We start from the raw sequence: 224,577 nt of genomic DNA, 5'->3' as shown, positions 1-224,577 counted from the left end.
TGCGTGTCGCCGACACCGCCGACCACATCTGGTCCTGGTCACGATTCCGCCGCCGACGACAACACCAAGCCCGCCTCAGCCACTACAAACGGCGAGGCTACCCACTCAACTGAGTGCCGTTGCAGTACTAGTCCTGCAGATAAGCGTGGCGCAACTCGGTACGGCTCAGTTGGGGGTCTTCGGGCAGACCAGGGTCATCGACAAACGTGGATCGCAGGCACCGCACCATGATGCTCGGCAGGGCCACGAGAGGTACATAGCAGGAAGCCAAATGGTGCTGTGATGGACTACAGCTGGATCACGAGGCTTGCACAGGAGTTCGGACATCCGTGCAGTCCACTTCGGACCTTGACAAACCCGAAGGTCAACGACGAGGGCGACGGGTGATGTACCAGATAACGTGCGGTCCTCGTATCGGACATCGAACGGCGTTTCCACAGGTCGCGAGGTCTCATAGCTGATCGATCTATGGGATAACAGGCACTTACCGGTACCTTGCGGTTCCTCGTTCGCTTAGGATTCCTCGGCCATTTCACTGTTTCCGTTACGGTGTAGGCACCTGGTCGTGTTCCGTCGTCCATGTCTTCCTGGCCTGGGCTTTCTCGTGCAGCTGGATGTGGCGGCTATGCCGGGATGTGCAGCCATCCGAGTTCGCCTGGGTCGGGAATGTCGCCGCGTTGTTCGACATCCATGCGGATTCGCTCCAGCCACTCGCGGGGTGCGCCGGGACAGGTCTGAAAGCCGGGCTCAGTGTCGTGCCGTGCACCTTTCGGTTGACCTTAAGTATGTTCTCGGCTCACTCGACCGGCGTGACGCGCCGCGAATCTTGATTCCTGCCTTTGCTCGGCGACCGGTCGCCCGAAACAAAGACGTCGTGAAGCCGCCTGGCGCAGACAGTCGGGCTGTCCGATGAGATTCAGGTCGACGATGGAGGTTGCAGCGAGTCCCGCGGCTGCGCGTGCGAAGGCAAAGGTCGCCTCCTGGCATTGTGTCTAGCCGTGGTACGCAGCGACAGCGGCAGGATGACCAGACGGGGTTCCGGGGTCGATAAACTCCATCAGGGTCTCCAGAAACCAGACCCGGCAGTGGCGCGACGGGAACTGGAGCACAAGGTCATGCGCACCGCCATGCGTGAGAACCTCGGCCTCGACGCCGAAGCGGCGGAAGCCGACGTATGCCCCGATCCTTTCGGGTTTCCCGGCCCTGGTTGGCCTGATCTGGCTGCAGGGGCTCGAGGTGGCTATGCGACGTGACCGTTAGGGGAGGCGTGCGACGGCGCCGAGGACGAGGTCGTGCTCAGGTCCGGTGAGGGCGGTGTCGTCGGGTCGCCAGCCAGGTGGTGAGGGTGTCGCGAGTGCGGGCGAACAGGGGACTGGTGCTGCTTCGGTAGGCGTCGATGCAGCATTGGACCTGGCCCTGAAGTTCGGGTGGTGCGGTTTATCGCTGAGGTGGGACAGGGTGAAGAAGCTTCCGGGCGGAAGTGAGTCGCGGTAGGCGGCGGGGTTGTCGTGGTCGGGGATGAAGTGCAGGACGGCGATCATGAGCAGTTCCGATCGGCTGGTCGAAGTCGAGCAGGCTGCGGACGGTGGCGTTGTCGAGGATCCCGGTAGGGCGACGCGGGTCGGCGTCGATGGCCACGGTGGCGGGACCGTCACGTAGCAGCGGTCTGCTTTGCGTGACGGCGACGGGGTCGTTGTCGGCGTAGACCACCTTGACGTCCGGGGTGAGCGCGCGGGCGACCTGGTGGACGTGGCCAGCGGTGATCGCCCGGCCGCGCTGAAACAACGAAGGGCACTGATCAGGTCAATGGGCTGAGTTCGGCCATGTCGTCAGTTCTGGACTGCTGCGTGAGGCGCCTACTTGCGGGCCGGATGTTTGAAAAATTATTTCATGGGTATAGGTAAAGGTTTGTGCGGGTCGCATTCCGGCTCAGCCTTTCGTCACGTGCTGTTCGGGTAAATTTCGCGGCGAAGTCGAATTCGTGAAGGTTCTTCCGATGTGACGGCCCGGCGATGGTCGCGGTGGTGCGATACCCCAGGTGGAGCGCAGTTTCAAGGTTGGCTGGGTCACGTTCCACGGCATGGAATTGACCGAGGGTCAATTTCCGGCACCGCACTCGAATTGCGATCATGGCAGCTCTGTGCTTATTAATTTCGAGGCAAGAGGATCTTCGATTGCTTTCCGAATTGGTCCACTTGGTGGTATCGACAACGGGCCAAGGTGGGCACTGTGTAAGGCATCTCTTGGCGAGAATGATGCGCGGCGAACTTCTCAGGACGCCACGGCGGTCATTGGTTACATGCGATTTTCTCCCGTGACAGTCGAGTATTCGGAAGGTCAGTTCAGTGTTTTCGTCAGTGGCAGAGTCGTGTGTTCCCCCAACCTCCGGAAGGCAGTCGGCCCGCTCCATCCCGCCAGGCAGGCTGGCCGGGGTACTCAGCTCTCTCATCCGGCGGCACCAGGTGCCGGGAGCCCAGCTCGCGGTGTGGCACCGCGACGAACTCTCGGTGGCCGAAGCCGGTGTGGAAGACGGTGACCGCCCGATGAGGTCGGCTTCGACGGTGCCCGTCGGGTCCATCACCAAGGCCTTCACCGCGACGCTCGCGATGCTCTTGGTGGCCGACGGCGACCTCGAGCTCGACACGCCCATCGGCGAATTCGTCTCGGAGCTGCACGGCACTGAGCTCGGTGGCCTGCTGACACTCCGGCAGTTGCTCGGTCACACCAGTGGCCTGCCCTCCGACCCTGCCGAACACTGCTCCACCCGTCGCGACCTGCTCGGCTGGCTGCGCCCGGAGCTGCTGGTCTGCGCCCCCGCCACCGCCTTCTCCTACTCCAGCGTCGGCTACGCGCTCGTCGGCATGCTCATCGAAGAAGCGACCGGCATGCCGTGGCAGGAGGCACTCGAAACGATCCTGATCCGCCCGCTGGGCATGAACGCCGGCTTCATCGGCTGCGCGGGCCGGGAGCCGAGCGCCAAAGGACACGCCGGTCGTCCAGGAGCCCTGCCCCGGGTGGTCGAACAGATGCTGGCCCCGGTGCTGGCTCCCGTGGGCGGCCTGGCACTGAGCGCCCGCGAACTGATCAAGTTCGGGCAGGTTCATCTGGGCAATCCCTGTCTGCTCGACGAGGCGACCGCGAGCGAGATGTACGCCCCTGGCGACGCCGAACCCTTCGGCCTCGCCGACGGCTGGGGGCTGGGCCTGGCGCGGTTCCATGGCAAGCGCACCACCTGGCTTGGCCACGACGGCACGGCGGACGGCACGTCGTGCCACCTGCGCGTCAACGACGAAGGACAGACCGTCGTCGCGTTGACCACCAACGCCGTCGGAGGAGCGGCGCTGTGGTCCGAGATGCTGCGGGAGCTGCGCGCGCTCGGCCTCGACATCCCGGACTACCGGGCGCGCGGTGAGCGTGCCAGGCGGGTCACCGTGCCGGACGAGAGCCGCGGCGGCTACCGCAACGGGGAGCTGGAGTACGTCGTGGAGACCGACACCGAGGGCGTCGTATGCCTCACGGTGGACGGTGAGGTCCACCGCGACCTGGCCCTCTACGACTGCGGAACGATGTCGGTCCCGGACCCCGCCACCGGACTGCGGGCCGACTGCGGCCGCATCGTCCGCGATCCCCGCACCGGACGCGTCACCGCCTTGCAGGTCGGCGGCCGTCTCGCCGAGCGGGTGAGTCACTGAAGGCGGTCGCGCCGCCGCACGGCCCGAGAGGCCGGTCTTCTTTCCCCCTCTGTCTCCGTCCACCCGTCTCTCTCGAGGCGGTCCTCGACGCGCGCTCGGAAGGTTTTACGTTTCATGACATCGCAGGACATCGCCAGAGCCCACCACCCTGAGCCGGCCGCGGACGCCGGCGGGAGCCTCCCCGGACTGTTCGCGCGCCAAGTGGCGCGCACCCCGGACGCGATCGCCGTGACCGGGGACTTCGCTCCGTTGACCTATCGGGAACTCGACGAGCGGACCAACCGGCTCGCGCACCGCCTGGCGCGGCTCGGCGTCCGCGCCGAACATCCGGTCGCCGTGAGCCTGACGCGGTCGGCCGATTTCGTCGTCGCCGAAGTCGCGATCGTCAAGGCCGGCGGTGTCTACGTTCCGCTCGACGCGCGGGCTCCCGAAGCTCGGTTGAACCGGGTGCTCGCCGAGGTGGGGGCTTCGGTGGTGCTCACCGACCGGGAGCGCCCGCTCCCCGGTGTCCACGCGCAGCGCCTCGACGATCCCACTCTGGAGCGCGAACCTTCCGGTTCACCCGGCACGGTGGTGGATCCGGACCAGCTCGCGTACGTGATGTACACCTCCGGTTCGACCGGCGTGCCGAAAGGCGTCGCCGTGACGCACCGGGACGTCGCGGCGCTGGCGGCCGACAGCCGGTTCGGCGACGCGCACGAGCGGATACTGCTGCACTCGTCGCCTGCCTTCGACGCGTCGACCTACGAGCTGTGGGTGCCGCTGCTGAGCGGTGGCACCGTCGTGGTCGCGCCGCCGGGCGACCTCGGGGTCGAGGAGTTGCGCCGGATGGTGTCCGGATACGGGGTGACGGCGTTGTGGCTGACCGCCGGGCTGTTCCGGGTGGTGGCGCAGGAGGCCCCGGACTGCTTCCGCGGTGTGCGGGAGGTCTGGACCGGCGGGGAGGCGGTCCCGGCAGGCCCGGTCCGCCGCGTCCTCGAACACTGTCCTGGCCTCGTCGTGGTCGATGGGTACGGGCCCACCGAGACGACGACTTTCGCCACCTCGCATCGCCTGCCGTCGCGCGATTCGGTGCCGGAACGCCTGCCCATCGGGCGGCCGCTGGACGGGATGCGGGCCTACGTGCTGGACACCGGGCTGAACCCGGTGCCCGACGGTGAGGCAGGAGAACTGCACCTCGCCGGAGCGGGCCTTGCCCGTGGCTACCAGGCCCGTCCGGGGCTGACCGCGGAGAAGTTCGTCGCCGACCCGCTCGGCCCGGACGGTGATCGCATGTACCGCACAGGTGACATCGTCCGCCGGAACGCCCGCGGCGAGCTGGAATTCCTCGGCCGTGCCGACGACCAGGTCAAGATCCGCGGCTTCCGCATCGAACTCGGCGAGATCGAAGACGTGCTGTGCCGGCACGACGACGTCAGCGAGGCCGTGGTCGTGGCCCGGGAAGACCGGCCGGGCGCGAAACGGCTCGTCGCGTACCTCGTCACCCGCGGCGACGGGGGAGAGGAGCCGACCGGCCTGCGCGCGTTGCTCACCGAGACGCTGCCGGATTACATGATCCCCTCGGCGTTCGTCGTCCTGGACGGCTTGGCGCTGAACGCCAACGGCAAGGTCGACCGGCGCGCGTTGCCGGCACCCCCTGCGGAAACGGCGGAGTACGTCGAGCCGCGGACCGTCGCCGAGCGGCGGGTCGCCGCGATCTGGGCCGACGTGCTGGGCGGCGGCCCGGTGGGCGCCACCGACGACTTCTTCGCCAGGGGCGGTGACTCGATCCTCGTCGTGCAGGTGCTTTCCCGGCTGCGCACGGCGTTCGGGACGGAGCTGACGGCGAAAGCGCTGTTCGACGCCCCCACCGTCGAACGGCTCGCCCGGCTGTTGCCGGAGACTCCGGACCCGGCTCCGGCCGAGCCGATCCCGGTGGCTCCCCACGATCGTCCGGTGCCGATTTCCCCGGCACAGCAACGACTGTGGTTCCTCGACGAGCTTTCCGGAAACGCGGCGACCGAGAACAACACCGGCGTCGGGCTGCGGCTCTCGGGTCCGCTGGACGTCGACGCCCTCGCCAACGCGCTCGACCTGCTCTGCGCACGCCACGACTCACTGCGCACCACCTTCGACGTGGTGGACGACGAGGGAATCCAGCGGATCACCGAGTCCGCCGTCATCCCGCTCCAGGTCCGCCGACTGTCCGATAAGGACGATCTGGACGGCGAACTGACCACGGAGTTGTCGCGGCCGTTCGATCTCCGGAGCGGCCCGCTGACCCGGGCCACCCTGTTCGAACTGGCGGACCGGGAGCACCTGCTGGTGCTCTGCCAGCACCACATCGTCACCGACGGAGCGTCCATCGGCATCCTCACCGAGGAACTGATGGACCTCTACGCAGGGAAGACACTGCCGGAACTCCCGGTGCGTTACGCCGACTTCGCCGCCTGGCAGCGTTCCCGCCTGACCGGCCCGGCGGTGCGCCCGCATCTGGCGTACTGGCGGCAGCGGCTGGACGGCCTCGAACCGCTCGCCCTGCCGACCGACCGGCCCCGCGCCGCGCAGCGGTCCACCGATGGCGCAATCCACCGGCGGCCGCTGCCCGCGGCACTGGTCGACCGGCTCACCGAACTGGGCCACCAGCACGGCGCGACGCTGTTCATGACGCTGACCGCCGCCGTGCAGATCTTGCTGGCCCGCCACAGCGGGCAGCAGGACGTCGCGGTCGGCACGGCCGTCGCCGGCCGGGACCGCGCCGAACTGGAGAAGCTGACCGGTTTCTTCGTCAACACCCTGGTGCTGCGCTCGCGGGTGGCCGACGACCGGCCGTTCACCGGATTCCTCGGCGAATTCCGGGAAACCGTGCTGGACGCCTTCGCACACGCCGACGCTCCGTTCGACCGGGTCGTCGACGCGGTGCGGCCCGAACGCGACCCCTCCCGGACGCCGCTCGTGCAGGCCGTCGTCGTCCTCCAGAGCCCGCTCGTGCGGCCACGCGACGTCGCCGGGCTGAGGGTCACCGAGCACGACCTGCCGCGGCCGTCCGCCCGCTTCGACCTCGTGATCGAGTTCTGGCCGCGCAACGGCACGTTCGAGCTCGCGATCGAGTACAGCACCGGCCTGTTCGACGCCGTCACCGTCGAACGGCTGGCCGCGCGGCTGGAGGCCCTGCTGACCGGGATCGCCGCCGATCCCGGCCTGCCGCTCGGTGACCTGCCGCTCACGACGGAGGCGGACCGGCGGTTCCTGCTTCCCGATGACAGCCCCGTCGTCCCGGTCGACACCGTCCCGGCGGCCTTCGACGAGCAAGCGGCCCGGACGCCCGACGCCCCCGCGGTGACCTGCGGCGGCACCACGCTCACCTACCGCGAACTGCAGGACCGCGCCGATCGGCTCGCCCGTCACCTGAGCGAACTGGGTGTGCGGGCGGAGGACCGCGTCGGGATCCTGATGGACCGCTCGACCGACCTCGTCGTCACCGTCCTCGCCGTCCTCAAGGCCGGCGCCGCGTACCTGCCGCTCGACCTGCGTGCGCCCGCAGCGCGGATGCGGCGGATCCTCGACGGCTCGGCGCTGCTGTTGACCGACTCCACTTGGGCGGACGCCGCCGCCGACGTGCATCCGCGGCCGCTTCAGCCGGTCGTCCCGGCGGAACCCGGTGAGCGGCCGGGCGTCGATCTGGACCCCGAGAACCTGGCGTACGTCGAGTACACCTCGGGTTCCACCGGCGTGCCGAAGGGCGTCGCGGTGCGTCACGCGGACGTCGTCGCGCTCGCCGGGGACAGCCGGTTCACCGGCGGCGCGCACGAGCGGGTGCTGCTGCACTCGCCGCTGGCGTTCGACGCGTCGACCTACGAGCTGTGGGTACCGCTGCTCAACGGCGGCGAGGTCGTCGTCGCCCCGCCGGGAGACCTCGACGTCGACCGGCTGCGGCAGCTGATCACCCGGCACGGCGTGACCGCGCTGTGGCTCACCGCGGGCCTGTTCCGGCTTGTCGCCCAAGAGGAACCCGATTGCTTCACCGGTGTCCGCGAAGTCTGGACCGGCGGCGACGTGGTCCCGGCGGAGACGGTCCGTCGGGTGCTCGACGGCTGTCCCGGGCTCGCCGTGGTCGACGGCTACGGGCCCACCGAGACGACCACGTTCGCGTCCGCCTTCCGGATGACGTCACCGGAGTCCGTGCCGGACGTCGTGCCGATCGGCACTCCACTGGACGGGATGCGGGCGTTCGTGCTCGACGCCCGGCTACGGCTGGTGCCGCGCGGAGTGATCGGTGAACTGTACGTCGCCGGGCCCGGCCTGGCCCGCGGTTACGTCGACCTTGCCGGGGCCACCGCCGATCGCTTCCTCGCGAACCCCTTCGGCGAGCCGGGGAGCCGGTGCTACCGCACGGGTGATCTGGTGCGCTGGCGTTCCGACGACATGCTGGAGTTCGTCGGCCGGGCCGACGACCAGGTCAAGATCCGGGGCTTCCGGGTGGAGCCGGCGGAGATCGAGGCCGCGCTCACCGAATGGGCGGACGTCGCGCAGGCGGTGGTGCTCGCGCGGACGGACACCGGGCGCAAGCGGCTCGTGGCCTACGTCGTCCCGGCGCCGGGTACGGCACTGGACGCGACGGCGGTGCGCGGCTCGCTGGCGGAGGTGCTGCCGGACTACCTGGTGCCGTCGGCGATCGTGCTGCTTGACGCGCTTCCCTTGAGCCCCAACGGGAAACTCGACCGGCGTGCCCTGCCCGAGCCGGCGCTCGACCCGACGGCCGTCCGCCGCACGGCGCCGCGGACGGAACCCGAGCGCGTGCTGGCCGTCATCTGGGCCGAGGTGCTCGGGCTCGACGAGGTCGGGGTCGAGGACAACTTCTTCGACCTGGGCGGTGACTCGATCCTGAGCATCCAGGTCGGCGCCAGGGCACGCCGGGTGGGTCTCGCGCTGAGCACCAGCGACCTTTTCCGGCACCAGACCGTCGCCGCGCTGGCGGCCACGGCCACCGAGACGGGCGGCACTGCCGCGCGGGGCCCGGTGTCCGGTGAGGCGCCGTTGACGCCGATCCAGGAGTGGTTCTTCGCCACCCAGACCCGGCGGCCCGAGCGGTTCGACCAGTCGCTGTCGATGGAACTCACCGCGGATGTCGACGAGGCCGCGCTGCGCACGGCGCTGTCGGCACTGGTCGAGCAGCACGACGCGCTGCGGATGCGGTTCGAGCGCGCGAACGGGCGGTGGCGTCAGGTGAATCCGCCACCCGAACCGGTGGACGTGCTCGCCGGACCGTCAGAAGTGGACCTCGGACGCGGGCCGTTGCTGCGGGCATGGGTGTCCGAAGAGGACGGTCGCAAGACGCTTCGGCTGGCTGCCCACCACCTCGTCGTCGACGGGGTGTCCTGGCGCGTGCTGCTGGAGGACCTGGACCTGGCCTACCGGCAGGCGGTCCGGGGCGAGGCCGTCGACCTCGGACCGAGGTCGACGTCGTTCCTCGAGTGGGCCCGCCGCCTGGCCGACCGGGCCGAGGCGGGCGGGTTCGCCGGAGAATCGGCCTACTGGCAGGACTTCGACGGCGACACGTCGGTGCCGGTGGACGGCATGGGACCGAACACGGCTGGTGCCGCCAGGGCGGTGACCGTGCGACTGACCGAAGCCGAGACGACCGCGCTGACGCGGGACGTGCCCGCCGTGTACCGCACCCGGATCAACGACGTGCTGCTCACCGCGCTCGGCCGGATCCTGGGGGACTGGACCGGCCACGACCGCGTCGTGGTGGACCTCGAAGGCCACGGCCGCGAGGATCTGTTCGAGGACGCCGACCTGTCACGAACGGTGGGCTGGTTCACCAGCCTGTTCCCGGTGGCACTGGAGGCCGGTGGTGACTGGGGCCGGGCGCTCAAGACGGTCAAGGAGCGGTTGCGGGCGGTGCCCAGCCGCGGCATCGGCTACGGCGTCCTGCGCTACCTCACCGGGACGGCGCCGGAGATCACCCCGGCGGTCAGTTTCAACTACCTCGGCCGGTTCGACCCACCGGTCAGCGACGGCGGCCTGTTCGCCGGGCCGGGCCGCGAACTGACCTTGGACGTCGCCCCGGAGGAGATCCGGCCGCATCTGCTCGACGTCGTCGGCCGCATCGACGGCGGCGCGCTGGAATTCGACTGGTTCTTCGCCGAGGGCGTGCATGACAAGTCCACAGTGGACGGTCTGGCGAACGCGATGCTCGGCGCGTTGCGGGAGATCATCCGGCACTGCGCCGAGCCGGACGCGGGCGGCCGGACGCCGTCCGACTTCCCGCTGGCCGCGCTGGACCAGCGGCAGGTGGACGCGCTGGCTGGCGACGGCCGCGCGGTCGAGGACCTCTATCCGCTGACCCCGATGCAGGCCGGGATGGTCTTCCATGCCCTGGCGCCGGGCGGCACCCGGGTCTACTTCGAACAGCTGACCTTCGTACTGGACGACGTCCCCGACCCGCGGCGGCTCGGTGCGGCCTGGCAGCGGGTGGTGGACCGGACGCCGGTGCTGCGCAGCCGGGTGGTGTGGGAGAACGTGCCGTCGCCGCTGCAGCTTGTCGAACGCGACATCACCCTGCCGATCACGTACCTCGACTGGACCGAACTGTCCACTGTAGAGCGTGAGGAGGCGCTGCGGCGACTGCGGGAGGCCGACGCCGAGGAAGGGCTCGATCTGGCCCGCGCGCCGTTGACGCGGCTCGTCGTCGTCAGGCTGCCCGGTGACGCCGTGCGGGTGGTGTGGACCTTCCACCACGTACTGCTCGACGGCTGGAGTGTCTTCCAGGTGCTGTCCGACGTCATCGCGCTGGTTCGGGGCGATGACGGGGCGGTGCCCGAACGGCGGCCGTTCCGCGACTACCTCGCCTGGCTGGCCCGCCAGGACGACCGGGCGGCCGAGGAGTACTGGCGGGCTGAACTCGCCGAGCTGTCCGCGGCGACGCCGTTGCCGTACGACCGGGTGGCCGCCCGCGGGCATACGACCAGGTCCGCCGACCGGGTGGCCGCCGAGCTGGACGAAGCCGCGTCCGACCGGCTGTACGCCTTCGCGAAACGCCATCGGCTGACGGTCAACGCCGTCGTCCAAGGTGCGTGGGCGCTGTTGCTGTCGCGGTACAGCGGTGAGCGGGACGTCTGTTTCGGCGCGACCGTCTCGGGCAGACCACCTGAGCTGCCAGGGGTGGACGACATCACCGGCATCTTCATCAACACCCTGCCGGTGCGGATGCGCGTGGACGGCGGCGCCGGGCTGGTCGACTGGCTGCGGGAGGTACAAGCCCGGCAGGTCTCCTCACGCCGGTTCGGGCATCTCGCGCTCACCCGGCTGCAGGGCTGGAGCAGTGTCCCCGCGGGGACGAACCTGTTCGACAGCATCGTGGTGTTCGAGAACTACCCGATCGACGAACTCGCCGACGGGCCGCGGATACGGGAGCTGCAAGCGGCCGAGCGGACCAACTACCCGCTCAGCGTCGTCGTCTACCCGGGCCGCCGGCTTTCGCTGGTGCTCGGCTACGACCCGGCCCTGTTCGACGCAGGGACGGCCGAACGGCTCGCCACCCATCTGGGCGTGCTGCTGCGGGGTATGGCGGACGTAGGAGTTTCGGCGATCACGATGCTGACCGACGCCGAGGAAAACCGCGTTGTCCACGAATGGAACGCCACCGGCACGGCGTTGCCGGACGCCGCGCTGACGCCGTTGTTCGAAGCTCAGGTACGGCGCACTCCGGCAGCAGTCGCGGTGGCCACCGACACCGGTGCCCTGACCTACGCCGAACTCGACGCACGGGCGAACCGGCTGGCTCACCTGTTGCTACGGCACGGTGTCCGTGCCGAAGAGCGGGTCGCGGTGCTGATGGACCGCTCGGCCGACCTGGTCGTGGCGGAACTGGCGATCATCAAGGCGGGTGGCGCCTACCTGCCACTGGACCTGCGGGCACCGGCGGACCGGTTGCGCCTGCTGCTGACCGAAGCCGAGGCGAAGATCGTCGTCACCGACACGGCACGGCGGCCGCAGGCCGAGGACGTCCACAGTGGACAGTTGTTGACGGTCGACGGCGCCGAGGGCGAACCGGCGACGGCGCCGGGTGTCCCGGCCGACCGCGACCAGCTCGCCTATGTCATCTACACCTCGGGCTCGACCGGCTCGCCCAAGGGTGTCGCCGCGCGGCATCGGGACGTCGTAGCGCTGGCCTGGGACCGGCGGTTCCGGACCGGAGCGCACGAGCGGGTGCTGCTGCATTCGCCGCATTCGTTCGACGCCTCCACCTACGAGATGTGGGTGCCGCTGCTCAACGGCGGTCGTGTGGTCGTCGCGCCGGCACGGGAACTGGACGTCGCGACGCTCCGCCGGGTGATCGCCGAGCACTGGGTCACCGCGGCGTTCCTGACCACGGGGTTGTTCCGGCTGGTGTCGCAGGAGGATCCGCGGTGTTTCGCGGGAATGCGGCAGGTGTGGACCGGCGGTGACGCCGTGCCCGCCACCGCGTTGCGCCGGGTGCTGGAAGCCTGTCCGGACACCGTGGTCGCAGACGTCTACGGGCCGACGGAGACGACCACTTTCGCGACCGTGCGGTTGATGTCGTCGGTCGGCGAGGTGCCGGACGTGGTGCCGATCGGCGGACCGCTGGACAACACGCGGGCTTACGTGCTCGACGCCGGGCTGTCCGCCGTGCCGCCGGGGGTTCCCGGTGAGCTGCACATCGCCGGTGAGGGCGTGGCTCGCGGATACCTGGCCGCCCCCGGTCTCACGGCGGACCGGTTCGTCGCCGACCCCTTCGGCACCGGCGAGCGCATGTACCGCACCGGGGACATCGTGCGGTGGACAGCGGAGGGGCAGCTGGAGTTCGTCGGCCGCGTCGACGAGCAGGTCAAGGTCCGTGGCTTCCGGGTCGAGCTGGGGGAGATCGAGGCGGCGCTGGGTGCGCATCCCGCACTCGCGCAGGCCGCGGTGCTCGCGCGGGAGGACAACGGCGTCAAACGGCTGGTGGCCTACGTCGTCGGGAAGAACGGCGTGCCGGACACCGCCGAACTGCGGGAGTTCCTCGGCCACATCCTGCCGGACTACATGGTCCCGGCGGTGTTCGTCGCGCTGGAGCGGCTTCCGGTGAACGTCAACGGGAAACTGGACCGGCGGGCGTTGCCCGTGCCCGACTTCGGCGGTCAGCGCGCCACCGCTCACGTGGCGCCGCGGCCGGGCCCGGAGACCGTGCTCGCCGACATCTGGGCCGAGGTGCTCGGGGTCGGGCGAGTCGGTGCCGAGGATGACTTCTTCGCTCTCGGCGGGGATTCGATCCTCAGCATCCAAGTGGTTTCCCGCGCCCGGCAGGCCGGACTCGACCTGCTGCCCGGTGACCTGTTCACGCACCGCACCATCGCCGAACTGGCCGCTTCGGCAGGCGACGTCCACGAAACCGTCGACCGGGGTCCGGTCAGTGGCGACGTCGCGCTCACCCCGATCCAGCGGTGGTTCTTCACCACACAGACCGACGATCCCGGGCACTTCGACCAGCGCGTCGAGGTCGAGCTGCCGGATGCGGCCGATCCCGGCGCGGTGCGCACGGCGCTGGCTGCCCTGATCGAGCAGCACGACGCGCTGCGGATGCGGTTCGAGCGGACCGACCACGGTTGGCGGCAGGTGAACGCCCCGGTCGCTCTCGCGGCCGACGTCCTGGACACGCCGGTGGATCGCAACCTGGTCACCCGGCCGATGCTGCGCGCCACCCTGTCCGCGCCCGGCAGGCTCACCCTGTCCGCGCACCACCTCGTGGTCGACGGCGTGTCCTGGCGGGTGCTGCTGGAGGACTTCGACAAGGCCTACCGGCAAGCAGTACGCGGAGAAGTCGTCGACCTCGGCCCGCGCGGAACCTCCTTCCAGGAGTGGGTGGAACGGCTGGCGGAGTACACCGCCAAGGGTGGGTTCGACGACGAACTCGGCCATTGGCGCGCCACGGCCGCGGAGCTTGCCGTGCCGGTGGACGGCGACGGCCCGAACACCGCCGCGGCGATGCGTGAGGTCACCACCCGCCTCGACGCCGAGGAGACCGCGGCACTGCTGCGCGCGGTGCCCGACGTGTACCGGACGCAGGTCAACGACGTGCTGCTGACCGCGCTGGGCCGCGTGCTGGCCGACTGGACCGGCCGTGACCGGGTGCTGGTGGATCTGGAGGGACACGGCCGGGAGGAGCTGTTCGACGGCGTCGATCTGTCGCGGACCGTCGGCTGGTTCACCACGCTGTTCCCGGTCGCGCTCGACGTCCCGGACGACTGGGGCACGGCGCTGAAGTCGGTCAAGGAGCAGCTGCGAGCGGTGCCCCGGCGCGGCATCGGTTACGGCGCTTTGCGTTACCTCGCCGGGACGGCGCCGGAGATCGCGCCTCAGGTGAGCTTCAACTACCTCGGTCGTTTCGACGCGGATTCGGGACGGCTGGAGTCGGACGACAGTCCGCGCTCGGTTCGCGCGCACCTGCTGGACGTCGTCGGCCGCGTCGTGGGCGACACGCTGGAATTCACCTGGTACTACGCGGAGGGCGTGCACCGGGAGGAGACGGTCGCCCGGCTGGCCGGGTCGCTGGTCACCGCGTTGCGTTCGATCATCGCGCACTGCGCCGAACCCGGGGCCTGGGGCCGCACGCCGTCGGATTTCCCGCTCGCCCGGCTCGACCAGGCGACGGTGGACCGGCTCGCCGTTCCCGAGGTCGAGGACATCCACCCGCTGACGCCGATGCAGTCCGGCATGGTGTTCCACTCCCTGTCACAGGGGGAGGAGCGGGTCTACTTCCAGCAGGTGGCGTTCGTCCTCGACGGCGTCACCGATCCGGAGGTTCTCGCGCGGGCCTGGCAGCGCGTGGTCGACCGGACGCCGGTGCTGCGTACGCGCATCGTCTGGGAGGGCGTGGACGAGCCGGTGCAGGTGGTCGGGCGTGAGGTGACCGTGCCGGTTACCCACCATGACTGGCGCGGACTGTCCGAAGTGGAGCGTGACACCGCCTGGCGGGACGTTCTCGACCGCGACCGGGACGAGGGGATGGACCTGACGGCCGTGCCGTTGCTGCGGCTCACGCTGGCGCGGTTGTCCGGCACCGAGGTCCGCGTGCTGTGGACGTTCCACCACGTGCTGCTCGACGGCTGGAGTGTGTTCGGGATCCTGTCCGACGTCTTCGCCTGCCACGGCGCGTTCACCCGCGGGGAAGCCGAGGAGCTGCCCCGCCGCCGTCCGTTCCGCGATTACGTCGAGTGGCTCGCGAACCAGGACGACCGGCTCGCCGAAACGCATTGGCGGACCGTGCTCGGCGACCTCACCACACCCGCGCGGCTGCCGTTCGACCGGCCGCCCGCGCAGGCGCACACCACCCGCTCGTCGGAATGGCTGACCGTCGAACTCGGCGCGGACGAGACCACCCGACTGCGGGAGACCGCGCAGAGTGCCGGGCTGACGCTGAACACGCTCCTGCAGGGCGCGTGGGCGCTGCTGCTCGCCCGGTACACCGGTGACCGCGACATCTGCTTCGGCACCACGGTTTCCGGGCGGCCGGTCGACCTGCCGGGAGCGGACGACATCGCCGGCATCTTCATCAACACCCTGCCGGTCCGGGTCACCGTGGCGGGCGCTGTCAGCGCGTCGTCGTGGCTGCGGGACCTGCAGGCGGGCCAGGTCGAATCCCGCCGGTACGGGCATCTGCCGCTGACCCGGCTGCGGGGCTGGAGCGGGGTGCCCGCCGGGGCGAACCTGTTCGAAAGCCTGGTGGTGTTCGAGAACTACCCGATCAACGAGGAGGCGGCCACCGCGCACGGCCTGCGGCTGCGGGCGCTCGACGCGGTCGAGACGACCAGCTATCCGCTCAGCGTGGTCGCCTCGCCGGGTGACCGGTTGTCCATCGACCTCGGCTACGACCCGGATCTGTTCGAGGCGGCTTCGGCCCGGCAAATCGCCCGGCAGCTGACCGGTGTCCTGCGGAGTTTCGGCGAGGACCTTGGACGGCCGCTGGACGAGATCGACCTGCTCACCGACGCCGAACGGCGGCAGGTGCTCCTGGAGTGGAACGACACGGCGAACCCGGTGCCCGAGCGCACGCTCGGCGAACTGTTCGCCGAGCAGGTGCGGCGGACGCCGGACGCGCCGGCGCTGGCCGCCGACGGTGTCCAGCTGAGCTATGCCGAGCTGGACGCTCGCGCGGACCGGCTGGCGCAGCGGCTGGACATCGGGGTCGAGGAGTTGGTCGGCGTGCTCATGGAACGCTCGCCTGAGCTGGTGATCGCCGAACTGGCCATCGTGAAGGCGGGCGGCGCGTACCTGCCACTGGATACCCGCGCGCCTGAAGCCCGCCTGAAGAGCTTGCTGTCCGGGGTTTCCGCGCTGGTCACCGACCGGGAGTGGGAGCCGGTGGCCCGATCGCTCCACGCCGGGCCGGTCCTGCTCGCTGAGGACACCGAGCCGTCCTCGCCGCGCCGCCTTCCGACGCCTCATCGGGACAACTTGGCGTACGTCATCTACACCTCGGGCTCCACGGGAACGCCCAAGGGAGTCTCGGCGCGCCACCGCGACGTCGTGGCACTGGCCTGGGACCGGCGGTTCCGGACCGGAGCGCACGAGCGGGTGCTGCTGCATTCACCGCATTCGTTCGATGCCAACACCTATGAACTGTGGGTGCCGTTGCTGGCGGGTGGTTGTGTCGTGGTGGCGCCGCCCGGTGACCTCGACGTCGACACGCTCGCCCGTGTAATCGCCGAACATCGGGTCACCGGGGCGTTTCTGACGACGGGGTTGTTCCGGCTGGTGTCGCAAGAGGCACCGGGCAGCTTCGCCGGGATGCGCGAAGTGTGGACCGGCGGTGACGCCGTACCCGCCACCGCGTTGCGCCGGGTGCTGGAAGCCTGTCCGGGCACGGTGGTCGCCGACGTCTACGGCCCCACCGAGACCACGACCTTCGCGACCGTGCGGCTGATGTCGTCGGTCGGCGAGGTGCCCGATGTGGTGCCGATCGGCGGGCCTTTGGACAACACGCGGGCCTACGTCCTCGACAACGCACTGCGGCCGGTGCCGCCGGGGGTTCCCGGCGAACTGCATCTAGCGGGGGAGGGGCTGGCCCGCGGCTACCTGGGCAGCGCCGGGCTGACCGCGGACCGGTTCGTCGCCGACCCCTTCCGGGCAGGCGAGCGGATGTACCGCACCGGGGACGTCGTGCGGTGGACGGCGGAGGGGCAGCTGGAGTTCACCGGCCGGGCCGACGAGCAGGTCAAGATCCGTGGCTTCCGCGTCGAACCCAGTGAGATCGAAGCGGCACTCGCGGCCCACCCCGGTCTGGTCCAGGCAGCCGTGCTCGCTCGCGAGGACCAGGGCGTCAAACGGCTGGTGGCCTACGTCGTCGCCGGGACGGACGTGCCGGACGCGGCAGAGCTGAAGGAATTCCTGGCCCGTGACCTGCCGGACTACATGATCCCGGCGGCGTTCGTCCCGCTGGACCGGTTCCCGTTGAACGTCAACGGGAAACTCGACCGGACGGCGCTGCCGGCGCCGGACTTCAGCCGCACGGTGACCGCGTGGACGGCCCCTGGCACGGACGCCGAACGCGCGCTCGCCGAGATCTGGGCCGAGGTGCTCGGGGTCGGGGAAGTGGGCGCGGAAGCCGACTTCTTCGAACTGGGCGGCGATTCGATCCTCAGCATCCAGGTGGTGTCGCGGGCTCGGCGGGCCGGACTGCGGCTGTTGCCGAAGGACCTGTTCCGGTATCCGACGATCAGGGCGCTCGCCGCGAGCGCGCAAGGCCCGGCACCGACCTTGGCCGAACAGGGCCCGGTCACCGGCGACGTCCCGCTCACCCCGATCCAGCACTGGTTCTTCGCGACCCAGCCCGAGCAGTTCGACCAGTCCGTCCTGGTCGAACTCGCCGAGGACGTCGACGAGGCCGCGCTACGCGCCGCACTGACCACCGTCCTGGACCACCACGACGCCTTGCGGATGCGGTTCGAGCGCACCGAGGACGGCTGGCGGCAGCACAACGCGCCACCGGAGCCGGTGGACGTGCTGCACATCGGCGATGTGTCCACAAAGGACTTCGATCTGCGCAACGGCCCGTTGTTCTCGGCCGTCCTGTCAGGGTCGCTGTTGTCCCTGACCGCGCACCATCTGGTGGTCGACGGCGTGTCGTGGCGGATCCTCTTGGAGGATCTGGAAACCGCGTATCGCGGCGCCGGCTTGGGGCCGAAGACGACGTCGTTCCGTTCGTGGGCGCGACGGCTCGCCGAGCACACCGCGGGGGGCGGCTTCGACGACGAACTGGCGTACTGGCGGGCCGTCCCGCGGCCCGCCGCGCTGCCTGCCGACCGCGACGGCGAGAACACGATCGGTTCGGCCCGCTCGGTCACCGTCCGGCTCGATCCGGACGAGACCAAGGCGTTGCTGCGGGACGTGCCCGAGGTCTACCGCACCCAGGTCAACGACGTGCTGCTCGCCGCGCTCGGCCGGGTGCTGGCCGACTGGACCGGGCAGCGGGAGGTCGTGGTCGACCTGGAGGGTCATGGACGCGAGGACCTGTTCGACGACGTCGACCTCTCGCGCACGACGGGCTGGTTCACGAGCATGTTCCCGGTCGCGCTGGAAGCTCCCGCGGACTGGGGTGCGGCGCTCAAGGTGGTCAAGGAACGGCTCCGGGCGGTGCCCCGGCGCGGGATCGGCTACGGCGCCTTGCGCCACCTCGCCGGGACCGCGCCGGGAATCGACGCGCCGGTCAGCTTCAACTATCTCGGCCGGTTCGACTGGGACCTCGGCGGCCTCTACCACGCCATGCGCGGGGGACTGGACGCCGACCTGGACGCGGCGGCGGTGCGGACACACGCGTTCGACGTCGTGGCCAGGGTGGAGCAGGACGCGCTCGAAGTGTCCTGGTCGTATTCGGCGAACCTGCACGACAAGTCCACTGTGGACGCGCTGGCGGCCGGCCTGCTCGCCGCGCTGCGGGGCATCATCGAGCACTGCGCCGAACCCGGCGCGGGCGGCCGGACGCCGTCGGACTTCCCGCTCACCACACTCGGACAGTCCCAAGTGGACCGGCTGGTGGGCGACGGCCGCGCCGTCGAGGACGTCTACCCGCTGACCCCCATGCAAGGCGGGATGGTCTTCCACGGGCTGTCGCAGAGCGAGCAAGGCCTGTACTTCGAGCAGGCGACGTTCGTCCTCGACGGCGTCACCGACCTCGACGTGCTCGCCCGGGCGTGGCAGCAGGTCCTCGACCGGACCCCGGTGCTGCGGACGGCCTTCGTCTGGGACGGCCTGGCGGAACCGGTCCAGGTCGTGCACCGCGACGTCACGCTGCCGATCCGGCGGCTCGACTGGACGGACCTGTCCGAAGCCGAACGCGCGAAACGACTGCGGCGCCTGCTGGCCGAGGACCGTGAGGAAGGCCTCGACCTCGCCCGTGCACCGCTGATGCGCGTCGCGCTCGCCCGGCTCTCGGACACCGAAGCACAGGTGCTGTGGACCTTCCACCACGTCCTGCTGGACGGCTGGAGCGTGTTCGGCGTGCTCGCCGACCTGTGCGCCGCCCACGCCGGAGGATCGCTACCGTCCCGGCGCCCCTTCCGTGCCTACCTGGAATGGCTGGGCGGCCGCGACGACGACGAGGCCGAACGATTCTGGCGGCGCACCCTGGACGGCGTGGCGGAGCCGACACCACTGCCCTGCGACCGGGTGCAGTCGGAGACCCACACGACCTGTTCGTCGACCTGGCTGCCGTATTCGCTGGACGAAGCGGACACTGCCCGGCTCGACGGCTTCGTCAAGCGGCACGGGCTCACGCTCAACGTCATGGTCCAGGGCGCCTGGGCATTGCTGCTAGCGGTCTACAGCGGACAACGGGACGTCGTGTTCGGTGCCACCGTGTCCGGCAGGCCCGCCGAACTGTCCGAAGTGGACGGAATCCTCGGCATCTTCATCAACACCCTGCCGGTGCGCGCCGACGTCGACCGTTCGGCCGGGGTGGCCCGATGGCTGAAGGACCTGCAGAACGCCCAGGCGGAGGCGCGCGGATTCGACTTCGTGCCGCTGAGCAGGCTCCAGACCTGGACCGGGTTGCCCGGTGGCGTGAACCTGTTCGACAGCCTCGTGGTGTTCGAGAACTACCCGATCAAGGACGACGCCGCCGCCGAACACGGCCTGCGCGTCCGCGACCTCGCGGCCTTGGAGACGACGAACTTCCCGATCACCGTGGTCTCGTCGCCAGGACCACGGCTGTCGGTGGAACTCGGCTACGACCCCGAACTGTTCGACCGGGCGACCATCGAAGGCATCGCCGGGCGTCTGCTCCTGCTGCTGCGCGAACTCGCCACCGACGGCGACCGACCGCTGGGCCGGGTGCCGGTGCTCGACGCCACCGAGGAACGTCTCGTGGTGCGGGAATGGAACGACACCGGCGACGAACCGGCGGCACGCTCGCTGCCGGAACTGTTCGCCGAACAGGTCCGCGACCGTCCGGACGCGCCCGCGGTCGTGTCCGGCGGCGGGATCCTGAGCTACGCGGAGCTGGACCGGCGGGCGAACCGGCTGGCGCACCGGCTGCTCGCGCTCGGGCTCCGGCCGGAGGGCCGGGTCGGCCTCGCGGCCGAGCGGACGAGCGCGTTCGTGGTCGCCGAACTCGCCATCGCCAAGGCGGGTGGCGTCTACGTGCCACTGGACACCCGCGCCCCGGACGAGCGCCTGCGGCTGCTGCTGACCGGCGTCGAGTACGCCGTCACCGACGAGACCTGGCTGGACACGATCTCGCGTGTTCACAAGGGACATGTTGTGGTCGAGGCGGAGACGGGGCCGGATCACGACCCGGCCGTGACGGTCGACCCCGAGCAGCTGGCGTACCTGATGTACACCTCCGGCTCCACCGGGACGCCGAAGGGGGTCGCCGTCCGGCACCGCGACGTCGCCGCGCTGGCGGCGGACCGGCGGTTCGCGGGCGGCGCGCACGAGCGGGTGCTCCTGCACTCGCCGCCCGCCTTCGACGCCACCACCTACGAGCTGTGGGTGCCGCTGCTCAACGGCGGCACGGTCGTCGTGGCACCGCCCGCCGACGTCGACGCCCACGCCGTGCGGCACGCGATCGCCGAGGACGGCGTGACCGGCCTCTGGCTCACCGCCGGTCTGTTCCGGGTGCTCGCCCAGGAGGCGCCGGACTGCTTTACCGGGCTTCGGGAGGTCTGGACCGGTGGTGACGTCGTCCCTGCCGCCGCCGTCCGGCAGGTGCTGGGCGCCTGCCCTGGTCTGCGGGTGGTGGACGGCTACGGTCCGACCGAGACGACCACCTTCGCCACGTCGTTCCCGATGTCCACTGTGGACGAAGTGCCGGACGTGGTGCCGATCGGCCGTCCGCTGGACGGGATACGCGTCCAGGTGCTCGGTCCCGATCTGACGCCGGTTCCACCAGGGGTGCCGGGGGAGCTGTGCATCAGCGGAGCCGGGCTCGCCCGTGGCTACTTCGCCCGTCCCGGCCTGACGGCGGATCGCTTCACCGCCGATCCGTACGGGCCGCCGGGTACGCGGATGTACCGCACCGGGGATCTCGCCGCCTGGACCGCCGACGGCCGGGTCCGGTTCCTCGGCAGGCTCGACGAGCAGGTCAAGCTCCGCGGCTTCCGGATCGAACCGGGCGAGGTCGAAGCGGCGCTGGCCGCCCACCCGGCGATCAGGCAGGCCGCCGTGATCGTCCGTGAGGATCGGCCGGGGGCCAAACTGCTTGTCGCCTACCTGGTGGGCACCGACCTGCCCGCGGAAGAGCTGAAGGCCTTCCTCGGCCGGACGCTGCCGGACTATCTGATCCCATCCGCGTTCGTCCAGCTCGACGCGCTTCCCTTGAGCCGCAATGGAAAGCTCGACCGGCGTGCGCTGCCCGCGCCGGATCTGGCCGAGACGCGACCGGCGTACACCGCCCCGGAGACCGACACCGAACGTGTCGTGGCGGGGATCTGGGCCGAGGTGCTCGGGCTGGAGCGGGTCGGTGTGGGGGACAACTTCTTCGATCTCGGCGGGGATTCGATCCGGAGCCTGCACATCGCCTCCCGGGCGAGCGCGGTGTTCGACATCCGGCTCACCCCGCGTGACGTACTGACCGCCCGCACCGTGGCCGTACTGGCCGAGACGGTCGAGGAGAAGATCCTGCGGGATCTCGAACTCCTCGCCTCCGGTGACACCACCACCGAACTGTGAGGACACACCCATGACGTCATCCAAATCCGACCGAATCGCGGCACTGCCCGCCGAACTGCGGGAGAAGCTGCGCACCAGGATGGCAGGCGCGGCCGGGCGGGCGGACGTGCTCCCCACCGCGGATCGTGACCGCCCGCTGCCGCTGTCGTTCGCCCAGCGGCGACTGTGGTTCCTCGACCGGCTCCACCCGGACGACGCCGAGTACAACAGCGCGCTGGCCTTGCGGTTCACCGGGGAGCTCGACATCCCGGTCCTGGCCGAAGCCCTGCGCGCGCTCGTGGAGCGGCACGAGTCGCTGCGGACCACGTTCGACGAGGTGGACGGCGAAGGTGTCCAGATCGTCCACCCGGCGGCAGGACTGCCGCTGCCGGTGGTGGACGTCGGCGCCGAAGCGCTCGACCGGGTGCTGCTCGAGGAGTACTCGCGGCCGTTCGACCTCCGGCGCGGGCCACTGGTGCGGGCGCTGGTCGCGCGGACCGGCCCCGAGGAGCATGTGCTGCTGATGTGCGTGCACCACATCGTCACCGACGGCTGGTCGATGGGTGTGCTCACCGGCGAACTCGCCGAGCTGTACAACGCAGGCGTCCGCGGTGAGCGGGCCGTGCTCCCGTCGCAGCCGGTGCAGTACGCCGACTTCGCGGCGTGGCAGCGGAAACGACTGTCGGACGACGTGCTCGCGGAACGGCTCACCTACTGGCAGCACAGGTTGGGCGGGCTCGCGCCGCTGGAACTGCCCACCGACCGGCCGCGGCCGGCGACCCGGACCACCGAGGGCGCGGTGCGCGAATTCAGCCTGCCGCGGGAGACCGCCGCGCGGCTGGCCGAGCTGGCACGGTCCTGCGAGACCACGCTGTTCACCACCGTGCTCGCGGCGTGCAAGGTGCTGTTCGCGCGCTACGCCGGGCAGGAGGACGTGGCCGTCGGCACGGTCGTCCAGGGGCGTGACCGGCCGGAACTGCAGCGGGTGGTCGGGTTCTTCGTCAACACCGTGGTGCTACGGTCCACTGTGGACCTGTCGCGGAGCTTCCGCGAGCTGCTGGGCGGAGTGCGGGAGACGGTGCTCGACGCCTTCTCCCATGACGACGTGCCTTTCGAGCGGCTGGTCGACGCCGTGCACGCGGACCGCGATCCCAGCCGGAACCCGCTGTTCGACGTGATGGTGCTGCTGCACAGCGCCTCCGGGGCGAAGCCGTCCTTCGACGGGCTCGCGGCCGAAGACGTCGGCGTCGCACGGAAATCGTCGAACTTCGACCTGACCGTCGAATTCGAGGAACGCGACGGCGCGCTCGCCGGACTGGTCGAGTACAGCACGGCGCTGTTCGACGCGGACACCATCGACAGGCTGATTTCCCATCTGGCGGTGCTGCTGGACGCCGTCGCCGCCCGGCCGGACCGGCCGCTGGCGGAGCTTCCGCTGGCGACCGCGGGCGAGCTGCGCCGGATGCTGGTCGAGTGGAACGACACCGGCATCGACGTACCGGACACGACCGTCGTGGACCTGCTCGACGCCCAGGCCGCGGCGACGCCCCACGAGACCGCCTTGGTGTTCCGGGACGAGTCGCTGGACTACGCGGAGCTGATCCGCCGCGTCGACGAACTCGCCGGTGAGCTGGTGCGGCGGGGAGCCGGACCGGAGCGGATCGTCGCCGTCACGCTGCCACGGTCGGCCGAGGCCGTGGTGGCGCTGTTCGCCGTGCTGAAGGCGGGTGCGGTGTACCTGCCGGTCGACCCCGGTCTCCCGGCGGAGCGCATCGAGACGCTGCTACGTGACGCGGACCCGGTCGTGGTGGTGGACGAGAACTTCGAGTGCACAGGGCACACAGCGGCGCTCACCGGCCTTCGCCCCGATCAGGCCGCGTATGTCATCTACACCTCCGGGTCGACGGGCAAGCCGAAAGGCGTCGTGGTCGAACACCGCGCGCTGGTCAACCTGCTGGCCAACCACCGGCGGGTCTTCGGCACCGGCCGCCTGCGCGTGGCGTGCACGGCGGCCTTGTCGTTCGACACGTCCTGGGAGGGACCGCTGCTGCTGGCCGACGGTCACGAACTGCACCTCGTGGACGACGACACCCGGCTGGATCCGGACGCGCTCACCCGGTACGTCACCGGGCACCGGATCGACTTCCTCGACCTGACCCCGTCCTACCTCCGGCAGCTGCTCCCCGCCGGACTGCTGGACGGGCCGCACCGCCCGAAACACCTGATGCTCGGCGGTGAGGCGATCGGGGAGACCCTGTGGCGCGAGCTGACGGAGCTACCAGGGACGACCGCCCACAACTACTACGGGCCGACCGAGACCACCGTCGACGCCGTGTGCACACCGGTGTCCGGTGACCGGCCGCTGATCGGCCGCCCGCTTGGCAACTTCCGCGCCTACGTTCTCGACGAGACGCTGTCACCCGTACCGCTCGGAGTACCGGGACAGCTCTACCTTGGCGGCGCACAGCTGGCTCGCGGATACCTCGGCCGTCCGGGGCTGACCGCGGACCGGTTCGTCGCCGACCCGTTCGGTGCACCGGGCACCCGGATGTACGCCACCGGCGACCTCGTCCGCTGGACCGGTGACGGAGCGCTGGACTATCGCGGCCGGTGCGACGAGCAGGTCAAGATCCGCGGGTTCCGCGTCGAACCCGGCGAAGTGGAGGCCGCCCTGCTGCGTCACCCAGCGGTCGCCGAAGCCGCCGTGGTGGCGAGGGAGGACCGCAACGGCAAGCGGCTCGTGGCCTATTTCGTGCCGGGCGGCGGACGCCCTCATCTCGGCGAGCTCCGGCGTTTCCTGGCCGGGTCGCTGCCCGACTATCTGGTGCCCTCGGCCTTCGTCCGGCTCGACCGGCTGCCGCTGACCCGGCACGGCAAACTCGACCAGGCCGCCCTGCCGATGCCGGACTTCTCGGCCGCCCGCGCGCGGTATGTCGCCCCGCGCGACGACGTGGAGCGGCTGGTGACCGGCGTCTGGGCGGACGTGCTCGGTGTCGAGCGGATCGGGATCGAGGACAACTTTTTCGATCTCGGTGGGGATTCGATTCTCGGCATCCGTGTCCTGTCCCGTCTTCGGGCCGCGCTCGGGGCGGAGGTCCCGGCGCGGTTGCTGTTCACCGCGCCGACTCCCGAGCGGCTCGCCGCCGCCCTGCCCGGCGAAGGTACGGCCGGGCGCGAGCTCGCGATTCCGGTCCTCGAACGCGAGAACGGCGCGTTGACGGCCCCGCTTTCGTTCGCCCAGCAGCGACTGTGGTTCCTCGACGAGTTCGAACCGGGCAGCACCGAGTACGTCTCGCCGACGGCGTTGCGGCTTCGCGGGGAACTCGACACCGGCGCGCTGGACCGGGCGCTGACCGCGCTCGTGGCCCGGCACGAATCCCTGCGCACCACCTTCGACACCGTCGACGGGCACGGAACACAGGTCGTGCGTCCGCCGTCCGGCGTCCGTGTCCCGCTCACCGACCTGAGCGGACTGTCCGAAGAGGAGAGATCTACCGGACTGGCCGCCGCACTGGCCGAAGCGTCGACGGCGCCGTTCGATCTGCGCGACGGTCCGCTGCTGCGCACCCGGCTGCTGCGGCTGGCCCCGGACGAGCATGTGCTCACGCTGGTGCTGCACCATATCGTCACCGACGGCTGGTCGGCGGGAGTGCTCACGGGCGAGCTGAGCGCGCTGTACACCGCTTTCGTCCGCGGTGAGCGTGTCAGCCTGCCGGACCTGCCGGTGCAGTACGCCGACTTCGCGGTGTGGCAACGCGAACGCCTGGCCGGGGCGATACTGGACGAGCAACTGGGTTACTGGCGTCACCGTCTCGAAAACGTCCCGCCGCTGGAACTGCCCACCGACCGCCCCCGGCCAGTCGTCCGCACCAAGAACGGCGCGCTGCTGGAGTTCACCGTTCCGGAAACAACCACCGCGCGGCTGAAGGAGCTGTCCCGGCGTCAGGACGGCACGCTGTTCATGACCCTGCTCGCCGCCGCGCAGCTGTTGTTCGCCCGCTGGTCCGGGCAGGACGACGTCGCCGTCGGTACGGTCACCTCCGGCCGGGAACGCACTGACCTGGAAGGGCTGATCGGCTTCTTCGTCAACACAGTGGTGCTGCGGTCCGAAGTGGACCTTTCCCGGCCGTTCGACGCGTTCCTCCGCGACGTCCGCGAGCTGACCCTGGACGCCTTCGGGCACCAGGACGTCCCCTTCGACCGCGTGGTCGACGACCTGCAGCCGGTCCGCGACACCAGCCGCACCCCGCTGTGCCAGGTCATGGTGGTGCTGCACAACACGCCCGAGGGAAAGCCGGCGCTGCCTGGGCTGGCCGTCGAGGAACTGGCGCCGCCGGTGGTGACCGCGACCTTCGAACTGATGATCCAGTTCCAGGAGGTCGCCGGGCGCCTCGACGGAGTGGTCAACTACAACACTGATCTGTTCGACACCGCCACGATCGAGCGGTTGACGGGTGGGCTGCGGCTCGTCCTCGAAGGCGTCACCGCCGCCCCGGACCGCCCGCTCGGCGAACTGTCGCTGCTGACCACCGGTGAGCGGCACCATCTCCTGCACACGCTGAACGACACCACCCGGCCGCTGGACGAGGCGACCCTGCCGGAACTGGTGCGGGCCCAGGCCGGGCGGACCCCGGACGCCCCCGCTGTCACCGATGGCGGCGTCACTCTCTCTTACGGCGAGCTGGAGCGGCACGCCAATCGGCTGGCTCACTGGCTTATCGCGGCCGGGGCCGGGCCGGAACAGCGGGTTGCCGTCGTCCTGCCGAGTTCGGTCGAACTGTTGGTGGCGTTGCTGGCCGTGCTCAAATCCGGTGCTGCTTATGTGCCGATCGATCCGCTGTACCCACCGGAACGTATCCGGTTCATGCTTGACGATTCCGGGCCGTTGGTGGTGCTCGACAGCCGGGAGGCGGTCCTGGACACCGCGGGGCTGCCGGAAACCGACCCGGGAGTGCGGCCGCTGCCCGGCCTGCCCGCGTACGTGATCTACACGTCCGGGTCGACCGGCAGACCCAAAGGCGTGGTCACCACCCACGGCGGACTGCTGAACTACCTCCGCTGGGCGGCCGGCGCGTATGCGGGCCTGGGCGGCACCGCTGTGCTGCACTCGTCGGTCTCCTTCGACCTCACGGTGACCACGTTGTACGGCCCCCTGCTCACCGGCGGCCACATTCGGGTGGAGGGCAGCCCCTCACCGCGGCCGCCCACGTTCCTCAAGGCCACCCCGGGTCATCTGCCGCTCTTGGGCGCGCTGGACGAGGACGACCTGTCGCCGACGGGTGAGCTGGTGGTCGGCGGCGATCAGCTTCTCGGGCCGGTGGCCGAAGGCTGGCGCGCGGACCATCCGACCGCGGTGGTGGTGAATGAGTACGGGCCGACCGAGACCACCGTCGGCTGCATGGAGTACCGGGTCGAGCCGGGGCAGGAGCCGTTCGGCGGCGCGGTGCCGATCGGTCATCCGATCTGGAACACGCGGCTGTATGTGCTCGATGGGCTGCTGAACCCGGTGCCCGCCGGGGTCGCGGGCGAGCTCTACGTCGCCGGTGCCGGGCTGGCCCGTGGGTACTTCGGGCGGCCGGGACTGACCGCGGCCGGGTTTGTCGCGTGTCCCTTCGGCGCACCGGGGGAACGGATGTACCGGACCGGGGATGTGGTGATCCGGCGGCACGACGGCGAACTGGAGTACCAGGGCCGCGCCGACCAGCAGGTCAAAATCCGAGGCTTCCGGATCGAGCTCGGCGAGATCGAGGTCGCGCTGGCCGCGCATCCGGACCTCGGCGAGGTCGTCGTGGTCGCCCACGAGGCGGACGGAACCCGGCGGCTGGTCGCCTACCTGGTCCCGGCGCCGGGCGCCTCGGTGCCGGGGACCACCGCCCTGCGGGAGTTCCTCGGCCGCACCCTGCCTGCGCATATGGTGCCCGCGGTGTTCGTCGGTCTCGATGCACTTCCGTTGAACGCCAACAGGAAGCTCGACCGCCGGGCACTGCCCGCACCGGACGGGCACGTGGAGGCGGGCCGCCGGTACGTGGCACCGCGGACGCCGGTCGAGCGTGAGCTGGCCCAGGTGTTCTCGGCGGTGCTGGGCGTCGAGCAGGTCGGCGCGGAGGACAACTTCTTCGGCCTCGGCGGCGATTCGATCCTCAGCATCCAGGTCGTGTCAAAGGCCCGTAAGGCCGGGCTTTCCCTGTCCTCGAAGGACATCTTCCTCCACCAGACCGTGGCCGAGCTGGGTTCGATCGTCGAGGCGCGGGTGGTGCCGGAGCCGGCCGTGCGCGCCGAACCGTCCGGACCCGCACCGCTCGGGCCGATCCAGTCATGGTTCTTCGCAAGCGGCCTCGACACCGGCCATTTCACCATGTCCGTCCACATCGGACTGCGTGCGGACGTCGACCTCACGCGCCTGTCCGACGCCGTCGGCCGGGTGATGGCACACCACGACGCCCTGCGGATGCGGTTCTCGATGGCGGCGGGGGAGTGGGTGCAGGAACCGGTGGCGCACGAGGACAACACGCCGCGGATCATTCGTTTGTCCACAGTGGACGAGAATGCGATGCAAGCGGCGGCACTGGCCGCGCAGGGTTCACTGAGCATCACCGACGGGCCGTTGTGGCGGGCGATCGTGTTCGTCCCCGGTGACCAGGCGCCCCGGCTGTTCCTCACCGTGCACCACCTTGTCATGGACGGCGTGTCGTGGCGTGTCCTGCTCGCCGACATCGAGGCCACCTACCGGGGCGAAGAGCTAGAGCCGGTCGGCACGTCCTACACCGCTTGGGCGCGGTCGCTGGCCGGTCACGTCCGGGCGGGTGGGTTCGACGAGGACCTCGAACACTGGAAGACCGTGTTCAGCGGCACGAGTCCGGACCTGCCGGTGGACCGGACCGGCCGCAACGAGGCGGGCTCGGCGCGCACGGTCTCGGCGAGCCTCGGCCGGACCGAAACGGCCGCGCTGCTGCACGAAGTGCCCTCGGTGTACCGGACGCAGGTCAACGACGTCCTGCTGGCGGCGCTCGGCCGGGTGCTGGCCGGTTGGACCGGCCGCGACCGCGTCGTGATCGCGGTGGAGGGCCACGGCCGTGAGGAGATCGTCGACGGGCTCGACCTGTCCCGCACGGTCGGCTGGTTCACCGCCCAGTTCCCGGTCGCGCTGAGCCTGCGCCCGGCCGCGGACTGGGGTGAGGAGCTGAAGTCGGTCAAGGAACAGGTGCGCGCGGTGCCGAACAAGGGTGTCGGCTACGACGCGCTCCGCTATCTCGGTCGCGAAGGAACCTCGGCGAACCTGCTCCGGGACGACCCGGCACCCCGGATCTCGTTCAACTACCACGGGCAGTGGGACGTCGCGCCGTCCGGCGAGAGCCTCTATCAGGAGCGGCACGAGGCGCTCGGCCAGGACATCGCCGAAGCGACCCCGCGGACGTACCTGCTGGACGTCATCGGCGTCGTCGAGGACGGACGGCTGCGGCTGTCCTGGGAGTACTCCGCCGATCTGCACGACGAGGCCACAGTCCGGCGGCTGGCCCAAGGCACGGTCGAAGCGCTGCGGGAGATCGTCGCGCACTGCGCCCGGCCGGACGCCGGGGGCCGCACGCCGTCGGACTTCCCGCTGGCCAGGCTCGACCAGTCCCAAGTGGACCGGATCGCCGGCGACGGCCGGGACGTCGAGGATGTCTACCCGTTGACCCCGCTGCAGGCGGGCATGGTCTTCCACAGCCTCGTCGACGCCGGTTCGACGGCGTACTTCGACCAGTTCCGGCTTCGGCTCTCCGGTGTCGCCGAGCCCGTCTTGTTCGGCGAAGCCTGGCAGCAGCTCGTCGACCGGACGCCGATCCTGCGCAGTTGCGTGGTGTGGGAAGGAGTCGACGAGCCGTTGCAGGTGGTTCGGCGCCACGTTCCGCTGCCGGTCCGGCAACTCGACTGGCGGGGACTGTCCGAAGAGGACCAGAAGACCGCTTTGGCCGACCTGCTTGCGGACGACCTCGCCGCGGGCATGGACCTGACGGCCGCGCCGCTGATGCGCCTGGCGATCGCACGGCTGACCGACGACGAGGTCCAGTGCGTGTGGACCTCGCACCACGTCCTGCTCGACGGCTGGAGCACCGCGCAGGCTTTCGGCGAAGTGTGCGAGCGGTACGCGGCACTCGTCGGCGGGCGGCGGCCGGAAGTGCCGTCCCGGCGCCCGTTCCGCGACTACCTCGGCTGGCTGGCCGAGCAGGACGGCCAGGAGGCCGAACGCTACTGGCGTCACGTCCTCGCCGGTGTCGAGGCGCCAACGCCGTTGCCGTACGACCGGCCGCCGGTCGAGGCCCACCGCGCCGAATCCGGCGAAACGGTACTGCTCGAACTCTCCCCCGAAGAGTCACGGCGGTTGCACACCATGGCGAAGCGCGCGGCGCTGACCGTCAACACCGTGGTGCAGGGCGCCTGGGCACTGCTGCTGGCGCACTACAGCGGCGAGCAGGACGTGCTGTTCGGCACGACGGTGTCCGGGCGTCCGGCCGAACTGCCCGGGGTCGAGTCCATGATCGGCATGTTCATCAACACCGTGCCCACGCGAATGCGAGTCCGAAGTGGACAGACCGTCGCGGCCTGGCTGCGCGAGGCGCAGGCTGAGCAGGCGGACTCGCGGCGGTTCGACTTCCTGTCACTGGCGCAGCTGCAGGCGCTGACCGACGTGCCGGCGGGGACCGGCCTGTTCGACAGCGTCGTCGTCTTCGAGAACTACCCGATCGACGACGCGGCGGGCGGCGACGGTGTCGTGGTCCGGGACGTCGACTCGCTCGACACCACGAGCTTCCCCCTGAACCTGACGGCGTACCTGCACGAACGGCTCGGGCTGGAACTGTCCTACGACCCGCGGCTGTTCGACGCGGCGACGGCCGAACGGCTGGCGGAACGTCTGGCCAGGCTGGTCCGGCGGATCGCCGAGGAGCCGGACGGCCGCGTCACCGAGTTGTCCCCGCTGGGCGACGCGGAGCGCCGACGGCTGCTGGTGGACTGGAACGACACCGCGCTCGACGTTCCCGGGGGCACGGTGCTGGACGTGTTCCGCGCCCACGTGGCCCGCACCCCGCACGAGACCGCTTTGGTCTTCGGGGACACCGTCCTGACCTTCGCGGCGCTGGACGAGCGGTCGGACCGGCTGGCAGGCCCCCTGATCGCGCAGGGCGCCGGCCCGGAGCGAGTGGTCGCGGTGGTGCTGCCCCGCTCCGCCGAAGCCGTCATCGCGGTCCTCGCGATCTTCAAGGCGGGCGCGGTGTACCTGCCGGTGGACCCGGACCTGCCCGCCGCGCGGTTCGAGTGGCTGCTGCGGGACGCGAGCCCGGCTGTCGTGCTCGACGACCCGGCCCAGGTCCGCGAATGGTGCGACCGGCCCTCACCATGTGAGCTACCCGGCGCCGAGGCGGACCACGCTGCGTACGTCATCTACACCTCCGGGTCGACCGGACTGCCCAAGGGCGTGGTCGTCGAGCACCGCGCTCTGCTGAACCTGCTGGCCGACCACCGCCGCGTCTACCTGGCCGACGCCGCCAAGACCCGGATGCGCGCGGCGCTGACCGCAGCGTTCTCCTTCGACACCTCGTGGGACGGCCTGCTGTTCCTTGTGGACGGACACGAGCTGCACGTCCTCGATGACGACACCCGTGTCGATCCGCGCGCCGTCGCCCGCTACGTCGACGAGCGGCGGATCGATTTCCTCGACCTCACGCCGTCCTACCTCCAGCAGCTGCTGGCCGACGGGCTGCTGGCCGGTGCGCACCGGCCCGGCACCCTGATGGTCGGCGGCGAGGCGATCGGCGAGGCGTTGTGGCGTGACCTGGCCGGCATCCCCGGCACGGCCGTCTACAACTACTACGGCCCCACCGAGGTCACGGTGGACTCGGTGTTCCGCCGCGTGCACGGGGACAAGCCGCTGATCGGGCGGCCGAGCGGGAACGTGCGGGCCTACGTGCTGGACCGGACGCTCTCACCGGTCCCGGCTGGCGTGCCCGGCGAGCTGTACCTCGCCGGCGTCCAACTCGCCCGGGGTTACCTTGGCCGTCCCGGCCTCACCGCCGACCGCTTCGTCGCGAACCCGTTCGGCGGGCCCGGCGAGCGGCTGTACCGGACGGGCGACCGCGTCCGCTGGACGACCGGCGGGGAACTGGACTACCTGGGCCGGGTCGACGAGCAGGTCAAGATCCGCGGCTTCCGCGTGGAGCCGGGTGAGATCGAAGCGGCCCTCCTCGGACACCCCGCCGTCACCGAGGCCGTCGTCATCGTCCGCGAAGACGAGCCGGGAGACCGGCGGCTGGCCGCCTACGTCGTGCCCGGCGCCGAGGCGCCCGACGTCACCGAACTGCGGGCCTGGCTGCGCCGCGCCGTGCCCGGCCACCTCGTGCCGTCCGCCTTCGTGGTGCTCGACCGGCTGCCGCTGACCCGCAACGGCAAGGTCGACCGGCGTGCGCTTCCCGTGCCGGAGAGCAGCGGCACCGGCACGACGTACGTGGCACCGCGGACCTCTGCCGAGCGCACGCTGGCCGAGATCTGGTCCGACGTGCTCGGCGTGGAGCGGGTCGGTGTCGAGGACAACTTCTTCGAACTGGGCGGCGATTCCCTCCTCAGCATGCGGATCGTGTCGCGAGTGCGGGCAGCGTTCGACGCGGACGTGTCCCCGCGTGCGTTGTTCTCCGACCCGGTCCTTGGCCGGTTCGCCGCCGCGGTGGCCGATCGAGGACCGGCAGGCCGGGCCATCCCGGTGACCGACCGCGACGGCCCGCTGCCGCTGTCGTTCGCGCAGCAGCGCCTGTGGTTCCTCGACGAATACGAACCGGGCAGCACGGAGTATGTGTCGCCGACGGCGTTGCGGCTGCGTGGCGAACTCGATGTCGCGGCGCTCACCGACGCGCTGACCGCCTTGGTCGCCCGGCACGAGGCACTGCGGACGACGTTCGACACGGACAGCGGGCACGGCGTCCAGCTCGTCGGCGCTCCGTACGCGGTGGAACTGCCGCTGGACGACCTCGGCGGACTGTCCGAAGAGGACCGCTCGGCCGCGCTGGACCAGACGCTGGAACGCGAGGTGCGACAACTGTTCGACCTGCGGACCGGCCCGCTGCTGCGGGCGAGGCTGATCCGGCTGGCCCCGGACGAGCACGTGCTCACGCTGGTGCTGCACCACATCGTCACCGACGGCTGGTCGTCCGGCGTGCTCGCCGGTGACCTCGACGCGCTCTACACGGCGTTCGTCCGCGGCGCGGAGCCGGAGCTGCCGGACTTGCCGATCCAGTACGCCGACTTCGCCGTGTGGCAGCGGCAGGTCGTCGAAGGCGAACTGCTGGCGGATCAGCTCGGTTACTGGCGCGACCGGCTCGACGGCGTGCCACCGCTGGAGCCGCCCACCGACCGGCCCCGGCCCGCGGTGCGCACCACGAACGGCGACTGGTACGCCTTCGACGTCCCACCCGGACTGGTCACCGCGCTCAAGATTCTCGCCAGAGGTCAGGACGGCACGCTGTTCATGACGCTGGTCGCCGCCTGCCAGGTGCTGCTGGGCCGGTGGTCGGGGCAGGACGACGTCGCGGTGGGCACGGTGACGTCCGGCCGCGAGCGGCCGGAACTGGAAAGGCTGATCGGTTTCTTCGTCAACACCCTGGTGTTGCGGTCCACAGTGGACGCCAAGGCGACGTTCCGCGAGCTGCTGACATCGGTCCGGGAGACCGTCCTCGGCGCCTTCGCCCATCAGGACGTTCCGTTCGAGCGGGTCGTGGACGCCGTGCAGCCGGAGCGCGACGTCAGCCGTACGCCGCTGTTCCAGGCGATGGTGGCCTTGCAGAACACCGGCGACCCGGTGCCCGACGGCGGCGCGCTGGCCGCCGAGGAGATCGCGCTGCCCTCGGCGACGGCGGCGTTCGACCTGCTCGTGCAGTTCGAGGAACACGACGGCGGCCTACGCGGGGCGGTCAACTACAACACCGACCTGTTCGACCCGGCCACCATCGAACGGCTGACCGGCTGGCTGCGGCTCATCCTCGAAGGCGTCACCGCCGCCCCGGACCGTCCGCTCGGCGAACTGCCGCTGCTGACCGCCGTCGAACAGCACCATCTCCTGCATACGCTGAACGACACCGCGCGGCCGCTGGGCGCGGCCACGCTGCCGGAACTGGTGCGGGCACAGGCCGAGCGGACCCCGGACGCGCCCGCGGTCACCGACGTCGGCGTCACCCTCACCTACGCCGAACTGGAGCGGCACGCCAACCGGCTGGCCCACCGGCTGATCGCGGCCGGGGCCGGACCGGAACACCGGATCGGGATCGTGCTGCCGAACTCGGCGGAACTGCTGGTGGCGTTGCTCGCCGTGCTCAAATCCGGTGCCGCTTACGTCCCGATCGACCCGATGTATCCACCGGAACGGATTTCCGCCGTGCTCGGCGATTCCCGGCCCTTGGCGGTGCTCCACGACCGGGAAGCGGTACTGGACACCGCGGGGTGGCCGGAGACCGACCCTGGAGTGCGGCCCTTGTCCGACCACCCCGCGTACGTGATCTACACCTCCGGGTCGACCGGCAAGCCCAAGGGCGTGATCACCACCCACGGCGGGCTGCTGAACTTCCTCCGCTGGGCGGCCGAGACGTATCCCAGCCTGAGCGGAACGGCCGTGCTGCACTCGTCGGTCTCCTTCGACCTCACGGTGACCACGCTCTACGGCACGCTGCTCGCGGGCGGCCGGATCCGGGTGGCGGGCACCCCGGCACAGCGGCCGCCCACCTTCCTCAAGGCCACACCGGGCCACTTGCCGCTCCTCGACGTCATGGACGACGATCTGTCACCGACCGATGAGTTGGTGGTAGGCGGGGACCAGCTTCTCGGCTCGGTGGCCGACGCCTGGCGCGCGGACCACCCCGGCGTGGTGGTGATCAACGAGTACGGCCCGACCGAGACCACCGTCGGCTGTATGGAGTACCGCGTCGGGCCAGGACAGGAACTGGCCGCGGGCGCGGTTCCGATCGGGCATCCGATCTGGAACACGCGGCTGTACGTGCTCGACGCCCGGCTGAACCCGGTCCCGGCCGGGATCGCGGGCGAGCTGTATGTCGCGGGCGACGGACTGGCGCGCGGGTACTTCGGGCTGCCGGGGCTGACCACGGCCGGGTTCATCGCGTGCCCGTTCGGCGAGCCGGGGGAGCGGATGTACCGCACCGGTGACGTCGTGATCCGCCGGCACGACGGCGAACTGGTGTGCCTCGGCCGCGTCGACGAGCAGGTCAAGATCCGGGGTTTCCGGATCGAGCCGGGAGAGGTCGAAGCCGTCTTGCGAAGCCATCCCGGTGTCACCGAAGCCGTCGTCGTGGCTCGCAGGGACGACGGACAGGCACGTCTGGTCGCCTATCTGGTGCCCGCGGCGGACGCCCCGGACACGGCCGCGCTGCGGGAATTCCTCGGCCGTTCGCTGCCCGAGTACATGATCCCGTCGGCGTTCGTGCCGCTCGACGCGCTTCCGTTGAACCGCAACGGGAAGCTGGACCGCAAGGCGCTGCCCGAGCCGGAGGCGCCGGTGGCGACGGCGACGTTCACGGAACCACAGGGGCCGGTGGAACGGGCGCTCGCCGACATCTGGGCGGAAGTCCTCGGCCTCGACCGGGTCGGGGCCCAGGACGGTTTCTTCGAGCTGGGTGGTGACTCCATTCTCAGCATCCAGGTGGTGCACCGCGCCCGGCAGGCGGGCTGGCGGATGACGTCGAAGGCGTTGTTCCGGCACCGGACCGTCGCGGAACTGGCGAAGGTCGTCACCCCCGTCGAAGCCGAACCGGACGAGCGGGAGGCCGTCGCGGGGGAAGTACCACTGACCCCGATCCAGCGATGGTTCTTCGACGTGTACACCGCCAACCCACATCATTTCAACCAGTCCGTTCTCGTCGAACTGGATCCGGCGGTGGATCCGGAGGTGCTGCGGCAGGCGCTCGACGCCGTCATCGCACACCACGACGCGCTGCGGATGCGTTTCGAACGCGTCGAGGGGGAATGGCGGCAGCACAACGATCCCGTCGGGTCGTCGACGGCGCTGCGGATCGAAACCGTGTCCACAGTGGACGATGGGGAACAGCGGGCGCGGATGGAGGAGGTCGCCGACGAGGCGCACGCCGGGTTCGACCTGTCCGCGCCTCCGCTGCTCAAGGCCGTGCTGTTCGCCCGCGAACCGGGGCCGCTGCTGTTCCTGGCCGCGCACCACCTGGTGATCGACGCGGTGTCCTGGCGGATCCTGCTGGAAGACCTCGAGCGGGCCTACCGGCAGGCGGCCGACGGCGAACCCGTCGACCTCGGCGCGAAGACGACGTCGTTCCTGGACTGGTCGCGCCGGCTGCGGGAGTTCGTCGAGGGCGGCGGGCTCGACCACGAGCGCGACCACTGGTCGCGGGCGCTGCCTGCTTGCGAGCTGCCCGTCGACCAGGTCGTGCCGGTCCCCGGCACCCCGTCGGAGTCCGTGACCGTCCGGCTCGACGCCGACGACACCGACGCGCTGCTGCACCTCGCCCCGGGCGCCTACCGCACCCGCATCAACGACGTCCTGCTCGCGGCACTGGCCTGGGCGCTGGCGCGATGGACTGGCGAGGAGCAGGTCGCGGTGGATCTGGAAGGCCACGGCAGGGAGGAGATCTTCGACGACGTCGACCTCACCCGCACGGTCGGCTGGTTCACCACGCTGTTCCCGCTGGCACTCGAAGTCACCACCGCGGACGAGCCGCGCTGGCGTGACCTGGTGAAGTCCGTGCGCAGGCAGCTGCGGGCGGTGCCCGGCAACGGCTTCGGCTTCGGCGCGCTCCGCCAGCGGAGATTCCCCGAGCTCGGCGGGCGCTCCCCGCAGATCTCGTTCAACTACCTCGGGCAGGGCGACGACACCGCCGCCGGAACCGGGCTCTACCGGGCATCGCACGCGCCGATCGGCCACGAGCAGGATCCGGCGGATCCGGGCGGCCATCTGCTGGAGGTGGTCGGCGGCGTCCAGGAGGGACGGCTCGAGTTCTCCTGGTTCCACCGCCCGGATCGGCACGACCGGGCGACGGTGGAGTCGGTCGCCACGGACTTCGCCACGGCCCTGCGCAGGATGGCCCGAGACGTCCGGGGTGAGCCGGCATGACGACGCTGTTGTCGCGCAACCGCGACTACCGCCTGTTGTGGGGCGGCCAGGTCATCTCGGAGGCCGGTTTCAGCACGTCGATGATCGCCTTCCCGCTGCTGGTGCTGGCGGTCACCGGCTCGGCGGCGCAGTCCGGTCTGGTGCTCGGCGCGGTCGCGATCGCCCAGCTCGCCGCCGGGCTGCCCGCCGGGGCGCTGGTGGATCGCTGGAACCGCAAGAAGATCATGCTGGCCTGCGAGGCCGTGCAGGGCCTCGCGGCCGCCGCTCTGGTCGCGGCGCTGTGGTGGGGTGTGGCGAACGTGGCGATGATGATCGCCGTCGCCGCGGTGATGGGGCTGTGCCGGGCGCTGTTCGAACCCGCCGAGGAGGCGAGCCTGCCACGGCTGGTCACCGTGGCTCAGGTGCCGTCGGCGGTGGCGATGAACGCGGCACGGTCAAGCGCCGGGCAGCTGTCCGGCACGGCGCTCGGCGGGTTCCTGTTCGCCCTGGGCCGGATGGTGCCGTTCGTCTTCGACGTCATCGCCCATGTGGTCGCCTTCATCGCCCTGCTGTTCGTGCGGCTGCCGCCGAAACCGATCGAACACCGGACGGCGACCCCGCATCTGGGCCGGGAGATCGTCGCGGGGCTGCGCTGGGTGTGGCGCCAGCCGCACGTGCGGATCACCGCGGTGTGCGCGATCTGCCTGAACCTGTTCTTCAGCGCGTACTACCTGGTGATCATCGTGCTGGCGGACTCGCGCGGCGTCCCGGCTGGCGAGATCGGCGTGATGGCCGCGATGCTCGGCGGCGGCGGCATCCTCGGCGCGCTGGCCGCGCCGTACCTGCACCGCAAGCTCAGTCCGTACGTGATGATCATCAGCGTGTTCTGGGCACTGACCGTGCTCACCCCGCTGGCGGTGTTCGTCCACAATGGATACCTGATGGGCCTGCTGTTCGCGGCGATGGCGTTCCTCCCGCCCGCCGCGAACACCACCATCAGCACCTACCAGCTGCTGCTCACCCCCGACGCGCTGCGCGGACGGCTCGGCGGCGTGATGGGCGTGACCGGCGGCCTGGCCGCCGCGGCGGGCCCCGCGCTCGGCGGCTGGCTGGTCGACGCGCTGCCGGGCGGCACCGCCGTGCTCGTCTGCGCGGGGGCGATCGCCGCGGTCACCCTTCTGGCCACCTTCAACCCGACGCTGCGCCGGTTTCCCCGGCGTGTCGACGACACCACCGCAGACCTACCCGAGGAAACGGAAATGCTGGATACGAAAGGAAAGTCGAATGGCTGACGAAAACACCTACCAGGTCCTGATCAACGACGAAGAACAGTACTCCCTCTGGCCGTCGGACAAGGAGATCCCGGCGGGCTGGCACGCCACGGGACCCCGGGGCAGCCGTCAAGAGTGCATGGACCACGTCGACGAGGTCTGGACCGACATGCGGCCGCGCAGCCTCCGCGAACGGATGGCTTCGCAGTAGACGCGCCGAACTCGACCCCCGTGCGCCGGTGCACGGACCTGGGCAGGTGCGTGGCTCCGGATCTTGGTCACCGGAGCCACGCACTTGGCGGGTACACCCGCCACGACTGCGAGGATTCAAGTGTGGTGAGCACTGTGAATCGCGACTTTCACGCCTCGCGGTCACGGTTGCCGCTGGGCGAGGAAACCGCGTTTCGAGAACGCCTGGCACGGCCAAGAGACCAGCAACCTGTTCCGGTACGTCGTGGCGGCGATGGCGTTCGCGTCATCTGGGTTCACCGTCGACCTGCGGGACTTTGTAGAGCGTTCCTTGGTGTACGACGATTACGGCACCGGCGACCGTTTTGGGCGGCGTGACTACTTGCCAGGCGGTGCCTTCTGGAGCAGGATTCTTGGTTTTCGTACGCAGGCGAAGTGACTTTTGACGACCATGGCGTGACCTCAGCCTCGATCAACCTCGCGTTCCGCCTTCTCGAGGCCAGAGTCCTGAAAGGCGCGCTGCAGAGATCGCCGGGCGTGCTCGCGTTGATCACCTCGGCCTGGTTCTTCGACGAGGTCGTTCGCCACAGCGGCGTGCTTGACCCCGCGACATTTCGTATGGTCCGGATCTCAGTTAGAGAGACCGACGCTCTCGGCTGGATCTGCCTGCCCGATCAAGCGGGACCGCCCACCGTCGAGGCGGCAGAACCTCCTCCTCGGCCGGAGGCCGTTGTTCCGCGTCAGCTGCCGGCGCAGCCGCGCTCCTTTGTTGGCCGTACGCGCGATATCGAGGTCCTCGACGCGGAGTTGGCGTCCGAGACGCACGCGAGGTCGGGCGTGACGATCGCCGTCGTCCGGGGTGTCGGGGGAGCGGGCAAGACATGGCTCGCGCTGCACTGGGCTCACCGGAATCTGCACCGCTTTCCCGATGGGCAGCTTTTCGTCGATCTCGGGGGATTCGGACCAGAACATGAGCCGCGCTCGCCACACGTGGTCCTGCGCAGATTCCTCGAGGCGCTCGGTGTCGAGTCGACGCGGATCCCCGCCGATCCCGACGCCCGGACGGCGATGTACCGCAGCAGCGTGGCGGACCGGCACATGTTGATCGTCCTCGACAACGCACGGGACACCGCGCAGGTTCTTCCACTGTTGCCCGGGGGCTCGTCCTGCACGATCCTGGTCACGAGCCGTGACCAGATGACAGGACTCATCACGGCCACCGGGCCGAAGAGTTTGTCCCGGTCCCGCAGCGTCGCCAAGTGCGCCAGCGCGTCACCACCACCAGCGATCATCACCGCCAGATCAGCCAAAACCCGCCCCGGCAGGTGAGCTGGTATCCCGTCGTAGGTGTCGAGCAGTGCGTCCGACCAGCCAGTCCCCAGACCGGTGGCGACCGTCAGCTCCCGCAGCAACGCCACCCCGGCCCGCGACACCAGCCCTGTCCGTCCGCGGTGACCTGGACCCGTGACAGCTTGCTAGCCTGCACCAGGGAAGTGCCTTCCTGCCGAGTGAATCCTGGACCTTCGCAAGCCCAAGTTTTCCTTACGGGACAGGCACTTCCTCCATTTCAGAACCTGATCTACATCACACCCCGTGAAAGACGCAGGCTAGCGGTCGGCGCCACGGACAGGACCGCAGTCCACGCGGGGACTGCGGTCCTGTCGGGCCTTCTGGAATATGTCAGCCGCGCGTGTAGTAGTCGAAGGTGGTGAATTGGGCGGGCGCACAGCTGAGGCTGAAGGTCTGCCAGTTGGGCCTCGGTCCCACGCTCCAGCTGACCCGCCGCCCGTCGGCGCAGTTCACGACCGTCCTGAGGTGACCGGACTGCACCAGGCAGGTGAACTGGAGCACCTGGAACGGTGCACGGCTGAAGTACCGGCAGTCGAAGACGGCAGCGATGCCGGCGTCGGCGCGCTCGCTGCTCGCGGTGCCTGAGATGGAGGTGGCGGCCTGATCCTGGGCAACCGGCGTGACCGTGCCGGCCGGTGCGGCGGATGCCGCTGCCGGCGCGGCGAAGAGAGCGGCACTGGCTGCTGCCATGACGACTAACGGTTTGATCCCCAAGGACGCGATGGACTCACGTCCGAAAAGCTGTCGAAGCATGAAATCTCCTCGGATTGACTAGGCCATTTCCTTGGCCCCGCGGCACAGTATGACAAAGGTCCAGTCGCGGCGGAATTAATCGGAGTCCCGCAGCTTCACACTTTTCACAAATGCTTTTCGAGCAAGTCCGTACAACATTGCGAAAGACTTGCCAGTCAGTGCGACCTTCCCCTACCTGATCGACTTGACGCGAATACGATAGCAATACTTTCCCGGTACCTGTAATCCACCAAGCGGGTGACCAGCCCAAACTTTCACTATTATAGATTCAGGCGTAAATTTCTTCGGAAGCCTTAGCGACATATCCTATTCCGCGCGAATTCAGAAGACGGTTCTCTCGAGTGCGCCGTGTTCCGCCACGTTTACGGCATGCTGATGAGATGAGCCCGCCAAACCTGGGCTTGGGTCGTGTGCTGGCGACGCGGTGAACGAGGCACACCCATGTTGCCCAAGGGCGGAATCTCCGGCCAGGCCCCTGAAGGTGCCCGGCGGGCATCAGGACGAAGGGGCTGATTCCCGCTTTCACGTCAAGGCTGGCTCAGGCCGACGCCGACGAGAACGGCTCGACAACGAAGCTGACCAGCGGAGAGAAAAGAGAAACTTGCCGAGCTTCGCCGGAAGAACCGGCAGCTTGCGCTGGAGAACGAGATCTTGAAACGCGCGGCCGCGTACTTCGCACGGAAGAACATCCTCCCAAAGTAACGTTTCCCGCTGTTCCACGAACTCGCCGCGAACGGGTATCGATGTCACGGAGGCCTGCCGGGTCTTGAACGTGTCTCGGTCCGACTATTGCGAATGGCGAGACCGGCCAGCCTCGGCACGCCAGGAAGGGAACGCGTTGCTGCTGAAAACATCGAACAAATCCATGCCGATTCACGAGGAACCTATGGCTCTCCGCGAGTGCATGCGGAACTGGCGCTCGCTCGGATTGCCGGTCAACCGCAAACGGGTCGAGCGGCTCATGCGTGAGGCCGGAACCCAGTCGTCTCGATCACGTCTTCCTCGCCAGGATCAGCGACATCAAGCCCACCGCGGCCCTCACCCCAACCGCGAACGAACGCGCGAGCGTCCTCGAACGCCGATGGTGGACCGTCGCCGACCTCAAGGCCTCGGCAGACATGCTGCTTCCCGCCGGGCCGATCCAGGTGACCGACAGACGCCCCTACTGGTCTTGCTGTGGCCGGGTGTAGCCAGTCCAGGCCGGTGTGCGTTCTGGTCGGATAGAGGGTGACCGGGCGCCGTTCCCGCGTCAGTGCTGGTCGTCGGCAAGGCTTGCTTCCCATTTCGTGGCCAACGGGGCAGTTCGAGCTGCCGGGAATCGACCCAGTCTTGGGAGCCAGTTGCGGCTCGATCCCTTCCTGTTCATGTCGGCCGGGTTTGCGTGCGCTCGAGAGAACTGGGGCGTCAAGCCGATCCACGTGTCCTGGACCGGTGGCGGGACCGGCAACTCAGGTAAGCCGGGTCCCGCCACCGTGGCCGGTCAGCCGCAGGTGAACTGCTTGTAGTTCGACTCGGTTCGGGCGGTGGCGATGCTGCGGCCCAGCCGGGCTTCGTGGATACCGAGCACGGTGAAGTAGGCGGCCCGGCAGTTGGAGCTGGCGACGCTGGTGACTGGCTCGCCCGGGCTCTTGTAGGGCAAGTCGAGGGCCAGGCTGCCGTACGAAGCGATCTCCCAGCGGTTCAGGTCGGGCACCCAGAAGTACAGCGTGGCTTTCGCGCTGAGGTAGTCGACCGGTGCCTGGCAGGACGAGGACGCCTCACCGATGGCGAGGAAGAAACCGCCACCGTCGTTACGCAGAACCTGGCTGAACGCCGAGCAGACCACGACCGCGGCGGTCCTTGCCGTGCCGGTGCGCGGGTGCAGGGTGAACGTCTGCGGCGCGGCCTCGCGTGCCGCCCACTCGGCGCCGCCCGGGGCGGGCAGGGTGGCGGCGGCCTCGGCGATCATCCTGTCCATCTGGGCGTCGGAGAGCGTCGTGACGACCGCCCGGTCAGCAGCCGCAACGGGTGCGGCCTGAGCTGAAGTGTTGGAAGCCAAGCTGATCGACGTGATGACAGCGAGAAGAAGAACAATCACGCGTCTAACCATCGAAATACCCTTCTGGTTGTGTGAACGAGTGATCACGCGAGAGGGGGCAATCCGAGACACGGCGTAGTGTCACCGCGTTGAGCGGGTGTGTGTGCGAAGACCGGGGCCTCCCGACCGGTTTCTTTTTGACAATGGCGTTCGGGTGACGAGTGTGGTGAGCGTGTCCCGTTCCGTTTGTCCGCCTCGTCCGTCATGGTGCTCGGCTGTTCGAGGGAAAACCTGCGGGAAACCTGCAATCGCCGGACACCACTGCTAAACCGGCGCTGACGGGGACGCCGGTTGGGGGGATGTTCGCGATGGTGGTGAGGTTCCGTGTGTTGGGTCCGGTGGCGGCGTGGATCGATGACCGGCCGGTCGAGCTGGGCCATGCCCGGCAGCGGTTTGTGCTGGCGGTGTTGCTGATCGAGGCCAACCAGTGGCTGTCGGCCGATCAACTCCTCGACCGCGCCTGGGGTGAACGAATCCCAGGCGGCGGCAGGGACACGCTGTACGGCTATCTGTCTCGCCTGCGTCGATCCCTGCGGCTCAGCGACGAGGCCGGCATCGTGCACCGGGATGGCGGCTACGTGCTGAACGTCGATGAGGACGCAGTGGACCTGCACCGGTTCCGCAGGCTGCTCGCCGCCGCCCGCGCCGCGGACAACGATGATGATGCGACGGCGTTGTTCAAGCAGGCATTGGAATTGTGGCGGGGAGAGCCCTGCGCGGGCCTGGATACGCCGTGGATGCACACCATGCGCGCCGAGCTGGACCGGCAGCGGTGGGCCGCCGAACTGGACTACGCCGACCTTCGACTGCGCACCGGCCGGCACACCGCCCTGCTCGCCGATCTGGCCTCCCTGCACGCCGTCCACCCGTTGGACGAGCGGCTGGCCGGACAGTTCATGCTCGCGCTGTACCGCAGCGGCCGCCAAGCCGACGCCCTGGACCACTATCAACGGCTGCGCACCCGGCTGGCCGACGAGCTGGGCACCGATCCCGGGCCACCCCTCCAACAGATGTACCAGCAGATCCTCGCCGCCGACCCTGTCCTGGCCGTCCCCAGCGCGGAGACGGACCGATCACGGGGGGTGCCCCGCCAATTGCCTGCCGCTCCCGCGTTGTTTACCGGCCGCGTTCCCGAACTGGCCGAATTGGACCGAGTCCTGACCGCCACCGGAGACGACGTAGTGCCGCGCCCACAGCCGGGCCAGGCGGCGGCAAGGACGATGGTGATCTCGGCCATCGGTGGGGTGGGCGGGATCGGCAAGACCTGGCTGGCGCTCGCGTGGGCGCACCGCAACTTAGACCGCTTCCCTGACGGGCAACTGTTCGTCGACCTGCGGGGGTTCAGCCCCACCGGACACCCGACCGACCCGGCCGATGCGGTGCGAGGGTTCCTCAGCGCCCTCGGCGTCCATCCCGCTGGGCTCCCGTCGGACCTGGACGCACTCGCCGCGCTGTACCGGGGCCTGGTCGCGGGTAAGCGGATACTGGTCCTGCTGGACAATGCCGCCACCGCCGACCAGGTCGTCCCGCTGCTGCCCGGTGGCACTTCGTGCACCGTGCTGGTCACCAGCCGCACCAGGCTCCCCTCGTTGATCGACCGGTACGGCGCCCGTCACCTGTCCCTGGACATCTTCACCCGCGGCGAGGCCCGCGCGCTGCTGGCCACGCGGCTGCGCGAGCAACGGGCCGACGCCACGCCCGAGGTGACCGACGAGCTGACCGAGCTGTGCGGACGCCATCCGCTGGCCTTGGCGATCACCGCCCGTCACGCCGCCACCCGCCCGAAGATCCCACTGCTTGAGTTCGTCGCCGAACTTCGCGACCTGGGCCTGGAGATGTTCGACCACGACATCGACCCCGCCGCCAGCCTGCCCGCGGTGCTGTCCTGGTCCCTGAGGTGGCTCACCGACCGGCAGCGGACGGTGTTCGCGCTGCTCGGGCTGGCTCCCGGCCCGGACATCGACCTGCCCGCCGCCGCGTGTTTGAGCGGTCTGCCGCCGACCGATACCCGCAGGACCTTGCGTGTCCTGGAGGATCACTCCCTGCTCGATCGGCGCGCGGGTGGTCGGTATGCCATGCACGACCTGGTCCGTGCCTACGCCACCAGTCTCGCCGACGACGTGGCTGAGCCGGTACGGCGGGCCGCGCTGGACCGCGTGGTCGACTTCCACCTGCACACCGCCTATACCGCCGAAAGGCTCCTGGACCCTTATCGTCCGCCGATCCAGCTCGACCCTCCCGTTCCCGACGCTCACCCCCAGTCGCTGACCGACCGACCGGCCGCGTGGGCGTGGCTGGACACCCACCACCCGCACCTGCTTGCCGCGCAGCACACCGCGGCCGCTCACCGCCGCCACCACACTGTGTGGCGGATCGCCTGGACCTTGAGCACCTTCCACCGCCGGCGGGGCCGCCATCACGACGACCTGGCCGTATGGGAGGTCGCCACCGAAGCCGCCGACCAACTGCCCGATCCCACCGCTCGTATCCTCGCCCACCGGCTCCTCGGCCACGCGCATGCCGAGCTGGACCACCACGAGCAAGCCATTCTCCATCTGCAGGAAGCCCTCGAATTGGCCGAATACCACGACGAGCCCACTCAGCAGGCCCATACCCACCATGCCCTCGGGTGGGCGTGGGAGCAGCGGGGGGACGACCGGAAGGCGCTGGAGCACGCCCGCCATGCCCTGGACCTCTTCCGCGTCGTCGACTCACCGGTCTGGGAAGCCGTCGCGCTCAACGCGGTGGGCTGGACCGCCGCCCGTCTCGGCGAGTACGACACCGCCCGCGAGCACTGCCAGGCCGCCCTTGTCCTGCACCGGCACTATGAGGACCTCGACGGCGAGGCGGACGCCTTGGACAGCCTGGGCTTCATCGACCACCACACCGGACACCACCGACGGGCCATCGGCCACTACCGGCAGGCCCTCACCCTGTACCGCGGTGTCGGCAACACCACCGAAGCCGCCGACACCCTCGACAACCTCGGCCACCCCCACGCAGCCCTCGGCGACCACGCCCTTGCCCGCGCCGCCTGGCGGCGGGCACTGGAGCTATACCAGGAACAAGGCCGCGACGCCGACGCCAAGCGGGTGCTCAGGCAACTCGACGTCCTCGCCCGAATGCCGGTCAGACCATCAGGCGCGCCCGGGGCCACGCGGAACAGGTAACACGAGTGCCCAACCGGTCTCGGTGAGTGGGACGCTGTCGTTACCGACCATGCGAGTGGCCCACCGGCTCCAGGACGCCCCGGAACGGTCGGCGCTCGGCGGCGAACGCACCGACCGACGACCCGACTCGCCACGGACAGTGGGTTGACCACGTGGCCTGCCCCCGAGCGGGCCGCCGCAGACCTCAAGCCTCGGCTGCCGCTCGTAGCCGCGCCAGCAGCTCTCGACTGGTGGAGTCTTCTGAGTCGAAGCCGTGAATTATCTCTTGCTCGGGGTCCACGGTGGGGCCGCGCAGTAGCGCGCCGTCGCATCGGAAGCAGAAGCTGATCTCGAACAGGAACTGCGTGGCGCTGTGCGCCAGGATCTTCCAGCCTGGGATGAAGCATCGTTTGAGCTCGCCCTTGGGCAGAGCGGCCACCAACGTGAGCGCGGTGCGGGCCTCTGCTGCTTCCCAGATGGCCACCAGTTCGTTGTCGCCGAGACGAATCACCTCGATGAGTTCGACTGGCTCGGTCAACGTAGGAAGGAACACTGCACCACGATAGTCCGGTGACGTTCGACCGCCGGGTTATCTGTACCGGAGGTCAGATTGGCAAGCCCCACCGGAAGGCGCCCGCGCTAGTTGCCGAGTGTCTCGGGGGCGAAGCTCGCCGTCGTGTCGCGGCGATAGACCGAGGCCAGCGCGACGTGCGGGGAGTGGGCCAGTGGCACGGAGACCCGGTCCTCGGCTCCGGCTTCCGGGCGCGTCCAGGATCGCTTCGGCCTCGCGACAACGCGGGTGGCGGGCGCGCTCATCGGATCGCAAGCGTCGACCGTCGTGGCCAGGTTTGGACTGCCGACCGGGGTGTCAGTACTTCCAGGTGGTTCCGGTTCCGCGGTACTGCTCGACCGGGATCGGTGCCGTGCCGTCGTGCATGCGATCGGTGTAGAGCGTGCCGTGCAGGTGGTCGAGCTCGTGGGCGACCAGCCGGGCGACGCCGCGCTCGAACACGGTGATCTTCGTGGTGCCGTCGATGGTGGTGTGTTCAACGTGGATGATGTGCGAGCGTGGGACTTGGCCGCGGACGTCGAAGAAGGACAGACAGCCCTCGTATTGTTCGTCGGTGTCGCCGCTGGATTCGATGATGGTGGGGTTGAACAGGGTGAGTGCCTCGCCGTCTGGTGTGCGGACGATGGCTGCGGGGCGGTCGATCCCGATCTGCGGGGCTGCGATGCCCATACCCTTGCCGAAAGTGTGGGCTTGGCCGACCCGTTCGCAGGCCGAGTTCAGCGCGGTCACTACGCGGCGGGCGTCCTCGGCCTCGGCTGGCAGGTCGAATCGGTGGGCGACGCGGCGCAGTGCCGGGTCGTTGTCTTGTACGATGCCGAGTGAGGCCATCACCTCGCTTGGTGCGGGCGGCGGCCCGTCGGCCGGCGTGAAGTGGCGGGTCCTCGCAGGACCACGAGAAGATGTGCCGGTCGCCGGTGTCGTCGCGGCCGATCGCGGTGGCGAACGGCATCGCCTGCGCGGTCATCGAGGTGTGCAGGCCCCAGACCGATGTGGCGAGATCGGCGGGGAAGTCCAGGCATACCGAGAGCGGACGGCGCGTTGGAACCAGTTGCCCCAGTGTTCTTCGCTGACGGTGTATTCGTACTCGATCCAGCAGGATTCCCCGGGATACAACGGAAAATGCCCGTTCTCGCCGGCGAAGAGCAGCCAGACTTCCTTGAAGGCGTCTCGGTCGTGGTGGGCGGTCCAGCGCATCGGGTTCGCGCGGTCGCGGCCGTGCCAGGCGTGCAGGTCGATCTCGTCCCAGGTCAGAGGGTTTTCGGAGTAGAGCTGGTTCGAGCGTTCAGGGTCGCCCGGGAAGCGGTCGACCGAGATGCGGATCAGGTAGCGGGTGATCGGCTGGGTGCCGTGGTTGACCAGGTGGCGGCGCTGGGTGAGCCGGTAGACGCCGTCGTCGTAGCGCAGGGCGCCGCCGGCGCGGAGTGCGGCTTCGGCGTGGCCGGCGAAGGCTTCCGAGGGGCGCTCGGTGCCGGAGAGCACCTTGGAGACGTAGGAGCGGTCGTAGCCCATGGCCTTCGCCAGTGCGGCGCGGGAGAACCCGCGGACGTCGCGCCAGCGTTCGAGTTCGACGGCGAACACGTTCACCTCGGCATCTGGATTGCCGCCGCTGGTCGTGCCCGTCGTCATTGTCGCCTCCACCGTTCAGAGCCAATTACGTGAGCGTTCAAAGCGGGAGGGTTGTCCACACGGGCGGGCGGTATAAAGGCACTGGCCACGTCCGGGCGCTACTCCATTGTGACTAGTACGTTACATCTTACGGGTGGCCTGCGTTGTGCTAGTAGTCCACACTGGACGTCCCCTGACCTGGAAGAATCTCCTCAGACAGCCACCATCCAAGCAGTCGAAAGCCGCCACTCGACGTACGGAAGAGGCCATTCAAGGGCTGCGGTGATCTGTGTGCATGATGGCGGGCGCGAAGGCGCGCTCGGGGATCTGGCGGCGTTTCGTCAGGAGTTCTATGGGTGCCTGACCGCGCGGACGGATGCGTTGTTCGAACTGGCCGAGGCGGTGCTGCGCGCTGATGGGCCGGTGTTGCCGCTGGCACCGGCGTGGACACGCGCCCTCTGCGACGCGGTGAACTGCGGTCGGATCGATTTCGCCCGGCTGCACGTTGTGCTCGCTGGTTGCCGCTGCCGCGGGCGGCTGATGGCCGTTTGGTGCTGGCGGGGGACGTGTCGTCGTGGTTGCCGAACCTGGCCTGCTTCGGCAGACCCACCGTGGAAGCCCGCCGCGCTGCCGCGGCTGCCCGGTTTCGGCGCGTCCTTGGCGAAGGCCTGCTGCCGCAACGACGTCGTCGACACGTCGTTGCGGCCCGTCCGGGCCTTCACCATCCCCACCACCGACTCCGCCGCCACCGCCTCCCGGAAGTGGCCGTCGTTCCACGACCGCGAGATCGGATCCCAGACCGCGGCGTGCATCGCCTCCGCTCCGACCGTCGGAGGGAGCTCCGCCTCCGCTCGCAAGATCAAATCCTCGATGCGGCCGAGGGCGTAGTCACAGGCCCCCAGAACATCGACGCTCTCCTGCAACGGCTTCGGCCGCGTGATCGTCACCTAGTTCTGGATCGGATCGATCACACCCGCCCCCTGCACGGCGATCGAACCACCCGTCAACGAAATCGCCGCCGAAGCACGCCCAGCCAGCCAGGTCACCCCCGAAGCTCCTCGATCTCCTTCGGATCCACACCGTCCCGGGGAAACACCGCTGGCGCATACCCCGCCGACAACTTCGTTGATGACATGCAGCTCGAGAAACTCGGCCAGCGCCGCACGGAACTGCTCGACGGCGTCCGCCGCCGATCTTAGGTACTCAGGGCTCTTCCTGGCTTCCGTGAGCCGGGAGACTAAACAACAACCCCGCCACAACCGGCCAGCACCGGAAAGTGTGTCGCCCAGCCGGCGACAGCTTAGAAGGCGGCCAAAACGTTCCCGCCACGTTCCGCGACGATGATGGTCATGACCGACGACCCGCGGCCCCCGGCCGCCACCAGCCCGCCACCGAGCCTGACCTCATCGACCCGACGGCCAGCGGAGCTGACTAGGGCGGCGGGCCTGGAGACGCCGGCGTCGTCGGGTGAGGTGCGGCCGGTGTTGCGGCCGATCCCGGGCTGGGTGATCGCCGTGGGGATTCCGGTAATGCTGCTGGTCGCGGTCGGTGCGGTGTGGCTGATGCTCGGCATCGGTGTGGACGGCGCGAAGCTGGATGTGATCCGGACCGGCGGCACCCTGGGCGTCGGCCTCGGCGGCGTGCTCGTCCTGTGGCTGGGGATCCGACGTCAGCGCTCGACCGAACTCGACCTCCTGGCCAAGTACGAGGCGCACGAGCTGGCCGAACGCACCGCCGCGAACACACTCGCCCACCAGCAGGCCGTCGCCGCGGCCACCCAAGCGCACCAAGAGCGTGTTGCTGACGATGCCCGCGGCGACCGGCCACCTCCATCCCCCACCGAGTCAAAGGACGACGACGTCGTCGTCGGTGCGGTGGTTGCCGGAGTTGACGCGGACGGCGATGTGGACCGCCGCGGCTGTGATCGCAGTCCTGACCGCGGCGGCGATGGTGGCGTTGTGGTAGCCGGCCACCGCCGGACTCACCGGCCCCAACCTGGTGAAGGCCCGTCTCGACGCGTTGAAGATCGGGCTCAGCATCGGTGTCGGCAGCGTCGTCGTCGCCCTGTACCTCGCCTGGCGGCGTCAGCATTCCATCGAGGCCGACCTCGACAACCGCGAACGCGCCCTCGCCCACCAGGAGCGCGTCGCGAACGACGTCCGCGCCGATGCAACCGAACGCCGGGTCGCTCTACACCAAAGCCGCGGACCTGCTCGGCTCCGACAAGGCCCCGGTCCGGCTCAGCGGAAACCTCGCTCGCGCCCTTGGTCAGCTCCGCCGTCACGCCCCTGGCGTTCGGATGAGCTGGTCATGGTGAGGGTTGTGTCGGTGGGGTATGGCAGTCTCTGGCCATGTCACAGCTGAACCGTGAGTGGGCGATCGGCAAGTTGAAAGACTTCTCTCCGACGCGTTCTCCACGAACGCGTCCGCCAGCGGGCACCCCGTCTCCGCATCGTCGCGGACGACGGCGGCGATTCGTTCCGAAGCCTGCATGTTGGCGCCGGGAACTTCGCTCGTGGTGTCTTCTCCGCCATCCGGAACCCGAACGCCCATGAAGACGGCGACGAGATCAGCGAGTCCGAAGCGCTGGAACAGCTGGCCGCGTTCAGCATCGTGGCCCGATGGGTCGACAACGCGACCGTCGAGACGATCACGTAGCCGACGACACTGGGGAGAGTGACCGCGTCGCCGACCGACTCGATGGACTCGGCCGAGATTGCGACCAGCAGCCGCGAGGCGGTCAGCACGGCATCGGTGACGGCGTCGATGATCAAGGTGGCGACCGTTCGGTGGTGCTCTCGCGCAGTGGATGACATGAGGATGCTGCTGGCCGAGCAGAGTTCCACTTGCAAGCAACTACTCTCAGTCGCCAGTGGTGGAGTATTGCCTGGCTATGAGGCAGGGAGTATTCGAAGCATGAAGTCGCAGGGAAAAGATCCACAAAGACTGAATACTTCTGCGCACACGACTTTGTTTAGGATGCGCCGATTAGGTGGTGGAAGAAATTGGCTGTGGGACGGCTTTCAGAGCGTTGATTCGCGCTGCAAGGTCGGTCGGCTTGGAATGTCCACTCTGGATCTTCTCGTCCGTTCCTGGGCCGTTTCGCGATCGGTCGCAGCGGCACCTGCCCGCCTTGGGGAGCACCACTGAAGATCTACCCCTCGGGCCGCCCGGAGTTGGGTGCAGGTGCCCGATGTCTCTCGGTGGCTCTACCGGCGCATGGCCAGACAGGATCTCTGGGGCAGGTTGGAGGTCTGTGTCGACCCATGCTGGCGACGTCTGCGCTGGTCAGGTGGTTCTTGGTCCAGCATGAGATGTCTCAGTTGTACTCAGCCAACCTGCAGACCGGGCGTCAAAGCCGGTCGGTGCTTTCACCGTGCGAGGCACTGTCTGATTCGTCTGCGGCTTGCCGTTACCGGTGGCCCCGAACAACGTTCGGGACCACCGGTTTCATCTACGCACATGTAGAAGTCAGCCGTGCTGACTGGCCCACCATTTCTGGCCGGCTTCGGACAGGGTGGAGATCGGGTCGTAGTAGGGGTAGCGGCGCTGCAAGGCTTCGGGGTCCTCGTGCTCGATCCCTGTCCGGTAGTTCTTGGTCCAGTAGGAAATCCCCAGCTCACGGTCATATTCGGCGAGCTGGTGGACCCAGCGCTTCCCGACGTACGGGACATCGCAGACGATCCGCGGAGTGGCGTAGCCGGGCAGATACCCCATGATCGCGTGCTGTAGCTCCTGCGCTTCCCAGACGGCGACGCGCCAGTGCTCAGCATTGGGAATGCTGTCGCACATGTAGAAGTAGTACGGCAGGATGTTCGCCTCGCCCTGCAACGCGAAGCACAGGTCCAGTAGTTCGGCCGGGGTCGCGTTGACGCCCTTCATCAGCACGCCCTGGTTGCGCACGTCGCGGACGCCGACGTCGAGCGCGGTCCGGGCGGCTTCGGCGACCAGCGGGGTGACCGACTGCGCGTGGTTGACGTGGGTGTGGATCGCGAGGTTGATGCCGCGGCGCTGCGCGGTGACGGCGACACGCTCGAGTCCTTCGACGATCTTCGGCTGGATCCAGTGCTGCGGCAGGGCGGCGAGCGCCTTGGTCGCGAGCCGGATGTCGCGGACGGTGTCGATGTCCATCAGCCGCATGAGGAACGACTCCAGCTGCGGCCACGGCACGTTGGCGACGTCGCCGCCAGAAACCACCACGTCGCGCACGCCGGGGGTCTTCTTCAGGTACTCGATCATCGCGTCCTGGCGATCGACGGGCTTGAGTGAGAGCTTGTGCTTCTCGATCAGCTCGGTCGAGTTGCCGACCAGGTCCATGCGGGTGCAGTGCCCGCAGTACTGGGGGCAGGTGGAGATCATCTCGGCGAGGACCTTGGTGGGATAACGGTGCGTCAGCCCCTCCACGACCCACATCTCGGCCTCGTGCAGTGAGTCCCGTTCGGAGTGCGGGTGGCTCGGCCACTCGGTGTCGCGGTCGCTGCGCACCGGGAGCATGTAGCGGCGGATGGGGTCGGCGTACCAGGCCTCGGTCACCTTCGCCGGGTCGGTGCCCGCGTTGGGCGCCATCGTGTTGATCATCTGCGGCGGCAGCAGCATCGACATCGTGGCCATCTCGCGCTGGTCGGCGAGCATGTCCTCGTAGAAGCGCTCATCGAGCTGATCGCCCATCAGGGCACGCAGCTGCTTGGCGTTGCGGATGCAGTGCACTCGCTGCCACTGCGCGTCGCGCCACTCTGCCTCGGTCACGTCATGCCAGCCGGGGAAGCGGCGCCAGTCGGGTTCGATCAGCTCGACTCGGGTGTAGTCGTAGGGCTGATCGTAGGCGGCTACCGGCGAGGTCGGCTCCTGGATCGCAGTCACTTGTACTCCTCGTCGTCGGAAACGCGTGAAAATATCCTGTCACATCGTTCCGAAGACGTAAATATTCCTGTCATGCGCGGTGTGTCGGATCGACACTGCCTCCGCCTTCGACCGGGTGTGATGCCGCGGCGAGGAGCAGCAGGCTCGCCGAGAAATCGAGGTGATGAACCGCGTCAAGCCGCGTAGGCGACTCGGTTTCGAGCTTCCCGGCTCATTTCAGCGACCCTCGCCACGTCGTGATCACCCGCACGCTGCAAACTCGGGAGGGTGACGAACGCGCGAACCACGCTCCTGCTCGGCGGGCGCATCTACAGCCCCTCGGCCCCCGACGCCACCGCCATGGCGATCACGGACGGCACCGTCGTCTGGGTGGGACAGGACGGCCCGGCCAGGGCATTGCATCCCGACGCCGAGGTGGTCGATCTCGACGGTGCCTTCGTCGCACCCGCGTTCGTCGACGCGCATGTCCACGCCACCGCGACCGGTCTGCACCTCACCGGGCTGAACCTCGCGAACATCCGCGGCGCCGGAGAACTGCTGGCCGCGGTCCGTGACGCCGTCCGGCCTGGCCAGGTGCTGGTCGCGCACGGCTGGGACGAGTCCCGCTGGACCGACGCCAGGCTGCCCAGCCGAGCCGAACTCGACGAGGCGGCGAACGGAACCCCGGTGTACCTGAGCCGGGTCGACGTCCACTCCGCGCTCGTCTCCAGCGCCCTCGTCGCCTTGGCACCCGGTGTGCGCGACGCGGCGGGCTGGTCGGCCGACGGGCCACTGACCCGCGACGCGCATCACCGCGTCCGCGCGGCCATGCGCGAGGCGATCACGCCCGGTCAGCGACGCGAGGCCCAGCGCGCGTTCCTCGCCGAAGCCGCCGCGAGGGGGGTCGTCAGCGTCCACGAATGCGCAGGCCCCGACATTTCCGGCGCCGAAGACCTCACCGAACTGCTCGCGCTCGCCGCGGAACCGGGACTGCCGGAGGTCGTCGGCTACTGGGGCGAACGCGGCGGAGTCGACACCGCTCGCGCACTGGGTGCCAGGGGAGTGGCGGGCGACTTGTTCGTCGACGGCGCCCTCGGCTCCCGCACCGCCGCCCTGCACGAGCCGTACGCCGACGCGCACGGCACCTCCGGGACGCTTTACCTCGACGCCGCCGCCATCGGTGAGCACATCTCCGCCTGCACCGAAGCGGGACTGCAGGCCGGTTTCCATGTCATCGGCGACGCAGCGGTCGCCGAGGTCGTCGAAGGATTCCGTCTTGCGGAGAAGACTGTCGGCCAGCGCGCGCTGGCCGCCCGGCACCACCGGCTCGAACACGTCGAGATGATCGACGTCGAGCAGGCGCGGGCGCTCGCGGGCTGGGGCGTTGTCGCGTCGGTCCAGCCGCAGTTCGACGCGGAATGGGGTGGCGAGCACGGGATGTACGTCGACCGCCTCGGCGGCGAACGGGCCGCGAAGCTGAACCCCTTCGCTGCCATGGCCGCCGAAGGACTCCTGCTCGCCTTCGGTTCCGACGCCCCGGTCACGCCGGTCGACCCGTGGGCCACTGTCCGCGCCGGCACCTACCACCGCACCCCGGGCGCGGGGCTGTCCGCTCGCGCGTCCTTCACCGCCCACACCCGCGCGGGTCACCGTGCCGCCGGGGTCAACGACGGCGTCACCGGCAGCCTGGTCCCGGGCGCTCCCGCGCACTACGCGATCTGGGACGCCACGGACCTGGTCGTCGCGACACCGGACTCGCGGGTGCAGCGCTGGTCGACCGACCCGCGGGCGGGCGTGCCTCCGCTGCCGAACCTGGAAGAAGGGGCGACACTGCCCCGCTGCCTGCGCACGGTCCGCGACGGGCAGGTCATCCACGATGTGTTCACCCGGACGGCCTAGGGTTCAGGGGTGTCCTCGACCGTGACCAGCCCGGACCCCGAAGCGGCGCCGCGAAAGCGCTTCTCCCGCGCCTGGCTCCTGCGTTTCCTCGTCGCCGCGGCGTCGGGTTTCACGCTGTACCTGAGTTTCGCGCCGCGTCCGCTGTGGTGGCTCGCGCCGCTGGCGTTCACCGGTTTCGCGCTGGTGGTGCACGGACGCCGGTTCCGCGGCGCGTTCGGCTACGCGTTCGTGTTCGGGATGGGGTTCTTCCTGCCGCTGCTGACCTGGCTGCTGGATTTCCTCGGACCGGACTTCGGGCCGTGGCCATGGCTCGGGCTGGCGATGGCGCTGTCGGTGTATCTCGGCTTCGGCGGGGCTTTCGCCACCGTCGTGTGGAATCTGCCGCTCGGACCCCTGTGGGCGGCGCTGGTGATCATCGCGCTGGAGACGCCGCGTGCCTGGTTCCCGTTCGGCGGGTTCCCGTGGGGCCGCGTGGCGTTCAGCCAGCCCGAGGGCGCGTTCGTCTCGCTGGCGTCGATCGGCGGTGCTCCGCTGGTCGGTCTCGCCGTCGTGCTGACCGGATTCGGGATCGCGGCCCTTTGCTTGCGGCTCAAGGGTTCCGAACCCCGTCGTGCCGTCGTGGCCGCGTCCGCTCTGACGCTGGTGCCGGTGGTGGCGGGACTCGCCGTGTGGCCGACGATCGGTACCGAGGCCCAGGACGGCGAACTCACCGTCGCCACGGTGCAGGGCAACGCCCCCGACATCGGCCTGGCGCTGGAAGGCCGCCGCGACGAACTCCGCAACAACCACCTTGCCGAGAGCGCCCGGCTGCTCGAAAAGCTCAAGGCCGACAACACCAAGGTCGATCTTCTGATCTGGCCCGAGACCGCGATGGCCATGCGCACCGGTGACGCCGGCGTCGATCAGATGGTCCGCGACTACGGCACTCAGGCGATCATCGGCGCGCTGGTACGCCTGCCGGACGGCTCGGCGCAGAACTCCGCGCTCGTCTGGGATCCGGTCACCGGCCCGGGCCAGCGCTACGCCAAGCAGCAGCTCGTCCCGTTCGGGGAGTACGTCCCCGCCCGTGAGGTCGCGAAGCTGGTGACGCCGTTCGTCGACAGCGTGGCGAACATGACACCGGGTAACGGCGCCAACGCCGCGCTGTCGGTCGCGGGAACCAAGGTCGGTGTCTTCATCTGCTACGAGACCGCGTTCGACTACCCGGCCCGCGAATCGGTCGCCGAGGGCGCGGAACTGCTCGTCGTGCCGACCAACAACGCCTGGTACGGGCCGGGGGAGATGAGCTACCAGCAGCTGGCGATGTCGCGGCTGCGGGCGGTCGAACACGGCCGTGCCGTGGTCGTTTCCGCTACCAGCGGGGTCAGCGCGATCGTCGCGCCCGACGGTTCGATCACGGCCTCCACCAGCCTGTTCACCGCAGATTCCCTGGTGGGGCGCGTACCGCTGAGGCAGCAGACTACGCTGTCGGATCTACTCGGTGTGACGACGGAGTACGGACTGCTGGCCCTGGCGGTCGCCGGGGTTACCGGCGGGTACGTACTCCGTTTTCGCACCCGGCGCGCGAGCGTCGCCAAGGCAACGAGGGAAGCGGCGGGCTGACCCGCCGGAACACGGAGGAAAGCGGATGGCGCAGGCGCCACGGGGGGCCCAGGAAATCGACCCGGTGCTGGTGGTGGTCCCGACGTACAACGAGCGGGAGAACATCGGCCCGATCCTGGAACGCCTGCTCACGGCACTCCCGGACGTGAACGCCCTCGTCGTCGACGACGGCAGCCCGGACGGGACCGGCGACATCGCCGACGAGCTCGCGAAGGCCGACTCGCGGATCCAGGTCATGCACCGGACCGAGAAGGCCGGTCTGGGCGCCGCGTACGTCGCCGGGTTCCGCTGGGGTCTCGCCCGGGACTACGCCACCATCGTCGAAATGGACGCCGACGGCTCACACGCGCCGGAGGATCTGCCCCGGGTGCTGGCCGCCCTCGAAGACGCGGACCTGTCCATCGGCTCCCGCTACGTTCCCGGTGGCAGCACGGTGAACTGGCCGTTCCGGCGCAAGGCGCTCTCCTGGGTGGCGAACTTCTACGCGAAGGTCGCGCTCGGCATGAAGATCAACGACATCACCGCCGGCTTCCGCGCGTACCGCCGCACGGTGCTGGAGAAGCTCGCGCTCGACGAGGTCGCCTCGCGCGGCTACTGCTTCCAGATCGACCTGGCGTTCCGGACGAAGCTCGCCGGGTTCGAGGTCGTCGAGGTGCCGATCACCTTCACCGAACGTGAGGTCGGTCAGTCGAAGATGAGCGGTTCGGTCGTACGCGAGGCGATCGTCATGGTCGGGATGTGGGGCATCAAGCGTCGCTGGCAGCAGCTTCGCGGGCTGGCCAAGAAGGGCTGACCCCCAGCACACTCACTCCGCGCTTCCCCAGCTCCTTCACCGTCGGTTCGTCCGGCGCCGCGTCGGTGATCACGCCGGCGACGTCGGACAGGGGGAGCACGGTGAACGGCGAGGCCGCGCCGATCTTCTCCGAACTCGCCAGCACGTAGGTGTCAGCGGCGCGTTTGGCGAGTGTGCGTTTCATCGCGGCCTCGTCCGAGTCGCCGGTCGTCAGCCCGGTCTCGGGATGCACGCCGGTGACGCCGAGGAAGAACAGGTCGGCATTGATTCCCTCGGCCGCCTCCGCCGCGGCCGCGCCGCAGGTGACGGCGGAGTGCTTGAAGAGCCGTCCGCCGATCAGGAACACCTCGACCTTCGGATGCGTGACGAGCGCGGCCGCGACCGTGGGGCTGTGCGTGACGATCGTCGCTTCGAGGTCGACCGGCAGCGCTTTCGCCAGCGCGAGCGCGGTCGTGCCGCCGTCGAGGATGACGGTCGACCCCAGCCGGATCAACGCTGCTGCACGTTTCGCGATCCGTTCCTTGCCCGCGACGCTGACCGCCATGCGGGTGGCGTAGTCCGCGGTGGCGGGGGAGATCGGCAGTGCTCCGCCGTAGACCCGCTGACAGAGCCCGGCCTCGGCGAGTTCTCGCAGGTCACGGCGAATACTGTCCTCTGACACGCCGAGTTCGACGGCGAGGTCTTTGGCCACGATCCGGCCTTCGGTCTTCAAACGTTCGAGCAACAGGTCTCGACGTTGCGCAGCTAACATTTGCACGATCCTCCTTGTTCTTGCCGATTGTTGCACATTAGGCTCCGCCGCATGACCAAACCTTTGATGATCCTCATCGCCGGCCCGTTCCGCTCCGGCACCGGCGACGACCCCGAACTTCTCGCCCGCAACCTCGCCCGGCTCGAAGAGGCCGCCTGGCCGATCTTCCGCAGCGGCCACGTGCCGATGATCGGCGAATGGGTCGCGCTCCCGGTGCTGCGCGGCGCGGGCGGGAAGACCGTGGCCGACCCGGTCGCCAAGGAGGTCATGTACCCGACGGCCGACCGGCTCCTGCACCACTGTGACGCCGTCCTGCGCCTGCCGGGGGATTCCACCGGCGCCGACCAGGACGTCGCGATCGCGCTGTCCCGCGGGCTCGCCGTGTACCACCGCGTCGAGGACATCCCGGGCTACCAAGCCGCATAATGCGTAACGCGATCGAGCGTGACGTTTTCGGGGGAAGGTGAGCCGTGACCGGGAAGGTCTGCGGGATGTGCGAAGGCCCGCTGCCATCGAAGGCGGGTTCGCGCGGGCGTGCGGCCGTCTATTGTTCGGCCGCGTGCCGCCAGCGGGCCTACCGGTCACGGCACGACCCCGCCCCCGACGTGGAAGCCCTCATCGCCGAGGTCGGCCGCGTCGCGAAACGCCTGGCACCTCGGCCGTCGGAGGTGTTCCTCACCGATCTCACCTTGCTCACTTCCGACGTCGGCAGGCTGCGACGCATCGCTCAACTGGTGCTGCGGACCGAAGGCGAAAACGTCACACCGACGCCCGTGACGGAAACTGTGGACGAGGTCGACTTCGCCGGGAGGATCGAACAGCACCAGCGAGAGCTGCGCGTGCACTGCTATCGCATGGTCGGGTCCTACGACGACGCGGAAGACCTGGTCCAGGAGACGTTCCTGCGAGCCTGGCGCGGCCGCGAAGGCTTTGAAGGCCGGTCGAGTTTCCGTGCCTGGCTCTATCGGATCGCCACCAACACCTGTCTCGATTTCCTGCGGCGCAACAAACGGGTCCCTCGCCCCTACGATCAGCTGCCCGGCGTCGACCAGCACGGCGAACCGCCCCAGTTCATGCCCTGGCTGCAACCCTTCCCGGACAGCCAGCTCGCTTCGGCGGAGGCGGAACCCGGCGAGATCGCGGAGACCAGGGAGACGATGGAGCTGGTGTTCCTTGCCGCCATCCAGCATCTCCCGCCGAAGCAGCGGGCCGTGGTGATCCTCAACGACGTCCTTGGCTGGAGGGCCGCGGAGACCGCCGACCTGCTGGAAACCACCGTCGCGTCGGTCACCAGCGCACTCCAGCGCGCCCGTCCCACCCTGCGCGAACGCCTGCCGGAACGCCGCACCGACTGGGCACGGACGGTCCAGCCGACCGAGGAGGAGCAAACGATCCTGCGGCGCTACATGGCCGCCGCCACCGGCAGCGGCGACAGCCGGGTCATGGCCGAGCTGCTCAGGGAGGACGTGCTGGTCACGATGCCGCCGAACCCGCTGTGGTTCTCCGGCCGGGACGTCTTCCTCGACTTCGTCGCCGAGTCCCTCGACCCCGCGTCACCGACGTACTTCGGCGAATGGAAACACCTTCCGGCCATCGCCAACCGTCTCCCCGCCGCGGCCGGCTACGTCCGGCGGCCGGGCACCCGGGTCTACCGCGCACAGGTGCTCGACGTGCTGCGGATCGAGGACGGGAAGGTCGTGGAGATCACCGCGTTCGAACCGCACTTGTTCCCCGCGTTCGGGTTGCCACTGACGCTCACCTGAGGACCGATTAGTTCCACGCGCCTTCCACGTCTCAACGGTCGAACCCAACTACGCGGAAGGAACACCCCATGAGCCTCGAGAATAAGAACGCGGTCATCTACGGCGCCGGTGGATCGATCGGCGGCGGTGTCGCCAGGGAGTTCGCCGCCCGTGGCGCCCGTGTCTTCCTCACCGGCCGTCACGAACCTGCGCTGACGAAGCTCGCCGACGAGATCAAGGAGACCGGGGGACTCGCCGAAGTCGCCGTCGTCGACGGCCTGGACGAGACCGCGGTCGACGAGCACGCGGCGTCCGTCGTGGCCGAGGCAGGCAGCCTCGACATCTCCCTCAACCTCGTCCCCCGCGGCGACATCCAGGGCATCCCGCTCGTGGAGATGACGGTCGAGGACTACGTCCGCCCGATCACCACCGGCGTCACGACCAACTTCATCACCGCCCGCGCGGCCGCCCGGCACATGATCACCCAGGGCTCCGGCGTCATCCTCGCCCTCGACAGCGGCTCCGCACAGGGCAGTCCGATGATGGGCGCGACCGGCTCGATCGACGCCGCGCTGGACACCTACATCCGCAATCTCGCCGTCGAGATCGGACCGCACGGCGTCCGCGCGCTCGGCATCTGGGTCGCGGGTATCCCGGAGACTTTCACCCCCGAGAAGCTCTCCGCCGTCAACAACCAGCTGCCGGCGAGCCCGGAGATGATGGAGAACATCCTCGACGGTCTCACCGAGGCCCGGATGACCAAGCGTTCACCGCGCCTCGCCGAGGTCGCCGCCACGCTGGCGTTCCTCGCCTCCGACGACGCCATGGGGATCACCGGCACGTTCGTCAACGTGACCAGCATGTACCCGAGCTGATCAAGCCGCCTGGAGTTCCGCCAGCACCGCCCGGATCGCCGGGCTGGCCTCGGCGCTGCGGCGCCACGCCGCGTGCACCTCGCGCGTCGGCGGGCGCCGCAACGGGCTCTCGTGAGTGCTTTGGGTCGCCCGCGTGTCGTCCATCCAGTCAGGTGTGTCGTCCGTCGGATCACACGTGCCGTCCCATCGGTCACGCGAAACCACCGACTCGGCCCGAGTGGTGAGGGCCAAGAGTGTTCTATGTACTTACGGCGGGCTGGGTCGGGATCGCGGTCCGTGAAGGCCCCCTTCACTCGGCTCAGCCGAGGAAACTCGACCTTCGCACCTTCCCGAGTACATGAAGGCCCCCTTCCTGTACCTAGGCGCAAGGAAGGGGGCCTTCATGTACTTCAGGCGACAAGGGCGCCGGTACCGAGAGGGTCGGATGAGTCGTGAGTGGGTAAGGACGGTTAGAGCGATCCAAAACACTCACGCCCATCTGACGTCCCCGAGACATGACGAAGCCCCCGCGGAGGGAGGTCGCGGGGGCTTCGCCGTGTTCGTGGTGGGGCTAGCTACTTTGGCCGTGCGTCAGGCGGACCGGGTGGTCCTGCGTCCCTTCAGCTCGGCGAGACGTTCGTTGAGCAGATCTTCGAGCTCCGGAATCGAGCGGCGCTCCAGGAGCATGTCCCAGTGCGTCCTCGGGGGCTTGACCTTTTTCTGCTCCGGCTGTCCGCCGTCCACGATCTCGGACTCGCTGCCGTGCAGCCTGCACTCCCACACCGAAGGGATCTCGGCGTCGTCGGAGAAGGGCACCTCGAACTCGTGGTTCTTGGGGCAGGCGTAGCGCACGGTGCGCCGAGGCGCGAGGTCGTGGTTGCGGTCGGTCTCGTAGCTGACCGCTCCCAGCCGGCTTCCACGGAGAACACGGTCGGCCATGATGGGGGTCCTTTCAGTCAGCTCCGGGTGGAGCCAGGGTGATGCTCACCCTATGCAACGACGAAGAAGGCCAGGAGATTCCCTGGACACCATGTCCTTGCTCACGATGAGCTGCGTCACCCGGTGGCAACAGCTTCTCCTAGTAGGAGTGGTTTCGCGCTCTGGCGTGACGTCAATACGGCCATCTTGGTGCGGATATCCCCCAGATGGGCTAGTAGTACGCCTGTCACGTCAACCGTAACTGACCGTGTTGGGCCGAGGTAGGCCCCAGGTCGCCCAGTCGAAAGTGTCGACGGCACAATACCTGATAACGGACAGTGTTCATTTCACCCTCGGAACGTGATACCGGTGAAGATTCAACTAGCAACTGCTCGGTATCCGCCACCACAACGGTGTCCCCGGCCCGCAACACCTCGCCGTCGGACACCCTCGCGTTGAACCGCCCCGTCTGCCCGCACCAGCACAACACCTCGACCTGAACCGGCTGCAACTCGTCCGCCAACTCGAACAACCGCGCAGCCCCCGGGAACAACACGCTCCGGAAATCCGTCGCGATCCCGAAGCAGTACACGTCGATCTGGACGTCATCGGCCAGTTCAGCCAGCTGATCCACCTGATCGGGCGACAAGAACTGCGCCTCGTCGACGATCAAGTAGTCCACGTGCCGCCCCGCGACCCACTGCTCACGCACCAGCAACCGCAGATCGGTCTCGTTCCCCACCTCGATCGCCTTGCGCGTCAGCCCGATCCGGCTGGTGATCTGCGGCTCACCGGACCGGTCGTGCCGCACCAGCACCATCCCGCGACGACCCTGCCGCGCGTGGTTGTGGTCGATCTGCAACGCCAGCGTCGACTTCCCGCAGTCCATCGGCCCGTAACAGAACTTCAACTTCCCGACGACCGGCACACCCCGCCGTGAACCCGCCACCGGCACCGACGACAACGCGTCCGTGGGGTCCGGGCCACTCTCCTTCAGTACGGTCACGACGCTCGACCCTATCGGCACGCTCCAGCCTCACAGCACCGCCGGTGGTCGGTTGCCCGCCGCCTCGATCGCCCGGCGCACCGGGACCAGCCACACGAACACGAAACCGAGCACGAAGAAGATCACCAGCGCGATGATCGCGTACCGGAACGAACCGGTGATCTGCCCGACCGCGGCGAACAACAGAGGACCGAGCCACGACGTCCCCCGCTCGCCGACCACGTACAGCGAGAAGTACTGCGCGTCCTTCCCCTCGGGGATCATCTGCCCGAACAACGACCGCGACAACGCGTTCGTTCCACCGAGCACCAGCCCGATCCCGACCGCCACCGCGTAGAACTGCAACGGCTGCCCCGCCTGGATGAAGAACGCGAAGCACAACACCGCCACCCAGGCCACCAGACTGCCCAGGATCGTCTTCTTCGCCCCGATCCGGGCCGCGATCGCCCCGTGGATCATCGCCCCCGCATACGCCAGGAACTGGATCACCAGGATCGTGACGATCAGCACCTGAGTGCTGTACTTCAACTCGTCCTTGCCGTACTGCGCCGACACCGCCACCACCGTCGTGATCCCGTCGGTGAAGACCAGGTAGCTCCCCAGGAACGCCAACGTCAGCGGGTAGGCCTTCGCCTCGCCGATCGTCCGCTTCAACTCCTTGAACCCGGCCGTCAACACCGACAGCCCCCGCTCCGACGACTTCGGCACATGAATCTGGGGGAGTGCCCGCACCGCCGGGAACGTGAACACCGCCCACCAGATCCCCGACGTCAGGAAGCAGATCTGGACGGCCAGCCCCTCGCTCACCCCGAAGGCCTCGTGGCCCATGAAGAACCCCAGCTGTAGCGCGAGCGCCAAGCCACCGCCGAGGTACCCGAACGCCCACCCCTTCGACGACACCGCGTCCCGCTCGTCAGGCTCCGCGATGTCCACCAGGAACGAGTAGTAGACGACCAGCGCACCGCCGTAACCGATGTTGGCCAGGATGAACGTCCAGACCCCGACCTCCCAGTTCGTCCCCGAGACGAAGAACATCAGCGCCGACGCCACCGCGCCCAGGAACGCGAACCCGCCGAGGATCCGCCGCTTGTGCCTGCTCCGGTCCGCGATCGCGCCGGCGATCGGCAGCACCAGCACCTGCGTCACCGTCGCGATGGACAGCAGATACCCCCACAGCGACCCCGCCGGGAAGTGCAGCCCGAACAACGAGACGTCGCAGTTCTGAAGAGTGCTCGAAGCTCCACTCGAATCGGTGCACGCTCTGTCCCCGTTAAGGGTGAAATTCGCCTTGGCATCCGCGGACGCGATCTCGCTCAAATAGAGCGCTCCGAACACCGTGATGACCGACGAATAGAACGGCGAATTGGCCCAGTCGTAGAGGTACCAAGCCCGCCACACCCGCCTGCGTTCACGGGTCACGGCCACCGTCATGCACTGCTCCTGAAGTCGAGAATGTCGAGGTCAGCGGGAGACTACTGGTGATCACGCCCAGCTGTCCGGCACAAGTCCGGACCGTGTTCGTTTCGACGCGAGACGAACCCTTCCCGGCAACCTCCCCGACCTTCGTCGGCGTGTCGCTGACACGAACCACGTGTGTTTCATGTGAGGCTGGTGTGCGAGCTGTGACTCTTGTGAAGCAAGTGTCCAGTACTTACTGTTCCGCTCATGAGGACCCATCGCCTTCGCACAGCACACCGCGTAGTGGCGAGAACGCTCCTGCTCGCCCTCGCCGTGACAGGCCTGCAGATCGCCACCACCGGATCCGCCGCCGCGGATCCCCACGGCTCCCACTGGGCCAAGCTCCGCATGTGTGAATCGAGCGGGCGCTACAACATCAACACCGGCAACGGCTACTACGGCGCCTACCAGTTCGACCTGCCCACCTGGCGCAGCGTCGGCGGCCAGGGGAGGCCCGACCAGGCCAGCCCCCGCGAACAGGACTACCGGGCCCTCTACCTCTACCGCATGCGCGGCTGGCAACCCTGGGAATGCGCCGGCAAACTCGGCTTCCGCAACGACGGCGACGGCCGCAGCAAGCGCGTACCGTCCTATGAGGACTCCGCCTACATCGGCGGGGGAGGACAGCCCGCCCCGCCACCCCCGCCCAAACCGAAGCCGACCCCGCCCGCCCCACCCGGCGGCCCCAAACCCGCCTGGCCCGGCGTCGTCTACGCCTACGGAGACTGCGCGCCGGCGCTCAAGGTGTTCCAACTGCGGATGAACGCCTACGGCTACGGCTTCACCGGCACCGGCTGCTACTACGACAAAACCCGCGAAGCCGTCCTCGCCCTCCAGCGGGCCAACGGCATCAACGACTCCGGCCGCCTCGGCCCCAAGACCTGGGACGCCGCCTGGAACGGCAAACCACCCCGGTAACGCTCCACGACCCGCAATTAGTCACCTACTTGCGACAGCGCAATTAGGTGACTAATTGCGGGTCAGGACGGCCAGGCGCCCCGCTCCTGAAGAACCTCACGCAGCAGATCCGGCCGATCCGTCACGATCCCGTGCACCCCCAGATCCAGCAGCAACCGCATCTCCGCCGGATCGTCCACCGTCCACGTGTGCACCTCGAAACCCGCCCGCGTCGCCTGCCGCAGGAAAGCCCGGTCCACCACCTTCAACCGCCCCTGCCGCACCGGCACCTGCGCCATCGCACCCCGCGCCAACGCCCGCAACGACACCAGCGGCAGAAACCCGTTCGCCCACATCACCGCCACCGAACGCGGCCCCATCGCCGTCACCAGCTTCGGACCCGCCAGCTTCCGGATCCGCGCCAACCGCGCGTCGGAGAACGACGCCGCCGCGACCCGATCGTGCGCCCCGCTCCGCTCGACCGTCCGCACGAAAGGCGCCACCGCCTGGTCCGACTTCACGTCGATGTTGAACCGCGCCTCCGGCAGCTCCTCGAGGACGTCCTCCAACCGCGACAACGGCGCACGGCCACCTACCTTGACGTTCCGCAGCTGCGCCCACGTCTGCCGGGAGATCAACCCCGCGCCATCGGTCGTCCGGTCCAGCGACTCGTCGTGATGCACGACCACCACGCCGTCCGACGTCGCGTGCACATCCGTCTCGAGATAGCGATAACCCTCCGTCACCGCCTGACGGAAGGCGGGCAGCGAATTCTCCAGTCCTTCCAGGTCACCGAGGTGCCAGCCCCGATGGGCGAAGGCACGCGGGAGCGGGTCGGCGAGGTACGGGAAGAGTGTCGACACCCCACTAGTGTGCACTTCGGTCGTGGCCCCGGCATGATCGTCCCGTGGCCAGCTAGGGTCTGAACCGTGAGGGAAGTGGCCGAGCACCCGAAGACGTCCGCCGAAGAGGTGTCCGAGCTACGCCGCGCGGGGGCACCCAAGCACTGCGGATGGTGCGGCCGACGGCTCGAACAGGGCGGCAACGTCGGCAGGCGCCGCCGTTACTGTGGGCAATCCTGCCGCCAGCGGGCCTACGAACGCCGAACCGCACTCCAGCGCAGCGGCCTCCCCGAAGACGCCGTCGTCCTCTCCGACACCGAGATCGCCGCTCTGCAGGACCGGCTCTTCCAACTCCGCTGCGCCGCCGAAGACATCGTCACCGCCGCCGACGACGGAGCCTCCTTGGCCGAACTCCGTGGCCTCGCCGATGAAATCGCCCAGGCGGCCAAGGATCTCGAACAGCTCCGCTGACCTACACGATCCCATCCAGCGCCCGATACGTCCGGTTGCTCGCGGCCGCCGCCCGCTGCTCCCGCCCCGTCGCCTCGATGTAGTTCTGACTGGTCGCCAGGCTCGCGTGCCCCAGCAGCGCCATGATCTCCGACGCCGTCGCGCCGTCCTCGGCCAGCCGCGTCGCGAAGGTGTGCCGCAACGCGTGGAGGTTCGCCCCGACCGGCACGCGGTCGTGCAGGCCCGCCCACCGGTAGCAAGACTTCACGAGGTACTCCAGTGCGCCGCGGCCGATCGGCTCGCCCGCACGATCCCGGAGGAGGGGAGTGGAGGGCCCGAACCGCTGCTGAGGGAAGCGACGGCGGCAGGAGGCCAGGTACTCCTCGATGATCTTCTCCATGATCGGCTGCACCGGAATCGAGCGATCGCGGCTTCCCTTGCCATGGACGTGCAACCGCATCTCACCCTGGCGACCGACCAGCGACCGCGCTGTCAGCGCTCGCATCTCCGCGGCACGCAGTCCGGCGACCAAACCGAGCGCGATCACCAGCACGTCCCGCTCCGGCCACGGATCCCGCGTCCGGCGCGAACCATCCGCGGCGGCCGCGAGCAACTGCTCCGGGGTTTCCTCACCCCGCAACGGTTTCGGCGTCAACGGCGGTGCCTTCGGCCGGGCGACCGCACCCATCGGGTTGCCCGCGAGCAGCCCGTCGGACACGCAGAAGGTAAGGAACTGGTTCCAGGTCGACCACGCGCGCAGGACCGAACTCTTGGCGTGCGTGTCCGCGAAGGCACCGAAGGCGTTCCGGAGCGCCTGAGCCGTGAGCATCTCGACGGTGAGGTCGTCAGGGGAGCGGTCCGACTCGCGGAGCAGGAGAGCGGTGATGCCGGCGAGGTCGCGGCGGTAGGCGTCGGTGGTGTGAGGAGAATCCTTACGGGGACGACGTGCGGCGAAAAAGGCTTGCTGTGCCTCGGAAACCCTCATGGGGATCTTGTACCGCATGGCACCGACAGTCTTACACTGGGTTATATTCCGTTTCATGCATAATAGTGATTATGCATGAAACGGAGCGATGACTCCGAAAGCTCCTCGCGGGGGATCCTGGTCCGCTCGCTGACTCTCAGTGTGTCATGAAAGGGTCGTTTCTGACGTTTTAGTCCTGAACGACCCTTCCATGACATCCGGGCCACCATGGCCGACTGGAGTCTTGAGGTCGGCGGGCCCGGCGGCGGATCGGCTAGGCCAGGCGCCGCAGATGCTTCTGTTCGCACTTGATGACCGATCACCCACCTTCAATACGTCACTGTGACGTATTGAAGGTGGGTGATCGGTCATCCGTTTTGCGCTTCTGGGGGCGTCCCTGGCCGTTTGGGTGGCTTGAGGTGGGTCGAGTCCAGGGAGGACTGAAGGGAACCATGCCCGCATGTCACGCGACGAAGGGAGCTTTCCCTGCATCGCATGCGACGAAAGGCCCCTTCAGCACCTGCCAGAGACCCCTCTCGAGCCTCTTTATCCAGGTCAGCCAAAGTGCCGATAATGTACATTATGTCAAGTAAGCGATCGGGCAGCGCTCCCCGACAGTCGACCCCTGTGGTTCGATCTCCTGGTGATTCCGACCGAAGCGGACCTTGCCGACGCATTGACCACGGCCGCTCGTGCCGTTGTCACCGACCTGTTCCGCGACAACCCCGGCCACACGTTCTACTACGTCACGCTGACCACGCCCGGCGAGGCGTTCGGTCCGGCACTGTCGGCCTGGTCGCACGAGACGCTGTCGCAGCGACCGGACGCCGACAAGGTCCGCTACTCCTACGCCGATTCGCCGTTTTCGATCATGGGTGAGCAGTACCTGAAGCCTGTCCGAGAGCTGTTCGCCGCCCGGCCGGAGGTGTTCGACATCGCCGACGACGATGCGTCCGACGCGGAGTTCGATCTTCGGCTGCGCGCGATGGAGACGGCGATGCGCAGGCTGTCCGATGAAGGGCTGTTCGGTGTCGGCGAGGCTCGCGCAGGTGTGCTGGTTCTGGTCGAGGTCGTTCCTGAGGACGAGGAGAACATTGCCCGGGCTCGTCAGCTCAACCCGTCCGGACCGGAGCTGGACGCTTGGCTGGCCTACTGGACCTAGACACGACACCGCCTCTCCCCTGCGGTGGAGTCAGGAGCATAGGATCTGCCGCGTCGCGCTATGGTCTTCCCTGGAAATCGAACCTGGGGGCCGTCGAAATGTCCGAGAGCATCGCTGTGCGCGTCGATCCGTCCAACGAGCGGATGTTGGAGGCGTGGGACGGCGCGCTCTGGGCGAAGCGCGCACAGCGGATCGACGACGGTGTTGCCGCCTACCGCGAGACCTTCTTCGCCGCGGCCGGGATCCAGCCGTCAGACAAGGTGCTCGACGTCGGTTGTGGTGCCGGGCAGACGACGCGGGATGCGGCACGGCTGGCCACTGCCGGTTCAGCGCTCGGCGTGGACCTCTCCAGCGAGATGCTGGGCCTCGCTCGTCGGCTCGCCGAGCAGGAACGTGTTCCCAACGTCGCCTTCGAACAGATGGACGCGCAGGTCCATCCGTTCCCTGAGGCGGGCTTCGATGTGGTGATCAGCAGGCACGGGTCGATGTTCTTCGGTACTCCCCTGGCCGCGTTCACCAGCCTGGCCCGTGCGACCCGGCCCGGGGGCCGTCTCGTGCTGTTGACGTGGCAACCGTTGCGGCTCAACGAATGGATCACCACTTTCCGGACGATCTTCGCCGCCGGTCGTGAGGTGCCGTCCTCGAATCTCGCGCTCAGCGACCCGCTCGAAACCGAGGAACTGCTGACCTCCGCCGGGTACGCCGACGTCCGGTCGACCGCGGTGAACAAGCCGATGTACTTCGGCCGGGACGTCGATGACGCGGCCGAGTTCATCGTCGAGCAGCATGGCGGGCGGTTGAGTGACCTGGACGACCCCACGCGTGCGAAGGCCGTCGAAGCCTTGCGTGCTGATCTCGCCGAGCACCAGACCAGCCGAGGCGTGTTCTACGACTCGGCGGCCTGGCTCATCGAGGCTCGGCGTCCTTGACTTACGGTTTGCGGGCGATGAGGTACGCCTGCTGCGTGCTCTCGAACTCTTCGGACGGTTCGCGGACGAGTTGGGAGATCATGGTGAACCCCGACTCCCCCAGCTGTTCGGCGATCTTCTCCGGTGCCAGGCGGTAGGCGTCGCAAGAGATGTCGTGTCCGTAGGCGTGCTCGATGTGGCGGATCTCGTCGCCGACCTGGAACGCCAGCAGCAGGTGGCCGCCTGGGGTGAGGATCCGGTGGAAGTCGGCGAAGATCTCCGGCAGTCGCTCTCGTGGGGTGTGGATGATCGAGTACCAGGCGACGACGCCGGCCAGCGAACCGTCCTCAATGGACAAACCGGGCATCTCCCCGATCTGGAAGTCCAGGTGTGGGTACGACTTCCGGGCGACGGCGATCATCTCCGGTGAGAGGTCGACGCCGTGGATGTCGAGTCCCAGTCCGTGGAGGTGTTCGGTGATGCGGCCGGGTCCGCAGCCGATCTCGGCGACGCGTCCGCCGCCTGCTGTTTGGACGAGTTCCGTGTACGCGCCGAGGACGGCGCGGTCCCAGATGGATCCGGCGAGGTGGTCGCGGAGGAGTTCGGCGTAGTCGGCCGCGACCGTGTTGTAGGCGGTGCGGGTCATGTGGAGGTAGTCGGTCACGGCGGGGACCCTATCCCCCGGCACCGACAACAATCGTCGCGTACAGCTCGTCGTCGGTGATCACTTCGGGGGTCAATCCGTTGTGTGCCATGGCTTCCGCGGTGTTCGCGGCCTGGCTTTCGCCGGTTTCGATCAGTAGGTGCCCGCCCGGTGCGAGCCATTGTGGAGCTTCGGCGGCGACGCGGCGGTGGACGTCGACGCCGTCTTGCCCGCCGTCGAGTGCGATGCGGGGTTCGTGGTCGCGTGCTTCGGGCGGCATCATCGCGATGGCGTCGGTGGGGACGTACGGGGCGTTGACGACGAGGAGGTCGACGTGGCCTCGTAGCGACGCGGGTAGGGGTTCGTAGAGGTCTCCTTCGAAGACCTCTCCCCTGGCTTTGGCGACGTTGACGCGGGCGCAGCGGACGGCGGCGGGTTCGATGTCGGCCGCGTAGAGCCGGATTTCGCCGAGTTCGGCGGCGATGGCGGCGCCGAGTGCGCCGGTGCCGCAGCAGAGGTCGAGGACGACCGCTCCGGGGCCGGCGAGGGTGACGGCGTGGCGGACGAGGAGTTCGGATCTTTGGCGTGGCACGAAGACGCCGGGTTCGACGGTGATGCGGAGTCCGTGGAATTCGGCCCAGCCGAGGATGACTTCGAGGGGTTCGCCGTCGATGCGGCGTTGGACCATGGTGTCGAGTTCGGCGGGTGTGCGGGCTTCGGTGCCGAGGAGCCGGGCTTCGTCTTCGGCGAAGACGCACCCGGCTGCCCGGAGTTTGTCGACGATGGTCACTTGTCGCGCAGTCTGGTGAGGATCCCGTCGAGGGCGTGCCGGACGGTGTCGGGGACGCCGTTGGTGCGCAGGTCGGTGAGGAGGTGTTCGTTGAGCCCGCCGGGGGTCATGTGCTTGCCGGTGAGGGTTTCGAGGGAGCCGGTCTGCTGGAGCAGGTCTTGGCCGAGTTGTCCGAAGATGTGGCTGGTGAAGGTGGTCGCTGTGGTGTCTTCGATGCCCTGGTCGGTCATCCAGGCGGCGATGGTGCCGAGGTAGTCGAGGTGGGCGGCGAAGGTGGCGGTGGCGGCGCTGAAGATGTCGAGGTCTTTCTCGGCGTCGGGGACGACGGTGCCGCCGATGCTGTCGAAGAGGGCTCGGGCTTCGGTGTTGTCGGGGTAGATGGCGGTGAGGCTTTGGCGGCGGGCGGCCGGGGGCAGCGGGATGCTGCGGACGACTTCGCGTGCCGGTGTGGCCCACTCGCTCAGCTGGTCGAGTCGGACGCCGGCGAGGGCGCTGATCAGGACGTGTTCGGGCCGGAAGGTGAGGTCTCGGAGGACTTCCTCGGCGATCGGCGTGCGGACGGCGAGGATGATCGTCGTGGCGCTGTCGAGGACGGCTTGGTTGCTGTCGCAGACTTTGACGTTGGCGAAGCGTGCCGAGAGCTCTTGTCCGACGCTGCGGCTACGCGGCGAGAGAAAGATCGAGGGCGGGTCGGCGATGTCGTTGCTGAGGCCTTCGACGATGGCGGCGGTGATCTCGCCCGCGCCGATGAATCCGTATTCCATGGTCACTCCCTCTAGGCGCCGGTGGTGCCGTCGACGCGTTCGCGGATGAGGTCGGCGTGGCCGTTGTGGCGGGCGTATTCGCCGATCATGTGGACGTAGAGCATGCGGAGTGAGAACGGGTCTCCGCCGAGGTCGAAGGTGTCGTCGAGGGATCCACCGGCGGCGGCTTCGTCGGCAAGGCGGATTTCCTCGAGGAGGGTGTTGTAGGCCTCTTCGGCTTTGGTGGCGTCGAGGACTTCGAAGTCGTGGTCCTTGCCGAGGGCGGGGTCATAGAGGGGGCCGATGTCCTGTGCGGCGTAGCGCAGCCGGAACCAGATGCGTTCGACCTTGGCGAGGTGGCGGACGAGGCCGAGGAGGGTGAGGTTCGAGGGCGGGACCGACGCCTGCGCGAGTTGTTCTCCGGTGAGGCCGGCGAGTTTGCCGAGGAAGGTGGCGCGGTGCCAGGCCAGCAGGGAGGGCAGGAGAATGCGCTCGTCGGCGGCGGTGTCGCCGGACGGGCGGGTCACCTCGGGGGCGGTCCATGTCATAGCGGCGATCATGCCATCGGGTGACGTGAGGCTGGTGGTGGACCGCGCGGTGGGGTGGTGAGCGGGGTCACGTGAGGGCGGCTGAATCCTTTGGCCTGGACGGCTGCTCTTGTAGGGGCCGGGACAAGCCCGGTGCTGGAGGAGGTCGTCGTGAAGGCCGAGTGGCCGAGGGAGTCGTTGATCGTGGCCGCGCAGGGCGGGGATGAGACCGCTATCGCCGCCCTGGTCTCGGGTTCCCATCCGCATGTGCAGCGTTTCGCGCGCTCGCTCTGTGCTTCGCCGGAGGACGCGGAGGATTCCGCGCAGGAGGCGCTGATCATCCTGTATCGCAAGATCGGCACCTTGCGGGCTTCCGGTGCGCTGGCGTCGTGGATGTTCCGGATCGTGCGTAACGAGTGCCTGCGCCGGGCTCGGCGAGCGTTGCGCGGGGACGATCTGGCGTGGTCGGCCGCGGTGGTCTCGGCGGAGGATGACGTCCTGCAGCGGCTGGAGGCGCGACGGGTGGCGGCGGCGATCGCCGAGTTGCCCGCTGATCAGCGTCGAGTGTTGATCATGCGTGACATCCAGGGGTATTCGGGCCGGGCGGTCGCCGACGCGCTCGGTTTGAGTACGACCGCGATGAAGTCTCGGCTGCATCGGGCGCGGGCGACGGTTCGTGTCCTTCTCGGTAACCCCATTCCCTGATTTCTCTTGAGGAGTCGTCATGTTCGAAATCGGTTCCACGGTCCCCGACCTCGCGCTGGAGGACACGGCCGGGCAGGTCGTCCGGCTCTCGGATTACCGCGGCACGGACAACGTGCTGCTGTATTTCATGCGTTCGACCACGTGTCCTGTCTGCAACAGTCACGTGAGGGATCTCGCGAAGCTCGCTGGTGTGCGGGTGCTGGTCGCTGTTCCTGAGGGGCGGGAGGAAGCGGCGGCTTGGCGGGCGAAGCGTGGGTTGTCGCTTCAGGTGGTGACTGGTCGGCGCGGTACCCCGCACGAGGCTGTCGGGCTGGCAAGGAAGGTGTTCGGCTCCTTGCAGCAGTCCGGCAGCTTGCTGATCGATCGGGAGGGTGTGGTCCGGCACGCTCATGCCGCGACCATGCCTACCAGCGCATACGACAGGAAGGGCATTGCCGTCGCGCTGGAGGAACTCGTGCGGGCGCCTTGACTGAAGGTGTGAATCGGTGCTTCACTTCTTGAGTGCCGTACCGCCGAACCCCGAGGGTCCAGGAGCGACTGGACGCCCAGCGCGACGCCCTCCTCGCCGCCGCCATGGAGCAGCTGGCCGAGCGCGGGTACGCGGGTTGTTCGGTGTCGGCGGTCGCGGAGCGGGCCGGGGTGGCGGTCGGGAGCGTGTACCGCCACTTCCCCACCAAGGCCGCGCTGGTCGTGGAGTTGTTCCGGAAGGTCGTCACGCGTGAGGTCGAGGCCGTACGCGCGGTGTCGGAGCGGCCCGGAACGCCGGCGGAGCGAGTCGTGGCGGTTTTCGACACCTTCGCGAGCCGTGCGCTGAAGACGCCGCGGATGGCGTACGCGCTGCTGGCCGAGCCCGTCGACGCGCCGATCGAGGCCGAGCGGCTGGTGTTCCGGCGCGCGTTCCGCGATGTGGTGGCCCAGCACGTGGCCGATGGCGTCCGGTCCGGGGTGCTCCCGGCTCAGGACGCGGAGGTCACCGCGGCGGCGCTCGTCGGGGCGGCGGCCGAGGTGCTGATCGGCCCGTTGACCACTGGCAGTGCGGACGAGGTGTCCGGGCTGCGCACTTTCGTCCTGCGTTCTTTGGGAGGTTCCGATGCCGGTCACTCATGAGGTCACCAACCAGGTGCCGCCGCTGGCGGAGTACGACGTCGCCGCGGATCCGGCTCTGCTGGAGGGTCTGGAGCGGGCGGGCGCCGGCTGGGCGGTGGCGGAGGTGCACGCGCTGGGCAGGCTGGCCGGGAGTGAGCACGTCCAGGATTGGGGCAGGCTGGTCAACGAGAACGAGCCGGTGCTGCGGACGCACGATCGGGTCGGGAATCGGATCGACGAGGTCGAGTTCCACCCGCACTGGCACGACCTGATGGACGTCGCGGTGTCCTATGGGCTGCACGCGGCCCCGTGGCGGGATTCCCGGCCGGGTGCGCACGCGGCGCGGGCGGCGAAGATGTACGTCTGGGGTCAGGTCGACGCGGGGCATACGTGCCCGATTTCGATGACCTACGCGGCGGTCCCGGCGCTGCGGTTCAATCCCGAGCTGTCCGAGCGGTACGAGCCGTTGCTGGCGTCGACGGAGTACGACTTCGGGCTGCGTGAGCCGAGCACGAAGCGCGGGCTGATCGCCGGGATGTCGATGACGGAGAAGCAGGGCGGTTCCGACGTCCGGGCGAACACGACGACCGCGCGGCCACTGGGTGACGGCAGCTACGTGATCGTCGGGCACAAGTGGTTCACCTCGGCGCCGATGTCGGACATGTTCCTGACGCTGGCCCAGGCGCCGGGCGGGCTGTCGTGTTTCCTTCTCCCCCGTGTCCTGCCGGACGGCTCGCGCAACGGGATCCGGTTGCAGCGGCTGAAGGACAAGCTGGGCAACCGGTCCAACGCCTCGTCGGAGGTCGAGTACGACGAGGCGATCGGCTGGCTGGTCGGCGAGGAGGGCCGCGGCGTGCGCACCATCATCGAGATGGTGAACAACACCCGGCTGGACTGTGCGGTCGGGAGCGCGTCGGGGATGCGCTACGGCGCCGTGCGGGCCATCCACCACGCGCGTCATCGTCAAGCGTTCGGGGCGAACCTCGTGGATCAGCCGCTGATGGGCAACGTGCTGGCGGACCTCGTCGTGGAGTCCGAGGCGGCGACGACGGTCGGGATGCGGCTGGCGGCGGCGACCGACCGGCCGGGTGACGAGCAGGAGCAGGCGTTCCGGCGGCTGGGGCTGGCGGTGACGAAGTACTGGGTGTGCAAACGCGGTCCGTCACATGCGGTGGAGGCGCTGGAATGCCTGGGCGGGAACGGGTACGTCGAGGAGTCGGGGATGCCGCGGCTCTACCGTGAGGCTCCGCTGATGTCGATCTGGGAGGGTTCGGGCAACGTCGCGGCGCTGGACGCATTGCGGGCGATGGCGAAGCAGCCGGAGTCGGTGGCGGCGTACTTCGCGGAGGTCGAGCAGGCGTCCGGTGCCGACGCGCGGCTGGACGACGCGGTGGGCAGGCTGCGCAAGGAGTTGTCCGATCTGTCGGACATCGAGTACCGGGCGCGGCGGCTGGTCGAGTCGATGGCGTTGGTGTTGCAGGGCTCGTTGCTGGTGCGGCACGGGACGACGGCGGTGGCGGACGCGTTCTGCGCGTCGCGGCTGGGCGGTGATTGGGGTGTCGCGTTCGGGACGCTTCCGTCCGGTGTGGACACGCGGGCGATCATCGCGCGTGGTGAAGTCTGAGCCTGGGCCGGGCCGACGCCTCACTGGACACTCCGTACTTGCCTGACCACGTGGTGCTCCGGTCCGGCCGGCTCCCCCGGCCGGACGGCCGCTGATCAGTGCGAATGGCGGCAGGATTGCGGAATTCGGGTGCATCCAGAGAGGTCCGCGTCGGCTACGTTCGTCGGTCATGGTCGATCGCCGAAGATGCCTGGTCCTGGTTCCCCTGGTGCTGTTCGCCGCCGGTTGCTCGACGGCTCAGCCGACGCCGATCTTCGCCGCGGCGAGTTCGACTCCGGCGGCGGAGAACGTGCCGTTGGCCGGGGTCGCGGCCCCGTCCGGTACGCCGTTCGTCGCGGTGGACGGGCGGAATCTGAAAGCCTGCTCCGACGGGGAGTGTGAGGTGCTGGTGCGGACCGGCGATCAGATCCCCAACGACGGCGGTGCCGGGCCGCTGTCGGTCACGGTCCAGACGGGGAAGGTGGGTCTCGCCCCCGCGTCCGGCGGGATGGGCGGGGCGGTGTCCGGTCCGCCGGGGATGACGCACCAGATCAACCGGCAGGTGATCGTCGTCGTCGCGGTGCAGGACGGTGAAGGGATCGTCCGCCTCAGCAAGAAATAACGGACTGCGCCGGGGGCGGTGAAGTTCCCACCGGCAAGTTCGGATCGGAGTCCCCTGCCCGCGTTCTGTACCTACTAGTATGTACGACATGCATGCGATGCAGTACGAGATCACCCTCCCCGCCGACTACGACATGGGCATCATCCGCGAACGCGTCGCCACTCGCGGACATCTGCTCGACGACTTCGGCGGCCTGGGGCTGAAGGTGTACGGGATCCGCGAGCGCGGCATCGACGGCTCGACGCTCAACCAGTACTCGCCCTTCTACCTCTGGCACGACCAGGCCGGGATGAACGCCTTCCTGTTCGGCGGCCCGTTCAGTGGCATCGTCGACTCGTTCGGGCGTCCCGCGGTGCAGCACTGGACCGTGCTCGGGTTCGAGGAGGGACCGGCGTTCGGCACTCCCCCCGTGGCGGCGGGAAAGCACGTCGAGCGGATCCCCGCCGAGACCGACCCGGTCGCGTTCCTGGGCGAGGCGCTCGACGGACTTCGCGAGCACCTGCGGCAGGACGGCGCGCACTCCGGAGCGTTGGCCGTCGATCCGCGTACGTGGGAGGTGGTGCGCTACAGCCTGTGGCGTGACGAGGCGCCGGAGTCGGACGAGGTCCGGTACCGGATCCTCCACCTGTCCTCGCCGCAGCTGGCTGAGCTGCGGCGAGGACGGCAGTGGGATCAGCCGAGCAGCGCGGCGAACAGCGCTCCGGGATCGGTTTCGGGCGGGCCGGCGGGCCACTGATCGCGGTACGGGTACCAGAGCCCGTCCTTGCCCAGCCGTACCTGCACACCCGTTCCGTGGACGGTGCAGTGGTTGCGTTCGACGTCCAGGCCCTCGCCGGGATCGTCCATCACCTCGGTGAAGGCCGCCCGCGCCCGGCCCATCGCTTGTGACGGCGGCGTCCACGCGGTCTCCAGGACTTCGAGACCGGCTCGGCCGCCGTGCCACCACGCCTGCACCGCGCGGTCGAAGTCCTCACCGTTCTCCGCCGGGCGCAGCCTGTCGGCGGTCTCCGGACGGGTCGCGGCGAGGCGGACGGCGTCCTGCTTGCGGGTGAGCTTCGGCTGCGACGCCAGCAGTGCCCCGGCCGCCTGACTCGCGTTGGCGGCCAGCAGGGCGAAGGTCTCCGCCGGGATGCCGGGTGCTTCCGGCACGGTCGGGCCTCCGGCGGGCGCGAACCCGGCGAGATCGGGCAATGGGCCCGGCTCGTCGGCGTAGGCCTTCTCTGCCGGGGTGTCGTCGTCCCCGGTGCGCACGAACCGAGGCGCGTTGCGCCGCTGCAGCTCGTCGAGGAGTTCCCGCTCGCCCTTGCCGCGCATCAGCAGCAGCACGAACGGATCCGCGTCGAGCAGCCACGAGGCCTGGAACGACAGCGCCGCGGCATGACGGCACGGCAGTTCCCAGCCGGGACAGTCGCAGTCCGGGTCGAGGTCACCGATTCCGGGCAGCAGGTGCACCCCGGCGTCGTCGGCGGCTTCGACGAGGTCGTGCGGCATGTCCCGGTCCAGCAGCGCGGCCAGATGCCCGGCGCGGGAAGCGACCCTGTCGAGGAACCGGTCCCATTCCGTGCCGGTCAGCTCCGCGAGCCGCACCTCGGTGCGGTACTGGCCTTCCTCGTCGTCGACCACCGCGGCGATGCGACCGGGGCTGACCGTGATCGGGCCGACCCGGCCCCCCGCGGCGTACTTGCGGCCCTGTTTGAGCTGCCGCAGATCCAGCGCGGTGTCCTCCATCGCGCTGATCCACGCGCGGCCCCACCACGAGCGGGCGAACTGGCCGTGGCCACCCTGCCGCCCGAAGGCGGGGAAGCCGCGGACACGATCGTCGGGCGTACTCATCGGCGGCTCCTCAACTCGACCAGATCGGCCAGTTCCGCGTCGGTCAGTTCGGTCAGGGCGGCCTCGCCGCCGGCGAGCACCGCGTCGGCGAGCGCACGCTTCTCCCGCAGCATCGCCGCGATCCGGTCCTCGACCGTGCCCTCGGCGATGAGCCGGTGCACCTGCACCGGGCGGGTCTGCCCGATCCGGTACGCGCGGTCGGTCGCCTGGTCCTCCACCGCGGGATTCCACCAGCGGTCGAAGTGCACGACGTGATCGGCGCGGGTCAGGTTGAGCCCGGTCCCGGCCGCCTTGAGCGACAACAGGAACACCGGCACTTCACCGGCCTGGAACCGGCGCACGAGGTCCTCGCGTTTGGGCACCGGGGTGCCGCCGTGCAGCAGTAGCGTGGCGATCCCGCGTTGCGCGAGATGGCGTTCCAGCAGCCGCGCCATCGCGACGTACTGCGTGAACACCAGCACCGCGCCGTCCTCGGCGATGATCGTGCCGAGGAGTTCGTCGAGCAGTTCGAGCTTGCCGGACCGGCCGTCCAGCACCGCTTCCGACGGTTCCTTGAGGTACTGCGCGGGGTGATTGCAGATCTGTTTGAGGCCGGTGAGCAGCTTGACGATCCGGCCGCGGCGCGCGATGCCTTCACTTCCGGCGATCTCGGCCATCATTTCGCGCACCGTCGCCTCGTACAGGGCCGCCTGCTCAGCGGTGAGCGTGACCGGCCTGTCCGTCTCGGTCTTCGCCGGCAGTTCCGGCGCGATCCCCGGATCGGACTTGCGGCGCCGCAACAGGAAGGGGCGGACCAGCCGGGAGAGTTGCTCCGCGGTGGCGGGGTCCTTTCCGGACTCGACCGGTTTCGCCCACACCCGGCGGAAATCGGCCATGGTGCCGAGGAGTCCGGGGGTGGTCCAGTCGAGGATCGCCCACAGTTCGGCGAGGTTGTTCTCCACCGGTGTGCCCGTCAGCGCCACCCGGGCCGACGACGTCAGCGTCCGCAACGCCTTCGCCGTGCCGGAGCGGTGGTTCTTGACGTGCTGGGCCTCGTCGGCGACCAGCAGTCCCCAGTGGACTCCGCCCAGCGGTTCCGGGTCGACGCGCAGGGTGCCGTAGGTGGTGAGCACGAAACCGTCGCCGAGGTCGTCGAGGGAGCGTTCGGTGCCGTGGAACCGCCGTACCGGGACGCCGGGGGCGAACCGGGTGATCTCGCGTTCCCAGTTGCCCAGCAGCGAGGCGGGACAGACGACCAGGGTCGGGCCGTCCGCGCGATGCAGGTGGAGGGAGATCAGCGTGATCGTCTTACCGAGCCCCATGTCGTCGGCGAGACAGCCGCCGAGCCCGATCGACGTCATCGCGGTGAGCCATTGCAGGCCGCGCATCTGGTAGTCGCGCAGGGTCGCGGCCAGACCTGGTGGCGGTGCCTGTGGTTCGGGTGGCGCGAGCAGCCGTTCCCGCAGGGCGGCGAGCCAGCCGTCGGTGAGGACGTCGACGCGTTCGCCGTCGACCTCGGCCGTACCGCTCAGGGCGGCGCCGAGCGCGTCGATCGGTGTCAGCGGTTTCAGCGCACGGTCCCGTGCCTTCGCCGCCAGCGCGGGGTCGACGAGTACCCACTGATCGCGCAACCGCACGACGGGACGGTGAGCCTCGGCCAGGGTGTCCATCTCGGCGGCGGTGAGCGGGGCGCCACCGAGGGCCAGCTGCCAGTCGAACTGCAGCAGTTTGCCGCCGGCGAAGAACGACGGAAGGTCGTCCGGTGGCGCGTCACCGCCGCCGATGACGGCTTTCGCACTCAGGTCGCGGGCGAGATCGGCGGGCCAGTGGACGTCGATGCCCGCCGTTGCCAGCAGGGGCGCGGCGGTGGTGAGCAGTTCGGTGACGTCGGTGTCGCGGAGTCCGACCTCGTCGGGCACCGCCGCGCTGAGCAAGGGTTCCAGCGGTGGCCAGAGCTGGGCGGCACGGCGCAGGGCCAGCATCACGTCGATCCGGGCCCGCGGGCCGAACCGGTCGTCACCCGACCACAGCGCGGCGGCGTCGACCAGGACACCCGGGTCGGCGAGACTGTGCACCTGGACGACCCCGGTGAACCGGCCGCTGCTGAAGTCGTCCCCAGCTGCCTCGATCCGCACCGAGACCCGGACGCCCGAGTCCAGTCCGGCCGCGACCTCGGCCGCCCAGTCCCGTAACTGCGGGACGCGGTGCGACGACGGGGCCGCGAAGGCCTTGACGCCAGCCGCCTGCGCGGCCGCGGGTGTCCGGGGAAGGGTGTCGGCCACGGCGTCGAGGAACGCGCGCAGCAGCGGATACCGTGCGGGCAGCAGGTTTCCCTCGCCCGGGATCGCTCGTGCTCCGGGTGGCATCGCCTCGGACAGCTCGCGCAGCCACGAGGCGTCGGCGGGTTCCAGGGGCCCCGCGCGCCACGCGTCCACATCGGACTCCGTGATACCGGGAAGCAGGCGGCCCGCCTCGACGAGCCTCAACGCCGCCGTGGCGGCTGTGCTCCAGAAGCGCGCGGAGGGATCGTCACTGGTGCGCAGCCGCAGGAGGACGGGGAGCGCCTCGGCCATCGGGAGCCGGACACACGGCACCGTCCGGATCTCCGGCAGGGCGACCTTCACCTCCCCGGTGCCCGCCGTGCCCCCGTCGGCGTTCCAGAAGACAAATCCGCTGGTCCGTGCTGGATTCTTTGGTTCGAACACGACACTGTCGAAACCGTCGTGAGACGTCACTCAGCCCCAATCTCTGTACGGTGTACAGTTCAGGATAACACAACTCTGTACGGCGTAGAGAGAAGCGGATGAGCTACGCGGACTACACGGGAACCGGCGATCCACGACGAACCATCGAACTGCTCTGGGGCGTGCGGGAGAAACCTCGCCGCGGCCCCAAGCCGAAACTCACCGTCGAAGGAATCGTCACCGCCGCGATCGAACTCGCGGACGAGGAGGGCATCGCCGCGCTGTCGGTGCGCCGGGGCGCGGAACGGCTCGGCGTCTCCCCCATGTCCCTCTACACCTACATCCCCAGCCGCGCCGAACTGCTCGACCTGATGATGGACCGGGTGCACGGCGAGCTGACCGACCCACCGCCGAGCCACGACTGGCGGGCCACCGTGACGATCCTCGCCGAAGACGCCTGGGAGATGTACCACCGGCACCCGTGGCTGCTCCAGCTCACCAGCAGCCGCCTCCCCCTCGGCCCCAACACCTTCGCCAAGCACGAACGCGAACTCGGTGCCGTCGACGCGATCGGGCTCACCGATCTGGAGATGGACGCCGTGGTGGCGATGGTCAACGGGTTCGTCCAGGGCATCGCACGCGGATCGGTCGAATCGGCGACTCTCGTGCGGCGGTCCGGGATGACGGACATGGAGTGGTGGACGGCCAGCGCCCCGGTGCTCGCGGAGATCCCGGAGGCCGACGCGGGACTGTTCCCGCTGGCGGCCCGGATCGGCCAGGCGGCCGGAGAGGCGCACGGTTCGGCGAGCGCGCCGCTGCACACCCTCCGGTTCGGGCTGGCGCGGATCCTGGACGGAGTCGAGCAGCTGGTGACCGGGGCCGCGCGTGGGGCGGACCGGGAACTGCCCTCGTGAGCGGGTAAGGCAAAGGTGGCGTCGAGTGATCTTAGGGAGGACACGCGTGACTGGAGGGAGATCACGCGTGTCCAGGCGGAGATCTCTCGTGATCTCCCTCCAGTCACGCGAAATCTCCGTCCAAACACACGTGATCGCCATCCAGTCACGCATGTGGTCCCCAGCAACACGCCAGGAGAGCTTCGCGTGGCCACGAATTCACCAACAGCATCATCCAACGCGCCAAAATCCACACCGTAAGGGACGCGGTCCAGCAGCGGGGACCGGTCACCGGCACCGCGCCCGAACACGCCACCTTCGCCCTGCCCTCACTCTGTCCGATTACTGCGGCGTCGCAGCGAGCGGTACAGCAGCCACAGTGCCAGCGCGACCGGTGTCAGGACTGCCGCGAACAGGATTCCCGCGAACATTCCGTAGCCGTGCGGATCGGAGGACACTCCGGTGGCGCTGAGCACCGCCGTGCCGACCAGCAGCACGATCACCGCGGCGACGCAGGCGAACGCGCCGAGCACGACGCGCCGGAGCGCTGTCCGCGGGGCGCTCGTGCGGGTAGTGCCTTCCGGCCTGTCCATATTCGGCTCCGCGGGTCGAAACGTCACTCCGGGTCGGGAGTGCAGACGGTCAGGAACGACTTCCGGTTCTCGCGTTGGACGTCCGACGCGTCCATCCAGCCGCGCTGGCCGAACAGGTAGCTCCCGGACGGGTGCTGGGCCGACTCGCGCAGCACCTGGGCGACGTCGGCCTTGGCACCGTTCGCTTTCGGACCGTCGACGGTGACGGCGATCGAGCCTGCCTTGGTCCAGTCGTAGCCGGCGGGCAACGGTGTCTGGACCTGGAGAGGCCCGCCGACGTCCGGCGACGACCCCCCGCCGGTTCTGAGCAGGTCGAGGCGTTCCACCTGCACCCCCGGCCGCGGCGCGGTCCACACCTGCTCCGTGCTCTGCTGGGTGCCGGAGTCGAAGGTCAGTCTCAGGCGGATGACGCCCTCGCACGGGGTGCCCGTCCACAGTTTCAGGACGCCGTCGTCGACGCGGAACCCGGCCGCCGGCGGCAGCGACGGCGCGAACTGCGCCTTGGTGTCGCACGCCCCGGTCACCGCCGCGACGAGCAAGGCGGCGCAGGCGACGCGCGGCCACTTAATGGTATCCGCCATCGGAAAGTCCAGCGTCTTCCTCGGTCTCGTTGCCGCCGGTGACCTTTTCCCACGCGTAGGAGGCGAGGAAGCCGGCGTAGCCTTCGCGCGCCCATTGCTGGGAGTGGCGCTCCTCATGGTGCAGCAGCCGGTCCAGGTCGAGCGAACCCTGGGACGCGCCGTCATCGTCCTCGTACCAGGCGTGGCCCGACTTCACGACCTCGCGAAGCTGTTGCGCCGGATCCTTCGCGTCGTCGATGTTCAGCATGAACGTGTCGCCCCAGGCGGTTCCGCCTTGCTGGCTGAACTGGTCCTGGACGAGGTTCCCGCCCAGGCCCATCATCATGCCGTTCGGCGTGGTCACCAGCCGTCCGCCGTTGCCGTGCACGAAGCCGACATCGTCGTCGTAGCTCCAGGAGTTCTCCCGTTGCCGCTCGGTGATCCGCCGCAGTTCCTCGGATCCGTACGGAGTCGGCGCGAAGTCGGTCTTCTCGCCTTCGGTGCCGTAGTCGGTGCCCGCGTTCATGATGTAGGTCATCCGGACCGCCTTGGCGGCGTCGTCCCCGCTGATGCCGGTCGGCATCAGGAAGTACGACTTGAAGGTCCCGTCGCCGTCCTCGTCCTCGCGGATCTCTTCCATGCCGTCGAGGACCTTGAAATCCTCGGGCGTGATGTCGTGTTCGTCGGCGATCTTCTTGATGGTGTCGATCGATACGCCCCGGCGTACGGCGTTCTCGAGCCACTGCCGGTAGTGGCCGGACGCGGGCGGCCCGGTCAGCAGCCCCGCCTCGCGCAGGGACTGCTCCATCTCGATGACTCCGGCCTCGATCTCGCCGCTCTTCTTGGCGCCTGCCAGGTCGGTCGCCCCGTGGTCGCTGATCTGGGCATCCTGCGCGAGCCGCATCACCCGGGCGAGTGCGGCGTCGATGTTGGTCGCCGTCGTGAGGATCGCCTTGGTTTCCTGCTCCAGCTGCTTCCTGATGGTTTCGCGGTGCCGCGCGGTCTCGGCGCGGTCTTCGGCCTCGAACCGCGACTTCGGCGGCGGGTCGGCAGGCTTGTCGTCCACGATCGCGCCATCCGCCGCGACACGGAACTGGTAGGTGCCGGCGAGGGAGTCGTTGTTGGCGACCCTGGTCTTGAGCGCGGACACCTCGTCCGACGCGTTCTGCAGGGCGTTTTCGACGGCGGACAGCTCCGCGATCAGGATCTCGGCCTTGTTCCGCGTATCGCCGAGCGAACCGCGTGCGCGCTCGCCCGCGGGGCCGCGCCAATCGGGCAGTTTCCTGGCGTCGTCGAGTTCGTCCTGCAACCCGATGAGCTTGTCCCGCCGCCCACCCAGGTTGGTGGCCGTCGTTTCGAGCGCCTCAGCGTCCCATTTGCGGACGTCGTCGTAGCCGATCGTCATCCCCCGAAAGCCTCCTCCGCGGAGTTCTCGTTTTCGGAGTACGCGTTCGCGGCCTTCGTGATCGATTCGCTCCAGCCGTCGATCTCACCGGCCCAGCCCTTCGCGCGCTCGGTGAACGTCGACGCCAGCGTGGGCGCGCTCTTCGCGGCCTCACCACCGGGCAGCGCCGTCGCGATCGCCTCCACGCCGGTGCCCGGTTCCACGGCTCTGGCCTGGTCCGCGGCGGATCCCGCCGCCTTGGCCGCGTTCCGCAGCTGACCGATCTCGACCTCGTACCCGCTCACAGCCCGCGACCCCCAACCCTGGATAGGTCAGCGGGACTCTACTGGAGCTCGGAAGCCTCCACACCCGATTCGGGCGAGAGAGCGGGCGCTTCTTCCACCACCGGAGGGCGGGCGAGGTCGGCCAGCTGCCGCACGACGTCGTCGTACCGCGCCTGATCGGCGACCGCACGGGCCTGCGCCCGCTCCAGTTCCTCACCCAGCGCCGTCGCCCGTGCTTCGGCGAGGCTCCTCGCCGTGTGTTCTTCCGCGAGTGACGCCCGGACGCGGTCCAGTTCGCCCCGGAGCCCGGCGGATTCCTCCCGCGCGGCGGCACAGTCCTTTTCGGACACCGTCACCCGGGCCCTCGCCTCGTCGAGCCGGTCCAGCAAGGACTCCAGTTCGGCCACCGCCCGCGCCAGCGCCGTGTCCCGCTCACCCAGATCCGCGGTCAGCCGCGTCTTTTCCTCCCGGACGGCCGCGAATTCCTCCCGCAGCGCCCGGACGTCCGAGACCAGCGCGTCGCGGGCGCGTTCGGCCGCGACGGTCGCGGCTTCCGCGGCGCCTCGGGCTCGTTCGTGGGCGGCGACCTCGGTCCACGAACGCTGACGGGTTTCCTCCGCGTCTTTCAAGGCCTGTTCGGCGGTGCGTTCCGCCTTGGCCTTGGCCATCTTGTCGTCCCTGGACGCGGCCAGCGCCGTCGCACGGGCCGCGTCGGCCTTCGCCGCCGCCTGCTGGGCGTCCTCGGCCTCGCGCCGGGCCGTGGCCGCCTCGGTCTCGGCTTCGGTGACCCGGCCCAGCGCCGCCTCGGCGGCGTCGTCGAACCGAGCGCGCATCGCGTCCAGCAACTCCACGAGCGACGCCGCTGTCGGGGTGAACTCGTCGGCGATCCGGCGGACCTCGAGCAGCGGGTCGGCCACACTCGCCACCGCGGCCGCCCGCCGGGCCCGCGATGCCGCATCGGCGTGCGTCTTACCGCAATAGGCCGAGGGCCGCCCGCCCTTGCGTTTCCCGTCGGCGTCCACCGCGGGCGGGGGCAAGGGATTCTCGCAGCCTTCCAGCGCGCACAGCCGGACCTCGTCGGCGTCCGTATCGATCACCGCAGCAGGGTAGCGCTGCCCCTCGGGGTGCGAAGCGAGGCAACGCCGGGAAACCCCTTGGTCCCGCCGATAGGGTCGACCCCGTGCGTATCCTATTCACCTTCGCCGGCGGCAACGGCCACTTCCGGCCACTCCTCCCGATCGCCCGCGCGCTCACCGACGCGGGTCACACGCTCGCGTTCACCGGCGAGCCGCTGATGGTCCCGATCGTCGAGGCGGCCGGATTCACCGTGTTCCCATCTGGCCCCAACCTCGGCAGCGTGGGTGAACGGCACCCGTTGCTCCCTGTCGACCGGGAGCGCGAGGACGCCGACCTCCGCGACGGTTTCGTCCGCCGCACCGCACCCCGGCGCGCGGAGGACGTCCTGGCCTTGTGTGAAGACTGGGCACCGGATCTGCTCGTGTGCGACGAAGCCGATCACGGCGCGATGATCGTCGCCGAGAAGCTCGGTCTCCCCCACGCGACCGTACTGGTCACCGCCGCCGGCGCCCTCATCCGTCCCGATCTGGTGGACGACGCGCTCAACGAGGTCCGCGCCGCCCACGGCCTTCCACCGCAACGGAACCTGGAGATGGCCTACCGCCATCTCGTACTCTCGCCGTTCCCCGCGAGCTTCCGCGATCCCCGTTTCCCGCTGCCGCCGACCGCGCAGTCCTTCCACACCCCCGTTCCCGGCCGCGGCCCGGCGCCGGACTGGCACGTCGAAGGACGGCCGACGCTCTACTTCACCCTCGGCACGATCTTCAACACCGAGTCCGGCGATCTGTTCGCCCGGGTGCTGGCGGGCCTGCGGGAGGTCGACGCGACCTGCGTGGTGACCGTCGGGAACCTCATCGACCCCGCGGAGTTCGGCCCTCAGCCGGACCACATCCACCTCGCGAAGTACCTGCCGCAGGACGATGTCCTCCCGTACTGCGACGCGGTCCTCACCCACGGCGGCTCGGGCAGTCTGCTCGGCGCGATCGCGCACGGACTGCCGATGGTGCTGCTGCCGATGGGCGCCGACCAGCCCCACAACGGCGATCGTGTCACCGAACTCGGGCTCGGCTTGGTCCTCGACGTCATCGAGGCGACACCGCACGACATCCGTGACGCCGTGTCCTCGGTCCTGCGGGAACCGGCCTACCGGGAGACGGCCAGGCGACTGCGGGACGAGATCGCCGCCTACCCGCCACCAGAGAAAACCGTTCCGCTGCTCGAGGGACTGCTCCGGTGACGGCCGAACTCGACGCCGCGATCACCCAGGCGTTCCGTGAGGAGTCGGGCCAGGTGATCGCCACCCTGATCCGGGTCACCGGCGACTGGGATCTGGCCGAGGAATGCGTCCAGGAGGCGTTCGCGCTCGCGCTGCGCACCTGGCCCCGCGACGGCGTCCCGGCGAAACCCGGCGCCTGGCTGACCACCACCGCCCGCAATCGCGCCACCGACCGGATCCGGCGGGAGGCCGTCGGCGCGGAGAAGCTGAGGGAAGCAGCCGAACTGACCGCAGTCGCCGAGCCGGAATGGGACGAAAGCGGTGTCCACGACGACAGGCTCCGCCTGATCTTCACCTGCTGCCACCCCGCCCTGCCGATGGAAGGCCAGGTCGCGCTCGCGCTGCGGACCCTGGCCGGGCTCACCACCGCCGAGATCGCCCGCGCCTTCCTGGTGTCCGAGGCGACGATGTCGCAGCGCCTGGTCCGGGTGAAACGGAAGATCCGCACCGCGGGCATCCCGTACCGCGTTCCGCCGGCGAATCTGCTGCCCGAACGGACGTCCGCCGTGCTGGGGATGCTGTACCTGCTGTTCAACGAGGGCTACTCGGCCAGCGCGGGCACCGATCTGCTGCGACCCGACCTGTCCGCGGAGGCCTTCCGTCTCGCCCGGGTTCTCGCCGAACTCATGTCCGGTGAACCGGAGGTCCTCGGGCTGCTGGCGCTGCTGCTCCTGCACGACGCCCGCCGGGCCACGCGGGTCGACGGCGAGGGCACCCTCGTCTCGCTCGAAGACCAGGACCGTGGCGGCTGGAACGCCTCCGAGATCAGTGAGGGCACCGAACTGCTGGAGACCGCGCTCCGCCGCGGAGTTCCTGGGCAATACCAGATCCAGGCCGCCATCGCCGCCTGTCACGCGACGGCGGCCCGCGCCTCCGACACCGACTGGGCCCAGATCGCCGCCCTGTACGGGGAACTGCTGCGTTTCGTGCCCTCGCCGGTCGTCGAGTTGAACCGCGCGGTCGCCGTCGCGATGGCCGAAGGTCCCGAGGCTGGGCTGGAACTGGTCGACAAGCTCACCGCGGACGGCAGTCTTCCCGGCTATCACCTGCTTCCCGCGACCCGCGCGGACTTCCTCCGGCGCCTCGACCGGTTCGCCGACGCCGCCGACGCCTACCGCGAGGCGCTCGCGCTCACCGGCACCGACGCCGAGCACGCCTACCTGTCGGGAAAACTCGCCGAAATCTCCTGACGCGGGGCTGCCGGTCCGGTGCTGCTGTGCGTTCCCGGCGGTGCCGCCGCTTTCGCTCCGCGGCTTCGGGAAGCTCTCGAAGCCTGACCCGGTGTTATGAACGGACCTTTCATAACAGGATTTGTTATGAAAGGTCCGTTCATAACACGCGCGGTGGCGGCTCAAGCGCGGGCGTGCACGATCAGCCCGCCCACCAGAGCACCGAAGCCGCCGATCGCGGCCAGGGTCCGGACCAGGTTCCACCGTTCCCAGACGCCCTCGAACTTCGCCCGCAGCGCCTCGAAGTCGGTGTTGTCGCCGTCGAAGCCGGCTTCGAGCGCGTTGTTCAGCGGCACGTTGATCGCCATGGTCACGATCAGCATCACCAGCAGCAGGACGAAACCCGCGATGAGCCACGGCAGCGCCGACCGCAGCTCCGACCGGAAGTGCAGGCCCGCCGCCACTGCGGCGAGCAGTGGCGCACCGCCGAAGCTCAGCCCGAACCAGCCGTTGAGGATCGCGATGTTGATCTCCCGCATCCCCGTCACGTACGTCCGGGCGTCGGCCCGCGCCAATCCCGGCATGACCGAGCACGTGTAGGCGTAGAACAAGCCCGCGATCAACCCCGCCGCGATGACGGCCGCGATCAGGACGATTTCGCTCAGCGTCGCCATTCCTGTCGCCTCCCTTCCGATTCCCGCTCGTTTCATCGATTCCAGACCCCAGTGGCCGCGGCCTTCGCCGCGTACTCCGAGAAGTCCCTCGCCGGCCTGCCCAGCACCTTCTCGACGTCACCGGTGAGTGATTCGTTCCGGCCGTCGAGGACCCGCGTGAACAGGTCGGTCAGGCCCTCGATCTCCTCCTCGGGCACGCCCTGCTCGACCGCGCCCGCCGCGAACTCCGCGGCGGAAACCGGAACGTACCGGACATCCCGCCCCGCAACCTTGCTGATTTCTACCGCCACGTCCCCGAAACTCAGCAATCGGGGGCCCGTGAGCTCGTACACCTCGCCGTTGTGCCCGTCGGTGGTCAGCGCCGTCACCACGACGTCGACGATGTCCTCGACGTCGATGAACGGCTCGGTCACCTGCCCGGCGGGCAGCACGATCTCACCGGCGAGCACCGGTTCCAGCAGGAAGTGCTCACTGAAGTTCTGTGCGAACCAGCTGGCCCGCACGACCGTCCACTCGGCACCCGAGTCGCGCACACCCTGTTCGCTGACCACGGCTTCCTCTTCGCCGCGGCCAGAGAGCAGGACCAGCCGCCGGACGCCGTGGTCCACGGCCAGTTTCGAGAAGTCGCGGATCGCTTCGGCCGCGCCGGGGAAGGCGAGATCGGGGTAGTAGGTCAGGTAGGCCGCGCTGACGCCGGTGATCGCGGCCGTCCAGGTCGATCGGTCGTCCCAGTCGAACACGGGCCGCGAGGCCTTCCGGACCTCGATCCCCTGCTCGGTCAGCCGCTGCGCCACCCGGCGCCCCGTCTTGCCCGTCGCACCCAGGACCAGGACTGTTTCGTTGTTTGTCATGGCACTAGTCAAGCGCCTCGGAATGAGACGGAACATAGTTCAGAGGCTCTGTTCCATGTTTCATCGTCTACACTTCGCAGCATGGATCCTCTCGCCGGGCTGCTCGACGGCCCCCGCGCGCGTGGCGCGTTCCTGTTGAAGTCGGTCATGACCCCGCCGTGGTCGCTGCGTATCGAGGACGAGGCACCGCTGACGGTGCTGGCCCAGGTTCGCGGCGAGTCCTGGGTCGTGCCCGATCACGGGGACGCCGTCCGGCTCGGCACCGGCGACATCGCCATCGCCCGCGGCCCGGACCCGTATCTCGTCGCCGACGATCCCGCCACGCCGCCGCAGGCGATGATCCTGCCGGGACAGGAATGCCTGACGCCGGACGGGCAGCACCTCACCGAACTGTCCGACTTCGGCGTGCGTACCTGGGGCAGCGATCCGGACGGCCCCGTCGTGCTGCTCACCGGCACGTACCCGCTCGAAGGCGAGATCAGCAAACGGCTCCTCAACGCGCTGCCGTCGCTGCTGGTCGTGCGCGACGAGGACTGGGAGAACCCGCTCGTACCGCTGCTCGCCGGGGAGATCGTCAAGGACACGCCGGGCCAGGAAGCCGTCCTGGACCGGGTGCTCGATCTGCTCCTGGTCGCCGCGCTGCGGACCTGGTTCGACCGTCCCGGCGCCGCGGCACCCGCCTGGTACCGCGCGCATAGCGACCCCGTCGTCGGGCGGGCGCTGAAACTGTTGCAGCACAAGCCTTCCGAGCCGTGGACGGTGGCGGGCCTCGCGGCCGACACCGGCGTCTCCCGTGCCGCGTTCGCCCGGCGGTTCACCGCCGCCGTGGGCGAACCGCCGATGGCCTACCTCGCGAGCTGGCGGATCGCGCTCGCGGCGGATCTGCTGCGCCAGCACCCCGACGTCACGATCGGCGCGGTCGCGCGGCAGGTCGGCTACGGCAGTTCGTTCGCGCTCAGCACCGCGTTCAAACGCGAGCACGGTGTCAGTCCGCAGGGTTACCGCACCGGTGTCGCGTAGCGCTCGACCAGTTCCGCGCCGATCCGCGCGAGTTCCTCTTGGACCGATGGTGGACCCAGCACCTCGATCATCGAGCCCCAGCCCGCGAGCTGCTGGGCGATCATCCACGCCACCGGCGCCGACACCGTCACCCGCACGCGCCCGTCGTCGAGCGTCTCCTCCACAGTGGACTGGCGTCCGAAGTGGTCTTGGAGGATCGGCAGGTGCCGCTCGGCGATGAGCACGGTCGCGTCCAGCCCCGAGCGGCGTTGCTCGACCTGGTCGACCACCTGCTCCCACGCCCGCGACAACTCGAAGTCGTCCGGCCGCCCGGCGGGCAGGTCACTCACCTCGGCGTCGGACATGCGATCGACGCGGAAGGTGCGCTGGCCCTTCTCGGTGCCGGCGATGAGGTACCAGACGTCGTCCTTGTCCACGAGTCCCCACGGATCCACGACCCGCTCGACGGGTTCCGCGCCCTTCTTCGCGTAGCCGAAGCGGACTTTGCGGCGACGGACGATGCCCGTCTGAAGCACGGTGAGCAATTCCGGCCGTTTCTTCTCTCGTTCGCCCCATTTCGACGGGTCGATGACGACAGCGTCCGCGGCGGCCTGGGCGTCGGCCCGGAAGGTGTCCGGCAAAGCCCGGACCAGCTTCCGCAGCGCGGATTTGACCTCGGGCGAGATCGACGCGGCGGGCCCGGCGAGCAGGAACAACGCCTGCGCCTCCGACGCCGACAGTCCACTGAGGTCGGTCCGCGCACCGCCGATCAGCGACCATCCGCCGCCACGTCCCGGCTGCGGGTAGACCGGCACACCCGCCGCGGAGAGCGCTTCGAGGTCACGCCTGGCCGTGGCGACCGAGATCTCGAGTTCGTCGGCCAGCTCGGAAGCCGTGACACGGCCACGGGCCTGCATCAGCAGGAGGGTGGCCACCAGGCGATCGGCACGCATGGGCCCAGTCTCGCAGCGAAACCGCTCATCCGATGCGCACTTTGGGCTTCCGTCCTTCGCGTTTCAACCTCTGGATACGGTAGTTCGCGATGCCAACTACCGCATCCAGAGGACGAAACGCGGGTTACCAGTGCGCGGGGTGGGAGAGCGACTCCGGCAGCTTCGTGGCCGCGTCACCCTTCGCGGCGTCCAGTTGCGACTGGATGAGGAACAAAGCGTCGCGCAAGTCCGCGCCCCGGAGGTCGGCGTCGCGCAGATCCGCCCCGATGACGTCGGCCTGCCGCAGATCGGCGCCTCGCAGGTTCGCGCCGATCAGGTAGGCCCCGCGAAGAAGCGCGCCGCGCAGATTCGAGCCCTTGAGCTTCGCGCCGATGAGGTCGGCGCCGCGCCGGTCCTTCTTCTTACCCGGCACATCGGCGCGGGCGAGTTCGCTCGCCCGCAGCAGCAGGGCGTTCACCGCGCCCCGGTGCGTGTGGACGTCCAGTTTTCGCAGCACACCGGGCGTTTCCAGCGTCATCGCCTCGGTCTGGCCGATGACCGCCGCCAGATCGTCGCGGATCGCCGCGGACGTCGGCAGGGTGGCCGCCTCGGTGAGGTAGTAGAGCAGCTCCTGCAAGTCCCGCATGACCGGGAAGACCGCGAACATCGACTTCGCCGTCTTCGGCGCCTTCCGCCAGTCCTCGCCGTCGAAGGTGATCTGAGAGACCTTCTGGCCCGCGCCGAAACAGTCGTAAACCGTGCAGCCGGTGAAGCCCGTCTTGCGGAGCTTGTCGTGGATGCCGCACCGGGAGTCCTCGCGCAGATTCGGGCACGCCTGTCCGGCCGGTTTGGTGATCGCGAAATCGGCCGACGCCGCGAAGGCCGGGACGACACAACACAGACCGAAGCAGTTCTCGCAGTCGGCTCGCAGGCTCGAAGTGACAGGCACGGTGGTTCGGACTCCAGATACTCGGCAGGTGTTCCGTCCACAGCGTACGGCGGGGCCGACGTGCACTTTCCGTGCAGGGCACCCGCCGCCAATGGCCGCCAGACGAAGGTCGGGTCCTGCCCCATTCAGTCGATATCGGACATGTCAAACGCTCAATAACCTCGATCTTCGTGGGACTCGGCAGGTGCCGTCCCATGTGGTCGCGCTGGACCGCTTTCCGCCGCTGTGGTCTTGACCGGCCGGTCCCCTGCTAATGACAGGACGAACACATGCGAGAGATGAGACAAGCGCGTTGGCTGTCCCGCGCCGGTATGGCGAGCGCGGTCGCAGTGGCGATCAGCGTGACCGCCGCTCCCGCGCAGGCCGCCGAGGGACAGATCCTCGCCGCGGGATCCCCCGAAGCGATCCCGAACAGCTACATCGTCACGCTGAAGGACTCCGGCGTCGTGAGCACGCTGGCCAGCCGCTTCGGCGCGAAGGTGGAGCAGGTCTACAGCAGCTCGCTCAAGGGCTTCTCCGCGACACTGTCGGAGAGGCAGGCCAAGCGCCTCGCCGCCGACCCGTCGGTGGCCTCCGTCGAACAGAACCAGGTCGTCCACGCGAACGCGACGCAGGTCAACCCGCCGTCCTGGGGTCTCGACCGCGTCGACCAGCGCAACCTCCCGCTGGACCAGCGCTACAGCTACACCTCGACCGGCGCCGGCGTGAACGTCTACGTCATCGACACCGGCGTGCGGATCAGCCACCAGACCTTCGGCGGCCGCGCCCGCAACGGCTACGACTTCGTCGACAACGACGCCGTCGCCCAGGACGGCAACGGCCACGGCACCCACGTCGCCGGCACCATCGCCGGTTCGCAGTACGGCATCGCCAAGGGCGCCACGATCTACGGCGTCCGTGTGCTCAACAACTCCGGCAGTGGCACCACCGCCGGGGTCATCGGCGGCCTCGACTGGGTCACCAGGAACCACGTCAAGCCCGCTGCGGCCAACATGAGCCTCGGCGGCGGCGCCTCCACCACCCTCGACGACGCCGTCCGCCGGTCGATCGCCGCGGGCGTCACCTACGGCGTGGCCGCCGGGAATTCCAACGCGAACGCGTCCGGCTTCTCCCCCGCCCGTGTGAGCCAGGCGATCACCGTCGGCTCGACCACCAACACCGACGCGCGGTCCAGCTTCTCCAACTACGGCAACCTGGTGGACATCTTCGCGCCGGGCACGAACATCACGTCGTCGTGGCACACCAGCGACACCGCGACGAACACCATCAGCGGCACCTCGATGGCGACCCCGCACGTGGTCGGCGTCGCGGCCCGTTTCCTCCAGAACAACAAGACCGCCACGCCCGCGCAGGTGGCCACCGCGCTGATCAACGCGGCCACCCCGAGCAAGGTGACCAACCCGGGTTCCGGTTCCCCGAACCGGCTCCTGTACTGGGCGCCGACCGCCTGATCGACCGAAAGTCCGTGAAGGCCTCCTTCCCTACCTTGAGGATCAGGGTCCCGGCAAAGTCGAGATCTTGCAGGTCAGGCGGCTATTCGCCGCCTGCGTGAGGCTGACGGAGAAGGAATCGGGACGTTGAATGTCCCCATTCCCTCACCGTCAGCGGGCACACCGATTGCGGAGCCCCCCGAGCGGGGGAGAATCCGGCCGTTCAACGTCCGGAATCCTCCCCACTCGACCCTTTCAGGCACCAGCGATGCCAAGCCCGGATCACCAAGAGCAGCGCTGACCAGCAGCCCTGCGACTTTGCCGGAACCCTGACCTTGAGAGTAGGAAAGGAGGCCTTCACTACGTTGCCGCAAGCCCCCTTCAGCCCGCACCCGGGATGAAAAGGCTGTTATGAACGGGACTTTCATTGCAAATTTTGCAATGAAAGTCCCGTTCATAACAATCTCGAAGGATCAGAGCACCTTGCGGATGCTCGGCACTACGGCCGCGAGTCCGGCGGCGTTCGGGTGCAGCGGCGCGAAGCTGTTGTTCACCACCGACGGGATCAGTCCTTCGATCCACTTGACGCCGATCGGCTGACAGGCGTCGTGGCCGATGCTCGGTGTCCGGATGTCGACGTACTCGGCGCCGTGCGCCGCGGACTGCTCGGCCATCCGCGCGTTGAGCCGGTCGATGTTGGCCTGGATGTAATCCGCGTCCTGCGGCAGCACCGGGACGACCGGCCAGCAGCCGCCGGGTTTGATCCCGGTCGGGTAGCCGACCATGACGATCTTCGCCTGCGGGGCGCGCCGCCGGATGGTCTCGATGACCGTGCCGTATGTCGCGGCGAAGGCGTCGATCTTGTTCGCGTACTTGTCTACGCCGCCCGCGGTGTTGGCCGCCTTGCACGACGTGCCCACCGGAAGCAGGTTCACACACGACGTGGCGAGCCCGACCAGCCCGACGTCGTTGCCGCCGATCCCCACGGTGACCAGTGTCGTGTCGGCCGAGAGAGCGTCGTACTGCGGCGGGTTGGTGCCGGAGATGATGCCCTTCTGCGGGTTGGGGAAGTTCGTCGTGGTCGCGGCGCCACAGGTGACGTCGCGCAGTTCGTCGACCTTCAGCTGCTTCGCCAGCAGGCCCGCGTAGTTGATCGAGGACCGTGCGCAGGTGAGCAGATCGGACTGCGGCAGGACGACGGAGCCGGCGGAGAACGAGTCCCCCATGGCGACGTACACCTGACGTTCCACCGCGAGGGCCGGCGTCCCGATTCCGACGAGGGTCAGCGCGGTGCCCGCCACCGCGGCGATACGAGCGAATCTTCTCCAGCGAGAACGTGTCACTGCCGCCTCCTGCATGCGTCGTCGAATGCTGGGGACAGCGTCCGCCGGGCGGTGGGTGATTCACTAGATTGCAGCCGCGCGTTCTTGTCCGGAGTTTTATAGGTTGCCTCTATGGCTACGTCGTCGGCACAGCCGTGGCGGCGGCTGGACGCCTCGGTGCTGACCCGGCTGGAGCCGGACACCGCCGCGATCGCGTCCGCCGCGATGGACCAGGTCCGCGCCGGGCTCCGGACCCCGCTGGACGAGCGGACGGCGGCGAACCTCCACGTCACCCTCGACGTCGCACTGGACACCTTCTTCAGCGAGATCGGCCATCCCGACATCACCACCGACCGCGAGGTCTACCGCGCACAGGGCCGGGCCCAGCACACCGCGGGCCGCAGCCTGGAGGAGATGCTCGGCTTCTACCAGTCGGCCGCGCTGGGGGTCTGGCGGCAGCTCACCTCGGCGGCGCCCGCCGTGGATCTGCCGACCCAGGCGATCGTCGAGCTCGGTGAGGCGCTGTTCGCTTTCATCGCGGAACTTTCGGCCGCGGCCGCCGACGGATACGCCGAAGCACGGTCACAGGCGGCGCGGGCCGGGCAAGCGCGGCGGGACCGGCTCCTCGGCCTCCTGCTCACCGAACCGGCTGTCCCCCGCGACGTGCTCGACGACGCCGCGAGCCAGGCCGCGTGGGTGCTGCCCACTCGTCTCGTCATCGCCGTCACCAGCGCCGATGTCGCACCGCGGTTGCTGGACAGGATGCCGGGACGGGTGCTGATCGGCCGCCACCACGACCTCACGGCCGTCGTCATGCCCGCCGACCGGTTCGAGTGGTACCTCGGCAGGCTGCGTGACCTCCTCGGCCGTGAACAGGCCGGGGTCGGCCCGGTGGTGCCGCTGCGCTCGGCCGCGCTCAGCGCCCGCCGGGCGAGTGCGCTGTGGCGGCTGACCCGCACCGGCGCACTCGGCGACAGCGCCCTCGTCCACACCACCGATCACCGCATCGACCTGCTGCTGACCGCCGATCCCGAACTCGCCGCCGAGTTCGCGAAGGACGTCCTCGCGCCACTGTCCGGTCTGCCCGAACCGGCACGGCAACGGCTCACCGCGACCCTCTCGGCGTGGCTCGCGCGCCCTGACCAGCCGCAGGCGATCGGCGGCGAACTGCACGTCCACGTCCAGACCGTCCGGTACCGGATCCGGCAGCTGCGGACACTGTTCGGCGGCACGATCGACGATCCGGCCGGCCGGTTCGCGCTGGCGATCGCGCTGCGCGTCGATCCACTGGTATCGAGGGAACCTACAAAACGTTCAGAGCGGGACGTCCATCCGCTGCGTCCCGACGACCGATAGCAGCCGCAACGCCTCCTCCGACCGGCTGCCAGGCTCGGCGGTGTAGATCACGACCTGCTGGTCGCGGTCGCTGATGTCGAGGACGTCGCAATTCACCGAGACCGGACCCACCATCGGATGCTGAAAGGTCTTGCACAAGGTGGGGGCGGCACTCACGTCGTGCGCGGCCCACAGCCGCGCGAACGCCTCGCTGCTGTCGAGGAGTTCGCTGATCAGGCCGGTGAGTTCGGGATCGCCGGGATAGCGGCCGGCGGTGGCGCGCAGGTTCCGGACCGCGCTCGCGGAGAACTCGTCGACGTCGGACACCCCGTACATCCGCCGCCCCGGTGAGCCGAGGAACGCGCGCCGGACGAGGTTGCGGTCCCGGCGCGACAACGCCGAGAAGTCCTCCATCAGTGCCGCGGCGAGATCGTTCCAGGCGATGACCTCGTAGGTCGCGGACAGCACGATCGCCGCGGCCTGCGGAAGACGCTGCAGCAACGCGAGAATGCTCGGCCGGACCTCACGGGACGGTCCCGGCGGCGGCCCGGGCGGGGCACCCGCGAGGTGATGCAGGTGATCGCGTTCCGCGTCCGACAGCCGCAACGCCCTGGTCAGCCCCGCCAAGACCTCCCGGGAGGGCTGAGGACCGCGGGCCTGCTCCAACCGCGTGTAGTACTCGGTCGAGATGAACGCCAGCTGCGCCACCTCCTCGCGACGCAGTCCCGGTGTGCGGCGACGCGGCCCGGCGGGCAGGCCCACGTCGGCGGGGGTGATCCGCTCGCGCCTGCTGCGCAGGAAGTCGCCCAGTTGTCGTCTGTCCACCCCTCCAGTGTGGACGATCGTGGCGCGCCAGCCAGGTACCGCCGATGCCTGGATAGGTTCTCGGTGCCGGTGAACTCTCGACGGCATGACCAACACAACTGTTTCGGGCCTGCTGGACGGCAAGGTCGCTTTCATCACCGGCGCCGGGCGAGGGATCGGCGCCGCCGCGGCGCGGCTGTTCGCCAGGGAAGGCGCCAAGGTCGTGCTCGCCGCCCGCACCGAGACCCAGTTGAAGACCGTGGCCGAGGAGATCCGCGCGGCGGGCGGCGTCGCGGACCATGTGGTGTGCGACCTGGGTGACTCGGCGAGCGTGCGCGCGGCCGTCGACCGTGCGGTGGACCTGCACGGCAGGCTCGACGTCGCGTTCAACAACGGCGCGACGAACGTGCCGCCCGGTCCGATGGACCAGGTGACCGAGGCCGATTTCGACCGCATCTACGCGGTCAACCTCAAAGGCCCGTGGCTGGCGATGCTCGCCGAGATCGCCGCGATCCGGGCCACCGCGGGAACCGGCGCGATCGTCAACAACACCAGCGTCGGCAGCCTGATGGCCAACCCGGACCTCCCCGCATACGGCGCGATGAAACGAGGCCTCAACAGCCTCACCGCCTCGGCCGCCGCCACCTATGGCCCGGAAGGGATCCGCATCAACGCCGTCGCCCCCGGCACGACCTTGACCGAGATGTTCAACGAGTGGGTCGAGGCCTCGCCGGGCATCCTGGAGCAGCTCAACGCCCAGACCCCGCTGGGACGCGTGGCCGAACCCGAGGAGGTCGCGGAGGCCGCCGCGTGGCTGCTGAGTGACCGTTCCTCCTACGTGACCGGCACGGTCCTGCGGGTGGACGGCGGCATGCTGTCGTGAGTGGCGATTGTGTCTTGGGTACCTCCTAGGTTCGGGCTTCGGCTGGTCGCGGGTCCGGTCCGTGAAGGCCTCCTTCCCTACTCTGAAGGTAGGGAAGGAGGCCTTCACGGACTTCAGCCGACAAGGGCACCGGTACCGAGAGAGTCGGGGCTGTCGTGAGTGGCGATCACCCCGCTAGTCACGCTAGCTCGCGGGAAGCTTCGACTCGATCTTGGTCAGCCGGGCGATGATGTCGTCCACCCTGGCTTGCTCGTGGTTGAACTGTTCCCCGTTGTGGTTCTCACCCTCGACACCCGCGGACATCTGCAGCACCCGGTTCAGCACCCGATCCCACTGCCACTGCGGAATACTGGCGAGGTTCTTGTTGGCCAAGAGTTCTTCGACCTTGGCCAGGCGGGCGATGATGTCGTCCGTTCTGGTCTGCTCGTGGTTGAACTGTTCCCCGTTGTGGTTCTCACCCTCGACACCGCGGACATCCGCAGGACCCGGTTGAACACCCGATCCCACTGCCACTGCGGCACCTCGGCCATGTCTTCCCCCTGTTTCTTGGTCCACCATGTGGTCTCCTTGCGGGCACCCGCCCACGAGAAGCTGAAATGGACGTGATCGGTATGCGGCGAAGGACCGGAGTACCGTGTCCAACCCGCCCGCGCGTTGTACGCTTCCCAAATTCGACGATTCCAGATGACGTACATGATTCCGAAGCGCCGGACGAGCGCATGCTCGTTACCGTGCCTGTCCGTGGCGAGTAACCAGGTGAGCAGATCGTTGGCGATGTGCTCCTGGCCATTGACGTTGACACCCCAGTCCCAGGCGCGCCCTTCCTTGTGCTCACTGTCGCCACCCACATTGCAGGCGCGGCTGATGCCCAGATTTGTGGTTCCCGAATAGGCGGCAAGCACGAGATCGCGAAACTCCACGACACCGGGCTTAGCTGTCGGATCGCATTTCTTAAACGGATCAAAGGCGGCATAATTATCGATCTCCCGCCCAAAATCCGGTGCGGGTGGTACCATAACCGCTCCTTTCGATGAGGTTTCTTCTATCCAGTGTCGCGACCTGGCAGAGAAAACACCTCGCTCAAATGATTGAATCGGCGTAATACCTTGGAATGAGCATCGGCGTGCACGGCAGTCCGCGGGATCGCTTCGATCGCCGCCATATGCTCCGTACCCCCGTGCCCGAGCGGCACGAGTGCGATGGCGAGTGAGTTTCCGAAAGCCGTCAACCGAATACTCGACCTCGGGCGGGACACGGTGCCGAGTTCCTCGGCGGAGCAGTCAAGGACGCGGCCCGCCGGACAACTTTGTTGTACGAGGGTATTGCGCACGACCACGAGATCGGACGTGAGGGCAAGGTCGACGCCTCCTGGCACGAGCCGATTCACGACCTGCACAGAAGCCGTAGTGAGGACGCCAGTTGTGGTGGTGGCGCGGGGCGAGCGGGTGACCAGCTCTTGGGGACAGCTGTCCAGGACGCCGTAGCACCAGTCCCATCCCCCGGCCTGCCGTGTGACTGGACGGCGAGACCCGAGGCTTTCCACAACATCTTCGCCCGCTACCTGCAGTTTCTCAGCAGATCCTGGCTCAAGTGTTTCGCGTTTGCCAGTCGCGAAACTAGTTACGCGCTCCGCCAGCGCGAAACTAGAGGGACTTGAGGACGCCGTGATAATGCCCCTTATGACTGAGCATCGAGGAGACACGGATTGTTGGGGCTCGATCCGCCGCTGCGCTCGCTCAGAAGTGGGCACGGCGGATCGCGAAAGCGCTCGCGCGAATCAGGAAGCGCCGGGGTGGCGACACCCGGACGACGGATTTCGGCGCTCAGCGGCGATCTGAGAGCGTTTTACCTGGTCAGAGGCTTGCTTTTTCACCACTGGCGGCGCGGTGGCCCCCGGGCCTAGACAGCCTCGAGGACGAAGAACAGAAAGCTCAGGAAAGCCGTCTTCCCCGCGAGCTCTTCCGGGAACCGCTCGCGAGCGCCCGGCGCGGGGTAGGGCTCGCTGACGACGGCTGTTCGGAAACCGGCCGCGGTGAAGGCGTCGGTCATCGCGTGCAACGGCCTATGCCAGAAGGTGAGCTCGGCTTGCTGGCCGTCGAAGGTGTACTGGCCGACCCACTTGACGGTCGCGAAATAGTCGGCCTCGGGATAGAGAAGCTTGAAGATGAACGGGTGGTTGACGGCCATGATCAGCCTGCCACCGGGCTTCAGTACGCGCCGGATCTCGGCCAGCGGCGCGGTCCAGTCCTCGAGGTAGTGCAGTACGAGGGCCGAGATGACATCGTCGAACTCGCCGTCGGAAAACGGTAGCGGGTCGCCGATGTCGGCGACCCGTAGGGCGGCGTCGCCGCCGAGTCGCTTCCGGGCCAACTCCACCATCTTGGCGCTGGAGTCGAAGCCGGTCATGATGGCACCCCGGTCGAGCAGTTCCGCGAACAGAGGGCCTGCCCCGCAGCCGGCGTCAAGGATCCGCCTGCCTGCGACGTCCCCGGCCAGGTCCAAGATCGCGGGCCGCGTGTAGTAGGCGTTGTTCAGACTGGTCTCGGTCTCTGCCGCGTACGCCTCGGCAAAGGAGTCGTAGTCGTTTTCCACGGGCTCGGCGAAGCTCTCAGGACGAGTAGGCATATGGCCCAATATGGCACAACGCGGCAGCCGTTCGTCCCTGTTTGTCGATGGCATAGTTACAGCATCTGAGAACATTCGCAGTCAAGCGGCGAAGGTGCTATCCGCAGGGCAAAAGGCCTGCCCTGCCATCGGGACTATGGAGCTGTGATGGTCGAGGCCAGGGTGTACCTCTGCCGCGGGGTAGGGGTTGGACTTGCGGGTATCCGGTGAGATGAACCGCCGGCTGGCCTGGATGGGCAATTGCCAACCAGGGATCCTGTCTGCGACAGTGGTAACTCGGCCGGAGGTGGACGACTCGGCATCTTGGGGTGGGGGAAACGGTGTCAGATTCAGTGTCGCTGGATGCGTTGATGCTTGCCGACTCACCGCGGCTTGACGGGGAGGACCCGAAGCACGTCGAATTGCTCGCCGGGGCGGGCGCAGATCTGCCGCCGGTTCTTGTGCATCGGTCTACTATGCGGGTGATCGATGGGACACATCGAATCCTCGCTGCCCGCCTCCGTGGAGACTCGGAGATCTCGATTACCTACTTTGACGGTACGGATTTCGAAGCGTTCGTGCAGTCCGTACAGTCGAATGTGCAGCATGGCCTCCCGCTTACTCGAGCAGATCGCGAGGCGGCGGTCTTGCGGATACTGGAGTCGCAAGCCGCATGGTCGGATCGGGCCATAGCCGAGGTGACAGGGTTAAGCGCGCCGACGGTAGGGGCGATCCGAAGCCGTGCGACTGACAATTCCTGTCAGTCGCACGCACGGATCGGCAAAGACGGCAGGATACGGCCGCTGACCACCGCGGAAGGTCGACGGGCAGCCGCCAAGATCATCGCTGAACGACCAGATGCCCCGTTGCGCGAGATCGCGAGCACGGCCGGAATCTCGACTGGGACGGCCCGCGATGTCCGCGACCGGCTGCGACGCGGTGACGATCCAGTGCCGATGAAGTATTCGAAAAACAAGGTGCTCCCGGAGCCGCCTCGGCAACGCTCGGCCGGCCCGGACTTGCAGGGCCTGCGCAAGGATCCTTCATTGCGGTTCAATGCCGTCGCGCGGACCTTGCTTCAATGGCTCAGTATCTGCGACATCAATGATGACCAGCGACACAATCTCATTCAGGGCGTCCCTGAATACCGTCGCGACAACTTCGCCGAACTCGCCTTGGTGTGTGCCGAACGATGGAGAAATCTCGCCGAGGAACTGAGGCAGCCGAATCGTAATACCGGATAGCGACACTTCGACACTCTGAAGAGGCGGCACGTTCGACAGCTGGGCAATTGTGTGCTGGCCTGACGTGCGGTGTACACGCTCTACCCGGCTGCCTCTGATGAAATCCTCCCTGGTGACCAACCGGTCCGTGAGCTGGCCGCGGACGGTGTCGACGTCGCCGTGGCCAGCCGGGTATTAGACGTGCCACGCTCGGGCTATCACGAATGGCGTGACCGGACACCCTCGCCCCTGGGAATGCCGAACTTGTGCTCGGACTGGGCGTGGCTCCGGACCCTGGGCTGCACCATCCGCTGCGCCGCCGTCATGGCCGCCTACTCCCAGCGCATCATCGGCTGGTCCATCGTCAATCACATGCGGACCGAGTCAATGATCGAGGCGCTCGGCCTGGCCACTCTCCGCCGCAAACCCCACTCACCGCATGAGCCTTCGGCCCGCCTGAATCATGCCCTCAATGGGCAGCGTAGGCGATTGTTACGACAATTCCATGATGGGAATCGTTCTGGGCACGTCTGCCCTCTGCCGCCGGAGGCATGCTGTTCCCAAATCATCAGGACAGCAGCAGGGTCAGAGACCGGCTCGGTCCGATTGGCCTGCTCACCAACAACGCAGGCTGCCTCGGGGGTTCGATCCCGGGACCGTGCCGCGGTGCGGTGCGGTGACCAGGGACATCGTTCAGGGATGTGTCGGGCCATCGGCCGGGTCTTTTGCACCGTTGCAGTCCGCAATGGACTGCCCTTGTGGCACAAGGATGAACGGCAAGTCTGGATCGAGCTCGCGCAGCCGTAGGTAGTTGATGCATTTGATGAGTCAATGCGAACTATTGCCGTGAGTGTTTGATATCCGCTATGTTATATAGCCATGATCTACCTAGGTCTACCGACAGTCGCAACCATGCTCACTGCGTCTCTCAAATCCTCGCTTGCGCGATTCTGCACAACCGTCGGCGGCCGTCTTCCGGCGGGCATCACCGGTCCCGGCGGAATCCTGTGGTGCGCGAACGCCGTCGACCCTTCTTTCCTGGCGGCCCGGCGATGACCCCGGGCGTTTCCGATTCGCCCGTTTACGAGGTTTTCGCCCTGCGATACGCCTCGCACTACGGCCGCAAGAGCGCCGCCAACTTTCTCGGCGAGGATCCGCTCCATGGGTCGGAAATGCCGCTTGACTTCTTCGTGTGGCTAATTCGCGGGCAAGGGCGCACTGTGCTGGTCGATACCGGTTTCACGCCTGAGACCGCTATCCGGCGTGGTCGGCACTACCATGCACATCCGCTCGATCTTCTGGGGCGTTTGGGTGTCACCGCCAATGATATTAGCGACGTAATCGTGACCCACATGCATTATGACCACGCTGGAAACATTTCCGAATTTCCTGGCGCGCAAATTCATATGCAAACCACCGAGATGCAATATTGCACAGGTCGTAGCATGCAGCATTCGCAATTGCGAAAGAACTATGAGTCCGTCGACGTGGCTGCCGCCGTGCAGAGTCTTTATGAGGGTCGGCTACACTTTGTCGACGGTGACGAGGAGATCGCGCCAGGCATCTCCGTGCACCTGTGTGGTGGTCATACCAAAGGTCTGCAGTACGTCACCGTTGCCACAGCGCGCGGGGAGATCATACTCGCCAGCGATGCCACGCACTATTACGAAAACATTCGTCGGCGCCTGCCCTTCCCGAGCTTTGTTGACTTCGAGGAGTATCTCGACGGTTACGAGCGTATCGCGGCGCAGGCCAAAGATCTCGATCGCATCATCCCGGGACACGATCCGTTGGTCCTGACCGCATTTCCCCCCTCTCAGTTCAGTCCGGACATCGCGGTGGTGCACGCCAACCCGGTCACACGTCTGACTTTCGAAGATTCGCGTGCCGGCGCAGCCAATGTCTAGCTTCCGGCTTGCCATCATTGGCGGCGGCCCCCGGGCGCTGACCATCCTTGAGCGGCTTGTGGAGCACAGGAAACGGCTACCTCACCACGTAAGTCTCGATGTGGTGGTGATTGATCCTGGAAATCTCGGTGAGGGAAGTCATCCCACGGATCAGCCCAGCCACCTTCTGATCAACACCCTCGCGTCTCAGGTCACTATGCGCCCGCCGCTGAGTTCCGTCGGAGATGACAGCACGCCATCGGTGCGCGACTGGGCCGCTAAACAGCGCTATCGCCGGCACCTGGGCGGAGCCCGGGCTCCTGACAGGCGTGAAGAGCAACCAGTGGCGGAGCGGAGCCACCTCCCTCGCGTCCTCCTTGGCGAGTACCTGGCTGCCTTCGGCCGTGAGGTCGTCTCCGCGCTTCCTCTCAATATCCGTGTCCAGCACGTGCGTGCACGGGCAATTGATGTGCGGTTCGAGAACGATGTGTACGCGATTGATCTCGACAACGGGAAGACGGTCTTTGCGCACTATTCCGTGCTTGCCATGGGACACGGTCAACGTGCGCAGACAGATGAGGATCGGCGGCTAGCCGCCTTCGCGCAGGATAAAGGAGCCGCGAACCCACATCTCACCTACTTCGCGTCTCCCTATCCCATTAGCAAGCTGGACGCGATCACAAGTCACGCGCGTGTGGCGGTCCAGGGTCTCGGTCTTACTGCTCACGACGTGGTTTCGGCGCTTACCCTGGGTCGTGGTGGCAGGTATCGGACCGAGAAGGGCAAGTTGGTGTATAAAGCTTCTGGACGTGAGCCACGGCTCTGGCTCTGCTCTCGTCAGGCACTGCCTTTCGCCGCCCGTGGTGTCAACCAGAAGGGGCAGACCGGACGCCACATTTGCCAGTTTTTCACGCCTCAGGCCGTCGCTCGACTTCGTGCCCGCGCCATGGCACTGGGCGATGCGCGGATCGATTTCAGTACTGATCTTCTACCGCTACTCATTACCGAAATGGCCTATGCCTATCGGACCGCGGAACGTAGTGAGCACGTCGACGCGACCGGCTTCACGCCGACGCCGGAGGAAATTCGTTTGATCCGGCAGATCTTGTGGCCACTGGAAGACGAGTACTTCAGATCGCCGGTAGAGTTTCGCCGATGGTTCCTGGCATTCATGACAAACGATCTCGGCGAAGCGTATCGCGGTAACCGCACAAGCGGCGTCAAGGCCGCGACGGACGTCTTGCGGGATGCCCGCGAGGCGTTCCGCGCGGCGGTGGAGCATGGCGGCTTGACGCCGGCCTCACATCGCTATTTCGTCGAGCAATTCGATCCGATCGTGAACCGGGTTTCATTTGGCCCTCCCCTGCGCCGCAATGAAGAATGGATGGCCCTGTTCGAAGCTGGAATCCTCGATGTCGCCGGTGGTGCTGCCAGCAGGATTGAGACGCCCGATAATGAGCACAACTACCGGATTTCGTTAGATTTCCCCGATGGTCCCGTGTATATCCCCATCGACGTGGTAATTTCTGCGAGACTCGACAAGTACTCGCCCCATACTGACTCTTCTCCCCTGTCGGCAAACCTTTTGCGACGTGGCCTGGTTAGGCCATTCATGAACGGGGAGTATCATCCGTCCGGGATCGACATCGACGAGAACCTACGTGTAAAAACGGCTGACGGTCGAGTTCGATCCAGGTTGTGGGCAGTCGGGTTCGTGGTCGAGGGGCCGCACTTCTATACACACGCCTTGCCGCGTCCGGGAATTGCGTCGAGGCAGACCGTCGATGCCGAACGGATCGTACTCGGGATTTTTGACGATATCGCCACAGCTGGCACTACGCGCTCGACGGCTACGCCTGATGTTCGTTCGGAGGCAGTCCGATGACCAGCAGCAACTACATATCTGATCTTACTTTTCAAGGATATCTACAGGAGATTCGCTCAAAGCACCCCAGCCTATACGAACTGCTCGACCCAGAGCGCATAGAGACCGATGCGGTCGAGGACTACCTCAAGGAACTGAACACGTTGTCCTGGGAGTTCGAAGACCAGGAGACAGGAGGCCGCGGGCTGGCTTGGAGCCAAGCGCAGAACAGCTCGAACAGCCGGCGGGTTGGCATGACGAGCCTCCTGAAGTGGTTCTCTCCAGCTTCTCGCGAAATCCCCGGATCGGCCCTTCGGGTACTTGACGTCCTCGGCGGCAGCGGCACCATTGCGCGGTTATCGGCGACCCTCGGAAATGATGCTCCTACCGTATTCACGGCTGATATCTCAAACCTGATGATAAGCTCTTGTCGCGCACGTGATCTGCCCTATATTCGCCAGTCCGCGACTAGAAGCCTGTTTCGAGACGACTCATTGGATGGCGTTCTCATTGGGTATGGTACGCAACTTCTGAGTCCGCACGCCCGGCAGTTGGCCGTCTTGGAAGCATACCGCACGCTCAAGCCCGGATCCCGGCTTGTGCTGCACGCATTCGAGGCCGGCCAAGGCGCCGCGCGGTTCTTCGACGATGTTGTGCATCCATATTCGCGCACGGGTCACCCCCATGAACACCTCACTCGCGCAGAGATCCGCGGTCTCTTTGCGGACGCCGGCTTTGGCGATATGAAAATGTGTGATATGCATGACCCGTTTATGCTGGAGGGGCAGACGGCTGGGGAGGCAAGACGCAACGCACTCATGCATTTATACAGCGCATATGACCTCTGCAATATCTCAGGCTCACAGCAAGACATCGAGGCGAGGCTTGAAGCTCTCGTCGAGGAGACGCTCGGACCAATCTCGGTTCGACGCGAGCAAGAGCACTACATCGCGGAAGTCCCGCGCACCGCCCTGGTGGCAATCGGTGTCAAGATGTAGTGACTGACAAGAGAACGCACGCAACCACCCTAGGAGGAGTAGCATGCGAGACGTCGAAGCATCCAACGAACCGACCATCGGGACATCGGCCGGCGCAGTACATGTCCAGGGAAATATCAAGCGGACGCTTTTGCAGAGGACCGAGTTTCCCAATGGATACATCATGAACACGAGCATCATCGAGGTCCCGGCAGGCACGAGTGCGTCGCCGCACACCCATCCCGGTATCGAGACTGGCTACGTGATCGGTGGCGAGTTCTACTTGTGCGTCGAAGGCCAGCCTGATCAGCATCAGCCAATCGGCAGTTCCTATACGGTTCCTGCTGACGCTGTGCATTACGCGAAGGTGCCCGGCCCTGATCCGTTGAAGGTGCTGTGCTTCTTCGTCGTCAACGACACCAAGCCGCTCGCTACAGTGGAAGGGGCTGCTCCGTAACGGATGTGAGCCCAGTCTGAGTCCAAGAGGGCGTCTCCAGGGCATGCTAGCGAGCGGCAATGTTCATCGAGCTTGCGGAGTCAAGCTTCACAACCGCGTCTTGAGGTAATTGGCAGTGACAGCAGATTCACCCCCGGAAGCTGACGACAGTCAAAGGCGAATGTGGCGGGAGGTCATCACCGCGCTGGGGTTGTCCGGGGGTGCAGCGGTCGCTTTAGGGCTCTCCCGGTTTTCTTATGGCTTGCTGCTGCCGCCGATGCGCGCGGACCTGGGATGGACGTATGTTGAAGCCGGCGCGATGAATACCGCGAACGGCGCTGGCTACGTCGTGGGTGCACTCGTAACGGCATGGATGGCTTATCGCTGGGGTATGGCGCGTACGTTTCTCCTGGGTTTCTCCGTAAGTGTCGTGATTCTGCTGGTTACCGCCACCACCACAAATGTGGTTGCCCTCATTGCTTTGCGGACTATCGGAGGCGGTTCGACGGCTCTTACCTTTATCCTGGGCGCCGGATTGGCATCCGCGATCTGCCCGGCGCAGAATCCGCGCCGTCGCGGCACGCTTGTCGGTCTCTATGTCGCAGGTGTTGGTGTCGGCATTCTCCTGGCCGGTGTGGCCATTCCCATCGTTCTGAGCAGTGGTGCGCAGCAGTGGCCAGAGGGATGGATTGTTCTCGGCCTCATCGGCGCCGCGTGCCTGCCGGCAGTGTGGTGGGCCGCCCGTAGTGTGCGAGAGCCGACGGGCGGCCGCATCGCTTTGTTGGGAGGTCGGGAATTCCGCCAGATCGCGCCAACATTCATCGGGTACGGGCTGTTCGGAGCTGGCTACGTCGGCTACATGACGTTCATTATCGCGCTGTTGCAGGAGCAGGGGCGCAGCAGCGGACAGGTGATTTGGTTCTGGTCTGTATTGGGGCTTGTGTCGGCCGTAGCGACCATGCTGTGGGGAAAGGTACTTGGAGTCATTCGGGAGTCTCGGGGGCCGTCCATGGTGTTCGCGACGGTCATGCTGGGCACGTTGCCTGTTCTTGTCTTTCCTGCGAGTCCGGCAGCGATGTTCCTCTCTGCGATCCTTTTCGGGGGCAGCTTCTTGGCAGGTCCGACCGCAATTACCATTGTGGCGCAGCGGCAACTGCCAGTCTCGTCGTGGACGGCGGCCATCGCGTTGCTGACTGTCGCGTTCGCGTTCGGGCAGGCCGTCTCCCCAGTGTTGGCGGGTGCGATTTCTGACGCCACAGGAAACATCTCTGCCGGCTTCTGGGTGTCGCCGGTGCTGCTGGCGGCCGCCGCAGGCGTGAACCTACTGCAGCGTTCAGCCGCTGATCAGATGAGCCGATCGCACGACGGATACAGCGGTCGGCCCACCTGACCTCAAAGCCCAGGAGGAACGGCATGCCCTACGAATACCTGCTCATCAGCGTGCACGGCGAGGGCCCGCTGAAGACCGGCCTGGTTCAGCTCAACCGAATGCCCTCAACGACCGGGTCATGGACGAACTGGGTTGCGTGAACAGGGCGTTCGAAAGCGCGCTGTCCGAGGGGCTGACCTACGAGCGGCGCAGGTTACATGCGTTGTTCGGCACGGAAGACCAGCGTGAAGGTATGGATGCCTTCCTCACCAAACGCACACCACAGTTCAAGCACCGCTGATACCGCGATCAGTCGGCTGACCCGGAAACGGAGAGTTGACGCCGAGCGCTGGCTTTCTTGACGCTCTTTTCTCGAGGAGGAACACGACGACCATGAACGCTGAGCAGCGAAGACGCCCTCACTGCGCCGACTCGCTGGCCCTGCCCCACGTAGCGCGGGGGCCGTCCAGGATTGGAGAGGGCTTCGCGGCCTTCGTCAGCGGAGTGAAGGTGCGCACGTGACCCTGATGGATACTGCCCAGACAACCTCCATGAACCGCGGGTTCCGTGCCTTCACCGCGAGACACCTGGACCAGCTGACCGTCCGCGCGGGGTTGTCGCCCGCCGAGCGGCTGGCGGTGCGAGCCGTGGCGGAGGTTTTGCCGTTTCGGACCAACAACTACGTGGTCGATGAGTTGATCGACTGGTCATCGGCCCCTGACGACCCGATATACCGGCTGATGTTCCCGCAGAAGGACATGCTGCCGGAGGAGGACGTCGCCCACATCGCCGGCCTGCTGCGACGTGCCGCGCCGCGGCACGAGGTCCAGCAGGCCGCCCATCGGGTGCGGATGCGGCTTAACCCGCACCCGGCGGGTCAGGTGCAGCTCAACAGCCCGGTCTTGGACGGACATGTGTTGGAGGGTATGCAACACAAGTACCGCGAGACGGTTCTGTTCTTCCCCCGCCAGGGGCAGACCTGCCACGCCTATTGCACTTACTGCTTTCGTTGGCCGCAGTTCGTCGGTGAACCTGGCTTGCGGATCGCGGCCGACGGTGGCGTCCAGGCACTCGTCGATTACCTGCTCGCACACCCCGAGGTCACCAACGTGCTGATCACGGGTGGCGACGCGATGATCATGAGCGCGTCGGTGCTGCGGCAGTATGTGGAACCCCTGCTCGCACTCGAACAGATCGAGTCTGTCAGGGTCGGCACCAAGGCTCTGGCGTTCTGGCCGCGCAAGTTCGTGACCGACCCGGGCGCCGCGGACCTGCTCGCGCTTTTCGAGCAGGTCGTCCGCTCGGGCAAGAATCTGGCCCTGATGGCCCACTTCTCCCATCCGCGAGAGCTCGAAACCCCGATCGTCGAGCAGGCGATCGCCAGGATCCGGAGCACCGGGGCCCTCATCCGCACCCAGGCACCGCTGATCCGTTCCATCAACGATTCGCGGGAGGTGTGGGAATCGATGTGGCGCCGGCAGGTGCGCCTGGGCATGGTCCCGTACTACATGTTCGTGGAGCGCGACACCGGTCCTGCGGACTACTTCGCGGTGCCGCTCGCGCGTGCGCATGAGATATTCCGCGGTGCCTATGCCGCGGTCTCCGGCCTGGCGCGGACCGTGCGGGGACCCTCGATGTCGACCACGGCGGGCAAGGTCTGTGTGGACGGGGTGGTCGAGCTGGCGGGCCGTAAGGTCTTCGCCCTGCACTTGATCCAGGCCCGCAATCCCGACCTGGTCGGCAAGCCCTTCTACGCCGAATACGACCCTGCCGCGGCCTGGCTGAGCGATCTCAAACCCGCCTTCAGCGACCGGTTCCCCTTCGAGGAAAGCCCCGGTCCCGAAGCGTCCGTCTACCAGTAGCCGTGGTGCGCGGCCACCCGGCAAGGCCCGCCCAGCACGTTTGGTTTGTTCCACGGACGGCGATCTCGCGTGATCAGACGGCGGTTACGCGTGATTGGACGGAGATCTCGCGTAACCGCCGTGTGGCCCGGATTCGATTAGTCAAGAAGTCGCGACCGGCACCGGGACGGGACCTGCCCGATCACACAAGATCGCACACTTTCGCAAATCTTCGACCATCTTTCGTTGACTGCGCGCGAAAGTCCTCGCTAGCTTGAGGTGACGCGGTTGTTGCGCAGCGGAGCCGGGAACCGCGCCTGCCGAGGAGGAGCCCCATGCGGCTGCCCGTCGCCCTGCTCACCGTGGTCCTGGCCGTCGGGTTCCCCGCCCCGGCCCTCGCGCGGCCCGAAATCCCGCCGCAGGAACCGGGAGTCACGATGCGCGTGTTCGACGTGCAGGTTCCCCTGGAGAAGTACTGCACCCTCAAGCCCAGCCAGACACCCAACGTCGACAAGCTCATGCCGACGATCGATTGGTCCACCGCCGCGCAGTTCGGGTTCGCCGACCGGTTCGTCACCGAGGTCACCGGCTACCTCAAGACGGGTACCGTGGGCAGGTACGACTTCCGGCTCACCAGTGACGACGGCGCCAGGCTGTTCCTCGGCGACGCCCAGGTCATCGACCACGGCGGCAAGCACGGGGCGACACCGAAGGACGGTTCGATCCAGCTCGGCGCCGGTGATCAGCCGCTGCGCATCGACCACTTCGACGCGGACTTCGACCAGCGGCTCAAACTCGAGTGGAAACCGCCGGGCGCGAGCGATTTCACCGTCGTGCCGACCTCGGCGCTGAGTACCGACGCCGAGGTCACGCGGGTCACCTCCCCCGGGCGCAAGGTGTGCGAGGGGGTCGACGAGTCCCCCGGTGACGGTTTGCCGCTGACCGGGGTGCATCCGAACTACACGCTGACGGACTTGCGCCCCAAGGGTTTCGAGCCGCAGGTGACCGGGATGGACTGGCTGCCCGACGGCAGGTTGGCCGTCTCCACCTGGGGTGGCGGCCGGGAGACCGTGCTCGGCGAGGTGTACCTGATCGACGGCGTCACCGGTGCCACCGATCCGTCACGAGTGACGTTCAAGAAGATCGCCGGGAATCTGCGGGAGCCGATGGGGCTCAAGTACGTCGACGGCACCATCTACGTGTCCGAGAAGCATCAGCTGACCGCGCTCGTCGACACCACCGGTGACGAGGTCGCCGACGAGCAGCGCAGGATCGCGACCTGGCCGTTCGGCGGCAACTACCACGAGTTCGCGTTCGGTTTGCTTTACCGTGACGGGTTCTTCTTCGTCACCACGGGTATCGCGATGGTCCCCGGCGGAGCGACCGCCGATCCGCAGCCCGTCGCCAACCGGGGCTCCACGCTCAAGATCGACAAGGTCACCGGCAAAGTGTCCTCTGTGGCCGGTGGACTGCGGACACCGAACGGCCTCGGGTGGGGTCCGGACGGCGACGTCTTCGTCACCGACAACCAGGGCTCGTACGTGCCGACCTCGAAGCTGGTGCGGATCAAACCGGGCCGTTTCTTCAACCATCACACCAATCCCGACGGCCCGTTCGACGACCGGCCGGTGACCGAGCCCATCCTGTGGCTGCCGCACGGCGAGATCTCGAACTCGCCGAGCAATCCCCTGGTCCTGCCCTCGGGTGTGTTCGCCGGGCAGATGGTCTTCGGCGACGTGACCTACGGCGGCTTGCAGCGCGCGTACCTGGAAAAGGTCGGCGGCGAGTACCAGGGCGCGGTGTTCAGGATGACGCAGGGACTGGAGTCGGGCGTCAGCCGGATCAGTCTCGGCCCGGACGGCGCGATCTACACCGGCGGCATCGGCTGGCAGGGCAACTGGGGTCAGGAGGGCAAGCTCAAGTACGGCCTGCAAAAACTGTCCCTCACCGGCGGCGACGCGTTCGACATGCGTGCCGTGCGCGCGATCGGCGGCGGTTTCGAGATCGAGTACACCCAGCCGCTGTCGGAGAAGACCGCGCTCGATCTGACGTCGAAGTACAAGGCCGCCCAGTGGCGGTATGTGGCGACGCCGCAGTACGGCGGACCCAAGGTGGACGAGGAGACGTTGAAGGTGACGTCGGCGGCGCTGTCCGCGAACCGCAAGAAAGTGACGCTGAAGGTGGACGGCCTGAAGCCGGGGCGCGTGGTGCATCTGCACTCCCCCCGTCCGTTCGCCGCGGAATCCGGTGCGGAACTGTGGAGCACCGAGGCGTGGTACACGATGAACAAGCTGCCCGACGGTTCGGTTCCGCCGCCCGAGTACGAAGCGGAATCCGCCAAACTGGCCGGTGGCACCGGGTTCAACACGAACCACAGTGGCTATTCGGGCACCGGTTTCGTCGACCGCAACTGGGAACCCGGCGCGAGTACCACCTTCGCCGTGAACATCGCCAAGGCCGGCCGCCACGATCTCGCCCTGCGGTACGCGAACGGGCCGAATCCCAGCCCGGAACCGGTGAGCAAGTCGATGAGCCTGTACGTCAACGGCCGGAAGCAGAAGCAGATCTGGCTCGCGAGCACCGGCGCGTGGAACCAGTGGGCGACCCACGTCGAATCCGCGGTGCTGCGGCCCGGCGCGAACACGATCGCCTTCGTCCACGAGCCACAGGACAGTGGGCATGTGAACCTCGACAAGCTCACCGTCACCCCGGCCAAGCGGACGGTCCTCTTCGACGGGAAGAACCTCGACGCGTGGGAGTCGGCAGGTGGTGGCCCGGCGTCCTGGCCGGTGGCGGGCGGCTCGATGGAATCGTCCGGCGGTGACATTCGCACCAAGGAGAAGTTCGGCGATTTCCGGATGCACGCCGAGTGGTATCAGCCGCACTACCCGCCGGAGCAGACCGGCCAGGCCCGCGGCAACAGCGGCGTCTACCTCCAGGAACGGTACGAGATCCAGGTGCTGGAGTCCTTCGGTGTCACCGCGCCGAAGACCGACGACGCCGGCGCGATCTACACGAAGAAGGCGCCGGACGTGAACGCGGCCACCGCGCCGGGCACGTGGCAGACCTACGACATCAGGTTCCGCGCGGCGCGCTACGACGCGAAGGGCACCAAGATCGCCGACGCGCGGGTGAGCCTGTGGTGGAACGGGAAACTGGTGCACGACGACGTCGCGATCGACGGCAAGACCGGGGCCGGTCGGCCGGAGGATCCTTCGCCTGCCCCGGTCCGGTTGCAGGACCACGGTGATCCCGGGGAGAACCCGCGGTTCCGCAACGTCTGGATCGAACGGCTCTAAGGGGTCCTAACAGAATGAGTTGGCTTTGAGTCGGCGCCAGCAGATGATGGTGCAGCCGATGGTGAGGAAGGCTTCGTGGATGTCGTCGCGGACCTCCCAGCGGATGCGTAGACGCCGGAACCAGTGCAGTAGGGCGAACGCGCCCTCGACGACCCACCGGTGCACGCCGAGGCCGGAGCCGTGTTCCTCGCCGCGGCGAGCGATGACAGGCGTGATTCCCACGGCGCGGACCAGTTTGCGGTACTTGTCGTGGTCGTAGGCGCGGTCGGCGTAGATCCGACGCGGCCGACGGCGAGGCCGCCCACGGCGGCCACGCACCGGTGGCACCGCGTGGATCAACGGCATCAGCTGGGTGACGTCATGCCGATTCCCGCCGGTCAAGGTGGCTGCCAGCGGGATACCGGTGCCGTCGGTGATCACGTGGTGCTTCGACCCGGTGCGGGCTCGGTCTACCGGGCTGGGTCCGGTTTTCGGCCCCCTTTTAACGCCCGCACATGCGATCCATCGACCGCCGCTCGCGACCAATCCAGCAGGTTCGCCGCGTGCAACTCCGCCAGCAGCAGCTCGTGCAGCTGCTGCCACACACCCGCCTCGGTCCAGTCCCGCAGCCGGCGCCAGCACGTCATGCCCGACCCGTAGCCCATCTCCTGCGGCAGGAACTCCCACGGGATCGCCGTGTAGAGCACGAACATGATCCCGCACAACGCCTTACGGTCGTCCAACCGCTTACGCCCAGGATGCCGAAACCGACGCTCCACCTGTGGCAACAACGGCTCAATCCGCTCCCACAGACCATCATCGACCTCCCACGGACGCCGCTGCCCCACCCAGCCCACCCCTCACCGAAGATCAACGAGACACGACATCCAACCACACCCCGAGATCATTCTGTTAGGAGTCCTAAGTAAGAGTGCGGCCGAGCAGGTCCAGCAGCCGGTCCCAGTGGCGCCGGGATCCCTCGGGGTTGAAGGCGTCGGTGTCGGACATGGTGAAGCCGTGGACGGTGCCGGGGTAGATCTCGCAGGTGTAGCCGACGCCGGCGGTGTCGAACGCCTGGCTGATCTCGGCGATGGCCTCGGGCGTCATGTCGTTCTCGGCGAGGCCGAGGTGGACTTGGGCGGTGAGGTTCGGGATCTGACGGTGAGGGCTGTCGGGTGCGTCGGTGACCAGGGCTCCGGGGTGGAATCCGGCGACGGCGGCCACCTGGCCGGGGTGGGCCGTCGCGGTGCGCATCGCGAGGACGGCGCCCATGCAGTAGCCGATCGCGGCGACGGGTCCGGCACTGACCTCGGGTTGGGTGGTGAGGAATCGGAGGTAGGCCTCGGCGTCGCGCAGGGCGCGTTCGGCGGTGTGCGCCTCGATCAAGGGCATGATCTCGCCGAAGAGCCCGGACCGGTTTTCGGCGGTGATGTGCTCGGGGAGGTCGAACACCGGTGCCGGGCGGTGCCGGTAGAAGACGTTGGGGACGAGGACGTAGTAGCCGTGCCCGGCCAGTTCGGCCGCCATCTCCCAGAGGACGGGGCGCGGCCCGAAGGCGTCCGGGTAAAGGAGGACACCCGGATGCGGCCCGTCGCCGTCCGGGGAGGCGACGATGGCGTCGGCCTGACCGTCCGGGGTGGGGATCTGCACTGTCGCGGTGGGAATGACGGTACTTCCTTTCTTGCTACTGGGACGGCCCGACGCGGAGGTGTGCGCGTTCGCCTTGCCGCCCGATGAGGCTCAGATACTCGACGGGACCGGCGCCCGTGGCGCCGAACCAGTGCGGGGTGCGGGTGTCGAACTCCGCGGCTTCGCCCGGCTCGAGGAGGAGGTCGTGCTCGCCGAGGACCAGGCGGAGCGTGCCGTTGAGAACGTAGACCCAGTCGTATCCCTCGTGGGTGCGCAGGTCCGGTTCGGTGTCGTCGTCTCCCCTTGGCAGGACGAACTTGTAGGCCTGGATACCGCCGGGTCTGCGGGTCAGCGGCAGGATGGTCGATCCGTCAGCGCAGGCGATCGGGCGCAGGTTGATCCGGGGGTTGCCGGTCGGGGGCGCGTCGACGAGTTCGTCGAGGGTCAGGCCGTAGGCGTGGGCGAGCGGCAGGAGCTGCTCCAGAGTGGGGCGCCGCAGCCCGGCCTCCAGCCGGGAAAGGGTGCTGGCCGAGATGCCCGTCTCCTCGGCGAGATCGGCCAGCGTGATCTCGTGACGCTGACGCAGGTGTTTCAACCTCGTCCCGACGGCGTCGAGCGTGCGGTCCAGGTCCACGCGTCCAGTTTGCCATTCGGCAACAAGATTTGCCCTTACGCCTCCGGGATCGTCACCATCGCGGAGACGAACGGAGAGGACCGACCGATGACGCACGGGTTCGACAAGGATTATTGGGAAGAGCACTGGCGGCAGAACGGCGCCGGGAGCCCGCCGAATCCCTATCTGGCCAGGGAGATCGGCGACTTGGTGCCGGGTACGGCGCTGGACGCGGGGTGTGGCGAGGGTGCCGAGGCGATCTGGCTCGCCTCACGGGGTTGGCGAGTGACCGCCGTCGACATTTCGGCCGCGGCCCTGGCCCGGGCGGCCGAGCGTGGCACGCCGGAGCGCCTGCGGTGGGTCGAGGCAGACCTGGGGAACTGGACACCGGAAACGACCTTCGACCTGGTCACGACCCACTACGCGCATCCGGCGATGCCACAACTGGAGTTCTACGACCGCGTCGCGCACTGGGTGGCGCCCGGTGGAACGCTGCTGGTCGTCGGGCACCTCCACACCCAGCATGGCCACGGGCATCAGCCGCCCGCCGAGGCGTCGGTTAACGCCGCGGCCATCACGGCGCGGTTGGACGAGACGGCCTGGGAGGTCGTCACCGCCGAGGAAGGCCGCCGGAGCATTCCCGGTCGGGAGGTCCCCCTCCATGACGTCGTCGTGCGCGCGACCCGGCGTCCGTAGTCACCACCAGGCGCCGTGCGTCAGCCGAACCGCAGCCGATCCGCCAGGCCGGCGGCGGTGAACGCGGCCACCACGTCGTCGCGGCCTTCGGTGAAGTGGTCCCAGCTGTCGATGTGCACGGGGAAGACCGTGCGGGCGCCGAGGATCTTCGTCGCCTCGACGGCGAGAGCGCTGTCGAGGACGAGCAGGGCGCCGTCGAAAACCGGCTTCAGCCGCGGGGCCCCGGCGAAGAGCACGGTGGCGTCGACCGGGCCGAACCGGTCGGCGACCTCCCGGACGGCGTCGAGCGAAGCGTTGTCGCCGCTGACATAGACGGTCGGCAGATCCTGCGCGGTGAGCACGAAGCCGACGACGTCGCCGGTGACCTTCTCCGCACCTTCCGGTCCGTGGAGCGCGGGCGCGGCTGTCACGGTCACCACTCCCCCGTCCGGCCGGGTCAGGTCGACCGCCTCCCAGGTCTCCAGCCCTTTCGCCGTGCCGCCCAGCCGTCCCGCGCCACTGGGCGTGGTGAGCGTCAACGGCACGTCGGCCAGCAGCGCCCGGCCGGAGTGGTCGAGGTTGTCGGGGTGCTCGTCATGGGACAGCAGGACGGCGTCGACGCGGCCGAGGTCGGCGGGCTTCGCCGAAGCCGGGGCTGTCTTGGTCAGACCGGGCCTTCCGTCGGGCCTCCCGTAGTGGCCGGGCTCGTCGAAGGTCGGGTCGGTCAGGAACCGCAGGCCGCCGTAGTCGATCAGCGCGGTCGGTCCGCCGAAGACCTGGACGGAGAACTGTTCGCTGGTCGGGTTCGTGCTGACCGTCATCGTCCACCTCACGGATAGGTAGTGTTGTTTCCGTGAGCGACGCTAGCGTGTTCTCACGGAAGAGTGCAACCGTTTCCGTGAGAACATGGCGGGCGCCTACCATGAGGCCGTGGACGACACCGCCGGTACCGATCTCGACGCCGCTGTCCTGCCGCCCGCGCCGGGCGCGGAACAGTACGTCGCGCTCGCCCTCGCCAACACCGCGATCGCGCTGCCCGGCGGGCAGTTCGTCGATCTCCTCGGTACTCCGGCTGCCGCGACGGACTGGCTTGCCGACCGGGGACTCGCGCCGATCGACGCCGGACTGCGGGAGATGTGCGCGTCGCTGGTCCGCTCGCTGCGCGAGCAGGTGCGGGTGCTGCTCGCCGCGCGGTCCTGCGCGGAACCGGCTCCGCAGAGCGCCCTCAACGCCGTCAACGACGCGCTGAGCAAAGCCCCCACGGCGGAACTCCTGCACTGGGACCCGGTCCGGGGGCTGTACCGCACCGCGTCGCATCCGATCACCCAGATCGTCGAACACGCGCTGGCGATGCTCGCCGCCAACGCCGCGGACCTGCTCACCGGGCCGGACGCCGAGCGGATCGCCGCCTGCGGGTCGGCTCCTTGCAGCCGGTTCTTCCTGCGTAACGGACGGCGTCAGTGGTGCTCGGTCCGCTGTGGCGATCGGGCCCGCGCCGCCCGCGCCTACGCCCGGCGCTCCCAGCACGAACCGGCCTGAGACCCGATTCGGTCTAGCGAAGGGTCGCGATACCGGCCAGGAAGATATCGATGCCGGAGAGGAATTGCTCGCGGTCGTCGTGCTCGCGGAGCTGTGTCGCCATGCTGGCCGCGCATTGTTGACGGATCGTCCTACCGGGTCGTGTCGAGCAGTGGCCGGATCGGTGTTCCGTAGTCGCCCGGCGGTAACGCGGGACGGCGCTGGTGGCGCCGGATCCCGACGGCCGTCGTCCCCAGTGCGAGTGCGGCGTAGGCGATCAGCCATCCGGTGAACCCGGCGGGTGCCCGGTCGCTGACCAGCAGGTCGAACAGGACGATCGCGGCGAAGAAGCCGGGCGCCGCGGCCTGGCTGTCCAGGACTCGGAGTTCGGTGTCGACGGCCGCCGACGCCGTGTCCTCGGCGTGGACGGGCCGCCACAGTGTGCCGACGAGGATCGCCGCGCAGCACAGGGCTGCCCAGCCGAGCCCGCCGAGCCAGCCCCACGCGTACGCCTTCGCCGGGGTGGTGACGAGGATGGCGGCCGCGAGAGCGGCGCCGCCGAAGGTGATCACGAACGAGGCGATGTACCAGTCGCCGAGGATCTTCCGCGCCGATGGGCGCCCGGAGCGACGGTCCATCACCGGCAGCGGATCGAGCGCCCGTTCACGGTGCAGGTACGACAGCCAGAGCGCGACCTGGATGGAGCCGCAGATGAAGTAGACGTTGACGCCCTCGGGCAGTTCCTCGCCGCGGACCGCCAGGAACCCGTAGACGCCACACAGCAGGACACTCACCACCATCGCTCCGGCGAGCCACCGGAACCGGCCGGGTACCGACCGGCTCAGCCGAGGGCCGATCCGGATGGCGAGCAGTCTCGACGGCTCCCCCACGTCGATACCGCGTTTACCCAGCCACTTTCTGGTCGCCGCGACCTCTTCGAACCTGAGTTCCCCCGGCCACCCGGTGTCCGCCACTGGCTCCCCCTCGCTCGTCTACCGGGGGTACGTCCGGCAGCGTGCGGTGGTTGCCTCAGCGGTACGACGCGAACAGTTCCAGCAAGGGCTTCGGGGAGTCTTCGGCGAAGCAGACGACAAGGCTTTTGGCGGATTCGGCGGCCGAGTCCTCGCTGCGCGGGAACAACGCCTGCTCGTACGTGCCGAGCGCGGCTTCGGGGTCGCCGGGATGAGCCGCGGTTCACGCCACGGCCGGTCCGGCGTGCCTCAGATCTGGGCGAAGCCGCCGTCCACGGCGAGTTTGGAACCGTTGACGTAGCTGGCCGCGTCCGAGGCGAGGAAGACGGCTGCCGCGGCGATCTCCTCGGGTTCAGCCAATCGGCCGAGCGGAACCGACGCCCCGGCGGCGGTGAGCTCTTCGGGTGAGACCAGCTCTTGTAGACCCTGCGTGCGGGTACCGCCGGGCGAGAGCACGTTGATCCGGTACTGACGCGCCCCGGCGTCGTGGGCGAACCCGCGAACCAGGTTGCGGATCGCGGCCTTGGTCGCCCCGTACACGGGCAGATACGACTGGGGGCGCGAAATCGCCGTCGACCCGGTGAGGATGATCGACGCCCCTGGCGACAGCAGCGGCAACGCCTTCTGCACGGTGAACAGCGAGCCCTTGACGTTGGTGGTGAACATGGCGTCGAACTGCTCCTCGGTGATCTCACCCAGCGGGGCAGCGATCCCGATCCCGGCGTTGGCCACCAGAACGTCAATGCGACCCGCCTGCTCGGCAACAGTCGCGTAGAGCCTGTCGAGGTCCTCGAGCCGGCCTACGTCGCAGCGAACACTGGTGACCTCAGGGCCGAGTTCGGCCTCGACCTCGTCGAGCTGCGCCTGGCGACGGCCGGCGACGAACACCCGTGCACCCTCGGCACGGTAGGCCCGCGCGATCGCCAGCCCGATACCCGCGTTCGCCCCGGTGACGACCGCGACCTTGCCCTCCAACACCTTCATGACAGCTCCCATTCGAGTTATTGACCGTGCAGTCCATAACACCCTTTTATGGACTGCACGGTCAATAACTCGAGAAGCAGTGTGTCGCACGCCACCATGGCAGGGATGTTCAGGGCGCGGGCAGCAGGCCGTCGAGCAGAGCCTTGGCCGTGGCCGACAAGGCGGCCGGGTCCTGACCGATTCGACCGAGCACGATCAGCCCGAGCTGACCGGACAGGACCGCGCGGGCAGTGACGTCCGGGTCGAGATGGGGCGCGACGTCGCCCTCGCGCTGCGCTCGTCGTATAGCGTCGGTCAGCGCGGCAGTGGTCGAGGCGTAGCTGCGGCGCGCCTCCGCGGCCACGTCGGCGGCGCTCGCCGAGAGTTCCATTGCCGTGTTGGCGAGCAGGCAACCCCGGCGGGCCTGTTCACCACTGGGATCACACACGGGCCCGGTCACGAAATTCCGGATGACGTCGATACTGCGATCGGCTTGCTCGAGCCACGCACGCAGCATTTGGTCATTGGCCTCGTCGTACTTGCGCAGCACACGCAAAAACAAGCTCTTCTTGTCCCCGAACGCCCCGTACAGACTCCCCTTGCCGAGCCCACTGGCCGCCAGGAGATCTTCGAGTGAGGTGCCCGCGTAGCCCTTGTCCCAAAACGCCGCTTGCACAGCTGACAGCACGCGCTGCTCATCAAACTGACGTGGACGTGGCACAGGGTCGATGCTACCCATCGTGGACCGGTCGGTCCAGATTCGAAGACTCAGCCGCGCGGTCCGCGGTCACCGCCACTTCCAACGTATAGCGCACCCCGGGGCTTGCCACAAGACCCCTGTCGTACCGCAGAATCTCCCGCCGTGGCAACGAGAACACAGGGGGAACTTTGATCGACGTGATCATCGCCGGTGGCGGGCCGACCGGCATGATGCTGGGCGCCGAACTGCGACTGCACGGTGTCCGGGTGGTCGTCCTGGAGCGGGATCCGGAGCCGACCAAGGTCGTCCGTTCGCTGGGCCTGCACGCGCGCAGCATCGAGATGCTGGATCAGCGGGGTCTGCTGGAGCGGTTCCTGGAGCACGGCAAGCAGGCGCCGATCAGGGGGTATTTCGCGGGCATCGTCAAACCGTCGTCGTCGCTGGACAGCACGCACGCGTACGTCCTCGGTATCCCCCAGCCCGTCACCGACCGGCTGTTGCTCGAACACGCCACCGAGGCAGGCGTCGAGATCCGGCGCGGTCGCGAGGTGACCGGGCTGAGCCAGGATGAGGACGGGGTGGACGTCGAACTTGCCGACGGGACGCGGCTGCGCTCGCGCTACCTCGTCGGCTGCGACGGTGGCCGCAGCACGGTGCGCAAACTCCTCGGCGTCGGGTTCCCCGGCGAGCCGACCACGGTCGAGACTCTGCTCGGCGAGATGGAGCTGACCGCGGACCAGGAGACCGTGCTCGCGGTGATGACCGAGGTCCGCAAGACCCAGTTGCGCTTCGGCGCGGGCCCGATCGGGGACGGGGTGTACCGGGTCGTCGTGCCCGCCGACGGCGTGAGCGAGGATCCCCGGGTCCCGCCGTCCTTCGACGAGGTCAAGCGGCAGCTCATCGCCACCGCAGGGACCGACTTCGGCGTGCATTCCCCACGCTGGCTGTCCCGTTTCGGTGACGCGACCCGGCTGGCCGAGCGCTACCGGGTCGGCCGGGTGTTCCTGGCGGGCGACGCCGCGCACGTCCACCCGCCCGTCGGCGGGCAAGGACTCAACCTCGGTATTCAGGACGCCTTCAACCTCGGCTGGAAGCTGGCCGCGGCGATCGACGGCTGGGCGCCGGAGGACTTGCTGGACACCTACCACTCCGAACGGCATCCGGTGGCCGAAGACGTCCTGAACAACACCCGCGCGCAGATGCTGCTGATGTCGCTCGATCCGGGTGCCCGGGCGGTGCGGCGGCTGCTGTCGGAACTGATGGACTTCGAGGAGGTGAACCGGTATCTGACCGAGAAGATCACCGCGACCGGGATCCGCTACGACTTCGGTGACGGGCACGAACTGCTCGGCCGCCGGATGCGGGACCTCGAACTCGAGCAAGGGCACCTCTACGGCCTCATGCACGGCGGCCGTGGCCTGCTGCTCGACCGGACCGGCCTGCTTTCGGTACGGGCCTGGGGAGATCGCGTCGACCACGTCGTCGACGCCGGCGGGGAGCTGGAGGTGCCCGCCGTGCTGCTGCGGCCGGACGGTCACGTGGCATGGGTGGGCGAAGATCAGCAGGAGCTGCTCGGGGCGCTGCGCCGATGGTTCGGAGAGGGCGAATAGCGGGCCCGTGGTCACGGACCCTGCGGCCCGCGGTAGGGCAACGTCTGGTTGTAGACGATGTTGGTGTTCGTGCTCCCAAACAGCGCCAGCTCGTTGACGATCTCCTCCAGCCGTCCCATCGACGGCGCCGCGATCTTCAGCGAATAGCAGTCGTCGCCGGTCGTGCGGAGGCATTCGAGGATCTCGGTCCGTTCGGCCAGGAGCTTGTGCAACGGCGCGTGTTTGCTGCCCGGGTACTTCAGCCGCACCACCGCGAGCAACACGTACCCGGCCTTTTCGAGGTCGACGTCAGCGCGATAGCCGGTGATCACCCCGGCCGACTCCAGTCGCTTGACCCGCTCCGTCGTCGCCGACGCGCTCAGGCTGACCCTCTTGCCCAGCTCGGTGAGCGGGAGACGCCCGTCCTTCTGGAGCTCGACCAGGATCGCCCAGTCCGTCGCGTCGAGAGTCTCGGCCATCGGGCCAGAATACCGGCAGATCCACGGCGCGAAGCCCGTTACGCCGGGAAAGATCTCTTCCCGGGCTTCCGCCGCGGCGATAGCCTTGACCTGTGCGAATAGGTGTCAATGTCCCGAATTTCGGCCCGGGGACCGACCCCGGGATCCTCCGCGGCTGGGCCACCACGGTCGAAGGTCTCGGCTACGACCTGCTCATGGTGTCCGACCACGTCGCCATCACTCCCGACGTCGCCGAGCAGTATCCGGCGCCGTTCTACGAGCCGTTCACGACGCTGTCGTGGCTCGCCGGCGTGACGAGCCGGATCCGGCTGGGCACCACCGTGCTCATCGTCCCGTACCGGCATCCGCTGCTGATCGCCCGGATGGCCGCGAACCTGAACCAGCTCAGCGGTGGACGGCTCGTGCTCGGCGTCGCGTCCGGTTGGGCCCGCCAGGAGTTCGAAGCGCTCGACGTCCCGTTCGAGAAGCGGGGACGGCTGACCGACGACCATCTCGACGCCGTCCGGAAAGCGTGGGCGAACGACGCCGACTACCGGGCGGGCGACATCCCGATCTGGGTCGGCGGGAACAGCGACGCGGGGATCCGCCGCGCCGTCCGTGTCGGTGATGCCTGGCACCCGCTGCGAGCCACCCTCCCCTGGCTCACCGAAGCGCTCACCAGGGTCAAGACCATCGCCGACGCCCATGCTCGGCCGATCCCCGCGTTCACCCCGCGGATCCTGCTGAACATCACCGGCCGTCCGGTCACCGGGCCGGACCGCCTCGCCGGGGAGGGCACGATCGAGCAGATCGTCGACGACCTCGACCGGATTCGCCACCTCGGCGCCGAGACGGTCGTGCTCGACCCGTTCTCCGGTGACCCTGAAGAGACCCTCCGCCCGGAAGCCGCCTGGCAGGCTTTGGCGACCGTGGCCGCACATTGGGAACTGGGCCGATACCGAACCGAACAGGACCGCTGATGACCGAAGAAGACGAGAAGTTCCTCCGCCGCGCCATCGAGCTGGCTGCGAAGTCCCGTGTGGACGGCGACCCGCCGTTCGGGTCGCTCCTCGTCGGCCCCGACGGCACGGTGCTGGCCGAGGACCACAACACCACGGTGTCGCAATCGGACATCAGCCTGCACCCGGAGCTGAAGCTCGCCGTCTGGGCAGCGCGCGAGCTGGAACCGGCCGTCGCGGCGGGGACGACGATGTACACCAGTTGCCAGCCGTGCGGGATGTGCCAGGGCGCCATCGAACGCTCCGGCCTGGGACGGGTCGTGTTCGCCCTCTCCGGCGAGCAGGTCAACGCCCTGAAGCCGCCTGCCACCGGACCGGGCGTACAGCTGGAGGGCCCCGCCCTGTACGACGAAGCCCGGGTCCCGGTGGAGGGCTACTACACCTGAGCCCCGCAATTAGTCCTCTAGTTGCGATGGTTGCGTGTGCATGTACCGCAAGTAGAGGACTAAACGCGGCGGGTCGGGAGCCGGGCAGGGGATCGCTCCGCGACTAGGATGATCACGATGTCCGCCGAACTCGTGCCCACCTCGCTGGAGCCGCCGAAGACCGGGCTGCCGGAGACCAGGGCCGAGAACCGGCGGCAGGTCCTCGCCGAAGCCGTCGCACTGCTGCCCGCGCTCCCCCCTGCCGACCCGCTCGACCGGTACGCGATCCGGCACATCACCGCGCTCTGGCTCGAAACCGACAAGACCGACCACACCCGCCGCGCCTACTACGCCGACCTCTCCGCCTGGCTCGGCTGGTGCGCCCGCACCGGGCTCGACCCGCTGACGGCCCGGCGTGCCGACGTCGACGCCTGGAAGAACACCCTCACCGTCACCGGCAGGGACGGTCTCCCCCGGCCCGCGGCCGATTCCACCGTCGCGCGCACTCTCGCCGGCATCTCCAGCTGGTACCGGTACCTGCAGTCCAACGACGTCGCCGATCGCAACCCGGTGTCCGCGGTCAACCGGCCCAAGACCGGCAAGACCCCGCCGCTGCCGGCACTCGGTGGCGAGTCGACGGCGAAACTGCTGAACCACATGGAGAACCGGGCCCGCGCCAACGACACCGAGCCGTCCTGGCGCGACGCCGCCGTCGTCGCGATCCTGTTCTACACTGGGTTGCGCGTCTCGGGTCTGACCACCGCCACCGTGCGCGACCTCGACACCGACGCCGGGCACACGATCCTGCGTTACACCGCCAAAGGCGGCCACCGCGACTTCGTCCCGCTCGTCCCCGCCGCCCAGCATCCACTGCGCCGCTACCTCGACCTGCGTGCCGCCCGTACCGGTGTCCGCCCGGACGAGCTGACCGGCCCGCTGCTCGCGACCATGCCCCACCGCTACGACAGCACCAAACCCGGCGGGAAACCGTTGGCGCAGCGCGATGTCTGGTTCCTGCTGCGGGCGCAGGCCCGCGCCGCCGGACTCTCCGAGGCGAACACCATCTCCCCGCACACCGCGCGGCGGACCACCGGAACCCTGTTGCTGGCCAACGACGTCCCGGTTCAGAAGGTCCAGGACCTGTTGGGCCACGCCGACATCCGCACCACCCGTGACCGTTACGACGCTCACCGGCACAAGCTGGAGACCTCTCCCGTGCACGCGCTCGCGCAGCTGCTCGCCGACGCGCGCCATCGTCAGAGCTGAGCCTGCCCCAGCTGGGATTTCGTCGCGCCGATCACGACGCCGTCGACGCGGGCGAGCCAGCTCCCGCACAGACACCGGATGTAGTCGAGGCTCCCCTGGGAGACCCGCTGGGAGTTCGTCGCGCTTCCGGGCAATTCGGCCAGCGGCCACCCACACCGCGGGCACTTGTTCGCTTCCATGCCCCGATCGTGCTGTAATGAGTTAATGCACTTCAACCCTTACGGCGGGGCGGCGGCGCAGATCGCCGCCGAACTGGTGAACCTCGGCGACACCGCCGGGCCCGCCGAGCTGACCGCGATCTTCAAGGACCGCATGACGGTCGCCGCCGTCCAGGAGCACGAAGCAGCCGAGATCGTCGCCTGGACGCGGCGGCTCCGCCGCGTCTTCGAAGCGGACCCGGCCGAGCGCGTCGACCTCGTCAACGCCCTGCTGTTCGACTCCGCGTCCAAGCCGTACATCTCCACCCACGACGGCAAAGCGCCCCACCTGCACTACGTCGATGCCCAGGCCGGAACCGTCCCCCGGGTTCACGCGTACACCGCGGGTGGGCTCGCGCATCTGGTCTGCGACGCCCCGGACCGCTTCGGCGTCTGCTCCCGCGAAGGCTGCGAAACGGTCTACGTCGACGTCTCCCGCAACGGACGCCGCCGGTTCTGCTCCACCCGCTGCGCGACCCGGGTCCACGTCGCCGATCACCGGACCCGGCAGGCGAGCTAGACCGGTACGCCAATCCGCCTAGATCGCGTATCGCCACGCCGTCAGCGCGTGAGCCGAGAACCACGCGCCCAGGACAACCCACGCCGTCGCGGCAACCACCGCCGTCGCCGTCCGCCGCTTCGACAGCCCGATCGCGATCGGGATCAGCACCGGGAAGGCGGGCAGGATGAACCGGATCTTCGCGTCCGGCAGCCCCCGCGTCCCGATAGCCAGCAACAGCACACCGACGCCGTACAGCGTCAACGGCCACGGCACCCGCAGGCACGCCGCCACCACGGCCAGCGCCACCGCCCCGAGCAGGAACAACACCGTCAGCGTCGAGAACACCGACTCGTCCGCGGTCAACCGCGCCAGCACCGAATCCCAGGTCTCCACCCCGAAATCGAACTCGGTGTTCCAGCCCCGCAGCTCGATGTCCTGCCACCCGGTCCAGCTCCCCGTCCGGTAGGCCACGAACCCCAGATAGCCCGCCACCCCCAGCGGAGCGACCACCGCACCCGCCAGCGCCCGCCCCCGTTCCTCAGGACGCCGGAAAGCAGCGATCAGCGCCGCGACGACGACCACCGCGACCAGCACCACCGCCGTCGACCTCGACAACCCGGCCGCGAACGCGCACGTCCCGGCCCACACCCAGCGCCGCTCCAGCACACACACCAGCGCCCATACCGCCAGCGCGCAGAACACCGCCTCCGTGTAGGCCATCGAGAACACGATCGCCATCGGCGCCCCTGCCCACAACGTCACCAGCAGCAAACCGGTCCGGTCACCCCGATCCGCCGACACCGCCCGCCCGATCCGGATCAGCCCGCACGCCAGCACCAGGCCGGCCAGCACCGACACCGTCAGCGCCGCGGTCACGACGTCGAGCCCGACCCACATCACCGCCTCGACGAGCTTCGGATACAGCGGGAAGAACGCCATCGGCGCGTCCGAATACGGCTGCCTCGCCGCGTCCAGCGTCCCCGGCAGATCGGCGTACCCGTGCACCGCCAACCGCAGATACCACTGCCCGTCCCACGCGGTCAGCCGGTCGGTCAGCGTCCCGCCACGCCGGGCGGCCAGCAGGTCGAGCAACTGGACACTGGCCGTGCGGATCACGAGATACAGCAGGATCGCCCTTGGATACGGCGACCAGGCCAGCCGGTCGAGAACTCTCCCGAACGCACGCGCCGGGCGCCCCTCGCGGGGCACCGTCTCGGGACCGGCGGGCTGATCAAGATCGTCGACTTCTCGGAGCACGCTCAGAGTGTCCACAATACGAAGTCATTTCGCCGTTCGATCTTGGATATTCGCAGTTCAACGCACGTGGGGAAGGCCACAATCCAGGGTTGTGGCCTCACCTGGATCTTGTGTTTCCCAGCGACCGCCCCACGCTCCTACGGTCGAAACCATGAGCGAACAGAACCTCGACAGCACAGTCGCGATCATCGCCGGCGGCGCGAAGAACCTCGGCGGGCTCCTGTCCACCACCCTCGCCGAAGCCGGCGCCAAGATCGTCGTCCACTACCACGGAGACGCCTCCGCGGCCGACGCCGAGAAGACCGTCGAGGCCGTTCGCGGCGCGGGCTCCGAGGCCGTCGCCGTCCAGGGCGACCTGACCCGGGTCGCCGACGTCCGCCGCCTCTTCGACACCGCCGCGGACACCTTCGGCGGCGCCGACCTCGCGATCAACACCACCGGCATGGTCCTCCGCAAGCCGATCCTCGAGACCACCGAAGAGGAGTACGACCGCATGTTCGCGGTCAACGCGAAGGCGGCCTACTTCTTCATCCAGGAAGCCGGACGACGCCTGGCCGACAACGGCAAGATCATCAGCCTCGGCACGTCACTGCTGGCGGCCTTCACCGACGGCTACGCCACCTACGCCGGCGGCAAGGCCCCGCTGGAGCACTTCACCAGGGCCGCCGCCAAGGAGTTCGCCGACCGCGGCATCTCGGTCAACGTCGTCGCCCCCGGCCCGATGGACACCCCGTTCTTCTACCCGCAGGAAACCCCCGAGCGGGTCGAGTTCCACAAGTCGCAGGCCATGGGCGGGCGGCTGACGAAGATCGAGGACATCGTCCCGATCATCCGCTTCCTGGCCACCGACGGCGCCTGGTTCACCGGCCAGACCCTGTTCCCGAACGGTGGCTACACCACGCGCTGACCGCGGAAACGCGCCTACGCTGGCCGTGACGCCGTAGAAGGGAACCCCCGGGGTGGGCCTGGACCTGTACAAGCTGAACCACCTCGTCGCCGTCGCGGAAGAAGGCAGCTTCACCCGCGCGGCGACCCGGCTGCACCTGAGCCAGCAGGCGCTGTCGACCTCGGTGCGCACGCTCGAACGGGAGGTCGGTGTCCCCCTGCTCGAGCGGAGCGCCACCGGGGTCACCGTCCTCCCCGCCGGACAGGCGCTGATCGCCGACGCCCGCCTGCTCCACGGGATCGCCGACTCCGCCGTCCAGCGCGCCCGGCGCATCGGCCGCGGCGAACCGGAACGACTCCGCGTCGGCCACACCCCCGCCGTCACCGGCGACGAGGTCACCGCCCTGCTGCGCGAACACCAGCCCGACCCCGGACTGATCATCGACGTCAACCAGCGTTATCCCGACGAACTCGCCGCACAACTGCTCGGCGGGCAGCTCGACCTAGGCCTCGGCCGGGCGCTGACCCCGGCGCACGGCCTGGTCGGCACCACCCTGATCCGCCAACGACTCAACGTCGCCGCCGCCGCGGGACACCGGCTCGCCGGACGCGAGGATCTCCGGCTGCAAGACCTCGACGGCGAGGAGATCACCGTCTGGGGACATCCCGGCCGGTCCGGGTACACCGATCTGCTCGTCAACCTCTGCCGTGACGCGGGATTCGAGCCACGCGTACGCCGCAACCCCATCCAGGGAACGCCACCGGTCACCGCCGTCCTCGGCACCGACGGCGTCGCCTTCGTGACCGCCTCCCCTGGACCGGCGGCCGGTGGCGCCGTCCGCGTCATGGAGCTACGGCCGGCGATTCACGTACCTCTTCAGGCCCTCTGGCCCCAGCACGGTACTTCCGACGCCCGCCAAGCCTTTCTCGCGTCCGTATGTCCGTATCGTCAAAAGTCGTGAAGGCCTCCTTGCTTACCCTCAAGGTAGACAAGGAGGCCTTCACGACCCTGGTTCGCGCCGAAGGGGCGGTCCGCGACCGAGGCGGCCACGGTCGCCCGAGCATGTCGAGCCCTTGGGGCCCTCGCAGACCGGGCAATACGGGCAATCGATGACCAATCGAACAATTCAGGGGCACTTCACACGATCTCCACGGAATCACTCATCTAGTCGATCCAGGCCTCGCCGGTTCGCCGGTTGTGGTGATCCAGCAGCTTCGACAGCAGCTCGGTGAACCGTTCCCGCTCGCCGGGTGACAGCGGCGCCAGCAGCTCGTCCTGACGCTCGGCCAGCTGCTTCTCCAGCCGTCGCAGCTGCCGCTTGCCCGCGGTGGTCAGCGAGATGACGTTGCGCCGCCGATCGGCGGGATCCGGGGCACGCTCGACCAGTTCACGTTCGGCGAGCTCGTTGATCGTCGCGACCATTTCGCTGACGTGGATTCCACTGCGGCGGCCCAGCGTCGCCTGGCTGGCGGGCCCGAACTCCTCCAGCGTCGCCAGCACGCGGTAGTGGTAGCCCCGGGCGTTGACGGCGGAGAACCCGTCGGTCACCAGGCGATGCGCATGGTTCGCGGCCTGTGTGAGCAGCCAGCTGGGCAGGCCCTGCCACCGGGCGGCCCTCTCCTCGGACGAGTTCTCCATGTGACGAGTCTAACCAATCGTTGGGAGACCAAACGATTGCGCTATCGTTTGGTGAGCAAACGTTTAGAATCTCAACGATTGACCTCCTGGAGCCCGGACCATGATCAAGCCCTTCCGCATCGACATCCCGCAGGCCGACCTCGACGATCTCCACGACCGCCTGTCCCGCACCCGCTGGCCCAACGAGGTCGCCGAAGCAGGCTGGGACTACGGCTTCCCACTGGCGCGCCTCAAGGAACTGGCCGAGCACTGGCGCACCGGCTACGACTGGCGCGCACACGAAGCCGAGCTCAACGAGCTTCCACACTTCACCACCGAAATCGAAGGCCAGAACATCCACTTCGTCCACATCCGGTCCGCGAATCCCGACGCGCTCGCACTGGTCCTCACCCACGGCTGGCCCGGTTCGTTCCTGGAGTTCCTCGACGTGATCGAGCCGCTGGCACGCGACTTCCACCTGGTGATCCCGTCCATCCCGGGCTACGGATTCTCCGGCCCGACCCACGAACGCGGCTGGGACATCCCCCGCATCGCGCGAGCCTGGGCCGAACTGATGCGCAGACTCGGGTACGACCGCTACGGCGCACAGGGCGGCGACTTCGGCTCGGGTATCTCGACCGCACTCGGCGCGGTCGCTCCCGACCAGGTCGTCGGCGTGCACGTCAACTACCTGCCGACCCGGCCGGATCCGGACGCCGGCGTCGAACTGTCCGAAAAGGACGAAGCCCGGCTCGACAAGGTCCGGCAGCTGATGGCGAATCGCCCGCCGTACCAGGCCCTGCAAGTCGCCACCCCGCAGACCATCGGCTACGCGCTGACCGACTCACCGGTCGGCCAGCTGGCCTGGATCGCCGAGCGCTTCGCACAGTGGACGGACCCCCGCTCGCCGGTCAGCGACGACCGGATGCTCACCGATATCTCGCTGTACTGGCTCACCGCGACCGCTGCCTCCTCGGCGCGGCTGCATCACGACGGCGCGCTGAGCAAGACCGCGCCGTGCCAGGTTCCGCTCGGCGTGGCGGTGCTCCCGTACGACATCACGCAGTCGGTACGGCCGCTGGCCGAGCGGCTGTACCGCATCAGGCACTGGTCCGAGTTCGAGCGTGGCGGCCACTTCGCCGCGATGGAGGTACCGGACCTGCTCGCCGAGGACATCCGCGCCTTCTTCCTCAAGCTTCTTGCCGAGGATAGGGAGCCCGCCGGGATATGAGCGAAACGCGCAGTGAGCCTGCAAAGCTGCTGGTCGGCGGCTTCATGTCGTCGGTGATCATCGGGGGCCGTCCGCCGTGGTTTCCCTTACGGGCAGCCGCGTTCAGACCTTAGGGATCGTAGATCCCGGCCAGCGGCCCGGCGAGCATCTCCAGCACGATGCCGTGCGCGGTCAGCTCGGCGGAGTCGCGACCGAGGCGGCTCATTTAGTAGACGGTGAGGATGACCCGGCAGTGGTCGTTTGCGAGAGGCCCCGCCGATCAAGATTCGCCCGATCCTTCGATCACTCCTCGGCGGTCAACCCTTGCATTGGGCCGGAGACCAGGACTCTGGCGACGAAGTTCGCCAACTGTGCCCGCATTCTTTCCCGCGGAATGAGCTCTTGTCCGGCCAGGTGCTCGATGAGGTCGGCTCGTGTCGCGGCGAGCAGGGCGTGGGCGGTGAAGTCGCTGTCGGTCAGGCCGGGGATCTGATCCAGTACGGCTCGGAGGAGGCTGTGCCACCGCTGGTAGTGCTCGGCCTGGTACGGACTGCTGCTCCCACCTTCCTCCAGGGCCAGTGCGAGGCGCCGGTTGTCGAGTTTGAAGCACAGGACGGCATCGAGCAGGGCGGGCACGCGCTCCTGCGGTGGGGTCGCGTGCCCCAGGGGCGGTGGGCCGGCCTCGACGGCCTCCCTGATCGGTTCGAGTCGTGCCTCATACAACGCACGGAGCAGCCCGGCGCGGTCCCCGAAGGCCCGGAAGAGCGTGCCCTTGCCGACGCCGGCCGCAGCCGCGACGTCGGCCATGGTGACATCGTCGGGACTCTCATGGCGGGCGAAAAGGGTGTCGGCGGCCTTGAGGACGGCCTCCTGGTTGCGGGCGGCGTCCTTGCGGGACCTGGGCTCCGGCATGCTCCTCCTCGATTTGCAAAGCGGACCCGTGGTCCGTATTCTCAGAACGGACCCGAGGTCCGGATTCTGTGAACTGGAGGATACCCATGACCGCACCGACTTCACCAACGGAGCTCTACCGCCACAGCCTGCGGCTGCTGCTCGACAAAGACATTCCCGAGTGGGTCGCCCTGTGGGCCGACGATGGCATCGTGGAGTTCCCCTTCGCGCCCGACGGCTGGCCCCGGCGTCTGGAGGGCAAGGAGGCGGTCGCCGCCTACATGCGCCACTATCCCGATCAGATCGACCTGCACGACTTCCCCGTCCTGCGGATCCATCAGACGACCGATCCGGAGACCATCGTGGTCGAGATGCGCGGCGTCGGCCGCCTGGTGGAGACGGATGCTCCCTTCGACATGACGTACATCGCCGTCGTGACCGTCCAAGAGGGGCACATCACCTCCTACCGCGACTACTGGAACCCCCTCGCCGTCCAGGCACCCGGCGCCGACTTCATCGGGAGCAGCCGATGACCACCAACGGCACCACTCTGGTCATCGGTGCCACCGGCACCACAGGAAGCCGCACCGCCGCACAGCTGATGGCCGCAGGCCACCGTGTCAAAGCCGCCAGCCGCCGGGCCACCCCGGTCGCCGGCGCCGAGCCGGTCCCCTTCGACTGGTACGACCCCGCCACCCACGCGGCCGCCCTCGACGGCGCCGACCGCGTCTACCTCATACCGCCCCTGGGCGACTCCGACCCCGCGGCGACCATGCTTCCGTTCCTCCAGCAGGCCCGCACCGCCGGTGTGCACCGCGCGGTGCTGCTGAGCTCCTCGGGCATCCCCGAGGGCGGCCCGGCGGTAGGAACGGTGCACCAGGCCCTGCCCGATCTCTTCGAACAGTGGGCGGTACTGCGGCCCTCGTGGTTCATGCAGAACTTCACCGGCACGCACGCGCACGCCCGCAGCATTCGCGACGAGGCCATCATCTGGACCGCCACCGAGAACGGCCGCGTCGGCTTCGTCGACGCAGAGGACATCGCGGCCGTCGCCGTACGCGCGCTGACCGACGAGCAGGCCCCCAACACCGATCTCGTCCTGACCGGACCCGAGGCACTCGGCCACGACGACATCGCCACGATCATCACCGAGGTCATCGGCCGGCCCGTCGTCCACCGCCGTCTGTCCTACGAGCAGATGCGCGATCGCCTCACAGCGGAGGTGCCGGTGGAGTTCGCCGCCATGCTGGCCGGCATGGACCGTGCCATCGCCGAAGGGGCGGAGGACCGCATCACCGACACCGTCCAGCGGCTCACCGGTCGGCCCCCGTACACCTTCCGGGCCCTCGTCGAGAGGGAGATGCGATGCAGCAGCTGATGTTCCAGGACGATCAGCAGTTCTGGTTCGAGTCGGAACCACTCGCTTGAAGCGCGGATACGCGGTGCGATCGATCGCCGCCAACGCTCAAACCCCAAACCGAAACCGACGTTACCCAGCGCACGCGCCCGGCCGGGCCGTCCGACACCCGTCAACCACACCCGACCAGCGCACTCAGAGACTCATTGCCCCTTGCCGAAATCCCCGGCGACTACAGGTGCGGCCGCTGCGGCAACGAGGCCCGGCACCAGGTCCAGGATCTCTGCGCCCGCTGCGTTCTCAGCCAACGCCTGCACGAGCTTCTCAACGATCGGGAACCAGCACGTTCAGAAGCTCCTGCGCACGCTGGCCGACCCGCGCACGCCGATCACGCACGACACGCTCAACGGCCTGTCGCCCTGGCGATCGGTCGCCTACCTGCGGGATCTGCTGATGCTGCACGGCGTCCTCCCGCAGGTCGACCGGCACCTGATGCTGTTCCAGCGGTGGCTCGGTGACACCCTGGCCGGGATCAAACGGCGCGAGCACCGTCAAGTGGTGGAGCGGTTCTCGGCCTGGCATGTCCAACGGCGGCTTCACCAGTTCGCCGAGCGGGCTCCGCTGCGCGAGAGCCAGACCGCACGAGCCCGCTCCGGCACGCTGCCGCCTTCCTGACCTGGCTACTACGACGACGGCGGGACCTGGACGGCTGTCGGCAGGCCGATATTGACGCTTGGTACGCCGACGCCTACACCGCCCGCCAGCTCACGCACACCTTCCTGCGCTGGGCGATGCGCGCCAAGCTCCTCACCCCGGTGGCCATCCCGCACCAGAGCACGAGAAACCCAGCACCGATCAGCCAGCAGCAACGCCTGACCACGATCCGTCGCGCACTCACCGACGAGGAAATCCCGCTACTTACCCGAGTGGCAGCCACCCTGACGCTGCTCTACGCCCAGCCCATCACCCGGATCCTGCGGCTCACCGTCGACGATGTCCTGGTCGAGGACGGTGACGTCAGCCTCCGGCTCGGCGAACCGCCATCCCCGGTGCCACAACCCTTCGCCGCGCTGCTGCTCAACCACCTCGATCACCGGCTCAACCTCACCACCGCCACCAACCCCGGCGCCCGCTGGCTGTTCCCCGGCCGCCGAGCCGGCCAACCCATGTCCCCAACCACGCTCGAACTGCGCCTCCGGCAGGTTGGGATTCCCGGGCGTCGCGGCCGGACCGCCGCCCTCCGGCAACTCGTCCTGCAAGCACCCGCACCCGTCGCTGCCAAGACCCTCGGCTACAGCACCGACCACACCGCACGGCTGGTCGCCGAGGCCGGAGGAACCTGGGCCCGCTACGCCGGAGGTGATCACACCCCGTTACAAGATCGAAGAACACACGACAGTTGAAGACGCGAGCTCACCGGTGGAGGCCGTTCTCGTGCCGACGGCAGGCAAGCAGGGTGGAGTCGGCGGCGTGGATGGTCGTTCCGCCGCGGATCAAGGTCCGTGGCCGTTGTTCGACCGCGAGGACGTCGAAACCGTCCGGCAGGCCGGGCAGCAGGTCCTTGGCAGAGAACATCGCCGCGCGCTGCCCGGCGGTCAGTGGGGCGGACGACCCCATCGGGGCATGGCCCACGATCAGGAGGTGGCCACCGGGGGCGACGGCGTCGGCGAGCCGGCGGGTCACCTGTGTCATCCCGCCGTCCGGCGGCTGCAGGTAGTGGCTGGTGACCAGGTCGTAGGATCGGCCACCCGCAGTGAAGACGCGAGCGTCGATCTGCCACCAGTCGACATGGTCGGCGACGCCGTCCTGCTCGGCGCGCCGGGCAGCGCGTGCCAGGCCGGCTGCGGAGAAGTCAGCGCCGGTGACCGTCCAGCCCTGCCGGGCCAGCCAGATCACATCGCCTCCCTCGCCGCAGCCGATGTCGAGAGCGCTGCCCGGTGTCAGCCCGGCCGCCTCGGCTACGAGCTGCACATTGGGCTGTCCGCTGAAGACCTGCTCCTGGCCGGCGTAACGCTCGTCCCAGCCGTGCGGCTCGAACATGGCGGCCGTCTCCTCGTCGCTGAGCGGCTGGCGTTCTGTCATCTTAAAGGCCTTCCTTTTGCCTGTGGCCGGCTGTCGAAGCAAGTGTCAGGACTTCACCTTCGTGTCGGCGCTCATCGAGCTCCTGCACGCTGGACTCACGAGAAGTTCAGAGCGTGGCGGGATGTGCCGCGACGGCGCGGTGCACGTCCTCGGTGACCAGGTCGATGTTCATCATTGCCCCGGTCAGCCCACCCTGTGCGGCAGCGTCGATGACCTGCGCCCGGTGGCCTCGCACGTTGCCGGCCGCCCACACCCCGGGAACAGAGGTCGCTCCCGTCTGGGGGTCGGCGGGCAGGGTCTCGCCGATGAGCTGGCCGTCCATGTCCTTGACCTCGGCCGTCAGGCCCAGGTCTGCGAGCAGAGTGTCGACTTTGGCCACCGACACGGGGAAGACGACGACGGCCTGGACTTCGGTCACGCTGTCACCGACCCGGACGCCGCTGAGTGCGTCGTCGGTGACCTCGACGCCGGTGACCCGGCCGGGCACCACGCTGATCTGGCGCGCTGCGAGCTCGGTGCGTTGCGGCGCGGTCAGTTCCACGGACTCGTTGGTGAACAGGGTGACCTTCTCGCTCCACTGACGCCACAGTTGCGCCTGGTGGAGGGAGGCGACGCCGCTGGCGATCAGCCCGATTGCCTTGTCTCGGACCTCGTAGCCGTGGCAGTAGGCGCAGTGCAGCACGTCCACGCCCCAGCGGTCGGCGACGCCGGGAATGTCGGGCAGCTCGTCGACGACACCAGTGGCCACCAGTACCCGCCTTGCGTCAACAGTGCTCTCGTCGGCAAGGGTGACCCGCAGGGCATCCTCGCTGACACGCTCCACGCCGATCACGGTGTCGTCGCGGACGGTGCCGCCGTACTGCTCGACCTCCGATCGGCCGATGGCCAGCAGTTCGTGCGGATCGACACCTTCGCGTCCGAGATAGCTGTGGACCTGGGTGGCAGGCGCGTTGCGGGGCGTGCCTGCGTCGATGACCAATACGTCACGCCGGGCACGGCCCAACGTCACAGCCGCCGCCAGGCCCGCTGGTCCACCACCGATGATGACTACGTCGTGAGTGCTCATGCGAGCAACGGTGCAGAGGCCAGTTGCCTGCCGCAACTTTCCTTGCCGGAACGGCAACCTGCATCGACCTTCGGTGAATCCTGATAGAACCGCCGGCCAGTGTGCTGTACGACCATGATCGATCTCAGCGCCGACGGCGTACCGATGTTCCCCAAGGCCGCGACAGCAGCGAACATGACCGCATCGACGGCGGCCGGGCCTGCATGACCGGAAATGCCGTAACGGCAGTGACACGCGACGTCGCGATCGGCGACGAGCTCGACTCCAGTCGGCTGGCCCACCTCGCCGGCCTGCTGAGCTGAACGACCCCGGACCACCCGGGTCGGTCGCCCTCGACGTCTGTTCGACAAACACTCGATCCTGCGCTGGGCCATGAGCAACAAGCTGCTGATCATCCTGAAACTCACTCTCGACGACGTACTCGACGAGGTGAGCGTCCGGCTCGGGGACCTGCCTATCTCGATTCCGCGGCCGTTCGCACACCTGCTGCGGCAGCACCTTGATCAGCGACTCAACCTCACCACCGCCACCATGCTCGGTTACACCCAAGACCACACCGCTCGCACAGCTACAACCGCAGGAACCACCTGGAGCCGCTACGACCCAGGTGACCACACACGGTTACGAGACCGGAGAACTGGCGACAGTTGATAACGTGAGCTCACCAGTGCTGGCCCCCTTTCTTGATCGTTCGATCCAGAAAGGGGTAGGGTGGAGTCGTGGTCAGGACTCGCGAATTCGATACCGAGGCGGCGGTGGGCCGTGCGATGGAGCTGTTCTGGTCGCGCGGCTACGAGGCGACTTCGGTACGGGACCTGACCCGGCACCTGGGGATCGGGCAGGGGTCCTTGTATGCCGCGTTCGGTGACAAGGAGGGCCTGTACCGGGCGGCGCTGGAGCGCTACCGAACCACCCTCGCGGCGGCCGCTCTGAGCGACCTCAAGGAGGGGGCGGATGCCCGGTCGGTGATCCGTACGATGCTGGTCGAGCGGGTCCTGATCGCCGTGGAAGACGACGGCCGGGGCTGCCTGGTCGTCAATGCCGCTTGCGAGCGCCTGCCGAAGGATGCGGCGACCCGGCGCACCGTGCGGGACATGCAGGACGCCAGCCGGGACGCGCTCGTCGAGGTGCTGCGTATCGCGGCGGAGCGGGGCGAGATCGCGGCGCGGCACGACCCGCACACGCTGGCCGCCTTCCTTGTCACCTTCCTCAACGGACTACTGGTCTCCGCGAAGATCACCCCGGATGTCTCCACCCTCGAACCACTCGTGGAGGTCGCTCTGGCCGCTCTCGACTGATTTTGCCTGCCCTCAAACTGGATCACTCGATCCAGAAAAGAAGAAGCATCTTGCGCCGCCAACGTGTGGTCCGCACCGGGGCCGCGGTGGGTGCAGCGCGGCAACGCCACCTCGCACTGCGAAGTACACCAGGAAAGCTGGGAAACATGATGTTCGACCATGACGGAACGCCGGTCCGCACGGGACGTGCCGCAGTCAACGGAACGAGCCTGCACTACCGGGCGGCCGGGTCCGGCCCCGCGGTAGTGCTGTTGCACGGCGTGCCCAAGACCGGTTACCACTGGCGCCACCTCGTTCCGAAGCTGACGCCCTACTACACCGTCGTTGTTCCGGACCTTCGCGGTCTCGGCGACTCCGCCCGTCCTGCGGATGGCTACGACTCCGTGACGATGAGCGACGACATCGCCGAGCTGATGACCCACCTCGGACACGAGACGTACGCCGTGGCGGGCGAGGACTGGGGAGCGGTGATCGGCTACCAGCTCGCCGCCCGCCACCGCGGCCACCTCAACGCTCTCGTGTTCGCGGAAGCGTTGTTTCCCGGGTTCGGCTTCGAGGACCACACCGCGCTCACCCCCGAGAATGTCGCCAGCGGCATGCACCTGTGGCATCTGGGCTTCTACTTCCAGCCGGACGTACCCGAGATGCTGATCGCCGGGCACGAGCGTGAGCTGATCACCTACATGATCAAGTACGAGCGCAGCCACCCCGACACCGCCACTCCCGACGCGGTCGACGAATACGTGCGCTGCTACTCCATGCCTGGCGGCATCCGCGCGATGCTCTCGATCTACCGGGCAATGCTCGTCAACGCCGAACAAAACCGGCGAGCCGCACAGAAGAAGCTGGACATCCCCGTCCTGGCACTTGGCGGATCCGCGTTCATCGGCGACCGCAACGAGTCCCAGATGCGGCTCATGGCCCACGACGTCACTGGCCACGTCTTCGACGCCGGACACGACCTCGCCGAGGAAGTACCCGACGACATGGCCGCCATCATCGTGCCGTTCCTGGCCGAACACAGGTAACCGCACCCGACTACCGATGTCGGCGGCCCGACGCGGCCCGCAAGCCGAGGGGCTCCTGATGGCTCATCGCGCGCCGATTCCGCCCGTTCGACGCGGTATTCCTGCCCGCCAACGGCGCGGTGATCGACACGCCACACCTCCAGCCGCAGAGCGAGTTTCGCACGCAAGCCGGACGACGTGCCCATGTCCTACCCGTCGGAGAATGGCTCGACCCGTTCTGGTCTTAGCTTGCATTTTCTTGTGAAGATGCAAGGTTCTTGAATCTTACATCGGCATATAGGGCGTTATACATTTGAAGGAAGGTCAGTGACCGGCCGCCTCGACCGACTTCCGGTCTTCCAGGACGCGCTGTTTGGCATTCTCGATATGCCGCCGCATCCGAGCGGCCGTCTCGTCGGGCTCCCCCGCCACCAGAGCGTCATAGACGGCGCGGTGCTCCTCCGCCGCGAGTCCGGGCGCTCCCCTGGCTGAGCCGAGCTTCGCGAAGAACCTGAATCGCTGCACCTGTCCCCCGAGTGACCGGTATGCCTTCTCCAGGAACGGATTGTCCGCCTGGGCGGCGATGAGCAGGTGGAACCGTTCGTCGATGGTCCAGTACGCGCTGAAGGCCGCGGTGTCCGGCGAGGTGGCCGCGCGTGCGAGGTCGTCGACGCTCTCCAAGACCTCCCCGAGGAACTCAGGTGTCGTCCGGCGGGCGGCTTCGTAGGCGAGGGCGGGTTCGAGGACCAGGCGCGCGTCCATCAGCTTCACCAGTTCGAACTCGGTGAGCAGCGGGGCGACCCGGTAGCCCTTGAGCGCCTCGCGGCGGACGAGCCCGGTGTGTTCCAGCCGCGCCAGCGCTTCCCGCAGCGGCGTCTGGCTGACGTCGAGTTCCCGTGACAACGCGCCGATGTTGACCGGTTCGCCCGCGGACCATCGGCCGTCGGTGAACTGCCCCAGCAGCACCTCGTACATCCGGTCGGCGAGCGGCTGCCGTCCGGACCTCCGCGGGGAAGTCATAGATCCCTCCTTAGTCGCATCACGATATCCCGCGCTCCCGGCCGCCTTGATCTTGCCTCGCTATACTATTGACACGAATCCTATAGTATTTTCATCAGGCAGCTTCGAACAGGAGAAACGAACCGGATGACCATGCGCGTACTCGTGACGACCTCGTATCTGAAGCCCGGCGGTGAGGTCGACAAGCTGCTCTCGGACGCGGGATTCGACACCGTCTTCACCACCCCCGCGCAACGCGAGGCCACCGGCACTCCCCTGGCCGACCTCGTCCGTGACGCCGACGGGATCGTCGCGGGGACCGACGCCTTCCCCGCCGAGGTCATCGAGGCCGCGACCCGGCTCAAGGTGTTCGGCCGCTGCGGTGTCGGCTACGACAACATCGACCTCGACGCGGCGACCCGCGGTGGCGTGGCCGTCACGTTCACCCCCGGCGCCAACCGCCGGTCGGTCGCCGAGCACGTCCTGGCGCTCATGCTCAACTGCGCACGTCTGATCCCGCAGAACATCGCGAGCATCCAGGCTGGTCGCTGGGAGCAGCGCAGCGGACGGGAACTCGACGGCGCGGTACTCGGCCTGATCGGCCTGGGTTCGATCGGCAAGACCGTGGCACGGCTGGGGCTGGCGCTCGGGATGCGGGTCGTCGCCCACGATCCGTACCCGGACGAGGACTTCCTGACGGAGACCGGCGTCGAAGCCCGCACCTTCGACGAGGTCCTGACGGAGGCCGACTTCCTCAGCCTGCACATCTTTCTCGACGACTCCACCCGTCACCTGATCGACGCGTCCGCGCTGCGGAAGGTCAAGCCCGGGGCTTTCCTGATCAACACGGCGCGCGGAGAAGTGGTGGACGAGGAAGCCCTCGCCGACGCGCTGGAGAACGGCGCGCTGGCGGGCGCGGCCCTGGACGTGCTCACGGAGGAGCCCTTGCCACTCGACAGCAGGCTGCGGCGGCTCGACAACGTCCTGGTCACCGCGCATATCGGCGCGGCGACGGAACAGGCCCGGTCCCGCTCCAGCCTGATGGCCGCCCAGCAGGTGATCGACGCCCTGCAAGGGCGCGTCCCCGGCAACCTCGTCAACCCCGGGTACGCGACAGCGGTGCGCCGATGATCCTCCACAATGGACTTCGCCTGGACGCCAACCTCAAGTGGCTGTTCACGGAACTCCCCTTCGAACAGCGCTTCGACGCGGCGGCGGCGGCCGGTTTCACCGGCGTCGAGTATGCCTCGCCGTATCCCTTCCCCGCCGCCACGCTCGTCCGGCGCCTCGCCGACGCCGGCCTGACCCAGATCCTCATCAACTCCCCCACCGGTGAACCCGGCTCCCCCGAACGGCTCGGCTACGCGTGCCTGCCCGGTCGCGCGGCCGAATTCCGCGACGGAGTGAAGCTCGGCCTGGAGTACGCCGTGGCCCTGGGTAGTACCTTCCTCCACCTTCCCGCCGGGATCCGTCCCGCCGACGTCTCCCGTGACCGCGCCTTCGCGCAGTACGTCGCGAACATCGCGTGGGCGGCGGATCAGGCGCGTGGCAGCGGCGTCCGGCTCCTGCTGGAGGCACAGAACAAACAGGACGCGCCGGGCTTCGTCCTCGACGGGCAAGCACACGCGGCCGCGGTCGCCGACGCGATCGGCGAGGACCACGTGAGTCTGCTCTTCGACGTCTACCACGCCTTCATCGACGAGACGGACGCCGTCGCGGCGCTGCGGGAGTTCCTGCCCCGCACCGCTCACGTGCAGATCGCCGACTCACCCGGCCGGGCCGAACCCGGCACCGGCGGCATCCCCTGGGCCGACGTCTTCGACACCCTGAAGTCCGAGGGCTACGAAGGCTGGATCGGTTGCGAGTACGGGCCCGCCACCACCACCGAAACGGGTCTGAACTGGATCAAGGAGCAGGTCCGATGAGCCCGCGCATCGCGCTGATCAGCGCCACACCGGCCGCGATCCCGCCCGCGGTGAACGCGCTGGCGACCGGATTCCCGCAGGCCCAGCCATGGAACATCCTCGACGATCGGCTGCTGGCCGACGTCGGCGAGGACGGCCGCACGCCCGCGCTGGACGACCGGATGCGCCGTCTCATCGACTACGCCGTCACCGGCGGCGCCGATGGCGTCCTGCTCACGTGCTCGCTCTACGGCGAGGTCACCAAGCAGGTCGACGCGCCGGTCCCGCTCCTGGCTCCGGACGAAGCGGCCTTCGATGACGCGCTGTCCAGCGGTCACTCCAGGATCCTCGTGGTCGCCTCGCTGGCCTCGGCGCTGAGCGACTCGACGGCGCGTTTCGAGCAGGCGGCCCGCGACAAGGGGATCACCGTCGAGGTCGGTGGGGTGTTCGCTCCGGACAAGCTCATCGAAACCTGCCGGGCGCATTCCGGCGGCTGGGATCTCGTTCTGCTGGCCCAATACTCGCTCGCCCCGGCCGCCGAGGAACTGTCTTCCGCCCTCGGCCTCCCCGTCGTGTCCGGACCGCGCAGCGCCGCCGCGAGGTTGAAGGCGGTGATCGGTGCATGACCGGCGTGCTCGGCGCGATCGCCGACGACTTCACCGGCGCGACCGACGTCGCGGTCGCCTTCCGCCGAGGCGGACTGCGCACCCTGCTGTACTTCGGAGTCCCACCCGAAACCGAGGCGCTTCCACCGCACGACGCGATCGTGATCGCTCTCAAAAGCCGTGCGATCCCGGTCGCGGACGCGGTCTCGTCGTCCTTGGACGCGTTGCGGTGGCTGCGAAACCGGCAGGCGGAGCAGATCTACTTCAAGTACTGCTCCACTTTCGACTCGACGCCACGCGGCAACATCGGTCCCGTCCTCGACGCGCTGTCGCGGGCTCTGCCGCCCGGCAGTGTCGTGATGACACCGAGTTCACCGGAGCACGGACGCACGCAGTACCAGGGCCACCTCTTCGTCGGCGACACCCTGCTGGCGGAATCGCCCATGCGCGACCATCCCGCGACCCCGATGACGGATTCGCAGCTGCCCCGGCTGCTGCGGGCGCAGACCGACACTCCGGTCGCACTGATCACGCACGACGTCGTCCGGCGCGGTGAGACCGCCGTGCGCGAAGCGGTCGACGGCAAGACCGGCTACGTCCTGGTCGACGCGCTCACCGAAGACGACCTCCGCCTGCTCGGCCGGGTCGTGGTGGACTCGCCACTCGTCGCGGGCGCGGCGGGTCTCGCGGCCGGACTCGCCGCCGCGCGAGCCTCTGCCACTCCCCTGGTGACCGAAGCACGTACGCCGGCCGGTCGGGCGGCGGTGTTGTCCGGAAGTTGCTCGGCGCGAACGCTGGAGCAGGTCGCCGTCATGACGCGGCTAGGCCGTCCCGCATACCGGCTCGATCCGGTGGCGACGCCGGATCCGGACGTCCTCGCGGTGGAAGCACTCGCCTGGTACGACTCCTTGACCGACGTCGGCGCGCCCTTGATCTACTCGTCGTCGAGTCCGGCGGATCTCAAGCGCACACAGGAAGAACTGGGTGTCGCGAGATCGGCCGAGATCCTGGAGAAGGCGACCGGTCTCATCGCGATCGGCCTGGCCGAACGCGGGGTGGGGCGACTCATCGCCGCGGGCGGCGAGACGTCCGGAGCGATCGTCACCGCGCTCGGCGTCCGCGGCGGTGTCATCGGCGCCGAAGCCGCACCCGGCGTGCCGTGGATCCATCCTGTCGGCGACGGTCATCCCGCCCTGTTGCTCAAGTCGGGCAACTTCGGCGATCCGGACCTCCTCGCGACGGCGTCCGGCTCATGAGCACCGACCGGCTCCATCGCGAGCGCGTCATCGCCGCGGCGCGGTCCCTCTACGACCGCGGATTCACCCACGGCCGCACAGGCAACATCTCCGTGCGCTACGGCGAACAGATCCTCGTCACACCCACCGGAGCCTGTCTCGGCACCGTCCGACCCGGGGACCTGTCGGTCATCGACGCCGACGGAAACCACCTCGCCGGACCGCCGCCGTCGAAGGAAGCCTTCTTCCACGCGATCGTGCTGCGGGAGCGTCCGTCCGACAACGCGGTCGTGCACACCCACTCGACCCATTCCGCGGCCGTGTCGTGTTTGGACGGTCTCGACCCGGACGACGCCATCCCGCCGCTGACCGCGTACTTCGCGATGCGGGTCGGGCGCCTTCCCCTGCTCCCCTACCACCCGCCGGGCGACCCCGGCGTCGCCGAGCCGATCGCTCGCGCCGCCGTCGGCCATCCGGCGCTGCTGCTCGCCAACCACGGCCCGGTGGTCGCCGGGACGAACCTCGACACCGCCTTGGACGCACTCGAAGAACTCGAGCACACCGCGGAGATCTTCCTGCTCCTGCGAGGCCTCTCCTCCCGTCCGCTGACCGATCGCCAGCGAGACGCCCTCCACTCCCCACCCGCTCGAAGGGACACCCCATGATCAGCCTCTTCACCGCCCTCTCCGTCAAGAAGGCACTCGAAGACGTGCTGCTGCACGCGTTCGCGAAGAAGCACGGCGTCGATGTCGACGTCACGTACGACCCCACCACCATCCTCGTCAAGAAGATCGGCGAAGGCGCCAGGCCCGACGTCGTGATCGCCGTGTCCAGCGCCTTCACCGAACTCGCGGCCGCTGGCGCGGTCACCCCCGAATCCCGTGTGGTGCTGGCGAAAAGCGGCATCGGCATCGCCACCGCGCCGGGACTCGACAGCCCGGACATCGGCACCGTGGACGCCCTGCGCACGGCCCTCACGTCCGCGCGATCGGTCGCTTACTCACGCAGCGGAGCGAGCGGCATCTACTTCGCCGACCTGATCCGGAAACTGGGCATCGCCGACGAGGTGAACTCGCGGGCGACCATCGTCGAGAAGGGCTTCACCGCACTCGCCGTCACCGACGGCCGCACCGACCTCGCCGTCCAGCAGATCAGCGAACTGAAGTTCGTTCCCCAGGCCAAGATCATCGGCCCGCTCCCCGACGGCGCCCAGCACTACAGCGAAATGTCCGCCGCGCTCGGCTGCTCGGCCCCGCCCGAGGCCGCGGACCTGCTGCGGTTCCTCTCCGGACCGGAGGCGAAGGCCGCCTACCGCGACGCCGGCCTCGTCACCGACTGATCTCCCCCTCTGCCAACGACGTCACCGGAGGTTCCCCGTCATGCACTTCTCACCACGGACTCGCAGATGAACGCGATCCTGGCGCTGGTCGCGTTCATCGCCGCCATCGTCGTGTGGAACGCGGTCTTCAAACGCAACATCGGCGAAGCGATGGTGGTCGGCTTCCTCGTCACCGCCGCTTTCGCGGGCACGGACTTCTTCGCCGTCGCCTGGGAAAGCCTGGTCGACGGGCTCAAGTCCGAGATCACCTTCGCCGCGCTGGCGTTCGTCTTCGTCAGCGAACTGCTCACCAGGACAGGACTGGTGCAGCGGATGGTCGACATCCTCAGTTCGTTCCTCGGCCGCCGCCGAGGTGGATCGGCCTACGCGGCGACCGTCGCCTCCGGACTGTTCGGCGCGGTCGCCCACAACGGTGCCGCGATCGTCGCCACGATCGGGTCGATCACCATTCCCTGGATGAAGCGGTCCAAGGCCAGTGGTGAGACCGCGGCGCTCGTACTGTCCGGGAACGCCGGTGTCGGCGCCACTTTCCCTTTCAGCGGCGCGTTCTTCATCCTTCTTGCCGCGCCGACCGTGCTGCCGGTGCTCAGTGCGGGCGACATCGTCGCGACGATCTTCGTCACCGGCGCGTGGATGGTGGGGATGCGGCTGCTCATGGCGTACGTCATCGTGAAACGCCGTGGCGTACAGGCGATGGAGCCGCAGGACATCCATCCGCTGCGCGCGTCGTTCAAGGTGGGCTGGCCTTCGCTGGTCGTCCTCGGCTCGATCGCCGTCCCGATCCTGCTCACCGCCCCGCCGACCGCGGACTTCGTCTCGGCCAGGATCGGCATCGACGCCCCCGACGCGATCCCGCTGCTCATCTGGTTGCCGATCGTCATGCTGCTGGTCGGACTGCTCGTCGAGCGGAAACTGCTGCCGAAGGGGCGGGCGCAGTGGTGGGACCTGTTCGGCGCGGTCGGTCCCAAGCTCGGCCTGGTCGGGGTCACGATGATCTCCGCGTTCGCCGCGTCGAACGTGCTGAAGACACTCGGCCTGGACGATCAGCTCAAGCCCTACCTGGAAGGGCTCACCGGAGTCTCCCCGCTGGTGGCGGCCATCGTGGTCGGCGTCGTCATCGTGCTCGTCGCGGGTCCGCTCAACACGACGTCCACGGTCGCCGCCGTGGGCCCGGTCGCGTTCGCCGCGCTGACCGCCGCCGGTATCCCTCCGCACGTCGCCTTCGCCGCCATCCTCGTGTGGGCGTCGTCGGAGGGATGCTCCCCACCAGGCGCGGCGCCGCTGTACGTCGCGGCCGGTATCGCCGAAATCAACCCGGTGCGGATCTTCGTCCCGGTCGTCCTCTACTACCTGTTGCCCACACTGCTGTTCGGCGTGCTCATGGCCGTCGGCGTGCTGTGGCTGCCTGGAGCGTGATCACCGTGTATCGGATCTTGCTGGCCGCGACCCGCGTCTGCCTGTTCGCTTTCCTCGTCGGCGGCTTCGTGGTCGTCGCCGGGCAGACGATCGGCATCGTCGTCGGTTCCGGGCCGATCGTGACGACGTTCGGCACCGACGTCGCCGACAACGTCTGTGTCATCGCCGGAATCGCGGGCATCCTCGCGTTCCTTCTGTTCTATACGAAGGAAGGACGGGAGAACGCGCCGGACGCCGAGGACCGCATGCACTAGTCCTCCGTCTCGTCGGGCACCCGCGTGCGAGATCATCTGTGTATGGCGAGTACATCCGACGACACGCGTTACCCACCGATCGAGCCGTACGAGTCAGGAATGTTGGATGTCGGCGACGGCCATTCGCTGTATTGGGAGGTGTCGGGCAACCCCGACGGCAAGCCGGTCATCGTGCTGCACGGCGGTCCCGGCACGGGGAGCCTTCCCGGGATGCGGAGCCTTTTCGACCCGAACCGCTACCGCGTGGTCCTGTTTGACCAGCGTAATTCCGGCCGCAGCGTCCCGTCGGCTGCCGACCCGGTCGTTGATCTGTCGGCTAACACCACGCAGCACCTCGTCGGGGACATCGAGGCACTGCGGAGCCGCCTGGGAATCGCCCGCTGGCTGGTTTGGGGTCGCTCGTGGGGCGTCACACTCGCTATCGCCTACGCCCAAGCGCATCCCGAGCAGGTGACCGAGCTGGTACTCGCCGCCATCACCAACGGCGACCGACGCGAGACCAACTGGATCACCCGCGACATGGGCCGCGTTTTCCCGCGCGAGTGGGAACGATTCCGCAACGGTGTGCCCGCCTCCGAACGCGACGGCGACCTGTCTGCCGCCTACAGCCGGTTGCTCCACGACCCCGACCCCGAGATCCGGGCCAAGGCCGCACACAGGTGGTGCGAATGGGAGGACACGCACATCTCGCTGGCCCCCGACGCCACACCGTTCCTGTCGATCGCCGACCCGGCATTTCAGCTGACCTTCGCCCGCCTCGTCACCCACTACTGGTCCAATGGCTGCTTTCTCGACGAAGGGCAACTGCTGCGCGACATCGAGCGACTCCACGGCATTCCCGCTGTGCTGATCCACGGGCGCTACGACGCCAGCAGTCCACTCGGGATCGCTTGGTCCCTGCACCAGGCCTGGCCCGGAAGCGAACTCGTCGTTCTCGACGACACCGGTCATAACGGCGGCAGCATGACCACCGCGATCATCGCCGCCACCGACCGCTTCGCCCAGGACCAGGAGCGGTGATCGCTGCGGCGGGTAGCCCAGCTGTCCTCCCTTGGGACGACACGGACGAAACACTTCGGGTGGCCGAACACGCGTGTTTGAAGGCGTACCTCGCGTGCTTGGACCCGTAACTCACGTGATCGAGCACGCAGAAGTGTCCGAAGTGGACTGATCGCGGCCGTCCGCACCGTCCTCTGCTACGGCTGGGACTTACCGAACACCTCCCGCGGGGCGTTGTCACCGCCTAGGATCGACCGCACGTGGTCGGGCGTCTCGATCTCCGGCGGAGAACTGTGGAAGGCAGACATGTCACAACTAGGGTTCGCGAGCATCGAGACCATCCCGCGGTTGTTGCAGCTCGTGGTAGGTCTGCTTGGCCTGATCTTTTCCATCAAAGGACGCTCCAGGGGAGTTTCCGGCCTGATGGTGGGCGCCTTCGTCGTCATGCTCGTCACGACGGTGGCAGGCATGGTCTGGCAGTTCGTGTTGGTGAACCTGTCGTCCTGGGGCGACGATCTCACCGCCGACGAGATCCGCTGGATCTTCATGGGGGTCGGCATCCCGCTCGACATCGCCTCGGTGCTTTCCTGGCTCCTGGTTGCGATCGCGGTCCTCAAGGCCGGCCGTCCGCCTCGGCAATCCGGCCCAGCGCCGTACCCTGGTCCTGTCAACTACCCGCCGGTCGCGCAGCCGGGTTTCCCGAATCCCCAGCCCGGCTACCCCCAGACTGGTCCCCAGCAGCCGAACCCGCCGACTCAGCAGCCACCGAGCTAGCGCGGCGAGGATGCGGCCAGCACTGCCGCGAGGCCCTCTTGGAGATCCTTGACGAAATACTCGGGGACCTCCAGCGACGGGAAATGTCCCCCGGTTTCGGGCGACCTCCATCGGACGATCTGCCGGTATCGCTCCCGCGCCCAGGGGCGCGGAGACTTCTCGATGTCGCGGGGATACATGGTGATCGCCGACGGGACGTCGACCCGAAGTTCGGGATCGAGCGAGTTGTGACTTTCGTGGTAGATGCGGGCCGCCGACGCGCCGGTCCGCGTCAGCCAATACAGGGTGACGTCGTCGAGGATCCGGTCCCTGGAAATCCTCTCGAACGGGCTGTCCTCGGTGTCCGACCACTCGGCGAACTTGTCGAGGATCCAGGCGAGAAGCCCGACCGGTGAGTCGACGAGCGAGTAGCCGATGGTCTGCGGCCGGGTCGCCTGCTGCTTCGCGTACGCCGCACGGTTGCGCCAGAAATCACGGGTTTCCTCGGTCCACTCGCGCTCGACCGCGGTCAGCCCGTCCGTGGTCAACCCGGGTGGCGCCTCCGCGAACGTCGTGTGGATACCGAGGACGTGCGCTGGGAACCTGCCACCGAGGACCGTAGTGATATTGCCTCCCCAGTCGCCGCCGTGTGCAACGAATTTTCCGTAGCCGAGCCTTCCCATCAGCTCCACCCACGCGGCCGCGATCTTCTCGGTTCCCCATCCGGTGGTGGCCGGCTTGTCGCTGTAACCGAAGCCTGGCAACGACGGGGCCACGACGTGGAAAGCCGGCGCCTCCGCGTCTTTCGGATCCGCCAGCTCGTCCACTACATCGATGAACTCGGCGACGCTGCCTGGCCAGCCGTGCGTCAAGATCAGCGGAGTGGCATCCGCGCGCGGGGATCGGCGGTGCAGGAAGTGGATTCCCAGACCGTCGATGATCGTGCGGAACTGGCCGATCCGGTCAAGGCGCTCTTCGAACGACCGCCAGTCATACCCGGTGCGCCAGTAGTCCACGACATCGACGAGGTCGGCGAGAGGAACGCCCTGTTCCCATCGGCGAGGGTCGGGCGCGGCGCGATAGACCGTCTCGGCCTCCGGTAGCCGCGCGGCGGCCAATCGTGCGCGCAGATCCTCGAGTTCAGCGTCAGTCGCTCGGGCTTCGAATGCTTGCACGTCACTGGTCGAACGGGGCATGAGACCTCCTGGCCATCGCGGAACCGGCTAAGACGGTTCTATCAGGCCATCGTGCCAGCGTGCAACCAGCTAAGGTGGTTCCATGCAGCGCCCGAGGGCGGGCCGTGGCCATCCTGACGCCCGACGGCAAGCGGGCGATGGCGCCTAGGAAACGCCGGATCCGTACGGGCGGGTCAGGATCTCCAGCACGTGACCGTCGGGGTCGTCGAAGTACACGCCCCTGCCGCCGTCATTGGTGTTGATCTCGCCGGCGCCGTGGTGCCGCGGCCCCGCCCAGTAGGGCAGACCTCCTTCGCGGATCCGCCCGAAGATCGTGTCGAACTCGTCCTCCTCGACCAGGAACGCGTAGTGCTGCCTGGAGAACTCCTCGGTGCTGTGCATGACGTCGAGCGAGACGCCGTTGCCGGTCTGGACCACCAGGAACGGGCCGAACTCGGCTGGCTCGGGCAACCCGAGGATCGAAACCAGAAAGTCCGCCGTGGCGGCCCGGTCGGTGGCGTTGACGATGGTGTGATTCAGCTGCACTGTCATGAGAAGAACGCTAGAACCTCCGGATTACTGGAGGTCAACCCACTGTCACCCCTTCGGTCCTGTCCGTAACGTTTCCCGGCTCATCGCGACTTGAGTTCTGCGAACCCAGCACCGGCCGCGCCCATCCCTCTGGGTAGCATCGGGACATGCCCTCGTTCTTTGACGGACACAACCTGTGTGCCTCGCGATGACTAAGCGCTTAGTCAGTCTTGGAGATTCCTTCACGGAAGGTGTCGGCGACGACGACCCGTCGTCGCCGAACGGCGTCCGCGGCTGGGCCGACCGTGTCGCGGGCCAGCTCGCGGGCAACCACCAGGACTTCCGTTACGCCAACCTCGCGATCCGCGGCAAGCTCCTCGGGCAGGTCCTCACGGAGCAGCTCTCCCCCGCGCTCGCGCTGAACCCGGACCTCGTGACGCTGTACGCCGGTGGCAACGACCTGATGCGACCCAAGGTCGACATCGACGCGCTCCTCGACGACTACGACTCCGCGGTCGGCACGATCGTCGCCACCGGAGCGCGCGTCGTCCTCTTCACCGGTGTCGACGGGGTCGAAGACGCGCTGTTCCGCAGGATCCGGGGCCGCGTCGCGATCTACAACGAGCATGTCCGCGGCATCGCCGCGCGGCACGGGGCGCTGCTCGTGGACATGTGGGCGATGCGGCAGCTCCGGGACCGGCGCCTCTGGGCTCCCGACCGCCTGCACCTGAACTCGTCGGGGCACAACGAAATCGCCATCGCCGTCCTCGACGCGCTCGGTGAACCGCACAAGCTGACGCCCGCCGAGCTCGGGCCGCGGCCGCTGCTCAGCCCGCAGGCGCGGCGCACCGAAAACCTTCAGTGGGGCAAGGAACACGCCGTGCCGTGGATCAGGCGCCGGCTACGCGGCGAGTCCTCTGGCGACGCGCTCGCGCCGAAGCGGCCGACGATGGACCCCTACACCTGACGCGGCCGGAGCCCGTCGAAGAGGATGCAGATCGTCCGGGTCCGGAACTCGGGCCCGGCGTGCTCCGCCGCCTTCGCCGTGCCGATGATCACCGGGATCAGTTCGTCGACGCCGAGATCCTTGCGGACATCGCCGGTGTCCTGTGCGCGGCCGAGGAGTACGCCCAGCGCCTCCTTCAGGCGGACGCCGATGACCGATCCTGGCGACGGGACGCTGACTCCGGCCGCCGACAGAGCTTCGAAGTACGCGTTCTTGGCGCCTGCCATTTCGATCCAGCCGGTCAGGAACCCGAAGAACGTCGCGCCCGGATCCGGCGATTCGGCTGCGACGGTCGCTTCCGCTTCGTCGACGAAGCGGTGCAGGCGCGCGTAGAGGACCGCCTCCAGTAGGGCTTCTTTCGTCGGGAAATGCCGGAACACCGTGCCGACTCCGACGCCTGCTTCGCGGGCGACTTCCTCGGTGGGCGCACTGGTGCCCTTGGCTGTGAAGACGCGCTCCGCAGCCTCCAACACCCTGGTCCGGTTACGGCGGGCATCGGCTCGGAGCGGTTTCTCGTCCGTCACAGCGGGGATCCTAGACCCGAGGTCAACGGCCGGTCAGGCAGCCTTGCTCACCTGAAGTACATGAAGGCCCCCTTCCTTGCGCCTAACGCAGGGTCCCGGCAAAGTCGAGGTCTTGCAGGTCAGGCGGCTATTCGTCAATTCGTGAGGCTGACGGTGAAGGAATTGGGACGTTGAGTGTCCCAATTCCTTCACCGTCGCGGCGCCGTACCGGTGGTCTGTCACCCAGAACCCGGCGTTCGCCCCTGAGCGTGGAGGATTTGGGACGTTCAACGTCCCAAATCCTCCACGCTCAGGTAGTCAGCGCGCCAAGTCCGGATCACCAAGAGCAGCGCCGACCACCAGCTATGCGACTTTGCCGGGCCCCTGCGCCTAGGTACAGGAAGGGGACCTTCATGTACTTGGAGGAGGCATCTCGTCCAGCACGCGAGCCAGTGCCTTCGGGACTCCGGTGCGCCAGCCGCCGCCCATGATCCGGCGTGACATCCGCTGGAACTCGTCGTCGGGGTCGAAACCCTCGTGACTGAGGAACAACCGGGTGCCCCGTCCCTCCGGTTCGAGCCGCCAGGTGACCGTCCACTCCGGACCCCAGCTGATGCTGAGCAGCCGTTCCGGCTCGACGGCCAGGACTTCGCAAGCCACCGGGCCGCCTGCGAATCCCGCGGCGGGCACCGGATCCGCGAGCAGTTCGAACCGGTGGCCCACCACGGGTTTGATGTCGTTCGGCATCCGCAGCCAGCGTTCGAGCAGGCCCGGCTCGGTCAATGCGCGCCACACTTTGCGGGGTGGATGCGCCAGGAACTGGTCGACGTGGATGGCCGTCGGATCCTCGCCGTTCAGAAGTCCTCCTCGTCGAGCAGGTCACGCAGGTTGCCGAGTTTGCCGCGCCAGTACCGCTCGTACGGCGAAAGCCAGTCGGAAACCTCTTGCAGCGGCGCGGCTTCCAGAGAGTAGACGCGATTGCGGCCCTGCCTCTCTTCTTGCACGAGGCCTGCCTCCCGTAACACTCGAAGGTGTTCCGACAGACTCGGGCGCCGCATGTCGAAGCGTTCGGCGATCTCCCCCGCGGCCCGCGGGCCTTCGAGGAGGATGCCCAGCACCTCGCGCCGGGCCGGATGGGCGAGCGCGGCGAAGACGTCGTCGTTGACCGGCATCAGCGCGGCCAATTCCCGTAGCCCGACGGTTCGAGCAACCCGATCCCGTTGCCGTCCAGATCCTTCAGGGACGTCACTCGCCCCCAAGCCATCTCCTCGGCGTCGTCCACTTCGACACCCTGCGCGCGAAGCTTCCCGATGTCGGCGTCGACGTCGGTGGTGGTGGTCAACTGGAGATGCACTCGCGCGTCGTGGTCGAGATCGCCGACGCAGAAGTCCCGCGCCTTGGCTTGATCGGAAACGGGCACGGTGAGGAACTGGATCCGGTCGATGTTCATACTCGCACAATACGTAGGCTTTTCCCTACATGTCAACCTGTACAACCTCCACCAAGATGGAGGTCCAGGGATCGTGACCAGTGCCGCAACGGCTTGAGTTCGCCTATGGACGAGCTTTTAGCGTCATCGGCATGAACACAGAAACCACCGCACAGTCCCCGCTTCGCCTCGCCGTGATCATCGGCAGCGTCCGCCACGAGCGATTCGCCGACGCCATCACGGGCTGGCTGCTGACCGAACTCGCCGCGATCGACGGTCTGGAGGTCGACCCGATCGACCTCGCCGACGTCGATCTCCCGCTGCAAGGAACGCAGCCCGGTGGGACCGCGACGGCGATCAGCGGCAGGCTGCACGCCGCCGACGCCTACCTGGTCGTCACCCCGGAGTACAACCACAGCTTCCCGGCCGCGCTGAAGAACGCGATCGACTGGCACTACAAGGAATGGGCGTACAAACCCGTCGCGTTCGTCGGCTACGGCGCCGGTTCGGGCGGCATCCGCGCGATCGAGCAGCTGCGGTTGATCTTCCCCGAACTGAGGGCCACCACCACCCGCGACGCGGTGCTGCTGAACGCCCCGTGGACCCGTCTCGGCCCAAACGGGTACGAAGCCACCGAAGGCGAGCGCGGCGCGCTGTCCGCGACGATGACCGAGCTGGACTGGTGGGCCCGCACCCTGCGCGCCGGCCGCGTCGCGGAACAGGCGAGTGCGGCATGAACCGGCTGACAGGACAGGAACTGCGCATCGCCTCGGTGATCGCGCTCGGCGGGTTGATGGCCGTTCTCGACACCACGATCGTCGCCGTCGCGCTGCCACAGTTCATGACGACCTTCTCCGCGTCACTCACGACGATCCAGTGGATCGTGACCGCCTATGCCCTCGGCATGGTCGCGGCGATGCCGCTCGCGGCGACCTTCGCGCAACGCTGGGGTGCGCGCCGGGTGTACCTGGTCGCGCTGCTCGTGTTCGCGGCGGCGTCGGCGGGCGCCGGAGCCGCCGGCGATCTCGGGTGGCTGATCGCCGCACGGGCGGTACAGGGCCTCGCCGGCGGGCTGATCAATCCGCTGGGGATGACCATCGGTTTCGGCGCGGTGGCCCCGGAACGCCGGGGCCGGATGACCACGATCACCGGGCTGCCCTTGCTGATCGGGCCGATCCTCGGGCCGTTGCTCGGCGGCGTCCTGCTGGAAAGCCTGTCGTGGCGGGCACTGTTCTTCATCACCGTCCCGCCCGCCCTGCTCGCCGTCGTGGGCGTGCTGCGCTGGGTGCCCGCCGGGGCACCGTCGGCCGAGCGGACCCCGATGGACTTCGTGGGCGCCCTGCTGCTCGTCCCCGGTGTCGTCGCGGTGGCCTACGGTCTCACCGAAGAGACGACCGGTGTGGTGGCCCGGGTGGCGATCGTCGTCGCCGGAATGGCGCTCGTGGCCGTGTTCGCGCGCCGGTCGTGGAGCCATCACGCGCCGCTGCTGAACGTCCGTCTGCTGCGCGACCGGACCTTCGGGCGCAACACCGTCGTCCTCGTCCTGTACGCCGCGCCGTACTTCGGCTCGATGCTGCTGATGCCCGCCTACATCCAGCTCATGCGCGGCGACTCGACCCTGGTCAGTGCGCTGATGATGGTGCCGGCCACGATCGGGATGGGCCTCAGCATCCAGTTCGCCGCCCGTGTCCTGGAACGCTTCGGCCCGCGGATCGTCGTCGGGACCGGGCTGAGCCTGGCGATCGCCGCGACCGGACTGACCATGCTCGTCCTCACGCCGGATACGTCGTACACGGTGCTGGCGATCTTGGGCGTGATCCAAGGAGCGGGCACCGGGGCGATCATGATGCCCACCATCGTGAGCGCCGGCCGGAACCTGCACGGTCCCGATCTCGCGTCCGGTTCCGCGATACTCCCCTTGGCCAGCACCATCGCGACCGCGGTCGGCACCGCGGCGGTGAGCGCGGTGTTCACCGGGCTCACCGCGTCGGCCACCGGAGGGCGGGGTCTCGCGGCGCTGAGCGACCCTGGGGCGGACACGACGCTCATCGCCGAGGTCGTCTCCGCGTATCGTGTGACCCTCGTCGGGGTCCTCGCGGTTATGGCGCTCGCACTGGTGGTCAGGCTGAGGACCCGGCCCGCGCCGGCCGTCCCGGTGGCGGAACCTGCCACGGTACGGAGTGCGGTATGACGACGAAGGTCGACGCCACGCTGACCATCGGCGAGGTCGCGAGCAAGGCGGGGGTGTCGACCAACGCCGTCCGGTACTACGAGCGCTACCGTGTCATCACCGCCGAACGCACCGCGGGCAACGCGCGCCGGTTCACGATCGACGCCATCTGCCGGATCCGGCTCGCGGTCGCCGCCCAGCGGGTCGGGCTCAGCCTCGCCGAAAGCGCGGAGATCCTGGCCGAGATCCCGCCGATGTCCCCCGACCTCGAACAGTGGACGGCCGCCGGGCAACGGCTCATCGAGGCCGGGCAGGCCCGCATCGCCGAACTCGCCGCGGTGGTCGACGAGTACCGGACGCTCGATTTCCTCACGAGCTGAAGGGAGCTTTCGCTCCCGGCGTGACCTCGGGCCGATCGGCGGCGGGGTCGGGTTGCCGGTATCGACGGGCGAGCAGTACGCAGGCACCGCTGACCAGGGCGAGCGCGGTGATCCAGTAGCTGGGTGCGAGCGTCGATCCGGTGGCCGCGATCAGCAGGGTGATGGCCAGCGGGGTGAGCCCGCCGAAGAGGATGACCCCGAGGTTGTAGCTGATCGACAGCCCGGTGCCCCGGTTGCCGACCGGGAACATCTCGGCCATGGACGCGGGCAGGGGGCCCGCGTACCAGGCTTTGACCAGGCCCATCAGCGCCAAGGCCGGGACCAGTGCCACCAGATCCGGTACGGCGCGGATGAGCAGGAACAACGGGATGCTGATGAGCGCGACGACAGCCGCGGCCGCGGTGAGCATCCGGGTTCTCCCGATCTTGTCGGAGAGGTGTCCGGCCACGGGGGTGAACACGGTGAGGACGACACCGGTCACGAACGTCGCGGTGAAACTCGTCGACGGGGACATGCCGAGCTGCCGGATGGCGAACGTCGGCATGTAGGTGATCAGGTACGAGAATCCCGTCGAGATCGCGATCATGCCCATCACCAGCAGAACCCGCGCCTTGTCGTTCCGCAGGAGGTTGACCAGCGGGCGAGGCGGTCCGGAGTCGGACGCGGCACGCGCGGTGGTGAACTCGGGCGAGTCCCGGAGCCTGGTGCGGATGTAGTAGCCGGCCGGGCCGAGGAGCAGCGCGACCACGAACGGTATCCGCCAGCCCCACGCGTCGAACTGCGCGGGACTCAGGAGACTGCTCGTGGTCGCGAGCAGTCCGGTCGCGAGCAGGACCGCGAACGCCTGGCTCGCGGTTTGCCAGCTGCCCATGAAGCCACGTCGCGTGGCGTGGCTTTCGACGAGCAGCGCGGTGGCGGAGCCGAACTCACCGCCAGCGGAGAATCCTTGGATCACCAGCGCGAGGAGTATCCCGATCGGGGCGAGCACGCCGATCTGCTGGTAGCCGGGCAGGACCACGATCAGGAGCGAGCCGAGGGTCATCAGCCTAATGGCCACGGTCAAGGCCGCCAGCCGTCCGGCCCGGTCGGCGTAGACACCGAGCAGCACCGCGCCGAGCGGCCGGACCAGGTAGGCGGCGACGGCCGTACCCAGCGCCAACATCAGAGAGGTCACCGGGTCGGCCGAGGGGAAGAACTGTCGCGCGATGACGTCGGCGACCAGCGCGTAGGCCGTGAAGCTCAGCCATTCCAACATGTTCCCGGTCGAGGCGGCCGCGACGATCCGCACCGTGGCGTTCATCGGCGGCCGATGCTGGACAGGACACTGGCCGCGGTCACGATGCCCTGGTGAAACCGATGGAGCTCGAAGTTCTCGTTCGGCGCGTGGTTGCGCTCGTCGACATTCGCCAGCGCGATGCCGTAGCAGGGCAGGGCCAGACCGTCGGTGAGCGCCGCGATCGGCAGACTGCCGCCCAGTGCCGGGACGGCCAGCGCCCGCTTCCCGTGTGCCTCGGTCACGCCGCGCAGCACGAGATCGGCGTACGGCGCGTCCGGCAGGGTGCGGGACGCCTCCATGGTCGCCCCGAACCGCACCTCGGCGTGCGGCAGGTGCTTCCGGACATGTGCGCGGACGGCGTCGATGACCGTCTCCGCCCGCTGCCCGCAGGCCAGCCGCATATCGCACCGGGCCACCGCGACAGACGGGATGACCGTCCGGTGCTCGTTGTTGTCGGCACAGGTCAGCGAGTTGATGCTGAACGTCGGCATCGCGAGTCGTTCGTTGATGCCCTCATCGTGGCCGGCGTCCATCCGGTCCAGTCCCGCTCCCGCCAGCATCGCGGCCGGGTCGATCGGCAAGGCCCGGACCGCGTCGATTTCGGCGTCGGTCAGGGGAGTCACGCCCGCGTCGTAGCCGTCGATGGTCACCTGGCCGTCGGGTGCGCGCATGGTGGACAGCAGCCAGGTCAGCTCCCAGGCCGGGTTCGGCGCGACGTTGCCCCAGTTCCCGGAATGCAGCGCGCTGTTCGCGCCGCGCACAGTGATCTCGAAGGCCACCACACCGCGCACTCCGAGGTTGACCGTCGGCTCGTAACTGTCGTGTACCGGCCCGTCGCTCCACAGCGCGAGATCGGCGGCCAACTCCTCCCGCATCGCCGCGAGTGTGCCGGTCAGATGAGGGCTGCCGATCTCCTCTTCACCGTCGAGCACGACGGTCACCGAGCACGGCAGTCCCCCTTGGGTGTCGCGCAGCGCGCGGAGGGCGAGGAGCTGGGCGAGGTGCTGCCCCTTGTTGTCGCCGGTGCCGCGTCCGTACATCCGGCCGTCACGAACGCTCGCCTCGAACGGCGGGCTGTGCCATTCCTCCAGCGGCCCCGCCGGCTGAACGTCGTAGTGCCCGTAAATCACCACATGCGGGCTGTCCACCGGACCGGCCGCGTGCCCGACGACCAGCGGCCAGCCTCCGGTGTCCACGACCCGCGCGCTCAGTCCGCTGCGTTCCAGCAACTCCAGCGCGTAGGGCGTCGCGCGTTCCATGCCCTCTCCCGTGGCGCTCACGCTGGGCACCGCGATCCAGTCGGCGAGCTCCCGCTCATGCCGCAACCGGTGTTGTTGCACGTATTCCTTGACCGAGTCCACGCCGACTCCCATCGATTTCACTGCATGAAATTGATTTCGAGTATGCAAATCGATTACAGTGCTGTCAATGGCCGGACCGATCGAGCAACCAGCCGCGACGCCTGAAGAGTTGCGCGCGCTCTCCCATCCGTTGAGCTGGCGCATCCTGCGGTTGTGCCTCGACACGGCCTGGACCAACCAGCAACTCGCCGAACGCCTCGACGTCGCACCGGCCACACTGCTACGCAGGCTGCGGGCACTGACCGCGACCGGATTCCTCGTGGCCGAGGCCCCCCGGCGAGGAGACAAGGGAGCCTGGGAACATCCCTACCGGGCGACCAAGAAGACCTGGCGGCTCAACCTCGAGCCGCCGAACGATCGTCATCTCACGGCCAAGGTCGACCTCGCCATCCTCGACGCGCACCGCGCGGAGATCAGCGAGAACGACCCCTCGGTCCCCCAGCACACGCGGCGGGCGGTCCTGCGGCTGGATCCCGGCGACCAGGCGGAACTGAACAGCAGGGTCGACGCGCTCCTCGACGAGTTCGCCGGACGCGAGAAACCCGGCCAGGCCCCCATCGCCATCCTGTGGAACGCCGCCGAACGCCCCGAACAGCCCTGACGAATTCTCAGGAGCCGAACGGTCCTTCTGCCGCGTTCGACCAGCGGAACACCGGACCGTTCGCCAAACCGGGGTAGGTGACGGCCATCCCCCGGTCCGGGGACATCGACCACAGCACCGCGTCCTGCGACGCCGCGTGGTCCTCCCAGTCCGGGGACCAGCCGGGGATGTAGCGTTCGTAAATGCGCCGGACCCGCGCCACGTCCTTGGTCTCCAGCCTCGCGGGCCCGGTCATCCGCACCTGACGGACGTCGTCGGGCGGGTCGAACGTCGCGACCATGACAGCGACCTCGCGGTGGCCTCGAGCCGCGTCGAGGAACGGTGTCGGCCGGCCATCCGACACCGGAGTGTGAAACCACAGCCTGCCCTCCTCGGCCACGAACCACATCATCGCCAAAGCCGGGTTCCCGCGACCGGTGGTGGTGGCGACACTGGCAGGCAGGCGCGGCTCGGCAAGGAAGCCCTGTACGGCGAAAAACGATCGGTCCATGTCGCCACCCTGCAACTTCGACTCCAGTCGAGGTCCAGTGGCCGCCGGTTTCGACGTCCGGGGATCGGGTACGCGTGGGTCATGCACACTTCTTCCCCCGACACAGCCCTGCTCGGCATCTACCTCAACGACCACCTGGCCGGCGCGATCGCCGGAACAGAACTCGCCAAACGCGTCGCCGGCGCCGAACGCGACCGGGATCCCAGCGGTGTGCTCGACAAGCTGGCTCACGAGATCGCGGACGACCGCGCCGCGTTGCTGACGGTGATGGCGGCCTTGGACGTCCCGGTCCGCCGTTACAAGGCTGTCGCGGCTTGGGCGTTGGAGAAGGCGGCGCGAATCAAGCCGAACGGACGGCTCGTGTCCAGATCCCCGTTGAGCCGGGTCGTGGAGTTCGAAGCATTGCGGCTGGGCGTCGAGGGCAAGGCCGCCGGGTGGCGAACCCTGCGGGTGCGCGCCGACAGGGACCCACGCATAGACGCAGGCCGACTCGACGACCTGATCAACCGGGCCCGGCGGCAGATCGACGAAATCGAAGAGTTGCGGGTCCACGCCGCCGCCGAAGCGTTCGGCGGTGACGCTCAACCGGCGAAACCGTCAGACCTCGGCGGCGCGACGTAAGCCCGTTCGCCCGTAACTCGCGTGCGCAGACACGTAACTCGCGTGCTCAGAGACGTAACTCGCGAGATCCGCTTCCAAGCACGCGAGTTACGCCTCTGAGCACGCGAGTGCGGGGTTTGCTCACGCCGGGGTGGCACTCGGTGACGTCGGAAGGCCGCAACCAGGTGACTAATTGCGGTACCGAAGAGGGCCGCCCCGGTCGGGACGGCCCTCTTTCGGATTTCGGCTCAGCGTTGCGGCGGCGGTCCACCCTGCGGACCGCCGAACGGCCCTTGCTGCGGGAACGGACCACTGCGCGGCCCCTGTGACGGCGGTCCCTGGTACGGGCCTCCCTGCGGACCGGCGGGCGGCTGGGGCTGAGGCAGCTGGGAAGGCGGCGGAGCCTGCTGCTGCGGGGGCTCCGGGGCGGCCTCCGGCTCGGGAGCTGGCGCGGCCTTGGGAACCTGACGCGGAGCGGGCGGCTCCTGCCGCGGCGTCGCGACACCCAGCGCCGGAACCTCCTTGCGCGCCACGGCTTCCGCGGCCGCGACGGCCTCGGCGACCTTCGGGTCGCTGGAGGTGTCGAACCAGCCCTGGACCTCTTCGTCCTCCAGAACCGGCTTCTCGACCGGGTCTTCCTTCGGCGGCTCGTAGCGGAACACACCGTCGTCGCCGGGGGCGCCGAGCGCGCGGGCGAAGCCCTCCAGGGCCTTGCCGTAGTCGCTCGGGATCATCCAGACCTTGTTCGCGTCGCCCTGCGCCAGCTGCGGCAGGGTCTGCAAGTACTGGTACGCCAGGACCTCGGGAGTGGGACGCGCCGCCTTGATCGCCGCGAAGACCTTCTCAATCGCCTTCGCCTGACCCTGTGCCTGCAGGTAGCGGGCAGCTCGTTCACCCTGTGCGCGCAGGATCCGCGACTGCCGCTCGGCCTCGGCGCCGAGGATGGTCGCCTGCCGGGCACCTTCGGCCGCGAGGATCTGGCTCTGCTTCTGACCTTCCGCGGTCTTGATCGCCGATTCACGCTGACCTTCGGCGGTCAGGATCATCGCGCGCTTCTCACGGTCGGCGCGCATCTGCTTCTCCATCGAGTCCTGGATGGAGGGCGGCGGGTCGATCGCCTTCAGCTCGACTCGCGCGACACGGATGCCCCAGCGGCCGGTGGCCTCGTCGAGCACGCCACGCAGCTGGCTGTTGATCGAGTCACGCGAGGTCAGCGTCTGCTCGAGGCTCATGCCACCGACGACGTTTCGCAGCGTCGTGGTGGTCAGCTGCTCGACACCGACGATGTAGTTCGAGATCTCGTAGACCGCTGCCCGCGAGTCGGTGACCTGGAAGTACACGACCGTGTCGATGGACACGGTCAGGTTGTCCTCGGTGATCACCGGCTGGGGCGGGAAGGAGACGACCTGCTCACGAAGGTCGATCCGCGCCCGCACCTTGTCCAGGAAGGGCACCAGAAACGTCAGGCCGGGAGAAGCCACCGTCCGGAACCGGCCCAGCCGTTCGATCACGGCGGACTGTGCCTGTGGCACCACCATGATCGCCTTGACCACGACGACGACCACGAACAACGCGAGCAGTCCGACGACGATGAACACCACTGCTTCTGACAACTACCTTCCCCTTACGTAGAAACCCTTTGCTGTACGGCCGTCCGGCTCACAGCGCGGCCGAAACGACCGCCGTGGCGCCCGAGATCTCGACGACCGTCACCGATGTCCCCGGGGCGATCGGTTCCCCATCGGTCATGCATCGTGCCGACCAGACGTCGCCCGCCAGCTTCACCTGGCCGCTTTCGACGTCCACAGTGGACACTACTACCGCTCGCGCGCCGATCAGCGCGTCGGTGTTGGTCTTGATGTCCGGTCCCGAGAGGAACCGGCGCTTGAGGGCCGGGCGGACGAGGGCGAGCATCCCGACCGAGGCGACGGCGAACACCGCGACGTCGATGAACGGGTTCCCGGTCAGCGCGGCCGAGCCCGCCCCGAACAGGGCTCCGACTCCGACCATGAGCAGGAACAAGTCACCCGAGAGCAGCTCGGCGATGATCAAGAGGATGCCGGCGATCAGCCAGATGAGAGCGCCTGTCATGCGTTCATGCTCCCAGATCGCGCCGACTCATACCGAAGAAGCGAAACCGACGTGACCGACGCGTGACCTTGAGTGACCCCGCGCAAACCGGGCATTCAGGACTCATCGCCCGGGTCGGAGACGAAGTCGATGAGCCGTTCCACCGCTCCGATCAGCGGCGTTTCCAGATCCCGGTAGCTGCCGACCGCCGCCAGGACCCGCTGCCAGCCCTCGTACGGTTCGCCCCAGCCGAGCGCGTCGCAGATGCCCTGTTTCCACTCCGTGCCACGCGGGATCTTCGGCCAGGCTCGGATGCCGACGACCGACGGCTTCACGGCCTCCCAGATGTCGATGTACGGATGCCCGGTGATCAGCACGTTCTCGTCGCGGATCCCGTCGACGATCCGGGACTCCTTGCTGCCCGCGACCAGGTGGTCGACCAGCACACCGAGACGGCGGCCGGGTCCGGTGCCGAACTCACCGATGCGATCGGACAGCACGTCCACCCCATCGAGTGGTTCGACCACCACGCCTTCGACCCGCAGGTCGTGGCCCCAGACCCGCTCGACGAGTTCGGCGTCGTGCTTGCCCTCCACCCAGATGCGCGAATCCCGCGCGACCCGGGCCTTGAGTCCCTGGACCTGCACCGACCCGGACGCGGAGATCCGCCGGGCGGGTGCCTTCGGAGCTGTTTTCGCGGGCACCAGCGTGACCGGTTTCCCTTCGAGCAGGAAGCCCGCGGGGTTCAGCGGGAACACCCGGTGCTTGCCGTGCCGGTCTTCGAGTACGACGTTGCCGTACTCGATCTTCACCACGGCGCCGCAGTACCCGCTGGCAGGGTCCTCGACCACGAGGCCCGGTTCGGCGGGCACCTCGGGGATCTTCCGCTTACGCGGGCCGGACAGCACGTCGTCGTACGAATGGGAGCGCACGGCGGACGACGCTAGCGGTGGCCGGGGTCAGCGTCTCCCCGCCACGCCGGTCAGGCCGTCATCCACCGCCCTGCCGACGTCGATCGCGGACTCAGGTTCACCAACAGAATGACAGCATCGCTTCGACGAACGGGGTCCGTTCGCCGCGTTCGAGCGGGCGGATCACGGACAGCGGCGAAAGCGCGACACACCATGCCCGGACGCGCTCGGCGTCGAACCCGGGCAGATGCGGCGCGATGGCGTCGAGCCCGTCTTCGAGCGTGCCGCCCTCGGTCATCGGCAGCGTGACCCAGTCGGCCAGGTCGAACGAAGGATCGCCGACACTCGGTCGCGGGTCGATGGCGACCACTCCCCTGCCGGGTCCGCCGTCGAGGACGTTGCCCGGATGCAGATCGCCATGCACGATCGAGTTCCCTCCCCCACTGGTCGCGAGGTCGAGCGCCCGCAGACGGGCACGGTCGAGGGTCTCCAGCGAGAGGGTGGCTTCGGCCACCGAACCGCGCAGCTCCCGCTCCGCGAGCCTGTACATGAAGGTGACACGGTCTTCGAGCGGCGAGAAACCGGCGGGCGGGGTCACCGAATGGATCTGGGTCAGCAGGTCGCCGACCTCGGCCCACGGGACGTTCGCCCCCGACTCCCGCAGCTGCGTACCGGGATCGATGCCTTCGAGCAGGATCGCCCCGTCGGCGAGTTCGGTGGCGAGCACCTGAACGACGCGAGAGCAGCCGTCCCACGCCCGCAACGCCGCGGCCTCGGACTCGGCGATCGTGTGATCGGGGGTCAGCTTGAGGACCTTCTTGGCACCGTCGTCACCGACGCAGATCAGGGTACGGCCGGTGTTGCCCGGTTTCGCGTCGACGACGGTGAGACCCCACCGCGTCGCCAGCCGCGCCACGAGCGCGGGCAGATCGTCGCACCAGCTCGCGACGTCCTCACCGAATCGCTTGATCAGGCGCGCACAGGCCTGATCGTCGATCAGAACAGCGGCCACGGAATCGCACGCCAGTCGTCACCCGGCGCCGGGAAGACACCGTCCGTCAGAAGAGCGTCGGTGCGCTCGGCGAGCGCGCGGATCTCGAACCCGGTGAGATGCTCGCTCAGCGCCTCACCGAACTCGCCGTCCAGCTGTTCACGCAGGCCCCGCAACTTGCCGACCTCGGCCTCGGTGAGCCGCTCGCCGATCCAGCCCCACAGCACCGTCCGCAGCTTCGGGTCGGTGTGCAGGCAGATCCCGTGGTCCACGCCGTAGATCCGGCCGTCGACGCCGGCGAGCAGATGCCCGCCCTTGCGGTCGGTGTTGTTGACGACGATGTCGAGCACGGCCAGTTCCCGCATCCCCTGGCGATCCGCGTGCGCGAGCACCGCGGGCTCACCGTCACGATCGTGGGCGTGCAGCACGACGCGCCAGTCGTCCGGCAGGCCCTCCGGGGATCGGACGTCGACCAGTTCCTCTTCGGTGGTCTCGATCCACAGCTGCACCATGCCGGGACCGAACGGCCCGTCACGCAGCACCGTCGGCGGGATCGCGCCGAGTCCGGACGCTTCGGCGACCATCGCCGTCGCGACCTCGCGACCGGCGAGCGTCCCGTCCGGGAAGTCCCACAGCGGCCGCTCGCCCGACACCGGCTTGTACACGACGTCGCCGGTCACGCCGTCGAGTTCGATCTTGCAGAAGAGCGTGACGTTGGATGCGTCGACGAGCCTGCCTTCGACGTCGATCTTGCCGCGCGTCACCAGCTCCAGCGAACTCTCCGACACCTGATCAGTCCTCGAGGACGTCGACGTCGCGCCGGTACCCGTTCTGCCGCGGGCAGATGTGGCCCGCCGGGTCGAGCGGCTCCGCGCACAGCGGACACGGCTTGCGACCGGCGTTGACCACCCTGTCTGCGCGCTCGGCGAACGCGCGCGCCGCGCCGGGGGTCAGGAAGACACGGACGGCGTCCGGCCCTTCCTCCGTGTCGTCCAGAACGACCGTTTCGTCCACCTCGCCCTCAGTGATCGCGAGCAGTTCGATGACGACGGCGCTGCTGTCGGCGTCCCAGCCGAGGCCCATCGTGCCGACGCGGAACTCCTCCTCGACCGGAACGGTCAGGGGGTCGACGTCGAGCAGCTCGTCGGGCGCGTCGTCCGGTACATCCGCGCCGAACCGGTTGGCGACCTCTTCCAGCAGCGAGCTGAGCCTTTCGGCCAAGACCACGACCTGCTGTTTTTCGATCGTCACACTGATCGTGCGGACGTCCTCGGACGCCTGGAGGTAGAACGTGCGGTCGCCGGGCTCGCCGACGGTTCCTGCAACGAACCGGTCGGGCTGGCGGAAGACGTGGATTACGCGAGACATGGCACCTTTGACCCTAGGCCACGGCCCCATGATCGGCATCCACTGCCCCACCGTTCAGCCAAGGGCGAAACCCCGCCGGGTCCAGGTGTGCCCCGGGCCACCACGGGCAAAGAGTCGATCCTAGTCTTCAACCGTGGTTGAGATCGCCCCTTACGGCACCTGGACGTCTCCCCTGTCGGCCGCTGATGTCGCGGCGTCGGGAGTCAGCGCGCAATGGCTCGACACGGTGGGAGACGAGGTCTGGTGGGCCGAAGCGAGAGCCGGTGAAGGCGGCCGCGTCACCCTCGTGAAGTCGCGCGCCGACGGCACGGTCGAAGACGTGCTTCCCGCTCCCTGGAACGTCCGGAACCGCGTCCACGAGTACGGCGGACGTCCCTGGCTCGTGCTCGGCGACGTCCTCGTCTTCACCCACTGGACGGATCAGCGCGTCTACCGCCGCGATCTGACCACCGGCGAGACGACACCCCTGACCCCGGAACCGGCGTCCCGGCACGGCGTCCGCTACAGCGACCTCAAGCCCGGTCGTGACGGCGAAGTGTGGCTGGTGCGCGAACGCAGCACCGGCGCCAGGCGCGTCGACATCGCCCGCGACCTCATCGCGGTTCCCCTCGACGGCGGCCCGGAACGGGTTCTGGCAGCCAGCCACCATTTCCTCACCGCGCCGCAGCTGTCGCCCGACGGCGCGCGAGCGGCGTGGCTCGGCTGGAACCACCCCGCGATGCCTTGGGACGGCACGGAACTGTGCGTCGCGGAGATCCGCGAGGACGGGACGTTCGGACCCCACCGCGTGCTCGCGGGTGCGGCGGACATCGCCGTCTGCCAGGTCGAATGGGAGTCGGCGGACAGCCTGCTGGCGCTGCTCGACCCCGACGGCTGGTGGAATCTGCACCGCGTCGGGCTCGACGGCGGCATCACGAACTTGGCGCCGTCGGAGCAGGAGATCGGCGGCGCACAGTGGAAACTGGGCGCACGCTGGTTCACGCCGCTCGGGGACGGCCGGTTCGCCGTCCTCGCGTCGGGCAAGCTCGCCATCCTCGACGAGACGACCCGGGAAGTGACCCCGGTGACGGCCGCCGCCGACCTGACCGCGTGGTCCACCAACGGTTTCGCCGTCCACGAGGGCGGAATCGTCGGTGTCGCGGCAGGCCCGAAACGGGAAGGCGCCGTCGTGAAGGTCGACCTCGAAACCGGGACCGTGACCGAACTCGCGACGACGCCCGAACCGCCGTCGCCTGCCTACCTTTCGACGCCCGTGGAGCGGATCTTCAAGACCGACGACGGCGAACAGGTCCCGGCCTTCCTCTACCTGCCCGCGAACGCGGACTTCACCGCACCGGACGGGGAACTGCCGCCGCTGTTCGTGTACCCGCACGGTGGGCCCACCGGCCGGGACAGCGCGGTACTCGACTTCGAGATCGCCTACTTCACCAGCCGCGGCATCGCCGTCGTCACGGTGAACTACGGCGGCTCGACCGGATACGGACGCGCCTACCGCGAACGGCTGCGGGAGCAATGGGGCATCGTCGACGTCGCGGACTGCGTCGCCGTCGCCGAAGCGCTCGCCGCCGAAGGCACCGTCGACAGGGATCGGCTGGCGATCCGCGGCGGCAGCGCGGGCGGGTACACCTCCGCCGCGTCGCTGACCACCACGACGACCTACCGCGCGGGCACCGTGATGTACCCGATCCTCGACCTTTCCCAGTGGACCGGCGACGGCGGCGAGACACACGACTTCGAGTCCCGCTACCTCGACGGGCTGATCGGGCCGCTGCCGGAGACCGAGCAGCGCTACCGGGACCGCTCGCCGATCAACAACGCGGGCACCCTCGCCGGCCCGCTGTTGTTCCTGCAGGGCCTGGAGGACGAGATCTGCCCGCCGGAGCAGGCGGACCGGTTCGTGGCCGGACTGGCGGGGCGGGGCATCGACCACGCCTACCTGAGGTTCGAGGGCGAGCAGCACGGTTTCCGGAAAGCGGAGACGATCGTGGCCGCGCTCGAAGCGGAGCTTTCGTTCTACGGCCAGGTTTTCGGCTTCGAGACGCCCGGCGTGCCGAAGCTCCGGCTGAGCCGGTGAGGCCGCCGAAGGTACGCCCGGGCGACACGATCGCTCTGGTCGCTCCGGCGAGCCCTGTTCCTGCGGACCTCCTCGAGAAGACACTGCCGGTGCTGCATGGCTGGGGTGTCGAGATCCGCGTCGGCGAGTGTGTCCGGGCGGCGTCCACGGGCTACCTGTCGGCACCCGACGAGGCGCGGGCCGCCGAGTTCACGCAGGCCTGGCTGGATCCGGGGGTGACCTGCGTCCTCACCGCCCGCGGCGGCTACGGCTCGCAGAGAATGCTCGACCTGGTCGACTGGGCGGCGTTGCGCGCGGCCGGGTCCAAAGTGTTCGCCGGGTCGAGCGACGTGACCGCGCTGCACCGGGCCGTGAACGTCCACTTGGGACTGGAGACGCTGTTCTCCCCCTTGCCCGTGACCACACTGTTCGACGAGGTGGCCGCCGAGCACCTGCGACTGTCCTTGTTCGAACCGGACGGGATACGGACGATCACCTCGCCGACGGCGTCGCCGCTGGTTCCTGGCACCGCGACCGGCACCCTCATCGGCGGCAACCTCGCCCTGCTGGCTTCCGGTCTCGGCACTCCGGAGCAGGGCTCGGCGGGTGAGGCGATCCTGCTGCTGGAGGACGTCACCGAGAGCCAGTACCGGATCGACCGGATGATCACCCAGTTGCTGCGTTCCGGCTGGCTCGACGGCGTCCAGGGGATCGTGCTGGGCTCCTGGAGCGCATGTGGTGATCCCGAAGCGATCCGCGAATTGATGCTCGAACGCCTCGGCCCGCTCGGAGTGCCGATGGTCTGGGACTTCGGCTTCGGCCACGTCCCGGCGTCTCCAACCATTCCCCTCGGCGCGCGGGCCACCCTCGACGCCGACGCGGGCACACTCCTGATTTTGCCATAACGGCAACGGAACTGGCGGATTCGGCCGGATCGGAGGCATCTTTCGGTCATGGATTCCACACAGCAGTTCTGGGAAGACTTCTACCGGGACAAGGACCAGGTCTGGAGCGGGAACGCGAACCCGCTCCTCGTGCGCGAGGTCGCCACGCTGGTGCCGGGGACGGCACTCGATCTCGGATGCGGCGAAGGCGGCGACGCGATCTGGCTCGCCCAACAGGGCTGGCGCGTCACCGCCGTCGACATCTCGGACACCGCGCTGAAGCGCGCCGCCGGGCACGCTGCCGAAGCCGGTGTCGACGGCATCACCTGGGAGCGCCACGACCTGGTGAAGTCGTTCCCGGAGGGGCGCTTCGACCTCGTCTCCGCGCAGTTCTTCCACTCCCCCGTCGCCGAGGACGGCGAACGGGACAAGGCACTCCGCCGAGCCGCCGAAGCCGTAGCGCCTGGCGGCACCCTGGTGGTCGCGGGCCACGCGGGCTGGCCGACCTGGATGGACGAGCCGCCCCACGAGCACGTCCACTTCCCGACTCCTGCGGAGGTGCTCGAGGCACTGGCCCTGGCCGAAGGCGAATGGACCGTCGACGTCCAGGAAGTGATCACCCGCGACTTCCCAGGCCCGGAAGGACAGCAGGGAACGCGTTCCGACAACGTGCTCCGCGTCCGGCGCTCGGCCTAGGTACCGTTGCGGGCATGCGGTTGACGCCGACGGAAGCCCGTACCCGGTTCGAGGGAGAGCGGATCGCGAGACTGGCGACGGCGGGTTCGGACGGCGTGCCCCACCTGGTGCCGGTGACGTTCGTCGTCGAAGGCGATTCGGTCGCGTTCGCGATCGACCACAAGCCGAAGAGCACGACGGCGTTGCGGCGGCTGAAGAACATCGCCGAGAACCCCGCGGTCAGCTTCCTGACCGACCACTACGACGAAGACTGGGCCGGGCTGTGGTGGGCGAGAGCGGATGGAGTCGCCCGAGTGCTGACCGATCCCGAGGAGCAGGCGCCGCTGGTGCGACTGTTGCGGGAGAAGTATCCGCAGTACGAGGCGCAACCGCCTCCCCATGGCGTGGTCAGCACGTTGATTCACTCTTGGAGTGGGTGGCGGGCTTCTTAGCGTTTTGCGCTGTTGCCGTTTCGCGGCAACAGCGCCTTTGCGGTGCCGTATAGGTCGTTATACGGTTGATGGTCCGTGAAGGACTTCTTGGTCGCATCAGCGACATCAACTGTCCCAGTGGCCTCACCGGTCACAAGCGCGGCGCGTGAAGGCCCCCTTCCCTACTCTCAAGGTAAGCAAGGAGGCCTTCACTACTTCGCGGACCAACCGGACCCAGCCCTCCCCCAAGTACGTGAAGGACCCCTTCCCTGCGCTAGGCGCAAGAAAAGGGCCCTTCACGTACAAAAGTCAGGAGCGCGGAGCCTCAGCGGGCAGGAACTGCTCCACTGGCTTCCCCCGCCAAGCGGCGACGACCCCCAGCGGGTCCGGCCTCAGCAGCGAAGCCGCCGCGTACACGCTCGCCGCGACGACGCCCGCCATGAACCACCAGTCGTACAGCGCCTGCTCGCCGGTCGGGTAGTACACCAGCGTCACGAACACCGAGACCGCGACGACGACCGCGAGGTTCCGGCGCCGCCATTCGAAGGCGGACAGGACCACGAAACCCCAGGTCAGGTACCACGGCAGCGAGGGAGGCGGGACGATCGCGCCGGCCAGCAGGACGATCGCCATCCGGTGAATCGCCGGGTTGCCGCCGTTGCGGGCCAGCCACCACTGGCGACCGGCGAACACGAACAGGCCGACCATCGCGATCGCCCGGAACACGGTGACGAACGGCGAGACCTCGACGTCGATCACCAGGTTCACCAGCGAGTAGAAGATCTCACCGATGCCGGTCGGGAAGTTCATCCAGTTCGCGATCAGCGTCGGCGCCTTGAGGCCGGTCAGCCAGCCGAGGTTGACCGAGCCGAGCGAGAGCCAGGTGCCCGCGACGAACACCGGCAGGAAGATCCCGACCGACGCGGCGCCCGCGCGGAAGAAGTTGACCACCTTCCGATCACCGGGCAGGTGGTTCGCCCACACCCAGACCAGGAACGGCAGCGCCCAGGCCGCGGTGGGCTTGATCAGCATGCCGACGGTGACCAGAACGATCGCGAGGACGTGCTTGCGTTCCAGCGCGGCCAGCACGCCGATGGTGAGGAAGCCCAGCATCAACAGGTCGTTGTGCGGACCGCCGACGAGGTGGATCACCGTCATCGGGCTGGCGATGGCGAGCCACAGCGTGATCGGCAGCTTGCCGCCGAGGTGCTTCACCAGCCGCGGCAGCGACCACAGCATCCCGACGAGACCGAGCATCAGCACCAGGCGGGTCGCGATGACCCCGGAGATCATGTCGTTGCCGGTGACCGCGACGATCCCCTTCGCCACCAGCAGGAACAGCGGGCCGTACGGCGCGGGAGTGGTCTGCCACAGCGGGTGGACGTTCTGCACGACGTCCGGCAGCACGTTCAGCTCGGCCGGGCCATTGGCGTACGGGTCGAGGCCGTTCAGCAGCTGCGCGCCCTGTGCGAGGTAGGAGAAGACGTCGCGGGTGAACAGCGGCGGCGACACCAGCAGCGGAGCCATCCAGCAGGCCGCGGCGATCACGATCGGACGGCTGCCGATCCGGCCGGCGAGCGCGTAGCGACCCAGACGCACCCACGCCCAGATGATCAGCGCGAAGCCCGTGTAGAGCATCACGTTGGCCAGGATGCGGCCGTGGCCGTAGCGGATCCACGACAACGGTCCGTGGCCCAGGATCGGGTCACGGATGAGGATGCCGCCCGCGCCGAGCGCGGCGAGCATCAGCAGCGTGCTGCCCACGGTTCCCATCGCGATGGTGCGGTACGGAAACCGGGATGGCACCCGGAGCCGCTCGCCGAGCGAACCGGCCGAGGGCATCTGCGGGGAGTCTGTCGTGGTCGCCATTTCGAGATTGGAGGTTACACACCGCGCCTGTGCGAGTGCGCGGCAATGGGTGTCTCCCGCGTCGGGCACGGGAATTCCGTCGCTCAGCGGTCGACCGCCGAACGCTGGGCGACGCCACCGGGCAACGCGGCGAGCAGCGATTTCGTGTAGTCGTGTTTCGGGTCCAGCAGGACCTCTTCCACGGTCCCGACCTCCACCAGCTCGCCGCGGTACATCACCGCGACGCGGTCGGCGATGTTCCACGCCAGCCCGAGGTCGTGGGTGATCACCAGCCCGGCGAGACCCAGTTCACGCCGCAGTCGCAGCAGCAGCGCGAGGATCTCCCCTCGCACGGAGGCGTCGAGCGACGCCACCGGTTCGTCGGCCACGATCACGCTGGGGTCCAGCGCGAGCGCACCGGCGATGACCACCCGCTGCCGCTGTCCCCCGGACAACTCGTGCGGGAGCCGGTCGAGGAACTTCTCGGCGGGCCGCAGTTCGGCGGCTTCGAGCGCCGTGGTGACGATCTTGTGCTCGTTCGCGCTCATGCCGTGGATGCGGGGGCCTTCCGCGACGGCCTCGTAGACCGTGTGGTTCGGGTTCAGCGCGCTGGTCGGGTCTTGCAGGACCAGCTGGACCTGCCGCCGGTACGCCTTGAGCCCGGCGCCGCCGAGCGGAACGGCTTTGCCGTCGTAGCGCACCGCGCCGGAGTCGGGTTTCTGCAGCCCGAGCAGCGTCCTGGCCAACGTCGTCTTGCCGGAGCCGGACTGGCCGACCAGCGCGACGATCTCGTCCTTCCGCACCTGGAGGCTCACCCCGGCGACGGCGTTGATCCGTTTTCCGGTGCGGTCACGGAAGCTGACACGCAGGTCTTCTGCTTCCAGCAACGCGGGCTGCTCGCCGACGCGTTCCGGTTCCGGCGGCAACGGGGTGCTGGTGGCGGGCGCGAACCGGGACACCGGATCGCCGACGGTCGGGAAAGCGGCCGCCAGCGCCTTGCTGTGCTCGTGGTGCGGCGCGCTCATCAGCTCCGCGCTCGGTCGTTCCTCGACGATCTCGCCGTCGTACATGACCGCGATCCGGCGGCAGGTCGCGGCGAGCACCGACAGGTCGTGGCTGATCATGACCAGCCCGATCCCCTGCTCGGCGACCAGCCTGCCCAGCAGGTCCAGCACCTGCGCTTGGACGACGACGTCGAGCGCGGTGGTCGGCTCGTCCGCGATGATCAGCCGCGGCGAGCAGGCCAGCGCCATCGCGATCATGACGCGCTGTTTCTGGCCGCCGGACAGTTCGTGCGGGTACGCCCCGGCCCGCCCGGATGGCAGATCGACCTGTTCGAGCAGTTCCGACACCTTGGCCTGGACATCGGCTTCCGACAGTCCCTTGCCGCCGGGCGGGTGCAGGCGGATCGGCTCGGCGATCTGCTCCCCGATCCGGCGGACCGGGTTGAGCGCGTGCATCGCGCCCTGGAACACGACCGAGGCCTCGGCCCAGCGCACCGCGCGCAGCCGTCCCCACTTCATGGCCGTGACGTCTTCGCCGTCCAGCAGGATCTCCCCGCTGACCGTCGCCGAACGCGGGAGCAATCGCAGGACGCTCATCGCGACGGTCGACTTCCCCGAGCCCGACTCCCCCGCCACCCCGAGGGTGTCGCCGGGTTCGAGTACCAGGTCGACACCACGGACGGCGGCGATCTCGCCGCTCCCTGTGGCGTACGTGACGCCGAGGTTCTTCAGTTCCAGCAAGGGGCTCATGAGTGCTGTCCCTTCAGGCGCGGGTTCAGCACGGTTTCCAGCGCGCGTCCGACGAGGGTGAAGGCGAGGACGACCACGACGATCGCCAGGCCCGGCGGCAGCAGGTTCCACCAGGCGCCCTTGCTGATCGCGCCGTTGTTCAGCGCGGCCTGCAACATGGCACCCCAGGAGATGCTGTTCGGGTTGCCGACGCCGAGGAAGGCCAGCGTCGCGTCCGCGATGACCGCGTTGCCGACGACGAGGGTGGTGTTGGCCAGCACGAGCGGCATGACGCCCGGCAGGACGTGTTTGCCGACGATGTGCAGATGGCCGCCGCCGAGCGCCTTCGCGCGCTCGATGTATGGACGGCCCTCGATCGTCAGGGTCTGTGCCCGGACCAGTCGCGCGGTGCTCGGCCACGCGGTGACGCCGATGGCGACGATCACCGTCGCTGTGCCCTGCTCCAGCACCGAGGCCAGCGCCACGGCGAGCACGAGTGACGGCAGCACGAGGAAGAAGTCGGTGAACCGCAGCAACAGCCCGGACAACCAGCCGCCGAAGTGCGCGGCCGCGATCCCGACGATCGTACCGATCAGCACCGACAGGAACGCCGCCGAGAAGCCGACGAGCAGCGAGATCCGCGCGCCCCAGAACGTCATGAGCAGCACCGAGCGGCCGTCGATTTCGGTGCCCAGCCAGTACTCCCCGCTTGGCGGGTTCAGCGAACCGCCGGTGGCCTTGGTGACGTCGAGGCCGGACTCGTCCGAGATCACCGGGGCGAGAATCGCCAGCACCGTGAGGACGCCGAGGAACGCGAGCCCGAAGACGCCCGCCTTGTTCGTGGTGAATTCGTGCCAGTGCTTCGCCACGGCCGCGCGACGGCGGCGCCAGACGATCGAACCGGGTTTTTCCGCTGTGGTCATGCCGTCCGCACCCTGGGGTCGAGCACGCGGTAGAGCAACTCCGCGAGCAGGTTCATCAGCACCACCGCGCCGGCGAGCGTGACGAAGACGCCTTGCAGCACAGGCAGATCAGGGCCGCGGAGCGCTTCGTAGAGCAGCTGCCCGAGACCCGGCCAGCTGAACACGGCCTCGACCGAGACAGCGCCCGAGACGACCATGCCGAACTGCATGAACACCAGCGTCACCGTCGGGAGCAGGGCGTTGGGCACCGCGTGCCGCTTGCGCACGAGGTCGTCCCGCAGCCCCTTGGCCCGCGCGGTGGTGAGGTAGTCCGCGTTCATCTCGCCGATCAACGACGACCGCATGACCAGCATGTACTGGGCGTAGAACACCACCAGCAGGGTCACGCACGGCAGCACGAGATGGTGGAGGACGTCGAGACCTTCGCTGAAGAAGCCCGGCGCGACGTCCGGGGAATGCATGCCCCGGCTCGGGAAGAGCCCGTCGCTCGCCACCAGCAGCATGAGCCCGAGCCAGAACTGCGGTACCGACCACAGGGTCAGCGCGAGTCCTGTTTGGACCTTGTCGAACCTGCTCCCCCGGCGCCAGCCCGCACGGATGCCGAGCCACAGGCCGAGCGCGATCGCGAGCACGGTCGCGCTGCCGACGAGCAGGATCGTCGGCCACAACCGCTCGCCGATCATGTCGAAGACCGGGCGCCTCTGCAGGTACGAGACCCCCATGTCACCCTGGAGCAGGCCGACGAGGTAGTCCCAGAACTGCTGCAGGAGTGGCTTGTCCACGCCCATCTGCTGTCGCAGCTCCGCCATCATCTTCGGGTCGGTCGGCCGGTCGCGGACCATGAACCGCACGGGATCACCGGGCAACGTCCGGAACAGGAAGAACCCCAGCACGACGACGAGCGCGAGGCTCGCCAGCGCGCCGCCGATCTTGGAGAGGACGAACCGGGTGGTACCGGTCCCGCCCCGGCGCTCGTCGGGGTCGACGAGCGCCGGGGTCTTGTCGAGGGAACTGAGTGCTTCGGTCAACGCGGTCCTTTACTCCCGGTCGTCGGCCGACTTGCCGCGCCGTCCGAGCAGCACGCCGCCGCCGACGAGCACCACGAGCACGACCGCGCCGATGCCGATCCACAATCCGGTGTTGCTACCGCTGTCCTCGGAGCCCGCCGCGGCGGTGTCGGCCGGGGTGGCACCGTAGACACCCCAGTAGCCGGACTGTTCGAGGATCGCGCCGTCGGGCTGCGGCTGCTTGGTGAACGAGGCGAACTTGTCCGAGCGGTAGGCCTCGAGCACGTTGTCGTAGTCCAGGACGACGTCGACGTACTGGTTCGCCAGCACGGCCTGGGCCTGCTTGACGATCTCGGCGCGCTTGGCCGGGTCGAACTCGGTCAGCTGCTTCTTGTACAGGTCTTCGAACTGCGGGTCGCAGAAGAAGGTCGCGCTGCTGCCGCCATTGCCCTCGGCGTTCGGGCGGGCAGCGCAGGTGTTGAGCGACAGCGCGTAGTCCGGGTCGGGCGAAGTGCCGTAACCGGAGATCGCGAGATCGTAGTTGCCCGCGGTGGTGCGGTCGTCCACTTCGTCGTCGGAGACGAGTTCCTGCTTGATACCGATGCCGACGTCCTTGAGCCAGCCACTGACGAACTGCGCGGTGCGCTGGTCGAACGGACGGTTCGCGTGGCCGGTGAGCCGGAACTCCAGCTTCGCGCCGCCAGGGCCGACGCGGATGCCGTCGGGCCCCTTGGCGAAGCCTGCCTGGTCGAGCGTGGCGTTCGCGGCGCCGATGTCGAACTTGGTCTTCTCCGCGTCGGACGGGGTCCAGGTGTAGGCCTTGTAGATCGCCGGCACGACACCGGTCCCGGCCTGGCCGTAGCCGTTCATCACCTTCTGGACGATGGCCTCGGTGTCGATGGCCTGCGCGATCGCCTTGCGGACGCGGAGGTCCTTCAGCAGCGGGTTGCCGTCACCGATCGGCTGGTCCGCCACGTTCTTCACGCCGAAGTTGACGATGAGCTCGTTGTACCGGCGCCCGGGCGCTTTGTTCGTGGTGATGTTCTTCTCGCCCTTGAGCGCGTCGAACTGCGTCGGGGTGAGCCGGTTGATGACGTCGACCTCGCCCTGCTTGAGCGCGTTCACCGCCGCCTCGGCGTCCTTGAACTGCAGCAGCTGCAGTTCGTCGACCTTGGGCGCGCCGCGCCAGTAGTCCTTGTTCGCCTTGAACTTCACGAACTCGTTCTTCTTGTACTCGGTCAGCAGGTACGGCCCGCTGCCGACGCCGACGACGGCCATCTCGTCGGTCGAGGGTGCGTTGAGATCCTTGATCGGCTCCCAGATGTGCTTGGGCACGATCGGGACGTCGAGCGCGGTCATACTCGCCTGCGGCGTCTTGGTCTTGATGACGAGCGTCTTGTCGTCCGTCGCCGACACCGACTCGAAGTTGGTGACGTAGCTACCGTTCGCGGTGCGGGCGTTCTCGTCGTCGAGCATCCGCTGGAAGGTGTACGCGGGGTCCTGCGCGGTGACCGGCTTGCCGTCGGACCACTTCATCCCCTGCCGGATGGTGAAGGTCCAGGTGAGCTTGTCGTCCGAGGCCTTCCACGACTCCGCGACACCGCCGGAGGGCTGGGTGTCCTCGGCCGAGGGCAGCGTAAGGAACTCGTAGTTGAACCGGCCGACCTGCGTCGACGCCGCCAGCTGGGCGGTGAAGGGGTTCAGGTGGTCGATCCCGGTCGTGAGCGCCACCCGCAACACCTTGCCCTGTTGCTGCGCCGTCGCGGCCGGCACGAAAGGCACCGTCGCGACCGCCGAAGCGGCAAGGACCGCGACCACGCGTAGACCGCGCTGTCGCCTGGGAAAACGCTCTGTGCGCACGAAGACCACCCCATCGAAACTCGCTGTGCCCAACCCCCGAAGCGGAAAAGTAACCACATGTCGCGGTAACCGCGCAATGACTCGCCAATACCGATCGTGCACGGCGGACGCCGTCGCGTGGTCGACAGCTACTTTATGTTCGACGACGGTAGCTTTGAGTCACCATTCCGGCGCGCGAGCTGGGAACACGTGCGCTGTCCTGGGTATTCAAGGGAAGCGGGCTTGCAAAAGGCTTGCGCGTGATGATGCTCAATCGATACGTACTAGCGAAGTGCGAGCAAAGTGACGCCGCGTAGCCGGGGCGGGCTGAAGGGGACTTTCACCGCGTGCGACGCGGTGAAAGTCCCCTTCAGCCCCCGACGGAGACCTCACGACGCCGCGCGGTGGCGGCGGCCGCGTAGAGCCACGCGAACAGCGCCCACATGCCGGCGAAGATGATCCCGACGGTGACGTACGCGATCGTCCACAGCACGGCGGGCGTCTCCGACTTCCGCTCCCGTTGCAGGAACTCGATCTCGGACATGAACGGGCGCGAACCCGACGCCGCGTCGATCGCCGGAGCGTTCGCGGCCGGGTCGGCTGGCGCGTAGATCGGGGCGAGCCCCATCATCCGGTTCGGAACGTGCACGCGGATCCCGGTCTTCCACTGCCCGAACACCGGCAGGGGCTGCGCCGTGCGATACACGCCGTCGCCGATCTTCTCCAGCGGAGCGGTGAAGAAGTCGCCGCCCTGCCAAGCGAAGCCGTTCAGCCACACGGCGTCGCCCGCCAGATCGGGCCGGGAGATCGTGACGGTCGCGTCGACCCATCGAGGTGTGCCACCGCCGTGCGGATTCGAGATCGGCAGCCCGGCGGCCGCCTCGGACAGCCGGACGTCGGCGGTGAACCCCGCCTCCGGGTCCTGCGGGACGGCGACCGCCGACATCAGGGCGACCGCGCCCAGCGCGCCGACCAGCCCGATCCGGTGCCGGGGACCGGCCGCGGGCTCCAGCGTCGCCGTCTCCTCGACCCGCTGGAACTGCCAGACGCCGATGAACGCGCCCGCGAGTGCCGCACCGGTCCCGAACAGGATGAACAACGGCAGATGCGCCGTTGGCCAGGGGTTCGGCATCAACCAGTGGGTGAACGCCGCCTCGGCGAGCATTCCGGCCGTCCCCACGAGCAGACCGGCGACAGCGGCGAACGAGTAACCCCGCCGGTTGCGCATCGCCAGTGCGACGACCTCGATGATCACCGCTTCGGCGACATAGGGCAGCAGCGACGCGACGTGCAGGTCGGCGAACAGCGGGATGACGGTGAACGAAGCACGGGTGGCGAGGAAGACCGCGACGACGATCAACGCGCCGCCGGGGCCCCAGGACAGCCGCCCGTAAGTCAAAGTCCAGGCGCCGATCAGGCCGACGAGCACGACCTGGGACAGCATCGGGAACTGCGGGACGCCGAGGTCGAACTCCATGAGGAACGCCGAAGCACCCATCATCCAGGCACCGGCGAGCACCGGCCCGAGCAGGCGCACGACCGGCCCGGTCGCGCCGACCTGGCGTGCCTCGCCGAGCAGCAGCTGCAAGCCGAGCACGACGCATACGCCGCCGCCGATCATCAGGACGTGCGTCGGGCCCCATTCGGTGACGTCCTGGCCGAACAGCCGATGCCAGACGTCGTCGAGCGGGAATCCGGCGATGCCGACCAGACCGGTGGCCATCATCTGGATGGAGCCCATCGGTGCCCGCCAGTGCGGGCCGATCTTGAACGTGCGCTTCGGCAGGTTCTTGGTCGCCAGGGTCGCGCTGAACACGCCGCTGGCGAAGATGCCCATCAGTCCGAAGTAGATCGGGTAGTGCGACGGGTTCGCGAGCGGCCCCTCGTCACGGCCGAATTCCATGTGGATCGGCACGTCCCAGTAAACGCCGATCAGTGCCGACATCCCGGAGAGGAAGGCGACGAACATCGGCAGCGCCGCCCAACGCGGAAGGCCGCTGAAGTCGCCCATCCAATCGGCGACGCGACCGAATACGGTCCGTTTCCCCGCGCGCTCGCGGAGGACGAAGACAGCCAAGGGCAGGAAGACCGCGGTGAACATCAGGCCCGCGATGACGATCTGCCCGAATTGCGCGCCGCCGGCAGGCGGGCTCTCCTGAGCCAAGAACACCGGTCTCGCCTTCCTGCTAACCTAAGTAACTGTTACCTTGGGGTAACACGATAGGGCTATGGTCCCGGCCAGGCAAGCCGGGGCGTACGACTTGGAGGAACCTCGATGCGGAGGATCGGCGGAATCCGCGGGATCACCGTGGCCGCGCTGCTGGCCGTGACCGGCTGTTCGGGATCGACCGGTCCCGAACCGGCGCCGGACACCGGAACCCGCACCGTGAAGTTCTCGATCGCCGAGGGCAAGCGCACGGCGGGCCCGGAAGAGGTCGCGGTGCGCACCGGCGAGAACGTCGCGCTGGAGGTCACCTCCGACCAGGCGGACGAACTGCACGTCCACGGCTACGACAAGGCCGCCCAGCTGGCGCCCGGGGTACCGGGGACCGTCGCCTTCACCGCGAACATCGACGGGATCTTCGAGGTGGAACTGCACAAGAGCGGCGCGGCGGTGACCAAGCTCCGGGTGGGCGGATGATCCTGGCGCACGGTCTCGGCGGCCGATCCGATCTTCCGGTCCCGCTGTGGCTCGCGCTCTACGCGGGAGCGGCGGCCGTCGTGGTCTCGTTCTTCGCGCTCACGATCCTCTGGAAAGAGCCGAAGCTCCGCGGCGCCGACGCCGGCCGTGAGCTTCCTCTGTCACTGCAACGGTTCGTCGATAGCGCCTTCACACGGATCGCCTTGCGCGTGCTCGGCGTGGCGTTGTTCGCCGGGTTCCTCGCGGTGGCCGTGGCCGGTCCCGACAGCTCGGCCGACAACCCGGCTCCAGCGTGGTTCTACGCCTGGTTCTGGGTCGGCCTGGTCCCGCTTTCGCTGCTGTTCGGCCCTGTCTGGCGACGACTGAATCCACTGAGGACGGTCGCGTCGCTGATCCCCGCCCGGCACCGCGAACTCCCGGACCGCCTGGGCTATCTACCAGCGATCCTCGGCCTCCTCGCGTTTCTTTGGTTGGAACTGGTTTTCCCGTACTCGGACTCGCCGCACGCGATCGCTCTTTTCTGCGCCGTGTATGCCGTTATACACATTGCGTTCGGTGTGGTCTTCGGTCCGCGCTGGTTCGACCGCGGCGACGCTTTCGAGGTTTACGCGCGCCTGATCGCGGCCCTCTCCCCTTTCGGCAGGCGTGGCGACGGGCGTCTCGTGGTCCGGAATCCGCTCGACGGACTGCTCACCATCTCCCCCGCGCCGTGGCTGACCGCGCTGGTACTGGTGGTGCTCGGCTCGACGGCGTTCGACGGCCTGACCCGCCTTCCGTTCTGGACATCGCTGGACGCCGGCGTCCTCGGCGGCACTGTTCTCGTTGGCACTGCGGGGCTCGCGGCCTGTATCGCGCTCACCTACGGCGCCTACGCGGGCGCTATCAGCCTGACCAGGCCGTATCTGCGCCGCGGGTTCGACCCGTATCCCGCGTTCGCGCCGTCGCTGATCCCGATCATGGTCGGCTACACCGTCGCGCATTACTTCTCGTTCGCCGTGTTCTCCGGCCAGCAGGGTTTCGGCCGGGCGATCGACTACACGGTCGTCTCGACCGGCGTGATCGCGCTGGTGCAGATCGCCGGGATCGTCGCCGGGCACGTGCTGGCCGTAACCTCTGCCCATGATCGTTCCGTGGGCGTACTGCGCGCGAACTACGTCAAGGTGGGCCAATACCCCATGCTGGCGCTGATGATCGGTTACACCGCACTAGGGATCGCGCTGGTTTCCGGCTCATGACCATCGCGGCGCGGGTGATGATGATGCACCAGGGCGGCTGGGACGAGATCCTCATCTTCGTCGGCCCCGTGGTGATCATCGGGCTGCTCATCTACGTCGCGCGCAAGCAGGTCCCGACGACGCCCGAAGAGGACGACGACGCTCCCTAGCCGCCGAGCAGCAGTTTCCCTGCCAGTTCCGTGACCTCATCGCGGCTACGGCCGCCGTGATCGGCGGCCATGAAGTGCTTTCCGACGAGCAGTGAGAACGCGAGCAGGCACCGGGCCTCGACCTCGTCCTCGTCGGTGAAGATCTCGCGCATGAGGGACCGCAGGTAGTCCATCCGCTGGTTGTCCACCCGCCGGAGCCGTTCGGCGACCGACTGGTCGCGCCGCGACCAGTCGCGGATCGCGAGGTCGATCGGCAGGAGACGGTCGCCCGCGAGCATTCCGGCGCGCCGGATCTTCGCCCTGGCGTCCCCACCTCCGCGCTCGACGGTTTCGAACATCTCCCCGGTGCTCATCCGTTCCCAGGTGGCGAGCATTTCCTCGATCAGCGCACCGCGGTCGGCGAAATGCCCGTAGAAACCGCCTTTGGTGACACCCAACGTCTTCGCGAGCGCCTCGACACGGACCGCGTCGGGGCCGCCGGTCGACAGCGCGCGCAGTCCCGCGTCGATCCACGCACTCGGCGGGGTCCGGATTTCCGCGGCCATGACGATCACCGTATCTCGCGTCACCCCGCCACCACGACGGCGATATATACGCTACCGTATAGATGGCGGAACGCACTGGGAGGAAACAGACATGACTGTCGGATTCGTGGCGACGCACTATCCGCATCCCGACCACCACGACGACTTCGTTTCGCGAGTCCAGCGAGTCGCCGACGCCTTGCGGGCCACTCCGGGCTGCCTCGCCGCCGAATGCTGGGTCACCGCGGCAGGCGACGCGGTCGTCTCGATCGTGCGCTGGGAATCGGAAACCGCGCAGGCCGATTCGATGCGGGCACTGGGGTCGGCGGACGTGGACGTCGCCTTCGACGACCGCGAAGTCCGGCCTCGCGAGATCGTCCAGCTGGTGTCGGCATGAAACTCGCGAACACCGCGCACACCACGCGGTCCTGGCGGATCCATGAGGTCGCCGGCGACTTCGACATCGAAGACGTCTGGGCACTGGACACTCCGGGCGGGCCGGACGACTTCGCCAGACTGGTGAAGCAGTTCTCGTCGGGCGACTTCCCGGCGGGCGCACCCCTGATCGTCCGCGCGTTATGGGCGCTGCGCTGGAAACTCGGCGCGCTGTTCCGGCTGGACGAACGGGATTCCGGCCTCGACTCACGGGTCGAATCGGTCCGTGACAGGCTGCCGGACGACCTCCGCGACACCCCCACCGGCCCGGACGAGGACTGGCTGCCGTTCACGCCGATCTACCGGCTGGACGACGAATTCGCCGCGGAGATGGCGAACAGCACCATGCACGGGATCCTGCATCTCGCGTGGGTCGAGGATGAGCCTGGGCGATACCGTGGTCAGATGGCGGTACTGGTCCGGCCCAACGGCCGGTTCGGGCGGGCGTACATGGGGTTCATCAAGCCGTTCCGGTACCTGTTCGTCTATCCGGCGCTGATGCGGTTGATCGAGCGGAAATGGGCCGCCGGTCCCTGAGGCCCGCGCCCCGGCCACTGAAGTACATGAAGGCCCCCTTCCTTGCGCCTATGTCAGGGTCCCGGCAAAGTCGTGTTCACGCTGATCAGAGACGCTTGGCGCAAATCTCCCGGTTCGTTTGGTGTCCCCAGTGTGGCATTGGAGGCGCTCAGCGCCACCAATGCCACATTGGGGACACCACGACCAAGCCGGAACACGTCCATGACGCGTTCGCCGTGCCCTTCAGGCAACTACTGCGAGCTGCAACAATCGACTTTGCCGGGACCCTGGCGCCTATGTACAGGAAGGGGGCCTTCACGTACTTGGCAAGGCGTGCTTCAGGAGCCGACCACGCGGCGGGTGCTCCGCACCAACGTCATGTCCTTCTCCCGCACCGGTTCATGGCAGTGCGCGCACACCGTCTCCGGCGCGAGATCCTGCCCGCAGGAGTGCCGCCAGACCGTCGGCGGCGGCCCCTCGGTGACGTATTCGTCGCCCCACGCCATCAGGTTCAGCAGCACGTGGTTGAGTGCGTGCCCCGCCTCGGTGAGCACGTACTCGTACCGAGGTGGATGCTCCTCGTAGAGCCGCTTTTCGAGGATCCCCGTCTCCACGAGCTTCCGCAGCCGCGCGGTCAGGATGTCCCGGCTCGCCCCGGTGTTCCGGACGATCTGGTCGAACCGCCGCGCCCCGAAGAACACCTCACGCAGCGCGAGCAGGCTCCAGCGCTCCCCGATCACCTCCATCGCGTTGGCGATCGAGCAATCCCTCGGTCCTTCGGTCATGCGACCAGCGTAAACCCACTGAGTCTTGATTTCCAACCCACTCGATGCCAGAGTGAGTTGGAGATACCAACTCACTCTGGGAGGCAGCCGTGTTCGACGCGGTCATCGTGGACGCCGTCCGTACGCCGATCGGCAAGGGAAAGCCCGGCGGTGCCCTGCACGAGATTCACCCGGTCCAGTTGCTGGCCCACACGCTGCGGTCACTCGTCGAACGCAACGGCCTCGACCCGGCGCTGATCGACGACGTCATCGGCGGCGCGGTCGACCAGGTCGGCGAACAGGCTCAGAACGTCACGCGGTGGGCGGCACTCGCGGCGGGACTGCCGGAAAGCGTGCCCGCGACCACCGTCGACCGGCAGTGCGGGAGCAGTCAGCAGGCCGTGCACTTCGCCGCGCAGGGTGTGATGGCCGGCGCGTACGACGTCGTCATCGCCTGCGGGGTCGAGTCGATGAGCCGCGTCCCGATGTGGTCGAACGTGCTGCCCGGTACCGATCCCCTCGGCCCCGGCGTCGCCGAGCGCTATCCGGAAGGCCTGGTACCGCAAGGGATCAGCGCCGAACTCATCGCCGCGAAGTGGTCGCTCAACCGCGAGGCGATGGACGAGTTCGCGGTGTCGTCGCACCGGAAGGCGGCGCGGGCGCACGAACTCGGGCGGTTCGCGAGCCAGATCGTGCCGATCAAGACGCCGTCCGGTCTGGTGTCCACCGACGAATCAGTGCGCCCCGGCACGAACCTCGAGACACTCGCCAAACTCCGCCCGGCGTTCCAGGACACGGCACACTCCGAGCGATTCCCCCAGATCGACTGGTCGGTGACCGCGGGCAACAGCAGCCCGATCAACGACGGGGCGTCCGCCGTCCTCATCACCTCCAGCGCGACCGCGGCCCGGCTGGGCCTCAGGCCTCGCGCCCGCCTGCACAGTTTCGCCGTCACCGGATCCGACCCGCTGCTCATGCTCACCGGCGTCATCCCGGCGACGGAGAAGGTGCTGCGACGCGCGGGCCTGCGACTGGAGGACATCGACCTGTTCGAGATCAACGAGGCGTTCGCCAGTGTCGTACTGGCGTGGCAGCAGGAGACCGGGGCCGATCCGGCCAAGGTCAACGTCCACGGTGGCGCGATCGCGCTGGGCCATCCCCTCGGCGCGAGCGGTACCCGGTTGATGGGCACGCTGGTCAACGCGCTGCACCACCACGGCGCCCGCTACGGCCTGCAAGCCATGTGCGAGGGCGGCGGCCAGGCCAACGCGACCATCGTGGAGGCGCTGTGACCGGCAGGCTCCCCAGGAAACTCACGGACCATCCGTCCGTCCAAGCGGTACTCGCCAAACCGCGCGGCACACCGTCACCGGTGATCGACGCCGCCTGGCTCAAGGAGATCTGCCTCGCCGCAGGCGCCGACGACGCGGCGGCCGTCTCCCTCGACCGCCCGGAGCCGAACGCCGGTTCCCGCACAAGCTGGTGAAGGAGGTCGACGGTGGCTACCCGACAACGCGGTAGCGGAGGTGAGTGACGCCGTGTTCGCCTTCGAGGACCCGCACTCGCTCCAGCTCTCGGTGCGCGATGCCGAGGTGCTCGAACAGCCGGACCCCGTCGCCAAGCAGCACGGGGATCAGGTGGATCTCGAGTTCGTCGAGGATGCCCGCGCGCAGCATCCGCTGAGCCGTACTCGCCCCGTGCACCAGCACGTCCTTGTCACCGGCGGCCCGTTTGGCGGCGCCCACCGCGGCCTCGACGTCGTTCGAGTAGCGCACTTTCGGCCAGTTCGCCGCCCATTCCGGCGCCGGATGCCTGCTCAGGATCTCGATCGGGACGCCGTCGTGGTGGTCACCGCCCAGCCCTCGGCCGGTTCGAAGGTCCCGCGTCCGGCGACGATCGCGCCGGTCGCCATGAACTCGTCGTGGATCGTGCGATTCACCCTGCCGACCTCTCCGGCGAACAGCCAGTCGTGCAGCCGCTCCCCTCCCGCCCCGAGGCCCTGCTCGGGGCTGACGTCGGGACCGGCGATGAAGCCGTCAAGGGACATCGACATGTACAGCACGGTCGAGGACATGGGTTCGCTCCTTCGGTCGGTTCTGCCTACGCGTCGAACGGCGTACCCGGTTTTCGACACGGTTGGCGCGCGACTGGGCGCCCCGCTGTCACATCTCCCGTCCGCCATCCGTCAGGGTTACGACGGACAGCGATGAAGGATGGGGACCGTGGACGAACACGACTGGCTGGCGCGGCGCTTCGAGGGGCACCGGACGCACCTGAGGGCGGTGGCGTACCGGATGCTCGGTTCGCTGAGCGAAGCGGACGACGCCGTGCAGGAGTCCTGGCTGCGACTCAGCCGGGCAGGCTCCGAGGACGTGGACAACCTCGGCGGCTGGCTGACCACCGTCGTCGGCCGGATCTGTCTCGACATGCTGCGCTCGCGCAAGTCACGGCACGAGGACCCGGTCGGCGCGCAACTTCCCGACCCGATCATCGGCAGGGAGGGCGGGATCGATCCGGAACACGAGGTCCTGCTGGCTGATTCGGTCGGGCTCGCGCTCCTGGTCGTACTCGACACACTGGACCCCGCCGAGCGGCTCGCTTTCGTGCTGCACGACATGTTCGCCCTGCCGTTCGACGAGATCGCGCCGATCGTGGGCCGGACGCCGGGCGCGACCAGGCAGCTCGCCAGCCGCGCCCGCCGCCGTCTTCAAGGCTCGCCGACAGTGCCCGACGCGGACTTGAGCCGTCAGAGGGAGGTCGTCGACGCCTTCTTCGCCGCCGCGCGAGGCGGCGACTTCGACGCGCTGGTGTCAGTGCTCGACCCGGACGTCGTGCTCCGTGCCGAGGGTGGCGCGGCTCCGGCGGGCACCTCGCGCTCCGTGCGCGGGGCGGCCACCGTCGCAGGTCAGGCGCTCATGTTCCGGCAGGCAGGCGCGGGCGGAGAGCTGCTGCCCGCGCTGGTCAACGGCGCGGCCGGGATGGTCGTCACCAAGGACGGCGTGCCTCAGACGGTCTTCGCCTTCACCGTCGTGGACGGGAAGATCGCGGCGATCGACATCCTCGCCGACCCGGACCGCCTCGCCGCGCTCGACTTCGAGCCGCTGGGCTGAGCAAGTGTCATGAAAGGGTTTTTCCTGACGAAAATCGTCAGGAAAAACCCTTTCATGACCTGCGCGCTCCCCGGATCAGGAGGTCGGGAAGTTGTCCGCGGTGCGGATCCGGTCCCGGATCCAGACACCGGCGGGCTTCAGCGGACCCGTGCCGGTGAAGGAACTGCCCGAGCAGATGCCCGGCTTGAACACCGCGCCCGAACGGCTGTCGTCGGAGAAGTTCCAGTTGGTCCAGCTGATCTTCTTCGACGCCAGGAAATCCAGGTACTTCTGGGAGTTGGTGAAGTCGTTCCCGCCGTCACCGCTGGCGGTCTGGGTGCCGAACTCGGTCACGAACAGCGGGATCTTGCTCGCGGCCCGGGTCAGGGCGTTGAAGTACTCGGTTTTGTGCGACGCCGCGTAGAAGTGGAACGTGTACATGAAGTTGGTGGCGTGCACCGGGTTGTTGATGATGTCGGTCTCGTTGCGACCGTCGGAGATGCCGAGCGAGCCCCATCCGTGGGTGCCCACGAGCACGACGCCGTCGGAGTCCTGTGCGCGGATGACCGGGATCATCTGCTCCGCGTAGCTGCGGACACGGTCCCAGCTGACGTTGTTGGGCTCGTTGGCGATGTCGTAGATGATGTTGGTCTTGTCCTTGTGCCGCTGGGCGATCTCGGTGAAGAACGTCTTGGCGCGGCTGAGGTTCGCGTTCGGGTCGCCGGGGGTGAGCTGGTGCCAGTCGACCAGGGCGTACAGGCCGCGTTTGGTGGCTTCTTCGATGTACCCGTGCACCATGTCGGTGAACTTGCGCGGGTTGGTCTCGTAGCCGCCTTCCTGGATGTACATCGAGATCCGGAGGACGTCGGCCTTCCAGTCGTTGGCCAGCGCGTCGAGCGAAGCGGTCTTGACGCATTGGCTGTACCACTGGATTCCGTGGGTGCTCATGCCACGGAGCTGGATCGGCTTGCCTGCGGAGTTGCAGAGCTGGAGGCCGCAGACCTTCAGCTGTCCGTTGACCGCCGCCGGGCTGCCGGGCGGCAGCGCGGCGACGGCCTGCGTCGCGGGTTCTGCCGCGGTCTCGGTCGCCGTCGAGGTGCTCGCGGTGGCGATCGGGGCCAGCAGTCCGGCGGCCAGTGCGGCCGTCACCCGGAGACGGATCTTGTCCCAACGCATTCGGCTTCTCCTCTCGCGTCGGCGGCACCGGCGTTGGTGGGCCGACGGTCAGGGCGGCGGAGTTAAATAGGAAACTTTCCTTACTATTGGAAAGTAAAGGAGAGATTACCCACGGGCTCGACGGACGGTCAAGACTTGACCACCGACTGTTTCGGCGACCTCGGGCATGCTCGGAGCGTGACGACCATCGTGGCCTTCCACGCACACCCCGATGACGAAGCGCTGCTGACCGGTGGCACCCTCGCCCGCGCCGCGGCGGACGGGCATCGCGTCGTCCTGGTGGTCGCCACCATCGGCATGCGAGGCGCGGACCCGGCACGCTGGGCCGAGCTCGAGGCGAGCGCGAAGGTACTGGGCGTCGAGCGGATCGTCCACCTTGGATACGCCGGCAGCGGCCATGGCGCGATCCTCTACCCGGACCCGCCGGGTTGGGTCCGCTTCGTCCGCGCGAGCACCGAGGCCGCGGCCGCGCGTCTCGTGGCGATCCTGCGCGAGGAGAAGGCGTCCGTACTGCTGAGCTACGACCGGAACGGTGGCTACGGCCACCGCGACCACGTCAAAGTGCACGAGGTCGGCAAACGGGCGGCGCAACTCGCCGCCGACGTGCGACTGCTGGAAGCGACCATTCCTCGCGACGCCGTCGCACACCTGGTGCGGCTAGTACGGCTGGCGCGGATCCCGTTCCGCTACGACGTCGACGCACTGCTCCGCGCCTACAGCGCCCGGTCCGAGGTCACGCACACCTTCGCCGTCCGGCGCTTCGCGCGGCAGAAGCAAGCCGCGATCGCCGCCCATTCCTCGCAGGTGAAGGGAAACGGCAGGCTCGCGCCGCTGATGCGCGTCCTGACCCGGCTTCCCGCGCCACTCTTCGGCCTCGTGTTCAACCGGGAGTGGTACATCGACGCGACGCCATCCCACCCAAGGCCCTGACCCCACGGGCTGCGGTCCGTGAAGGACTCGGAACACTCGTCGATGGCCTCACCACCGCGGCGGCCCCGCGTCCACGATCTTCTGCGAAAGCTCCAGCGGATCGTGGTGCATCAGCGACTCCATCCACCACGTCATCCCGGCCTCCCCCAGCGCGGGCAGGTCCACCTTGATCGGCTCCTCCCACGCGGGGCTCGCGTTCCCGGCGACCGCGACGTCGAAGGGGCGCCCCGGTTCCAGCCCGGCGAGGCCGAGCGCGCGGTGGGTGTCGGCGATCTCTTCAGCTGTCGGCGTGTGGTCCTCCGGATTCGGGAAGATCCCGTCGCACAACGCCGCTCGCCGGACCACACGCGGGTTGTCGGTGGAGCTCGCCACCCAGATCGGGATCCGGAACGGCTCGGGCGGCGCCTCGGCCAGCGCGACCTGATAGTGCGCGCCGTCGTGGTCGAACCGCCGGCCGGACCAGATCGCGCGGATGACGTCGAGGCCTTCGTCGAACATCGCCGACCGGGTCAGCAGGTCGGTCTGTTCACCGAATCGGCTGAAGTCACCGGATTCGTCCGAACCGAGGCCGGTGCCGAGGATCAGCCGCCCGCCGGAGAGCCTGCTGACCGTCGACGCGTGCCGCGCGACCACCCAGGGACGGCGCCGGGCGGGCGGCGTGATCATCGGTCCGAACAGCAGATCGCTGGTGGCGTGCGCGATGGCGCCGAGCGTCGTCCACGGATCCGCGATGGGCATCGTGTCCGCGACGACGTGGTCCCACAGGAAAAACCCGTCCCAGCCCGCCGCCTCGGCTCGTACGGCGAGGTCGACGAGCACCGCGGGCTCACCGAACGGGCCGAAAGGTGGCAGATAGACAGCGTGGCGGACCGAGCTGCCGGTCAAGTCGATCATCTCCCCAACGTCATCGTCGAAGTCCCCGGACGGCCGCTTGTTTACGCCGTTCACCCACGTTAGCGTCCGGAAGATGGCGGGCAGCGGTGAACGATCGACGAAGTGGCCGGAGCATCGGGAAAGGTTACGCCGGGCGGTGGCTTTGGCGGTCGCCGTCTCACTATGCGCGACACTTTCCGCTGTGAACGCGTCCGCATCGCAGGATGACGACTGGTCCCGGGACTTCTACTGGGGCGTGGCATCGTCGGGATACCAGTCCGAAGGCAGCGCCCCGGACAGCAACTGGAAACGGTTCGTGGACCGCTCCGCGGGCAAGGACGGCGTCGACGAGTACCGGGATTCAGTCGACTTCCGGCACCGCTACGCCGACGACATCCGCCTCGCCGCCGGGCTCGGCGTCAACACCTACCGCTTCGGCGTCGAGTGGGCCCGTGTCGAACCCTCGCCAGGCAGGTGGGACGAGACCGAACTGGCCTTCTACGACGACGTGCTCCGGCAGGTCCGAGCAGCGGGCATGACCCCGATGATCACCCTCAACCACTGGGTCTACCCGGGCTGGGCACTCGATCAGGGCGGCTGGGCCGAGACACGGACAGCCGACGCGTGGCTGGAATTCAGCCGGAAGATCGTCGGGCGCTACGCCGGGCAGGACGTCCTCTGGGTGACGTTCAACGAGCCGCTCATCTTCCTCAAGAACGAACAGAAGGTCGGCGCGCTCGACCCCACGCGCTACTTCGCCGCGCAGTCCAACATCGTCCAGGCGCATCGACGGGCCTACGACCTGATCCACGAGCTCGATCCGGCCTCGAAGGTCACCAGCAACCAGGCCTACATCACCGGGGTCAACGGGATGGCCGACTGGTTCTTCCTCGACCAGGTCAAGGACAAGCTCGACTTCATCGGCATCGATTACTACTACGGCCTCAGCATCGACAACTGGACGGTGTTCGCCGCCGCGACCGACAAGTTCTGGGACGTGAAGCTCCAGCCCGAAGGCATCTATTACGCGCTGCGCAGCTACCACAACCGGTTCCCGCGCCTGCCTCTCTACATCGTCGAGAACGGCATGGCGACCGACAACGGCAAGCTGCGCGACGCCGATTACACGCGCGGGGACAACGTCCGCGACACCGTCTACTGGCTCCAGCGCGCGAAGGCCGATGGGATGAACCTGATCGGCTACAACTACTGGAGCCTCACCGACAACTACGAATGGGGCAGCTACCGCGCCCGGTTCGGACTGTACACAGTGGACGCTCTCACCGATCCCGCGCTGACCCGGCGCCCCACGGACGCCGTTCCCGCCTACCAGGATCTGGTCACGACGGGCGGCGTGCCGCAGGGCTACCGGCTCAAGCGCGGACCGGGTCACTGTTCACTCGTGGACGGGCTGAACAGCTGCCTCAACCCGGCCAAGGTGGACGGACCGCTCGCGCCCTTGAAATGACCGTCCACAAGAGACACATCAGACGGCCACCGGTTCGGGTGCCAGTTCGAGGCGCCTGCCCTCGAACGTCCGCCGCATCCGCCGGTCGTGGGTGACGACCACCAGCGCGCCGGGGTACTCCGCGAGCGCCTGTTCCATCTCCTCCACCAGATCGGGGGCGAGATGGTTCGTCGGCTCGTCGAGCAGCAGCAGGTCCGTCCTGGCCGTCACCAGCCTGGCCAACTCCAGCCTGCGGCGCTGCCCGACGGAAAGCTCCCGGACCGGTTTGTGCAGATCAACGGCGCGGAACAGACCCAGCGACAGCAGCCTCTCGGCGGCCTCCTCCTCGTCACCTTCCCCCGCGAACACCGCCAGGACGCTCCGTGAGTCGCCTGCGAGGCCGCCGTTCTGGTGCAGAAACCCGATCAGGCCCGCTCGGTCCGCCGAACCCGTCGACGGAGCCAGTTCGCCGGCGAGCACCCGCATGAGCGTGGTCTTGCCCGCCCCATTGGGACCGGTCACGAGTACTCGCTCCCCCGGCAGCACGCTGAGCGACGTCGGCAGCAGTCGTCCGGCCACCGACACGTTGTCCACCTTCACGACGTGCCGATCGGCTTCCGCCTCACCGGCGGAGATCCGCGCGGTGAACCGGAGTGGCTGCGGCGGACGCGGAACCGGGTCGGCCTCGAGCCGCTGGATCCGCTCGCGAGCCGACCGGATGCGGCTCATCGCCCCGTGCGCCCGGGACCGGGCCCTGAACGCGCCTGCCCCGCTGAAGGCCGCCGGGGCCTTGCGCGGGATCGCCGAGAACCGGTCGATGTTGACGTCCGCCAGTGCTTCGTTCCGGGCCTTCTCCTGTTTCCATTCCTCGTATTCCCGGCCCCACCGGGCCCGGGCGGCCTCCTTCGCCGCGAGGTAGCCCGCATAGCCGTTGCCGTGCCGGTGCACGGTCCGGCGGTCGGCGTCGACCTCGAGGATCGTGGTCGTGACCCGGCTGAGAAACAGCCGGTCGTGGGTGATCGCGACGAGCCTTCCGCGATGCCCGCGAAGGTGGTTCTCCAGCCAGGCGACGGCTTCGTCGTCCAGATCGTTGGTCGGCTCGTCGAGCAGCAGCAGTTCCGGTGACGCGGCCAAGGTGGCGGCGAGAGCGAGCCGGGACCGCTGCCCGCCGGACAGACTGCCCAGCGCGCGGCCGCGGTCGAGACCCGGCTGCCCGAGCCCGTGCAGGGCGACCTCCACCCTGGCGTCGGCCGCGTAACCGCCACGGGCTTCGTAGGTGGCCGTGAGGTCGCCGTACACGGCCAGGTCTTCGGCGGAATCCAGCGCCGCCTCGGCCGCCCGCAGCCGGGATTCCAGTTCCCGGATGTCGGCCAGCGCGAGGTCGATCGCGTCGCCGACCGTGGCGGTTTCGGGCAGCTCCAGCGTCTGCGGGAGATAGCCGACGCCGCCGGGCGCGGTGACGGTCACCGTGCCGTTGTCCGCCTCTTCGCGGCCTGCGATCAGCCTCAGCAGGGTGGACTTGCCCGAGCCGTTGTCGCCGATGACGCCCGCCCGCTCCCCCGGTTTGACGGTGAAGCCGACCCGGTCGAGCACGACGTGGTCATCGAAACGTTTGGTGACACCGGAGAGCACGAGTTGTGTTCCGGGATTCTGATGCGGGGTACGCATGGGGGCGTCCTCCTGATTCTCGGCACGGCCGATCGCGATCGGTCAGGGAGGTTCCGCGCACGGCGAAGGAAGAAAAGCGCACGCGGAAGGACGCGGCCCGGCGGAGCGAAGGCTCTACGCCAGGGCCGCGTCGAAGACGAGAATCACAGGTAGAAGTAGAAAATCCCCATGACGAAGACGGTAGCGGGAGAAACCGGACGGGCAAAACGAATTAAAGGTTGTGTACGGGTTCACAGAGTGGTCTGTGTCCCCCTACCGCGACAGCGGCGCCCCGGTGACCGAGAATCGAAGCCGGAGGTTTTCGCGGTCTGAGGGAATGGGGTTCCTCGTGCACGGGTCCAGCGGTCCGATCGCCCGATTCCGGCGACGGCTCTTCCCCGGTCACAACTCGCTCGCGCGCGGCTCGGACCGCTTCGAAGCCCTCCTCCTCAAGCTCGTCATCCTCGCCGCGCTCCTCGCCATCCCGGTCGCGGCCGCCGCCGGCTCGGCCAACCACGGCAGGCAGGTCGCCGCGGCCGCCTCCGACGCCGTCGGACGTCAGGCCACCACCGCGTACCTGCTGAAGTCCGCGCCCGTACGCATCGTCGACAGCGAGAGCGTCGGGACCGAAGACTCCACCACCGAGGCGACGTGGACCGACTCACGCGGCGTCCGCCACACCGGCGGCGTCCTCGCGACGCCCGGCAGCCCCGCCGGATCGCCCGTCCCGGTCTGGATCGACGCTCGCGGTGAGCTGACCGCCGCCCCGAGGACCGCGTCCACGGCCGTCTTCGATTCCGTGCTCGTCGGCCTCTGGCTGTGGTTCGCGGTGGTCGCCGGGCTCGTCCTGCTCCACCGGGTCGTCCGGCTGGTGCTGGACCGGCACCGGGCCGCGGCCTGGGAGCGCGCTTGGGCGGTCTACCCGCGTTCCGGCTCGTGGCCCTGAGTCCGGCGGCGAGGGCAAAGCGCCTCGGTTAGGGTGCCCGGATGCGCATCATGATCTCGGCGGATATGGAGGGCGCCACCGGCGTCACCTGGACCGAAGACGTCATCCCCGGTACCGAGCAGTGGCAGCGATTTCGGCGCCTGTTCACCGGCGACGTCAACGCCACCATCGCCGGCCTGTTCGACTCCGGTGCCACCGACGTACTGGTCAACGAGGCGCATTCGTCGCAGCGGAACCTCCTGCTCGAAGACCTCGACGGCCGGGCGCGGATGCTCACCGGCAGGCACAAGCCACTCTCGATGATGCAAGGCATCGACACCGGCGTCGACGGGGTCGTCTTCCTCGGCTACCACGCCGGCGCCGGGTTCGACGGCGTCCTGTCCCACACGTACCTGGAGAACCAGATCACCGGGGTGTGGCTCGACGACGTCCCCGCCAGCGAGGGCAGGCTCAACGCCGCGATGGCCGCCGAATACGGCGTTCCGGTGCTGGTCGTCTCCGGTGACGACAAGGCCTGTGACGACGCCCAGGACTACGCGCCGGAGGCCGAACTGGTCACGGTGAAGGAGTGCGTCAGCCGGTACGCCGCGATCTGCCTGCCGCCCGCCAGGACCGCCGAACTGCTGTCCTCGGCCGCGGCGGACTCGATGAACCGGGCGGGCCGGGTCGAGCGGTTCACCACTCCGCACCGGATCGAGGTCGAGTTCGACGCGAGTCATCTCGCGCAGGCCGCGGCGGTGATCCCGACGGTGGAACAGATCGGCGTGCGGCGGGTCGGCTTCGACGCGCCGGACATGACCGAAGCGATGAAGGCGTTCAAGATCGTCACGGCGATCGCGGCTGGGGCGGTGCAAGGTATCTATGGCTGAGATGGAAACGCAGGGCGAGCTTTCCGACCGGGCTACCGACACGGAACCCGCCCGGCCGCAGGCCCCGCTATCGCGGCGGCAGGGCGCTCTGGGTGAGGGCGTATCAGGCGGCGAAAAGGTACGCCCTGGCGACGCGATCGCGGACGCGGGTTCCCGAAACAACACTGAACTCGATGTTGTCGACGTTTGTTCGCGGTTGATCCGCTTCGACACCACGAACCGGGGCAACGGGGATTCCGAGGGCGAGCGCGAGGCGGCCGAGTATGTCGCCTCGCTGCTGTCCGGGCTCGGGATCGGCGCGAAGATCATCGAGTCCGCGCATCGGCGCGCGAACGTGATCGCGCGCGTCCCGGGCACCGATCCGAGCCTGCCCGCGCTGCTGGTGCAAGGGCATCTCGACGTCGTCCCGGCCGACGCCGCCGACTGGTCGGTGGACCCGTTCTCGGGCGAGGTCCGCGACGGGTTCCTCTGGGGTCGTGGCGCGGTCGACATGAAGGACTTCATCGCGATGGTCCTCGCCGCCCTCGCCACCGGTTTCCGGCCGCGGCGGGACATCGTGCTGGCGTTCGTGGCCGACGAGGAGGACAAGGGCGAGTACGGCGCGCACTGGCTCGCCGCGGAGCACCGGCACCTGTTCGAGGGTTGCGCGGCCGCGATCAGCGAGTCGGGCGCCTACAGCTACCACGTCCCCGCCGCCGACGGCCGGACCGTGCGGCTCTATCCGGTGGCGACCGCCGAACGCGGCACCGCCCACCTGCGGCTGTCCGCCAAGGGACGCGCGGGGCACGGGTCGCGGCCCAACGACGAGAACGCGGTCACCCGGCTGGTCACCGCGCTCGGCAAGATCGCCGCGCACCGCTGGCCGGTCCAGCTGACCCCGACGGTCCAGGCCTTCCTCGAACGCACCGGTGACGCGCTCGGCGTCCCAGTCGATCTGTCCGATGTGGACGGGACGATCGCGCGGCTGGGTCCCGCCGGTGCGCTGGTGGTGCCGACCGTCCGCAACAGCACGACGCCGACCATGCTCGACGCCGGGTACAAGGTGAACGTGATCCCGAGTTCGGCCGAGGCCCAGGTGGACGTCCGCGTCCTCCCCGGTACCGAGCCCGACCTGTTCGCGGAGCTCGACGCGATGCTCGGCGAAGGCGTCACCCGCGAGTTCGTCGCACACCAGCCGCCGGTCCAGGCGCCGGTGGACTCGCCGTGGTTCGACGCGATGGCGAACGCGCTGCGCTCGGAGGACCCCGAAGCCGTCGTGGTCCCCTACTGCATGGGTGGCGGAACGGACGCGAAGGCGTTCAGCCCGCTCGGGATCGACTGCTACGGCTTCGCGCCGCTGTGGCTGCCGGAAGGCTTCCCCTACCGCGCGATGGCGCACGGTGTCGACGAACGCGTCCCGGTCGAGGGCCTGCGGTTCGGCACGCGCGTGCTGCGGCACTTCCTGGCGAACTGCTGAGAGAGACTGAGAGCGAGTGGTCGGGGTTGTCGTAAGTACATGATGGCCCCCTTCCTTGCGCCTAGGTACAGGAAGGGGGCCATCATGTACTGGGGAAGGTGTGAAGGCCGCTGAACTCCTCCATTAGGACCTAGCCGACGCCGGTTCCGGCTCTGTACGGTCGAGAATCCGGACGCGAGAAAGCGCTTTCTCGCGTCAAGGTGTCCGCTTGCACAGAGTGGTGGGGGCGTATGTCCGGACTCAGATCGTGCGCGTTGGCCATGCTTTCCGCGGTTCTCGTGACGGGGTTGTTCTCCCCCGCCGCGCGGGCCGACGACCAGATCCTCGATCCACTGCCGACACCAGCGGTGTCTGGTCTCGGCCTGGAACTGAAGGAAGTCGCGCAACTGCCGCGATCCGAGCCGGTGCCGCCGCCGACCGACAGCAGGCTCAAGCGCTGGAATCGCGTCAACCACCTCGGCGAGGTCCCCGGCCACCCCGGGCGGCTTTACGTTCCCGACCTCAACGGCAAGCTCCACTTCCTCCAGAACGGGCGGCAGCACGTCTATCTCGACGTCGGCGCCGCCGTCGGCCCGGACTTCTTCACCCATCGCGGGCTCGGCAGCGGGTTCGGGTTCGTCGCTTTCCACCCCCGGTTCGCCGAGAACGGCCGGTTCTACACGATCCACACCGAGGCCTTCGGCGCGCTGACCTCGAAGATCCCCGATCTCGCCTATCCGGAAACGCAGTCGGCGCAAGGCGTGCTCACCGAATGGACGGCGAAGAACCCCGCGGCGGACGTCTTCGACGGCGAACGCCGTGAGGTCTTGCGGCTCGGGTTCGAGGGGACGCTGCACGGCATCCAGGAGATCGGGTTCAACCCGTACGCGCGTGCCTTCGACGAAGACCACGATCTGCTGTACCTGGCCGTCGGCGACGGCGGGGTCGGTACCAAGAACTCGGTTCCCCAGGATCTGGCGTGGCCGCAAGGCAAACTGCTGCGGATCGATCCGCGCGGCACGGACTCGGCGAACGGGAAGTACGGCATCCCGCGCACGAATCCCTTCGTGGGCAAGGACGGCGCGCTCGGCGAGGTGTATGCCTCCGGCCTGCGCGACCCGTACCGCTTCAGCTGGGACCCGGCGGGCTGGAAGCATCGGATGTTCCTGGGGCACATCGGCGAGAAGGTCGTCGAATCGGTCTACGAGGTCACGCCCGGGGCGAACTTCGGCTGGAGCGAACGAGAAGGGCCGTTCAGCTACCGGCGGGGCGACGCGAGCTGCGGGGTCTTCCCGCTGCCGCCGGACGACGCGAAGTACGGCTATTCCTATCCGGTGGCCGCGTTCGACCACAACCGGCTGCCGGACGTGCGGCCGTGCGCCGACAGCGGGACGGCGTTGATCGGCGGGTTCGTCTATCGCGGACACCGGCTCGACGGGCTCAATGGCAAGTACGTCTTCGGCGAGGGTGTCAGCGGCAAGGTGCTCTACACCGACGTGCGGGACATGAAGCGCGGCGGCCCGCTGCCCAAGGTCAACGAGCTGATGCTGTACGACGAGGCGGGCAAGCGGGTCACCATGCGGGAGATCGCCGGGCACGCCCGGGTCGATCTGCGGTTCGGCCAAGACCGGGCGGGTGAGCTGTACCTGCTGGCGAAGGCCAACGGGAAGATCTGGAAGGTCACCGGGACCCGGTGGTTCGCGGACTGCCACACCGGCTCTACCCGGGTCTCGCATGCCATGGGCGCGAAGGATTGGGCGCCGGTGACACCCGCCAAGTGGCGCTTCCCCGGGCGTGAGGTCGTCCTCGCGGAGGCGGGCGAAGCGCGACCCGGACCACGCAGGCCGTTCGAGTACGCGGTGCTGCGCAAAGGACCCGAGTTCGGTTCGGTGCGCATCGACGCCGAGGTCCGGCTGGACACCCCTGTCGAGATCACCAACCGGGATGTCGTCCTCGTCTTCGGCTACCAGTCCGACACGCGGTTCTATTACGCGCATCTGTCCACGGACAACAAGATCTACCCGCACAACGGGATCTTCGCGGTGAACGACGCGGACCGGCTGCGGATCGACGACCAGTGGGACGAACCACGTTCGGTCGGTGCGCTGCCCGCGATCACGGACGCCCGCTGGCACGACGTCCGGGTGAAGCACTGCGCGGGCACCGGTGAGATCGCGGTCTACGTCGACGGCTCCGACGCGCCGCTGATGACCGCCGTGGACACGACGTTCACATCCGGCCGGGTCGGCTTCGGGTCGTTCGACAACGTCGGCCGGGTGCGCGACCTGACCGTCACCGGGGAACGCCGATGAGGAGGGCCTTGGCGTTGCCGCTGGCTGTTCTGCTCGGAATTTCGCTCGCTGTCCCGGTCGCGGCCGCTCCCCGTCCGGGCGGCGTCTTCCCGACGTTGAGCCGGAACCTCGTCGCGTTCTACGACTTCGAGCATCCGGTCCCCGGGCGGCCTGAGCAGGAGGCGGACCAGGGCCGGTCCGGCACCGAGATCACGCTGGTCAACGGCGGCGCGCGGATGCGGGTGCCCGACGGTGTCTCGGGCCGGAACGCTTTGCAGGTCAAGCAGGTGAACCCGGGCCGGAAAGGCACCGACGACTGGAAAGCGGGCCTGTACTCGGCAGGCGGGGTACCGACGCTCAGGGCGTTCAACGGGGCCAGGACGGCGACGGTCATGGGCTGGGTCAAGATGACCGGCGAGAACCCGAGTCCCAATCCCGGTTCGTCCACACCGGGCGCACGCTACGGCGCTGTCGGGCTGGTGGGCCTGCTGTCAGGCGACTCCGACGGCCACGCCGTCCGCGCGTTGCTCGAACTGATCACTGTGGACGGCGAGTTGCGTCTGGTCGCGCTGGGCAGGCGAGTCGACGGCGCCGCGTCGCAGACCTTCGCGGCCAAAGAGGACTGGCGGAAGCTACTGCCGCAGAACGAATGGGTATTCCTCGCGGCGGTGTACGACTACGACAACGGCACGATGGCGTTGTACCGAAACGGAAGACCCATCGACGGGTTCTACGCCGACCAGCGTGATCCCTGGGCCGTCGTGGGCGAGCCCGAACCCGACCTGACATCCGCGACCGACCCGCGGGGCATCAAGATCGGCGGCAGTTTCCCCCAGAACACGCGGGAGGGGAACCCGTGCGATTGCCGTCTGGACGACCTGATGTTCCTCGACCGGGCCGTGCATCCGCTGGAGATCCTGCTCCAGTACCACTGGGCACGGCGCTAGGCCGTTTCATCCGAATTTCATGAAGGCGCCTTAGCGTCGGCGGCGTGAGACCTTTGACTTCGCGCGTCCGGACGGGCGTGCTCCTGATCGGCCTCGGCACGGCACTATCGGCGTGCCGAGGCGGCCTCCCGGTATTGCATTCCGGCCCTCCGCCCACGTCGTACTCCGCTCCCCCGACCCAGACCGTGACCGTGACGCCCTCGGAACCGACCTCGTCGCCGACCTCGTCGGCCGCTCCAGGTCTCGAGCCCGCGGCGATCGACCGGGTGTTCCAGGTCTACATGAACGGGCTGGCCAATCACGACATGACCGCGTTGCGCAGCGGCACCTGCCCGCGCCTGCGCGAGACGCTGCTGGGGTTCGAGCTCCATGGACATTACGTCGAGCGCTGGGAGATGCTGCCGTACTCCGTCCCGTCCGGACAGGAGTTCGTGACCGTGCAGGCCAAGATCACGCAGCGCAGCGCACGGAACGGCAAGCTGGCGGGCGACGTGGTCTACTCCTGGTACGTCGAGCGGAACGAGGACACGAACTACTACGTTTGCGGGTGGCTGGACTACGAGTGAGCCCGGGAGGCGTCCGGTGAACGAAGTCGCGCGACTCGCGCGGGAGGAACGGGCCGATTTCGCCGCGTTCCTGCGAACTCTGTCACCCGCGCACTGGGACGCTCCGACGTTGTGTTCGGAGTGGACGGTCCGGGAAGTGGTCACCCATGTCGTCGACTACGACGCCTTGGGCTACCGCGATCTGCTCCGCCAGGCCGTCCGAGGCGGGCTGCGACTCGACCGGATGAACGCGCTCGGCGTCGAACGGAAACCCGATCGGACACCGGAAGAGCTGATCGCGAGGATCGACGAGCATCTCGAACCGCGGGGTCTGACCGCCGCTTTCGGCGGTCGGGTGGCACTGCTCGACGGGCTCATCCACCAGCAGGACATCCGGCGTCCGCTGGGTCTTCCGCGCGAGGTGCCGTCCGATCGGCTGCGCCACGCCTTGGCGTTCGCGCGCTTCGCCCCGCCGATCAAGGCCGGTTGGCGGACGCGCGGGCTCCGGCTCGTCGCGACGGACCTCGACTGGTCGGCCGGAACCGGGCCGGAGGTCCAAGGCCCCGGTGAGGCACTCCTGATGGCGATCGCCGGACGGGACGCGGCTCTCGGCGAGGTCTCCGGTCCTGGCGCGGCGATCCTCGCTTCCAGGATGGGTGCCCGCGGGGTCAGTTAGGAAAAGCGCCCGAAAGCACGGTGAACGCGGAGTCCAGCCGCTCACGGTGGTCCGGCAGGTCCTCTCCGGCGAGTCGGCGCAGGACCGTGGTCACGATGACCGTGCGATACGCGGCGACGAACTGTTCACCGTTCCCGGCGCGACCGACCACATGATCGCGCTCTCCTCCGGGATCATGCAGCGCTACGACGTGGCCGACGCGGAAGTTGCTCCACACCGCGGTCCAGCGCTGGGTCGGCGCCTGAAGCCCTCGGTCCGCGAGGGCCCCGTGTCACGTGGTCCTCCGGCACGTGTGCTTGGAACCGGATCATCCGTGCTCGGGGCCGGATATCGCGTGTCTGCGGCCGGATGACATACGGCAGGCGAGTTCGGTCTCCAATCACGCGTGTTCCGCCCCTGAGCACGCATGATCCGCTTTTCTTGACGCAGCCGGGCCGGACGTCCAGTGCCGAAGCATCGCCACCGTCACACCGCCGTGATCACCCGGTCGGGCCTGGTGTCCGTAGAATCCGGTGACGATGCGACGTTTCCGGTGGTGGTGGGGTGCTCTCGCGCTCACGTTCGTGGTGGTTCTTGTCGGGTTCATTGCCTTTACCGGGTCGGAAAGCCGCCCAGGGCAGCCGTCCCCGCGCCAGGGCCCACCGGGGACGGGGCCGCTGACGGTCGTCTCCATCGGCGACAGCACCGTTTCCGGCGAGGGCGCGGGTGACTACAGGCCCCCGACCAACGGGCAGGGTGGCAACTGGTGCCACCGCTCCCCCAACGCCTTCGTGGAGCAGGTCAAGATCCCCGACGTCACCGCGCGCGTGAATCTCGCGTGTTCCGGGGCGCCTTCGGAGCAGATCGCGCTCGGCGAGGCGAAGCAGTGGACCGAGCCTTCGCAGGCTCAGCAGCTCGCGAACCTGATCAAGGATCACCGGGTCGCGGCGGTGGTGATCGCGGTCGGCGCGAACGACGAGCCGAAGTTCTCCGCGCAGGTCAACGAGTGCTTCAAGGCATGGTTCTCGCCGCAGAATCCGCCGTGCAGCGAAGCACTTCGCACCACCTGGAAGTCCAAAGTGGACGCCATGGTGCCGAAGGTGACCAACGCCGTCGCCGACGTCAAGAAGGTGCTGGCGCAGGCCGGTTACGTCCCGGCGGACTACCAGCTCGTGCTGATGTCGTACGCCTCGCCTGTCGGCCCTCAGATCCCGGAGGCGCTGCGCAGCCTCAATGGCTGCCCGTTCCGCACCGAGGATCTGGAGTGGATGCGGCGCGACGGCGTGTCCGTCCTGTCGGACGGGCTCAAGCAGGCGTCGAGGGCGACCAGCGCGCGGTTCCTCGACCTGTCGCGAGCGGGCGCCGGCCGCGAGGCGTGTAGCAGTGACCCGGCGAACGAGTGGTTCAGCAGGCTGACGCTGCAACTACGCGACCTCGGCCAGGTGGACCGTGCGAGCCACGCGCTACAGGAGTCGTTCCACCCCAACGCGAACGGGCACGCTCAGATCGCGAACTGTCTCAACGAGTTCCTCGCCGCACGCGGCGGTAACGCGTCGTGCCTCTCCGGGCCCGACGGCAAACTGCACGCCGCGCCCGAAGTGATCGCCCGCTAAAGGTCGAGTGCGGCACGCAACGCGATGTCGATGCGCTCCTGGACCTCTTGGTCGATCTCCGCGATCCTCTCGTCGAACCACGGCCGGTACAGGCGCGTGAGATTCAGCGTGGAGACCCAGTAGCGCGCGTCGACGGCGACACCGAGGATGTCCTGTGGATCACGGTCGAGCAGTTCGGTGCCGAGCAGCCACGGCCGCTCGGATTCGTTCACCCCGTCCGAGGACAGCAGCACGACGGTGCGCTGCCGTGCCGGTTCGGTCGGGGGGTGGTACGTCCAGACTTCACCCCTGTGCACGCAGATCCTTCTCCGCGGCGGTCAGCTCGGCCTCGTCCGATTCGGCGGACGGTGTGACCGGAGCGCGCTGCGGGGTGTACCCGGTGCGGACGGCTTCCCTGCGGGCTGCCTTGGACAACCACGACGAGACCGAGATCCCGTGTGCCTTGGCGGCCCGCTCGGCGAACTCGAGCGCACCGCTGTCGAGTGAAAGAGTGACCTTACGTGTTGCCATACCTTTTATCGTACCAGCGTCGCGCAAGTCCAGCCGTTTTCTGGGAACCCGGTGCTCAGAGAGTCGGCGAGCGACCTTCGAACGGCGTCGACAGCACCACCGTGGTCCGGGTCGAGACCTTGGCGGACTCGCGGATCCGGCGGAGCAGATCCTCCAGCCCGAGAGGCGAAGCCACCCGGACCAGGAGGATGTACGACTCGTCCCCGGCGACCGAGTAGCAGGACTCGATCTCCTTGATGTGCTCGAGACGCTGCGGATAGTCGTCCGGGGCGGCGGGATCGTTCGGGGTCAGCGAGATCAGCGCCGTGAGCGGGAGGCCGATCTGCTCGCCGTCGAGCCGCGCGGTGTACCCGAGGATCACGCCGCGCTGCTCCAGCCGCCGCACCCGCTGGTGCACCGCCGACACCGAGAGTCCGACCCGCTCGGCGAGATCGGTGAAACTACGCCGCCCATCAGCCGCCAGTTCACCCACGATCGCCTGGTCCAGCGGCTCCAGAGAACCGGTCATGCGTCGAGCACGATCAGGTCGTGCGGACGCTGGTTGACCGATTCGACGCCGTCCTCGGTGACCACGACGATGTCCTCGATGCGGGCGCCCCAGCGACCCGGCTGGTAGATGCCGGGCTCGACGCTGAAGGCCATGCCCGGCTCGAGCGGCAGCGCGTTGCCCTTGATGATGTAGGGCTCCTCGTGCACGTCGAGGCCGATGCCGTGGCCGGTGCGGTGGATGAAGAACTCGCCATAGCCCGCGCCGTCGATGATGTCGCGCGCGGCGGCGTCGATCTGCTCGGCGGTGACACCCGGGCGGACGGCCTCGACCGCGGCGCGCTGGGCGCGTTGCAGGACCGCGTACGTCTCGGCGACGTCGGAGTCGCGCGGTTCGCCGACCGCGTAGGTGCGGGTGGAGTCGGAGTTGTAGCCCTCGGCGATCGGGCCGCCGATGTCGACCACGACGACGTCGCCGCGTTCGATGACCCGCTCGGAGACGTCGTGGTGCGGGCTGGCGCCGTTGGGGCCCGAGCCGACGATCACGAAGTCCGCGTGGGTGTGGCCCTCTTCGACGATCGCGGCGGTGATGTCCGCGCCGACCTCGGCCTCGGTCCGGCCCGGCCGCAGCCACTCGTGGACCCGGGCGTGAACACGGTCGATGGCCGCGCCGGCGTCGCGCAGCGCCTGGATCTCGGCCGCGTCCTTGCGCATCCGCAGTTCGCGCACGATCGGACCGGCGAGCGTCTGGTCGGCGTCGCCGAGCGCGCCGCGGAAGGCGAGCACGTGCAGTGCCGGGGTGAAGTCGCTGACCGCGACACGGCCGGCCTTGCCCAACCTGTCGGCGACCAGTTCGTACGCGTTGTCGCCGTCGACCCAGGTGATGACCTCGATGCCGAGTTCCTCGGCCGGGACGTCGGCGTAGCCGGGAGCCTCCAGCTTCGGCAGCACCAGCGCCGGGACGCCGTCAGCCGGGATCACGAGAGTGGTCAGCCGCTCGAACGAGCCCCCGGCCTGTCCGATCAGGTAGCGCAGGTCCGAGCCGGGCGCGATCAGCAGGGCGTCGGTGTCAGCGGCGGCAGCCGCGGCACGGGCCCGGTCGAGGCGGGCGCGGAGGCTGGCGACGTCGGGGGCTGGGTTGTGAAGGGAACGGCGCGACATGACGTCGAGCCTAGTCGGTCCGCGACCCTTGGCTCGCCAGCCGGTCACCCCCGATCGGGGCGGGGTCGTCGAGCCCCCGCCAGACCGGGAAGATCGCGGGGAAGGTGGTGGCGATCAGGTACAGACCACCGAACGTCGCGAGTGCGCCGACGAGTCCGACTCCGTCCAGCAGCAGCCCCGCCGCCATCGAGCCGAGCGGCATCGCGGCGAGCACTCCGCCGATGAGGAGGCTGAACACCCGACCGCGGACGGCTTCGGGCACCCGTTCGTAGACCACCGGCAGCACAATCGGGTTGAGCGCGCCCGCCCCGATCCCGGCGACAGCCAGTCCCGCGAGCAGGACGACCGGCGCGGGTTCCAACGCCAGGAGTGCGAACCTCGGCGCGCCTTCGATGGCGACGGCGACGAGGATCGCCGAGCGGCGCGAGAACCGGTGACCGATCCAGCCGTAGAGCGCCGAACCCAGCAGTCCCCCGACCGCGACGGCGGTGATCATCGCGCCGATGAGGGCGGTGCTGTGCAGGACCTGATCGCCATACGCCGGATACAGAACGCCGAGCAGGCCGAAATCGAGGCTGTTGGTGAGCATCAACATGCCGACCATCGCCCGCAGCACCCGGTCGCGTTTGAGGTATCCGAGTCCCTCGCGCAGTTGCTTGAGGTAGCCGTCCGAGGACGCCCGTGGCGGACCGGCCGCGGCGGGGATCAGGCTGAACACCAGCGCCGCGGACACCAGGAGCGCCCCGGCGTCGACGGCCAGCACCGGCACGGGTCCGATCAAGGCGATGAGCGCGCCCGCCGCGGGGCCGCCCACCATTCGGCCGGTCCTCATAGCTGCCTCGACGGCACTGGCGCCGCGACTGGGCCGGATTCCGCTGAGTTCGACGACGCCCGCGAGCAGGACCTGCTTCGCGGTGTCCGCTGGCCCACGGGACACGCCCATCACGAACGACAACGCGATCAGTCCCGGCAGGCTGAGCCCCGTCGTGCTCACGGCGAGCGGGACCAGCAGGACCGTGACGGTGGTCAGCAGGTCCGCGCCGACGCTGGCCCGGCGCGCGCCGACCCGGTCCACGATCGGCCCGCCCAGCAGCGCGGCGACCATCAGGCCCAGCACTTCGGCCGCGGTGACGAGGCCGGTCTTCGTACCGCTGCCGGTGCTCTGCAGGACGTACCAGGGAATCGCGATCAGCGTCATCATCACCCCGGCCGAGGAGATCCCCGAAGCCGCGACCAGGGCCCCCAGTGGCAGTCTGCTCATGGCTGTTCCGTCCGCGATCGTCTCGGGAAGGCCGCCCAGTGGACGCGGACCTGGGTGTCGCCTTCCTTCTTAGGACGGCGGTAGCGGTCGATCACCGCCATGATCTCGTCGCTCATCGCCGCGGCCTCATCAGGCGTCAGCGGGAGTGGCGAGTCGTGAAAGCTGGCCTTGTCGATCCACTCGTCGCCCCAGTCCCGCACCTCGGCGACGAACTGCGCTTCGGCGGCGTAGCGCTGCTCGATCAGCGTGCGCACGTAGGCGCTGAAAGGGCCTGCGAGATCTGGGTCGTCGATGAAGTCCTCGGCGTGCATTTGATCCCCGTCGTGCACGGCCTTCCACCACCGGTCGCGCCTGCTGCCGCGTTCGGCGTCGTCCGTGATCAGGCCGCATTCGGCCAGCTGCCGCAGATGCCAGCTGGTGGTCCCTGAACTCTCTCCCACCCGCTTCGCCAGCCCGGACGCCGTCGCCGGGCCGTCCTCTCGCAACAGTTCCAGAATCCTGACCCGCAGCGGATGCGACAACGCTCGCAGAAGGCGGCCGTCGATCCGCGCGAGATACCTATCGCCCTTCCCCATGCCGTCGACCCTACAACCGCAGAGACTTCTCTGCAAAGAGTTCTCTGCGATTGAGCGCCCAGATTCCAGCGAATCCAGAGTTTGACCTCTAGCAAGGTTCAGGTTTTACGGTTTGCGTCATGACAACTGAGACGCCCTACAACCTCGCCGTGGTGATCAGCAGCGTCCGCGAAGGACGCTTCGCTCCCGTGGTCGCGAACTGGTTCCTCGATCGCGCCAAACAACGCGAAGACGTCAACCTGTCCGTCATCGATCTGGCCGAATCCCCCGACGGGCTCTCCTCCGGCGTCGCCGCCGCGGACGCCGTCGTCGTGATCGTCCCCGAGTACAACCACAGCTACCCCGGCCCGCTCAAGACCGCCCTCGACAACACCGGCCGCGAATGGCACGGGAAGCCGGTCGCCTTCGTCTCTTACGGCGGGATCTCCGGCGGCCTGCGCGCGGTCGAGCACCTGCGCCCGGTCTTCGCCGAACTTCACGCCATGACGATCCGCGAGACCGTGAGCTTCCCCTACGCCTGGAACAACTTCGGGTCCGACGGTGAACACCTGGACGCCGACGGCGCCGATCTCGCGGCCACCACACAGCTGAACCAGCTGGGCTGGTGGGCACAGGCCCTGCGCGACGCACGTCAGGCGCGGCCCTACGCCGCCTGACCGGTGTCCGTGGAGGACTCGGCTGGGGGTCGGGTCCTTCACGGACATTCGGGCCGGAACGTGGCAGGCTGTCCGCGTGACCGGACCTCTCGCCCTCCTTGATTCCGCGAGCCTCTACTTCCGCTCGTTCTACGCACTGCCCGAGTCGATGACCGCCCCGGACGGGACGCCGGTCAACGCCGTACGCGGCTTCACCGACACCGTCGCGCGGATCCTCGTCGACCGGCGGCCCGCCCGGCTCGTGGCGTGCCTGGACGCGGACTGGCGGCCGAAGTTCCGCACCGATCTGCTGCCCAGCTACAAGGCGCACCGCGTGGCCGAAGAAGTCCCGGAGGGCGGCGACGTCGAAGAGGTGCCGGACACGCTCACCCCGCAGGTGCCGATCATCCTGGAACTGCTGGAGGCCTTCGGGCTCGCGACGGCCGAGGCGGCCGGATACGAGGCCGACGACGTCATCGGCGCGCTCGCGATCCGCGAGAAGAAGTCACCGGTCGAGGTCATCACCGGCGACCGTGACCTGTTCCAGCTGGTCCGCCACGAGCCGACGTCCACGGTCGTCATCTACGTCGGCAAGGGCTGGAACAAGGCCGAGATCCTCGGCCCGGACGAGCTTGCCGAGAAGTACGGGATCCCGGCGGGGAACGCCGGCCCTGGATACGCCGATATGGCCGCGCTGCGCGGGGACCCGTCGGACGGGTTGCCCGGCGTGGCCGGGATCGGCGAGAAGACCGCGGCGAAACTGATCACGCAGTTCGGTTCGCTACAGGAACTCATCGAGGCGTCCAACGCCGGCGACTCGCGCGTGCCGCTCAAGACGCGGCTGCGGCTCACCGACGCCGCCGACTATCTCGCGGTCGCGCCGACCGTCGTCCGGGTCGCCGCCGACGCGCCGGTCGAGCAGTCCCGGCCGGACACCGTGCCGTCCGAGCCAGCCGATCCGGACAAGGTCGCGGAACTGGCGGAGCGCTGGAATCTCGGCCGTTCGGTGGAGCGTCTGCTGGCCGCGCTCCCCAAGTCGTGAGCAACACCGAGACCGACCCGGCCGAACTGCTGTGCCGGGACCGGCCGGGAGACGGCGTCACCGTGCTGACCCCGCGCGAGGTCCCGCTCGGTGGGCCGCGTGCGATCCGCGTCCGCCGGACGCTTCCGCAACGGCAGCGATCCCTGATCGGCGCGTGGTGTTTCGCCGACCACTACGGACCGCAGGACGTGTCGGAGTCCGGCGGGATGGACGTCGCGCCGCATCCGCACACCGGCCTCCAGACCGCGAGCTGGCTGTTCAGCGGCGAGATCGAGCACCGCGACAGCATCGGCACGAGTGCCATGGTCCGGCCCGGTGAACTCAACCTGATGACGGCGGGACACGGCATCGCGCATTCGGAAGTGTCCACACCGGACACTTCGACGCTGCACGGCGTCCAGCTGTGGATCGCGTTGCCGGGCGAACACCGCGACACCGGACGGGATTTCCGGCACTACGCGCCACCGCTGCTCCAACTGGACGGCGCCACCGCACGGGTCTTCCTCGGCAGCCTCGCCGGGACCACGTCACCGGTCCCGGCGTTCACTCCCCTGCTGGGCGCCGAACTCACCGTGGCGCCGGAGGCGACCGTGCGCCTCGACGTCGACCCGACCTTCGAACACGGTGTCCTCCAGGACATCGGCTCCGTCACCGTCGCCGGAACCGCGCTGGGCACCGGGGAACTCGCCTACCTCGCCCCCGGTCCCGGGCGGCTGGAACTGGCCAACCACGGCGGCGAAGCGGCCCGGGTGCTCCTCCTCGGCGGGACCCCGTTCACCGAGGAACTCGTCATGTGGTGGAACTTCGTCGGCCGAAGCCACGAAGAGATCGCCGAGTACCGCGAGGCGTGGCAGGCACAGGCGGATCGGTTCGGCCGAGTGGAGGGCTACCAGGGCACCACGGCGTGGTTGCCCGCACCCACGCTGCCGCAGGTGCGGATCAAACCGCGTCGCAACCCGGCCTAGTGTCGTGCACCGGAAGTTCTGCGTCGGATCAAACCCCGCACTCGCGTGCTCGGAGCCGTATCTCGCGTGCTCAGAGGCGGATCTCGCGAGTTCGGCCTCCAAGCACGCGAGTCACGGCTCTGAGCACGCGAGTTCGGCGAACGGAGTCACCGTGCCTGCCGCGTACTTACGACACGAACATCGGACTCAGGACACTAGAAGAACGTTCCGCACCACGGGGCACGCACGGTGTGGAACAACGAGTCGGCACGGGCGACCGCCGCCTCGTTCAGCACCTCGACGCGGCCTGCCGTCACCAGGTCGCTGAACAGGCCGTGGCCGAGGTACCGCGACGCCAAGGTGTCGACGTCCAACCGCAGATCAGCCTCGGCGGTGGTGCGATCCACGCCGCCCGGGCCGACGGCGTAGCGGCCGTTGTTGTCCGGAAGCTGCCTGTCGAGCACTTCCAGCACCACGGCTTCGGCGGTTCCGTAGGTGCGGGCCTGGAGCGCGGCGAGCACGTCGACGAGTCGCACCCACAGATCGTCGATGACCTCGGTGGTGTTCACCGCACGCGGGTCGGTGAGCAGTTCGGCGATCGGCTCGTCCATCGGGCGGCCTCGTCCGGCGACGGCCGAGACCAGGTCGATCGACAGCAGGAAGCGCCACAACCCCGCCCACGCCCTCGGTGTCGCGGCGTGCAGTTCACGGATGTCGAGCAGCGCACCACGCTCCGGCGCCTGCCGGTCGCGCATGTCGATGGTCTGGTAAACGACGAAGCCGTCCTCGCCGTCCGGTCCACTGTGGACGGCGACGCGGTAGCCGTCGTTCCCGGTGACGACCCGGTCGAAGAAGCCCGGCCACCACATTTCCGGGCGGGCGGCGAAGCCTGGTCGTTCGCCCGCGAATCGGCGATACAGGGCGGGAACGCGCTCGACCGCCTCGGCCGGGGTGAGGAATCGGACCACGCCGTCGCGCCCCGAACCGTCACGGAGCTTGGCTCGGGGTCGCTCGATGTGAACGCCCTTCCCATAGGTGGCCGCACCGTAGCCGAAGCGGCCGTAGATGACGCCTTCCGAAGCGTGCAACGCGGCGAGCGGGACCCCGCGCGCGGCGATGTCCTCCAACTGGGTGGCCATCATCGCGGTGAGGATCCCGCGCCGGGTCCAGTCCGCGCGGACACCGACCCCGTCGACGGCGGCGGTCGCGAGCTTCCGTCCACCTGGGACGGTGAGTTCGGTGTCGAAGGAGCTGGCGATCCCCACCGGGGTGCCGTGGTCGTCGAACGCGGCGAACTTCCCGGCCGCGGGCCAGGTCGGAGCCATCTTGGCCCAGGCTTCGTCCGAGATCGGCTTGGCGTGCAAGGCCTGTTCGAGCAGTTCGAGACAGGCTCGCTGTTCACCTTCGGCCACGGCACGTACGTGGAATTCGCTCATGGCAGCGATCCTGCCGCCCGAAACCGGAGAATCCCAACCGGTTTTCAGCCGGGTGCGCCGACTTCGTAGCGGCCGTCCTCGCCGGTGACGGTGATCGTGACGGTCTTGCCCTCTCCGCCGACCTGGACGGTGCAGCTGAACGTGCTGCCGTCCTTGACCGTCTGGTTCGCCGGACAGAGCACGTCACCGACGTCGCGGAGCTGGTAGGTCTCGGTGAGGACCTTCTTCACGTCCGCCTGCATGGTCCTGGGGTCGAAGACTCTGCCCGGAGCGCTGGAGGAGGACGAGCCGCCCGACGTGCTGGTGGTGACCGACGTGCTCGTCGTCGGCGGGACCGTGACGGTCTTCGTCGCCGGCGCGGGTGCCGGCGTGTCCGAACACGCCGACAGCACCGCGAAAGCGGCACAGCACAGACCGACCGTCGCGACGGCTCGCCTGCTCAAGCTTCTCCACCCCCGGAAACGTGATCTTCCAACGTCAGAAGAAGGTACCGCACCAGGGGTTCACCCGCGTGCCGAACAGCAGGTCCGCTCGCTCCAACGCGGACTCGCCGGTCGCGCGGACACGTCCCGCGGTCGCGAGATCCGACGCGCGCCAGCCACCCAGATACAGCATCGACAGAGTATCGGCGTCCAGTCCGAGGTCCGCCGGGTCGGTCGTGCGGGCCGCGCCTTCCTCGGAAAGGCGATAGCGGCCGGAGTTGTGCTCCAGGAAGGGATCGTTCACCTCGATGACGACCGATTCACCGTGGTACGTCCGGGCGTCGAGCATCGCGGCGACGTCGACCAAGCGGAGCCAGCCCTCGTCCTGGGTCTTCTGCACCGCCGCGTGGCGCGGGTCGGTGAACAGCAACTCGATGGGTTCGTCGAGCGGCCGCTTCTCGGCGGTGATGCGGTCGACCAGATCCACGGACAGCAAGTAGCGCCACAGCCCGGCGAACGCGTCGGGACTCGCGTAATGGAAGGACTGGATCTTCATCAGCGTCTGGGCGCCGAGATGGGGCCGCTCGACGGTGTACGTGACATAGCCGTCGACCCCATCCGGGCCGCGGTGCACCGCTGTCGAGATCGGAGCGGTCGCCTTGCGCGCCTCCCGCTCGTAGCCCGGCCACAAGTACGGGCTGCGAGCGATCATCCCCGGCCGCGTGCGCGGGAGCGCGTCGAAGAGCGACGGCCACTGCTCGATGGTGCTTTCCAGATCCAGCAAGGAGATCTGCCCACCGGCCGGGACCTCGGGGCGGAACCGGGCACGGTTCCTGTCGACCTCGATCGACTTGCCCCGCGCGGCGACGCCGTAGCCGAACCGGCCGTAGATCGCGCCTTCGGACGCGTGCAGCATCGCCGCGGGAAAGCCGCGGGCGGCGAAATCCTCGAACTGGGCACGCATCAACGCCGTCAGCACGCCGCGGCGGGTGCGGTCGGCGCGGACGCCGACGAGGCTGACCGCGGCGAGCGGCGTGGTGCCGCCGCCGGGCAGCGTCACTTCCGAGTCGAACGACCGCACGGTGCCGATCAGTTCCGGATCGAACGCGCCCAAACCACGGTCCGGCTGGCACGACGCGGCGGCGGCCGACCATTCCTCGTCGGTCATCTCCTTGACATGCAAGGCCCGCCTGAACAGATCCAACGCCGCCCGGTCTTCGTCGGACCGGAGCGGCCGTACTGAGAAGTCGCTCATGAGACGATCATGCAGGATCGACCGCCCCGGGCGCCCCCCGTTTACTTGGTGGTGGCGGGTGGCGAGACCTCGTAGTTGCCGGTCTCACCCTTGACGGTGATCGGCACCTCCTGCGGCTTGCCCTCGATCGTGGCGGTGCAGGTGAACTTCACACCGTCCTTGACCTCCTGGCCCGCGGGGCAGGTGACCGCGCTGATCTCCTTGATCCCGTAGGTCTCGGTGAGCAGCTTCTGCACGTCGGTCTGCATCTGGGTGTTGTTGAAGACCTGGGTGTTGAACCAGCCCGGCGTGACGAACCCGAGGATGCCGACCGCGGCGATGATCACCACGAGCGCGCCGATCCCGATGAACAGGCCCTTCTTGGACTTCGGCTTGTCCTGCGCCTCACCCTGGGTGCCCGCGAACTGACCCTGGCCGTACTCGTACTGGCCCTGCTGCTGCGGCTGCCCGTACTGCGGCTGCTGCTGCGGGCCGCTCTGCGGGTAGCCGGGCTGCTGCTGGGGTCCGCTCTGCGGATAGCCCGGCTGCTGACCGTACTGCGGCGGCTGCTGGCCCCACTGCGGCTGCTGTTGCTGCGTCTGGGAGGGGTCGTAGCCGGGCTGCTGACCGGTCTGCGGATACCCGGGCTGCTGCTGGGACGGGTCGTAGGGCGCGGGCTGCTGGCCCCACTGGGGCTGCTGCTGCGACGGGTCGTGCTGCGGCTGCTGACCCCATTGCGGTTGCTGCTGCGGGCCGCTCGGCGGTTGAGCGCCGCCTGGCTGTTGCCCGTAGCCCGGCTGCTGCCCCCATTGGGGCTGCTGCTGCGGGTCGTTGCCGCCATACGGCGTGCTCATCGTTCGCCTCCGCCTGTTCCGCCATCGTCACCGGCCGGTATTGCCTGGCCGTCGTGGGCGATCCAACCACAGGTCGGCGCCCCTGCCCACTGTTCCCGGGTGGTGTCGGTACAACTCGACGCGACCGTGCTCACACCGGTGGGGGCATCGAATCCGCCGGTCAGCCCAACGCCTCGTGGTCGTGAGTACCGGAACTTGGCCGCGTGAAGGCCCCCTTCCCTCGGCTGAGCCGAGGGAAGGGGGCCTTCACGCGCTTTCGGTCCGTCCCAAGCGCGAGCCCGGTCAGGCTCCGCCCGCCGCCACGACGCCACGCCGCAAAGCCTTCACCGCGTCCGAGGCCGCCGCGCCCACCGGATCGGCCCTCCCGAGGACGTCGCGGATCTGGTCCAGCAGGTCGATGACCTGCCGTGACCACCGCACGAAGTCACCGGCGGACAACTCCTGACCGTTCGCCTCCGCGGCGGTGAGGACCTTCTCCAGCGATTCGCCGCGCGCCCAGCGGTAAATGGGCCAGGCGAAGCCGGCGTCGGGCTCGCGGGTGCGGTCCAGCTTGTGACGGCGCTCGTCTTCGGTGAGTTCCATCCACAGGCGCGTGGTCGCCTGCCACGCGTCGAGCACCTTGCCCGCGGGCAGGCGCGGCTCGCCCGCGGTGTCGCGGCGTGCCTCGAAGACCAGCGTCGAGACGACGGCCGCGAGTTCGGCGGGTACCAGGCCCTTCCAGACGTCGTGCCGGATGCATTCGGCGGCGAGTAGGTCGGACTCGCTGTAGAGGCGGGTGAGGCGCTTGCCGTGTTCGGTGACGCGGTCCTCGCCGTCGCCCTTGGATTCGGGGCCGAGGTAGCCGCGTTCGCCGAGCAATCGCAGGATGCGGTCGAAGGCGCGGGCGAGCGAATGCGTGGTCGCGGCGACCTTGCGTTCCAGCTGCTCGGTCTCCGCCGAGAGACGCTGGTACCGCTCGACCCAGCGCAGGTTCGCCTCGCGCTCGGCCAGACCGTGGCAAGGATGCGCGCGCAGGGCACGCCGCAGCGCGGCCAGTTCACCGTCCTCATTGGCCCCGGCGCGGCGTTTTTGCCTGCCGGGCAAGGAGATTCCCGCGTTGCGAAGACTCGCCGCGATGTCACGGCGGGTCTTGGGTGAACGCAGCTCGATGTGCTTCGGCAGCTTGATGTTCCCGAGCGCCTCCACCGGCGCCGGGAAGTCGGAGACCGAGAGCGGGCCGGACCAGCGGTCCTCGGTGACCACGACGGGCCGCGGTTCGCGGATCGGGTCGAGGCCGGGGTCGACGACGACCGCGAGCCCCGCGCGCCTGCCCGCGGGCACGGCGATGACATCGCCCTTGCGGAGTTTCTCCAGCGACTCGGCCGTGCCGGCGCGGCGCGCGGAGGTGTTCTGCCGCGAGAGCGCCTTCTCCCTGGCCGAGATCTTCGCGCGCAGCTCGACGTACTCGAGCATCTCGTCGAACTCACCGGTGATGGCGGCGGTGTAACCCCGCAGGGCCTCCTTGTTCCGCTCGATCCGCCGCGCCGTCCCGACCACCGACCGGTCGGCCTGGAACTGCGCGAAAGACTGCTCCAGCAGATCACGGGCCGCCTCGGCGCCGACCTGGGCGACCAGGTTCACCGCCATGTTGTAGCCGGGCCGGAACGACGACCGCAGCGGGTACGTCCGGGTGGAGGCGAGACCGCCGACCTGCTTCGGGTCGATCCCCGGCTGCCAGGCGACGACGGCGTGCCCTTCGACGTCGATCCCGCGCCGCCCGGCCCGCCCGGTGAGCTGCGTGTACTCCCCCGGTGTCAGGTCGACGTGCGCCTCGCCGTTGTACTTCACCAGCCGTTCCAGGACGACGGTGCGCGCGGGCATGTTGATGCCCAGCGCGAGCGTCTCGGTGGCGAAGACGGCCTTCACCAGGCCCTGGACGAACAGTTCCTCGACGGTCTCCTTGAACGCCGGGAGCAGACCGGCGTGGTGCCCGGCGATCCCGCGTTCGAGCGCCTCACGCCATTCCCAGTAACCGAGGACGCCGAGGTCGCCTTCGGGCAGGTCCTTGGTGCGCTCGGCGACGATGCGGCGGACCTTCTCGACCTCTTCGGGACCGTTGAGCCGCAGGCCGGACCGGACGCACTGGCCGACGGCGGCATCGCAGCCGGCGCGGGAGAAGATGAACACGATGGCCGGGAGCAGACCGGCGTTGTCCAGGCGCTCGACCGTGTCGGTGCGGGACGGCGGCCGGAACCGCGGCATCCGTGACGGCGCCCCGCGGCGGCCCCTCGGCCCGCGCATCCCTGCCGGGGCGAAACCGCGGCCGACCTCCTCGGTGCGACGCAGCAGGCTGGGGTTGATCCGCAGTTCGGCGCCGGGCGCGTGTTCCTCCTGCCCCGCGAACAGGTCCATCAGCCGGTTTCCGACCAGCATGTGCTGCCACAGCGGGACGGGACGGTGCTCGTCGACGACGACGGTGGTGTCGCCGCGGACCTCGACCAGCCATTCGCCGAACTCCTCGGCGTTGCTCACCGTGGCCGACAGGCCGACGACCCGGACGTGCTCGGGCAGGTGGAGGATGACCTCTTCCCAAACGGCGCCGCGGAACCGGTCGGCGAGGTAGTGGACCTCGTCCATCACCACGTACGCGAGCTCTCCGATGGTCGAGGACCCGGCGTAGAGCATGTTGCGCAGGACCTCGGTGGTCATGACCACGACCTGTGCGTTGCCGTTGATCGAGGTGTCACCGGTCAGCAGGCCGACGGCGTCGGCGCCGTAGCGGCTCACGAGATCGGCGTACTTCTGGTTCGACAACGCCTTGATGGGTGTCGTGTAGAAGCATTTGCGACCTTCGGCGAGGGCGAGATGCACCGCGAATTCGCCGACCACGGTCTTCCCGGCGCCGGTCGGCGCGCAGACGAGCACACCGTGGCCGCCTTCGAGCGCCTCGCAGCCGCGGATCTGGAAGTCGTCGAACTCGAACGACGATTCCGCGGCGAACCGGGTCAGCTGGGGGTATCGAGCGCGGCGCTGGGAGGCTGCGTACGCCTCGGCCGGGGTCTGAGAAGGGCTGTTGACCACTTCGTCAGGGTTCCACACCCCACCGACAGTTCGCACTCGGTGTGACGATCCCGGGAACGGTGGACACCCCGCTCGCATCCAAGGGCCCGATTCGTGATCGAGAGGGGACACCATGGAGATCGCTTGCCCGCAGTGCGCGCAGGTCGACCAGGTGCAGAGTGTGCCGGCGGTGTTCCAGGGCGGGCAGACCACCTACCGGGTGCAGGGGTCGATGACGGCCGTCCCCGCAGGTGACGGCATGGTCTACACCGCGACGTCGCATCGCGGCGTGTCGGTGACCGCGACCGCGGCCGCGCTCAACCCGTATCCGGTGGTCCGCGGCGGCGGCTGCTTCCTGACGCTGGCGCTGTTCCTGTTGATCCCCGCGTTCGTGTTCGTCTCGTTCGCCAACGACGTGCTCGCCGAGAACCCCGCGCCGACCGCGGGCGCGCGGGCCGGGGCGGCGGTCGGGGCGTGGATCTTCCCGTTCGGCGCGTTCGCGCTGGTCGCGCTCTTCGCCGTGCTGTTCGTGCTCCGGCTGCGGCGCAACGCCAGGATCCGCCGTGGCATCCCGGACGCGCTCGCGTATTGGCGGCAGGGCTGGTTCTGCCACCGCTGCGGCGGCGTCTTCTTCCCGCGCGGCGACTTGATGTCGGCCGCGACGTTCCGGGGCCAGGTATGGCGCGCGGGCGGTTACGCCGGGCTCAGCCGAGGACGGTGAGCGCTCCGGGGACGCAGGTGATGTCGATCGGCAGCCTGCCCAGCGGTTCGCCGTCGGCGTAGACGGGCAGATCGCTGCCCGCGAGGTGGATCTGGGCGGCTTTGAGGGTCCGCACCGCCGGATGCGCGAGGTGACCGCCGGAGCGCACACCGGGCAGCATCCGGAGGAGGTCACGCCGGGTCGCGTTACCCACGACGGTGACGTCGAAAAGGCCGTCCTCCGGGTCGGCTCCCGGGCAGATCCGCATGCCGCCACCGTAGAACGGGGTGTTGCCGACGGCGATCATGGTGGCGTCGAGTTCGAGGGTCTCGACGTCGGTGCGGAGCACGACCGGCCGGGGCCGGAACGCGGCGAGTTCGGCCAGGATCGCGACGTCGTAGCGGCGCGGGCCGCGAGGCCACGTCAGCCGGTTCGCGCGTTCGGTGACCAGAGCGTCGAAGCCGGAGCAGAGAACGGTGGCGAACCATTCGCCACCGGCCCGGCCGAGGTCGATCCTCCGCCGCGTCCCGGCCTGCAACCGCCGCGCGACCGCGTCCGCGGCGGCATGCGGATTCTCCGGAATGCCGAGAGCCCTGGCGAAGTCGTTGCCGGTGCCCGCGGGGACGAGGCCGAGGGCGACACCGGATTCGGCGCAGAACTGGACGCCTTGGTGCGCCGCGCCGTCACCGCCGAGTACTACGAGGACGTCCAGCCCGGCCGCGCGCGAGTCGGTCATCAGGGCGCGGGATTCCTCGACCGTGTTGGCGACGAGGACGTCGAGCCGGTCCACGACGGGCCGCAGCCGCGCCGAGACCGACTCCATCAGCCGTCCCGCGGCCCCGTTACCGGAAGCGGGGTGGACGGCCAGTGCCGCGTGCATGCCGGGATCAGGTGACGTCGTCGGTGTTGGTCCGCTTGCCACCGGTGGTGGCCGAGGGCTCGTCGTCGATCGTGCTCGGCGTGTAGTCGAACGGCGCGGCCTCGTCGTCGTCGAGCTTGTCCCAGCCTTCGGTGCCGCGTTCCTTGTCGAGCTTGCGGTCGTGGAAGCGCGCGATCTGGATGGACATCTCCAGCAGCACGATCAGCGCGCCGGCCAGACCGAGCATCGAGAACGGGTCAGAACCCGGCGTGGCGAACGCGGCGAAGACGAACAGCATCATGATCAGGCCACGGCGCCACTTCTTCAGCATCTGGTACTTCAAGACGCCGACGCGGTTCAACATCACCACGAGCAGTGGGAGCTCGAAGCTGACGCCGAAGATCAGCAGCAGCGACAGGATGAACGAGACGTACTTGTCCGCGGTGAGCGCGGTGATGAACTGGTCGCCACCGAAGTCCATCAGCAGTGCGAGTGCGTGCGGCACGAGCAGGTACGCGAGCACGGCACCGGCGGCGAAGAGCACCGACGCGAACGCGACGAAGGTGAGCGCGTGCTTGCGCTCCTTGGAGTACAGGCCAGGAGCGACGAACGCCCAGATCTGGTACAGCCACAGCGGCGAGAACAGCACCGCGCCGCCCGCGAGACCGACCTTCAACTGCGTCATGAACGCTTCGAAGGGCACGGTCTGCAGCAGCTTGCATCCACCGGTGGGGCCGTCGAACCGGCGATCGGCCGGCACCGCGCAGTAGGGGTCGGTCAGCAGCTTGCCCAGCGACGGGATGGGACCGACCGTCGTCTGGAACCAGATGAAACCGAGGATTCCGCCCGCCACGAGAGCGAGCAGCGCGAAGCCCAGACGGCGCCGGAACTCGTAGATGTGCTCGGCGAGCGTCATCGTGCCGTCGGGATTGGTCCGACGGCTGCGCTTACGCCGCTTCGACCCGCGGCGTTCCTCACCGGAGGCGGAATCCGCCACTGGACAGTCCGTTCTAGTCAGGGTCCACCGTGAGCGCGCCGTGACTTCGGCGCGCTCATCCGCGAACAGGCTCCGCTGAGCTGGTTAGAAGCTGCTTGCTACGACCGCTCAGCTGGCGTTCTTCTGCGCCTGCTCGGCCGGAGCGGGCGTGGCGGCCTGCTGCTTCTTGAGCTCGTCGAGCTGACGCTGGAGGTCGGCGACCTGCTTGTCCTGCGCGGCCGAAGCGGCGGGCGCGGGCGTGGTGGCCTGCGGCAGCTGCTTGGTCTCGACCTCTTCGGTCTCGGCGGCCTTGTCCTTGTCTCCGGCCATGTCCTTGGTCTCGGCCTTGAAGATCTTCATGGACTTGCCGATGGACCGCGCGGCGTCCGGAAGCCTCTTGGCGCCGAACAGCAGAACAACGACGAGCACCAGGATGATGATGTGCCACGGCTGCAGCGCGTTCATCGTTTGCGGCCTCCTTCTCGAGTCTCTGAGTGAGATGTTACCGGTCTTCGGGCCCACGTCGTTGCGCGATCGCCACGCGGAGCGCGGCCGACCGGGCGCGAAGTAGCCCTGTCCGTTTTCGGGTGTTCGTAGCCACCATGCTCATCGTATGGGTGAGCACGCGCAAGACTCTGCGTAATTTGATGAGCAGAACAAAGAGCGCGATCAGCCCGGCGACGGCGAGCGCGATGCTCGGCAGGTACGACACGGCGTCACCCTACTGCTCATAGGTTGACGCAAGGTGACGAGCTCGCGCCAGCGCGTCGGCCGCCCGCTGACGAACTGCCTCGCCGAGCGTGACCGGGCTCTCCACCTGTGCGTCTCCGCCCAAACCGAGGACCAGCCGGACCATCCAGGATTCGTCGGCGTACCGCATCCGGATCCGCAGGCGCCCGCCGTCGAGCTCGTCGAGTTCCTCGCAGGGGTAGTACTCGGCTACCCAGCGTGCGTCGGGATCGAGGAGGATAACGGCTTCCTGCTGATCGGGACGAGGGCGGAAAACGCCGTCGGAGATGTCGGTCGGCCGCGCGTGCGCGGGCGGGACGGCGGGTTCGTCGAGCACGGTGAGTTCGTCGATGCGGTCGAGCCGGAACAGCCGGACGTCCTCCGCGCGACGGCACCACGCTTCGAGGTAGCCGACCGCCTGGACGATGAGCAGCCTCATGGGGTCGACGGTGCGTTCGGTGATCTCGTCCTTGGACGCGGTGTAGTACCGGATCCGCAACGCGCGCTTCGCGGTGAGCGCGGCCCGGACGGCTTCGCGGGTACTAGCCGTCTTCTTACCTTCGCGGACTCCCCCGCCGACGACGATTCCCGACGGCTGGGCCTGCCCCGCGGCGGCTTCGATCTTCGCGATGGCCCGGCGGACGGCGTCGGCGTCGAGCACGCCGGGTGTCTCGGCCAACGCCCGCAACGCGACGAGCATGGCGGTCGCCTCGCCGCCGGTGAGCCGCAGCGGGCGATTCATGCCGGCGTCGTGGGTGACGACGATCGTGTCGCCCTCGAAGGAGAGGTCGATCAGGTCGCCGGGGCCGTAGCCGGGCAGCCCGCACATCCAGAGCAGTTCGAGGTCTTTGCGCAGCTGCTTGGGCGTGACGTCGAAGTCGTGGGCGGCGTCGTCGATCTTGATACCGGGCCGGGCCAGCAGGTACGGCACGAGCGCGAGCAGGCGCGGCATGCGTCCGGTGGCGCTCATCGGGCACCACCGGCGTGCGCGATGGCTTCGAGGCGGCTGAAAACCGACTTCGCGAGCACCTCGGGTTCGAGGACCAGGACATCCGGGCCGTGGGCGGTGAGCCAGTCGGCGGCGGATTCGGGGTAGTACAGCTCGATCTCCACGAGGTCGCCTTCTTCTCCCCCGGCGACGCTGCGGCCGACGACCCGGCCACGACGGCGGACACCGGCGGCCCGGCCGTCGGCGACCCAGACGCTGGCGGTCGTCGGCGCGGACGGGTCCTCGCTGCTGCTGGCCGAGACCATCCGCAGCAGGTTGACCCCTTCCGGGCGTTCGACGACGCCGAATTCCCCGAAGGCGTCGACCTTCCCGGTCACGCGAGACAGCCGGAAACACCGGGACGCACCACGGTCCCTGTCATGCCCGACGACGTACCAACGGCCTCGCCAGGACACCACGCCCCACGGTTCGAGGGTGCGGATCTTGCGTTCGGCCGAACCGCTGCGCCGGTACTCGAAGCGCACCGCCTGCCCGGCTTGGACGGCGGCGAGCAGCGGGCCGAACGCGGGTTCCGCGCGGACGCGGGGTTCGACGACGGTGGGTGCGTGGTCGTCGACCTCGACCCCGGCGGCGCGGAGTTTCACCAGCGCGCCCTGTGCTTCTCCGGTCAGTTCCGGCGAGTCCCACAGCCGGACGGCGAGACCGACCGCGGTCGCCTCGTCGGGCGCGAGGTCGATTTCGCCGAGTTCGTAGTCGCGGCGCGCGATGCGGTAGCCGTCGATCGCGTCGAACGCGGAGTTGCGGCCGGTCTCCAGCGGGATCCCGAGTTCACGCAGTTCCGTCTTGTCGCGCTCGAACATGCGGAAGTAGGCCTCGTCGCTGGCCGCGTCGGCGTACCCGGGCACGATGCCCCGGATCCGCTCGGCGGTGAGGTACTGCCGGGTGGACAAGAGGGCCAGAACCAGGTTGACCAATCGTTCGGCGCGTGCGGTGGACACCCGGTTACCCTAGCCCGCGCCGTCCGACCCGATGGTGACAGCCGTCGATCGCGCGTCGTAACGATCCCTGGCGGACTCGACCTCGTCGAACCGTGTCTCCGCCCAGTCCTTGATCCCGGCCACCAGCCGCAGGAGGCTCCGGCCGAGTTCGGTCAGTTCGTAGTCCACGCGGACCGGCACGCACGGCGTGACGGTGCGGGTCAGCAGGCCGTCCCGCTCCAGGGTCCGCAGGGTCTGCGTGAGCATCTTCTGGCTGACACCGGCGATCCGGCGGGAGAGGTCGCTGTAGCGCTCGGGCCCGTCGCCGAGTGCGACGAGGACGAGACTGACCCATTTGCCCGAGACCTCGTCGAGCAGCTTCCGGGCCGGGCAGGCCGCGAGGTAGGCGTCGTAGGCCCGCTTCTCCTCGTTCCGGCGTTCCTGTGCCGTGCGCGTGACCACGGTTCGCATACCTCCGCGTGGGTTGGGCACCTCGAAGTGCGTACTTCCCGATGGAGAGTAGCTCCCCATACGTTCGTCCGGAACGAACCCCCTTTGGAGGAGAAACGATGCGTGCAGTGGTGGTCCGGCGGTTCGGCGGCCCGGAAGTCCTTGAGTTCACCGAGATCCCGGTGCCCGTCCCGGGAACCGGCCAGGTGCGGGTGAAGGTGGCGGCGGCCGGGGTCAACCCCGTCGACGCCGCGACCCGGTCGGGATTCCTGACCGAGGCGGGGATCATCCCGCCGCGCGAGGTGATCGGGATCGGCTGGGATGTCGCCGGAATGGTCGACGCGATGGGCGACGGTGTCACCGGGTTCGCCACGGGCGACGCCGTGATCGGCCTGCGGGACCGGCCCGCAACCGCGCTCGGCACGCACGCCGAGTTCGTCGTACTCGACGCGGCCGCGATCGCCGCCGCCCCGCGGACCGTGTCCGCCGTGGAGGCCGCGACCCTGCCGCTGAACGGTCTCACCGCGGCACAGGCGCTCGATCTGCTCGACCTGCCGCCGGGAGCGACGATCCTGGTGACCGGTGCGGCCGGCGCGGTCGGCGGCTACGCGGTCGCCTTGGCCAAGGCTCGCGGTTTTCGTGTGGTGGCCGTCGCCGGTTCCTCCGACGAAGCACTGGTTCGAGGCTTCGGCGCGGAGGTTTTCGTGCCTCGTGACGACTTCCTGGCCGACCGCGTGCGGGCGGAGATCCCCGGCGGTGTCGACGCGGCCCTCGACACCGCCCTGCTCGGACTCGAAGCCTTGGACGCGGTGACCAACCGCGGCCGGTTCGTGGTGTTCGCGGCCGGAGCGGCGCCGATTCCCTTGCGCGGCATCAAGGTCGAGCACGTCTGGATCCGCGCGGACGGCCCCGCACTGGCCGATCTGGCGGCCCTCGTCGACGACGGCACGCTCGCTCTGCGGGTCGCGGGCACGGTGCCCTTGGACGAGGTGGTGAAAGCGCACGAGCGCCTTGCCACGGGCAGACTCCGCGGCCGTCTGGTCCTGACCAACGAATAAGTTGACGCTTAATTAAGCCTACGGTTATCTTCACATCATGGACAAGGACGAAACCCGGCTCGAACTCCGGCGCGAGTATCCGGACCCGATCGAAGACGTCTGGTCGGCACTCACCGAATCCGAGCGCACGGCCCGCTGGATCGGCTCGTGGACGGGCGAAACAGGGGTCGGCAACACGATCATGCTGCTGATGACCGCGGAGGAAGGCTCCGAACCGGCGCCCGCCGTCATCCGAGAATGCGATCCGCCGAAACGGCTGGCCATGGATCTGCACAACACCGACGAGCCGATCTGGCGGGTGGAACTGACGCTGACCCCGCAAGGCTCGGGAACGGTGCTCGAGTTCGTGCACCGGATGCCCAAGCCCGATTGGGACACCTCGGACATCGCCAAGGGCTGGCACTTCTATCTCGACCGGCTCGGCGCTTCCCTCACCGGCAAACCGGTGCCCGAGTGGGAGACCTACACGCCGCCTAGTTTGGACGCATGAACGATCGAGTACTGCTGATCACCGGCGCCTCCCGCGGCCTCGGCGAGGCCACCGCACGCCGGGCCGCGGCGGCCGGGTTCCGCCTGGCGCTGCTCTCCCGCGACCGCGAGGCCCTGCTCCCCCTCGTCGCCGAGTTCGGCGAGGATCGCACCCTCGCGCTCGCGGTGGACGTCACCGACTGGACCTCACTGTCCTCCACCGTGGAGACGGTGAAGAAGACCTTCGGCGGGCTGGACGCGGTGTTCGCCAACGCGGGCCAGAGCGTCGTCGTCTCCTTCTTCGGTGACGGCGGCGCGGAGCCCGAGCAATGGCGGGACATGGTGCTGACCAACGTCTACGGGACGGCCCTCACGGCGCGGGCGACCCTGCCGTCGCTGGCCGAGTCGAAGGGGCACCTCGTGCTCACCGGTTCGGTCGCCGGCCGCTATCACCGGCCCGGGAACCTCTATTCGGCGACGAAATGGGCGGTGACCGGGCTCGCCGGATCCATCCGCGAGGAGGCCATCGGCACCGGCGTCCGGGTCACCGTGGTGCAGCCCGGACTGGTCGACACCTCCATGATCCCCGAGGATTCGAAATCCAAGCCGAAACTGCAACCCGACGACATCGCGAGGGCGGTGCTCTACGCACTGGAGCAGCCGCCCTCGGTCGACGTCAACGAGATCGTGGTCCGCCCGACCGGCCAGGTCCGCTAGCTCGGCAGCAGCGCTTCGGCCAGCCGCCGCCAGTGCGGCATCGCCGATTCGCCGGGTTCGACACCGATGACCTGGATCCCGACGTGGTCGGCACCCGCGTCGAGATGTCCGTGCAGCTTCGCGACGACGGTGTCGAGCTCGCCCCAGAACACGAGATCGTCGACGAGCCTGTCGCTGCCACGGCCACCGTCGATGTCGGCTTCGGTGTAGCCGAGCCGGAGGAATTTGGCGACGTTGTACTCCGAAGTGAGGTACGGGTGCAGGTGCTCACGGGCGACCTCACGCGCCTTGCCCGGGTCGGTCTCGAACAGGACCGCGTGCTCGACGCCGAGGAAGGCCTTGTCTCCCAGCACTTCTCTCGCCGAGGCGGTATGCGGCACCGTCACGTGATAGGTGTGCGCGCCCTCGGACCGGTCGCGGGCGAGCCCGAGCATCTTCGGCCCGTACGCGGCGAGCAGTCGCCGGATCGGTGTCGCGGGCAGCGGGTTAGCATTGGTGACGGTGTCGAGTTCGTCGAGGTACTCGCTCATCGCCTCCAGCGGTTTGACCCCCGGACGCGCGCCCCCGAAGCCGAGCCCCAGGACATGCCTGCCCGGATAGGCGTCGGCCAGCAGAAGCGCCGCACCGTGGGCCCAGCGCGCCCCGCGGGACCCGATCCGCGCGATCCCGTTGACCACGGCGATCCGTTCACTGGCCGAGAGCAGGAATCCGGCGTGGGTCAGCGCTTCACGGCCGTCCCGTTCCGGGATCCAGATCGCCGGCCAGCCGAGTTCTTCCAGTTCCCGCACCGAATCCCGCACCATGCTCGCGGGCTGATCCTCGAAGTCGAACGTCCAGATCCCGAAACGCCCCAGTTCCATCTTTCTCTCCTCAGCTCGAGTCCTAACATATCGAAGTATCGCAGATTTTCGATATGTTATTCCCGGTGAGGTTCAGATGGACCGTCCGAGTAGGTCGACGAGCTGCGCGATGCGCTGCTCGTCACGGCGGTAGTGGGTCCACTTCCCCACCCGCGTGGACTTCACGAGCCCGGCGCGTTGCAGCAACGCCATGTACGCCGACACCGTGGATTGCGCCAGCCCCAGCTTCTCTTGGAGATGGCTCACGCAGACGCCGACCTCGTGCTGGTCGGCCATCGCCTTCTCCGGCGGGAAATGCCGGTCGGGTTCGCGCAGCCACCCCAGCACCTGGAGCCGGACCGGGTTGGCGAGTGCCTTGAGCACCTCGACCAGGTGCTCGGTGGTGTCCTGGACGGGTTCGGCGTGTGCGGTCATGGTCCTTCGAGCTTAACGCCCGCTGAGCCGGGCGGCCCGGCCCTTCGCCCCGCTCGCCCAGCACGCGCCGCGGGCGCAGTCGACGGAGTCCAGCGAACCGGTGTCGAACGACTTCCAGTGCCGTCCGCCGTCCGGACTCAGATCGCTTCCGCCGGGGCCGACGGCGATGACGGTGTTCCCCAGCCACGCCAGGCCGGAGCGGTAGCCGACAGGAGCCTCCGACGGTGTCCGCCAGGTTCGTCCCTTGTCGGCGCTCAACGCGACGGCCGGGCCGGGCGCGTTCGGTGCCGCGTAGTCGCCGCCGATGGCCACGCCGTGCCGCGGGTCCCGGAACGTCACCGAGAAGACCCCGGCCGAGGCGCCGCTGGGCAACGGGGTGTCGGCGGCTTCCCACGTCCGTCCGCCGTCACCGGAGTGCAGGACGCGGGCGCGGACACCGCCACCGGTGGCGATCCAGGCGTCGCGCGGCCCCGACGTGGTGAGGCACTGGCCGCTGGCGGCGAACCCGAACTCGCCGTCCGACGCGGGAACCATGCCTTCGGCGGGCACGGGCTTCCAGGTGCGGCCGCCGTCCGAAGTGGACTGCAACCGGAACTTGCCGTCCACCGGATCGCTCATCGCGAGGCCGCGCCGGTGGTCGAAGAACGCGATGCAGTCGTAGAAGGCGGCCGGGTCACTGTTCTGGAAGGACAGTCGCCAGCTCCTGCCGCCGTTGTCGGTGCGGTAGATCCGCGACGCGTCGCCGGGCCCGATGGACAACGCGACCGCGTGGTCGGCGTCGAAGGCCTCGATGTCACGGAAGTCGAGCGCCGCCGTCTCGGGAGGGGCGACGGGCTGCCAAGTACGGCCGCGGTCGGTGGTGCGCAGGATGGTGCCCCTGCTGCCGCTGACCCACGCCGTCTTCGCGTCCACCGCGGAGAGCCCGCGCAGCTGCGCGTCCGTACCGGTCGGGGTCTCCGTCCACGCGAGATCGGGGCGTTCCGGCGCGGCGTGCGCGACGCCGGTGAACGCCAGCGGGACGACCGCTCCCAGCAAGACCAGCAACGCACGCATGGGCGCACCCTTCTCGGTCGAGGAACCGCGCGGGCCACCCTAGCCTGACCGGCGGCGGCCTGGCGAGACCCGCGTCAGC

210 protein-coding genes (1 of these 210 cut by a window edge) are annotated in these 224,577 nt (G+C 68.5%); 107 read left to right on the top strand and 103 right to left on the bottom strand.

All coding sequences use genetic code 11. The features are described from left to right. Positions 1–1,437 precede the first annotated feature (1,437 nt). Positions 1,438–1,710, bottom strand: a complete 273-nt coding sequence (locus tag ACLARN_RS12905) for an SAM-dependent methyltransferase (RefSeq protein WP_409491602.1) — start codon at positions 1,708–1,710, stop codon at positions 1,438–1,440. A gap of 635 nt (positions 1,711–2,345) precedes the next feature. Here ACLARN_RS12905 and ACLARN_RS12900 point away from each other — a divergent pair. The 6 genes from ACLARN_RS12900 (at position 2,346) to ACLARN_RS12875 (ending at position 39,698) form a co-directional block, all read left to right on the top strand. Beyond that, positions 2,346–3,692 carry a serine hydrolase domain-containing protein gene (locus ACLARN_RS12900; protein ID WP_409491583.1) on the top strand — a complete coding sequence of 449 codons (1,347 nt, stop codon included), beginning with the start codon at positions 2,346–2,348 and terminating at the stop codon, positions 3,690–3,692. A 114-nt stretch (positions 3,693–3,806) separates the two neighbouring features. After that, positions 3,807–21,842, top strand: coding sequence for a non-ribosomal peptide synthase/polyketide synthase (locus ACLARN_RS12895; RefSeq protein ID WP_409491582.1), 18,036 nt, complete (start codon positions 3,807–3,809; stop codon positions 21,840–21,842). 10 nt (positions 21,843–21,852) lie between these two features. After that, positions 21,853–36,930: a non-ribosomal peptide synthase/polyketide synthase gene (locus tag ACLARN_RS12890; protein WP_409491581.1), complete on the top strand. Its 15,078-nt coding sequence runs from the start codon at positions 21,853–21,855 to the stop codon at positions 36,928–36,930. Next, on the top strand, positions 36,927–38,201 hold the full coding sequence (locus ACLARN_RS12885) for an MFS transporter (protein ID WP_409491580.1): 1,275 nt from the start codon (positions 36,927–36,929) through the stop codon (positions 38,199–38,201). The genes ACLARN_RS12890 and ACLARN_RS12885 overlap by 4 nt, the downstream gene beginning before the upstream one ends. Next, positions 38,194–38,391 (top strand): MbtH family protein, encoded by a 198-nt coding sequence (locus ACLARN_RS12880; RefSeq protein WP_409491579.1) that lies wholly within the window; start codon positions 38,194–38,196, stop codon positions 38,389–38,391. The genes ACLARN_RS12885 and ACLARN_RS12880 overlap by 8 nt, the downstream gene beginning before the upstream one ends. Positions 38,392–38,825: 434 nt before the next feature. After that, a complete protein-coding gene (locus ACLARN_RS12875) occupies positions 38,826–39,698 on the top strand; it encodes a hypothetical protein (protein ID WP_409491578.1) in 873 nt (290 codons plus the stop codon). 351 nt (positions 39,699–40,049) lie between these two features. On the opposite strand, the gene ACLARN_RS12870 is transcribed toward ACLARN_RS12875, so the two are convergent. Next, on the bottom strand, positions 40,050–40,472 hold the full coding sequence (locus tag ACLARN_RS12870; RefSeq protein ID WP_409491577.1) for a hypothetical protein: 423 nt from the start codon (positions 40,470–40,472) through the stop codon (positions 40,050–40,052). A gap of 795 nt (positions 40,473–41,267) precedes the next feature. Here ACLARN_RS12870 and ACLARN_RS12865 point away from each other — a divergent pair. Together ACLARN_RS12865 and ACLARN_RS12860 are read left to right on the top strand one after the other, a co-directional pair. Continuing rightward, on the top strand, positions 41,268–41,441 hold the full coding sequence (locus ACLARN_RS12865) for a transposase (protein ID WP_409491576.1): 174 nt from the start codon (positions 41,268–41,270) through the stop codon (positions 41,439–41,441). Next, positions 41,438–41,662: a hypothetical protein gene (locus tag ACLARN_RS12860; RefSeq protein ID WP_409491575.1), complete on the top strand. Its 225-nt coding sequence runs from the start codon at positions 41,438–41,440 to the stop codon at positions 41,660–41,662. The genes ACLARN_RS12865 and ACLARN_RS12860 overlap by 4 nt, the downstream gene beginning before the upstream one ends. A gap of 290 nt (positions 41,663–41,952) precedes the next feature. On the opposite strand, the gene ACLARN_RS12855 is transcribed toward ACLARN_RS12860, so the two are convergent. After that, a complete protein-coding gene (locus tag ACLARN_RS12855) occupies positions 41,953–42,549 on the bottom strand; it encodes a hypothetical protein (protein ID WP_409491574.1) in 597 nt (198 codons plus the stop codon). A gap of 308 nt (positions 42,550–42,857) precedes the next feature. Between ACLARN_RS12855 and ACLARN_RS12850 the strand changes: the two genes are divergently transcribed. Continuing rightward, a complete protein-coding gene (locus ACLARN_RS12850) occupies positions 42,858–45,719 on the top strand; it encodes an AfsR/SARP family transcriptional regulator (RefSeq protein WP_409491573.1) in 2,862 nt (953 codons plus the stop codon). A 184-nt stretch (positions 45,720–45,903) separates the two neighbouring features. On the opposite strand, the gene ACLARN_RS12845 is transcribed toward ACLARN_RS12850, so the two are convergent. From ACLARN_RS12845 to ACLARN_RS12830, 4 genes are all read right to left on the bottom strand, one after another. Further along, positions 45,904–46,236 (bottom strand): hypothetical protein, encoded by a 333-nt coding sequence (locus ACLARN_RS12845; protein ID WP_409491572.1) that lies wholly within the window; start codon positions 46,234–46,236, stop codon positions 45,904–45,906. Between the two features lie 101 nt (positions 46,237–46,337). Beyond that, a complete protein-coding gene (locus ACLARN_RS12840) occupies positions 46,338–46,514 on the bottom strand; it encodes a hypothetical protein (protein ID WP_409491571.1) in 177 nt (58 codons plus the stop codon). A gap of 52 nt (positions 46,515–46,566) precedes the next feature. Continuing rightward, positions 46,567–47,097 carry a peptide deformylase gene (locus tag ACLARN_RS12835; protein ID WP_409491570.1) on the bottom strand — a complete coding sequence of 177 codons (531 nt, stop codon included), beginning with the start codon at positions 47,095–47,097 and terminating at the stop codon, positions 46,567–46,569. Between the two features lie 132 nt (positions 47,098–47,229). After that, complete coding sequence (locus ACLARN_RS12830; RefSeq protein ID WP_409491569.1) at positions 47,230–47,895, bottom strand: multiprotein-bridging factor 1 family protein; 666 nt, start codon at positions 47,893–47,895, stop codon at positions 47,230–47,232. A gap of 270 nt (positions 47,896–48,165) precedes the next feature. On the opposite strand from ACLARN_RS12830, the gene ACLARN_RS12825 reads away from it, so the two are divergent. Next, positions 48,166–48,762, top strand: coding sequence for a hypothetical protein (locus ACLARN_RS12825; RefSeq protein WP_409491568.1), 597 nt, complete (start codon positions 48,166–48,168; stop codon positions 48,760–48,762). Between the two features lie 412 nt (positions 48,763–49,174). Here the strand turns inward: ACLARN_RS12825 and ACLARN_RS12820 are convergent, their stop codons facing one another. Next, a complete protein-coding gene (locus tag ACLARN_RS12820; RefSeq protein ID WP_409491567.1) occupies positions 49,175–49,447 on the bottom strand; it encodes a hypothetical protein in 273 nt (90 codons plus the stop codon). Positions 49,448–49,718: 271 nt separating this feature from the next. Next, on the bottom strand, positions 49,719–49,913 hold the full coding sequence (locus ACLARN_RS12815; protein ID WP_409491566.1) for a hypothetical protein: 195 nt from the start codon (positions 49,911–49,913) through the stop codon (positions 49,719–49,721). A 128-nt stretch (positions 49,914–50,041) separates the two neighbouring features. Between ACLARN_RS12815 and ACLARN_RS12810 the strand changes: the two genes are divergently transcribed. Both ACLARN_RS12810 and ACLARN_RS12805 read left to right on the top strand, forming a co-directional pair. Further along, positions 50,042–50,191: a hypothetical protein gene (locus ACLARN_RS12810; RefSeq protein ID WP_409491565.1), complete on the top strand. Its 150-nt coding sequence runs from the start codon at positions 50,042–50,044 to the stop codon at positions 50,189–50,191. Between the two features lie 134 nt (positions 50,192–50,325). Then, the gene (locus ACLARN_RS12805; protein ID WP_409491601.1) at positions 50,326–50,532 is read left to right on the top strand and encodes a TIGR02391 family protein; all 207 of its coding nucleotides are present in this window, start codon (positions 50,326–50,328) and stop codon (positions 50,530–50,532) included. 813 nt (positions 50,533–51,345) lie between these two features. Here ACLARN_RS12805 and ACLARN_RS12800 read toward each other — a convergent pair. Further along, positions 51,346–52,734, bottom strand: a complete 1,389-nt coding sequence (locus ACLARN_RS12800; RefSeq protein ID WP_409491564.1) for a KamA family radical SAM protein — start codon at positions 52,732–52,734, stop codon at positions 51,346–51,348. Positions 52,735–53,001: 267 nt separating this feature from the next. Here ACLARN_RS12800 and ACLARN_RS12795 point away from each other — a divergent pair, with 267 nt between their 5' ends. Genes ACLARN_RS12795 through ACLARN_RS12785 form a run of 3 tightly spaced genes read left to right on the top strand, consistent with a single transcriptional unit; the run spans position 53,002 to position 57,007 of the window. Then, a complete protein-coding gene (locus tag ACLARN_RS12795; RefSeq protein WP_409491563.1) occupies positions 53,002–54,612 on the top strand; it encodes an amidohydrolase in 1,611 nt (536 codons plus the stop codon). A 9-nt stretch (positions 54,613–54,621) separates the two neighbouring features. After that, a complete protein-coding gene (lnt, locus tag ACLARN_RS12790; protein WP_409491562.1) occupies positions 54,622–56,214 on the top strand; it encodes an apolipoprotein N-acyltransferase in 1,593 nt (530 codons plus the stop codon). A 25-nt stretch (positions 56,215–56,239) separates the two neighbouring features. Continuing rightward, entirely contained in the window at positions 56,240–57,007 is a 768-nt protein-coding gene (locus ACLARN_RS12785; RefSeq protein WP_409491561.1) for a polyprenol monophosphomannose synthase, read from the top strand. Here the strand turns inward: ACLARN_RS12785 and ACLARN_RS12780 are convergent. Continuing rightward, positions 56,961–57,758, bottom strand: a complete 798-nt coding sequence (locus ACLARN_RS12780) for a DeoR/GlpR family DNA-binding transcription regulator (protein WP_409491600.1) — start codon at positions 57,756–57,758, stop codon at positions 56,961–56,963. The genes ACLARN_RS12785 and ACLARN_RS12780 overlap by 47 nt on opposite strands. 51 nt (positions 57,759–57,809) lie before the next feature. Between ACLARN_RS12780 and ACLARN_RS12775 the strand changes: the two genes are divergently transcribed. The 3 genes from ACLARN_RS12775 to ACLARN_RS12765 all read left to right on the top strand — a co-directional run bounded on the left by ACLARN_RS12775 (position 57,810) and on the right by ACLARN_RS12765 (position 60,375). Beyond that, positions 57,810–58,184: a DUF4406 domain-containing protein gene (locus ACLARN_RS12775; protein ID WP_244197414.1), complete on the top strand. Its 375-nt coding sequence runs from the start codon at positions 57,810–57,812 to the stop codon at positions 58,182–58,184. A gap of 44 nt (positions 58,185–58,228) precedes the next feature. Further along, positions 58,229–59,521, top strand: a complete 1,293-nt coding sequence (locus ACLARN_RS12770; RefSeq protein ID WP_409491560.1) for a sigma-70 family RNA polymerase sigma factor — start codon at positions 58,229–58,231, stop codon at positions 59,519–59,521. A 68-nt stretch (positions 59,522–59,589) separates the two neighbouring features. Beyond that, positions 59,590–60,375, top strand: coding sequence for an SDR family NAD(P)-dependent oxidoreductase (locus ACLARN_RS12765; protein ID WP_409491559.1), 786 nt, complete (start codon positions 59,590–59,592; stop codon positions 60,373–60,375). On the opposite strand, the gene ACLARN_RS12760 is transcribed toward ACLARN_RS12765, so the two are convergent. The 4 genes from ACLARN_RS12760 to ACLARN_RS12745 form a co-directional block, all read right to left on the bottom strand. Further along, positions 60,376–60,519 carry a hypothetical protein gene (locus ACLARN_RS12760; RefSeq protein ID WP_409491558.1) on the bottom strand — a complete coding sequence of 48 codons (144 nt, stop codon included), beginning with the start codon at positions 60,517–60,519 and terminating at the stop codon, positions 60,376–60,378. A 426-nt stretch (positions 60,520–60,945) separates the two neighbouring features. Then, a complete protein-coding gene (locus ACLARN_RS12755) occupies positions 60,946–61,293 on the bottom strand; it encodes an RNA polymerase-binding protein RbpA (RefSeq protein ID WP_005151365.1) in 348 nt (115 codons plus the stop codon). Positions 61,294–61,519: 226 nt separating this feature from the next. Then, the gene (locus ACLARN_RS12750) at positions 61,520–62,278 is read right to left on the bottom strand and encodes a thymidine kinase (RefSeq protein ID WP_409491557.1); all 759 of its coding nucleotides are present in this window, start codon (positions 62,276–62,278) and stop codon (positions 61,520–61,522) included. Between the two features lie 30 nt (positions 62,279–62,308). Beyond that, positions 62,309–63,709 carry an MFS transporter gene (locus tag ACLARN_RS12745; protein ID WP_409491556.1) on the bottom strand — a complete coding sequence of 467 codons (1,401 nt, stop codon included), beginning with the start codon at positions 63,707–63,709 and terminating at the stop codon, positions 62,309–62,311. A 270-nt stretch (positions 63,710–63,979) separates the two neighbouring features. Between ACLARN_RS12745 and ACLARN_RS12740 the strand changes: the two genes are divergently transcribed. Continuing rightward, complete coding sequence (locus ACLARN_RS12740) at positions 63,980–64,654, top strand: transglycosylase family protein (RefSeq protein ID WP_409491555.1); 675 nt, start codon at positions 63,980–63,982, stop codon at positions 64,652–64,654. Positions 64,655–64,716: 62 nt separating this feature from the next. Here the strand turns inward: ACLARN_RS12740 and ACLARN_RS12735 are convergent, their stop codons facing one another. Then, complete coding sequence (locus ACLARN_RS12735; protein WP_409491554.1) at positions 64,717–65,496, bottom strand: glycerophosphodiester phosphodiesterase; 780 nt, start codon at positions 65,494–65,496, stop codon at positions 64,717–64,719. A 66-nt stretch (positions 65,497–65,562) separates the two neighbouring features. Between ACLARN_RS12735 and ACLARN_RS12730 the strand changes: the two genes are divergently transcribed. Then, positions 65,563–65,946 (top strand): hypothetical protein, encoded by a 384-nt coding sequence (locus ACLARN_RS12730; protein ID WP_101607837.1) that lies wholly within the window; start codon positions 65,563–65,565, stop codon positions 65,944–65,946. Between the two features lies 1 nt (position 65,947). Here the strand turns inward: ACLARN_RS12730 and ACLARN_RS12725 are convergent, their stop codons facing one another. Then, the gene (locus tag ACLARN_RS12725; protein WP_409491553.1) at positions 65,948–66,928 is read right to left on the bottom strand and encodes a tyrosine-type recombinase/integrase; all 981 of its coding nucleotides are present in this window, start codon (positions 66,926–66,928) and stop codon (positions 65,948–65,950) included. 604 nt (positions 66,929–67,532) lie between these two features. Between ACLARN_RS12725 and ACLARN_RS12720 the strand changes: the two genes are divergently transcribed. Together ACLARN_RS12720 and ACLARN_RS12715 are read left to right on the top strand one after the other, a co-directional pair. Further along, positions 67,533–68,051, top strand: coding sequence for a DUF4303 domain-containing protein (locus tag ACLARN_RS12720; RefSeq protein WP_409491552.1), 519 nt, complete (start codon positions 67,533–67,535; stop codon positions 68,049–68,051). Between the two features lie 98 nt (positions 68,052–68,149). Continuing rightward, positions 68,150–68,980 carry a class I SAM-dependent methyltransferase gene (locus tag ACLARN_RS12715; RefSeq protein ID WP_409491551.1) on the top strand — a complete coding sequence of 277 codons (831 nt, stop codon included), beginning with the start codon at positions 68,150–68,152 and terminating at the stop codon, positions 68,978–68,980. Position 68,981: 1 nt separating this feature from the next. Here the strand turns inward: ACLARN_RS12715 and ACLARN_RS12710 are convergent, their stop codons facing one another. Genes ACLARN_RS12710 through ACLARN_RS12695 form a run of 4 tightly spaced genes read right to left on the bottom strand, consistent with a single transcriptional unit; the run spans position 68,982 to position 71,695 of the window. Beyond that, the gene (locus tag ACLARN_RS12710; protein WP_409491550.1) at positions 68,982–69,623 is read right to left on the bottom strand and encodes a class I SAM-dependent DNA methyltransferase; all 642 of its coding nucleotides are present in this window, start codon (positions 69,621–69,623) and stop codon (positions 68,982–68,984) included. 10 nt (positions 69,624–69,633) lie between these two features. Then, complete coding sequence (locus tag ACLARN_RS12705; protein ID WP_409491549.1) at positions 69,634–70,392, bottom strand: putative protein N(5)-glutamine methyltransferase; 759 nt, start codon at positions 70,390–70,392, stop codon at positions 69,634–69,636. Beyond that, the gene (locus ACLARN_RS12700) at positions 70,389–71,156 is read right to left on the bottom strand and encodes an NAD(P)-binding domain-containing protein (protein ID WP_409491548.1); all 768 of its coding nucleotides are present in this window, start codon (positions 71,154–71,156) and stop codon (positions 70,389–70,391) included. Before ACLARN_RS12700 ends, ACLARN_RS12705 begins: the two co-directional genes overlap by 4 nt. An 11-nt stretch (positions 71,157–71,167) precedes the next feature. Then, on the bottom strand, positions 71,168–71,695 hold the full coding sequence (locus ACLARN_RS12695) for a DinB family protein (RefSeq protein ID WP_409491547.1): 528 nt from the start codon (positions 71,693–71,695) through the stop codon (positions 71,168–71,170). A 138-nt stretch (positions 71,696–71,833) separates the two neighbouring features. On the opposite strand from ACLARN_RS12695, the gene ACLARN_RS12690 reads away from it, so the two are divergent. From ACLARN_RS12690 to ACLARN_RS12665, 6 genes are all read left to right on the top strand, one after another. After that, positions 71,834–72,367 (top strand): RNA polymerase sigma factor, encoded by a 534-nt coding sequence (locus tag ACLARN_RS12690; protein WP_409491546.1) that lies wholly within the window; start codon positions 71,834–71,836, stop codon positions 72,365–72,367. Positions 72,368–72,386: 19 nt separating this feature from the next. Continuing rightward, positions 72,387–72,836, top strand: coding sequence for a peroxiredoxin family protein (locus tag ACLARN_RS12685; RefSeq protein ID WP_409491545.1), 450 nt, complete (start codon positions 72,387–72,389; stop codon positions 72,834–72,836). A gap of 32 nt (positions 72,837–72,868) precedes the next feature. Continuing rightward, complete coding sequence (locus ACLARN_RS12680) at positions 72,869–73,474, top strand: TetR/AcrR family transcriptional regulator (protein WP_409491544.1); 606 nt, start codon at positions 72,869–72,871, stop codon at positions 73,472–73,474. Continuing rightward, positions 73,458–75,077, top strand: a complete 1,620-nt coding sequence (locus tag ACLARN_RS12675; protein WP_409491543.1) for an acyl-CoA dehydrogenase family protein — start codon at positions 73,458–73,460, stop codon at positions 75,075–75,077. Before ACLARN_RS12680 ends, ACLARN_RS12675 begins: the two co-directional genes overlap by 17 nt. 169 nt (positions 75,078–75,246) lie before the next feature. Further along, the gene (locus tag ACLARN_RS12670) at positions 75,247–75,678 is read left to right on the top strand and encodes a hypothetical protein (RefSeq protein ID WP_409491542.1); all 432 of its coding nucleotides are present in this window, start codon (positions 75,247–75,249) and stop codon (positions 75,676–75,678) included. Between the two features lie 88 nt (positions 75,679–75,766). Then, positions 75,767–76,414, top strand: a complete 648-nt coding sequence (locus ACLARN_RS12665; protein WP_409491541.1) for a DUF4865 family protein — start codon at positions 75,767–75,769, stop codon at positions 76,412–76,414. On the opposite strand, the gene ACLARN_RS12660 is transcribed toward ACLARN_RS12665, so the two are convergent. Next, the gene (locus ACLARN_RS12660; protein ID WP_409491540.1) at positions 76,351–77,511 is read right to left on the bottom strand and encodes an SWIM zinc finger family protein; all 1,161 of its coding nucleotides are present in this window, start codon (positions 77,509–77,511) and stop codon (positions 76,351–76,353) included. The two genes, ACLARN_RS12665 and ACLARN_RS12660, sit on opposite strands and share 64 nt — an antisense overlap. Next, positions 77,508–80,225 (bottom strand): DEAD/DEAH box helicase, encoded by a 2,718-nt coding sequence (locus tag ACLARN_RS12655; RefSeq protein WP_409491539.1) that lies wholly within the window; start codon positions 80,223–80,225, stop codon positions 77,508–77,510. Before ACLARN_RS12655 ends, ACLARN_RS12660 begins: the two co-directional genes overlap by 4 nt. Before the next feature lie 68 nt (positions 80,226–80,293). On the opposite strand from ACLARN_RS12655, the gene ACLARN_RS12650 reads away from it, so the two are divergent. Then, complete coding sequence (locus tag ACLARN_RS12650) at positions 80,294–81,088, top strand: TetR/AcrR family transcriptional regulator (protein ID WP_409491538.1); 795 nt, start codon at positions 80,294–80,296, stop codon at positions 81,086–81,088. A gap of 308 nt (positions 81,089–81,396) precedes the next feature. On the opposite strand, the gene ACLARN_RS12645 is transcribed toward ACLARN_RS12650, so the two are convergent. The 5 genes from ACLARN_RS12645 to ACLARN_RS12625 are packed head-to-tail and all read right to left on the bottom strand — an operon-like array spanning position 81,397 to position 84,985. Further along, on the bottom strand, positions 81,397–81,660 hold the full coding sequence (locus ACLARN_RS12645; RefSeq protein ID WP_409491537.1) for a hypothetical protein: 264 nt from the start codon (positions 81,658–81,660) through the stop codon (positions 81,397–81,399). 23 nt (positions 81,661–81,683) lie between these two features. Next, the gene (locus ACLARN_RS12640; protein WP_409491536.1) at positions 81,684–82,241 is read right to left on the bottom strand and encodes a hypothetical protein; all 558 of its coding nucleotides are present in this window, start codon (positions 82,239–82,241) and stop codon (positions 81,684–81,686) included. Then, the gene (locus ACLARN_RS12635; protein WP_409491535.1) at positions 82,225–83,625 is read right to left on the bottom strand and encodes a WXG100 family type VII secretion target; all 1,401 of its coding nucleotides are present in this window, start codon (positions 83,623–83,625) and stop codon (positions 82,225–82,227) included. The genes ACLARN_RS12640 and ACLARN_RS12635 overlap by 17 nt, the downstream gene beginning before the upstream one ends. After that, positions 83,622–83,909: a hypothetical protein gene (locus tag ACLARN_RS12630; protein WP_409491534.1), complete on the bottom strand. Its 288-nt coding sequence runs from the start codon at positions 83,907–83,909 to the stop codon at positions 83,622–83,624. The genes ACLARN_RS12635 and ACLARN_RS12630 overlap by 4 nt, the downstream gene beginning before the upstream one ends. Positions 83,910–83,947: 38 nt before the next feature. After that, complete coding sequence (locus ACLARN_RS12625; RefSeq protein ID WP_409491533.1) at positions 83,948–84,985, bottom strand: hypothetical protein; 1,038 nt, start codon at positions 84,983–84,985, stop codon at positions 83,948–83,950. A gap of 83 nt (positions 84,986–85,068) precedes the next feature. Here ACLARN_RS12625 and ACLARN_RS12620 point away from each other — a divergent pair, with 83 nt between their 5' ends. Together ACLARN_RS12620 and ACLARN_RS12615 are read left to right on the top strand one after the other, a co-directional pair. Continuing rightward, positions 85,069–86,202, top strand: coding sequence for a glycosyltransferase (locus ACLARN_RS12620; RefSeq protein WP_409491532.1), 1,134 nt, complete (start codon positions 85,069–85,071; stop codon positions 86,200–86,202). Beyond that, positions 86,199–87,431 carry an RNA polymerase sigma factor gene (locus tag ACLARN_RS12615; protein WP_409491531.1) on the top strand — a complete coding sequence of 411 codons (1,233 nt, stop codon included), beginning with the start codon at positions 86,199–86,201 and terminating at the stop codon, positions 87,429–87,431. Before ACLARN_RS12620 ends, ACLARN_RS12615 begins: the two co-directional genes overlap by 4 nt. A 161-nt stretch (positions 87,432–87,592) precedes the next feature. On the opposite strand, the gene ACLARN_RS12610 is transcribed toward ACLARN_RS12615, so the two are convergent. Together ACLARN_RS12610 and ACLARN_RS12605 are read right to left on the bottom strand one after the other, a co-directional pair. After that, positions 87,593–88,084: a DUF1772 domain-containing protein gene (locus ACLARN_RS12610; RefSeq protein WP_409491530.1), complete on the bottom strand. Its 492-nt coding sequence runs from the start codon at positions 88,082–88,084 to the stop codon at positions 87,593–87,595. Positions 88,085–88,116: 32 nt separating this feature from the next. Then, positions 88,117–88,935, bottom strand: a complete 819-nt coding sequence (locus ACLARN_RS12605) for an NmrA family transcriptional regulator (RefSeq protein ID WP_409491529.1) — start codon at positions 88,933–88,935, stop codon at positions 88,117–88,119. Positions 88,936–89,016: 81 nt separating this feature from the next. On the opposite strand from ACLARN_RS12605, the gene ACLARN_RS12600 reads away from it, so the two are divergent. Next, positions 89,017–89,955 carry an AraC family transcriptional regulator gene (locus ACLARN_RS12600; RefSeq protein ID WP_409491528.1) on the top strand — a complete coding sequence of 313 codons (939 nt, stop codon included), beginning with the start codon at positions 89,017–89,019 and terminating at the stop codon, positions 89,953–89,955. Here the strand turns inward: ACLARN_RS12600 and ACLARN_RS12595 are convergent. Continuing rightward, complete coding sequence (locus tag ACLARN_RS12595; RefSeq protein WP_409491527.1) at positions 89,934–90,887, bottom strand: helix-turn-helix transcriptional regulator; 954 nt, start codon at positions 90,885–90,887, stop codon at positions 89,934–89,936. The genes ACLARN_RS12600 and ACLARN_RS12595 overlap by 22 nt on opposite strands. Positions 90,888–91,011: 124 nt before the next feature. Next, positions 91,012–91,815, bottom strand: a complete 804-nt coding sequence (locus ACLARN_RS12590; RefSeq protein WP_409491526.1) for a pentapeptide repeat-containing protein — start codon at positions 91,813–91,815, stop codon at positions 91,012–91,014. Positions 91,816–92,084: 269 nt separating this feature from the next. On the opposite strand from ACLARN_RS12590, the gene ACLARN_RS12585 reads away from it, so the two are divergent. Further along, positions 92,085–93,266, top strand: coding sequence for a S8 family peptidase (locus tag ACLARN_RS12585; RefSeq protein WP_409491525.1), 1,182 nt, complete (start codon positions 92,085–92,087; stop codon positions 93,264–93,266). Between the two features lie 452 nt (positions 93,267–93,718). Here ACLARN_RS12585 and ACLARN_RS12580 read toward each other — a convergent pair whose 3' ends face one another. Next, on the bottom strand, positions 93,719–94,546 hold the full coding sequence (locus ACLARN_RS12580; protein ID WP_409491599.1) for an SGNH/GDSL hydrolase family protein: 828 nt from the start codon (positions 94,544–94,546) through the stop codon (positions 93,719–93,721). Between the two features lie 153 nt (positions 94,547–94,699). Here ACLARN_RS12580 and ACLARN_RS12575 point away from each other — a divergent pair, with 153 nt between their 5' ends. After that, the gene (locus ACLARN_RS12575; RefSeq protein ID WP_409491524.1) at positions 94,700–95,923 is read left to right on the top strand and encodes a helix-turn-helix domain-containing protein; all 1,224 of its coding nucleotides are present in this window, start codon (positions 94,700–94,702) and stop codon (positions 95,921–95,923) included. Here ACLARN_RS12575 and ACLARN_RS12570 read toward each other — a convergent pair. Then, positions 95,882–96,727, bottom strand: a complete 846-nt coding sequence (locus ACLARN_RS12570) for a helix-turn-helix transcriptional regulator (protein WP_409491523.1) — start codon at positions 96,725–96,727, stop codon at positions 95,882–95,884. The genes ACLARN_RS12575 and ACLARN_RS12570 overlap by 42 nt on opposite strands. Before the next feature lie 85 nt (positions 96,728–96,812). On the opposite strand from ACLARN_RS12570, the gene ACLARN_RS12565 reads away from it, so the two are divergent. Next, the gene (locus ACLARN_RS12565; RefSeq protein WP_409491522.1) at positions 96,813–97,589 is read left to right on the top strand and encodes an SDR family NAD(P)-dependent oxidoreductase; all 777 of its coding nucleotides are present in this window, start codon (positions 96,813–96,815) and stop codon (positions 97,587–97,589) included. 183 nt (positions 97,590–97,772) lie between these two features. On the opposite strand, the gene ACLARN_RS12560 is transcribed toward ACLARN_RS12565, so the two are convergent. Further along, on the bottom strand, positions 97,773–98,102 hold the full coding sequence (locus tag ACLARN_RS12560) for a hypothetical protein (RefSeq protein WP_409491521.1): 330 nt from the start codon (positions 98,100–98,102) through the stop codon (positions 97,773–97,775). Positions 98,103–99,488: 1,386 nt separating this feature from the next. Continuing rightward, positions 99,489–100,214, bottom strand: coding sequence for a class I SAM-dependent methyltransferase (locus ACLARN_RS12555; protein WP_409491520.1), 726 nt, complete (start codon positions 100,212–100,214; stop codon positions 99,489–99,491). Positions 100,215–100,546: 332 nt separating this feature from the next. Between ACLARN_RS12555 and ACLARN_RS12550 the strand changes: the two genes are divergently transcribed. The 9 genes from ACLARN_RS12550 (at position 100,547) to ACLARN_RS12510 (ending at position 113,088) form a co-directional block, all read left to right on the top strand. After that, positions 100,547–101,437, top strand: a complete 891-nt coding sequence (locus ACLARN_RS12550; RefSeq protein ID WP_409491519.1) for a ParB/RepB/Spo0J family partition protein — start codon at positions 100,547–100,549, stop codon at positions 101,435–101,437. 989 nt (positions 101,438–102,426) lie between these two features. Continuing rightward, entirely contained in the window at positions 102,427–103,323 is an 897-nt protein-coding gene (locus tag ACLARN_RS12545; RefSeq protein WP_409491518.1) for an N-acyl homoserine lactonase family protein, read from the top strand. Continuing rightward, on the top strand, positions 103,301–105,187 hold the full coding sequence (locus ACLARN_RS12540; RefSeq protein ID WP_409491517.1) for an FAD/NAD(P)-binding protein: 1,887 nt from the start codon (positions 103,301–103,303) through the stop codon (positions 105,185–105,187). The genes ACLARN_RS12545 and ACLARN_RS12540 overlap by 23 nt, the downstream gene beginning before the upstream one ends. Further along, on the top strand, positions 105,184–106,164 hold the full coding sequence (locus ACLARN_RS12535) for a class I SAM-dependent methyltransferase (RefSeq protein ID WP_409491516.1): 981 nt from the start codon (positions 105,184–105,186) through the stop codon (positions 106,162–106,164). The genes ACLARN_RS12540 and ACLARN_RS12535 overlap by 4 nt, the downstream gene beginning before the upstream one ends. A gap of 43 nt (positions 106,165–106,207) precedes the next feature. Further along, the gene (locus ACLARN_RS12530; RefSeq protein ID WP_409491515.1) at positions 106,208–106,600 is read left to right on the top strand and encodes a cupin domain-containing protein; all 393 of its coding nucleotides are present in this window, start codon (positions 106,208–106,210) and stop codon (positions 106,598–106,600) included. A 160-nt stretch (positions 106,601–106,760) separates the two neighbouring features. Continuing rightward, positions 106,761–107,969 (top strand): YbfB/YjiJ family MFS transporter, encoded by a 1,209-nt coding sequence (locus ACLARN_RS12525; RefSeq protein ID WP_409491514.1) that lies wholly within the window; start codon positions 106,761–106,763, stop codon positions 107,967–107,969. Between the two features lie 118 nt (positions 107,970–108,087). Then, positions 108,088–108,249, top strand: a complete 162-nt coding sequence (locus tag ACLARN_RS12520) for a hypothetical protein (RefSeq protein WP_409491513.1) — start codon at positions 108,088–108,090, stop codon at positions 108,247–108,249. 250 nt (positions 108,250–108,499) lie between these two features. Next, the gene (locus ACLARN_RS12515) at positions 108,500–109,810 is read left to right on the top strand and encodes a KamA family radical SAM protein (protein ID WP_409491512.1); all 1,311 of its coding nucleotides are present in this window, start codon (positions 108,500–108,502) and stop codon (positions 109,808–109,810) included. 314 nt (positions 109,811–110,124) lie between these two features. Next, positions 110,125–113,088 (top strand): family 16 glycoside hydrolase, encoded by a 2,964-nt coding sequence (locus ACLARN_RS12510; protein ID WP_409491511.1) that lies wholly within the window; start codon positions 110,125–110,127, stop codon positions 113,086–113,088. 6 nt (positions 113,089–113,094) lie between these two features. On the opposite strand, the gene ACLARN_RS12505 is transcribed toward ACLARN_RS12510, so the two are convergent. The 3 genes from ACLARN_RS12505 to ACLARN_RS12495 form a co-directional block, all read right to left on the bottom strand. Next, a protein-coding gene (locus ACLARN_RS12505; protein ID WP_409491510.1) for an IS5 family transposase occupies positions 113,095–113,915 on the bottom strand; the annotation gives its coding sequence in 2 pieces (ribosomal slippage) (positions 113,095–113,573 and positions 113,573–113,915; 822 coding nt in all). A 73-nt stretch (positions 113,916–113,988) separates the two neighbouring features. After that, positions 113,989–114,732: a dienelactone hydrolase family protein gene (locus ACLARN_RS12500; RefSeq protein ID WP_409491598.1), complete on the bottom strand. Its 744-nt coding sequence runs from the start codon at positions 114,730–114,732 to the stop codon at positions 113,989–113,991. Positions 114,733–114,751: 19 nt separating this feature from the next. Further along, positions 114,752–115,324, bottom strand: a complete 573-nt coding sequence (locus tag ACLARN_RS12495) for a helix-turn-helix domain-containing protein (RefSeq protein ID WP_409491597.1) — start codon at positions 115,322–115,324, stop codon at positions 114,752–114,754. Positions 115,325–115,417: 93 nt separating this feature from the next. On the opposite strand from ACLARN_RS12495, the gene ACLARN_RS12490 reads away from it, so the two are divergent. Continuing rightward, positions 115,418–116,005 (top strand): class I SAM-dependent methyltransferase, encoded by a 588-nt coding sequence (locus ACLARN_RS12490; protein WP_409491509.1) that lies wholly within the window; start codon positions 115,418–115,420, stop codon positions 116,003–116,005. Between the two features lie 20 nt (positions 116,006–116,025). Here ACLARN_RS12490 and ACLARN_RS12485 read toward each other — a convergent pair whose 3' ends face one another. Next, positions 116,026–116,805 carry an MBL fold metallo-hydrolase gene (locus ACLARN_RS12485; protein ID WP_409491508.1) on the bottom strand — a complete coding sequence of 260 codons (780 nt, stop codon included), beginning with the start codon at positions 116,803–116,805 and terminating at the stop codon, positions 116,026–116,028. An 85-nt stretch (positions 116,806–116,890) separates the two neighbouring features. Between ACLARN_RS12485 and ACLARN_RS12480 the strand changes: the two genes are divergently transcribed. Then, on the top strand, positions 116,891–117,523 hold the full coding sequence (locus ACLARN_RS12480) for a CGNR zinc finger domain-containing protein (protein ID WP_409491507.1): 633 nt from the start codon (positions 116,891–116,893) through the stop codon (positions 117,521–117,523). A gap of 131 nt (positions 117,524–117,654) precedes the next feature. Here the strand turns inward: ACLARN_RS12480 and ACLARN_RS12475 are convergent, their stop codons facing one another. Continuing rightward, a complete protein-coding gene (locus ACLARN_RS12475) occupies positions 117,655–118,476 on the bottom strand; it encodes a hypothetical protein (RefSeq protein ID WP_409491506.1) in 822 nt (273 codons plus the stop codon). 41 nt (positions 118,477–118,517) lie between these two features. Here ACLARN_RS12475 and ACLARN_RS12470 point away from each other — a divergent pair, with 41 nt between their 5' ends. After that, positions 118,518–118,688 carry a hypothetical protein gene (locus ACLARN_RS12470; protein ID WP_409491505.1) on the top strand — a complete coding sequence of 57 codons (171 nt, stop codon included), beginning with the start codon at positions 118,518–118,520 and terminating at the stop codon, positions 118,686–118,688. A gap of 34 nt (positions 118,689–118,722) precedes the next feature. Here ACLARN_RS12470 and ACLARN_RS12465 read toward each other — a convergent pair whose 3' ends face one another. Both ACLARN_RS12465 and ACLARN_RS12460 read right to left on the bottom strand, forming a co-directional pair. Then, on the bottom strand, positions 118,723–119,457 hold the full coding sequence (locus ACLARN_RS12465) for an SDR family NAD(P)-dependent oxidoreductase (protein ID WP_409491504.1): 735 nt from the start codon (positions 119,455–119,457) through the stop codon (positions 118,723–118,725). 109 nt (positions 119,458–119,566) lie between these two features. Further along, complete coding sequence (locus tag ACLARN_RS12460; protein WP_409491503.1) at positions 119,567–120,157, bottom strand: TetR/AcrR family transcriptional regulator; 591 nt, start codon at positions 120,155–120,157, stop codon at positions 119,567–119,569. Between the two features lie 167 nt (positions 120,158–120,324). On the opposite strand from ACLARN_RS12460, the gene rox reads away from it, so the two are divergent. Next, positions 120,325–121,746, top strand: coding sequence for a rifampin monooxygenase (gene rox / locus ACLARN_RS12455; RefSeq protein WP_409491502.1), 1,422 nt, complete (start codon positions 120,325–120,327; stop codon positions 121,744–121,746). Between the two features lie 11 nt (positions 121,747–121,757). Here the strand turns inward: rox and ACLARN_RS12450 are convergent, their stop codons facing one another. Beyond that, on the bottom strand, positions 121,758–122,204 hold the full coding sequence (locus tag ACLARN_RS12450) for an Lrp/AsnC family transcriptional regulator (protein WP_409491501.1): 447 nt from the start codon (positions 122,202–122,204) through the stop codon (positions 121,758–121,760). 92 nt (positions 122,205–122,296) lie between these two features. Here ACLARN_RS12450 and ACLARN_RS12445 point away from each other — a divergent pair, with 92 nt between their 5' ends. The 3 genes from ACLARN_RS12445 to ACLARN_RS12435 all read left to right on the top strand — a co-directional run bounded on the left by ACLARN_RS12445 (position 122,297) and on the right by ACLARN_RS12435 (position 124,833). Next, positions 122,297–123,163: an LLM class flavin-dependent oxidoreductase gene (locus ACLARN_RS12445; RefSeq protein ID WP_409491500.1), complete on the top strand. Its 867-nt coding sequence runs from the start codon at positions 122,297–122,299 to the stop codon at positions 123,161–123,163. After that, on the top strand, positions 123,163–123,588 hold the full coding sequence (locus tag ACLARN_RS12440) for a nucleoside deaminase (RefSeq protein ID WP_409491499.1): 426 nt from the start codon (positions 123,163–123,165) through the stop codon (positions 123,586–123,588). The genes ACLARN_RS12445 and ACLARN_RS12440 overlap by 1 nt, the downstream gene beginning before the upstream one ends. 117 nt (positions 123,589–123,705) lie before the next feature. Next, a complete protein-coding gene (locus ACLARN_RS12435) occupies positions 123,706–124,833 on the top strand; it encodes a tyrosine-type recombinase/integrase (protein ID WP_409491498.1) in 1,128 nt (375 codons plus the stop codon). Here ACLARN_RS12435 and ACLARN_RS12430 read toward each other — a convergent pair. Beyond that, on the bottom strand, positions 124,824–125,012 hold the full coding sequence (locus ACLARN_RS12430) for a hypothetical protein (protein ID WP_409491497.1): 189 nt from the start codon (positions 125,010–125,012) through the stop codon (positions 124,824–124,826). The genes ACLARN_RS12435 and ACLARN_RS12430 overlap by 10 nt on opposite strands. 25 nt (positions 125,013–125,037) lie before the next feature. On the opposite strand from ACLARN_RS12430, the gene ACLARN_RS12425 reads away from it, so the two are divergent. Then, positions 125,038–125,550 (top strand): CGNR zinc finger domain-containing protein, encoded by a 513-nt coding sequence (locus ACLARN_RS12425; protein ID WP_409491496.1) that lies wholly within the window; start codon positions 125,038–125,040, stop codon positions 125,548–125,550. 18 nt (positions 125,551–125,568) lie between these two features. Here the strand turns inward: ACLARN_RS12425 and ACLARN_RS12420 are convergent, their stop codons facing one another. Then, positions 125,569–126,789: a hypothetical protein gene (locus tag ACLARN_RS12420; protein ID WP_409491495.1), complete on the bottom strand. Its 1,221-nt coding sequence runs from the start codon at positions 126,787–126,789 to the stop codon at positions 125,569–125,571. Positions 126,790–126,940: 151 nt separating this feature from the next. Here ACLARN_RS12420 and ACLARN_RS12415 point away from each other — a divergent pair, with 151 nt between their 5' ends. Beyond that, positions 126,941–127,696, top strand: coding sequence for an SDR family oxidoreductase (locus ACLARN_RS12415; protein ID WP_409491494.1), 756 nt, complete (start codon positions 126,941–126,943; stop codon positions 127,694–127,696). Between the two features lie 52 nt (positions 127,697–127,748). Then, positions 127,749–128,636: a LysR family transcriptional regulator gene (locus ACLARN_RS12410; RefSeq protein WP_409491493.1), complete on the top strand. Its 888-nt coding sequence runs from the start codon at positions 127,749–127,751 to the stop codon at positions 128,634–128,636. Between the two features lie 203 nt (positions 128,637–128,839). Here the strand turns inward: ACLARN_RS12410 and ACLARN_RS12405 are convergent, their stop codons facing one another. After that, the gene (locus ACLARN_RS12405; RefSeq protein WP_409491492.1) at positions 128,840–129,313 is read right to left on the bottom strand and encodes a MarR family winged helix-turn-helix transcriptional regulator; all 474 of its coding nucleotides are present in this window, start codon (positions 129,311–129,313) and stop codon (positions 128,840–128,842) included. Positions 129,314–129,413: 100 nt separating this feature from the next. Between ACLARN_RS12405 and ACLARN_RS12400 the strand changes: the two genes are divergently transcribed. Beyond that, entirely contained in the window at positions 129,414–130,523 is a 1,110-nt protein-coding gene (locus tag ACLARN_RS12400; protein WP_409491491.1) for an epoxide hydrolase family protein, read from the top strand. A gap of 282 nt (positions 130,524–130,805) precedes the next feature. Here the strand turns inward: ACLARN_RS12400 and ACLARN_RS12395 are convergent, their stop codons facing one another. After that, positions 130,806–131,414 (bottom strand): TetR/AcrR family transcriptional regulator, encoded by a 609-nt coding sequence (locus tag ACLARN_RS12395; RefSeq protein ID WP_409491490.1) that lies wholly within the window; start codon positions 131,412–131,414, stop codon positions 130,806–130,808. An 86-nt stretch (positions 131,415–131,500) separates the two neighbouring features. Here ACLARN_RS12395 and ACLARN_RS12390 point away from each other — a divergent pair, with 86 nt between their 5' ends. The 4 genes from ACLARN_RS12390 to ACLARN_RS12375 all read left to right on the top strand — a co-directional run bounded on the left by ACLARN_RS12390 (position 131,501) and on the right by ACLARN_RS12375 (position 134,153). Then, the gene (locus tag ACLARN_RS12390; protein ID WP_409491489.1) at positions 131,501–131,926 is read left to right on the top strand and encodes a nuclear transport factor 2 family protein; all 426 of its coding nucleotides are present in this window, start codon (positions 131,501–131,503) and stop codon (positions 131,924–131,926) included. Beyond that, positions 131,923–132,771 (top strand): NAD(P)H-binding protein, encoded by an 849-nt coding sequence (locus ACLARN_RS12385; protein ID WP_409491488.1) that lies wholly within the window; start codon positions 131,923–131,925, stop codon positions 132,769–132,771. The genes ACLARN_RS12390 and ACLARN_RS12385 overlap by 4 nt, the downstream gene beginning before the upstream one ends. Positions 132,772–132,963: 192 nt before the next feature. After that, positions 132,964–133,425: a hypothetical protein gene (locus tag ACLARN_RS12380; RefSeq protein ID WP_409491487.1), complete on the top strand. Its 462-nt coding sequence runs from the start codon at positions 132,964–132,966 to the stop codon at positions 133,423–133,425. A 116-nt stretch (positions 133,426–133,541) separates the two neighbouring features. Then, a complete protein-coding gene (locus ACLARN_RS12375) occupies positions 133,542–134,153 on the top strand; it encodes a hypothetical protein (RefSeq protein WP_409491486.1) in 612 nt (203 codons plus the stop codon). 10 nt (positions 134,154–134,163) lie between these two features. Here ACLARN_RS12375 and ACLARN_RS12370 read toward each other — a convergent pair whose 3' ends face one another. The 3 genes from ACLARN_RS12370 to ACLARN_RS12360 all read right to left on the bottom strand — a co-directional run bounded on the left by ACLARN_RS12370 (position 134,164) and on the right by ACLARN_RS12360 (position 136,179). Next, on the bottom strand, positions 134,164–134,832 hold the full coding sequence (locus ACLARN_RS12370) for a class I SAM-dependent methyltransferase (RefSeq protein ID WP_409491485.1): 669 nt from the start codon (positions 134,830–134,832) through the stop codon (positions 134,164–134,166). Positions 134,833–134,938: 106 nt separating this feature from the next. Further along, positions 134,939–135,898 (bottom strand): NAD(P)/FAD-dependent oxidoreductase, encoded by a 960-nt coding sequence (locus tag ACLARN_RS12365; RefSeq protein ID WP_409491484.1) that lies wholly within the window; start codon positions 135,896–135,898, stop codon positions 134,939–134,941. Continuing rightward, entirely contained in the window at positions 135,895–136,179 is a 285-nt protein-coding gene (locus tag ACLARN_RS12360; protein ID WP_409491483.1) for a hypothetical protein, read from the bottom strand. Before ACLARN_RS12360 ends, ACLARN_RS12365 begins: the two co-directional genes overlap by 4 nt. A gap of 91 nt (positions 136,180–136,270) precedes the next feature. Between ACLARN_RS12360 and ACLARN_RS12355 the strand changes: the two genes are divergently transcribed. The 3 genes from ACLARN_RS12355 (at position 136,271) to ACLARN_RS12345 (ending at position 138,224) form a co-directional block, all read left to right on the top strand. After that, complete coding sequence (locus ACLARN_RS12355) at positions 136,271–136,549, top strand: hypothetical protein (RefSeq protein WP_409491482.1); 279 nt, start codon at positions 136,271–136,273, stop codon at positions 136,547–136,549. Positions 136,550–136,617: 68 nt separating this feature from the next. After that, a complete protein-coding gene (locus ACLARN_RS12350) occupies positions 136,618–137,196 on the top strand; it encodes a TetR/AcrR family transcriptional regulator (RefSeq protein WP_409491481.1) in 579 nt (192 codons plus the stop codon). A 146-nt stretch (positions 137,197–137,342) separates the two neighbouring features. Further along, a complete protein-coding gene (locus ACLARN_RS12345; protein WP_409491480.1) occupies positions 137,343–138,224 on the top strand; it encodes an alpha/beta fold hydrolase in 882 nt (293 codons plus the stop codon). Positions 138,225–138,527: 303 nt separating this feature from the next. Here the strand turns inward: ACLARN_RS12345 and ACLARN_RS12340 are convergent, their stop codons facing one another. Continuing rightward, complete coding sequence (locus ACLARN_RS12340; protein ID WP_409491479.1) at positions 138,528–139,223, bottom strand: GntR family transcriptional regulator; 696 nt, start codon at positions 139,221–139,223, stop codon at positions 138,528–138,530. Positions 139,224–139,349: 126 nt separating this feature from the next. On the opposite strand from ACLARN_RS12340, the gene ACLARN_RS12335 reads away from it, so the two are divergent. The 10 genes from ACLARN_RS12335 to ACLARN_RS12290 all read left to right on the top strand — a co-directional run bounded on the left by ACLARN_RS12335 (position 139,350) and on the right by ACLARN_RS12290 (position 147,728). Continuing rightward, entirely contained in the window at positions 139,350–140,333 is a 984-nt protein-coding gene (locus ACLARN_RS12335; RefSeq protein ID WP_409491478.1) for a phosphoglycerate dehydrogenase, read from the top strand. Next, complete coding sequence (locus tag ACLARN_RS12330; protein WP_409491477.1) at positions 140,330–141,127, top strand: hydroxypyruvate isomerase family protein; 798 nt, start codon at positions 140,330–140,332, stop codon at positions 141,125–141,127. The genes ACLARN_RS12335 and ACLARN_RS12330 overlap by 4 nt, the downstream gene beginning before the upstream one ends. Further along, positions 141,124–141,732, top strand: coding sequence for a hypothetical protein (locus ACLARN_RS12325; protein WP_409491476.1), 609 nt, complete (start codon positions 141,124–141,126; stop codon positions 141,730–141,732). Before ACLARN_RS12330 ends, ACLARN_RS12325 begins: the two co-directional genes overlap by 4 nt. Continuing rightward, positions 141,729–142,967 (top strand): 3-oxo-tetronate kinase, encoded by a 1,239-nt coding sequence (otnK, locus tag ACLARN_RS12320; RefSeq protein ID WP_409491475.1) that lies wholly within the window; start codon positions 141,729–141,731, stop codon positions 142,965–142,967. Before ACLARN_RS12325 ends, otnK begins: the two co-directional genes overlap by 4 nt. Continuing rightward, positions 142,964–143,611, top strand: coding sequence for a 3-oxo-tetronate 4-phosphate decarboxylase (otnC, locus tag ACLARN_RS12315; protein ID WP_409491474.1), 648 nt, complete (start codon positions 142,964–142,966; stop codon positions 143,609–143,611). The genes otnK and otnC overlap by 4 nt, the downstream gene beginning before the upstream one ends. After that, positions 143,608–144,285, top strand: coding sequence for a substrate-binding domain-containing protein (locus ACLARN_RS12310; protein ID WP_409491473.1), 678 nt, complete (start codon positions 143,608–143,610; stop codon positions 144,283–144,285). The genes otnC and ACLARN_RS12310 overlap by 4 nt, the downstream gene beginning before the upstream one ends. A gap of 66 nt (positions 144,286–144,351) precedes the next feature. After that, complete coding sequence (locus ACLARN_RS12305) at positions 144,352–145,701, top strand: TRAP transporter large permease subunit (RefSeq protein WP_409491472.1); 1,350 nt, start codon at positions 144,352–144,354, stop codon at positions 145,699–145,701. Between the two features lie 5 nt (positions 145,702–145,706). Next, positions 145,707–145,955, top strand: a complete 249-nt coding sequence (locus ACLARN_RS12300) for a hypothetical protein (protein WP_409491471.1) — start codon at positions 145,707–145,709, stop codon at positions 145,953–145,955. Positions 145,956–145,997: 42 nt separating this feature from the next. Continuing rightward, on the top strand, positions 145,998–146,975 hold the full coding sequence (gene pip / locus ACLARN_RS12295) for a prolyl aminopeptidase (protein ID WP_409491470.1): 978 nt from the start codon (positions 145,998–146,000) through the stop codon (positions 146,973–146,975). Positions 146,976–147,260: 285 nt separating this feature from the next. Further along, entirely contained in the window at positions 147,261–147,728 is a 468-nt protein-coding gene (locus ACLARN_RS12290) for a hypothetical protein (protein ID WP_409491469.1), read from the top strand. Here ACLARN_RS12290 and ACLARN_RS12285 read toward each other — a convergent pair. Together ACLARN_RS12285 and ACLARN_RS12280 are read right to left on the bottom strand one after the other, a co-directional pair. Beyond that, a complete protein-coding gene (locus tag ACLARN_RS12285; RefSeq protein WP_409491468.1) occupies positions 147,725–148,903 on the bottom strand; it encodes an epoxide hydrolase family protein in 1,179 nt (392 codons plus the stop codon). The genes ACLARN_RS12290 and ACLARN_RS12285 overlap by 4 nt on opposite strands. 144 nt (positions 148,904–149,047) lie before the next feature. Continuing rightward, positions 149,048–149,434 carry a VOC family protein gene (locus ACLARN_RS12280; protein WP_409491467.1) on the bottom strand — a complete coding sequence of 129 codons (387 nt, stop codon included), beginning with the start codon at positions 149,432–149,434 and terminating at the stop codon, positions 149,048–149,050. Positions 149,435–149,621: 187 nt separating this feature from the next. Here ACLARN_RS12280 and ACLARN_RS12275 point away from each other — a divergent pair, with 187 nt between their 5' ends. After that, complete coding sequence (locus ACLARN_RS12275; RefSeq protein ID WP_409491466.1) at positions 149,622–150,380, top strand: SGNH/GDSL hydrolase family protein; 759 nt, start codon at positions 149,622–149,624, stop codon at positions 150,378–150,380. Here ACLARN_RS12275 and ACLARN_RS12270 read toward each other — a convergent pair. The 4 genes from ACLARN_RS12270 to ACLARN_RS12255 all read right to left on the bottom strand — a co-directional run bounded on the left by ACLARN_RS12270 (position 150,371) and on the right by ACLARN_RS12255 (position 152,372). After that, positions 150,371–150,943 carry a TetR/AcrR family transcriptional regulator gene (locus tag ACLARN_RS12270; RefSeq protein ID WP_409491465.1) on the bottom strand — a complete coding sequence of 191 codons (573 nt, stop codon included), beginning with the start codon at positions 150,941–150,943 and terminating at the stop codon, positions 150,371–150,373. The genes ACLARN_RS12275 and ACLARN_RS12270 overlap by 10 nt on opposite strands. Positions 150,944–151,333: 390 nt before the next feature. Continuing rightward, the gene (locus ACLARN_RS12265) at positions 151,334–151,738 is read right to left on the bottom strand and encodes an SRPBCC family protein (RefSeq protein WP_409491596.1); all 405 of its coding nucleotides are present in this window, start codon (positions 151,736–151,738) and stop codon (positions 151,334–151,336) included. Between the two features lie 38 nt (positions 151,739–151,776). Beyond that, positions 151,777–152,094 (bottom strand): metalloregulator ArsR/SmtB family transcription factor, encoded by a 318-nt coding sequence (locus ACLARN_RS12260; RefSeq protein WP_409491464.1) that lies wholly within the window; start codon positions 152,092–152,094, stop codon positions 151,777–151,779. Then, a complete protein-coding gene (locus tag ACLARN_RS12255) occupies positions 152,094–152,372 on the bottom strand; it encodes a VOC family protein (RefSeq protein ID WP_409491463.1) in 279 nt (92 codons plus the stop codon). The genes ACLARN_RS12260 and ACLARN_RS12255 overlap by 1 nt, the downstream gene beginning before the upstream one ends. Before the next feature lie 131 nt (positions 152,373–152,503). On the opposite strand from ACLARN_RS12255, the gene ACLARN_RS12250 reads away from it, so the two are divergent. The 3 genes from ACLARN_RS12250 to ACLARN_RS12240 are packed head-to-tail and all read left to right on the top strand — an operon-like array spanning position 152,504 to position 154,901. Next, positions 152,504–153,088, top strand: coding sequence for an NADPH-dependent FMN reductase (locus ACLARN_RS12250; protein ID WP_409491462.1), 585 nt, complete (start codon positions 152,504–152,506; stop codon positions 153,086–153,088). Next, a complete protein-coding gene (locus ACLARN_RS12245) occupies positions 153,085–154,542 on the top strand; it encodes a DHA2 family efflux MFS transporter permease subunit (RefSeq protein ID WP_409491461.1) in 1,458 nt (485 codons plus the stop codon). Before ACLARN_RS12250 ends, ACLARN_RS12245 begins: the two co-directional genes overlap by 4 nt. Next, positions 154,539–154,901 carry a MerR family transcriptional regulator gene (locus tag ACLARN_RS12240; RefSeq protein ID WP_409491460.1) on the top strand — a complete coding sequence of 121 codons (363 nt, stop codon included), beginning with the start codon at positions 154,539–154,541 and terminating at the stop codon, positions 154,899–154,901. Before ACLARN_RS12245 ends, ACLARN_RS12240 begins: the two co-directional genes overlap by 4 nt. On the opposite strand, the gene ACLARN_RS12235 is transcribed toward ACLARN_RS12240, so the two are convergent. Together ACLARN_RS12235 and ACLARN_RS12230 are read right to left on the bottom strand one after the other, a co-directional pair. Further along, the gene (locus ACLARN_RS12235) at positions 154,891–156,201 is read right to left on the bottom strand and encodes an MFS transporter (RefSeq protein WP_409491459.1); all 1,311 of its coding nucleotides are present in this window, start codon (positions 156,199–156,201) and stop codon (positions 154,891–154,893) included. The two genes, ACLARN_RS12240 and ACLARN_RS12235, sit on opposite strands and share 11 nt — an antisense overlap. Then, entirely contained in the window at positions 156,198–157,550 is a 1,353-nt protein-coding gene (locus ACLARN_RS12230; RefSeq protein ID WP_409491595.1) for a M20/M25/M40 family metallo-hydrolase, read from the bottom strand. The genes ACLARN_RS12235 and ACLARN_RS12230 overlap by 4 nt, the downstream gene beginning before the upstream one ends. A gap of 55 nt (positions 157,551–157,605) precedes the next feature. On the opposite strand from ACLARN_RS12230, the gene ACLARN_RS12225 reads away from it, so the two are divergent. Then, positions 157,606–158,139, top strand: a complete 534-nt coding sequence (locus tag ACLARN_RS12225) for a helix-turn-helix domain-containing protein (protein ID WP_409491458.1) — start codon at positions 157,606–157,608, stop codon at positions 158,137–158,139. A gap of 7 nt (positions 158,140–158,146) precedes the next feature. Here the strand turns inward: ACLARN_RS12225 and ACLARN_RS12220 are convergent, their stop codons facing one another. Continuing rightward, positions 158,147–158,629 carry a pyridoxamine 5'-phosphate oxidase family protein gene (locus tag ACLARN_RS12220; protein ID WP_409491457.1) on the bottom strand — a complete coding sequence of 161 codons (483 nt, stop codon included), beginning with the start codon at positions 158,627–158,629 and terminating at the stop codon, positions 158,147–158,149. Positions 158,630–158,710: 81 nt separating this feature from the next. Between ACLARN_RS12220 and ACLARN_RS12215 the strand changes: the two genes are divergently transcribed. Then, positions 158,711–159,250: a hypothetical protein gene (locus ACLARN_RS12215; protein WP_409491456.1), complete on the top strand. Its 540-nt coding sequence runs from the start codon at positions 158,711–158,713 to the stop codon at positions 159,248–159,250. A 227-nt stretch (positions 159,251–159,477) separates the two neighbouring features. Here ACLARN_RS12215 and ACLARN_RS12210 read toward each other — a convergent pair whose 3' ends face one another. From ACLARN_RS12210 to ACLARN_RS12185, 6 genes are all read right to left on the bottom strand, one after another. After that, positions 159,478–160,830 carry an SPFH domain-containing protein gene (locus ACLARN_RS12210; RefSeq protein ID WP_409491594.1) on the bottom strand — a complete coding sequence of 451 codons (1,353 nt, stop codon included), beginning with the start codon at positions 160,828–160,830 and terminating at the stop codon, positions 159,478–159,480. Between the two features lie 58 nt (positions 160,831–160,888). Then, a complete protein-coding gene (locus ACLARN_RS12205; RefSeq protein ID WP_409491455.1) occupies positions 160,889–161,320 on the bottom strand; it encodes an NfeD family protein in 432 nt (143 codons plus the stop codon). A gap of 95 nt (positions 161,321–161,415) precedes the next feature. Then, positions 161,416–162,231 carry a DUF3097 domain-containing protein gene (locus ACLARN_RS12200; protein WP_409491454.1) on the bottom strand — a complete coding sequence of 272 codons (816 nt, stop codon included), beginning with the start codon at positions 162,229–162,231 and terminating at the stop codon, positions 161,416–161,418. A 97-nt stretch (positions 162,232–162,328) separates the two neighbouring features. Next, positions 162,329–163,222: an aminoglycoside phosphotransferase family protein gene (locus ACLARN_RS12195; protein WP_409491453.1), complete on the bottom strand. Its 894-nt coding sequence runs from the start codon at positions 163,220–163,222 to the stop codon at positions 162,329–162,331. Then, positions 163,207–163,989: an SCO1664 family protein gene (locus ACLARN_RS12190; protein WP_409491452.1), complete on the bottom strand. Its 783-nt coding sequence runs from the start codon at positions 163,987–163,989 to the stop codon at positions 163,207–163,209. The genes ACLARN_RS12195 and ACLARN_RS12190 overlap by 16 nt, the downstream gene beginning before the upstream one ends. A gap of 4 nt (positions 163,990–163,993) precedes the next feature. Further along, positions 163,994–164,569, bottom strand: coding sequence for a DUF3090 domain-containing protein (locus ACLARN_RS12185; protein ID WP_409491451.1), 576 nt, complete (start codon positions 164,567–164,569; stop codon positions 163,994–163,996). 133 nt (positions 164,570–164,702) lie between these two features. Between ACLARN_RS12185 and ACLARN_RS12180 the strand changes: the two genes are divergently transcribed. The 4 genes from ACLARN_RS12180 to ACLARN_RS12165 are packed head-to-tail and all read left to right on the top strand — an operon-like array spanning position 164,703 to position 168,633. Next, positions 164,703–166,643 (top strand): S9 family peptidase, encoded by a 1,941-nt coding sequence (locus tag ACLARN_RS12180; protein WP_409491450.1) that lies wholly within the window; start codon positions 164,703–164,705, stop codon positions 166,641–166,643. After that, entirely contained in the window at positions 166,640–167,527 is an 888-nt protein-coding gene (locus ACLARN_RS12175) for an LD-carboxypeptidase (RefSeq protein ID WP_409491449.1), read from the top strand. The genes ACLARN_RS12180 and ACLARN_RS12175 overlap by 4 nt, the downstream gene beginning before the upstream one ends. 48 nt (positions 167,528–167,575) lie before the next feature. Next, positions 167,576–168,202, top strand: a complete 627-nt coding sequence (locus ACLARN_RS12170; RefSeq protein WP_409491448.1) for a class I SAM-dependent methyltransferase — start codon at positions 167,576–167,578, stop codon at positions 168,200–168,202. Between the two features lie 14 nt (positions 168,203–168,216). Continuing rightward, on the top strand, positions 168,217–168,633 hold the full coding sequence (locus ACLARN_RS12165) for a TIGR03668 family PPOX class F420-dependent oxidoreductase (RefSeq protein ID WP_409491447.1): 417 nt from the start codon (positions 168,217–168,219) through the stop codon (positions 168,631–168,633). 288 nt (positions 168,634–168,921) lie between these two features. Here the strand turns inward: ACLARN_RS12165 and mptB are convergent, their stop codons facing one another. The 6 genes from mptB to ACLARN_RS12135 form a co-directional block, all read right to left on the bottom strand. Further along, positions 168,922–170,481: a polyprenol phosphomannose-dependent alpha 1,6 mannosyltransferase MptB gene (gene mptB, locus ACLARN_RS12160; protein WP_409491446.1), complete on the bottom strand. Its 1,560-nt coding sequence runs from the start codon at positions 170,479–170,481 to the stop codon at positions 168,922–168,924. An 83-nt stretch (positions 170,482–170,564) separates the two neighbouring features. Beyond that, a complete protein-coding gene (gene nikE, locus ACLARN_RS12155; protein WP_409491445.1) occupies positions 170,565–172,214 on the bottom strand; it encodes a nickel ABC transporter ATP-binding protein NikE in 1,650 nt (549 codons plus the stop codon). Continuing rightward, positions 172,211–173,116: an ABC transporter permease gene (locus tag ACLARN_RS12150; protein ID WP_409491444.1), complete on the bottom strand. Its 906-nt coding sequence runs from the start codon at positions 173,114–173,116 to the stop codon at positions 172,211–172,213. Before ACLARN_RS12150 ends, nikE begins: the two co-directional genes overlap by 4 nt. Then, complete coding sequence (locus tag ACLARN_RS12145) at positions 173,113–174,144, bottom strand: ABC transporter permease (protein ID WP_409491443.1); 1,032 nt, start codon at positions 174,142–174,144, stop codon at positions 173,113–173,115. Before ACLARN_RS12145 ends, ACLARN_RS12150 begins: the two co-directional genes overlap by 4 nt. Before the next feature lie 9 nt (positions 174,145–174,153). Beyond that, entirely contained in the window at positions 174,154–175,941 is a 1,788-nt protein-coding gene (locus ACLARN_RS12140) for an ABC transporter substrate-binding protein (RefSeq protein ID WP_409491442.1), read from the bottom strand. A 391-nt stretch (positions 175,942–176,332) separates the two neighbouring features. After that, a complete protein-coding gene (locus ACLARN_RS12135; RefSeq protein WP_409491441.1) occupies positions 176,333–178,132 on the bottom strand; it encodes a hypothetical protein in 1,800 nt (599 codons plus the stop codon). 105 nt (positions 178,133–178,237) lie between these two features. On the opposite strand from ACLARN_RS12135, the gene ACLARN_RS12130 reads away from it, so the two are divergent. From ACLARN_RS12130 to ACLARN_RS12120, 3 genes are read left to right on the top strand one after another with little or no spacing between them, the layout of a single operon-like run. Beyond that, a complete protein-coding gene (locus ACLARN_RS12130) occupies positions 178,238–178,603 on the top strand; it encodes a hypothetical protein (RefSeq protein WP_409491440.1) in 366 nt (121 codons plus the stop codon). Beyond that, positions 178,600–179,838 (top strand): hypothetical protein, encoded by a 1,239-nt coding sequence (locus tag ACLARN_RS12125; RefSeq protein ID WP_409491439.1) that lies wholly within the window; start codon positions 178,600–178,602, stop codon positions 179,836–179,838. Before ACLARN_RS12130 ends, ACLARN_RS12125 begins: the two co-directional genes overlap by 4 nt. After that, on the top strand, positions 179,835–179,987 hold the full coding sequence (locus tag ACLARN_RS12120; protein ID WP_409491438.1) for a hypothetical protein: 153 nt from the start codon (positions 179,835–179,837) through the stop codon (positions 179,985–179,987). Before ACLARN_RS12125 ends, ACLARN_RS12120 begins: the two co-directional genes overlap by 4 nt. Here ACLARN_RS12120 and ACLARN_RS12115 read toward each other — a convergent pair. Next, on the bottom strand, positions 179,984–180,532 hold the full coding sequence (locus tag ACLARN_RS12115) for a TetR/AcrR family transcriptional regulator (RefSeq protein WP_409491437.1): 549 nt from the start codon (positions 180,530–180,532) through the stop codon (positions 179,984–179,986). The genes ACLARN_RS12120 and ACLARN_RS12115 overlap by 4 nt on opposite strands. Positions 180,533–180,623: 91 nt before the next feature. Here ACLARN_RS12115 and ACLARN_RS12110 point away from each other — a divergent pair, with 91 nt between their 5' ends. Together ACLARN_RS12110 and ACLARN_RS12105 are read left to right on the top strand one after the other, a co-directional pair. Continuing rightward, complete coding sequence (locus ACLARN_RS12110; protein ID WP_409491436.1) at positions 180,624–180,908, top strand: antibiotic biosynthesis monooxygenase; 285 nt, start codon at positions 180,624–180,626, stop codon at positions 180,906–180,908. After that, the gene (locus tag ACLARN_RS12105; RefSeq protein ID WP_409491435.1) at positions 180,905–181,483 is read left to right on the top strand and encodes a DUF2867 domain-containing protein; all 579 of its coding nucleotides are present in this window, start codon (positions 180,905–180,907) and stop codon (positions 181,481–181,483) included. The genes ACLARN_RS12110 and ACLARN_RS12105 overlap by 4 nt, the downstream gene beginning before the upstream one ends. Before the next feature lie 317 nt (positions 181,484–181,800). On the opposite strand, the gene ACLARN_RS12100 is transcribed toward ACLARN_RS12105, so the two are convergent. Continuing rightward, positions 181,801–182,247: a winged helix-turn-helix transcriptional regulator gene (locus tag ACLARN_RS12100; RefSeq protein WP_409491434.1), complete on the bottom strand. Its 447-nt coding sequence runs from the start codon at positions 182,245–182,247 to the stop codon at positions 181,801–181,803. Between the two features lie 89 nt (positions 182,248–182,336). On the opposite strand from ACLARN_RS12100, the gene ACLARN_RS12095 reads away from it, so the two are divergent. Further along, positions 182,337–183,518, top strand: coding sequence for a thiolase family protein (locus ACLARN_RS12095; RefSeq protein WP_409491433.1), 1,182 nt, complete (start codon positions 182,337–182,339; stop codon positions 183,516–183,518). Next, the gene (locus ACLARN_RS12090; protein ID WP_409491432.1) at positions 183,515–183,712 is read left to right on the top strand and encodes a hypothetical protein; all 198 of its coding nucleotides are present in this window, start codon (positions 183,515–183,517) and stop codon (positions 183,710–183,712) included. The genes ACLARN_RS12095 and ACLARN_RS12090 overlap by 4 nt, the downstream gene beginning before the upstream one ends. 16 nt (positions 183,713–183,728) lie before the next feature. On the opposite strand, the gene ACLARN_RS12085 is transcribed toward ACLARN_RS12090, so the two are convergent. Beyond that, on the bottom strand, positions 183,729–184,001 hold the full coding sequence (locus tag ACLARN_RS12085; protein ID WP_409491431.1) for a dihydrofolate reductase family protein: 273 nt from the start codon (positions 183,999–184,001) through the stop codon (positions 183,729–183,731). 41 nt (positions 184,002–184,042) lie between these two features. Beyond that, complete coding sequence (locus ACLARN_RS12080; RefSeq protein ID WP_409491430.1) at positions 184,043–184,300, bottom strand: hypothetical protein; 258 nt, start codon at positions 184,298–184,300, stop codon at positions 184,043–184,045. Between the two features lie 148 nt (positions 184,301–184,448). Here ACLARN_RS12080 and ACLARN_RS12075 point away from each other — a divergent pair, with 148 nt between their 5' ends. Further along, complete coding sequence (locus ACLARN_RS12075) at positions 184,449–185,336, top strand: sigma-70 family RNA polymerase sigma factor (RefSeq protein ID WP_409491429.1); 888 nt, start codon at positions 184,449–184,451, stop codon at positions 185,334–185,336. A gap of 75 nt (positions 185,337–185,411) precedes the next feature. On the opposite strand, the gene ACLARN_RS12070 is transcribed toward ACLARN_RS12075, so the two are convergent. Next, entirely contained in the window at positions 185,412–186,491 is a 1,080-nt protein-coding gene (locus tag ACLARN_RS12070; RefSeq protein WP_409491428.1) for a glycoside hydrolase family 5 protein, read from the bottom strand. Positions 186,492–186,668: 177 nt separating this feature from the next. On the opposite strand from ACLARN_RS12070, the gene ACLARN_RS12065 reads away from it, so the two are divergent. Continuing rightward, positions 186,669–187,421, top strand: a complete 753-nt coding sequence (locus tag ACLARN_RS12065) for a PIG-L deacetylase family protein (protein ID WP_409491427.1) — start codon at positions 186,669–186,671, stop codon at positions 187,419–187,421. A gap of 48 nt (positions 187,422–187,469) precedes the next feature. Here ACLARN_RS12065 and ACLARN_RS12060 read toward each other — a convergent pair whose 3' ends face one another. Continuing rightward, positions 187,470–188,315 (bottom strand): LLM class flavin-dependent oxidoreductase, encoded by an 846-nt coding sequence (locus ACLARN_RS12060; protein WP_409491426.1) that lies wholly within the window; start codon positions 188,313–188,315, stop codon positions 187,470–187,472. Positions 188,316–188,496: 181 nt separating this feature from the next. On the opposite strand from ACLARN_RS12060, the gene ACLARN_RS12055 reads away from it, so the two are divergent. After that, positions 188,497–189,762 carry a family 1 glycosylhydrolase gene (locus ACLARN_RS12055; protein ID WP_409491425.1) on the top strand — a complete coding sequence of 422 codons (1,266 nt, stop codon included), beginning with the start codon at positions 188,497–188,499 and terminating at the stop codon, positions 189,760–189,762. A gap of 18 nt (positions 189,763–189,780) precedes the next feature. Here the strand turns inward: ACLARN_RS12055 and abc-f are convergent, their stop codons facing one another. Further along, positions 189,781–191,409, bottom strand: a complete 1,629-nt coding sequence (gene abc-f / locus ACLARN_RS12050) for a ribosomal protection-like ABC-F family protein (protein WP_409491424.1) — start codon at positions 191,407–191,409, stop codon at positions 189,781–189,783. Positions 191,410–191,737: 328 nt separating this feature from the next. On the opposite strand from abc-f, the gene ACLARN_RS12045 reads away from it, so the two are divergent. The 7 genes from ACLARN_RS12045 (at position 191,738) to ACLARN_RS12015 (ending at position 199,097) form a co-directional block, all read left to right on the top strand. Further along, positions 191,738–192,334 (top strand): hypothetical protein, encoded by a 597-nt coding sequence (locus tag ACLARN_RS12045; protein ID WP_409491423.1) that lies wholly within the window; start codon positions 191,738–191,740, stop codon positions 192,332–192,334. 41 nt (positions 192,335–192,375) lie between these two features. Further along, positions 192,376–193,203 carry a M55 family metallopeptidase gene (locus tag ACLARN_RS12040; protein ID WP_034306700.1) on the top strand — a complete coding sequence of 276 codons (828 nt, stop codon included), beginning with the start codon at positions 192,376–192,378 and terminating at the stop codon, positions 193,201–193,203. Continuing rightward, positions 193,196–194,659, top strand: coding sequence for a M20/M25/M40 family metallo-hydrolase (locus ACLARN_RS12035; RefSeq protein WP_409491422.1), 1,464 nt, complete (start codon positions 193,196–193,198; stop codon positions 194,657–194,659). The genes ACLARN_RS12040 and ACLARN_RS12035 overlap by 8 nt, the downstream gene beginning before the upstream one ends. Before the next feature lie 230 nt (positions 194,660–194,889). Beyond that, a complete protein-coding gene (locus tag ACLARN_RS12030; protein WP_409491421.1) occupies positions 194,890–196,950 on the top strand; it encodes a PQQ-dependent sugar dehydrogenase in 2,061 nt (686 codons plus the stop codon). Beyond that, positions 196,947–197,876, top strand: a complete 930-nt coding sequence (locus ACLARN_RS12025) for a hypothetical protein (RefSeq protein WP_409491420.1) — start codon at positions 196,947–196,949, stop codon at positions 197,874–197,876. The genes ACLARN_RS12030 and ACLARN_RS12025 overlap by 4 nt, the downstream gene beginning before the upstream one ends. A 44-nt stretch (positions 197,877–197,920) precedes the next feature. Further along, complete coding sequence (locus ACLARN_RS12020; RefSeq protein ID WP_409491419.1) at positions 197,921–198,442, top strand: hypothetical protein; 522 nt, start codon at positions 197,921–197,923, stop codon at positions 198,440–198,442. A 16-nt stretch (positions 198,443–198,458) separates the two neighbouring features. Beyond that, positions 198,459–199,097, top strand: coding sequence for a maleylpyruvate isomerase family mycothiol-dependent enzyme (locus ACLARN_RS12015; protein ID WP_409491418.1), 639 nt, complete (start codon positions 198,459–198,461; stop codon positions 199,095–199,097). On the opposite strand, the gene ACLARN_RS12010 is transcribed toward ACLARN_RS12015, so the two are convergent. Beyond that, positions 199,090–199,248, bottom strand: coding sequence for a hypothetical protein (locus ACLARN_RS12010; RefSeq protein WP_409491417.1), 159 nt, complete (start codon positions 199,246–199,248; stop codon positions 199,090–199,092). The genes ACLARN_RS12015 and ACLARN_RS12010 overlap by 8 nt on opposite strands. Before the next feature lie 367 nt (positions 199,249–199,615). Between ACLARN_RS12010 and ACLARN_RS12005 the strand changes: the two genes are divergently transcribed. After that, positions 199,616–200,689 (top strand): GDSL-type esterase/lipase family protein, encoded by a 1,074-nt coding sequence (locus ACLARN_RS12005; protein WP_409491593.1) that lies wholly within the window; start codon positions 199,616–199,618, stop codon positions 200,687–200,689. On the opposite strand, the gene ACLARN_RS12000 is transcribed toward ACLARN_RS12005, so the two are convergent. The 6 genes from ACLARN_RS12000 to ACLARN_RS11975 are packed head-to-tail and all read right to left on the bottom strand — an operon-like array spanning position 200,686 to position 204,682. Next, positions 200,686–200,985: a hypothetical protein gene (locus ACLARN_RS12000; RefSeq protein WP_409491416.1), complete on the bottom strand. Its 300-nt coding sequence runs from the start codon at positions 200,983–200,985 to the stop codon at positions 200,686–200,688. The genes ACLARN_RS12005 and ACLARN_RS12000 overlap by 4 nt on opposite strands. Beyond that, positions 200,972–201,199 carry a hypothetical protein gene (locus ACLARN_RS11995; RefSeq protein WP_409491415.1) on the bottom strand — a complete coding sequence of 76 codons (228 nt, stop codon included), beginning with the start codon at positions 201,197–201,199 and terminating at the stop codon, positions 200,972–200,974. The genes ACLARN_RS12000 and ACLARN_RS11995 overlap by 14 nt, the downstream gene beginning before the upstream one ends. Before the next feature lie 55 nt (positions 201,200–201,254). Continuing rightward, entirely contained in the window at positions 201,255–201,707 is a 453-nt protein-coding gene (locus tag ACLARN_RS11990; RefSeq protein ID WP_007035424.1) for an Lrp/AsnC family transcriptional regulator, read from the bottom strand. Beyond that, positions 201,704–202,846, bottom strand: coding sequence for a M24 family metallopeptidase (locus ACLARN_RS11985; protein ID WP_409491414.1), 1,143 nt, complete (start codon positions 202,844–202,846; stop codon positions 201,704–201,706). Before ACLARN_RS11985 ends, ACLARN_RS11990 begins: the two co-directional genes overlap by 4 nt. Before the next feature lie 10 nt (positions 202,847–202,856). Then, positions 202,857–204,107, bottom strand: coding sequence for an MFS transporter (locus tag ACLARN_RS11980; protein WP_409491413.1), 1,251 nt, complete (start codon positions 204,105–204,107; stop codon positions 202,857–202,859). Continuing rightward, positions 204,104–204,682, bottom strand: coding sequence for an ArsR/SmtB family transcription factor (locus tag ACLARN_RS11975; RefSeq protein ID WP_409491412.1), 579 nt, complete (start codon positions 204,680–204,682; stop codon positions 204,104–204,106). Before ACLARN_RS11975 ends, ACLARN_RS11980 begins: the two co-directional genes overlap by 4 nt. Positions 204,683–204,801: 119 nt before the next feature. On the opposite strand from ACLARN_RS11975, the gene ACLARN_RS11970 reads away from it, so the two are divergent. From ACLARN_RS11970 to ACLARN_RS11960, 3 genes are all read left to right on the top strand, one after another. Beyond that, positions 204,802–205,338: an NADPH-dependent FMN reductase gene (locus ACLARN_RS11970; protein WP_409491411.1), complete on the top strand. Its 537-nt coding sequence runs from the start codon at positions 204,802–204,804 to the stop codon at positions 205,336–205,338. A gap of 76 nt (positions 205,339–205,414) precedes the next feature. Further along, the gene (locus tag ACLARN_RS11965) at positions 205,415–206,359 is read left to right on the top strand and encodes a 5'-3' exonuclease H3TH domain-containing protein (protein ID WP_409491410.1); all 945 of its coding nucleotides are present in this window, start codon (positions 205,415–205,417) and stop codon (positions 206,357–206,359) included. Then, positions 206,356–207,324 (top strand): pirin family protein, encoded by a 969-nt coding sequence (locus ACLARN_RS11960; RefSeq protein WP_409491409.1) that lies wholly within the window; start codon positions 206,356–206,358, stop codon positions 207,322–207,324. The genes ACLARN_RS11965 and ACLARN_RS11960 overlap by 4 nt, the downstream gene beginning before the upstream one ends. Before the next feature lie 194 nt (positions 207,325–207,518). On the opposite strand, the gene ACLARN_RS11955 is transcribed toward ACLARN_RS11960, so the two are convergent. The 5 genes from ACLARN_RS11955 to ACLARN_RS11935 all read right to left on the bottom strand — a co-directional run bounded on the left by ACLARN_RS11955 (position 207,519) and on the right by ACLARN_RS11935 (position 214,309). Next, the gene (locus ACLARN_RS11955; protein WP_409491408.1) at positions 207,519–208,739 is read right to left on the bottom strand and encodes a GNAT family N-acetyltransferase; all 1,221 of its coding nucleotides are present in this window, start codon (positions 208,737–208,739) and stop codon (positions 207,519–207,521) included. A gap of 44 nt (positions 208,740–208,783) precedes the next feature. Further along, entirely contained in the window at positions 208,784–209,182 is a 399-nt protein-coding gene (locus ACLARN_RS11950) for a DUF4333 domain-containing protein (protein WP_409491407.1), read from the bottom strand. A gap of 34 nt (positions 209,183–209,216) precedes the next feature. Then, positions 209,217–210,416: a GNAT family N-acetyltransferase gene (locus tag ACLARN_RS11945; protein ID WP_409491406.1), complete on the bottom strand. Its 1,200-nt coding sequence runs from the start codon at positions 210,414–210,416 to the stop codon at positions 209,217–209,219. A gap of 41 nt (positions 210,417–210,457) precedes the next feature. After that, a complete protein-coding gene (locus ACLARN_RS11940) occupies positions 210,458–211,249 on the bottom strand; it encodes a DUF4333 domain-containing protein (protein ID WP_409491405.1) in 792 nt (263 codons plus the stop codon). 282 nt (positions 211,250–211,531) lie between these two features. After that, positions 211,532–214,309, bottom strand: a complete 2,778-nt coding sequence (locus ACLARN_RS11935) for a DEAD/DEAH box helicase (protein WP_409491404.1) — start codon at positions 214,307–214,309, stop codon at positions 211,532–211,534. A 112-nt stretch (positions 214,310–214,421) separates the two neighbouring features. Between ACLARN_RS11935 and ACLARN_RS11930 the strand changes: the two genes are divergently transcribed. Next, positions 214,422–215,009 carry a hypothetical protein gene (locus tag ACLARN_RS11930; protein WP_409491403.1) on the top strand — a complete coding sequence of 196 codons (588 nt, stop codon included), beginning with the start codon at positions 214,422–214,424 and terminating at the stop codon, positions 215,007–215,009. On the opposite strand, the gene ACLARN_RS11925 is transcribed toward ACLARN_RS11930, so the two are convergent. The 7 genes from ACLARN_RS11925 to ACLARN_RS11895 all read right to left on the bottom strand — a co-directional run bounded on the left by ACLARN_RS11925 (position 214,993) and on the right by ACLARN_RS11895 (position 219,940). Then, on the bottom strand, positions 214,993–215,868 hold the full coding sequence (locus tag ACLARN_RS11925) for a diacylglycerol/lipid kinase family protein (protein WP_409491402.1): 876 nt from the start codon (positions 215,866–215,868) through the stop codon (positions 214,993–214,995). The genes ACLARN_RS11930 and ACLARN_RS11925 overlap by 17 nt on opposite strands. Positions 215,869–215,875: 7 nt before the next feature. Further along, a complete protein-coding gene (gene tatC / locus ACLARN_RS11920) occupies positions 215,876–216,844 on the bottom strand; it encodes a twin-arginine translocase subunit TatC (protein ID WP_409491401.1) in 969 nt (322 codons plus the stop codon). A gap of 108 nt (positions 216,845–216,952) precedes the next feature. Further along, positions 216,953–217,288, bottom strand: a complete 336-nt coding sequence (tatA, locus tag ACLARN_RS11915; RefSeq protein WP_409491400.1) for a Sec-independent protein translocase subunit TatA — start codon at positions 217,286–217,288, stop codon at positions 216,953–216,955. Between the two features lie 37 nt (positions 217,289–217,325). Continuing rightward, complete coding sequence (locus tag ACLARN_RS11910; protein WP_409491399.1) at positions 217,326–217,535, bottom strand: bacteriophage holin; 210 nt, start codon at positions 217,533–217,535, stop codon at positions 217,326–217,328. 9 nt (positions 217,536–217,544) lie between these two features. Further along, the gene (locus tag ACLARN_RS11905) at positions 217,545–218,522 is read right to left on the bottom strand and encodes a helix-turn-helix transcriptional regulator (protein ID WP_409491398.1); all 978 of its coding nucleotides are present in this window, start codon (positions 218,520–218,522) and stop codon (positions 217,545–217,547) included. Next, the gene (locus ACLARN_RS11900; RefSeq protein WP_409491397.1) at positions 218,519–219,499 is read right to left on the bottom strand and encodes a helix-turn-helix transcriptional regulator; all 981 of its coding nucleotides are present in this window, start codon (positions 219,497–219,499) and stop codon (positions 218,519–218,521) included. Before ACLARN_RS11900 ends, ACLARN_RS11905 begins: the two co-directional genes overlap by 4 nt. A 9-nt stretch (positions 219,500–219,508) precedes the next feature. Further along, complete coding sequence (locus ACLARN_RS11895; RefSeq protein WP_409491592.1) at positions 219,509–219,940, bottom strand: winged helix-turn-helix transcriptional regulator; 432 nt, start codon at positions 219,938–219,940, stop codon at positions 219,509–219,511. Positions 219,941–220,047: 107 nt separating this feature from the next. Between ACLARN_RS11895 and ACLARN_RS11890 the strand changes: the two genes are divergently transcribed. From ACLARN_RS11890 to ACLARN_RS11880, 3 genes are read left to right on the top strand one after another with little or no spacing between them, the layout of a single operon-like run. Continuing rightward, entirely contained in the window at positions 220,048–220,986 is a 939-nt protein-coding gene (locus tag ACLARN_RS11890) for an NADP-dependent oxidoreductase (protein ID WP_409491396.1), read from the top strand. 37 nt (positions 220,987–221,023) lie between these two features. After that, entirely contained in the window at positions 221,024–221,476 is a 453-nt protein-coding gene (locus ACLARN_RS11885) for an SRPBCC family protein (protein ID WP_409491395.1), read from the top strand. Then, entirely contained in the window at positions 221,473–222,171 is a 699-nt protein-coding gene (locus tag ACLARN_RS11880) for an SDR family oxidoreductase (RefSeq protein WP_409491394.1), read from the top strand. The genes ACLARN_RS11885 and ACLARN_RS11880 overlap by 4 nt, the downstream gene beginning before the upstream one ends. Here the strand turns inward: ACLARN_RS11880 and ACLARN_RS11875 are convergent. The 4 genes from ACLARN_RS11875 to ACLARN_RS11860 all read right to left on the bottom strand — a co-directional run. Further along, complete coding sequence (locus tag ACLARN_RS11875; protein ID WP_409491393.1) at positions 222,168–223,031, bottom strand: TIGR03620 family F420-dependent LLM class oxidoreductase; 864 nt, start codon at positions 223,029–223,031, stop codon at positions 222,168–222,170. The genes ACLARN_RS11880 and ACLARN_RS11875 overlap by 4 nt on opposite strands. A gap of 72 nt (positions 223,032–223,103) precedes the next feature. Continuing rightward, positions 223,104–223,445, bottom strand: a complete 342-nt coding sequence (locus tag ACLARN_RS11870) for an ArsR/SmtB family transcription factor (protein ID WP_409491392.1) — start codon at positions 223,443–223,445, stop codon at positions 223,104–223,106. A 12-nt stretch (positions 223,446–223,457) separates the two neighbouring features. Then, on the bottom strand, positions 223,458–224,498 hold the full coding sequence (locus tag ACLARN_RS11865; RefSeq protein ID WP_409491391.1) for an oxidoreductase: 1,041 nt from the start codon (positions 224,496–224,498) through the stop codon (positions 223,458–223,460). 74 nt (positions 224,499–224,572) lie between these two features. Beyond that, positions 224,573–224,577 carry the 3' end of a hypothetical protein gene (locus tag ACLARN_RS11860; protein WP_409491390.1) on the bottom strand. 502 nt of this gene lie beyond the right edge of the window, so the window shows 5 of its 507 coding nt (coding positions 503–507); its start codon lies off the right edge, out of view — the gene reads right to left on this strand; the stop codon is at positions 224,573–224,575.

It is taken from the genome of Amycolatopsis sp. cmx-11-12, from assembly GCF_046269425.1.
Taxonomy (GTDB): domain Bacteria; phylum Actinomycetota; class Actinomycetes; order Mycobacteriales; family Pseudonocardiaceae; genus Amycolatopsis.
The sequence above is the reverse complement of the archived record's forward strand: the minus strand, read 5'-3'. Positions and strand labels throughout refer to the sequence as shown.

What these genes read in the sequence shown, in the direction of transcription:
- ACLARN_RS12895 (WP_409491582.1), top strand. Translation starts at nt 3,807, where the DNA reads ATGACATCGCAGGACATCGCCAGAGCCCACCACCCTGAGCCGGCCGCG.
- ACLARN_RS12890 (WP_409491581.1), top strand. Translation starts at nt 21,853, where the DNA reads ATGACGTCATCCAAATCCGACCGAATCGCGGCACTGCCCGCCGAACTG.
- ACLARN_RS12885 (WP_409491580.1), top strand. Translation starts at nt 36,927, where the DNA reads ATGACGACGCTGTTGTCGCGCAACCGCGACTACCGCCTGTTGTGGGGC.
- ACLARN_RS12880 (WP_409491579.1), top strand. Translation starts at nt 38,194, where the DNA reads ATGGCTGACGAAAACACCTACCAGGTCCTGATCAACGACGAAGAACAG.
- ACLARN_RS12870 (WP_409491577.1), bottom strand. Translation starts at nt 40,472, where the DNA reads ATGCTTCGACAGCTTTTCGGACGTGAGTCCATCGCGTCCTTGGGGATC.
- ACLARN_RS12865 (WP_409491576.1), top strand. Translation starts at nt 41,268, where the DNA reads ATGGCGAGACCGGCCAGCCTCGGCACGCCAGGAAGGGAACGCGTTGCT.
- ACLARN_RS12850 (WP_409491573.1), top strand. Translation starts at nt 42,858, where the DNA reads ATGGTGGTGAGGTTCCGTGTGTTGGGTCCGGTGGCGGCGTGGATCGAT.
- ACLARN_RS12840 (WP_409491571.1), bottom strand. Translation starts at nt 46,514, where the DNA reads ATGAGCGCGCCCGCCACCCGCGTTGTCGCGAGGCCGAAGCGATCCTGG.
- ACLARN_RS12835 (WP_409491570.1), bottom strand. Translation starts at nt 47,097, where the DNA reads ATGGCCTCACTCGGCATCGTACAAGACAACGACCCGGCACTGCGCCGC.
- ACLARN_RS12830 (WP_409491569.1), bottom strand. Translation starts at nt 47,895, where the DNA reads ATGACGACGGGCACGACCAGCGGCGGCAATCCAGATGCCGAGGTGAAC.
- ACLARN_RS12820 (WP_409491567.1), bottom strand. Translation starts at nt 49,447, where the DNA reads ATGCCGAGCATCAGCCACACCGCACCGACCGCGACCAGCAGCATTACC.
- ACLARN_RS12815 (WP_409491566.1), bottom strand. Translation starts at nt 49,913, where the DNA reads ATGCTGAGCCCGATCTTCAACGCGTCGAGACGGGCCTTCACCAGGTTG.
- ACLARN_RS12810 (WP_409491565.1), top strand. Translation starts at nt 50,042, where the DNA reads ATGCAACCGAACGCCGGGTCGCTCTACACCAAAGCCGCGGACCTGCTC.
- ACLARN_RS12785 (WP_409491561.1), top strand. Translation starts at nt 56,240, where the DNA reads ATGGCGCAGGCGCCACGGGGGGCCCAGGAAATCGACCCGGTGCTGGTG.
- ACLARN_RS12780 (WP_409491600.1), bottom strand. Translation starts at nt 57,758, where the DNA reads ATGTTAGCTGCGCAACGTCGAGACCTGTTGCTCGAACGTTTGAAGACC.
- ACLARN_RS12775 (WP_244197414.1), top strand. Translation starts at nt 57,810, where the DNA reads ATGACCAAACCTTTGATGATCCTCATCGCCGGCCCGTTCCGCTCCGGC.
- ACLARN_RS12765 (WP_409491559.1), top strand. Translation starts at nt 59,590, where the DNA reads ATGAGCCTCGAGAATAAGAACGCGGTCATCTACGGCGCCGGTGGATCG.
- ACLARN_RS12760 (WP_409491558.1), bottom strand. Translation starts at nt 60,519, where the DNA reads ATGGACGACACGCGGGCGACCCAAAGCACTCACGAGAGCCCGTTGCGG.
- ACLARN_RS12755 (WP_005151365.1), bottom strand. Translation starts at nt 61,293, where the DNA reads ATGGCCGACCGTGTTCTCCGTGGAAGCCGGCTGGGAGCGGTCAGCTAC.
- ACLARN_RS12745 (WP_409491556.1), bottom strand. Translation starts at nt 63,709, where the DNA reads ATGACGGTGGCCGTGACCCGTGAACGCAGGCGGGTGTGGCGGGCTTGG.
- ACLARN_RS12725 (WP_409491553.1), bottom strand. Translation starts at nt 66,928, where the DNA reads ATGCGGTACAAGATCCCCATGAGGGTTTCCGAGGCACAGCAAGCCTTT.
- ACLARN_RS12715 (WP_409491551.1), top strand. Translation starts at nt 68,150, where the DNA reads ATGTCCGAGAGCATCGCTGTGCGCGTCGATCCGTCCAACGAGCGGATG.
- ACLARN_RS12700 (WP_409491548.1), bottom strand. Translation starts at nt 71,156, where the DNA reads ATGGAATACGGATTCATCGGCGCGGGCGAGATCACCGCCGCCATCGTC.
- ACLARN_RS12695 (WP_409491547.1), bottom strand. Translation starts at nt 71,695, where the DNA reads ATGATCGCCGCTATGACATGGACCGCCCCCGAGGTGACCCGCCCGTCC.
- ACLARN_RS12685 (WP_409491545.1), top strand. Translation starts at nt 72,387, where the DNA reads ATGTTCGAAATCGGTTCCACGGTCCCCGACCTCGCGCTGGAGGACACG.
- ACLARN_RS12675 (WP_409491543.1), top strand. Translation starts at nt 73,458, where the DNA reads ATGCCGGTCACTCATGAGGTCACCAACCAGGTGCCGCCGCTGGCGGAG.
- ACLARN_RS12670 (WP_409491542.1), top strand. Translation starts at nt 75,247, where the DNA reads ATGGTCGATCGCCGAAGATGCCTGGTCCTGGTTCCCCTGGTGCTGTTC.
- ACLARN_RS12665 (WP_409491541.1), top strand. Translation starts at nt 75,767, where the DNA reads ATGCATGCGATGCAGTACGAGATCACCCTCCCCGCCGACTACGACATG.
- ACLARN_RS12660 (WP_409491540.1), bottom strand. Translation starts at nt 77,511, where the DNA reads ATGAGTACGCCCGACGATCGTGTCCGCGGCTTCCCCGCCTTCGGGCGG.
- ACLARN_RS12650 (WP_409491538.1), top strand. Translation starts at nt 80,294, where the DNA reads ATGAGCTACGCGGACTACACGGGAACCGGCGATCCACGACGAACCATC.
- ACLARN_RS12645 (WP_409491537.1), bottom strand. Translation starts at nt 81,660, where the DNA reads ATGGACAGGCCGGAAGGCACTACCCGCACGAGCGCCCCGCGGACAGCG.
- ACLARN_RS12640 (WP_409491536.1), bottom strand. Translation starts at nt 82,241, where the DNA reads ATGGCGGATACCATTAAGTGGCCGCGCGTCGCCTGCGCCGCCTTGCTC.
- ACLARN_RS12635 (WP_409491535.1), bottom strand. Translation starts at nt 83,625, where the DNA reads ATGACGATCGGCTACGACGACGTCCGCAAATGGGACGCTGAGGCGCTC.
- ACLARN_RS12610 (WP_409491530.1), bottom strand. Translation starts at nt 88,084, where the DNA reads ATGGCGACGCTGAGCGAAATCGTCCTGATCGCGGCCGTCATCGCGGCG.
- ACLARN_RS12605 (WP_409491529.1), bottom strand. Translation starts at nt 88,935, where the DNA reads ATGACAAACAACGAAACAGTCCTGGTCCTGGGTGCGACGGGCAAGACG.
- ACLARN_RS12600 (WP_409491528.1), top strand. Translation starts at nt 89,017, where the DNA reads ATGGATCCTCTCGCCGGGCTGCTCGACGGCCCCCGCGCGCGTGGCGCG.
- ACLARN_RS12595 (WP_409491527.1), bottom strand. Translation starts at nt 90,887, where the DNA reads ATGCGTGCCGATCGCCTGGTGGCCACCCTCCTGCTGATGCAGGCCCGT.
- ACLARN_RS12585 (WP_409491525.1), top strand. Translation starts at nt 92,085, where the DNA reads ATGCGAGAGATGAGACAAGCGCGTTGGCTGTCCCGCGCCGGTATGGCG.
- ACLARN_RS12575 (WP_409491524.1), top strand. Translation starts at nt 94,700, where the DNA reads ATGGCTACGTCGTCGGCACAGCCGTGGCGGCGGCTGGACGCCTCGGTG.
- ACLARN_RS12565 (WP_409491522.1), top strand. Translation starts at nt 96,813, where the DNA reads ATGACCAACACAACTGTTTCGGGCCTGCTGGACGGCAAGGTCGCTTTC.
- ACLARN_RS12555 (WP_409491520.1), bottom strand. Translation starts at nt 100,214, where the DNA reads ATGCCTACTCGTCCTGAGAGCTTCGCCGAGCCCGTGGAAAACGACTAC.
- ACLARN_RS12535 (WP_409491516.1), top strand. Translation starts at nt 105,184, where the DNA reads ATGACCAGCAGCAACTACATATCTGATCTTACTTTTCAAGGATATCTA.
- ACLARN_RS12530 (WP_409491515.1), top strand. Translation starts at nt 106,208, where the DNA reads ATGCGAGACGTCGAAGCATCCAACGAACCGACCATCGGGACATCGGCC.
- ACLARN_RS12525 (WP_409491514.1), top strand. Translation starts at nt 106,761, where the DNA reads ATGTGGCGGGAGGTCATCACCGCGCTGGGGTTGTCCGGGGGTGCAGCG.
- ACLARN_RS12520 (WP_409491513.1), top strand. Translation starts at nt 108,088, where the DNA reads ATGGACGAACTGGGTTGCGTGAACAGGGCGTTCGAAAGCGCGCTGTCC.
- ACLARN_RS12515 (WP_409491512.1), top strand. Translation starts at nt 108,500, where the DNA reads ATGAACCGCGGGTTCCGTGCCTTCACCGCGAGACACCTGGACCAGCTG.
- ACLARN_RS12510 (WP_409491511.1), top strand. Translation starts at nt 110,125, where the DNA reads ATGCGGCTGCCCGTCGCCCTGCTCACCGTGGTCCTGGCCGTCGGGTTC.
- ACLARN_RS12490 (WP_409491509.1), top strand. Translation starts at nt 115,418, where the DNA reads ATGACGCACGGGTTCGACAAGGATTATTGGGAAGAGCACTGGCGGCAG.
- ACLARN_RS12485 (WP_409491508.1), bottom strand. Translation starts at nt 116,805, where the DNA reads ATGACGGTCAGCACGAACCCGACCAGCGAACAGTTCTCCGTCCAGGTC.
- ACLARN_RS12480 (WP_409491507.1), top strand. Translation starts at nt 116,891, where the DNA reads ATGGCGGGCGCCTACCATGAGGCCGTGGACGACACCGCCGGTACCGAT.
- ACLARN_RS12465 (WP_409491504.1), bottom strand. Translation starts at nt 119,457, where the DNA reads ATGAAGGTGTTGGAGGGCAAGGTCGCGGTCGTCACCGGGGCGAACGCG.
- ACLARN_RS12450 (WP_409491501.1), bottom strand. Translation starts at nt 122,204, where the DNA reads ATGGCCGAGACTCTCGACGCGACGGACTGGGCGATCCTGGTCGAGCTC.
- ACLARN_RS12440 (WP_409491499.1), top strand. Translation starts at nt 123,163, where the DNA reads ATGACCGAAGAAGACGAGAAGTTCCTCCGCCGCGCCATCGAGCTGGCT.
- ACLARN_RS12435 (WP_409491498.1), top strand. Translation starts at nt 123,706, where the DNA reads ATGTCCGCCGAACTCGTGCCCACCTCGCTGGAGCCGCCGAAGACCGGG.
- ACLARN_RS12430 (WP_409491497.1), bottom strand. Translation starts at nt 125,012, where the DNA reads ATGGAAGCGAACAAGTGCCCGCGGTGTGGGTGGCCGCTGGCCGAATTG.
- ACLARN_RS12425 (WP_409491496.1), top strand. Translation starts at nt 125,038, where the DNA reads ATGCACTTCAACCCTTACGGCGGGGCGGCGGCGCAGATCGCCGCCGAA.
- ACLARN_RS12415 (WP_409491494.1), top strand. Translation starts at nt 126,941, where the DNA reads ATGAGCGAACAGAACCTCGACAGCACAGTCGCGATCATCGCCGGCGGC.
- ACLARN_RS12405 (WP_409491492.1), bottom strand. Translation starts at nt 129,313, where the DNA reads ATGGAGAACTCGTCCGAGGAGAGGGCCGCCCGGTGGCAGGGCCTGCCC.
- ACLARN_RS12400 (WP_409491491.1), top strand. Translation starts at nt 129,414, where the DNA reads ATGATCAAGCCCTTCCGCATCGACATCCCGCAGGCCGACCTCGACGAT.
- ACLARN_RS12395 (WP_409491490.1), bottom strand. Translation starts at nt 131,414, where the DNA reads ATGCCGGAGCCCAGGTCCCGCAAGGACGCCGCCCGCAACCAGGAGGCC.
- ACLARN_RS12390 (WP_409491489.1), top strand. Translation starts at nt 131,501, where the DNA reads ATGACCGCACCGACTTCACCAACGGAGCTCTACCGCCACAGCCTGCGG.
- ACLARN_RS12385 (WP_409491488.1), top strand. Translation starts at nt 131,923, where the DNA reads ATGACCACCAACGGCACCACTCTGGTCATCGGTGCCACCGGCACCACA.
- ACLARN_RS12375 (WP_409491486.1), top strand. Translation starts at nt 133,542, where the DNA reads ATGCGCGCCAAGCTCCTCACCCCGGTGGCCATCCCGCACCAGAGCACG.
- ACLARN_RS12370 (WP_409491485.1), bottom strand. Translation starts at nt 134,832, where the DNA reads ATGACAGAACGCCAGCCGCTCAGCGACGAGGAGACGGCCGCCATGTTC.
- ACLARN_RS12365 (WP_409491484.1), bottom strand. Translation starts at nt 135,898, where the DNA reads ATGAGCACTCACGACGTAGTCATCATCGGTGGTGGACCAGCGGGCCTG.
- ACLARN_RS12355 (WP_409491482.1), top strand. Translation starts at nt 136,271, where the DNA reads ATGAGCAACAAGCTGCTGATCATCCTGAAACTCACTCTCGACGACGTA.
- ACLARN_RS12345 (WP_409491480.1), top strand. Translation starts at nt 137,343, where the DNA reads ATGATGTTCGACCATGACGGAACGCCGGTCCGCACGGGACGTGCCGCA.
- ACLARN_RS12340 (WP_409491479.1), bottom strand. Translation starts at nt 139,223, where the DNA reads ATGACTTCCCCGCGGAGGTCCGGACGGCAGCCGCTCGCCGACCGGATG.
- ACLARN_RS12335 (WP_409491478.1), top strand. Translation starts at nt 139,350, where the DNA reads ATGACCATGCGCGTACTCGTGACGACCTCGTATCTGAAGCCCGGCGGT.
- ACLARN_RS12330 (WP_409491477.1), top strand. Translation starts at nt 140,330, where the DNA reads ATGATCCTCCACAATGGACTTCGCCTGGACGCCAACCTCAAGTGGCTG.
- ACLARN_RS12325 (WP_409491476.1), top strand. Translation starts at nt 141,124, where the DNA reads ATGAGCCCGCGCATCGCGCTGATCAGCGCCACACCGGCCGCGATCCCG.
- otnK (WP_409491475.1), top strand. Translation starts at nt 141,729, where the DNA reads ATGACCGGCGTGCTCGGCGCGATCGCCGACGACTTCACCGGCGCGACC.
- otnC (WP_409491474.1), top strand. Translation starts at nt 142,964, where the DNA reads ATGAGCACCGACCGGCTCCATCGCGAGCGCGTCATCGCCGCGGCGCGG.
- ACLARN_RS12310 (WP_409491473.1), top strand. Translation starts at nt 143,608, where the DNA reads ATGATCAGCCTCTTCACCGCCCTCTCCGTCAAGAAGGCACTCGAAGAC.
- ACLARN_RS12305 (WP_409491472.1), top strand. Translation starts at nt 144,352, where the DNA reads ATGAACGCGATCCTGGCGCTGGTCGCGTTCATCGCCGCCATCGTCGTG.
- pip (WP_409491470.1), top strand. Translation starts at nt 145,998, where the DNA reads ATGGCGAGTACATCCGACGACACGCGTTACCCACCGATCGAGCCGTAC.
- ACLARN_RS12290 (WP_409491469.1), top strand. Translation starts at nt 147,261, where the DNA reads ATGTCACAACTAGGGTTCGCGAGCATCGAGACCATCCCGCGGTTGTTG.
- ACLARN_RS12285 (WP_409491468.1), bottom strand. Translation starts at nt 148,903, where the DNA reads ATGCCCCGTTCGACCAGTGACGTGCAAGCATTCGAAGCCCGAGCGACT.
- ACLARN_RS12280 (WP_409491467.1), bottom strand. Translation starts at nt 149,434, where the DNA reads ATGACAGTGCAGCTGAATCACACCATCGTCAACGCCACCGACCGGGCC.
- ACLARN_RS12275 (WP_409491466.1), top strand. Translation starts at nt 149,622, where the DNA reads ATGACTAAGCGCTTAGTCAGTCTTGGAGATTCCTTCACGGAAGGTGTC.
- ACLARN_RS12260 (WP_409491464.1), bottom strand. Translation starts at nt 152,094, where the DNA reads ATGCCGGTCAACGACGACGTCTTCGCCGCGCTCGCCCATCCGGCCCGG.
- ACLARN_RS12255 (WP_409491463.1), bottom strand. Translation starts at nt 152,372, where the DNA reads ATGAACATCGACCGGATCCAGTTCCTCACCGTGCCCGTTTCCGATCAA.
- ACLARN_RS12250 (WP_409491462.1), top strand. Translation starts at nt 152,504, where the DNA reads ATGAACACAGAAACCACCGCACAGTCCCCGCTTCGCCTCGCCGTGATC.
- ACLARN_RS12245 (WP_409491461.1), top strand. Translation starts at nt 153,085, where the DNA reads ATGAACCGGCTGACAGGACAGGAACTGCGCATCGCCTCGGTGATCGCG.
- ACLARN_RS12240 (WP_409491460.1), top strand. Translation starts at nt 154,539, where the DNA reads ATGACGACGAAGGTCGACGCCACGCTGACCATCGGCGAGGTCGCGAGC.
- ACLARN_RS12235 (WP_409491459.1), bottom strand. Translation starts at nt 156,201, where the DNA reads ATGAACGCCACGGTGCGGATCGTCGCGGCCGCCTCGACCGGGAACATG.
- ACLARN_RS12230 (WP_409491595.1), bottom strand. Translation starts at nt 157,550, where the DNA reads ATGGGAGTCGGCGTGGACTCGGTCAAGGAATACGTGCAACAACACCGG.
- ACLARN_RS12225 (WP_409491458.1), top strand. Translation starts at nt 157,606, where the DNA reads ATGGCCGGACCGATCGAGCAACCAGCCGCGACGCCTGAAGAGTTGCGC.
- ACLARN_RS12220 (WP_409491457.1), bottom strand. Translation starts at nt 158,629, where the DNA reads ATGGACCGATCGTTTTTCGCCGTACAGGGCTTCCTTGCCGAGCCGCGC.
- ACLARN_RS12215 (WP_409491456.1), top strand. Translation starts at nt 158,711, where the DNA reads ATGCACACTTCTTCCCCCGACACAGCCCTGCTCGGCATCTACCTCAAC.
- ACLARN_RS12205 (WP_409491455.1), bottom strand. Translation starts at nt 161,320, where the DNA reads ATGACAGGCGCTCTCATCTGGCTGATCGCCGGCATCCTCTTGATCATC.
- ACLARN_RS12185 (WP_409491451.1), bottom strand. Translation starts at nt 164,569, where the DNA reads ATGTCTCGCGTAATCCACGTCTTCCGCCAGCCCGACCGGTTCGTTGCA.
- ACLARN_RS12170 (WP_409491448.1), top strand. Translation starts at nt 167,576, where the DNA reads ATGGATTCCACACAGCAGTTCTGGGAAGACTTCTACCGGGACAAGGAC.
- ACLARN_RS12165 (WP_409491447.1), top strand. Translation starts at nt 168,217, where the DNA reads ATGCGGTTGACGCCGACGGAAGCCCGTACCCGGTTCGAGGGAGAGCGG.
- mptB (WP_409491446.1), bottom strand. Translation starts at nt 170,481, where the DNA reads ATGGCGACCACGACAGACTCCCCGCAGATGCCCTCGGCCGGTTCGCTC.
- nikE (WP_409491445.1), bottom strand. Translation starts at nt 172,214, where the DNA reads ATGAGCCCCTTGCTGGAACTGAAGAACCTCGGCGTCACGTACGCCACA.
- ACLARN_RS12150 (WP_409491444.1), bottom strand. Translation starts at nt 173,116, where the DNA reads ATGACCACAGCGGAAAAACCCGGTTCGATCGTCTGGCGCCGCCGTCGC.
- ACLARN_RS12130 (WP_409491440.1), top strand. Translation starts at nt 178,238, where the DNA reads ATGCGGAGGATCGGCGGAATCCGCGGGATCACCGTGGCCGCGCTGCTG.
- ACLARN_RS12125 (WP_409491439.1), top strand. Translation starts at nt 178,600, where the DNA reads ATGATCCTGGCGCACGGTCTCGGCGGCCGATCCGATCTTCCGGTCCCG.
- ACLARN_RS12120 (WP_409491438.1), top strand. Translation starts at nt 179,835, where the DNA reads ATGACCATCGCGGCGCGGGTGATGATGATGCACCAGGGCGGCTGGGAC.
- ACLARN_RS12115 (WP_409491437.1), bottom strand. Translation starts at nt 180,532, where the DNA reads ATGGCCGCGGAAATCCGGACCCCGCCGAGTGCGTGGATCGACGCGGGA.
- ACLARN_RS12110 (WP_409491436.1), top strand. Translation starts at nt 180,624, where the DNA reads ATGACTGTCGGATTCGTGGCGACGCACTATCCGCATCCCGACCACCAC.
- ACLARN_RS12105 (WP_409491435.1), top strand. Translation starts at nt 180,905, where the DNA reads ATGAAACTCGCGAACACCGCGCACACCACGCGGTCCTGGCGGATCCAT.
- ACLARN_RS12100 (WP_409491434.1), bottom strand. Translation starts at nt 182,247, where the DNA reads ATGACCGAAGGACCGAGGGATTGCTCGATCGCCAACGCGATGGAGGTG.
- ACLARN_RS12080 (WP_409491430.1), bottom strand. Translation starts at nt 184,300, where the DNA reads ATGTCCTCGACCGTGCTGTACATGTCGATGTCCCTTGACGGCTTCATC.
- ACLARN_RS12070 (WP_409491428.1), bottom strand. Translation starts at nt 186,491, where the DNA reads ATGCGTTGGGACAAGATCCGTCTCCGGGTGACGGCCGCACTGGCCGCC.
- ACLARN_RS12060 (WP_409491426.1), bottom strand. Translation starts at nt 188,315, where the DNA reads ATGATCGACTTGACCGGCAGCTCGGTCCGCCACGCTGTCTATCTGCCA.
- abc-f (WP_409491424.1), bottom strand. Translation starts at nt 191,409, where the DNA reads ATGCGTACCCCGCATCAGAATCCCGGAACACAACTCGTGCTCTCCGGT.
- ACLARN_RS12040 (WP_034306700.1), top strand. Translation starts at nt 192,376, where the DNA reads ATGCGCATCATGATCTCGGCGGATATGGAGGGCGCCACCGGCGTCACC.
- ACLARN_RS12035 (WP_409491422.1), top strand. Translation starts at nt 193,196, where the DNA reads ATGGCTGAGATGGAAACGCAGGGCGAGCTTTCCGACCGGGCTACCGAC.
- ACLARN_RS12030 (WP_409491421.1), top strand. Translation starts at nt 194,890, where the DNA reads ATGTCCGGACTCAGATCGTGCGCGTTGGCCATGCTTTCCGCGGTTCTC.
- ACLARN_RS12025 (WP_409491420.1), top strand. Translation starts at nt 196,947, where the DNA reads ATGAGGAGGGCCTTGGCGTTGCCGCTGGCTGTTCTGCTCGGAATTTCG.
- ACLARN_RS12005 (WP_409491593.1), top strand. Translation starts at nt 199,616, where the DNA reads ATGCGACGTTTCCGGTGGTGGTGGGGTGCTCTCGCGCTCACGTTCGTG.
- ACLARN_RS11995 (WP_409491415.1), bottom strand. Translation starts at nt 201,199, where the DNA reads ATGGCAACACGTAAGGTCACTCTTTCACTCGACAGCGGTGCGCTCGAG.
- ACLARN_RS11990 (WP_007035424.1), bottom strand. Translation starts at nt 201,707, where the DNA reads ATGACCGGTTCTCTGGAGCCGCTGGACCAGGCGATCGTGGGTGAACTG.
- ACLARN_RS11985 (WP_409491414.1), bottom strand. Translation starts at nt 202,846, where the DNA reads ATGTCGCGCCGTTCCCTTCACAACCCAGCCCCCGACGTCGCCAGCCTC.
- ACLARN_RS11980 (WP_409491413.1), bottom strand. Translation starts at nt 204,107, where the DNA reads ATGAGCAGACTGCCACTGGGGGCCCTGGTCGCGGCTTCGGGGATCTCC.
- ACLARN_RS11975 (WP_409491412.1), bottom strand. Translation starts at nt 204,682, where the DNA reads ATGGGGAAGGGCGATAGGTATCTCGCGCGGATCGACGGCCGCCTTCTG.
- ACLARN_RS11970 (WP_409491411.1), top strand. Translation starts at nt 204,802, where the DNA reads ATGACAACTGAGACGCCCTACAACCTCGCCGTGGTGATCAGCAGCGTC.
- ACLARN_RS11955 (WP_409491408.1), bottom strand. Translation starts at nt 208,739, where the DNA reads ATGAGCGAATTCCACGTACGTGCCGTGGCCGAAGGTGAACAGCGAGCC.
- ACLARN_RS11945 (WP_409491406.1), bottom strand. Translation starts at nt 210,416, where the DNA reads ATGAGCGACTTCTCAGTACGGCCGCTCCGGTCCGACGAAGACCGGGCG.
- ACLARN_RS11940 (WP_409491405.1), bottom strand. Translation starts at nt 211,249, where the DNA reads ATGAGCACGCCGTATGGCGGCAACGACCCGCAGCAGCAGCCCCAATGG.
- ACLARN_RS11930 (WP_409491403.1), top strand. Translation starts at nt 214,422, where the DNA reads ATGGAGATCGCTTGCCCGCAGTGCGCGCAGGTCGACCAGGTGCAGAGT.
- ACLARN_RS11925 (WP_409491402.1), bottom strand. Translation starts at nt 215,868, where the DNA reads ATGCACGCGGCACTGGCCGTCCACCCCGCTTCCGGTAACGGGGCCGCG.
- tatA (WP_409491400.1), bottom strand. Translation starts at nt 217,288, where the DNA reads ATGAACGCGCTGCAGCCGTGGCACATCATCATCCTGGTGCTCGTCGTT.
- ACLARN_RS11905 (WP_409491398.1), bottom strand. Translation starts at nt 218,522, where the DNA reads ATGAGCGCCACCGGACGCATGCCGCGCCTGCTCGCGCTCGTGCCGTAC.
- ACLARN_RS11890 (WP_409491396.1), top strand. Translation starts at nt 220,048, where the DNA reads ATGCGTGCAGTGGTGGTCCGGCGGTTCGGCGGCCCGGAAGTCCTTGAG.
- ACLARN_RS11885 (WP_409491395.1), top strand. Translation starts at nt 221,024, where the DNA reads ATGGACAAGGACGAAACCCGGCTCGAACTCCGGCGCGAGTATCCGGAC.
- ACLARN_RS11880 (WP_409491394.1), top strand. Translation starts at nt 221,473, where the DNA reads ATGAACGATCGAGTACTGCTGATCACCGGCGCCTCCCGCGGCCTCGGC.
- ACLARN_RS11875 (WP_409491393.1), bottom strand. Translation starts at nt 223,031, where the DNA reads ATGGAACTGGGGCGTTTCGGGATCTGGACGTTCGACTTCGAGGATCAG.
- ACLARN_RS11870 (WP_409491392.1), bottom strand. Translation starts at nt 223,445, where the DNA reads ATGACCGCACACGCCGAACCCGTCCAGGACACCACCGAGCACCTGGTC.
- ACLARN_RS11865 (WP_409491391.1), bottom strand. Translation starts at nt 224,498, where the DNA reads ATGCGTGCGTTGCTGGTCTTGCTGGGAGCGGTCGTCCCGCTGGCGTTC.